Consider the following 230686-nt stretch of genomic DNA (forward strand, 5'->3'; position numbering starts at 1 on the left):
CGGCCGCGCGCACCGGCACACCGTCGAACGAGATCGAGCCGGAGGCGGGATCGTAAAAGCGCAGCAGAAGATGGAACAGCGTGCTCTTGCCGGCGCCGGAGGGGCCGACGATCGCGACCTTCTCACCGGCGCGGATCGCAAACGAGACGTCATCGAGGACGCGGACATCGGGGCGACCCGGATAGGCGAAGCTGACCCGCTCGAAGCCGAGGTCGCCACGCGCCGGCTCCGGCATCGGGCGCGGCTGCGCCGGCGCCGTGATTTCCGGCTGCACGTGCAACAGCTCGAACAGCCGCTCGGCGGCGCCGGACGCCGCCGACACTTCGCCCCAGACCTCCGAGAGCTGGCCGAGCCCGGCGGCCGCGAAGGCCGCGTAGAGCACGAACTGACCGAGCCGTCCGGCGCTGATCGCACCGGTCAGCACGTCGTGGGAGCCGACCCAGAGGATCGCGACGACGCTGGAGAACACGATGAAGATGATGATCGCGGTGAGCACGCCGCGCGCCTGGGTCGAGATCCGCGCCGCCTCGTAGGCCTGCTCGACCTCGCCGCCGAAACGCGCCGCCGCGAGCCTCTCGCTGGTATAGGCCTGCACCGTCCGGATCGAGCCGATCAGCTCGGACGCATAGGCCGAGGCGTCGGCGAGCGTGTCCTGGGCGTTGCGCGACAGCCGCCGGACCCAGCGCCCGAACGCCACCAGCGGCAGCACGATCAGCGGGATCGCCAGCAGCACGAAGCCGGACAGCTTCGGGCTCGTGATCACCATCATCGCGGTGGCGCCGATGAACAGCAGCAGATTGCGCAGCGCGATGGACACGGAGGCGCCCGCCGCCGATTTGATCTGGGTGGTGTCGGCGGTGAGCCGCGACACCAGCTCGCCGGAGCGCGCGGAATCGAAGAAGGACGGCGACAGCGACATCAGATGCGCGAACACGTCGCGCCGGAGATCGGCGACGATGCGCTCGCCGATCGTCATGACGAGGTAGTAGCGGGCCGCGCTTGCCAGCGCGAGCACCGCCACGACGGCGATCATGACGCTGAAATAGCTGTTGATCAGCTCGATGCCTTTCGGCGTGAAGCCGAAATCGATCATGCGGCGGACCGCGATCGGCACCAGAAGCGTGGTCAGGGCCGCGACCGTGAGCGCGATCAGCGCCAGCAGGGCGCGGCCGCGATAGCGCAGGACATAGGGAGACAGCGCCAACAGCGGGCGCAGCTTCGAGCGCCGCACAGGGCTTGCCGGCTCGGCCAATGCCTCGACGGCCGCAACGGCATCTCCAACCGGATCCTGCCCTGGGGCAGCGCCCTGCCGCTCGTCAAGCCGTTCCACTGCGCTCATGGGCCACCTGAGAATTCTTCCAAATACCGATCTGCCGTCCTGATAGGCCCGCCGGGCCGGGCTTGGCAAATCCGGAAACGTACCAAGGTGTTCATCCGCGACCTTGGCTTGTTTTGGGCAGAACCTTGGGCTATAGAGCGCGCCAATTGTCCCCCTTCAGTGACGACAGGATCAGGCGCGGCCGCGTCGCATCATGTCTTCGCATCGTGCCGTAGGATCAGCCATGAAAGCCGACATTCACCCGAATTATCATACGATTACGGTCGTGATGACCGATGGCACCGAGTACCAGACCCGCTCGACCTGGGGCAAAGAGGGCGACAAGCTCAACCTCGACATCGACCCCAAGTCGCACCCGGCCTGGACCGGTGGCACCCAGCAGATCATGGATCGCGGCGGCCGTGTCTCGCGCTTCCAGAAGAAGTTCCAGGGCTTCCTCAAGAAGGATTGATGCCTTCTTGCCCTCGGCACCGGCCTTCCTGGCCTGCGCCTGATCGAGAGCTCACAGCAAAACGCCCCCGGAAACGGGGGCGTTTTTGTTTCTGAGCTGGTCGCAACGAGACCTTCGGCTGGGGAGCGGCCCGGCGGGGCCGCCCGATGCCGGCGCCTACTGCTCGAACGCGGCCTTCAGCCGGTTGAGATGCGGCACCAGCGGATTGCCGATCGCGCTCTGGTCCGGCGGCGGGGAATGAATGGTCGAGTCGAGCCGGCGGACCCGCACCTGCAGGCTCATCGAGCGCGAGATCAGGCTCTGCAGCTGCTGCGGCAGCTTCTCCAGCAGATCATCCGGCCCGGGATCTGCGGCGGTGAGCTTGACCTTGGTCTTCTCGCGGTTGGCCTGGCTCAGGGTCATCTCGCCCTCCTTCACCGCGCGGTGCAGGAGCAGCCAGGACGCCAGTTGCATCAGGCGGGTGGTGAGACGCATGCTCTCGGTCGCGTAGGTCAGGCTGACGGCGCGGTCGAGCGCCTTGGCCTCGTTGCGGCCGTCGCCATCGAGATAGGCGGCGGTCTCCTCGACCAGATCCATGCCTTCCCGGAACAGCGCGCCGAATGCAGCAGAATTGGTGAGCCGCTCGTTGAACTGAACCAGAGCGCCATCGCCCAGCAAACGGTCCGACATGGTTAACGCCTCTTAAACGCGACTGTTTACGCAACCCGGCAACGTCGCCGGTATGATGAACAAATCATTGCGCGGCCGGTTTCGAGAGTCCAGCAGCAACGCCTTTTATGGTTTCCACGGCGTGGGCCATGCCGTGCCCTCGTACCATTTGCGACTGCAACACGGCCGATCGCGGCCGAGTCGCACGATCAGCTCAACTAGCAACCATGATCACGGCAATAGTTTGCAGTCGTCGAACGAGGATCGTCACGCCTGCCGCGGCGCACAGGATTTTCGCGCCTGACCTGCTGGCGACCGAAGACCGGCACGGGCGCAATGAGCCGGCACGACGTTCGTTCCACGATCGCCGCCTGCGCATGGGGGAGCGCGCCACGGGCGACCGCCCGGTTCGCCCGGCTCGGCGCGGGCGCAAAAAAAGAGCCGCCGTTTCCGGCGGCTTTGAAGTTGATAACAGGGAGGCGTCAAACAGAGTGGACAGGAGCCACTCGGTGTCCAAACGAGGACGGTTCCGGTTGTAAACGCGAAAGCTTAATCAACCGTAAATGGCGAAAATTTTTCAATCTTCGTTAGCCATGTCGGCCACTGGCCGACCGCGTTTCTACGGCCGCGAGGTTCACGACTTGAAGATGCTGGCGGCGGCATCACGCGAGGCGCGCTTTTTCGCCACCGCCTGCTCGATGCGCTCGATCTCGGCCCGGAGCAGCGCCACCCGGCTGGTCAGCTCCTCGACCGACAGCATCGACAGATCCTGCCCGATCTCGTGCGAAACGGCCTTGCGCGGCCGATCGTCGTCCTCGTTCGCCATCTCACCCTCCTCCCGGTTGCCAGCCATGCCCCGGCTGGCTTAAGCACGCGGCAGCACCCGCTTTCAGCCCTCGCCGAAGGATTTCTCATGGAACAGCTGCCCGCGCAAATGACCGTGGTCGCCATCAGCCAGCCGGGCGGACCCGAGGTGCTCAAGCCGGAAACCCGGCCCGTGCCCAAGCCCGGCCCCGGCGAGATCCTGATCAAGGTGAAGGCCGCCGGCGTTAACCGTCCCGATGTCGCCCAGCGCTCCGGCAGCTATCCGCCGCCGCCCGGCGCCAGCGACCTGCCGGGGCTGGAAGTGGCCGGGGAGGTCGTGGCGCTCGGCGAGGGCGCCGTCCGGCACAAGCTCGGCGACACCGTGATGTCCCTGGTCGCCGGCGGCGGCTATGCGCAATATTGCATCGCACAAGACGCGCAGGCGATGGCGGTGCCGCCGGCGCTGTCCCTCCTGGAAGCCGGCGCCCTGCCCGAGACCCTGATGACGGTCTGGCACAACGTGTTCGAGCGCGGCGGCCTGAAGGCGGGCGAGACCCTGCTGGTGCATGGCGGCTCCTCCGGCATCGGCACCATGGCGATCCAGCTCGGCAAGGCATTCGGCGCCAAGGTGCTGGTCACCGTCGGCTCGCAGGACAAGGCCGACGCCTGCGTGAAGCTCGGCGCCGACCGCGCCATCAACTACAAGACGGAGGACTTCGTCGCCGTGGTCAAGGAAGCGACCAGCGGCAAGGGCGCCAACGTCATCCTCGACATGGTCGGCGGCGACTACATCGAGCGCAACTACGACGCCGCGGCCACCGATGGCCGCATCGTCCAGATCGCCTTCCTCGCCAGCCCCAAGGCGTCAGTCAATTTCGTCAAGCTGATGGTGAAGCGCCTGACCCATACCGGATCCACGCTGCGCCCGCGCAGCAACGCCGACAAGGCGGCGATGGTGGCGGCGATCGAGGCCAAGGTGATGCCGTTCCTGCGCGAGGGCCGCATCAAGCCATTGATGGACTCGACCTTTCCCCTCGCAGATGCAGCCAAAGCGCATGCACGCATGGAGACGAGCCAACATATTGGCAAAATTGTGTTGGAAATCTAGGCGCAGTCTAAACACAGCGTGTTTGGAAACTCTTTGATTCTCCTCGCTTTCGTGCCAATGATCGCGCACAGCTGAACCGTGCCTGGAACGGCTCCAATTAGCCCGGCGACGACCTCTTTCGATTTGGCTTGTTTCGCTTTGGATTGGTGTCGAACGCGGAGATTTGACATTGCGTCTGATCAGGTGCCTCGCGTCGTTGGCGGCGCTGGGCCTCGTGATGTGTGGTGCCGCTGCCCCCGCTCAGGCCGTTGACGCGGTCAGCGTTCGCAGCGATGCGCCTGCGATCGACCTCACGGGCATCCTCGATCATCAGCGCAGCGAGAACGACCGCATCCAGGTCTCGACCGCGCCCGGCACCGACGGCATCGTCCGCCGCATCGAGGTGCGGGCCCGCGAGGGCGGCCAGAACTGGATCGTGTTCGCACTGGCCAACAACACCGACGACCAGCTCGACCGCCTGATCGTGGCACCGCACTACCGCGTGGTCGGCTCCGGCGTGTTGTGGCCCGATCTCGGCCTGTCGCGCATCGCCACCATCACGCCCTCGGTCGGCGACCTGCCGGAGCGGCAGGAGAGCCCGACCGCCGACGTCTTCCGCGTCACCCTCGATCCGGGCTCGGTCGTTACCTTCGTGGCCGAGCTGCGCACGGACAAGCTGCCGCAGCTCTATCTGTGGGAGCCCGAGGCCTACAAGGACAAGGTCAACTCGTTCACGCTGTACCAGGGCATCGTGATCGGCATCTCCGGTCTTCTCGCCCTCGTTCTCACGATCCTGTTCGTGGTCAAGGGCAGTATCATGTTTCCGGCGGCCGCGGCGCTGGCCTGGGCGGTGCTGGTCTATATCGGCGTCGATTTCGGCTTCTGGGGCAAGGTCCTGGACATGTCGAACAATGCCGAGCGCGTCTGGCGCGCGGCGGGCGAGGCGATCCTCGCCGCGACCCTGCTGGTGTTCCTGTTCGCCTATCTCAATTTGTCGCGCTGGCACGTTCGCTACTCGCACATCACGCTGGGCTGGCTGTTCTTCCTGGGCTCGCTGGTCGCGGTGGCGCTGTTCGACCCGGCGGTGGCCTCGGGCATCGCGCGCATGTCGTTGCTCTTGATCGCCGTGCTGGGCTTTGCGCTGATCGTCTATCTCTCCAGCCACGGCTTCGACCGCGCGGTGCTGCTGATCCCGACCTGGTTCCTGCTCACGGTGTGGGTCGCCGCCGCCGGCATGACGGTTGCGGGCCAGGTCACCAACGACATCGTCGGCCCGGCGCTGCTCGGCGGCCTCGTGCTGATCGTGATGCTGATCGGCTTCACCGTGATGCAGCACGCCTTCGCCGGCGGCGGCGCCACCACCGGCATCGTCTCCGACGTCGAGCGCCGCGCGCTGGCGCTCGCCGGCTCCGGCGACCTGATCTGGGACTGGGACGTCTCCGCCGACAAGGTGTTCACCAGCCCGGAGACCGAGAGCCTGCTCGGCCTCAAGCGCGGCACGCTCGAAGGCCCGGCCGCGAAATGGCTCGAGGTGCTGCATCCGCTCGATCAGGACCGCTTCCGCGCCGCGCTCGACAGTGTCCTCGACCAGCGCCGCGGCCGCCTGGTGCAGGACTTCCGGCTGCGCACGCCCGACGGCCATTTCATGTGGTTCGCGCTGAAGGCGCGCCCCGTGGTCGGCTCCGACGGCGAGGTCTCGCGCGTGGTCGGCACCTTGACGGACGTGACCGAGTTCAAGAATGCCGAGGAGCGCCTGCTCCACGACAGCGTGCACGACAATCTGACCGGCCTGCCCAACCGCAAGCTGTTCATCGACCGTCTTGCCGCCGTCGCCAATTTCGCCAAGTCGATGCCGGCCATGCGGCCGACCCTGATGGTGATCGATCTCGACCGCTTCAAGCAGGTCAACGACTCCGTCGGCATCGCGGTCGGCGATTCCATCCTGCTGACCCTGGCGCGGCGGCTGTCGCGCATCCTCAAACCCCAGGACACGCTGGCGCGGCTGGCCGGCGATCAGTTCGGCCTGATCCTGCTGTCCGAGCAGGACCCCGCCCGCATCACCGCTTTCGCCGAGACCATCCGCAAGACCATCCGCGCGCCGATCGCCTTCAACGAGCGCGAGATCTTCCTGACCGCCTCGATCGGGCTCGCTTTGTCCGATCCGCAGACGCAACTGTCGGAGGACATCATCAAGGATGCCGAGCTTGCGATGTATCATTCCAAGCGCATCGGCGGCGACCGCATCGACGTCTACAAGCCGGCGATGCGCGCGCGCAAGAACGACCGCCTGACCCTGGAGAGCGAGCTGCGCCGCTCGATCGAGCGCCAGGAGATCACCATCCTTTACCAGCCGATCGTGCGGCTGGAGGATCGCTCGATCGCCGGCTTCGAGGCGTTGGCACGCTGGGACCATCCGAAGCTCGGCCGGATGTCGCCGATCGAGTTCATCACCATCGCGGAAGAGATCGGCCTGATCGTCGATCTCGGCACCTTCGTGCTCGACCAGACGGCGCGGCAGCTCTCGGTGTGGCAGCGCGCGACACGGCTGCGCGAGCCGATCTTCGCCAGCGTCAACGTCTCCTCCCGCCAGCTCCTGCGCCACGACCTGATCCACGACATCCGCTCGGTGCTGGCGCGCTCTTCGGTGGCGCGCGGCTCGCTCAAGATCGAGCTGACGGAATCGCTAGTGATGGAAAACCCCGAGCACGCCGCGCAGATGCTGGCGCGCATCCGCGAGCTCGGCGTCGGCCTGTCGATCGACGATTTCGGCACCGGCCATTCCTCGCTGGCCTATCTGCAGCGCTTCCCGTTCGACACCTTGAAGATCGACCAGTCGTTCGTGCGCACCACCGCGCGCGGCACCCGTCCCGTCATCCTCAAATCGATCATCGCGCTGGCGCACGACCTCGGCATGGACGTGGTGGCGGAAGGCGCGGAGACCGACTCCGATGCCGTCGAGCTCTATCAGCTCGGCTGCGAATACGCCCAGGGCTACGCCTTCGGCGAGCCGATGGACGCCGACGCCGCGATGCGGCTTCTCACGGAAGAGCGGCTGGAAGCGGCGAGCTGAGGCTGCAATGCATCCAGGACGGCAACAGCCTCAGGATGCATCTTTCATTTTGCTTCGTTTGAGGTAGATTTACTGCGGTACCGCGTAAAGGGTGCCGTGTGAGTGATGACCGATGCGTGCTTGCGGGGCAGAAGGCTCGCGACATGGCCCGTTCGCGACGAGCCTAGTCCGTCTCGAACTGCGACAGCGCCGTGAGCGCGCGGCGATAATTGTCGCCCCCGAGCCGGCGTGCCACCCGCTTCTCGTGCGCGGCGACCAGTGCATTGGCCTTCTTGAGCATCAGGCGGCCACGCGGCGTCAGGCCGAGCGCATGGGCCCTGCGGTCGTGCTCGGAGCGCTCGCGCACGATCAGGCCGGCCTGCTGCAGGTCGTCGAGCAGCGCGACCATGCGCGCGCGCTCGATGCCCAGCGCGCCGGCGATCGCGATCTGCGCGGCGCCGGGATTGGCCGCGATCGTCTCCAGGATCGAATAGAGGATGACGTCGAGGTCGATCGTCGCGAGCGCGGCGTTGACGTCGCGGAAAATCCAGTGCTGGAGGCGGCGGACGAAATAGCCGAGATGGTTCTCGAGCTCACCGAGACCGATCCCGGAATCCTGGCTGGTTGCGTCTCGCTGCGCTCCGGTGCTCGCGCTCTTCGGCATGCTGGCTCGCTGACATGAGGCATCCCTGCCTAGACCGATGCCGTCGCAGGGGCAAGCCGCTCCAATCGGTCACATCCACAATAATTGCAAAGTACAACCATTCTGTTAGTCTCGCGGTCAACGAATACAACATGGGAGGGAAACGCATGCCGTCATCGATGGCGACGGTTGCCTGCACTGCAACCGCAATGCGGCAGCGCATTGCACCCGATCGCGGCGCCCGCCGCGCTGCGTGTTCCTCCCGCACTGCAGCTTCAGCGATCACCTCCCGCAGCCCGGAGACACGCCATGGCTGATGCAGAACGCCGCGCCTCCGAGCCTGCGATGTTCGCCAAGCCGTCGATCGAGGCTGTCAGGCGCGACGACGGCGCGATCATCCTGCGCTCGCGCATGCCGCTGCAGCCGGCCGCGCGCTGCACCGGCGAATGGCTGGAGCATTGGGGCCGCCATTTCCCGGATCGCACGTTCCTGGCCGAACGTCGTGGCGACAACTGGACCTGGCTCACCTACGGCGAAACATTGATGCAGGTCCGCGCCGCCGCGGCCTGGATGCTCGCGCAGGGCCTCGGTCCCGAGCGTCCGCTGGCGATCCTCTCCGACAACAGCATCGCCCATGCCGTGCTGGCGCTCGCAGCGCAGCATGTCGGCATCCCCGTCTGCGCGATCTCGCCGGCCTATTCGCTGATGTCGACGGATCACGAGAAGCTGCGCGCGATGATCCGTCTGCTCGATCCGGGCGCCATCTTCGTCGCGCAGCGCGAGCCGTTCGCGCGCGCGCTCGCCGCTGTCGACGGCCTGCATCGGGCGACGGTCATCGCCGGCGACGGCGATGCAACGAGCGCGCTGTCGCTGCAGGCCCTGCTCGCGACAAAGCCCGGGCCGGAGGTCGACCGCGCCTTCGCCGCGGTCACGCCGGACACGGTGGCCAAGCTGCTGTTCACCTCCGGCTCGACCGGGCAGCCGAAAGCGGTGATCAACACGCACCGGATGCTGACCATGAGCCAGCAGGCCAAGGCGCAGTTGTGGACGTTCCTGCGCGAGGTCGAGGGCGGCCCCGTCATCGTCGACTGGCTGCCATGGAGCCACACCTTCGGCGCCAACCACAATTTCAACCTGGTGCTGAGCCACGGCGGGTCGATCTACATCGACGGCGGCAAGCCTGCGCCGGGCCTGTTCGAGACGTCGCTCGCCAATCTGCGCAGCCTGGTGCCGACGATCTATTTCAACGTGCCGCGCGGCTTCGACATGCTGGTCGCGGCACTCAGGTCCGACGACGATCTGCGCCGCAGATTTTTCTCCGGCGTCAGGTGCATCCTCTATGCGGCCGCGGCCTTGCCGCAAAATCTGTGGGATGCGCTCAACGAGATGAGCCGGGCCACGATCGGCCGCCCTGCACCGCTGGTGTCGGCGTGGGGCGCCACCGAGACATCGCCGCTCGCGACCGACTGCCACTTCTTCGCCGAGCGCGCCGGCAACATCGGCGTGCCCATCCCCGGCACAGAGCTCAAGCTGGTGCCGACCGGCGAGAAGCTCGAGGTCCGCGTGCGCGGGCCGAACGTGATGCCGGGCTATTGGAAGGCGCCCGAACTCACGGCCGCGGCTTTCGACGAGGAGGGCTTCTACAAGATCGGCGACGCCGTGAAGCTTGCAGATCCCGAGCATCCGGAGCGCGGCCTGTTCTTCGACGGCCGCATCACCGAGGATTTCAAGCTCAGCTCCGGGACATGGGTGAACGTGGGCGCGCTGCGCGTCGCCGGCATCGCGGCGCTGGCGCCGTTGGCGCAGGATATCGTGATCGCCGGCCACGGCACCGACGAGGTGCACTTTCTCATCGTGCCCAACATCGCAGCGTGCCGCGGCGCTGCCGGGATGACCGAGACCGTCCCGGCCGGCGACGTTCTGGCGCATCCATCGGTGCGCACCGCCATCGCGCGAGGATTGGCCAGGCTTCGCACCGAGGCGGTCGGCTCTTCCCGCTATGCGACCCGTGCGCTGTTGATGGCGGAGCCGCCCTTGCTCGATGCCGGCGAGATCACTGACAAGGGCTATATCAACCAGCGCGCGGTGCTCACCCGCCGCGCCGATCTGGTCGCACGACTGAAGGATGAAAACGCGACCGAGCTGATCAGGCCCGATATGTCCTGACCCAGAACTACGCAACTACTCAACTCACTCACAAGATGGCGTCCGTACTACTACGGGAACGCCTCACGAGTGCGGCAATTAGTTACCATCCACACTTAACCGGGCATCAACTGCGAATCCTTAAAATCACTCGCATCTAGCTCCCTCATTTGCCCGGACCGCCCCATGGCTCAGCCGCGTTTCTCTCTCGCTTTCCGCATCTACGCGATCATCGGCCTGTCGTTCTGTGGACTGGTCGGGCTCGCCGCAACGCAGAGCCAAAACCTCGAGACCGCTCTCAAGGATCAGCGGCAGAGCGAGCTGAGCCATCTGGCGCAGACGGCAGTCAGCATCGCCCGCGAGGAATATGACGCGATCGCGCGCGACAAGGTGGCGCCCGAGGTCGCGCAGAAGAAGGCGGCCGAGCGGATCGGCAAGCTGCGCTACGGCAGCGGCGACTACTTCTGGATCAACGACATGGGTCCGAAGATGGTCATGCATCCGATCAAGCCGGAGCTGAATGGTCAGAACCTCGCTGACAACAAGGACCCGACCGGAAAGCGGCTGTTCGTCGAAATGGTCGATGTCGTCAAGCGCCAGGGCGCCGGCGTCGTCGACTACATGTGGCCGAAGCCCGGCAAGGATGCGCCACAGCCGAAGATGTCCTATGTCGCCGGCTTCGAGCCCTGGGGCTGGATCATCGGCACCGGTGTCTATGTCGATGATCTCGAAGCCCAGATGTGGGAGAGCAAGCGCAGCGTGTTCATTGCCGCCATGCTGGTGATGCTGATCATCGGGTCGATCACGCTGATCATCGCACGGCGGATGTCGTCGGCGCTGGCCGCGATGAGCGGCGCGCTGACCGAGCTCGGCAATGGAAACTTCGACATCAAGCTGCCGGGCCAGAACCGCAGCGACGAGCTCGGCGACATGGCGCGCTCGATCGAGCAGTTCAGGCAGAAGACCGAGGAGAAGGCGCGGCAGACCGCGATGCTCGAAGACGAGCAGCGCCAGGTCGCAGAGCGCATCAAGACCAAGGCGCTGCAGGAGATGGCCGAAGCCGTCGAGCAGGCCGCCAGCAGCGCGGTCGGCGAGGTCGCGCAGGGAACCGGCCACATGGCCGACAATGCCAAGTCGATGACCGACAGTGCGCTGACGCTGGAGCGCAACTCGAGCAGCGTTGCGGCGGCGGCCGAGCAGGCCCTCGCCACCACCCAGACGGTCGCCAAGGCGTCGGCCCAGCTCGCCGCCTCGATCTCGCAGATCTCCAGCCAGGTCAGCTCGTCGCGCGAGCTCACGCGCAAGGCCGTCGCCGCCTCGTCCGACGCCCAGGCCACCATCGCGAAGCTGTCGGAAGCCGCCGACAAGGTCGGCGCCGTGACCAGCCTGATCAGCGAGATTGCCGGCCAGACCAACCTGCTGGCGCTGAACGCCACCATCGAGGCCGCCCGGGCCGGCGATGCAGGCCGCGGCTTTGCGGTCGTCGCCTCCGAGGTGAAATCGCTCGCCGAGCAGACCGCCAAGGCGACCAGCGAGATCGCGCAGCAGATTGCCGAGATTCAGGACTCGACCCGCGCCTCGGTCACCTCGATCGGGGCGATCGGCGAAGTCATCCGCAACGTCGAAGCCGTATCCTCCGGCATTGCCGATGCGATCCAGGCGCAGAACAGCGTGACCATCGAGATTTCGCGCACGGTCGAGGAGACGTCCGCCGCCGCGCGCGAGGTCGCCAGCCAGATCGCCGAGGTCTCTCGCGAAGCCAGCGAGGCCGGCCGGCGCTCGACCGACATCCGCGACGGCTCGACTGTTGTCGCCGACAAGGTGCAGCGGCTGCGCACCGAACTGGTGCGGGTGATCCGGACGTCGACTGCCGACGTCGATCGCCGGCTGTCGACGCGGCTCAACATCAACCGCCCGGGCACGCTGCAGGTGAACGGCGAAGCGATCCCTGTCACCGTGCGCAACCTCTCGCTCGGCGGCGCCCTGCTCGAAGCCGTTCCGGTTCGTCTGACGATGAACACGTCGGTGACGCTTGCCATCACCGGCATGGTGTCCGATCTGCCGGGGACCGTGACCCGCGTCGGCGACCGCACCGCGTTGGTCCAGTTCGCACTGACCCCGGAGCAATCGGCGCGGCTGACGGCGCTGGTCTCGGACCGTCAGGCGGCGTAACGCGCCGATCTCCGCCTCAACGGAAATGGCAGGCGACGAGATGCCCCTCGGCGCTTGCCTTCAATGGCGGCACTTCCTTGCTGCAGACGTCCTTGGCGATCGGGCAGCGGGTATGAAAGTGACAGCCCGATGGTGGATTGATCGGGCTCGGCACCTCGCCCTTGAGCCGCACGCGCTTGCGCTTGACACTCGGATCCGGGATCGGCACCGCCGACAGCAGCGCCTCGGTGTAGGGATGTTTCGGCGTCGAATAGAGCTGGCGTGACGGCGCGGTCTCGACGATGCGGCCAAGATACATCACCGCGACGCGGCGGCTGATGTGCTCGACGACCGAGAGGTCGTGGGCGACGAACAGATAGGCGATGCCGAACTTCTGCTGCAGATCCTCGAGCAGGTTGATGACCTGGGCCTGGATCGACACATCGAGCGCCGACACCGGCTCGTCGCAGATGATCAGCTTGGGCTCGACCGCGATCGCCCGCGCGATGCCGATGCGCTGGCGCTGGCCGCCCGAGAACTCGTGCGGATAGCGCGTCATGTGGTCGGCCTGCAGGCCGACGGTCTCCAGGAGATGAACGATGCGCGCCTCGTATTGCTGGCGTGAGGTCGCCAGCCCATGGATGGTCAGCGCCTCGCCGATGATGGCGCCGATGGTCATGCGCGGGTTGAGCGAGGCATAGGGGTCCTGGAAGATGATCTGGATGTCGCGGCGAAGCGCGCGCAGGCTTTCGCCGGACAGCGCGATGACGTCCTTGCCCTCGAAATTCAGTTCGCCCGAGCTCGGCTCGATCAGCCGGAGGACGCAGCGCCCGGTGGTCGACTTGCCGCAGCCGGACTCGCCGACGAGGCCGAAGGTCTCGCTCGGCTCGATGTCGAAGTTGACGCCGTCCACGGCCCGCACGCTGCCGATCTGGCGCTTCAAGAGCCCGCCCCGGATCGGGAACGCCTTGGTCAGGTTGCGTACGCTGAGCAGCGGCGCGGGTACGACGGGGGTGGCAATGGCAGCTTCGGTCATCACAGCAACGCCTCTTCGGCGCGGATGCACGCCACCTTGTGGCCGGGCTCGATCTCGCGCAGCAGAGGCTGCGCGGTCCTGCAATCGGGAATGGCGAAGCGGCAGCGAGAGGCGAAGCGGCAGCCCTCCGGCGGATTGACCAGCTTCGGCACGCTGCCGGGGATGCTTTCCAGCCGGCTCTTCCTGACCGCGTCGAGATCGATCCGCGGGATCGAGCGGATCAGGCCCTGCGTATAGGGATGGCGCGGATTGGCAAACAGCCGCTCGACCGGCGCCTCCTCCGCGACCCGGCCGGCATACATCACCACGACACGCTGCGCGACCTCGGCCACGACGCCCATCGCGTGGGTGATCAGCATGATCGACATGCCGAGCCGCTCCTTCATGTCGAGCAGCAGATCGAGGATCTGCGCCTGGATCGTGACGTCGAGCGCCGTCGTCGGCTCGTCGGCGATCAGGAGCTTGGGATTGCATGACAGCGCCATCGCGATCATCACGCGCTGGCGCATGCCGCCGGAGAAATGGTGCGGATAGTCGTGCACGCGGGCTTTCGGATTGGGGATCTGCACCAGCGCCAGCATCTCGGCCGCCCGATCCATCGCCGCCTTGTTGGACAGGCCCTGATGCAGCCGGATCACCTCGGCGATCTGATCGCCGACGGTGTAGACCGGGTTGAGCGAGGTCATCGGCTCCTGGAACACGATCGCGATCTCGCTGGCGCGGATCTTGTTCATCTCGGACGAGCCGAGCGGCACCAGGTCACGGCCCTGCCACAGGATCTGGCCCCCGGCGATGCGGCCGGGCGGCATCGCGATCAGCTTCAGCACCGACATCGCGGTGACGGTCTTGCCGGAGCCGGACTCGCCGACCACGCACAGGGTCTCGCCGCTGCCGATCGAGATGTCGACGCCGTCGACGGCCTGGACCTCGCCCTCGTCGGTGTTGAAATAGGTCTTCAGCCCCTTGATCTCGAGCAGCGGAGCTACGCGCGCGTCCATCACATCACCTTCCGCGGATCGAGCGCATCGCGCAGGCCATCGCCGATGAAGTTGATCGCGATGACCGTGAGGAAGATCGCGCCGCCGGCGAACAGCGCCCAATGCGGCGCGATGTCGAGATAGTCCTTGGCGTCGAACAGCAGCCGGCCCCAGGTCGGAATGTCCGGAGGGAAGCCGAGACCGAGGAACGACAACGTCGATTCCGCGATGATCGCGGCCGCGACGTCGATGGTGCCGGCGACGATCACCGGCCCCAGCGCGTTCGGCAGGATGTGGCGGACGACGAGACGGGTGTTGGAGGCGCCGAGCGCGCGCGCCGCCTCGACGAATTCCTTCTCGCGCAGCGACAGGAACTGGGCGCGGACCAGACGCGCCACATGCATCCAGCGAAAGCCGCCGATCACGAGCACGATGAGAACGAACACGCCGCCCTCCGGGCCGAGCCAGCCCTTGAGGAAATCGCGGAACAAATAGATGATCAGGAGCAGCAGCGGCAGTTGCGGCAGCGACAGAAACAGATCGGTCAGCCACATCAGCGCGGCATCCACCGGTCCCTTGGCCGAGCCGGCGATCGCACCGACGAGAATGCCGGCGAACAGCGCCACGCCCATCGCGGCAAAGCCGACCGCAAGCGAGATGCGGCCGCCATAGATCATGCGCGCCAGCAGATCCTGGCCGAGATCGTCCGTGCCGAACGGGTGCTCCCAGGACGGCGGCGCGAGGCGTGCCGTGAAGTCGATCTCGTTGATCGGAATCCGCCACAGCCACGGGCCGAGCAGGATCGAGAGCGCGAGCAGCAGCAGCACGACGATGCTGGCCGCCGCAAGGCGGTGACGGAGGAAGCGGCGGAGCGCGTCGCGGCCCGGCGAGAAACGCCGTTTGGGCGATGCGACGACCGGCACCGTCTCAACGGAAGGAGATGCGTGGGTCAAGCCAGCCATACAGAATGTCTGCGATGAGGTTGAAGAGGACGACGAGGCAGGCGAACACGAAGGTCACCGCCATGATGACCGGCGTATCGTTGGCGAGGATCGCGCTGATCAGGAGCGAGCCGATGCCGGGAATGCGGAAGATCTGCTCGGTGACGATGGCGCCGCCGAACACCGTCGGCATCTGCAGCGCGACCAGCGTCACCACCGGGATCAGCGCATTGCGCACGACGTGCTTGACGATCACCTTGCGCTCGTCGAGGCCCTTGGAACGCGCGGTCGTGACGTAGTCGAGCTTGATGACGTCGAGCACGGCGGAGCGAACATAGCGCGTATAGGACGCCGCCTGGTAGAGGCCGAGCACCATGACCGGCATGATCGCCTGCTTGATGCTCTCCCACCACCATTGCCAGCCGGTCGCCTGCAGGTCGGCGCGATAGACGAACGGCAGCCAGCCGAGATTGACGCTGAAGATCAGGATCAGCAACAGGCCGGTGAAGAAGGTCGGCAGCGAGAAGCCGATGAAGGCGAAGGTGTTGGCGATCTGGTCGAAGATCGAATACGGCCGCCGCGCCGCGAGCACGCCCACCGGCAGCGCCACCGCCAGCGCCAGGATCTGCGCGGTGCCGACCACGTAGAGCGTGGTCGGTATCCGCTGCAGGATCAGCGTGTCGACGTTGACGCGGCTGGCGAAGGAGAAGCCCCAGTCGCCCTGGAACATGGCGACCAGCCAGTGGACATAGCGCAACAGCACGGGATCGTTCATCCCGAACTTGATGCGCAGCGCCTCGCGCACCTCGGGCGGCACGTTCGGGTTGCTCGCGAGCTCGCCGAACGGATCGCCCGGTGCCAGCGCGAGCAGCACGAACAGAATGAGACTGATGCCGAGCAGGCTCGGCACAGCGACGATGAGGCGCCTGAGAAGATAGTTTCCCATCGCTCCACCCCTACGATGTCTGGCTGGTCATGCTGGCCGCGCGTCAGCTCGCCCGATACCAGGTGGCGATGAACGCCAGATCGTTGTCCCAGCCGCTCTTGTACAGCACCATGCCGTTCTTCACGCCGATCGCATTGAGCCGGTTGATCTCCGGCAGGACGTAGTTGTCACGCACGACGAGATCGTTGAGCTTGATGAACAGCGCGGCGCGCTTGACCGGATCGAGCTCGCTCTGGGCCAGCATGTAGGTCTCGTCATACTCCTTGTTCTGCCAGCGGCAGATGTTGCGGCCCTGCCACTTGTTCTCCTTGGTCGCGGCCTCGGTGGACACGAACTGGTTCATGAAGAACTGCGGATCCGCCTGCGGCATCGTGGTCTGATACATCTGCATATCGCAGTAGAAATGCGAGTAGGTGTCGGGGTTCGCGACGTCCGAGGAGAAGAACACCGACGCGACCACCGACTTCAGCTCGACCTCGATGCCGGCCTTCTGGAACGCCTGCTTGATGATCGCCTGATTCTTCTGGCGCGGGCCGTTGATCGAGGTCTGGAACACGAATTTGAGCGGCTTGCCGTCCTTCTCGCGGATGCCGGAGGCGCCCTTCTTCCAGCCGGCGGCGTCGAGGATCTGGTTGGCCTTCTCGATCGAGAACTCGAAAGTATTGTTCTTGGAGCGGAAGCGCTCGGGGTTGTTGAGAAAGTTGGGCGTCGCGACGCCGGCGCGTCCATAGATGAACTTCTGCACCGACGCACGGTCGATCAGGAGATTGATCGCCTTGCGCACCTCGGGATCGGAGAACAGCGGGTGCTTGGTCTTCAGGCTGGCGCGCTCGCCGTCGACCTCGACATTGGGATCGGTGACGTTGAGGCCGATATACTCGATGTTGCCGGTCAGCGTCAGCTCGGTCTTGCCCTGGCCGCCCGCCTCGAGCTTGGTCAGGATCTCGTCCTCGACCTGCAGATTGTAGGCGTAATCGTATTCACCGGTCTGCAGCACTGCGCGCGCAGCGGAGACCGCGTCGCCGCCGCCCTTGATCTCGACCGTGTCGAAATAGGGCTGCGTCGGCACGTGATAGTCCGGAAAGCGCTTGCCGGCGACGGTGTCGCCCGGCTTGAAGTCCACGAACATGTAGGGACCGGTACCGACCGGCTTCAGGTTCGCCGGCGCCTCGCGCGACTTCGCCCCGATATAATCCGCAAAGTGATGCTTGGGGATGATGCAGCCGAACGAGGCGACGAAGGCATCGGCCCAGAACGGCGTCGGCTGCGGAAAGACCAGCTTCACGGTCAGATCGTCGATCTTCTCGATCGACTTGACGTTCTTGTAGCTGCCGATCGAGACCGCCGAGGTCTCGGGGTTGTTGGCGTATTCCCAGTTGAAGATGACGTCGTCGGCGGTGAACGGCTTGCCGTCGTGCCATTTGACGCCCTTCTTCAGCTTCCAGGTCACCGACATGCCGTCGGCGGCAAGACCGCCATTCTCCTTGCTCGGAATCTCGGCCGCGAGAATCGGCACCAGATTGCCGTCCTTGTCCCATCCGGCCAGCGGTTCGTAGAACAGGCGGCTGGCCTCCTGGTCCTTGGTGCCGATGGCGAAATGCGGATTGAGCAGCGTCGGCGCCTGCCAGAGCAGCAGCTTGAGCGGACCGCCGCCACCGGCCTTGGTCGGCTTGTAGGGGATGGCATCAGCAGCGACCGCGGCGCCTGAGTAGGAGAGCATCGCGCCAGCCATCGGCGCGGTCAGCCCCACGGCAATCATCCGCTGCACAAATTCGCGCCGTGACAGGCGTCCTGCTTTGACATCAGCGATCTGGCTACGGAGGTCACGCTCGTTCATCCATCGACTCCAAAGGTGGTGCTGAATGCCAAAAACGCGTCCCCGTCCTGGATCGATCGGGAACTGCATAAAATTGGATCAGCCTTCGAAGCGACTGTCAAAGCAGAATCCGGGCCAATTCCGCAATAAAGAACGGATCGATTGTCGCACTTCGCAGATGCGGAAAGATTGACTGCGAGTCACATCCCGGAAAATGGAACTACGTCGCTCGCGACGGTCGCTCGCGCCGGGAGGTACTGCCTCGGCGCGAACGCCGCGATCAGCGCTCAGCTCTCTCGATACCAGTTCGGCAACTGCCAGAGATCGTTGTCCCATCCCGAGGAATGGGTCTGCAAACCCTTGCGGATGCCGCTGACGCGCGGACGGTTGAGCTCCGGCAGCACATGGCGGCCGGCGCAGACCGTGTCGTTGAGCTTGATATAGAGCGCTGCGCGCTTCACCGGATCGAGCTCGCGCGTGAGTTCGTTGTAGAGATCGTCATATTCCTTGCTCTGCCAGCGCGAGACGTTGCGGCCCTGCCATTTATTGGCCTTGCTGGCCGCTTCCCACGACACGTACTGGGTCATGAAGGCCTGCGGCTCCGGCGACGCCATCGTGATCATCAGCATTTCCATGTCGCAATAGAAGTGCGTGTAGGTGTCGGGATTGGCGACGTCGCTGGAGAAGAACACCGAACCCACCACCGACTTCAGCTCGAGCTCGATGCCGGCCTTCTGGCAGGCCTGTTTGACGATCGCCTGGTTCTTCTGCCGCGGCCCGTTGGTGGAGGTCTGGAAGACGAGCTTCAGCGGCTTGCCGTCCTTCTCCCGAATTCCGCTCGCCCCCTTCTTCCAGCCGGCGTTCTCCAGGATCTCGTTCGCCTTGTCGATGTTGAACTCGAAGCGCGTGTTGGGCGAGCGATAGCGCGCGGGATTGTTGACGCAGTTCGCCGTGGCGATGCCGCCGCGGCCATAGACGAATTTCTGGATCGAGGTGCGATCGATCAGGAGGTTGATGGCCTCGCGCACCGCCGGGTCCGAGAACAGCGGGTGCTTGGTCTTGAGGCTCGAGCGCTCGCCGTCGACCTCGACATTGGGATCGGTGGCATTGAGCAGGATGAATTCGAGATTACCGGTCGGCACGATCTCGGCGACCCCGGTCCCGCCGGTCTCCAGCTTGACCAGGATCTCGTCCTCGACCTGCAGATTCCAGGCGTAGTCATATTCGCCGGTCTGCAGCACCGCGCGTGCCGCCGATACCGCGTCGCCGCCGCCCTTGATCTCGAGCGTGTCGAAATACGGCCGGTTCGGAACGTGGTAGTCGGGATTGAGCTTGCCGGTCAGTATGTCGCCCGGCTTGAAGTCGACGAACAGATAGGCGCCGGTTCCGACCGGCTTGAGATTGTTCGGCGCCTCGCGCGACTTGGCGCCGATGTAGTCGCCGAACAGATGCTTCGGAATGATGGCACCGCGGCCGCCGACGAACGGCGTGAACCATTGCGGCGTCGGCTGGCTGAACACGAGGCGAACGGTGTGGTCGTCGATCTTCTCGATCGTCTTGATGTCCTTGTAGTCGCCGATGGTGACTGCGGACGTCTCGGTATTGGTGGCATATTGCCAGTTGAAGATCACATCGTCGGCAGTGAACGGCTGGCCGTCGTGCCACTTCACGCCCTGCTTGAGCTTCCAGATGACCCAGGTGCCGTCGGCCGCGACGGTGCCGTTGGCCACGCTGGGAATCTCGCTCGCCAGCACCGGGACGAGATTGCCGTCGGCGTCCCAGCCGGCCAGCGGCTCGTAGAAGGCGCGCGCGGATTCCTGGTCCTTGGAGCCGATGGCGAAATGCGGATTGAGCAGGGTTGGCGCCTGCCAGAACAGGAGCTTCAGCGCGCCGCCGCCGCCCGCCTTGGTCGGCTTGTAGGGGAATTCCTGCGCAGCCATTGCCACTCCCGAATGCGCCAGCATCATGCCGACCAGCGGCGCCGTCAGTCCGGCCGCCAGCATCCGCTGCACGAAGTCGCGGCGCGACAGCCGCCCGTCCTTGACCGCGGCGATCTCGTGGCGCAGGTCCTGCTCGTTCATGTCCGCCTCCCATATCCTCAGTCACAATGCGGGCTCGATCGCGCCCTGAAAGCTCAACCACACTGCCGCACCGCCGGAAAATCAGGACACAGCTCCAGTGCCGCGGACACGGATACAGCTCAGCGCTCCGGCTTCAGCTTGCGGAAGCGGACGCCCTTGCCATCGGGCAGCCGGGTCGCGACATAGCCCGCCGCCAGGCAGGCCTCGCGCTGCGGCATCTTCTCCTGCGGACTTCGCAGGCTGTCCCACCACGAGGCGCGCTGCGCGGCGCGCGGCAGGCCGTCGCCGATCAGCTCCTCGATCTCGTCGAGGCTGAGCACCAGCTCGGGGCGGGTCTGCCGCTTGAGATAGTCTCGAAGCGCATCATAGTCCGGCAAGTCTCGACTCCATCGTACCAGCGCGTGTGCGGCCGCCTTGACGACAGGCGCGGCGAACGCAACGACTCGTTAACCTAACATGCGTTACTTCGGCTTTATCCGTCAGTCTACGGACGGGACTCCACGGGGGACGGGACGATCCGATGCGCTGGACACGCCGAACGGGCCGGGCGACGCAGCCTTGGCGGCTTTCGGCGCGCACGCTGATCACCTGCTCCATCTCGACCATCATCGGTTTCTCCGCCATCTGCGCCAGCGTCATGATCGACCTGCGCCGGAGCGAGGAAGTCCGCGCCCGGCAGGCGCTGGAGAACATGGCCGCCAGCATCGGCGCCGACATCAGCCGCACCGTCGAGCTCTACGATCTCTCGCTGCGGGCGGTGGCCAGCAACATGTTGCTGCCCGAAATCAACGAGGTCAGCAAGCACGTCCGCCAATTGATCCTGTTCGACCGTTCGTCCACCGCGAAGAATTTCGGCACCATCCAAGTCTTTGATGCCCGCGGGCGGCTGTCGCTCGAGTCGTCGACGCTCGACCCGCTGCCGGAGGACCGCAGCGACGCCGATTTCTTCCAGGTGCATCGCGACCGGCCCGACACCGGGCTCTATGTCGGGCGGCCCGCTCAGCATCATGGCCAATATTCCATCGTTCTCAGCCGCCGCATCTCGACGCCGGACGGACGCTTCGCCGGCGTCGTCGCCGGCTCGATCCGCATCGGCTATTTCCGCGACCTGTTCGCAAGGCTCACGCTCGGGGCGGGCGACAACATCACCGTGCTCCGGCGCGACGGCACCGTCATCGTCAGCGCGCCGTTCGATACCGGCGCGATCGGGCGCAACCTGGCGCGGGCGCCGGCCGTGACCCGCGCGCTCACCGAGCCGGCCGGCTGGTCGAGCAGCTATGGCGCGCTGGACGATCTGCCGCGGCTGCTGGTCTGGCGCAATGCCAATGAGCCGCTGGTCGTGATCGCCAGCAAGTCGTGGGACAGCGTCTATGCATACTGGCGCCATGAGGCTGCAGAGATCGGGGCGATGATGCTGGCGCTGATCGTGTTCGTCCTGGCCGCGACGCAGGTCGCCGCGCGCGAGATCCAGCTCCGGGCGAAGGTCGAATCCAGACTGGAGCAGCTCGCGACCACGGATCCGCTGACGGGCCTGAAGAATCGGCGCAAGTTCGACGAGACCATCGAACTCGAATGGCGGCGGGCGCAGCGCGCCGGCGCGCCGCTGGGGCTGCTGATGATCGATGCCGATCACTTCAAGAGCTACAACGACACCCATGGGCACCAGGCCGGCGATCAGGTGCTGGTCGGCATCGCCGTGTGCATCTCCGATTCGGTGCGGCGCGCCGGCGACTGCGCCGCGCGTTATGGCGGCGAGGAGTTCGCGGTGCTGCTGCCGGGGACCTCGGAAGCGGATGCGCTGCGCGTCGCGGAGACGATCCGCAGCAAGGTCAAGCTGTGGGCGGGAGAAGCGTGCACCACCTCGATCAGCATCGGCGCCGCCAGCGTCACGCCGTCGCGCGACACGGACTGGACCGGCCTGCTCAATGCCGCCGACCGCGCCCTGTACATGGCCAAGGCCGCGGGCCGTAACCGCTGCGCCAGCGCAGCGGTGCGTCATCCGTCACCCGCGGCTTCGCTGGCGGCGTGATGCCGCCAACCGCCTCGAAGGCGCGGCATTTCGCGCCGGCTTGGCCTCAGCCCTTGCCTTCGAGATAGCGCTTCATGTCCGCGCGCAGGCCATCGCGCAGGTCGGCTCGCGCCATGGCGAAGGCGATGTTGGCCCTCAGGAAGCCGGACTTCGAGCCGCAATCATGCCGCTCGCCGTCGAAGTCCACGCCGTAGAATTTCTGCGTCTTCGACAGACCGATCATCGCGTCGGTGAGCTGGATCTCGCCGCCGGCGCCGCGCTCCTGCGTCGCGAGGATCTGGAAGATCTCCGGCTGCAGGATGTAGCGCCCGGTGATCGAGAAGTTCGACGGCGCGGTGCCCTTGGCCGGCTTCTCGACCATGCCGTCGACCTCGAACATCTTGCCGTCGCGCTTGCCGACGCCGCAGATGCCGTATTGATGGGTCTGATCGGCCGGCACCTCCTGCACGGCGAGCACGTTGCTCTTTTCCGGCAGCTTGCTGGCGGCAGCAATCATCTGCGCCAGGCACCCCGGCGCGTTCAGCACCAGCTCGTCGGGCAGCACCACCGCGAACGGCTCGTCACCGACGATGTCGCGCGCGCACCACACGGCATGGCCGAGCCCGAGCGGCGCCTGCTGGCGGGTGAAGCTGACCGCGCCGGCCTCCGGCTGGTCGCGCGCGAGGATTTCCATCTCGGTCTTCTTGCCGCGCGCCGCGAGCGTCGCGTCGAGCTCGTACATGCGGTCGAAATGATCCTCGATCGCGGTCTTGTTTCGCCCGGTCACGAACACGAAATGCTCGATGCCCGCCTCCTTGGCTTCGTCGAAGACGTATTGGATGAGCGGCTTGTCGACGATCGTCAGCATTTCCTTCGGCATCGCCTTGGTGGCGGGCAGGACGCGGGTGCCGAGACCGGCGACCGGAAAAACGGCTTTGCGGATCTTCATGGGGATGACTAGACCTTGTGGCGATATGAATGCGAAATCGATCGCATTTTAGGTAGCTCGTTTGCAGCCGAGAACAAAGGCGGATGTTGGTCCAGTGTTCCGCTCGACACGGACCGAACGGCTAAATTTCGCTGCGGAAATCGTTAACCTTGTTAATCTCCCGTTAAGCAGGACCGGGCCTCGTGGAGGCCGATCTTCCATGCGATCTGGATCGAGACATGATGCGACGGAACGTGATGCTGACAGCTCTGAAGGCCGGTGCTGGCGCGGCGGTTCTGGTCACGGCGTTGACGGTGGTGTCTGGTTCCGCTGTCGCGCAATCCTCAGGCGGGCCGCTGAACTTTCTCGACGGCCTGTTCACGGGCACCCTGACGAAGGGCGACCCCGCCCCCAACCAGCCCCCTGCCGCCGGCGGGCCGCAGCCGTGGAGCGGCCAGGACGGCGCCTCCGGCCATCCGCTGATGACGGCGGCGGCGATCCGCGAAGCCGCCGGCAATTTCGACAATTGCGTCGCCGGCATGTGGCCAGATGCCGCACGACGCAACATCACGCAGGACAATTTCCAGCGCTTTACCGCCGGCCTGTCGCCGGACCTGCGCATCATGGACCTGCTCGACGCGCAGCCCGAATTCACCAAATCGATCTGGGACTATCTCGACATCCTGGTGAACGACAACCGGCTGGCGAAGGGCCGCGAGGTGCTGGCGAAGTACAAGCCGCAGTTCGATGCAGCCGAGCGTACCTATGGCGTCGACCGCTACATCGTCGCTTCGATCTGGGGCATCGAGTCCAACTACTCGACCCAGATCGGCGACCGTAGCGTGCTGCAGTCGACCGCGACGCTCGCCTGCATCGGCCGCCGCCAGGCCTATTTCAAGGATGAGTTCCTCTCCGCCCTGGAAATCCTCAATCGCGGCGATTTGCGCCCCGAGCAGTTGCGCGGCTCCTGGGCAGGCGCCTTCGGCCCGACCCAGTTCATGCCGACCGCGTTCAAGCGCTTCGCCGTCGATGCCGATGGTGACGGCCGCCGCGACGTCGTCGACAATCCGGCCGACCTGATCGCCTCCACCGCCAACAATCTGAAGAAGGACGGCTGGCAGAGCGGCCAGAGCTGGGGCTACGAGGTCGTGGTGCCCCAGGGCTTCAACTACATGCTCGCCGACCGCGCCAAGAGCATGAGCTTCGCCCAGTGGGAACAGCTCGGCCTGCGGCGGGCCAACGGTCAGCCGTTCCCGACTGGCGCCGAAAAGGCCTATCTGCTGGCGCCGGCCGGCGCCCAGGGCCCCGGCTTCCTGATGCTGCAGAACTTCCGCGTCATCATGAAATACAACCCTGCGGAAGCCTATGCGCTGGCGATCGGACACTTCGCCGACCGCCTCCGCGGCGCACCGCCGTTCGTTCAGGCCTGGCCGCGCGAGGAGCGAACGCTGTCGCGCGGCGAGCGGCTCGAGCTGCAGCAATTGCTCGCCGAGCGCGGATTTTACCGCGGAACGCCGGACGGCCAGTTCGGCGGCCAGACGCGCGAGGCGCTGCGGAACTTCCAGGCCTCGATCGGGGCGCCGGCGGACGGATTTGCCACCTCGGATGTGCTCGAACGGCTGCGGACGCGCTGATCGCAGCCCCAATCTGCCCTGCCGGTAACCTTCTGGGGCGATTACCGGCGCCGTCAACACCATCCGGTGAATGCCCGTTTGCGGCCTGATTCGCGTCCTATTATATGAATCGTCACGATCACGCCGCGCGACGGGTGCGCATGTCAAAGCTGAAGTCCATCCTCAAGCTGTTGAACGAGCCCGGCCCGCTGGTCGTGCTGGCGGTCGTCATCGCCATGCTCGTCGGCATCGCCGGTCCCGCCTCGGCCCAGTTCTTCAACTTCAACCCGTTCGCTTCGCCCCGCCCGGCACCGCGCGGCGGTGGAGGTGGCGGAGGTTGGTTCGGCGGCGAATTCTTCGCTCCGTTCCCGCAGCAACAGCCGAAGAGGGTGATCCAAGACTATTCCAAGGCGCCGCCGCCGGAGAAGCGTGATGGCGCGCCGGACCGCTACGTGCTGGTGCTCGGCGACGCCATGGCCGACTGGCTCGCCTATGGCCTGGAAGAGGCCTATGCCGAGCAGCCCGACATGGGCGTGACCCGCAGGATCCGGACCACGTCGGGCCTCATCAAGTATCAGCCCAGGGGCGAGCCGGCCGACTGGGCCGCCGCCGCCAAGGGTATCCTGGCGACCGAACGCGCCGACGCCATCGTCATCATGCTCGGCCTCAACGACCGCATCTCGCTGCGCGAGCCCGCGATCGAGAAGACCGACGACAAGAAGGGCGACAAGGCCAAGAAGGATGCCAAGGCCAAGCCTGGTGAGACAAAGCCTGGTGAGACAAAGCCCGGTGAGGCCAAGCCGGGCGAAGCCAAGCCGGATGGCAAGGCCGACACGGCGGCCAAGCCCGACGACAAGGCTGCCGATACCGATCTGCCGCAGGACGAGGCCGACAACGACACGCCTGCGGTCGCGGCACCGGAGAAGGCCGCCCGCTCGCCGGGCGGCCTCTACGAGTTCCGGGACGAGCGCTGGGTCGAGCTGTATACGAAGAAGATCGAGGAGATGATCGCGATCGCCAAGAGCAAGGGCGTGCCCGTGCTCTGGGTCGGCCTGCCCGCGGTTCGCGGTCCCAAGGGGACGGCGGACACGCTGTTCCTCGACTCGCTGTATCGCGATGCCGCCGGCAAGGCCGGCATCACCTATGTCGATGTCTGGGACGGCTTCGTCGACGAGGCCGGCCGCTTCCTGCAGAAAGGCCCGGACTTCGAGGGCCAGATCCGCCAGCTGCGCTCCTATGACGGCGTCTATTTCACCAAGCCGGGCGCGCGCAAGCTCGCCCATTATGCCGAGCGTGAGATCAACCGGCTGCTCGCGGCCCGTTCCGCGCCGCTCGAGCTGCCGAACGAGCCGGCCACGCCGGACGCCAATGCCGTACCGGGCCAGCCGGCGCCGCGGCCAGTCGCCGGCCCGATCCTGCCGCTGGTGGCGTCATCCGTCGGCACCGATCAGTTGCTGGGCGGCCCCGGCTCCCGACCTGCGGCGATCGACGCGCTGGCGGCCCGAACCCTGGTCAAGGGCGAGGCGCTGAGCCCGCCGGCCGGCCGCGCCGACGATTTCGTCTGGCCTCGCCGCGAGGTCGGCCGTGAGCAGGCCAAGGAGCCGCCGAAGGAGCCGACCCGGCCCGAAGCGCCGATGGCAGCGACTTCGCCGGCGGAAGCGACGCCGGCAGCACCTGGGCCGGTGTCGCCGCAGCCGCGGCAAAGGCGGCTGACCACGCCGGGGGCGCCCACCCAGCAGCCGCCAGCCCAAACGCCGCAGCCGAATCAGGGCGTTCGTGAGTTTTTCGGCTTCGGCGCGCCTCAGCAGCAACAGCAGCCGGCGCGGCCGCCCGCCGCGCGCAATCCGAACGCGCCGCCGCGGCCGCCAGGATTGGTCGGCCGCTCGGCAGCATCGCTGGAGACCCAGGGCCGCTGATCGTGACCACATTTCGGCGCTGAGGGCGATCGACGCGGATCATTCCGGACCAAGGTGCCAATGACAAATCGGCCCGCATTCGAGAGCGAATGCGGGCTGATTGTCATCTGATCGTCAGCGGGTCTTTGCAGGCTCAGTAGCGCCAGCGCTGCGGCGGCTGCGGCCGGCTCGGCGAGCGCATCAGCATCGCCAGCAGGAAGCCGATGCCGCCGGCGACCAGCAGCGCGCCCATCGGATTGTCCTGAACCCGCTTGGTCAGCGCCTGCGTGCCGTCACGCAGCGTCTCGGAGCCGTTGCCGAACGTATCCTTGGCGAAATCCATCGCCGCATCGCCGGCCTCGCGCGCCGCGTCCTTGGCCTGGCCATACATGTTCTGCACGACGCCCGAGGCCTCGCGCGCACGCCCCGACGCCTGCGTGCTCTTGTCGCCCAACATCTCGCCGACGCCGCCTTCGATCTTGCCTGCGACATCCTTGGCCGTACCGGTCAGCCGATCCTGATCCATTGCCGCTCTCCTTCTCTGCATTGTGCGGGATTGCTGGCCTGCTAACCGGCCAGCACGGCGCAGGTTCCGGACGACTACAAAATCAGGCCGCCGTCGACGACGAGGGTCTGGCCGATGATGTAGGACGACAGCGGCGAGGCCAGGAACAGCGCCGCACCGGCCATGTCCTGCGGCGTCCCCAGCCGCCGCAGCGGAATGCGCTGCAGCGCGCCCTCGAGGCGCTTCGGATTGGCGGTCGTCACCTTGGTCATCTTGGTGTCGACGAGCCCGGGCGCGATCCCGTTGACGCGGATGCCGTCTTCCGCCCACGCCTCGGCCAGGGTTCGCGTCAATCCCATCGCGCCGGTTTTCGAGGCGTTGTAGGCCGGATTGCCCATGGTCGAATGATAGGCCGCGGTCGACGAGACGATGATGAGCGCGCCCCTGGCATCGCGCAGCAGGCCGTGAAATTTCGTCGCACAGGCCATCAGGCTGATGAGGTTGACCTCGACCACCTTGCGAAAGCCCTCCATGGCGAATTCGCCGCGCCGGTACAATACCGCGCCCTGCGCCAGCACCAGCACATCGAGCCGATCGAGCCGCGGCGCGAAGCTCTCGATCGCGCCGGGATCGCTCACATCGAGCTGATGGTAGTTCACCCCTGCGAGATCGGAGCCCTCACCTTCGGCATAATCGGCGGCGCTCGCCCGCGTGCCGCTGACGTCGACGCGCGCGCCCTGCGCGCGAAACGCCTGCGCGATGCCGTTGCCGATGCCGCTCGATCCGCCGATCACCAGCACCGAGCGTCCCGTGAAATCGAGCGCGTTCATCTCCCCACTCCTTCTCTTGTTGTTTGTCGGATGGTGTGGGGATCGGCGCAGGCCCTGTCAACGGCATCGCGGGCTGTGGCGACCCCGGCATCGGCGCCTTCGCATCAATGCTGCTGCGCAGCTACTTCATCGGTGTCAGCCGCAGCAGGCGGCCGGGCGAGTCGTCCTCGATGACCCAGACGGCGCCGTCCGGCGCCACGGCGACGTCGCGGATGCGCTCGCCCATGTCCCAGCGCTCGGCCTCGTCAGGCTGACCATCGGTCCGGAAGGCAACGCGGACCAGCGCGTGCACCCGCAAGCCTCCGATCAGCGCCGATCCCTTCCATTGCGGAAACATCGGACCGTCATAGAAGACCAGACCGGCCGGCGCGATCACAGGATCCCAATAGAGCGGCGGCGGCGCGAGGTCGGGCCGCGTCGCATGCCGCGGGATCGGCGTGCCGTTGTAATTGTCGCCGTTCGACACCAGCGGCCAGCCGTAGTTCTTGCCCGGCTCGATCAGGTTCAGTTCGTCGCCGCCGCGCGGTCCCATCTCGTGCAGCCAGAGCTTGCCATCTGATGCGAAGGCGAGCCCGTAGGGATTGCGGTGGCCGGTGGTCCACGTCTGGGCCGGCACGCCCTTGTCCTCGGCCATGGGATTGTCCGACGGAGTCGCGCCGTCGAGATCGAGCCTGAGCACCTTGCCGCGCGCCTGCCGTGGATCCTGGGCGCTGTTCGGCTGCATGCGGTCGCCGACCGTCAGGAACAGATGCGTTCCCGACGGATCGAACGCGATGATGCCGCCGGGCTGCCCGCCGCCGCCGGCGGGCGTCTGGCGCCAGATGACGGTGGGGTCGGTCAGCGTGGCGTTGTCATTCGAAACCGACAACACGGCACGGGTCAGGACGAGCCGGCTGCCTTCGCTGCTCGGCTCGGTGTAGGTGAGATAGATCTGCGACGTCGTCGCGAAGCTCGGCGACACCGCAATGTCCAGGAGGCCGTTCTGTCCGCGCGCCGCGACGGCAGGCACGTTGCCGATCTGGATCTTCTGCCCACCTTGCGTGACGAGAAAGATCCGGCCTGGCTTCTCCGTGACCAGCATCCGCCCATCCGGCAGGAAGGCGATGGCCCAGGGCGTATCGAACTCGGCAACGCTCCGCGCCTCGAACGGGCGCACGGCGCTTGCCTTGCGATCGCCGGCATTGATGCTCTCGGCTCGCGCGGCCGTGGTCGCAACGAGTCCCATCACCAATGCCAGGCGCAGGAAGGTCGTGGAGAGCACCATGATCACTCCGGTTTGTTGATCCGTGTCGTCGGCAACGAGAATTCGGCCATGCCGGATCGGTGCCTACCGAATGCGTCCGATCAGTGATAATCCCGACGGCGAGCATGCGATGCGCATTTTTCCGTGAGCCGCAAATATGCACCAGCACAGGCAACTCAGCCGCTCGGTCAAGGGATTGACCGTCCTGATCACCGGCGCCGCGTCGGGGATGGGGCGCGCGACCGCGCGCGTGTTCGCCGATGAAGGCGCCAGGGTCGCAGTCACCGATGTCGATGAGGACGCGGCCCGCGCGGTGGCGGCAGACATCGAGGCCAGCGGCGGAACGGCGCGCGCCTGGCGGCTCGACCTCGTCGACCGCAACGCCATCGCGGCCGTCGTCGGCGATGCTGCGACGCATTTCGGCGGGCTCGACGTCATCGTCAACAATGCCGGCATCTCGGTGCATGTCGCGATCGACGACGAAGCCTACGACGAGGCCTGGGCAAGAGGGCTTGCCATCATGCTGACGGCGCAGCAGCGCGTCATCCGTGCCGCGCTGCCGCATCTGCGCCGCTCGAACAGCCCGCGCATCGTCAACATCGCTTCGACCGAGGCGCTCGGCGCAACCGCGCGGCACAGCGCCTATTCGGCTGCAAAGGCCGGGGTGACCGGATTAACGCGCTCGCTCGCGGTCGAGCTCGGCCGCGATCGCATCACCGTCAACTGCATCTGTCCGGGCCCGATCACCACGGCGATGACCGCGCGCATTCCAGATGAGCAGAAGGCGGTCTATGCACGGCGCCGCACCGCGCTTGGCCGCTACGGCGATCCCGAAGAAGTCGCGCACATGACCTTGAGCCTGTGCCTGCCGGCCGCGTCGTTCCTCACCGGAGCGGTGATCCCGGTGGACGGCGGGCTGATGGCCCGCAATGCATGACGTCTGACGCGTCGGCATGACAGCCGTGCGGTCGGCGATCCGCGCCTTGCGTTGACTTCGCGCATCGCCGGCGTAGCCTCTTCTATCAGAAGAAGCGGACAGGAGTCCGCCCTGATGAGGACGCGAGGAGGACACCATGGCGATCGCCATCCGGCAGCTGCATCCGCATTTCGTCGGCGAAGTATCCGGTGTCGATCTGCGAAAGCCTCTCGCTCGGGACGAGGTCGCGCAGTTGCAGGCCGCGATCGATCACTACGCCGTTCTCGTATTTCACGATCAGGACGTCACCGACGAGCAGCAGCTCGCCTTCGCGCTCAGCTTCGGCGACCGCGAGCAGGCGCGCGGCGGCACCGTCACCAAGAAGGAGGATTACCGCCTCACCACCGGCCTCAACGACGTCTCCAATCTCGGCAAGGATGGCAAGCCGCTGCCATCAGACCATCGCACGCATCTGTTCAATCTCGGCAACTGCCTGTGGCACTCCGACAGCTCGTTCCGGCCGATCCCGGCGAAATACTCGATCCTCTCGGCGCGGATCGTGAATCCGAAGGGCGGCAACACCGAATTCGCCGACATGCGCGCCGCCTATGACGCGCTCGACCAGGAGACCAAGACCGAGATCGAGGATCTCGTCTGCGAACATTCGCTGATGTATTCGCGCGGCGCGCTCGGCTTCCTCGACTACACCGAGGAGGAGAAGGAGATGTTCAAGCCGGTCAGGCAGCGGCTGGTCCGCACTCATCCTGCCCATGGCCGCAAGTCGCTGTATCTGTCATCGCATGCCGGCGCCATCATCGGCATGAGCATGCCGGAAGGCCGGCTGCTGCTGCGCGACCTCACCGAGCATGCCACCCAGCCCGAGTTCGTCTACGTCCACAAATGGACGCTGCACGACCTGATCATGTGGGACAACAGGCAGACCATGCATCGCGTGCGCCGCTACGATCAGTCGCAACCGCGCGACATGCGCCGCGCCACGGTGGCCGGCACCGAACCGACGGTCGCGCAGCAGGCGGCGGAATAGTTCTGCCTTCAGCAGAGATGCGCGGCCTCATCCCTCTCCATGTCGTCATTGCGAGGAGCGAAGCGACGAAGCAATCCAGACTGCATCCGCGGGGGACATTCTGGATGGCTTCCGCCTACGCTCTCAAAGCTTCGGCGGACAAGTCGCTGCGCTCGCAATGACGGCGGAGAGGCAGAGCGCCCCATTAAGCCTTCTCTGATCCCAGCGAGCGCGGGAGCTCCAACCGGACGATAAGGCCTATGCGTGCCCGGCGGCGTTGGACAGCATGCCGGGATCAATGCCGATCTTGCGCAGCGCGAGATCGTATTTGGCGTCGACATTGTCGCCGAAGATCAGCTCCGGATCGGCGTCGCAGTGCAGCCAGCCATTGTCCTGGATCTCTTCCTCCAACTGGCCGGCGCGCCAGCCGGCATAGCCGAGGGCGAGGATCGCGTGCTTCGGACCGTCGCCCTTGGCGATCGCCTTGAGGATGTCGATCGTCGTCGTCAGGCAGACGCCGTCGTTGATCTTCAAGGTCGCGTTGGCGATGAAGTAGTCGCTCGAATGCAGCACGAAGCCGCGCCCGGTATCGACCGGGCCGCCGCTCAGCACCTTCATCGTCTCGGCGCTGTCGGGCAGGCTGATCTGATCGCTCTTCTCGATGATATTCAGTTGCATCAGGAGCTGAGGGAAGTCGATGCTGCCCGCCGGCCGGTTCACCATGATACCCATGGCGCCCTCGGCCGAATGCGCGCAGAGATAGATCACCGAGCGCTCGAAACGGGAATCGCCCATCACGGGCATCGCAACCAGCAGCTGACCGTCGAGGTAACCACCGTGAGAGGTGTGATCCCCGATCCCCGTCACTTTGCGGCGAATGTCGCCCAGCCTTTTTGCCTCAGGATTCATCCGCAAGGACTCTCATGATCATCGATATCCTGATATTGGGATGCGCATCTGTCAATCAAGGTTCAGGTCCTCGCGAGGAAATCTGCTCACAAGCATTTCAATGGTTTGCGCCCGAACCGCACTCTAAAGACGTCTCATGTCCGCCTTGGTTCCTCACCACTCTGCCACACTGCTCGTCGCGACCGTCGTATCATCCTGCCTTGCGTTCGGCGCGCAGGCGCAGGATTCCTCGCCCTGGCAGCGCGACAGCCACTCCGCGGTGCGCCTGCTCGCGGGCTCGCGCAGCGGTCCGGTCATGCTGGGCGGCATCGCCTTCGCGCTGCAGCCGGGATGGAAGACCTATTGGCGAACGCCCGGCGATTCTGGCGTGCCGCCGCGGTTCGACTTTTCCAAGTCGGAGAACGTCGAAGCGGTGACGGTTCTGTGGCCCGCGCCGACAAAGTTCGATGACGGCGCCGGCGGACACTCGCTCGGCTATCATGATCAGGTCGTGCTGCCGCTGCGCATCGTCGCCAAGAACCCCGACAAGCCGATGACCCTGCGCGCCGACGTCAGCTACGCAGTCTGCGAGAAGATCTGCATTCCCGTCGAAGCAAAGGCCGAGCTCGCCTTCACCAGCGTCGCCAGCACCGAGGATACGGCGCTCTCGGCGGCCCTCGACACGGTGCCGAAGCCGGCCACTGTCGGCGACGCCATTCCCTTGACGATCCGCGACGTCAAGCGCGACGGCCCGAAGGACGTCGTCGTCGACGTCGCCGTCGCCGATCCGCGCGGTGTCCAGCTCTATGTCGAGGGGCCGACGCCTGACTGGGCACTGCCGATCCCGACCGTGCGCGACAGCGGCATGCCGGGCATCAAGCGCTTCGCCTTCGAGCTCGACGGCGTTCCGCCGGGCGTGAAGCCGGACGGCGCGGCCCTGAAATTCACGCTGGTCGGCCCCGACAAGTCTTACGAGTTCAACTTCACTCTGCCGTGACGGCTGTAGCGCCGCGCGACCGGCGCGGCGCCGGCCCAACTCAATCTTAACGTTGCGTTGATAGGGAAGCACCATCGCCGCCATCCGCGCGGCCGTGGAGCCGGACCCCGCCGTGGCTGTGATGGATGCCCGCAACGCCCTCGCATCGACCGGCCTCGCGGCCCGCCTGAAGGCGCGCCTGGCTGTGCTCGGCGGCAGCGGCGAGGCATCGCTGACGCGCCGCCTGGCCGGCACCATCTTCCTGATCCGCGTGCTCAGCGCGGGCCTCGCCTATCTCAGCCAGATCCTGCTCGCGCGCTGGATGGGCGGCTCGGACTACGGCACCTATGTCTATGTCTGGACCTGGGTGCTGCTGCTCGGCAGCATGCTGGATGTCGGCATCGCCTCCTCGGCGCAGAAGATCATTCCGGACTACCGCACCTCGGGCCAGCAGGCGCTGCTGCGCGGCTTCCTCTCTGGCGGACGCTGGCTGACGCTGGCGACGTCCACCGCTGCGGCGTTGCTGCTCGCCGGCCTGATCGCGCTGCTGTCGCCCTGGATCGACGCCGGCGAGCGCATGCCGCTCTATATCGGCTGTCTGACCTTGCCAGCCTTCGTCGTCGCCAACACCCAGGACGGCATCGCCCGCTCGCACGACTGGATGACGCTCGGCCTGATGCCGCAATTCATCATCCGCCAGACGCTGATCATCGGCTTCACGGCAGGCGCCTTCGTGCTCGGGCTCGATCTCGGCGCCACCGCTGCGATGGCCGCGAGCGCGGCCGCGGTGTGGCTCGCGATGCTCGGCCAGATGCTGGTGCTGAACAACCGGCTCCGCCGCCACGTCGAGCCGGGTCCCAAACAATATGATCTCCGCGGCTGGCTCGCGATCTCGCTGCCGATCCTCTTGGTCGAGAGCTTCTATCTGCTGCTGTCCTACACCGACGTGCTGGTGCTGCAGCAATTCCGCTCTTCCGAGGAGGTCGGCATCTATTTCGCGGTGGTGAAGACGCTCGCGCTGGTGTCGTTCATCCACTACGCGATGTCGGCGACGACGGCGCATCGCTTCGCCGAATACCACGCGCTCGGCGACAAGGCGCGGCTGTCGGCCTATGTCGCGCATGCGATCAAGTGGACGTTCTGGCCGTCGCTCGCGGCGACGCTGGTGCTGCTCGCGCTCGGCAAGCCGCTGCTGTTTCTGTTCGGCGCACAGTTCACCGCCGGCTACGACATCATGTTCATCGCCGCAATCGGGCTCGTCGTACGCGCCGCGATCGGACCGATGGAGCGGCTGCTCAACATGCTGGGCCAGCAGCGCGCCTGCGCCATGGCCTATGCGGCGGCCTTCGTCATGAACCTCGTGCTCTGCATCCTGCTGGTGCCGCAGTTCGGCGGCCACGGCGCCGCGGCGGCGACCTCGCTGTCGCTGGCCTTCGAGACCGTGCTGCTGTTCCGGATCGTCAAGCAGCGGCTCGGGCTGCATGTCCTCGCCTTCGGCAAGGCATCTTGAGGAAACCATATTGACGCATCTGTTGCGTCATCTTGGCCTCGCCTTGGCGGAACTGCGAGCGTCGCGCCGCCACGCCTCGTCTCGCCCGGCGATCACGCAAGTGTTGGGTGCAACGCCTTGATATTGGCGCGATCCTCCGGGCACATGATTTGAATGCGCGCTGGGGGAGAATGAGATGTCGAGACTGGGGGTCGCACTATCGCTGGCCGGAACCGTGATGCTGGCCGGCTGCATGGAAGCGACGCTGTCGCCGACGTCAGACGCGGCGTTGACGCCCCGCGACCGTCAGTTGCTGGCGCACGCGCCCTATGCCGAGGCGCAGATCCCGCAACAGTTCCAGCGCCACATGGTCGACTACACCCGGCAGGAACAGCCGGGCACGATCGTCGTCGATACCGATGCGCGCTTCCTGTACTACGTGCTGCCCGACCGCAAGGCGATCCGCTACGGCGTCGCCGTCGGCGAAGAGGCGATGGCCTTCTCCGGCGTCGCCACCGTCGGCAAGCTCGCGGAATGGCCGGACTGGGTTCCCACCGCCGACATCCAGGCGCGCCTCGGGCCGTATCCGAAGCGCGTCGCCGGCGGCCCGGCGAATCCGCTCGGCGCCCGCGCCATCTATCTGTACGAGGGCAACAAGGACACCCTGTACCGCATCCACGGCACCAACCAGCCCGAATATATCGGCCAGGCGATCTCGTCGGGCTGCATCCGCATGACCAATACCGACGTCGCCGACCTCTACAACCACGTCCAGCTCGGATCGACCGTGGTCGTGCTGCCGCCGGGCCAGAGCGTCGCGTCCACCACCGCGAACGTATTCGCCCGCCGCAGCTGATATCGCGACGTTCTGCGACGCGCGCGGGTTACGGGGCGGGGTCGACGCTCAGGTACTCCGGAGGCACGTGGTCGGTCAGCCAGACGCCGTTGTCCGCAACGAAGAACTTCAAGCGATCCCGATGCATCGCTGCGGCATCGACGCGCAGCACGATGGGCTCGCCGTGCCGGCGCCCGACATTGACGGCCGTCGCCTCATCCAAAGACAGATGCACCTGCTGGCGTGACTGCGGCCTCAAGCCTTCTGCCATGATCGCTTCGACGAAGCGCGTCGCCGTTCCGTGATACAGCACGGCGGGCGGCTCGCGCGGGGTCAAGCCGAGTTCCACCGCCACCGAATGTCCCTGCGCCGCCCGAATGCGCTGCCCGTCCTGCGAGACCGTGAAGCGCTTCTTGTCGCTGGTCGCGACCACCTGCTCCAGATCGGCCCGGCTGAGGACGGTCCCCGCCGCCGCCGCGCGCGCGATCAGATCATCGATGATCGCCCAGCCCTGCCCATCCAGCACCAAGCCGATTGTATCTGGCTGGTGGCGCAGCACGAGACTGAGGAACTTGCTCAAGCGGACCGGATCGAAGGCCATCGTCTGCATCCTAGCCGTAGCGCAGCTTCAGGCCGAGGATCGCGGCCACCAGGCCGAGCGTGATCGCGTTGGCGACGACCAGCGGCAGGTCGCTGATCAGCGCGCCGTAGAGCAGCCACATCGAGTTGCCGGTGGTCTGCAGCACGAACATGCCCATCGAGATGTCATGGGTCGAGCGCGACCGCCAGGCCTTGATGACCTGCGGCAGGAACGAGCTCGTGGTGCAGATGGCGGCGCCGAGGCCGATGATCGTGGTCAGCAAGGTCGAGGGTCCGTGCGCTGGTCGTGGAAACGCACGCTTGTAGAATGGACCGCGCCGAAGCGAAACCCGCCTCGGCGCGAAACTGGTGCCTTGTTCAGCGCTCCTGCGATCGTTACGCCGCCGTCCAACCGCCGTCGATCGAGAGGTTGGTGCCGGTGATCTGCGCCGCATCGTCGCCGCACAGGAACAGCGCCAGCGCCGCGACCTGCTCGGAGGTCACGAACTCCTTGGTCGGCTGCGCCGCGAGCAGCACGTCGTTGATGACCTGTTCCTTGGTGAGGTTGCGCGCCTTCATCGTATCGGGAATCTGCTTCTCGACCAGCGGCGTCCACACATAGCCCGGCGAGATGCAGTTGCAGGTGATCTTGAAGGTCGCGAGCTCGAGCGCCACGGTCTTGGTGAGGCCGGCGATGCCGTGCTTGGCCGAGACATAGGCCGACTTGAACGGCGAGGCGACCAGCGAATGCGCGGACGCCGTGTTGATGATGCGGCCCCAGCCGCGCTTCTTCATGCCGGGCACCGCGGCGCGGATGCCGTAGAACGCGGACGACAGGTTGATCGCGATGATCTGCTCCCACTTCTCCGGCGGGAAGTCTTCGACCGGCGAGACGAACTGGATGCCGGCATTGTTGACGAGGATGTCGACCGAGCCGAACGTGGTCTCGCCGAGCGCGATCATGCCGGCGATCTCGGCCGGCTTGCTCATGTCGGCCGGCGAGTGCACGGCCTTGACCTTGAAGTCGCTCTCGATCGCCGCACGCTCCTTCTCGATGTCGGCTGGCGCGCCGAAACCGTTGAGCACGATGTTCGCGCCGGCGGACGCGAAGGCGCGCGCATAGGCCAGCCCGATGCCGCTGGTCGAGCCGGTCACGACCGCGGTCTTGCCCTTCAGATTCGTCGTCATTGCTTCACTCCTTCTTGGCGGCAGCGAGACTGCCGTCCTGCGTGAGATCGTAGGTGACCATGGTCTCGCCGGACTGCGGCCGCTCCAGCCAGTCCTTGTGGCGCATCGACTGGTGGACATCGCGCACGCCCGCTTCCCAATGCTCGACCATCGCGACATGGGAAAAATCGTAGTCCTTGGAGGACGTCTCGTAGTTCTTGCTGCGATAGATCAGGTGCACCACCGTGACGGTGTTTTCCTGCGCCGCCTTGCACAGGATCTCGAGCGAGGGATCGTTGCGCAGCTCGTCGGGCAGCTTGGCATAGAGCTCGCGCAGCGCCTTGCGCGTGTTGTGGATCATGCGGTTCTTGTCGGTGTTCATCCGCGTCCGGCTGGAATAGCGGATGTCCTTCTCGCGCTCGGCGGCCTCCAGCAGCGTCCGCGGCAGATCGCCGCGCGCGGAGAACAGATCGACCTGGAAGATCAGCAGATCACGATCGGTCTCGGTATCGAGCACGTAGTCCAGCGGCGTGTTGGAGGCGATGCCGCCGTCCCAATAGTGCTCGCCGTCGATCTCGACCGGCGGGAAGCCGGGCGGCAGCGCGCCCGACGCCATGATGTGCTCGGGCCCGATCCGCTTGCCCTGCTTCCTGAATTCGACATTGTCGAAATAGGTGAAGTTGCCGGTGGTGACGCCGACGGCTCCGACGGAGAGCCGCGTCTTCAGATCGTTGATGCGGTCGAAATCGACCAGCCGTTCCAGGGTCCGCCTGAGCGGCGCGGTGTCGTAATAGCTGACCGATTGCAGCGTGCCTGACGGCCACAGCGGCGCCGGTGGGAAGCGCGGCGTGAAGAAGCCGGGCACGCCGAACGCCGCGATCAGCCCGGCGCTGACTTCGTTGAAGGCCGAGCGGTGATGATCGCCATTGAGCAGCGGCTTCCACGGCACCGGCGACGATACCATCTCCCAAAATTCCTTGAGACGGCCAATGCGTTTCTCCCGGTCGTTGCCGGCGATGATCGCGGCATTGATGGCGCCGATCGAGATACCGGCGACCCATTCCGGTTCGAAATCGAAATGGCACAGTGCCTGATAGGCGCCGGCCTGATAGGAGCCGAGCGCGCCGCCGCCCTGCAGGACGAGCACGCGTTGCGATTCGGCGGGGGTTGCAGGCAGCGGGGGAAATGGATGTTGCGTCATTACCGCGGTCATTAGCAAAGCAAGGCGCCACCGTGGCGTCACTTCGCGGTGACGTCAATCCACCCCAAGGGCTAGGCCGGCCTGACTCGCACGCGGCCTGCGCAGGGCGGCGGCAGCCCAGCCTGTCAGGAGGGCTTCTTGCCGTCCGGCGCGGCCAGGATCATGGTCCAGAACACTTTGTACTTGGTGTTCGGAGCATAGCTCGCTGCGATGCCTATTTTTGTGACACCGCTCTTGAGCATGTTGGCGCGATGCGGCGGCGAGTCACGCCAGCCGGAAAACGCTTCCGCCAGCGTATGATAACCGGCCGACACGTTCTCGACCGCGACGACAGCGTCATAGCCGGCACCCGTCAGGCGCTTCGCCAGCGGGGCGCGCACGTCATGATCGAGCTTGTTCTTGTCGGCCATCGCCTGCGACTGCGATTCCGCCAGCCGCATCAGCTCGGGGTCGACCTCGACCGTGCCGAGCCCGTTGTTCTGGCGGTATTGCGAGATCATCGTCGCCGCAGCCACCGCATCGAGCTTGGCGCCCGCGACCGCCATATCGGCATACATGGTCGGCGCCTGCACGACCGGCGTCTCGGCCGCACAGCCGGCGAGCAGGAATGCAATGGAGAGAGCGAGAGCCAGACGCTTCAATGAACCAATCCCTATGCCGATGCGAGAGGCGGGTTGTTGCACATCAACCGTGGCTGAAAGGTGAATCGGTGGTAAGTTCCGTCGCGACAATTGCGGCCATTCCTGCCGGCAACCGTTCGTCAACCATAGGAGCAGTTCGGTCAAGCCAGGAACGGCACGACGCCCTCGGTGTCGTCCTGGCCTTGAGCCGGGACCTTACTCCGCAGCGGTCGTGGTGAGACCCGATGCCGCTCCGGCGTGCCTCAAGCAAGCTTCACGGCGTATGGGTCCCGGATCAGCGCCCGCCAACGCTTTCGCGTTGCCGGGCTTGTCCGGGACAACACCGCATGTTTGGCAGCGATCCGGGACGAGCCCGAGCAGCCCCTACCCGGCCGCGAAAATCCGATAATGCCGCGGCTTCAGGCCGATGCGGTCGCCGATGCGGAGCTCGCGGTCGCGGGGGGCGTCGATCTCGATGGTCGAGCCTTCAGTCAGCGCGATCTCGGCGCGCTGCACTGGGCCGAAGCTGCGGACGTGGGTGACGGCGCCGTGCAGCGTGCCGCTGTCCGCGGAGCCGATCAGCATGTCGTGCCGGCGCACGAACAAGGTCGAGGCGCCCGCGGCCACGCCCTCTGCAGCCAGGTCCAGCGGCCGCCCGTTCAGATGCACGGCGCCGCCGGAGATCTCCACCGGCAGCATGATCGATTCGCCGATGAAGCCGTGCACGAAGGCCGTCGCCGGACTGTCGTAAACGTCGCTCGGCGAGCCGACCTGCTCGATGCGGCCCTTGTCCATCACCACGACGCGGTGCGCGACCTCGAGTGCCTCCTCCTGATCATGCGTCACGAAGATCGAGGTGACGTTGATCGAGTGATGCAGGGTGCGCAGCCATTGCCGCAGCTCCTTGCGCACCTTGGCGTCGAGCGCGCCGAACGGCTCGTCGAGCAGGAGGATGCGCGGCTGGATGGCGAGCGCGCGCGCCAGCGCGATGCGCTGGCGCTGGCCGCCGGAGAGCTGGCTCGGATAGCGATCGGCGAGCCAGTCGAGCTGGACGAGGTCGAGCAGCTCCTTCACGCGCGCGCGGATCTCAGCCTCGCTCTTGCGGATGCGGCGCGGCTGCACGCGCAGGCCAAAGGCGACGTTCTCGAACACGTTCATGTGCCGGAACAGCGCGTAGTGCTGAAACACGAAGCCGACGTGACGCTCGCGCGCGCCGCGATCGAGCGCGCTCTCGCCGTCAAACAGGATCTCGCCGGAATCGGGCCACTCCAGCCCGGCGATGATCCGCAGCAAGGTCGTCTTGCCCGACCCGGACGGGCCCAGCAGCGCCAGCAATTCGCCGTCGGCGACCTTGAGATCGACGCCGTCGAGGGCCTTGAACGTGCCGAACGTCTTGACGACACCCCTGACTTCAATGGTCACGCGGACCTCCCTCATCGAGTTGCCGTTCGAGGACGGTTTTGACGACCAGCGTGATCAGCGCGAGCATCGCCAAGAGCGAGGCGATCGCGAACGAGGCGACCATCTGGTATTCGTTGTAGAGGATCTCGACCAGCAGCGGCATCGTATTGGTCTCGCCGCGGATATGGCCGGACACGACCGAGACGGCGCCGAACTCGCCCATCGCGCGCGCGTTGCAGAGCAGCACGCCATACAGCACGCCCCATTTGATGTTCGGCAGGGTGACGCGGAAGAACGTCTGCAGGCCGGACGCGCCGAGCGAGATCGCCGCCTCCTCCTCCTGCGTGCCCTGCTCCTGCATCAGCGGGATCAGCGCGCGCGCCACGAACGGGAAGGTCACGAACACGGTCGCCAGCGCAATGCCGGGAAAGGCGAACAATATCTGCAGGCCATGGCTCTGCATCCACGGACCGAAGAACCCCTGCGCGCCGAACAGCAGCACGAACACGAGGCCCGATATCACCGGGCTCACCGAGAACGGCAGATCGATCAGGGTGATCAGGAACGTCTTGCCCGGAAAGTCGAACTTGGCGATCGCCCAGGCGGCGCACAGGCCGAACACGAGATTGGTCCCGACCGAGACCAGCGCCACCAGCAGCGTCAGGCGGATCGCGTCCCACGCCTCGGCGTCGGCAAGCGCGGTGAAATAGGCCGCGATGCCCTTGCCGAACGCTTCCACGAACACGACGATCAGCGGCAGCACCACGAACACCGACAGGAACGCCAACGCCAGCGTCGTGATGACGATGCGGACCAGGCGCGGCTCGGTGCGCGGATCGGGACGGCCGGCCTGCGCGACGTGCGGGCTGGCCGCGGACGATGCCACGGATGGCGCCTGCAGGGTCATCTCCACGCTCATGTCGGGTCCTAGTTCAAGGGCGCCCGGCTCTGCGCCCAGCGCTGCAACCGGTTCACGGCAAAGATGATCAGGAACGCCACGACCAGCATCACCACCGCGATCGCGGTGGCATCGGCGTAGCGGAATTCGGACAGCCGGATCACGATCAGCAGCGGCGCGATCTCGGAGACGTTCGGCAAATTGCCGGCGATGAAGATCACCGATCCGTACTCGCCGACCGCGCGCGCAAAGGCGAGTGCGAAGCCGGTGAGCAGCGCCGGCGTCAGGCTCGGCAGGATCACGCGGGCCACGATCTGCCAGCGCCCGGCGCCGAGGCTCGCTGCCGCCTCCTCGATCTCCGGATCGAGATCGATCAGCACCGGCTGCACGGTGCGGACGACAAAGGGGATGCCGATGAAGATCATCGCAACGAAGATGCCGAGCGGCGTGAACGCCACCTTGATGCCCATTGCGGCGAGCGGCGCGCCGAGCCAGCCCTTCTGTGCGAACAGCGCCGTCAGCGCCACGCCCGCCACCGCCGTCGGCAGCGCGAACGGCACGTCGACGATGGCGTCGAACAGGCGGCGGCCGGGAAAGCGGTAGCGCACCAGCGCCCAGACGACAATGGTGCCCATCACCAGATTGACGCAGGCGGCGGCGAAAGCGAGCCCGAACGAGATCTTCAGCGCGCTCAAGGTGCGACGGCTGGTGACGATGCCCCAGAACTGCTCCAGGCTGAGATCGGTCGAGCGAACGAACAGTCCCGCCAGTGGAATCAGGACGATCAGCGACAGCCAGGTCAGCGTCAGCCCCATGGTGAGACCAAAGCCTGGCAAGGTGCTGCGACGTGGTGCAAGTACGTTCAAAAAAAGGCCTGGTCCGTTGATGATCGGTGTCGATGGGCTTGAATCGATTGTGGTGTCCGCCCGCCGCCCCCAGCCTCGTCTCGGCAATCGAGACCGGGGACCGCGTCTCATGCGCGATATCGCAGATCGCCGCAACGCCAGCTTCTTGCCTTGTTGTCTCGAAGCCGTATCAGATCGGCGGTCACCAACTTGTTCCTTCTGATTCGATCAATTCTTGTAGATTTGATCGAAGATTCCGCCTTCCGCAAAATGGTCCTTCTGGGCCTTGGTCCAGCCGCCGAACACCTCGTCGATGGTGAACAGCTCGACCTTGGCGAAGGCAGCCTCGTACTTCTTGGCCACCTCGGGATCACGCGGACGGTAGGAGTTGCGTGCGGCAATTTCCTGACCTTCCTTTGTATACCAGTATTTCAGGTAGGATTCAGCCACACTTCGCGTGCCCTTTTTGTCGGCCACCGAGTCGACCACCGCAACTGGCGGTTCGGCCAGGATCGACAGCTGCGGCGCGACGATCTCGAACTTGTCCTTGCCGAACTCACGCAGGGCCAGATGCGCCTCGTTCTCCCAGGCGAGCAGGACGTCGCCGACACCGCGCTCCACGAAGGTCACGGTGGCGCCGCGGGCGCCGGTGTCGAGCACAGGGACGTGCTGATAGAGGTCGCCGACGAACTGCTTGGCCTTGTCGGCCGAGCCGAACTTCTTCAGCGCATAGCCCCAGGCGGCCAGATAGTTCCAGCGCGCGCCGCCGGATGTCTTCGGATTGGGCGTGATGACGTCGACGCCCTTCTTGAGCAGGTCGTCCCAGTCCTTGATGCCCTTGGGATTGCCTTTGCGCACCAGGAAAACGATGGTCGAGGTGTAGGGCGAGGCATTCTGCGGCAGTCGCTTTTGCCATTCCTTGTCGAGCAGACCCTTGCCCGCGATCGCGTCGATGTCATAGGCGAGCGCCAGGGTCACGACGTCGGCCTGCAGCCCGTCGATGACGCTGCGGGCCTGCGCACCGGAGCCGCCATGCGACTGCTTGACCTCGACGCTCTTGCCGGTCTCCTTCTGATAGGCGGCTGAAAACGCCTTATTGAACTCGACGTAGAGCTCGCGGGTCGGGTCATATGAGACGTTGAGCAGACTGATGTCCGCGGCATAGGCCGATCCTGCCCATGCCAGGCCTGCGACCGCAGCCAGAAGACGTCGCATCATCATCCAAGCTCTCCGTTCCATTCACCGCCCGCAATGTTGCAGGCGCGCACTGCAGATCGCCAAATGTTCACGTCGGAGTCAACGGAACCGGATTTTCTTGTTTCCGGCCGGACATAGGCATTTTGCTACGAAGCGCTCGGCGTTGGGATAGCTGTTCTTGCCGCGGCACAATGTCGTCATGGGCTGCCAGGTCAGCCGGCCGGTGAGTTTCGAACTACACCTTCGAGGTCGCGATCGTGTGGATGCCGCATTCGGTCTTGTCACGGCCGCGCCAACGGCCGGCCCGCTCGTCCTCGCCGGAGTCGGCGCGGCTTGTGCAGGGCATGCATCCGATCGAGCGGAAGCCGGCGGCGACCAGCGGATGCTGCGGCAGATTGGCAGAGCGGTAGATCGCCGCGATCTCCTCGCGGGTCACATTGGCGAACGGATTGAATTTCACCCGCACGCCGTCCTGCTCGACGACCGGGATCGCCGCCCGCAAGCCGCCCTGGAAACGCTTGCGGCCGTTGATCCAGGCGGCGAACGGCGCCAGCGCGCGTGCCAGCGGCTCGACTTTGCGGATGCGGCAGCAGGCGTCGGGATCGGAGAACCACAGATCGTTGTCGGCGTCCTCGCGCTCGAGCGCGGCGGCGTCCGGCTTCATCGAGCGGACGTCTTGCAGGCCGAGGATCTCGATGAGCCGGTCGCGATAGGCCAGCGTCTCCGCGAACATGTGCCCGGTGTCGAGGAAGATCACCGGGATCGCCGGATCGACGTCGGACGTCACCTTCAGGAGCGCAGCCGACTCCGTTCCAAACGACGACACCACCGCCAGCCGCTCGCGACCGATCGCCGCGAGAGCAGCGGCAATGACCTCATGCGGCGCGGCCGTGCGCAGCGCGGCGTCGAGCGCCGCGACCGGGATCTCCGCAACGGAAGGCGATGCAGCCAGCGTGCTCACAGCCCGGCACTCTCCGAATGGCGCAGTTGCAGGCGCTGATGCAGCGCCGAGATCCGGCCGTCGCCGGTCGGCTGATAGAACACCGAATAGCGCTTCACGGTCTCGGTGAAGGCCTCGGCATCCGCCTGCTTCTTGACCTCGAATGCGTCGAAGCCGGCGCGCAGCATGAACACGAACTGATCGCGCAGCACCTGCCCGGTCGCGCGCAGCTCGCCGCGGAAGCCATGGCGCTCACGCAGCAGACGCGCTTGGGTATAGGCGCGGCCGTCGCGAAAACTCGGGAACACCAGCGCGACCAGCGCGAGCCGGTCGAGATACGGCACGAGATCGTCGACGTCGCGATTGTTCGGCCAGATCACGCCGAGCTTGCCACTTGAGCGGCTGACCAGCGCGTCGGGGCCGGCGAGAAAACGCGTCTCCGAGACGAGGATCGCGCCCTGCGCCGGCAGTTCGGCATCGTCGGTGAGGCGGACGAACGCGTCCGCGATGATGTGTCCGCCCTTAACGAGTGGCATAGACCCGCTCCCTGAATGGTTCGACCCCGAGCCGCTTCACCGTGTCGACGAACAGCTCCTCGGGGCTCGCGCGCAGCGCAAGATAGGCTTCGACGATGTCCTCGACGACATCGGCAACTTCGGCATAGGGCACCGCGGGTCCGATCAGGGTGCCGAGCACGGCGCCCTCGTCCGCGCGGCCGCCGATCGTGATCTGATAGAATTCCTCGTTGTTCTTCTCGACGCCGAGGATGCCGATGTGACCGACGTGATGGTGGCCGCAGGCATTGATGCAGCCGGAGATGTTGATGTGCAGCCGGCCGATCAGGTTCGCCGTGTCGTGATTGGCGAAGCGGCGCGTGATCTCCTGAGCGATCGGGATCGAGCGCGCGTTCGCCAGCGAGCAGTAGTCCAGGCCCGGGCAGGCGATGATGTCGGACACGAGGTTGACGTTGGGAATCGCGAGGCCAATGGCCTCGAGCGCCTTCCACACCGCCGGCAGGTCGCGCTTGCGGACATGCGGCAGCGCCAGGTTCTGCTCATGCCCGACCCGGATCTCGCCGAACGAGTATTTGTCGGCGATGTCGGCCAGCGCATCCATCTGGTCGGCGGTCGCATCGCCCGGCGGCTTGCCCATGGGCTTCAGCGACACGGTCACGATGGCATAGCCCTGCACCTTGTGCGGGAACACCGAGTTCTTGCGCCAGGCCTCGAACTTCGCATCATGCGCGGCCTGCTTCAGCTCCTCCGGCATGTGCGGCAGCGTCTCGTAGGCCGGATAGAAGAAGCGCGAGCGGATGTCCTCGATGATCCCCTGATCGAGCTTGAGCACGCCGTCGCGGATCTGCTGCCACTCCTCCTCGACCTCGGCGGCGAACTTCTCGATGCCGAGCTCATGGACCAGGATCTTGATGCGCGCCTTGTAGATGTTGTCGCGGCGGCCGTACTGGTTGTAGACGCGCAGGATCGCCTCGACATAGCTGAGAATGTCGTGGCCGTGGACGAACGGCTTGATGGTCTTGGCGATGAACGGCGTGCGGCCGAGGCCGCCGCCGACCAGCACCTCGAAGCCGGTTTCGCCCTGCTCGTTCTTCTTGAGACGCAGGCCGATGTCGTGGATCTTGATCGCGGCGCGGTCGTGGTCGGACGCCGTGATCGCGATCTTGAACTTGCGCGGCAGGAACGAGAATTCCGGGTGAAGCGTGGTGAACTGGCGCAGCAGCTCCGCCCAGATCCTGGGATCCTCGACCTCGCCCGGCGCGACGCCCGCCCACTGATCCGAGGTGACGTTGCGCATGTTGTTGCCGGAGGTCTGCATCGACTGGATGCCGACCTCGGCGAGGTCGGCCATCGCATCCGGCAGCTCGGCGAGCTTGATCCAGTTGAACTGGATGTTCTGCCGCGTCGTGAAGTGACCGTAGCCGCGGTCGTAGCGGCGCGCGACATGGGCCAGCCGGCGGAGCTGGTTCGACGCCAGCGTGCCGTAGGGGATCGCGATGCGGTACATGTAGGCGTGGAGCTGCAGATAGACGCCGTTCTGCAGCCGCAGCATCTTGAACTCGTCCTCGGACAATTCGCCCGACAGGCGCCGTTTCACCTGGTCGCGGAATTCGGCGACGCGCTCGTTGACCAAGGTGCGGTCGATTTCGTCATAAGCGTACATGACAGGCCTTCAGACTTGAGCCGGGAGCGCGATGGAGGCGCCCGTGAGCCGGATGTGTTCGCGCATATTGCCGGGCTTGACCGCACCGTCGGCGCCCACCTCGACCGGCGCGATGTAGGGACCGATCGCACCGAGATCGTCGGCCACCGCTTCCGACAGCAGGGCGCGCGCCTCGTCGGCGGTGCGGACGATCGCCGCATCGGAGAGCTCATCCGACCAGCTCTTGGTGCCGGTGCGGTAGATCACCGCGCCATCCCAGGTCCGGTTCGCGGTGATGATCGAGGGACCGGTGATCTTGATCTTCTGTTGCAGCGGGGAGGTCATTCAGACGGGTTCCAGGAGTTGTGCGATCACGCCACTGATAGTCTGCTGGCGCCACGGCGCGGAGTGCGCCACGACGTCACCGATGATGAGGATGGCCGGACCGCCATCGATTTGGCCGACGAGATCCGGCAACTGATCGAGCGTGCCGACCGCCGCCTGCGCATCGGGGCGCGTCACCTTCGCGAACACACCGACCGGCGTCTGCGGCGAGCGGCCCGCCGCGAGGAGCCCTGCGCGCACCGCCGGCGCCGCGGTCATGCCCATGTAGACGACGACGGTCATCTTGGTGTCAGTCAGCGCCGACCAGTCGACCGCCTCGGCATCGCGCTCCTTGTGCGCGGTGAGGAAGGTGATGCGCAGCGCCTTGCTGCGGAAGGTCAGCGGCACCTCGAACTGCGCGGCGGCGCCGAGGCCGGCGGTGATGCCGGGCACGATCGTGTAGGACACGCCCGCCTTGCGCAGCGCATCGACCTCCTCGCCGCCACGGCCGAACACGTAGGAGTCGCCGCCTTTCAGCCTGACCGCGCGCTTGCCCTCGCGTGCCGCTTCGATCAGCAGCTTGTTCACAGCATCCTGGCCAATGCCGGGCTTGCCGACGCGGCGGCCGACCGGCACGCGCGAGGCATCGCGGCGGATGCGGTCGAGAATCTCAGGCGTGACCAGCTCGTCGTAGAACACGACATCCGCGTCCTGCAGCGCGCGCAGCGCCTTGACGGTCAGAAGATCGGGATCTCCCGGACCGGCGCCGACCAAGGTCACATGGCCGTTGCTGCGGCCGGCATGATCGGCGCCCGCAAACGCCGTGGGATCGGCAATGCCATGCAGCGCCGCCTCCGCTTCCTGCTTGCGGCCCGCCAGCACCAGTGCGCCGATCGGGCCGTCGACGATGCGCTCCCAGAAGCGGCGGCGCAGCGTCATCTCGGCGATCTGCGGGTTGATGGTCTTGCGGAAGTCGCCGATGAAGCTCGCGAGCTCGCCGATCCGCGCCGGCAGCAGCGCCTCGATGCGTTCGCGCACGCGGCGTGCCACGACGGGCGAGGAGCCGCCGGTGCCGATCGCCACCACCACGTCGCCGCGATCGACGATCGCCGGAAAGATGAAGCTGGAATGCGCGAGGTCGTCCATGACGTTGACGGGCAGACCAACGCTGCGCGCCCGCGCCGACATCGCAACGCCGATGTCGCCAGCGCCCGCGCACAGCACGGCGATGACGCCAGTGAGATCGGCGCTCAGCGGGTCGCCTTCGGCGCGCTCGATCTGGCCGTGCTGATCGCGCAGACCCGCGAGATCGAAGTCGCCGTCGGTGGCGAACCAGCGAATCCGTGCGCCCGCGGACAGCAACACGCGAAGCTTGGCGCGCACGAGCTCGCCCGCGCCGATCAGCAGCACGGGGCCGGTCTTCAGATCGAGAAACACCGGCAGATATTGCATTGCGTTCTTCAGCTTCGGCACTTGGGGGTTGACTGGAATTATTTTCTATATAAGTGTCCCGCCTACGACGTAAAGAGAAAATTATTCCTTGGCTCCGCCATAGAATTTTCTCCCAGGCAGGCGATGGCTGATAGCATGCACATTCTCACAAACGACGTTTCCAGAGATCGGTTGCCCTCCTCCGAGATCGAGCAAGCATCTTCCATGCCGCGCGTCCTCAACGCCGCACCGACGATGGACCATCTCGACGAGCTGGAGGCGCAGAGCATCTACATCCTTCGCGAGGCCTTTGCACGGCTGAAGAAGCTGGCGCTGCTGTGGTCGCTGGGAAAAGATTCCAACGTGATGATCTGGCTGGCGCGCAAGGCGTTCTTCGGCCGGGTGCCGTTCCCCGCCATGCATGTCGATACGGCCAAGAAGTTTCCCGAGATGTACGCCTTCCGCGACACCTACGCGAAGGAATGGGGCCTCGATCTCAAGGTCGAGCCGTGCCCGCCGATCGATGCCGTCGATCCCACACTGCCGCCCGCCGCACGCTCGGCTGCGCGCAAGACCGAGGGCCTGAAGATGGCGCTCGCCAAGCATGGCTTCGACGGCCTGATCGCGGGCATCCGCCGCGACGAGGAGGCGACGCGCGCCAAGGAGCGCGTGTTCTCGCCGCGCGGGGCCGAGGGCCATTGGGATGTGCGCGACCAGCCGCCGGAATTCTGGGATCACTTCAACGCCTCGCCGCCGCAGGGCGCTCACTTGCGCATCCATCCGATCCTGCATTGGACCGAGGCCGACATCTGGGCCTACACGGCGCGCGAGAACATTCCGATCATCCCGCTGTATCTGTCCAAGAACGGCAAGCGCTATCGCTCGCTCGGCGATCAGGACATCACCTTCCCGGTCGCGTCGAACGCCTCGAACATCCCCGAGATTCTCGCCGAACTCGAAAGCACCAAGGTGCCCGAGCGTGCCGGCCGCGCGCTCGACCACGAGACCGAAGACGCCTTCGAGCGGCTTCGCGTCGCCGGCTATCTGTGAGGGGGAACGAGGCGATGAACATGCGAGTCCCGTCAGCCGTCCCCGCCACGCCGAACGGCACCACCCGTCCGCAGGTCCGCATCGTGATCGTCGGCCATGTCGACCACGGCAAGTCGACCTTGGTCGGCCGTCTGCTGCATGAGACCGGCAGCCTGCCCGAGGGCAAGCTGGAGATGCTGCAGGCCGTCTCCGCCCGCCGCGGCATGCCGTTCGAATGGTCGTTCCTGCTCGACGCGCTGCAGACCGAGCGCGACCAGGGCATCACCATCGACACCACGCAGATCCGCTTCCGCACCAATGCGCGCGAGGTCGTGCTGATCGACGCGCCCGGCCACGCCGAATTCCTGCGCAACATGATCACCGGCGCCTCGCAGGCCGATGGCGCGGTGCTGATCATCGACGCGCTCGAAGGCGTGCGCGACCAGACCCGCCGCCACGGCTATCTCCTGCATCTGCTCGGCGTGAAGCAGGTCGCGGTCGTCGTCAACAAGATGGACCGCGTCGATTTCGGCGAAGACCGCTTCGACGCGATCAAGGCCGAGATCTCGGCGCATCTCGAAGGCCTCGGCGTCAAGCCGGTCGCCGTCATCCCGATCTCCGCGCGAGACGGCGACGGCGTCGCCGAGCTGACCTCGCGGATCGGCTGGTACGACGGCCCGACCGTGGTCGAGGCGCTCGACGGGCTGGAGCCGGCCAAGCCGCTGTCGAGCCTGCCGCTGCGCCTACCGGTGCAGGCGATCTACAAGTTCGACGACCGCCGCATCGTCGCCGGCCGCGTCGAGGCCGGCGAGTTGCGCGCCGGCGACGAGATCGTGATCATGCCCGCCGGCAAGATCGCCAAAATCAGGACCGTCGAGGGCTGGCCGCAGACCCCGGTGACCACGGCGCAGGGCGCGGGCCGCTCGGTCGGCATCACGCTCGATCGCGAGCTGTTCATCGAACGCGGCGACGTCATCGCCCATGTCGGCCGCGAGCCGCAGGCGGCGCGCCGGCTGCATGCCCGCATCTTCTGGCTGCACGACCAGCCGCTGTCGAAAGGCGACAGCATCCTGGTCCGGCTCGGCACCCGCGAGGCGCGCGGCAGCGTCGTCGCGATCGCGAAGGCGGTCGACCCGGGCTCGCTGTCCAACGAAGAGAACGCATCGATCGCGCGCAACCATGTCGGCGAGATCGAGATCGCACTGACCCAGCCGGTCGCCGTCGATCCCTACACCGAGAATGCGCGCACCGGCCGTCTCGTCATCGAGGTGCAGGGCCGCATCGCCGGCGGCGGGCTGGTGCTGTCGATCGCCGCTGGCAAGCGCGCCGCACCGATCGACATCATGCCGGTGGAATCGGCGCTGCAGCCGCAGGAGCGCGCCGACCGCTATCGCCACAAGGGCGCCGTCGTGTGGATGACCGGCCTGCCCGGCGCCGGCAAGTCGACCCTGGCGCGCGCGCTGGAGCGGCGGCTGTTCAGCCGCGGCGGCGCCCCGGTGCTGCTCGACGGCGACACCGTCCGTGCCGGCCTCAACAAGGATCTCGGCTTCACGCCGGAGGACCGCGCCGAGAACATCCGTCGCCTCGCTGAGGTCGCGACCCATCTCGCCCGCAACGGCCACATCGCGATCGTCGCCGCGGTATCGCCCGCGCGCGAGGACCGCGCGGCTGCGCGCCGCGTCGCCGGCGACCTGTTCCGTGAGGTCTACGTCGCGACGGCCGCCGAGATCTGCGAGAGCCGCGACCCCAAGGGCCACTACGCCAAGGCCCGCGCCGGCAATCTGCAGAACTTCACCGGCATCGGCACCGACTACGAGCCGCCGCTCGATGCGGAGCTGGTGATCGACACCGCGACGCGCGGGATTGCGGACGCCACCGACGAGCTGGAGGCGCTGCTGTCGCGGACATCCGTGCTGTTCGACGACATCGCCGATCTCGGCGCGAATATCTGACGTCTGCTTCCAGACTTGTCATGCACTCCGTCATTCCGGGGCAAGGCCGCAGGCCTTGAACCCGGAATCTCGACATTGCCTTGCGCTCAATCCCCAATCACTTCGAGATTCCGGGTTCGATCGTCGACGCACAGCCGCTTCACGGCTGCGCATTGCCGATCGCCCCGGAATGACGGTGAAGCGCGACCCAGCTCAGCCGGACGCTACAGCGCGCCGACATAGGCGGTGAGATCGTCGAGCTCGGCCTCGGTCGGCAGTCGCGTCTCCATCTTCTTGGCATAGAACTCCCACATCAGCTTGACGGCGTCGCGCAGCGACGCCGTGCGGCCGTCGTGGAAATACGGCGCGGTCGACGCGGCCGCATGCAGGGTCGGCACCTTGAACTTGCCGCCGGTGCCGATGTCGTCTTTGCTCTTCTTGTCGAAGCTCGGCAATTGATGGCAGGTGCCGCAACCGCCGTCGCCGATATAGAGCTCATAGCCGCGCCTGACGGCCGCGCTGGCATCCTCCCTCGGCGTGCCGTCCCCCTTGACCTGCCAGTTCGCCGGATAGTTCAGCGTGCGCACATAGGCGACCAGCGCCGCCAGCGTCTCCGGCGACGGCTCCGGCCCCTTCATGCGATTGACGATGATGCCGCGGATGCTGTCCTCCAGGGTCGGCGCCTGGCCGGCCCAGCCGAACACCGCGCGCTCGCCGACGCCCCACAGCGTCGGCGTATTCCGGCCATTGGGATCGCCGTCGGCGACCACGTCGAGGCCGACATAGGTCTTGTTGTTGGTATGCCCGGTCGAGAAGTGGCAGGTCGCACAGGACGCCTTGCTGCCGCCGGAGAGGCTCGCGTCGTTGAACAGCTCCAGCCCCTTGGCGGCGAGTTCGGCTTCGGAGAGCTGGGCCGGTGGCGCCACGGCGGCGCCGACCGTGGTGGGCTCGGCCACCGGCGCCTCGGTCACAGCAGGTGCTGACGGCGCCTTCGGCTGCTTCCTCACCGCCGCGGTGGCGTGGCGGATTCTCGGCCTGTGCTCGGACGGCGCCGCGTGCGCCGATTTCGGCTTCAACGCTGAAGCCAGCATTTGCAGCAAGGTCGGCTTTTGCGGAGCCGCCGCGAGATAGGGCGCCACAGATTTGTCCGCCGCAAGCGCGGGCAGGGCGAGCAGGCCAAGACACAAGACGACTGACCGCAGCCCCGTGAACGACATCGCCCGTCTCCCCCCGACATCCCCTTGATGCAAATCGTTATCGATAGCTTTTACGTCCGAAGTGGGACTGTGCGGGGGCAATGAATCGGCGCAGGCGGGATTGAGCGGCGTCAGTGCGCCGGCCTGACCGTCATCGGCGGACGCGATGCCGGGTGCGTCGAGAACAGCCGGCGCGGCGAATGTGAGAACCTGCCGTCTCCATCGACGACGGCGCGCCGGCGCGTCAGGCGCTGCGCGCATCCTGGCCGGAGAACTACGGAGGAGTGCGCCGGCTCGTGCCTGGACAACAGTTTGCCCACGGCGCGGCCGCCGCATCGGCAAGCAGAAATTAGCACTTGATCCGCACAGTTCACGCCACCCGCAGCAACGCGGTCGAGGCGCATGATGGAGCATCTGGCGGCCTATTGGTCGACGGCCGAACTGGAGACGAACGGGATTCTGCTGCTGCACCTGATGGGTGCGGCGGCCGTCGGCCTGCTGCTGGGCTACGAGCGCACCTATCACGGACGCGCGGCCGGCATGCGGACCTACGCCCTGGTTTGCGTCGCATCGACCTTGCTGACGGCGATCAACGGCTTTCCCGGCAGCTGGTATGGCGGCATGGCGGTGTCGCCGACCGTCTCCGATCCGACGCGCGTGATCCAGGGCCTGATGACCGGCATCGGCTTCCTCGGCGCCGGCGTCATCATCAAGGACGGCTTCACCATCCGCGGCGTGTCGACGGCCGCCTCGATCTGGATGACGTCGGCGATCGGCATCATCATCGGCATCGGCTTCTACGGCACCGCGCTGTGCGCCACGGCATTGTCGCTGGCCGCGATGACCCTGCTCGGCCAAGTCGAGAAATGGCTGCCGCATCAGACCACGCTGTCGCTGTCGGTCGTCTACCGCCACGGCCTGCAGCCGAGCGAGGCCGAACTGCGCGAATGCATGCGGGCCTATGGCTTCGACGTGCTGGACTGGTGCTACGAATACAGCGAGACGAAGCGGCAATTCCATTTCGAGCTGGTGCTGCAGGCCGCCGGCCGGTTCGAGACCGCCCAGATGGCGCGCGATTTGTCGAGCGCGCAAGACGTGGTCGAATTCCGCTTGGCGCCATCAAGAGCGTGAGGGTAGCGCGTAGCCGGGATGAGCTCGGCGACATCCGGGACCGGTCCTGCCGTGTCGCGGCACGCTCAAGCAACACGCCTACGTCACATTCGACAACGCGATCCCTCAATGCCGTTTTATGGTCCCATCGGGCCCCCACCTTTTCGGCTTCAATGTTCAGTTCTATGTTCCCATCATGACAACCGCAGAAGAGATCGAAAAGGCCGTCCAACAGCTCAATCCAGACGAACTCGCGCGCTTTCGCGCATGGTTCGAACGGTTCGATGCTGCGTCATTCGATGCTGCGATCGAGCGTGATGCTCATACGGGGAAACTCGACGCCTTGGCGGACGAAGCTCTTGCCGCGCATCGGGCCGGCCGCTCCCGGCTATTGTGACCCATTTCGCATCCCCGAAATTTTGGGCGGCCTACGAGTTGCTGCCTGAAGCCATCAAAGGCTCGCCGATCAGAATTTCTGAGCTGCTGAAACGCGACCCGCGTCACCCTCTCTGCAGTTTAAGAAGGTCGGACGTTTCTGGTCGGCTCGGGTCGGACTCGCTACCGAGCCCTCGTGACCGAGATCGATGACGGCTACTTATGGTTCTGGATCGGCTCGCATGCCGACTACGACAAGCTCGTTGGATAGCCTAGGCGCGGACAAAGGAAAGCGCCATGCGGATTGATGGTTTGCTATTCATTCAGCGACGCGCCTGCGATCTTTTGCGACCATCGGGTGGGCAAAGCGGCGCGGGCAGGCGGCGCGTGCCCCCCATCTCAAACCGGTGAAGCATGGTGAGCACGGCGCTCCGCGCCTTTGCCCGGCCCACGAGCGACCTGCGCTTGCCTGCAGCAGAAGGTGTCGGATAGTTGGATGATGTCACAGACTTCAGACCAACTCCTTCAGAAGATTCTGGACTTCGTCAGGGCCGAGACCGGGATCCGCGAGCAAATCTCTGACGAGTCCGACATCGCCGGAGACCTCGGCGTCGACGGCGATGATGCGCGCGAATTCATGCTTGCATTCCAGCGGGCGTTCGACGTCGACCTGTCCGGCTTCGAATTCGACCGCCATTTCGGACCGGAGGGCCTGTCGCTGACCCGGCTTGTCCTGACCGTTCTTCGCCTGCGCCGCCCCCAGTTGCCGCTGACGATCGCCACACTCGTCGATGCCGCGAGACAGAAGCGCTGGCCCAATGAAGCGACATCGATCGCCGTCTCGCCGGAAGGCCGCACGGCACCGCCGGAGATGTGAGCCTGACCGCCGCGTTCCAAATCCAAGTCTGCCCCTATTGCGGAACGAGGCTATCGACCCTGGTCAAACCGTCGACCCTCAGGGCGTTCCGCGCATTAGCCCGGCTCTGAGCAGGCATAGCACGGACGGCCCGGATCGACGCAGCGACACGTCTGACGGTCACGAATGGCTTTTTGCATCCGCAAAACCCAACCGTTTCACGAATGCTGGCATTTGGGAGCACGGAGGGGAGTCGCTACCAAGTCAATTCCGGACGCCGCCATCGACCTGAGGAGCGGCCAAGCCCGCTTCCGGACCACGCCTACAGAGCACCCGCGCTCACGAGCGCGGTGCGGAGGTCGATCCGAGCAGCTTCCTCGCCTGGTCAGCGGCGCGATCCAATCTGATCCGGTCCTTGCCCTGGCCGATCTCATGGCGAAATTCCTTTAAGCTCTGAATTCTGACTCCCGTTAGAGTCATCGGATCACGCCCGCGCGGTACATCGAAGCTCACGACAGAATGATCATCGACAAGGATGGTATAGACGTCTTCAGCCTGCTCGGGGATATGCCTCAGCACATGATGGATTGATCCTCCCGGACAGAGGCGATCAATCAGTGTCAGGAGCTCCGCACGACGTGCATCTTCCGGCAGCAGCGCATTGAGTTCGTATCGATCTTTCAGGCGAGCCATCGACATGGGCTCCGTTGTGCGAACACTCTGCCGGCGCGGACGTCATATTCGAAGGTTCTCACAAAGCCAACAGGCAAGACCAGATGGAAGCTCGGTCGGCACTAGCTCGCCAGCTTGCCATGCCCCGAAGTCCACAAAATCTGCCTGCGCCGAAAAGCCGAATTGCTCAGCCCCATCAACCTGATTTGCCCTGTCCAGTCCTTGGCGCAAAAATATTCTTCTTTCTTTTTTTCAGAAATCACGATAGATCTATGTTCATCCCGTCCCACACGAGGGATGTTTCGCGACCGTCACGGACGTCGGGTGCGGGATGCGGTGGGCGCTTTGGGCTGCGGCGTGAGCGATCATGTCGACGGACAGTCCCGAGGCGCACGGCCAAGCCGTGGGGTCCTGGCATCCCGACGCTGATGCCACGCAAGCGGCAGCGCCAACGCGCTGCGCGGGCAACGGTGACCAGAAAGCCCGGCGCACCGGGGAGACCACGGAGCAACCGTAGAGCCATCGCGCAGGGGAGGCCGGATGTCCGGCTCGTACCTGTGGTGACTGCCGCCTGCATTTTTTTCTGCAGGCGGGCCATGGGTGCAGCCTGCACCCGGCCTTCCCTGCGCCTCTCGTTTTCGAGAGGCGGCATCCTGGCAAAGCTCGGACGCGATCATGCGCCGCGAGGCCGTTGGCGATTGTCCGCGAATGCATGATCCTAAGATGGGCAACGAGATGCAACCTCAGGCGTCATTGCGAGCGAAGCGAAGCAATCCAGACTGTTTCCACGGAGGTAGCCTGGATTGCTTCGTCGCTTCGCTCCTCGCAATGACGGCGGAGCCTGGAGCGAGCGTTTGCGGGCCTCAGCAACGTCGGATCGTCCCGCCCTCGGACCACCGCACCCGGAACCACCGGCCCTCCCCCCGACCAACTGCGATACCCCTCCCCCCTTTCGTGGCCCCCGCTTTGGCGCTAAATGCACTGCACACGCCGCCTTCGAGGCGGCCATTTCAGCACGCCCAAGACACGCGCAACGTCGCCCTATTCGAGAGAAACGTCTCATCATGACCCGTATCGACGCCCATGGACTGAAGATCGCCCCCGTTTTGTTCGACTTCATCGCCAAGGAGGCCGCGCCGAAGACCGGGATCGATCCGGACGCGTTCTGGGCCGGCCTTGCCGCGATCCTGCGCGATCTCGGCCCTAAGAACCGCGAGCTGCTCGCCGTCCGCGACGCCCTGCAGGACAAGATCGACGCCTGGCACCTCGCCAACAAGGGCAAGGCCTTCGACCTCGGCGCCTACACCGCATTCCTGAAGGAGATCGGCTACCTGCAGCCCGAGCCGGCCACGCACAAGGTCGAGACCGCCAATATCGACGAAGAGATCGGCAAGATCTGCGGGCCGCAGCTCGTGGTGCCGCTCACCAACGCCCGCTACGCGCTGAACGCGGCGAATGCGCGCTGGGGCTCGCTCTACGACGCGTTCTACGGCACCGACGCCATCCCGCACGATCCGAGCGAAGCGGGCAAGGGCTACAACAAGGCCCGCGGCGACAAGGTGATCGCCAAGGCCAAGGCCTTCCTCGACGCCGCCGTGCCGCTCGCCACCGGCAGCCACACCGACGTCACCGCCTACAGCGTCATTGCCGGCCAGCTCTCGGCCAAGCTGAAGAGCGGCAACGCCACTGCGCTCAAGAACGCCGACCAGTTCGCCGGCTATCAAGGCTCGGCCGACGCGCCCTCCGTGATCCTGCTTGCCAACAACGGCCTCCACGTCGAGGTCGTGATCGACCGCAGCCATGTCATCGGCAAGGACGATCCGGCCGGCGTCTCCGACATGATCCTGGAAGCCGCGGTCTCGACCATCCTCGACATGGAGGACTCGGTCGCCGCCGTCGACGCCGAGGACAAGGTGCTAGTCTACCGCAACACGCTCGGCCTGATGAACGGCACGCTGTCGGCCGACTTCGAGAAGGGCGGCAAGACACTCACCCGCGCGCTGAACAGCGACCGCAGCTACACCACGCCGTCCGGGGGCAGCCTCACGCTGCACGGCCGCAGCCTGCTGCTGATCCGCAATTGCGGGCATCACATGTTCACCGACGCGGTGCTCGACTCCCAGGGCAAGGAGGTGCCGGAGGGCATTCTCGACGCCGCGGTGACCGGCCTGCTCGCGATGCACGACCTCAAGGGTCTCTCCAAGGTCAGGAACAGCCGCACCGGCTCGATCTACATCGTCAAGCCGAAGATGCACGGCCCGGACGAGGTGGCGCTGACGGTCGAGCTGTTCGCGCGCGTCGAGAAGATGCTCGGCCTGCCCGAGAACAGCATGAAGGTCGGCATCATGGACGAGGAGCGCCGCACCACGGTGAACCTCAAGGCCTGCATCCAGCAGGCGTCCAAGCGCATCGTCTTCATCAACACCGGCTTCCTCGACCGCACCGGCGACGAGATCCACACCTCGATGGAAGCCGGTCCGATGATCCGCAAGAACGAGATGAAGGCGCAGCCCTGGATCAAGGCCTACGAGGATTGGAACGTCGACAACGGCCTGACCTGCGGCCTGCCTGGCCATGCCCAGATCGGCAAGGGCATGTGGGCCGCGCCGGACAAGATGGCCGACATGCTGGCGCAGAAGATCGGCCACCCGCAGGCCGGCGCCACCACCGCCTGGGTGCCGTCGCCGACCGCGGCGACGCTGCACGCTTTGCACTATCACCAGGTCAACGTTCACGCCCGCCAGGCGGAACTCGCGAAGGGCGGCCCGCGCGCCAAGCTCGGCGACATCCTCACCATTCCGGTGTCGCAGTCGAACTGGGCGCCCGACGACGTGCGCCAGGAGATCGACAACAACTGCCAGGGCATTCTCGGCTACGTCGTGCGCTGGATCGACCAGGGCGTCGGCTGCTCCAAGGTGCCCGACATCCACGATGTCGGCCTGATGGAGGACCGCGCCACCTTGCGCATCTCGAGCCAGCATCTCGCCAACTGGCTGCACCATGGCGTGGTCAGCAAGGAGCAGGTGATGGATTCGCTGAAGCGCATGGCCGTCGTGGTCGACAAGCAGAATGCCGGCGACGCGCTCTATCAGCCGATGGCGCCGTCGTTCGACGGCGTGGCGTTCAAGGCGGCCTGCGACCTCGTGTTCGAAGGCCGCACCCAGCCGAACGGCTACACCGAATACATCCTCACGGCGCGGCGCCGCGAGGCGAAGGCAAGCGCCTGATGCGAAAAGCCCCGGCCATCCGCCGGGGCTTTTTTTGATCTGCCGAAGGTAACATGATGCTGGATCATATCACCGCGATGAATCGAAGCAGCGAGATCACGCCGAGCACGATGACGATCACACGGCAGATCTGCTTGGCCCGGCCGTCGATCGGCAGCAGGTTGATCAAATAGAGGATCAGGATGACGACGAGAAAGGTGACGAGAGCACTGACGAGCATGAATGAGCCCCTGAACGAGAGGAGGATGCGCTGGCGGTGATCAGCTAACACGCTCGGCGGCTGGTAGTTCCACTCCCGGAACCTGAGTGCTCAACGACTGTCTCCGTAGTTCAACGGAGCCAGCCCTCATCCAGATTTTTACGGGTCTGCGGTCAAATGCGGTGAATCGGAGATCAACATGCTGAACCGCCTGACCATTTCCACGACGTTGAAGGCCATCATCCTGGTGACGGCATGCCTGTTTGTCGGCCTGTTCGCCTCGCGGGCCTACAATTCGTGGCAGCAGCTCGAGCTCACCGCGCGCATCAGCTCGATCGTCGATGCCTCCGAAAGCATGTTCAAGGCGATGGACAAGCTGCGGGCCGACCGCTCGACCTCGAACCGCATGGTGACCGTGGACGAGAAGGTCGAGCCAGAGACCGAGCGATACGTCCGCGGCCTGCGCGACGTCGCCATGCCCGCCATGGGCCGCGCGCTGGGCACCCTTCCGGGCATCGAGTTTGCTGACAAGGCGGCGCTGCTCTCGCAATTCCAACAACTGCTGACAACGCTGAGCGATCAGCAGAGGGAATTCTGGCAGGAGGTCGCCAAGCCGAAGGCGTCGCGCCGATTGGCGCTCGGCAAGGAATACATGCAGACCGAGGACAGGCTGCTGGAGACGCTGGAGAAGATCCAGGCCATTCTCGCCGCCGAGGTCAACCATGCGGATCCGACCATCGATCAGCTGTTGCAGATCAAGCAGATCGCATGGCTGCTGCGCAACACCGCCGGCGATGCCTCCTTCCTGGTTTCGAACGGCCTCGCCGCAGGCAAGATCACGCCCGAGGCGCGGCTGAACTATACCAAGGCGGTCGGCGGCGCCGAGGCCGCATGGAAGGCGCTCGAACTCGCGACCAGCGGCGCAAAATGGCCGGCCGCGATGACGGCCGCGCTGGAGGCCACGCGCAAGGCCTATTTCGAGACCGAGTACACGGCGCTGCGCGATCGCCTCGTCAACGCGCTCGCGAGCGGCGAGACGCCGGAGATGGTCGCCAACAAATGGAGCCCGTTCACGGTCGGGCGCCTCAATGCGGCGGTTGCGGTCGCCGAGACCGCACTCGAGACCGCAAGGACCTATATCGAGGAGCAGCATGCGGCGGCCATGCGGACCCTTGGGGTCGAACTCTGCCTCCTGATCGCGGCGACCGTGATCGGCGGCACCGCGCTGATGCTGGTGAGCCGCCGGGTGATCCAGCCCCTCAACAGGATGCGCGATGCCATGCTGGCGGTTGCGGGCGGCGACCTCAGCGTCGAGACGGGCTACATGCAGCGACAGGACGAGATCGGTGCGCTGGCGGGCGCGCTCGAAACGTTCAAGCAGCAGGCCAAGGACAAGCTCGCGATCGAGGCCCAGGAGCGCCAACGCAACGAAACGACGGTCGCGCGCCAGCGGGCGATCGAAAGCTATGTGAGCGAGTTCGAGGGGCTGGTCCGCGACTCGCTCGAGCAGCTCGGCCGCGCCTCCACCGACATGCAGGCGACGTCCGCCGGACTGACCAACGTCTCGCGGCAGACCAATGCCCGCGCCGAGGAGGCCTCGAAGGCCTCCAGCGATGCGTCGACGAGCGTGCAGACGGTCGCCTCGGCCGCGGAGGAACTGAACGCCTCGATCGCCGACATCAGCAAGCAGGCGTCGCATGCGGCCGGAATCGCCAGCCGCGCGGTGGAGCAGGCCCGCATGACCGACGGCACGGTGCAGGGGCTGGCACAATCGGCCAATCGGATCGGCGAGGTGGTCGGGCTGATCAACAGCATCGCCTCGCAGACCAACCTGCTCGCGCTGAACGCGACCATCGAGGCAGCGCGCGCCGGCGAGGCCGGCAAGGGTTTTGCGGTCGTCGCCTCCGAGGTGAAGACGCTGGCGAGCCAGACCGCGAAGGCGACCGACGAGATTTCCGAGCAGATCGCCGACATCCAGCGCGTCGCCAATGACGCGATCGACGCGATCAAGCGCATCGGCGGCATCATTGGCGAGGTCAACGAGGTGGCGACCGCGATCGCCGCGGCGGTGCAGGAGCAAGGGGCGGCGACGCAGGAGATCTCACGCAGCACCCAGTTCGCCGCCGACGGCACCAAGAACGTTTCCGACAACATCACCGGCGTCAAGTCGGACGCCGATGCCGCTGCGGCGGCGGCCGACAACGTGCGCTCCGCCTCAGAGACGCTGGAGAGCCAGAGCAGGAATCTCGGTCATCAGGTCAGGGACTTCCTCGGCAAGATCCGCGCCGCCTGACGACCTCGCAGGATCAGTCGGACGCCGTCACCGGCGCGCGCTCGTATTTCGCGCGCAACGCCGCGGGCGCCGGCGAGAAGTTCAGCTCGGCGCGCTTGCCGCTGCCGGTCCGGTTGGCGACCTTGAGGCCGTCGTCGCTGGCAACGACGTCGCCCTTGCGCAGGGTCGGATCGTTGTCGATCGACACCTTGGCAAGGCCGAAATGGTCCTTGCCGTTGCAGGTGCAGCCGTCGACGATCTCGGTGCGATACTTGAAGGCGTTGGGCAGCGCCGAATACGGCTTGCCGCCATCGGTCTCGGCACCGTCGATCGAGCTGCCATAGACAATCTCGGTCTTGGCCGCCGGGCAGAAGCTGTTGCAGGCGGCTTCCTTGCTCTGGTCGCCGGTCGCGCCGAGCGGGAAGTAGCGGCCATCACAGGTGCGGACACACCAGGCGACGCTGCTGCTGCCGCCGCGATAGGTGACGTCGCCCCGCGGGGCCGGCCGTGGCGCCGGTGGCGCCTCGTCGGCGAACGGCATCCGGATATAGGGCGCCTGACGCTGCGGTGCGTTGAAGCCACCGAACAGCGCCGAGAAAAAATCCTGCGCGCCCGCTGTGGTCGGCGCTGCCAACGCACCCGCGGTTGCCATGGTTGCCACTGCAATGGCGGCGAGTGCACGTCGACCGTTCATCATTCCGCTCCCATGTCAATTGACGGCCGAGACGGGCAGCGACATCGCCTGCCGCCCCGACGGCAGCGACGTCACGCGCGGCGTACGGCCGGCATTGGTGCGCGCCTGCAGCAAGGCGGCCTTCGGCAGCACCACGACCTTCGTCCCCACCTGCACGCGGCTGAACAGGTCGGAAACATCCTCATTGGTCAGGCGGATGCAGCCCGACGACACGAACTTGCCGATCGTCGTGGGGTCGTTGGTGCCATGGATGCGATACTCGCTGGACCCGAGATACATGGCCCGGGCGCCGAGCGGATTGCCTGGGCCGCCGGCCATGAATCGCGGCAGATAGGGCTGGCGCGCGATCATCTGCGCCGGCGGATGCCAGTCCGGCCATTCCGCCTTGCGCGTCACCGTCTGGACACCCGACCAGGTGAAGCCCTGGCGCCCCACGCCGACGCCGTAGCGCAGCGCGCGGCCGCCGCCGAGCACGTAGTACAGATAGGTATTGCCGGTATCGATGATGACCGTCCCCGGCGCCTCCCGCGTATCCAGATTGACGATCGTGCGCCGCAACCTGTCGGGCAGCCGGCTGTCCTCGTCCTGCTCCACAGCGGGTGCAGTCGCCTCGTCCGGCGGGAATGCCTGCTGCTGTTCGACCGACGCATATCCGAGGCTCTGTGCGTGAGACGCGGTGGGACCAGCAACAAGAAGAACCGCGACGCCGGCGATCAGCGAAGCGGTCCGCGCAAAGCTGCGGTGATCGGAAACGAGCTGTGTCATGGAGTGCCCCTGTCAGACGAGCATCGCGGTACGACGCGTGATTGCTTTCCAAACGCCGAACGTCTCGCCGTAGTTCCGGCCCGGTGTGGTCGCCCTGCGTCAGTCAAGCGTATGAGTTCTCACGTTTGCGCGACGGAACCGGATGGCCCCTCGGCTGTTGGATGACGAGAACGTCACCACGCGAGCTGTGCGCGAACGACTCGATCGGGAGAATCATGGTGCGTGTACTTCCCACCGAGCGCCTGCTCGCCAGCGGGAACGACGATTCAGCCCTGAATGAAAGTCACCAAGAAGTACCGCCCGTGATCAGGCGGGCTGACGTCGTCGCCATCGCTCTCGTCATCCTCACGGCCGTCTGCGTGACGGGTGTCCTCTATGTCGCCCGGGGGTTTTTCCTGCCGATCGTCATGGCCTTCGTGGTCGGCACCATGCTGTCGCCGGCCGCCAACTTTCTCGAACGCCACCACGTGCCGCGCGGCGTCGGCGCCGTGTTGATCGTGATCGCCGTTGCCACCGGGCTCGCCTTCATCATTGGCCTGATTTCGGCGCCTGTGCTCGACTGGACCAATCGCCTTCCCGAGCTTGCCACGACGCTCAAGGCCAAGCTGCACGTCTTCGATCGACCGCTGGCGCTGTGGCACGAAATGCAGGCGGCCGTCGGCGGCGGAAGCGCACAAGCCTCGGCCAGCCTGGAGCTCCCCAAGTTCGATTGGGTTCAGCCAACGATCGAATTCCTGTCGCCGACCTTCACCGAATTCCTACTGTTCTTCGCGACGCTCGTGCTGTTCATCGCAAGCTGGCGCGATCTCCGGCGAGCGCTGATCATGACCTTTGGTGATCACGAGGCACGGCTGCGGACGCTGCGCATCCTCAATGAGCTCGAGCTGCACCTCGGCAACTACCTCCTGACGGTGACGCTCATCAACACCGGTGTCGGTATTGCAGCCGGCCTCGCCTGCGCCCTCGCCGGCATGCCCAATCCCGCCGGCCTCGGGGCGCTTGCGGCAACGCTGAACTTCATCCCCATCATCGGGCCGATCGCGATGTTCGCAGTGCTCGTCCTGGTCGGCGCAATCGCATTCCCGACCTTGAGCGCCGGCATGGTCGCGCCCGCCATCTTCGCCGTGATCACCTTCATGGAAGGCCACTTCGTCACGCCGACCATCATCGGCAGGCGGCTGGCTCTCAACGCACTCGCGGTGTTCATCGCGCTGGCATTCTGGACCTGGCTGTGGGGCCCGATGGGAGCCTTCCTTGCCTCGCCGCTCCTGATCGTCGCCCTCATCGTCAAGGAGCATCTGCTGCCGGACGATTCGCCGCAACTGCCGGCAGACTAATTCGGTTTTCACCGTCGGAACTTCGGCTGAGACCCCGCGTTTGTCGAGCAGACGCAATCACCTTGCTCCGGGAGCTTGCCATGCCGCCGACTGACGGTGAGACCGCCCTGAAAGATCTCGTCGACAAAGCGAACTACGAACGCCTGCAGAAGGATGTCCACGCCGTGAAAAACGATATCGCAGCTCTCACCGAACAGATCACCGACGCGCTCAATGCTTTCGCTGGGCAGGCCAGCAAGCAGGCCCGCAGCGGCTATCGTCAGGCACGCGAGAACGTAGACCAGACGTTCGACGACATGTCCGAGCGCGGCACTGCGATGTTTGGTGCAGCCCAGGATGCCGCAAACTCGCTGGAGGAGCGCCTTGAGGACGTGATCTCCCATCGCCCACTCGCCACCGTGGGTCTTGCGCTCGGACTCGGATTTCTCATCGGCGCCGCCTGGAGACGCTGAGGGTTGGCCCCTGAAATCCAGAGGTCGTCTTGTTTCGGCGCCGCGTTATCGGCGCCGATTTGAGTTTGTTGCGCAGATGAACGAGACGAGGAGGAGAATGACATGCTGCAGCGCCTGATTGCGGACTTCCAGGAATCGACCGGGCATGCCGTTCGGCTCACATCGCTCGCAATCGCTGCAGCGGTCGGACTGTTCGTAACCACGAGCTTTCTGTGCGCCGCAGCTTTTGTCGCCGTCCTGGATCGTTACGGGCTCGTGGCCGCGTGCCTCACAGGTGCCGCCATCTTCTTCGTGGTGACGTTGATGGCCGCAATCAGCTACATGGCGCGCAAGCGCGCAATCGAGAGTCGTGCCGCGCGGACCGCGGAAACGGCGCGGTCGGCAGTCCAATCTGCTTTCGCAGACCCGATGTTGTTGGCTAGCGGCCTGCAGATCGTCCGCATGATTGGCATCAAGCGGCTGATTCCCATTCTGGCTTTGGGCGGTCTGGCGCTCGGATTCATGGTCAGCCGCCCAGCCGCGGAGGAGCAAACTCCCGCAGAGTGAGGACTGCCCCTGACCGTCATCGGACGGCTTTTATCATTTGCCAGGCGTTGATCCGCCGCTTGAGCCGCGGGCCTGGTGCGAGGGGCTGTAACTAAGTCACACACCGTCCCGGTTGCAGGCGCTTGGCGATCTCCGTCAGCACGGACACCGACGGCTCGCACGCCACCGGATGCTTGACGGCCTGCCGCTCGTTGCCGGTGGTGATGAGCTGCGATCCCTGCGGCGATGGTAACGAGCCCGCGCTTACACCCGTGGGGTTGAAGGGAAGCCGCACCAAGAAGGAGGTCTCCGCGAAGGCTGCCAGCTTGATCGACACAGTCTGCGACGGCGCCGCAGTACCGTTTTGTTTGGCGCGGTCAGCCTTGGCGGCCCGGTTCACGTCATTCGCGGTTGCGACGATCGGCTGGGGAGAGGGGCTCTGAACCGGCAGGTTGGCGCCAAGATCATGGCCTGAAGCCAGTTGCATTGCGCCCACGAGCATCGCGGAAGCCGCAAGCGAACCCAAAACGATAACCTTCCTGGTCTGCGACATGTCTCTGCTCCCCTCGCCGTAAGGCGATCGGCATACCAACGTAAGTCGCAGGAACTGGGTTCTCGGTTGGGCAAATCACTTAACCGTGTGTAAACTGCGGCGGTATTCTTCAATTTCATGGCGCCAAAAAATTCGATCTCACGCGGAACGACTTTTCGGGTCGCGCGTCATCTCGGCAGCCGGTTATTCCCCCTGCCCCATTGACCGGCGACGCGGGGCACCGCCGTGGTGATGCCGGCGGTGCCCCGCATTCTTTTCTGATCCGCCCTTCCGGTCAGATCGCTGCCCCGACATTCGCGGCGCTTTATCCCCTTTTCGTCCCGGTTATATGTTGAAGCAGCGCGGCTGCGTTCATGGTCCGCGCGCGTGGGGGCAGGGATGCTGAGCTCGCTGGATCGCGTCGGCGTATGGAGAGGGTTTGGACTGGCGCTGGTTCTCGTGTGCCTGTTTCCCGGGATTGCAGCGGCCGACGGCGCCAGGGACACTTGGATCAAGAACCTCGTCGCACAATTGAAGGTTCAGCGTCGCTATCCGCTGCAGGCCTCGGATCAGGGCGGGACGGCCAAGGTCCTGTTTCACATCGACCGCGAAGGCCACCTGATCTCGGCGGTGCTGGCCGAAACGACCGGTGACCCCGCGCTCGACCGGGAAGCGCTCGCCATGGTGGAGCGAGCCCAACCATTTGCGCCACCGCCGCCGGAACTGGCGGACGGCGATCTCACTTTTCTCGTGCCGATCGTGTTCGCGCCTCGACGGACGTCCGCAATCATCCGGCTTGAGGAGACAACGTTGAAGCTCCAAGAGACCAAGCCGAATGACGCGACGCTGAAGGCACGGCTCAACGGCGTGTGCCGCGGCTGCTGATCTCGTCTTCGATGCTGCAACGAAATCCGGCGCGCTCCGTGAGGAACGCGCCGGGGCGACGTTGTGCGCGCGGCTTGATCAGGCCGCCGGCTTCGGCATCCTGTTGCGCGAGTTGCGCTGGAAGAACAGAGCCTGGCTGGCGACTGCCGACACCATGGCCGGCTGGAACGGCTTTGAGATCAGGAACGCCGGTTCGGGCCGCTCACCCGTGAGGAAGCGCTCCGGATAGGCGGTAATGAAGACCACCGGCACTTCGAAGGTGCGCAGCAGCTCGTTGACGGCATCCAGGCCGGACGAACCATCCGCGAGCTGAATATCAGCCAGGATCAGACCGGGCTTCTTGTTCTTGGCCAGAGCCACCGCGTCGGCATGGGTGCGGGCCACGCCGATCACGTTGTGACCGAGGTTCTTGACGAGGCTCTCGAGGTCCATCGCGATGAAGGTCTCATCCTCGATGATCAGGACATCGGTGGCGATCTCGGCGGCGAGCTCACGTCCGGCTGCATCCGCCAGCCGGCGGGTTTCCGCGACGTCGATGTCGAGGATGAAGGCCACTTCCTCCTCGGGAAAACCCTCGAGCGAGAGCAGCAGGAAGGCCTGGCGGGGCAAGGGGGTGATGTTGGAGAGGCGCCGCTCCGGCGGCATCGGCAGAGTCGCCACTTCGGCGTCGTCGTTGAGCGCCACCGAGTTCCAGATCTGCGTGAACAGCCGGAACAGCGCAGCCCGCGGGCCATAGCGCTCGTCCAGCAGAGCGGGATCCTGAATCAGCGCCTCGAGCATCGCTCCGACATAGGCGTCTCCGGAACCCTGGCTACCGGTGAGGGCCCTCGCATACCGGCGCAACAGCGGCAAATGTTCAGCAACAAGCTGTGATCGGCTCATCCCCACTCCATTCGGTCATCTGGGCTTCCCGCCCGGGTTCCATGATGGGCTGATTACGCCCGAACCGACGAAAAGTTCCCCAAACGCGTGGAACTTTTATCGCCCCGTCGCATTAGTTCCCGACAGACCCTCTCGGTGGCGAGAATAATTCTTGAAGCTTCAGGGACTTAACTCTCGGGGAAACGTGGAAAAGGTCATGAAAGATGTAAAGTCTCAAGCCAGCAAGAATGCGGCACCGCGCAAGCCCGGCGGACTGAACGCGGAAATTCAATCCAGAATCGGTCATCAACTCCGCGCGATGTACGACGACGTCGTCCGTCAGGGAGTGCCGGACCGCTTCGCGGATCTGGTGCGGAAGCTTGATGCGCCGGCAGCACAGTCCCACGTGGAGAACGGCGGGGGATCCAACGACCAAACCGACGGGAGGGAGTGAATGCCTCTCACTGATTCCTTGCGGGACGATATCCTCGCGGCCGTCCCCAGCCTTCGCGCATTTGCGATTTCCTTGAGTGGTAACAGCGATCGTGCCGACGACCTCGTGCAGGAAACCCTGCTCCGGGCGTTGGCCAACATCGACTCGTTTCAACCAGGATCGAATCTGCCTGCCTGGCTGTTCACGATCCTGCGCAACCTGTTCCGATCCGACTACCGAAAACGCCGGCGCGAAGTGGAGGATGCCGAAGGGAACTACGCCAAGACGCTCAAGACGCATCCCTCGCAGGGCGCGCATCTCGAGTTCGAGGAGTTCCGCGCGGCGCTCGAGAAGCTGCCTCAGGACCAGCGCGAGGCGCTGATCCTGGTCGGTGCATCGGGCTTCTCCTACGAGGATGCGGCAGCAATCTGCGGCTGCGCGGTGGGCACTATCAAGAGCCGCGTGAACCGCGCGCGCTCGAAGCTGGCAGCGCTGCTCTATGTCGAAGGCGCCGAGGATTTCGGCCCGGACGAGACCGTGCGGGCGGTGATCGGCGGCAGCGGCGGCTGATCAGCCAAGCCGTCGCAAACGAACCAGTAAAGAGGCGGCTCGCGAAAGAGCCGCCTCTTCTTGTTGTTGTTGATCACGTGCACTCGGGCATCGTGCGCCCTGGCATCCTGTTTGCCGAGAGCGCTGCGGCTATCGCGCCGGATGCACCGGCGCGGAGAACTGCTCGGTGCGATCGCGCTCGGTCATGTCGATCACCGTCTCCATCGGAGCGGTCAGCTCATACACATAGCTCGCCTCGGTGAAGAAGCGCTTTGACGTGCCGCCGAGCGCCTCCGGCGCCACGCGATCGAGCAGGATCAGTCCGAAATCGCTGTCCGGCCGCCGCGTTGCTTCACTGGTGTTCAATTCCTCCCAACGGAAGTGGAAGACGGCATTCGGCTCCTCGCCGGTCACCTCCCATTTGGCGGTGATGTGCGGGTGCTTTCCCACCAGCGAGAGGCCTTCGTCCGAGTGCGAGGCGAGTTCGAAAAACAGCAGCGACAGGCTCTGCGCGGCACGCGCGCTCACGGTGATGTCGGGTCCGTTGACCGCAATCCTGTCCGCATGCGGGATGGCGCGAGCTTCGAACAGTCCGCGCAATTGCACGCCTTGCCATTGGCTCTCGCTGAGCAGCGTGACGACGTTCGACATCGCATGGATCCGTCCGATCAGCAGCTCGCGTGCGACGTCCATGTCGCTGCCATGACGCAGCGTGCGCGTCACGATGGACTGGATCACCGCCAGGATGTTCTTGACCCGGTGGTTCAGCTCGTCGATGACCGCCGTCAGTCGGCGCTCGAAGCCGATCCGCACCTGGATTTCGCGGCTCAGGCGCAGATTGTTGTAGGCGACGTAGCCGAACAGGCCGCAGATGATACCGGTCAGCGCCATCCCGATGACGCCGACGATCGCCGCGGTCTGTTGCGCGCGCCGGACCGCATTGCCCTTGGCGTAATAGACCAGCGACCAGTCGTGATTGCCGAAGGCCACGGTGCGGGTCGACGACGGAGCAGGATCGTCCGGCCTGCGGGTCCGGCTCGTCACCGCCCCCTGATCGTTGGCAACCAGCTCATCCGAGGCGTTGCGCGGATCCTTCAACGCCACCGAGAACAACGACAGATCGTCATTGGTGAGCAGCAGTGGCCCGATCTCGTAGGAAAACGTCACGAAGCCCGCCGGCGCAGTGGCACCTTGCGGGACAACCGGGGCTGCCAGCACGATCCCGATCGGACCATCGCTCCGCACCAGCGGAGTGGGATCGGATGCGACCGGCTTGCCCTCGGCCATGGCACGCGCGAGCATCGGTCCGACGATCGGCTGCCGGTCGAGTGCGATACCGGGAAGCTTCGAGGTCTCGGCATTGCGTGGCTCGAGATCCATCAGAACGTCCAACGGACGATCGACGTTCGGCCCGAGCGGCATGTCGTCGAAATTGCGAATGGTTGGATTCGGGAAGCCAGCCTGACGCAGCTCGGCTTGCGCGATGGGGAGCTCATCCGGCCGCAGCCGTGCGATCCACGATGCCACCACGAAGTCGGTCTTGAACGCGTAGATCGACGATCGCAGCGGCTCCAGCATATTGGCCTTGATCACGGAGGGAGCGCGGAACAGCCCGGAGGCCACCCGGGCCAGCAGCTCACGTTCGGTCAGCCGGTCCTGGACGAGGCTGGCATGGACGTCGATGGCACGGGCCAGCGCAATGCGATCGAGCGCCAGCTCCTGGTCGTGTACGCGATAGGCGGCCAAGCCGGACAGCGCCGTCCCGACCAGCGCGATCAAACCGATGATGACACCCAGCCGGAGCACTCGTTCACTCTGAAGTAAAGGGTTGGCGAAGGAGGAGACGAGTCATCCAATAACCGGGCCTGCAACTCAAGGACGCACCTCGGGGCGATCGGAAGTGATCGGAGCGATCAGCGGATAGCGATCCCAGGATACCGGTGCATCGGCGCCGAGACGCCTTGGGCAAGGCGCACCCCGGGTCGAGGCAACACCCGAGGGCTCAAGTTGTTCCGGCCGGATGAGGCTTTTTTGCGTCGGTCATTCCAGCAGACGCATCGAGCAACGAAGAGCCGTGCGACGCAGATCCGTCCCCGCGCTCAGGCCGACGGCTTCAGACCGCCCTTGGCTTCGATGAAGCCGATGATCCGGTCAAGCCCCTGGCTCTTCTTCAGGTTGGTCATGACGAAGGGCCGTGAGCCGCGCATGCGCTTGGCATCCGTCTCCATCTTCTCCAGAGAAGCGCCCACATGGGGTGCCAAGTCAATCTTGTTGATCACCAGAAGGTCGGAGCGGGTGATACCCGGTCCGCCCTTCGACGGGATCTTGTCGCCCGCCGCGACGTCGATGACGTAGATCGTGATATCGGCGAGTTCCGGCGAGAACGTTGCGGCGAGGTTGTCGCCGCCCGACTCGATCAACACCAGGTCGAGTCCGGGAAACTTGGCTCGCATGTCGGCCACGGCGGCGAGGTTCATGGACGCGTCCTCGCGGATCGCAGTATGCGGGCAGCCGCCGGTCTCCACGCCGGCGATACGATCCGGAGTCAGCGATCCCGAGCGAACGAGAAACTCCGCGTCCCACTTGGTGTAGATGTCGTTGGTGATCGCAGCGATGTCGTAGTGCTCCCGCATCGACTTGCAGAGCAGATCCATCAACGCAGTCTTGCCGGACCCGACCGGGCCACCGACGCCAACGCGGAGCGGACCGTGAGACGATGCCATGTCATTTATCCTTCTGTCGTGCGCGCGACCGCGCGGGGCCGTGATCGCCGTTGCCCCGCTTCATCACGACCGAAACAGCCTTGTATATTGCGTCTCGTGATGAAGGCTTGCGAGATCGGAGCGGAACGTTGCGCCGCCGATGTGATCGAGCGAGGCGAGCAGAGCGCGGTCCGCCGTCGCGGCGACGACAGGTTCCAACGCGGCGAGCACGCGCTGGCTGTCGGTCTGCCCCAACGGTACGAGACGACTGCCGGCGGAAATCCAGTTCGACGTCAGGGCGTGCAGAAAGCCGTGCAGCAGGGGTCCCAGAGGAACGCCGTGAAGCGCGCCGACCAGCCCCACGGCGACCGGATAGACGATGGTCTCACAGCGCGCCACCGCCTCGTCGAGGCCTGCGCAGTTCCAGGCGGACCGCGCGATCTCGATGAAGGCCCGGCCCTGCGCGGTGGTCTCGAGCTGACGCTCGCGCGACGGTACGAACGCGGCCGCAAGCTCGGCCACCTCGCGGAGGCTGGCCATATCGTCGAGCTCGACCGCGCGATACGCGTGCGCGAGGAAAGCCGCGTCGCAGAAGCCGGAGCCGTTGGTCAGCATCGTCGCGAGCCAGCCGCGCAGCTCCGCCGCATCGCCGATGTCGCCTGCCTCCACGGCCCATTCGATGCCGCTCGAATAGGAGAAGCCGCCGATCGGAAACGCCGGCGACAGCCATGTCAGCAGCCGATACAGCGCAGCCGAATCCGCGGCCCTGATTGCAGCCGGCCGAGCCCCCTCCTCATTTGTGCTCATGAGCATGGGAATGACCGTGATCGTGATGGTCATGGCCGCAGTGCTCGTCATGCACGTGATGATCATGTGCATGGCCGTCGTCGTGGCCGTGATGCGCGTGATCGTGCCCGGCATGATCGTGATGATGATCGTGACCGTGGTGATCATGATCATCGTGGCCGTGCGCATGGCTGGGCTCGGCGTAGGCGCCGCCTTCCGGATCGAACGGTGCCTCGATCTCGATGACGCGCGCGCCGAGACCCTTGACCATGGCCTCGATCACGTGGTCGCGGCGGATGCGCAGGCTCTTGGCCATGATCTGCGTCGGCAGGTGCCGGTTGCCGAGGTGCCAGGCCAGCCGCACCAGATGATGCGGATCGGAAGCCCGGATCTCGAGCAGCGGCTCGGCCGCCGCCACGACCTCGATCAGCCGGCCGTCCTCCAGCACCAGGGCATCGCCACCGCGCAATGCGGTAGCGTGCTCGAGGTCCAGCAGAAACTCCAGCCCACGCGTTCCGGTCATCACCAGCCGCCGCCGGTGCCGGTCATCGAAATCGAGCAGGACGGAATCGGCGGCAGCCTCCTTCCAACGATGCTGCCCGAGCACGCGTGTCGCGCGGATCATGCTGAAACTCTCATTCTCTTATTGCGCTCACTCTTATTCCGCTCAGCGGACATCGACCTTCTCAGGCGTGATGATCTCGATCTTCGGCGGGGCCGACATGCATTTGACCGCGACGCGCCCGAACGTCTTCATGTGCTCGGTCGCGCGGTGCGGCACCAAGGCCTCGGCATTCTCCCACTGCTCGACGAAGACCATCTTGCTCGGGTCGGTGACGCTCTCATGCAAATCATAGGCGATATTGCCGGGTTCTTTGCGGGTCCCCGCAATGCAGGCAGCCGCAGCGGCGATGAATTCCGCACGGGTTTCGGGCTTGATGGTCAAGGTGGCAACGACATAGATCACGAACTCGTCCTCCCGGTACTTTTCTGGTTCTGGTACCGGGCGGGAGCTTAGTACATGAAGTAGCGCTGCGCCATGGGCAGCACCTCGGCCGGCTCGCAGGTCAGGAGCTCGCCGTCGGCCCGCACCTCGTATGTCTCCGGATCGACCTCGATGTTGGGCGTCGCATCATTGTGGATCATGCTCTTCTTCGAGATCCTGCCGCGGGTGTTCTGCACCGCGTAGAGCTTCTTCGAAAGGCCGAGCTTGCGGGCGAGCCCGCCGGTGATGGCCGCCTTCGAGGTGAAGATCACGGACGAAGCCGTCAGCGACTTGCCGAACGCGCCGAACATCGGCTGGTAATGCACCGGCTGCGGGGTCGGGATCGAGGCGTTCGGATCGCCCATGGGCGCGGCGACGATGGTGCCGCCCTTGATGACGCAGTCCGGCTTGACGCCGAAGAAGGCGGGCGACCACAGCACGAGGTCGGCGAGCTTGCCCTTCTCGACCGAGCCGATCAGCTTCGACACGCCATGCGCAATCGCCGGGTTGATCGTGTATTTGGCGATGTAGCGCTTGACGCGGAAATTGTCGTTGTCCTTGCCCTTGTCCTGCGGCAGCGCGCCGCGCTGCTTCTTCATCTTGTCGGCGGTCTGCCAGGTCCGGATGATGACCTCGCCGAGCCGGCCCATCGCCTGCGAATCCGATGACATCATCGAGAGCGCGCCGAGATCGTGCAGGATGTCCTCCGCCGCGATCGTCTCCTTGCGGATGCGGCTCTCGGCAAAGGCGAGATCCTCGGCGATCGACGGATCGAGATGGTGACACACCATCAGCATGTCCAGATGCTCGTCGATGGTGTTGCGCGTGAACGGCCGCGTCGGGTTGGTCGACGACGGCAGCACGTTCTTCAGCCCGGCGACCTTGATGATATCAGGCGCGTGCCCGCCGCCGGCGCCTTCGGTGTGGAAGGCGTGGATGGTGCGGCCCTTGAAGGCCTTGATGGTGTCCTCGACGAAGCCGGATTCGTTCAGCGTGTCGGAGTGCAGCATGACCTGCACGTCGTGATCGTCGGCGACCGAGAGACAATTGTCGATCGCCGCCGGCGTCGTGCCCCAGTCCTCGTGCAGCTTCAGCGCGCAGGCGCCGGCCTTGACCATCTCGACCAGCGCGGCCGGGCGCGACGCGTTGCCCTTGCCGGAGATGCCGAGGTTCACAGGGAACGCATCGAACGACTGCATCATGCGCCCGATGTGCCAGGGGCCGGGCGTGCAGGTGGTGGCGAAGGTGCCGTGCGACGGGCCGGTGCCGCCGCCGAGCAGCGAGGTGACGCCACTCATCAGCGCGTGCTCGATCTGCTGCGGGCAGATGAAATGGATGTGGCTGTCGAAACCGCCGGCGGTGAGGATCTTGCCCTCGCCCGCGATCACGTCGGTGCCCGGGCCGATCACGATGGTGACGCCGGGCTGGATGTCCGGATTGCCGGCCTTGCCGATCGCTGAGATCATGCCCTCTTTGATCGCGACGTCGGCCTTCACGACACCCCAGTGATCGACGATGAGCGCATTGGTGATGACCGTGTCGGCGGCGCCCTGCTTGTTGGTCGCCTGCGACTGGCCCATGCCATCACGGATCACCTTGCCGCCGCCGAACTTCACCTCCTCACCATAGGTGGTGAAGTCCTTCTCGACCTCGATGATCAGGTCGGTGTCGGCGAGGCGCACCTTGTCACCGGTGGTCGGGCCGAACATGTCGGCGTAGACGGAACGCTTGATCTTGACGGACATGTCGTGCTCCAGCCTCTAGCTCTCAAATATATCCGGTGCGGCTCATTTGGGACGCGCGCAGATCGATTGAAACTTGGCGACGTTCTCAAGACCCGCCTTGAACTCCTCGCGAACGACGGTCTTGCCGACTTTGAACGTCAATCGTCCGGACCGCTTAAACGCATCGAAGGCGGGCGCATCCGCCTCCAACTCAAAGCTATACTCCCAGACCGATCCCGCCTCGCTGTAGGACACGCTCAGGAGGGCTTGCCCGAACCGGCTCGCCGGGACCATCTCGACCTGCGGATAGCCGTTGGACCGCAGAAGATCAGCGACCGCATTGCGAAGCTCCTGGCCGGCATCTCCCGTGACGGCGATGGTCCCGGATTTGGCCTTGCAGCGAAAGGAGGGCGAACCGACATCGTCGGTGGCCTCATCGCTATGACTCGGAGATAGCAGCGCTCCCCCGTCCTGTTCGAAAATGCGCCAGCGCTGATCGTCGGCCGCCCAAGCAGCAGAGGCAAATGCTGCAAGAGCCGATGCCGCACGCAGGCCGCAGACAGCAGCAGGGCGCATGCGAGCCAATACGCTCACAACGTCGCCCTCGCATTCGCAACCGTCTCATCGAACAGCACATCGAGCCGCGCGTTGACACCGCGGCAGCCGGCGACGACCTGCTCGGCCCAGCCGAGATACTCCATCAGCTCGAGCTGCTGCTCCAGGTCCGGCTCGAAGAAGATGCGGGCGCGGATGTTGCTGATCTTGTCGGCGATCTTGATCTGCTTGGCACCAGCGGACTTGCCGGGCGCGGCGATGACCTGGACCTGGCGCCGCTCGCTCTTCGGCAGGGTCATGTCATCTGTGACTTCCACGACGAGGTCGGCAACACGACGCCCAAAGCGCTCCGCCAGCTCGTCAGCGGCCGTATCGGTGTCCTCGATGGTGTCGTGCAGCCAGCCTGCCGCGACGAGCTCGGCGTCCTCGCCGTCGCAGGTTGCCGACAGGATGTTTGCGACCTCGGCGAGATGATTGATGTAAGGCTCCTCGTCGCGGCCCTTGCGCTGCTGGCCGGCGTGACGGCGCGCCGCCAGCTCGGCGGCTTCGGAGACGAGGCGTAATCCGGTCAGCATCGGCTTACAACTTGCCCATGACGTCGCCGCGAAAGCCGTAGACCATGCGCTTGCCGGCGAGCGCCACCAGTTGCACGTCGCGGGTCTGGCCCGGCTCGAAGCGCACGGCCGTGCCGGCCGCGATGTCGAGCCGCATGCCGCGCGCGCGTCTGCGATCGAACTTCAGCGCCGGATTGGTCTCGAAGAAATGGTAGTGCGAGCCGACCTGGATCGGCCGGTCGCCGGTATTTGCGACCGACAGGGTCACGGTTTTGCGGCCGGCATTGAGCTCGATCTCGCCGTCCTGGATGAAGAGTTCGCCGGGGATCATTTCGCTTTTTCTCCGTCATTCCGGGGCGGTCCGCAGGACCGAGCCCGGAATCTCAAACGATTGTTTTCAAGCCATCTCTGGATTCCGGGCCCAGCGCTGCGCGCTGTCCCGGAATGACGTGCAATGATTAGCGGATCGGCTCGTGCACCGTGACCAGCTTGGTGCCGTCCGGAAACGTCGCCTCGACCTGGATGTCGTGGATCATCTCGGGGATACCGGGCATCACCTGGTCACGGGTCAGGACCTGGGCGCCGGCCTGCATCAGTTCGGCCACGGTGCGGCCGTCACGCGCGCCCTCCAGGATGAAGTCGGAGATGATCGCGACCGCTTCGGGGTGGTTCAGCTTGACGCCGCGATCGAGCCTGCGGCGGGCCACAATGGCGGCCATCGAGATCAGGAGCTTGTCCTTTTCGCGGGGAGACAGGTTCATGCGGACTCTCTGGTGATGGTCTTCTGGTAGTCATCAGTTGGTAAACGTCTAGTTGAGCCACAGCCGCGGCAGCGGCCCGGTCGAAGCACAGCCGAGCACCGCCATCATGTCGGCGCGCAGGCTTGCGGCATCTTGGGCACAGAAGCGGGCCATTGCAAATCCATTCCAGGCCGACAGCGCGACCTCTCCCCGGAAGGCCGGCAGGCTGTCCCTGATGCGGTCGACCAGCGCGGCGTCGCCCGGCACGATCAGCGCGGTCCCGATGGCCGCGCCGCCCTTGGCGATGGCCGGCCGCGCCAGCTTGTCGCCGATGTCGCCGTCGAGGCGGACCGTCTCGGCGAACACCAGCTTGCCGCCGCGCCGCAGCCGCCAGCGATCGACGAATTCGCCCTCGCGCATGCACTCACCCATCGCGGTGCGGCCGAACACGACGATCTCGCACAACAACAGCGAGGCGGTATCGGCAAGGTCGATGTCGATCCGGCGATGGATGCGGGCGCGGTCGAACAGGATGGTCTCCTGCGGCAGCCAGGAGATGTGGGCACCCGCATGGGCGGTCAGCGCGATATCGAGCTCTGCGGGCTTGCCAGCGGCGCGATAGACCTTTTCGGCCGCGGCGCTCGAAAGCGTCATGCGGCTACCTTCGCCGGCTGTGACCTCGATCGCAAAGTGGTCACCGCCGGCGATGCCGCCGGCCGTGTTGACGAACATCGCCGACAGACCGTCGTCCTCGGGCGAGGGAAAGCGCACCCGCAGCGAGCCGGATTCATGCAGATGATGGCGCCGCGTCATGCCATCCTGCAGCCGCACGTCGAAGCGCACCGCGCCTCGGGCGCGGTTGGCCTCGAAGATGTCGGCAGCGGCGCTGGCGGGATCGGCCCGCATCGATCCCCTCCCCTGGGACCAGACGCGGGCGAGACCGCGTCGAGAAGCTACGTGATGATCACAGCGCCATCTGGCGGCTGATCTCGGCCTGATCGAGATTGGCGCGGGTGCAGGTGAACTTCACCGCGCCGCGATCCATAACGGCGAAGTTGTCGCCGAGTTCGCAGGCAAAGTCGAGATACTGCTCGACCAGGACGATCGCGATGTTGCCAAGATTGCGCAGATACGAGATCGCCCGGCCGATGTCCTTGATGATCGAGGGCTGGATGCCCTCGGTCGGCTCGTCGAGAAGCAGGAGCTTTGGCCGCATCACCATGGCACGGCCGATCGCAAGCTGCTGCTGCTGGCCGCCGGAAAGATCGCCGCCGCGGCGGCCGAGCATCGATTCCAGCACCGGAAACAGCGAGAACACGTCGTCCGGGATGCTGCGATCGCTGCGCTTCAGCGGTCCGAAGCCGGTCTTGAGGTTCTCCTCCACCGTGAGCAGCGGGAAGATCTCGCGACCCTGCGGCACGAAGCCGATGCCCTTGCGCGCCCGTTCATAGGGCTTGAGATGGGTGATGTCGGCGCCATCGAAGGTGATGCTGCCGGAGGCCAGCGGATATTGTCCGACCAGCGCCCGCAGCAGCGAGGTCTTGCCGACGCCGTTGCGGCCGAGCACGCAGGTGACCTTGCCGGGCTCCGCCGCGATCGAGACGCCGCGCAGCGCCTGGGCGGCGCCGTAATAGAGGTTGATGTCCTTGACGTCCAACATCGCCTAGCGCCCCAGATACACTTCGATTACCCGATCGTTCGACGACACCTGATCGATGGTACCTTCGGCCAGCACCGTGCCTTCGTGGAGGCAGGTGACCTTGACGCCGAGCTCGCGCACGAAGGTCATGTCGTGCTCGACGACCATGACGGTATGATCCTTGTTGATTTCCTTGAGCAGCTCAGCCGTCTGATGCGTCTCGACGTCGGTCATGCCGGCGACCGGTTCGTCGACCAGCAGCAGCTTCGGGTCCTGTGCCAGGAGCATGCCGATCTCCAGCCACTGCTTCTGGCCGTGCGACAGGCTGCCGGCGAGCTTGCGTCTGGCATCCTTGAGCCGCACGGTCTCGAGCACCCGGTCGATCTGCTCGGACTCGCTCCTCGAGCCGCGCCAGAACAGCGTGCCCTTGACGCTGTGATCGACATTGAGCGCGAGCAGCAGGTTGTCCTCGACCGACTGGCTCTCGAACACCGTCGGCTTCTGAAACTTGCGGCCGATCCCGAGCTCGGCGATGCGGGTCTCGTCGAGGCGGGTGAGATCCGTCTTGCCGTCGAACAGCACCGTGCCCTCGTCGGGCTTGGTCTTGCCGGTGATGATGTCCATCATCGTGGTCTTGCCGGCCCCGTTCGGGCCGATGATGGCGCGCATCTCGCCGGACTCGAGCGTCAGCGAGAGATTGTTGATGGCGTGGAAGCCGTCGAACGAGACGTGCACGCCGTCGAGATAGAGCAGCGACGACGTCGCGCGGGTGTCCATCACGTTCATGCGCTCACTCCGCCATCTTGGGTTCGGTGACGCCGTCCTCGCGGGCGGCGCTCTCGGCGTTCAGCCTCCTGCTGCCGAGCTGATCCCACCAGGAATTGAAGGTGCCTATGATGCCTTTTGGCAGCAGCAGAGTGACGAGCACGAACAATGCGCCGAGCATGAACAGCCAGTACGGCGCCAGCACGCCCGAGGTGAAGAACGTCTTCGCGTAGTTCACGACGACGGCGCCGAGCGCAGCACCTACCAGCGTGCCTCGGCCGCCGACCGCGACCCAGATCACGGCCTCGATCGAATTGCCGGGCGCGAACTCGGATGGATTGATGATGCCGACCTGAGGAACGTAGAGCGCGCCTGCGACGCCGGCCATGCACGCCGACAGCGTGAACACGAACAGCTTGTAGGACTCGACACGATAACCGAGGAAACGCGTCCGCGACTCGGCATCGCGGATCGCGATCAGCACCTTGCCGAGCTTCGACGACACGACGGCCCGGCAGATCAGGAACGCCAGAATGAGCGCGAGACAGCTCAGCGCGAACAGCGCGGCGCGGGTGCCTTCCGCCTGGACGTTGAAGCCGAGGATGTCCTTGAAGTCGGTCAGGCCGTTGTTGCCGCCGAAGCCGAAATCATTGCGGAAGAAGGCGAGCAGCAGCGCGTAGGTCATCGCCTGGGTGATGATCGACAGATACACGCCGGTGACGCGCGAGCGGAAGGCGAGCCAGCCGAAGCAGAAGGCGAGCAGGCCGGGCACCACGAGCACCATCAAAGCCGCGAACCAGAACATGTCGAAGCCGTGCCAGTACCAGGGCAGCTTGGAATAATTCAGGAACACCATGAAGTCCGGCAGGATCGGATTGCCATAGACGCCCCGGGTGCCGATCTGGCGCATCAGATACATGCCCATCGCATAGCCGCCGAGCGCGAAGAACGCGCCGTGACCGAGCGAGAGGATGCCGCAATAGCCCCAGATCAGGTCGATCGAGAGCGCCAGGATCGCGTAGCAGACATATTTGCCCCACAGCGCGACCAGATAGGTCGGCACCTGCAGCGCCGAACCGGCCGGCAGCAGCAGGTTGGACAGCGGGATCAGCACGCCGCAGGCGGCGACGACGAGCACGAAGACGGTCGCAGCGCGGTCCAGCGACCGGGTGAGGACGTGCGGCATCATGCTTCCACCGCCCGGCCCTTGAGCGCGAACAGCCCGCGCGGGCGCTTTTGAATGAACAGGATGATCAGCACCAGAATCGCGATCTTGCCGAGCACGGCGCCGGCGACCGGCTCCAGGAACTTGTTGGCAATGCCGAGCGTGAAGGCGCCGACCAAGGTGCCCCAGAGATTGCCGACGCCGCCGAACACCACGACCATGAAGGAGTCGATGATGTAGCTCTGGCCGAGATTCGGGCTGACATTGTCGATCTGCGACAGCGCCACCCCGGCGATGCCGGCGATGCCGGAGCCGAGCCCGAAGGTGAGCGCATCGACCCGCGAGGTCGCGATGCCCATCGACGCCGCCATGCGCCGGTTCTGCGTCACTGCACGCATCTCCAGGCCGAGCGCGGTGTAGCGCAACATCGCCAGCAGGATGGCGAACACCGCCATGGTGAAGCAGAGGATCCAGAGCCTGTTATAGGTGATGGTGATCTGTCCGAGTTCGAACGCACCGCTCATCCAGGAGGGATTGCCGACCTCGCGGTTGGTCGGACCGAATGCCGTGCGCACCGCCTGCTGCAGGATCAGCGACAGGCCCCAGGTCGCCAGCAGGGTTTCGAGCGGGCGGCCGTAGAGGAAGCGGATGATGGTGCGCTCGATCAGCACGCCGATCGCGCCGGCCACCAGGAAGGCGAGCGGGACGGCAATCAGCAGCGAATAGTCGAACAGCGCCGGGTAGCGCGTGCGGATGACCTCCTGGACGACGAAGGTGGTGTAGGCGCCGAGCATCACCATCTCGCCATGGGCCATGTTGATGACACCCATGACGCCGAAGGTGATGGCAAGGCCGATGGCGGCCAGCAGCAGCACCGAGCCGAGCGACAGGCCGTACCAGGCGTTCTGCACGCCGGACCAGATTGCGAGCGAGCTCTGGATCGACGAGATGGCGCTCGCCGCAGCCTTGGCGACGGTTGCCGGCTGGTCCGCGCCGCCGATCTCCGTCAGCAGCGCCAGAGCTTCCTGGTCGCCGCGCGCCCTCACGGTGGCGACGGCTTCGAGCTTGTCGACCTCGCTGGCGTCAGACTTGAACAGGAGGATGGCGGCACGCGCCTCGGTCAGCGCCTGCTTCACGGCGCGATTGGTTTCCTTGGCGAGCGCCGACTCCACCGTCGGCAACGTCGCCTCGTCATGCGACTTGAACACCGATCTTGCGGCGGTCAGGCGCGTGTTGGTATCCGGCGACAGCAGCGTCAAACCGCCGAGCGCGGCATCGACGCTGCGGCGCAGCCGGTTGTTGAGGCTGACGGCGGCGGCATTGTCGGGCAGTTTGTCGACGGCGGCGCCGGTGGCAGCATCGATGATCCTGCCGTCGGCCTGCTTGATGAAGACCTTCTTGGTGTCGGCATCGAACATCAGCCGTTCGTCCTGGAGCGCGCTGATGATCGGGAAAGCCAGCGGGTTGCCCGACACGGCGATCTCGCCGACGGCCTCGTCCGTGTCCGAGAAATCATCGTTCGCGAACTTCGCGACGGACTCTTCGAAACTGGCTGCGAAGGCGGGAACGGAAACGGCGATCAGGGCGAGCAAAACAAGCAGACGGCGAATGATCGCCAAAAAAGGAGCAGGCACTGGACAACCCCGGCAGGAGTTCAGGAGGTCGGGAGAAGGCGGCAACATCGCCGCCTTCTCCTGTCGTCATGGTCGCGTCAGGTCGAGATCAGGAGCCCGAGCCCAGGCACTTGTTGGTCTTGACGTTGAAATTGCCGCACTTCTTGCCGACCCAGTCGCCGATCAGGTCCTTCGAGCCCTCGAGCTCCTTCGACCAGGCGTCGCCGGGGACGAGGTCCTTGGTCTTGTAGACGACACTGAACTGGCCATCGCCCTTGATCTCGCCGATGAACACCGGCTTGGTGATGTGGTGGTTCGGCAGCATCTTCGACACGCCGCCGGTCAGATTCGGCGCCTCGGTGCCCGGGAGAGCGTCGATGACCTTGTCCGGATCGGTCGACTTCACCTTCTCCACCGCCTTCACCCACATGTTGAAGCCGATCACATGCGCTTCCATCGGGTCGTTGGTCACGCGCTTCGGGTTCTTGGTGTAGGCCTGCCAGTCCTTGATGAACTTCTCGTTCGCCGGGGTCTTGATCGACTCGAAGTAGTTCCAGGCGGCGAGATGGCCGACCAGCGGCTTGGTGTCGATGCCGGCGAGCTCTTCCTCACCCACCGAGAATGCGACGACCGGAATGTCCTTGGCCTTGATGCCCTGGTTGCCGAGCTCCTTGTAGAACGGAACGTTGGCGTCGCCGTTGATGGTCGAGACCACGGCGGTCTTCTTGCCGGCCGAGCCGAACTTCTTGATGTCGGCGACGATGGTCTGCCAGTCGGAATGACCGAACGGCGTGTAGTTGATCATGATGTCGTCCTGAGCCACGCCCTTGGACTTCAGGTAGGCTTCGAGGATCTTGTTGGTGGTGCGCGGATAGACGTAGTCGGTGCCGGCCAGCACCCAGCGCTTCACCTTCTCTTCCTTCATCAGGTAGTCGACCGCCGGGATCGCCTGCTGGTTCGGCGCCGCACCGGTGTAGAACACGTTGCGCTCGCTCTCCTCGCCTTCGTACTGGACCGGGTAGAACAGGATGCTGTTCAGCTCCTTGAACACTGGCAGCACCGACTTGCGCGACACCGAGGTCCAGCAGCCGAACACGACCGCGACCTTGTCCTTGGTGATCAGCTCACGCGCCTTCTCGGCGAACAGCGGCCAGTTCGAAGCGGGGTCGACCACGACGGCCTCGAGCTTCTTGCCGAGCACGCCGCCCTTCTTGTTCTGTTCGTCGATCAAGAACAGGATCGTGTCCTTCAGCGTGGTCTCGCTGATGGCCATGGTGCCGGACAGAGAATGCAGAACGCCAATCTTGATGGTGTCGTCAGCGGCCTTGGCCGGGCCAAAGCCGGCTGCGCCGAGCGCCAGGCCGGCAGCAGCAGCCAGCCAGCGACGGCGGCTGAACGGCGCCGTTAATTCCCGAGTGAGTCGAGTAAGCATGAGGTAATATCTCCCTGACGCAGACCTGCTTCGCAGCCAAGGCGGCCGGCGGTCTGCGCAGGCAGGAATCGCAAGAAGTGTGCCATGCCGTGCACATCTGGTAAGGCATTGACATAAAAGTGGAACTAGGCGTTCTCGCAGAGAGGTACCGCGACCTTCTGCTGCCGGATTGAGCAAGCCCGATGATTAATCAGATGGCATACAGCGCAGGATTTGTGCACTTTGTTTTGAATGGCTAAATTTAAAGCAGCCGAGTACCACCCGGAAAGCCAATCCGTTGCGCACCGGCCTTGAAAGTGCCGTCCATCTGTTCCATATAGCTGGTAGATCAGGGCGAATCGGCCGGATCTTTGCAAGCCGCGTGTTCTTTAGCTCGACCAGAGCTTCTGGCTTCGCATTCTCACCCATCCAATCTAGGCGCTCCAAACACGCGGGTGTCTCTCAACCACCCACCCGCGTCCGGCTGCCTGCCGACACGGGCCTTATCCTCTTATGGAAAGCCCCATCTTTTGACATCCTTCCAGGATTTTAACCTCGCCGACGCGCTGACGCGCGCGCTGAAGGAAGAGAACTACACCACCCCTACCCCGATCCAGGCCCAGACCATCCCGCTCGCGCTCGAAGGCCGCGACGTGATCGGCATCGCCCAGACGGGAACCGGCAAAACGGCCTCGTTTGCGCTGCCGATCCTGCACCGCTTGCTGCAGAACCGGATCAAGCCGCAGCCGAAGACGGCACGCGTGCTGGTGCTGAGCCCGACCCGCGAATTGTCGGGTCAGATCCTCGACAGCTTCAACACCTATGGCCGGCACATCCGGCTGAGCTCGGCGCTCGCGATCGGCGGCGTGCCGATGGGGCGCCAGGTCCGCGCTATCATGCCCGGCCTCGAAGTGCTGGTTGCCACCCCTGGCCGGTTGCTCGATCTGGTTCAGAGCAACGCTTTGAAGCTGACCCATGTCGAGTTCCTGGTGCTCGACGAAGCCGACCGCATGCTCGACATGGGCTTCATCAACGACATCCGGAAGATCGTGGCCAAGCTGCCGATCAAGCGGCAGACGCTGTTCTTCTCGGCCACCATGCCTAAGGACATCGCCGAGCTCGCGGACGCCATGCTGCGCGACCCCGCGCGGGTCGCGGTGACCCCCGTCTCCTCGACGGTCGAGCGCATTGCCCAGCGCGTCATCCACGTTGACCACTCGGCCAAGCCGAACCTTCTGGCTCAGTTGCTCAAGCAGGAGCCGGTCAACCGCGCGCTGGTGTTCACCCGCACCAAGCACGGCGCCGACAAGGTCGTGAAGAGCCTCGAAAGAGCCGGCATCCCCGCCCAGGCGATTCACGGCAACAAGTCGCAGAACCATCGCGAGCGCACCCTGGCGGCGTTCCGCACCGGCGAGATCCGAACCCTCGTCGCAACCGACATCGCGGCCCGCGGCATCGACGTCGACGGCGTCAGCCATGTCGTCAATTTCGACCTGCCGAACGTGCCCGAGACCTACGTCCACCGGATCGGCCGCACGGCGCGCGCCGGCGCCGAGGGCGTTGCGATTTCGCTCGTGGCCGGATCGGACGAGCTGTCCTACCTTCGCGACATCGAACGGCTGATCAAGATCTCGCTGCCGCGCGACGATCGCCGCACGCCCGGCCTCCGCGAGGCCGCTGCACCGGCCAAGCCGCCTCAGCGCGGTGGCCGTCCTGGCATGCAGAATGCGCGGACCAACGAGGGTGGCACCGCCGCAAAAGGCCCTCGCCGTCACCGTCGTTCCAATGCTAAGATGGCGTCTCTGCCAGGCAATCGTCAGGAGCCCCAGCGGCCGTCGCAAGGCGGCGGTAAGGCCGGGTCGATTCAAGGCGTTGCTTTCCTGCATCGCGAGGGCAGACCCAAAAACCACGCTCAAAACCGCAACCAACGGCCAAACTAGACGTCTATCGATCTGGAGAAAGACATGGCTAAGGAAGAGCTGATCCAGTTCGAAGGGCTGGTCACCGAAATCCTTCCCGACGCACGCTATCGGGTACAACTCGACGCGGGGCACGAGATCGTCGCCTACACCGCGGGCAAGATGAAAAAGAATCGCATCAAGACGCTCGCGGGAGACCGCGTGACGGTCGAGATGTCGCCCTACGACCTCGAAAAGGGCCGGCTGATCTTCCGCCACAAGGACGAGCGTGCCAGCTCGCCCGGCGGTCCTCCGCGTGGCGCAGCGCAGCGCGGCGGCCAGTTCCGTCGGCGCTAGGGGCATTGGGCGGAGCAATGTTCCGCCCGGCCCGGCGGATTGATCAAGCCTTGCGCAATCAGCGACAATTCAGCGCGTCGGCGTCGAGCCGGCGCGTCAAAAAATCATGCACTCTCGCGCAGCTCAGGATTGTTTTGCGCGGGCATTTCCAATAATATATCCCGCAATCGATTTTCGGCCGGACGAGATTAGCTATTACCGGTACAGCCGGTTCAGACGCTGACGACCCTTCCAAAAATTCGATCTAACCAGCCCAGGAGACTGGGCTACGCATTTGGTATCTGAGAAGGGAACTACCCCGTGAGCATGGGAACCGTGAAGTGGTTTAACGCAACCAAGGGCTATGGCTTCATTCAGCCGGACGACGGCGGCAACGACGTGTTCGTGCACATCAGCGCCGTCGAGCGCGCTGGTCTCGGCACGCTGCGGGAAGGCCAGAAGATCTCCTACGAGATCGTGGCGGACCGCCGTTCGGGCAAGTCGTCGGCCGACAATCTCCGCGCCGCCAATTGAGCGACGCCGGGCGATCGCGCATGCGATTGCCCATCTGGACAACGAAAGGCCGCCTTGCGCGGCCTTTTTTATTGCCTTGATTGTTTGCCGCCGAGTTCTGCTCGTCCAAATGACCGTAGTGTCGGTCGCTCCGGTTCGCAGGCGCGTATGCGACTGCGGCCCCGGGGCCGGGCGGGCTCCGTTGCGGCAGCCCTCACCTCAGCAGGAAGTCGCCGGGCTATACATCACACAGGTCGACTGCCGCGGGCGGGTATAGGCGACGTCGCTGAGATTGACGCCCGTCTTGCCCATGACGTAGCCGATCGTCGGAACGTACTGGTAGTTCACCTCGCTGAAGATCAGATAGGTGCCGGACACCAGCAATTCAGCCGGCACGCCGACCGTCATGCCGACGGTTCGCGGCGTCGATCCCTTGCTCCACTTCACCGTCGCCTGCTTGGTGGTGGGATCGACATAGAGCTCGGTGATCGTCGCATTCACCGGCGTCGTGGAATACGGGTACATGATGCCGGTCGAGGCGGCGAAGAAGTTCGACATGTCGCTGTCGCCAACCGAGGTCGATTGCGAGGTCAGATCCGACAGGGTGCGCGCCATCAGGGTGACCTTGCGGTCGACGGCGATGGCCGAGCAGAATTCGACCGTGCCGAAGAACATCACCAGCATCAGCGGCACGATGAATGCGAACTCGGTGGCCGCGACACCGCGACAATCGGCAGCGAAGGCGTCGATGCGACGCCACAGGCGCAGGCTCGAAGACATACCCGGCATTCTTCCCAACGGCATGATGAATTCCTGGTGTCCCTCAGAAGAAGCTCGCGAGGTCAGCGTTATGAATACGGCTCGTTCTTGAATGCGGCCGTACCCACCAGCAGGCGCTTACTGCCGCTCAGATTGGCGATGTTGTAGCCGAGCCCCGTCACGAAGATCGGCCATTGATAGAACAGCCTGACGACGACGATGTCTCCGGCCGCGCCCGGGCTGTAGGTCATGTTGTTGACGAAGTTGCCGCTGTTGTCGATCTGGTTGCTGATGGAGACGCTCCCGAACGAGGAGTAGCTCTTCACGTCGATATAGATCTTGTTGCAGTCGAACAGCGCGGGAACCTGGGTGCAGACGTAACTCGCGAACTGCGACTGCGTATAGGCGCCCTGTTGCGCCTGTCCGGTCAGGATCATGCGCGCCGAGTCCTGCGTGATCGTCTCGAGCACCTGGCCGGCAAAGAACATCAGCGCCGTTTCGATGATCGCGAACAGCAGCGCAAAGAAGACCGGCGCGACCAGCGCGAATTCGAGCGCGGCCGATGCCCGCCGGTTACGCCGGAAGCGGCGCAACAGCCGGCGCATCGAAGCGGTCAAGGAGACGGGGGCTTGCATGGGGTCATCCGGACTGGAAGGCATCAACCTGGGTGAAACGAATAGCGGAAACTCCTTGGGAAAGAGTTTCCTACAATACGGACAGTATGGCCCGCCGCATCAACGTCCCGCTAACCATGCTTGGGGGTTCGCTCGCAGCCAGCCCTTCGAGGCAGCGCGCCACCTGCCCGACCCGATCATCGAAACCAAACGAATCGGGCGATCCAGCCGCAGCACCGGCGGCAAGGCTCACCGCATCGTCGGTGCGGAGGCGCGTGGAGATCCGGTCAGGCGCTGCCATCGACCCGGCCAAGCATGGCCAGGCCAGCGCTCAGTTGGTCTTCGAGGCCGCTGCCGCGTTGCCGCTCGCCGTGCTGGACATCGTTCCAGCCTGGTCGAGCACCGATTTGAAGTAGTTGTCGCCGTCGCCCAAGGTCACCCGGCGCTGGCAGATCGGCATGCAGCTATAGGTCTCACGATCGACGCCCCGATACACCGTCACGAGCTGGTCGGTGGGTCCGGCGACCTGGATCTGGCGATCGATCAGCACCTGTCCGCCGCGATCCATCGCAATGAAGTTGGTGGCACCGTAGCTCTTGCCGGTGACGACGATGATGCCGCCGCTCTGCAAGGTCACATCGGCGATCATCGGATTGCCGACGACGAGCGTCGCGACCCGGTCGGGCAACTTGACCAGCTTGGCCTGGTCGACATTCACGGCGATGGCGGGATCAGGCTCCGCCGAGACGGCAGCCGGCCACAGCAGCACCGCGGCGACGGCCGCCCGCAATGCGAAGGAAACACTAGGACGACACGACACAAAGAACGACATACTCAACCCCGGGACATTGACGAGCCGTCTCAAGCGATACGCAGCGGTGACGGCGCCCGACGCGGCAAATCTGCGCTCAATTGGTGAATGATCTGCAAACGTCGCGACGAAGCCTCGGGCGGTTGCAGAACACGTCATCTTCGGAACGGAAAGGCGAGCTGACCGCCGAACTCACCGGGCATCGTCGCCTCGTCCTTGCCGTAGGCCATGGGCAACTGCCCCTCCGGCATCCGAAACGTGCCGAACAGGATGTCCCAGATCGGGAACGTGCCGGCGAAATTGGTGTTGCCGCCCTGCTCCATCGACGTGTGGTGCCAGCGATGGAAGACGGGTGTGGCGAGGACATATTTCAGCGGGCCCAGCGTCCAGTTGAGATTGGCGTGGACGAAGGCCGAATGGAACGTCGTGAACGGTCCGACCCAGATCATGACGTTGGGCGAGATGCCGGCCATCAAGAGGATGACGTCGACCGCGATCGTGCCGAGGATCAGGTTGATCGGATGGAAGCGGGCCGCCGAAATCCACTCGAGATCCTCCGACGAATGGTGAACCGCGTGGTATTTCCAGAACTCGCCGCCATGGAACAGACGATGCGTCCAGTACAGCATGAAGTCGGAGAGCACGAGGAAGAGCCCCCCCTGCAGCCATTCGGGAAGCTGCGCCAGCGGGCCGTGCCCGTTTTCATAGAAGGCGATCAACTCGTCGGCGTCGCGGATCTTGAAGACAACGCTGGCGCCGAGCACGAGAAAGCCGATGCGGAGCACCCGCGCGAACACCGGCACGAAGAACCAGTAGACCACGTCGGTGACGAGCTCGCGCTTCTGCCACCACGGCTTGCCGGGATTGCAGGCCCAGAAGTGACTGAGCACCGAGAACACCACTGCCAGCATCAAGGTGATCGGCAACACCTTCTCGATGGTCTGGCCGAGCATCAGCGCGACTTCCCATGGCAGACCGGACATCACATTCCTCATCTCATGAACTGTTCCGAGGGGTACTCCCAGGCGCTTAAGGAGCCGTGAACCTGCGCGCCCGCAGAACCGCTCTGCCGATCGGCCCAGCGCGATCGACATCGAGCCACATGCTCCACCAGCCAGGTCGACACGGCCCCATGCATATCGTGTGGATAGTGTGGAATGCGGAGCAGGCCTGGCGATGGATGGGGCCGGGCATGACGGCCAAAACCCTGCGCTCGTCTTTTCAGCGAGACCGACTGCGGCGTGGCCATGCGTTATTTCGAATGGTCGTGCTGCACTTCATCCAATGTTTACTCTGCACAATAACAGCCATTTGTCGCCGTGTTTCGGCGACCGAATTAACTACGCCGAAATTCCTGCCCCCTACGGTGGCCGCATGGTCACGGTGCTGAGAACGCCGCAACGACCAGAGTTTGTTCGACCAGCCACGTGTACATGGAGTTACCTATGAAGAATCTTCTTGCTCGCTTCGTGAAGGATGAATCCGGCGCGACCGCGATCGAATACGGTCTGATCGCCGCCGGCATCTCGCTCGCGATCATTGCCGCGGTGAACGGTCTCGGCTCCAGCCTGAGCTCCAAGTTCGGCGCGATCAACACCTCGCTGAAGTAAGCGGTCGTCACGGCCGAGCAAAAAAGGCCCCGGACATCCGGGGCCTTTATCATTTCCACATTCAGCTTCGCGGCGTTCAGTGATGCGTAACCACGTTTTGTCCGCAGCCGCGTCCCGGCCTCCGTCCAGCGGGGCCGACGTCGCCTTGCGTTGGATCTGCGGCGGCCTCGGCCTGTCCATCCTCGCTCTGGCGGCCCGCATCGTCAGCGTCTGGTGAGAATGACAACCAGCCAGCCATTCCGGCTGTTTCCCGATCGTTTATTTCTTGCAGCTAGGCTCTGGCGCAGCGGCGCACCCATGCCCCGCGTCGATGCCATTGAGAGCCCATGACCCTCGATCTCGCGCGCCTTCTGCTGTTTCCGGCCCTGATGGCCTTTGCCGCGGCGAGCGACCTGTTCACGATGACCATTTCGAACCGGGTCTCCCTGGCGCTCGTCGCCGGCTTCCTGGTTCTGGCGCCGCTGAGCGGGATGAGCATGGCTGACATGCTGATGCATCTGGGCGCGGGCGCGACCCTGCTGGTGATTGCTTTCAGCTGCTTTGCATTCGGCTGGATCGGCGGCGGTGACGCCAAGGTCGCATCCGCCGCCGCCCTGTGGTTCGGCTTCGCCCACCTGATGAACTACCTGTTGTACGCCTCGATCTTCGGCGGCGTGCTCACCCTCGCCCTCATGCAGTTCCGGCAATGGCCGTTGCCCTACATGCTGGCGGGGCAACCCTGGCTTGCACGCCTGCACGCCAAGGAGAGCGGCGTGCCCTATGGCATCGCGCTCGCCCTGGGCGCTCTGATGGTCTATCCGGAGACCGATTGGGTGAAGGCGATCGACGCCGCGCGCCTTGCATTGCTCTGAACACACCGTGTCAACGCGGTGTTAAGGCGATTTAGATACGCCTCATTAACCATGCTTTGACGAATAACTGCTCAACTCCCATCACGGCGGCGGAAACGTCGCGGCGTCATGTGGAAAGTGAAGCGTATGAATACCGCACGCATTGTGGTTCTGACCATCGCTGTAGGCGCTGGCGGCGTGGCCGCATATCTCGCGAGCGGGTCCGACGACCGGCCGGCTCAAGTCGCCGCGCCCGCGCCGCAGATGCCGACCGTCGACGTTCTCGTCGCCAAGGGCGACATCGCCCTCGGCCAATCCCTCAAGCCCGAAGATCTGCAGTGGCAGAGCTGGCCGGCGGCCACGGCTAGTGCCAGCTTCATCCGCCGCAACGAGCGGCCTGAAGGACAGACGCAGATAACCGGCACGATCGCGCGGGCGCCGTTCATTGCCGGCGAGCCCATCCGCGAACAAAAGCTCGTCAAGGCCGACGGCTCGGGCTTCATGGCCGCGATCCTGCCGGCCGGCATGCGCGCCGTTTCCACCGAGATTTCTCCGGAGACCGGCGCCGGCGGCTTCATCCTGCCGAACGACCGCGTCGACGTGATCCTGTCCAAGCGCGAACGCAATCCGGATCAGCCCAACGCGGGCGACGTCGTCAGCTCCGATATCATCCTGTCGAACATCCGTGTGCTGGCGATCGATCAGGCCCCCAAGGAAAAGGACGGCCAGACCACGGTGGTCGGCAAGACCGTCACGCTGGAGCTGAAGCCGGAACAGGCCGAGACGCTCGCGCGTGCCCGTCAAACCGGAACGCTGTCCCTGGCGCTCCGCAGCATCGCCGACGTCAACGTGGCCGAGCGCCGCACGGACGAGACCAGCCGCAAGCGCAGCGACAGCGTTGCCGTCGTCCGCTTCGGCATTCCCAGCACGATGACGACGCAGAAGTGAGCAAGAGGACCACCCAGATGACCTGCAGCGAAAATCAGCGTAAGATGCGGACCCTGCTGGTCCGCGCGCTGTCGTTTTCGGCCGCCGCTGCGCTGACCCTCAATCCGGCGATCGCGCCGGTGATCGCGGCAGACTATCGCCCGGCGACTGCAGCCGCCGCCGCGGACGGCCAGATCAATGCACGTTTCCTTGCGCTCGGCATCGGCAAGTCCGTCGTCATCGATCTGCCGCGCGACATCAAGGACGTTCTTGTCGCTGATCCGAAGATCGCGAATGCCGTCGTGCGCTCCTCTCAGCGCGCCTACATCATTGGTGCGGCGATCGGTCAGACGAATATCGTCTTCTTCGACGCGCAGGGCCAGCAGATCGCGGCCTACGACATCGCGGTCAAGCGCGACCTGAACGGCGCCCGGGCGGCGCTGAAGCAGTTGCTGCCGAATGCCGATATCCAGATCGAGGGCCTCGCCGACAGCATCGTGCTGACCGGCTCGGCGTCGAGCCAGATCGAAGCCCAGCAGGCCGGCGAACTGGCCGCCCGGCTCGCCGGCGGCGCCGACAAGGTCGTCAACTCGATCACCGTGCGCGGCCGGGACCAGGTGATGCTGAAGGTGACGGTCGCCGAGGTGCAGCGCTCGGTCGTCAAGCAGCTTGGCATCGATCTCTCCGGCCAGCTCAACTACGGAACTGCTGTCGTCAAATTCGCGAACTCCAATCCGTTCACCGCCTACGGTAGCAATCTCGTCTCCAACAACGCCGTGACCGCAGCGTTGGGCGGGGCGACCCCGACGGTGCAGGCGACACTGCGCGCCATGGAGAACGCGGGCGTGATCCGTACGCTCGCCGAACCCAATCTGACCGCCATCTCGGGCGAGTCCGCGACCTTCATCGCCGGCGGCGAGTTTCCGGTTCCCGCCGGTTACTCCTGTGATCCGACGACCCATGTCTGTACGACGCAGATCAGCTTCAAGAAGTTCGGCATCTCGCTCAACTTCACGCCCGTCGTGCTCAGCGAGGGCCGGATCTCGATGCGGGTGATGACCGAGGTCTCGGAGCTCTCAAACGAGAACTCGATCACGCTGTCGCAAGCCGTCAGCTCGACGACGGTCAACTCGTTGACGGTTCCATCGATCAAGACCCGGCGCGCCGAGACCACGCTCGAAATTCCCTCCGGCGGCGCCATGGCGATGGCCGGCCTGATCCAGCAGCAGACCAAGCAGGCGATCAGCGGCATGCCGGGCCTGATGCAGCTGCCGGTCCTCGGCGCGCTGTTCCGCAGCCGCGACTACGTCAACAACCAGACCGAACTGATGGTTCTGGTGACGCCGTTCGTCGTCCGCGCCGTGGCACAGAAGGATCTCTCCCGCCCAGACGACGGCTTTGCGGCCGCGTCCGACCCCCAGGCCGATCTCCTGGGTAGCATCAACCGCATCTACGGCGTACCCGGCCGGGTCGAACCCGGACGCAACTATCGCGGCACCTATGGCTTCATCACGGACTGAGCCGGGACAAGGACCTGCAACGATGACCACCACATCCAGCCCCGCCCGATACCGACGCCTGCCCCTTGCCGCAGCGCTCGCCGGAGCCGCAGCCCTGCTCGGCGCCTGCAACTACACCAGAGACGCCGCCACCACGGCGAGCATCCCCGACGACTACCGGCTGCGCCACCCGATCGCGATCCAGGAGGCCCCGGACTCCCTGGTGGTCTTCGTCGGCCAGGGTCGTGGCGGCCTGACGGCCGAGCAGCGCGCCGACGTGATGGGACTGGCCCAGAGCTGGATTCGCCAAGGCACGGGCGCGATCAGCGCCGACGTGCCGAGCGGCACCCCCAACGCACGGGCGGCCGCCGACTCGATGCGGGAGATCCACTCCCTGCTGGCCGCCGCCGGCGTCCCGCCGCACGGCATCACCGTACGCAACTATCAGCCGAAGGACCCGCGCCAGATGGCCGCGATCCGGCTGAGCTACCCAAAAATGTCGGCCACGGTGGGGCCCTGCGGGATCTGGCCGGATGACCTCGGGCCGTCGATCAAGAACAAGAACTGGTTCGACAACAAGCCTGACTGGAACTACGGCTGCGCCTACCAGCGCAACATGGCGGCAATGGTCGCCAACCCGTCGGATCTCGTGCAGCCGCGATCCGAAACGCCGTCCTATACCACCCGGCGCACGGCATTGTTCGACAAATATCGCAAGGGACAATCAACCGCGATCACGTATCCAGAGGCCGACAAGGCCAAACTCAGCGACACAGGCAAATGATCAGCTACGCCCGACAGACCCAAGAGGAGCAGCCTGACGTCGTGCCGCCGCCGGCCGACGATCACATCGCGCCCGCGCCGCGCGTGTCCGTGCAGGCGTTCTGTGAGACGGTGGAAACCGCCGCGACGGTCCAGGCCGCCGGTGAGGACCGGCGCCTCGGCAAGGCCCATCTGAAGGTTCAGATGGGTGGCATGGCGGCGGCGATCGAGGCCTACCGGTCTGCCCCGACCCCGAACGTCATCATTCTGGAGACGGATGCACGCACCGACATCCTGGCCGGCCTGGATCAGCTCGCGACGGTTTGCGACCCGGGCACGCGCGTCGTCGTGATCGGCCGCGTCAACGACGTCACGCTGTATCGCGAGCTCGTTCGGCGCGGCGTCAGCGACTATGTGCTGTCGCCAGTGACGCCGATCGACGTCGTCCGCTCGATCTGCAACCTATTCTCCGCGCCGGAAGCCAAGGCCGTCGGGCGCATCGTTGCCGTCGTCGGCGCCAAGGGCGGCGTCGGAGCCTCGACCCTGGCCCATAACATTGCCTGGGCGATCGCGCGCGACCTGTCGATGGACTCCGTGGTGGCAGATCTCGATTTGGCGTTCGGCACCGCCGGCCTCGACTACAACCAGGATCCCGCGCAGGGCATCGCGGACGCCGTCTTCTCACCGGACCGGATCGACATCGCCTTCATGGACCGGCTGTTGTCGAAATGCACCGATCATCTGAGCCTGCTGGCCGCGCCTGCGACGCTCGACCGGGTCTACGATTTCGGCGCCGAGGCATTCGATGCGGTCTTCGACACGCTGCGGGCCTCGATGCCATGCATCGTGCTCGATGTTCCGCATCAATGGGCAGGCTGGACCAAGCGGGCGCTGATCTCCGCGGATGATATCCTGATCGTCGCGGCGCCGGATCTCGCCTCGCTGCGCAACACCAAGAACATGTTCGATCTCCTCAAGGCCGCCCGGCCGAACGATCGCATGCCGCTCTACTGCTTGAACCAGGTCGGCGTTCCCAAGCGGCCCGAGATCAATGCGAGCGAGTTCGCCAAGGCGATCGAAAGCCCGCCGATCGCAACGATCCCGTTCGAGCCGCAGATCTTCGGCGCGGCCGCCAACAACGGCCAGATGATTGCGGAGATGTCTCCCAGCCATCGGACGACGGAGATGTTTCTCCAGATCGCGCAGCGGCTCACCGGCCGCAGCGAGACAAAGAAGCCGAAAGGCTCCTTCCTGTCGCCTCTGCTGGACAAGCTGAGGGCGAAGTAAGCACGCGTGGAGTTCTAAGTCGTGTTTGGTAAGCGTAGCGGATTGGACAACGATACCAGGGCCCTCAGGCCGGCCGCGCCGGCGCCCGAGCCGGCGCCGGCTGCACCACGCGCGGCGTCTCCGGCCGTGCCGTCGCCACCTCTGGCTCCGACCCGGCAGGCTCCGCCGCCGCCACCACCGGTTGTCGAGGCCCGGCGTTCGGACAGTTACTATCAGGTCAAGGCGACGATCTTCGGGGCGCTGATCGAGGCGATCGATCTCGCTCAGCTGGCCAAGCTCGACGGCGAATCCGCGCGCGAGGAAATCCGCGACATCGTCAACGAGATCATCGCGATCAAGAATATCGTGATGTCGATCGCCGAGCAGGAAGAGCTGCTCGACGATATCTGCAACGACGTGCTCGGCTATGGCCCGCTGGAGCCGCTGCTGTCGCGTGACGACATCGCTGACATCATGGTCAACGGCGCCGGTACGGTCTTTATCGAAGTCAACGGCAAGATCCAGCGCACGGGCATCCGGTTCCGCGACAACCAACAGCTCCTGAACATCTGCCAGCGCATCGTCAGCCAGGTCGGCCGCCGCGTCGACGAATCGTCACCGATCTGCGACGCGCGTCTCGCCGACGGCTCGCGCGTCAACGCCATCGTTCCGCCGCTGGCGATCGACGGCCCCGCGCTCACCATTCGTAAGTTCAAGAAGGACAAGCTGACGCTCGATCAGCTCGTCAAGTTCGGCGCGATCTCGCCGGAGGGCGCGGAGATCCTGCAGATCATCGGCCGCGTCCGCTGCAACGTGCTGATCTCCGGCGGTACCGGTTCGGGCAAGACCACGCTGCTGAACTGTCTGACCAATTATATCGATCACGACGAGCGCGTCATCACCTGCGAGGACGCCGCCGAGCTCCAACTGCAGCAGCCACATGTGGTGCGCCTCGAAACCCGGCCGCCCAACATCGAGGGCGAAGGCCAGGTGACGATGCGCGAGCTGGTGAGAAACTGCCTGCGTATGCGGCCCGAGCGCATCATCGTCGGCGAGGTCCGCGGACCCGAGGCCTTCGACCTGCTGCAGGCCATGAACACCGGTCACGACGGATCGATGGGCACGCTGCACGCCAACAACCCGCGCGAAGCGTTGTCCCGCTGCGAATCCATGATCACGATGGGCGGCTTCTCGCTGCCGTCGCGGACCATCCGTGAGATGATCTGCGCCTCGATCGACGTCATCGTCCAGGCGGCGCGACTGCGCGACGGCTCCCGCCGCATCACGCACATCACCGAGGTGATGGGCATGGAAGGCGACACCATCATCACCCAGGACATCTTCCTCTACGACATGATCGGCGAGGACGCGAACGGCAAGATCATCGGGCGCCACCGCTCGACCGGAATCGGCCGGCCGCGGTTCTGGGAACGTGCGCGCTACTACGGCGAAGAGAAGCGGCTTGCGGCTGCACTCGATGCCGCCGAAGTTGCGAGCAAGGACTGAGGAGAGACCCCATGAAGCTTCAGGCTCTCGCCCTTGCCTTCCTCGCCGCCACCGCGATCGGCGGCATCGCCTGGGTGTTCCTTTATCCCCTGCTGTCGGGTGAGCGGAAGGCCGAGCAGCGGCGCAGCACCGTCGCCAAGTCCGAGCCGGTGGTCCGACAGGCCGAACGCAGCCAACGCTCGCGCCGCGAGCAGGTCGAGTCCTCGCTGAAGGATCTCGAGGCGAAGGCCCAGAAGCAGAGTAAAGTCCCGCTGAACATGCGGATTTCGCAGGCCGGACTCGACTGGACCGTGCAGAAATTCTGGATCGTTTCCGGTGTCCTCGGCTTCGTCGTCTGCGCCGTTGCCTTCTTCGCCGGTGGCGGCCCGCTCGGCGCGCTCGGGCTCGGCTTCGCCGCCGGTCTCGGTCTGCCGCGTTGGATCCTCGGCTACCTCAAGAAGCGGCGCGAGAAGAAATTCCTGGCGGCATTGCCGGACGCCGTCGACGTGATCGTGCGCGGCATCAAGGCAGGCCTGCCGCTGTTCGAATCCATCAAGGTCGTCGCCGCCGACGCGCCGGAGCCTTTGCGCAGCGAGTTCCTCGGGATCATCGAGACCCAGGCGATCGGCATGCCGCTCGGCGAGGCTTGTGCGCGGCTCTATGAACGGATGCCGCTTCCCGAAGCCAACTTCTTCGGCATCGTCATCGCGATCCAGCAGAAGTCGGGCGGCAATCTCTCCGAGGCGCTCGGCAACCTCTCGAAGGTGCTGCGCGACCGCAAGAAGATGAGCGAGAAGATCCAGGCGATGTCGATGGAGGCCAAGGCGTCCGCGGGCATCATCGGATCGCTGCCGCCGATCGTGATGCTGCTGGTCTATCTGAGCACGCCCGACTACATCTCGTTGCTCTGGACCCATCCGACCGGCCAGCTGATGCTGGTCGGCTGCGTGATCTGGATGTCGATGGGCATCCTGGTCATGAAGAAGATGATCAATTTCGATTTCTGAGGTGGACCATGGTCGACATTCTGGTCTCCAAGCTGCACGACCCGCACTTCATGACGATGTTCTTCGCCGCCATCGCGGCGACGGCCACCGTCTATACGCTGATCATGCCGCTGTTCGCAGGCGAGAACCTGAACAAGCGCATGAAGGCGGTCGCCAGCGAACGCGAGCGGATCAAGCAGCGCGAGCGCGAGCGGTTGAACGCCGGCGAGAAGGTCTCGCTGCGGCAGACGCCGAAGCAGCTCATCTCTCGTGTGGTGGAGGATTTCAACCTCACGAAATGGCTCGCTCAGGAGGCGGCCCGCGAGAAGCTCATCATGGCGGGCTACCGCGGCCAGGCGCCCTACATCACCTTCCTGTTCGCGCGCCTGGTGACGCCGCTGGTTCTGTTCGTCGGTTCCGTGCTGTACGTCTTCGTGATCGCGCATCTGCAGAAATCGATGCCGATCAAGATCGGCATCTGCGTCGGCATGGCCTATCTCGGCCTGCAGGCTCCGATGCTGTTCCTCAGCAACGCGATTTCCAAGCGGCAGCTGTCGATCAAGCGCGCGTTTCCCGACGCGCTCGACCTGCTGCTGATCTGCATCGAATCCGGCATGTCGATCGAGGCCGCCTTCCGCCGCGTGGCGATCGAGATCTCGAGCCAGTCGATCGCGCTGTCGGAGGAGTTCACGCTGACCACCGCGGAGCTCTCCTACCTGCAGGACCGCAAGGTGGCCTACGAGAACCTCGCCCGCCGCACCGGCCTCGAAGGCGTGAAGTCGGTCTGCCTCGCGCTCCAGCAATCGGAGCGCTACGGCACCCCGCTCGGGCAATCGCTGCGCGTGATGGCGCAGGAAAATCGCGACATGCGCATGAACGAGGCCGAGAAGAAGGCGGCCGCGCTGCCGCCGAAGCTGACGGTGCCGATGATCCTGTTCTTCCTGCCGGTGCTGTTCGTGGTCATTCTGGGACCGACCGGCATCAAGGTCGCGGCCATGCAGTAGAGGTAGACCGCTCGCGAGAAATTTCGCTTGCGGTCGCGGCTCTCCCCTGGAAGCTAGGCGGAGCATGATCGAGGTCTCCGCCTGATGTCCGACAAGCTCCGCCGCGCCGATGGCGCCCGCGTCCTGGCCGATCTGAACGCACTGCGCGCCTTCGGCACCTACAAGACCGGCGTGCACCGGCCGACCTTCTCCGACGCCCATCGTCAATCTCTCGCTTGGCTCGCCGAGCGCCTGCCCGACGCGCAACTGACGCCTGATATCGACGGCATCGGCAACGTGCTGGGCACCAGCGCCAAGCCAGGCCCCAAGCTGCTGGCCGGATCGCATCTGGAGAGCCAGAACCAGGCCGGCTGGCTCGATGGCCCGCTCGGTGTCGTCTACGCGCTGGAGGCTGCGCGCGTGCTCAATCCCGATCCGTCCATTGTCGGTGCGGTGGAGGTCGCCTCCTGGTGCGACGAGGAGGGCCATTTCGGCAGCATGCTCGGCAGCCGGTCCTATGTCGGCGACGTCAGCGAGGCCGAAATCGATGCTGCCCGCGACCGCAGCAGCCCGCGCACGATGCGGGAGGCGCTTGCCGAGATGGGCCTCGCCGGACGGCCGCGCCTGCAGGCCGAGCGCGGCCGGCATATCGGCTATCTCGAAGCTCATATCGAGCAAGGCGACACGCTCGAGGCGGGCGGGCTCAAGATCGGTGTCGTCACCTCGATCGTCGGCATCTGGCAATACCGCATCACCTTCACCGGCGAGCAGAACCATGCCGGTACGACGCGGATGGCGGTGCGCAAGGATGCCGGGCTCGCGCTCGCCAAGTTCTGTGTGGCGATCGATGCGCGCTTTCCGGCCGCCTGCGGCCCGCGCACGGTGTGGACCACGGGACGCATCACGCTCGATCCCGGCGCACCGAGCATCATCCCCGGCCAGGCCGAGATGCTGTTCCAGATCCGCGACGACAATGCCGCCGTGGTCGACCGGCTCGAAGAGCTGCTGCGTGAGGTGGCTGCGCAGGCGTCAGACGCAGGTCCCTGCCATGTCGCCGTCGAGCGCATCCGGACCGGCGCGCCGGCCATGATGGACGGCACGTTCCAGGATGCGGTCGAGGCCGCCAGCCGCGATCTCGCGGCCGGCAAGTCGCTGCGGATGCCGAGCGGCGCCGGACACGACGCGCAGGTGCTGGCCACCATCATGCCGGCCGGCATGCTGTTCGTGCCGTCGATCGGCGGCATCAGCCATCACTGGACCGAGAACACCTCCGATGCCGACATCGTCACCGGCGCCGACGTGTTCGTCGACACCTGCCGCCGCCTGCTGACAGGCGCGACACGATAGGCGGGTCATCAGCGAGGCACGTCGTCAGTCCGGCTGGTTGAGCGCGGCGATCGGCGCATTGCGCGCCTTGCCTTTGCCCTGGCTCTGCCCCTGAATCATCTGCTTGAGATAGGCGACGTTGGCGGCGGCCTCGTCCGGCGGCAGATCGGCCCGTGCGATCTGCTCGGCCTCCGCGAAGCGTCCCTGCAGGCCAACGACGAGCGCGAGGTTCTGGCGCACCCGCGCGTCCGCCCCCTGCGAGCCGTAGGCCTGCCGCAGCACCTCCTCGGCCTTCGGCAGCTCCCGCGTCAGCATGTAGGACAGGCCGAGATTGGACAGCACCGAGGGCTCGCCGGGCACGATCTTCAGCGCGCTATCGTAATAGCGCCGCGCCTCCTCGTGGCGGCCCATCTGGTCAAGCACCGTGCCCTGCACCGACAGCAGCTTCCAATCGGGATTGTCCGGCGAGTGCGCGCGCGACAGCACGTCGAAGGCGAGCTTGAAATTGCCGTTGTCGGCCAGCGCTCGGCCATAGGCCGCGAGCACGGTCTTGTTGCCGGCGTTGGCGAGCGTCGCCTGCTCCAGCACCGCAACCGCCTGCTCGCGCTGGCCGTTGTTGCGCAGCGCCTGGCCGTAGGCGACTGCGATGGCCGCATCCTTGGGGTTGGCGCGGTAGCGCTCGCCATACACCTCGACCGCGCGCTGCGGGGTCGCGGGCGGCGGCGGCTCGGCCCGGCCGCGCAGCGAGCCCGTGACGTCGGACATGGTCTGGCAGCCGCCGAGGCCCGCAGCGACGAGCGCGGTGAGGGCAACGGACGCAAGCAGCCGGGGAATGGAAGGCGATTGACGCATGTCACGTGGACTCGAACGAGCGAATTGAACGCGCCAGCAATAAACTGTTAACGCTAACAGCCGGTTAATGGCGCGGCCACGGCGCCATCGTCACATCCGCGTCGGTTTGCGGGCCAGGCGGCCGGCGTGATTGCAGCGGCCTTCAAACTCTGCGAAGTCTGGCTGCCGCGCGCCAGTTAGGGAACCATTAGGCATGCCGTCGATGTTCGAGACCGCCTCCACAACGTCCGCCATCCCGATCACCTTCGTAACGAAGGCGAGCTGGCCGGGGATCAAGGAGAGCCTGTCGGCTGAAGCACGCAACTTCGCCGAGGCCAACGTCTACGCCGCCAAGCCCGGCAGCTATCTGGCGCTGCCCGCCGCCGACGGCCACATCGCGCAGGTGCTGTTCGGCCTCGAGGACGACGACGCCAAGCACCGTGACCTGTTCCGGCCGGGCGCCCTGCCCGGCCTGCTGCCCGCCGGCACCTACCGCTTCGCCAATGCGCCGCATGATGCACGGCTCGCCGCGCTCGCCTTTGCGCTCGGCAGCTACCGTTTCGGCCGCTACCGCAAGACCGAGACGCCGGAGGTCCGCCTCGTTCCGCCGGATGACGTCGACGCCGCCGAGCTGAACCGCCTGGCCGACGCGGCGACATTGGCGCGCGACCTCGTCAACACGCCGTCCAACGACATGGGACCCGAGGAGCTCGAGGCCGCGGCAAAGCAGGTCGCCGACCGCTTCGGCGCGCGCTTCACCAGCATCGTCGGCGACGATCTGCTGCGCCAGAACCATCCGCTGATCCATGCCGTCGGTCGCGCCTCGACCCGCGCGCCGCGCCTGATCGAGCTCGTCTGGGGCGATCCATCGCATCCCAAGGTGACCCTGGTCGGCAAGGGCGTCTGCTTTGATACCGGCGGGCTCGACCTGAAGCCGTCGAGCAGCATGCTCCTGATGAAGAAGGACATGGGCGGCGCCGCCAACGTGCTGGCGCTGGCGCAGATGGTGATGGATGCCAAGCTCAAGCTGCATCTGCGCGTGCTGATTCCAGCGGTCGAGAACGCGGTCGCCGGCAACGCCTTCCGTCCGCTCGACGTGTTTCCCTCGCGCAAGGGCATCACGGTCGAGATCGGCAATACCGATGCCGAGGGCCGGCTGGTCCTGGCCGATGCGCTGGCGCTGGCCGACGAGGACAAGCCGGACCTGCTGATCGACATGGGCACGCTGACCGGCGCCGCGCGCGTCGCACTCGGTCCCGACCTGCCGCCGTTCTACACCCAGGACGAGGCGCTCGCCGCCGACGTCGCGCGCTGCGCGGCCGCCGAGAACGATCCGCTGTGGCGGATGCCGCTATGGGCGCCCTACGACTCGTGGCTCGACTCCAAGGTCGCGACCATCAACAACGCGCCCTCAGGCGGCTTCGCCGGCTCGATCACCTGCGCGCTGTTCCTGCAGCGCTTCGTCGAGCACGCGAAGAGCTGGCTGCATCTCGACATCTTCGCCTGGACGCCGTCCGCCAAGGCGGGCCGGCCCGAAGGCGGCGAGTGCCAGGCCGCGCGCGCGCTCTATAAGCTGCTGAGCGAGCGCTATGCCTGATCCGCGCCTCACGCCCGCGCGCGGCGACATCGCGGCCAAGCATCTCAGGGGACAGGTGACCGCTCAGCGCTTCGTCGAGGGCGAGGCGCTGGTGGTCATCGATCCGATCGCGCCGCTGCGCCAGCAGCCATATTCCGGCGCCGAGCTGGCGACGCAGGCGCTGAAGGGCGAGCGCGTCACGGTCTACGACCGCAATGGCGAGGGCTGGGCCTGGGGCCAGCTTGCAGCCGATCAGTATGTCGGCTGGCTGCCGGAGGCGGCGCTGGCAACGCCGGCTGCGGCGCCAACGCACAAGATCAGCGCGCTGCGCAGCTTCGCGTTCCCGGGTCCGTCGATCAAGCTGCCGCCGGTCGCGACGCTGCCGATGGGGTCCGCTGTCGCGGTGGTCCGCGAGGAGTCGAGCTTCGTCGTGACGGCCGAGGGCTGGTTCGTGCCGAAGCAGCATGTCGTCGGTCTCGACCATGTCGAGTCCGATTTCGTCGCAGTCGCCGAGCGCTTCGTCGGCACGCCCTATCTGTGGGGCGGCAAGAGCAGCCTCGGCATCGACTGCTCGGGCCTGGTGCAGGTGCCGTTGAATGCTGCGGGTGTGCCGTGCCCGCGCGACAGCGACATGCAGCTCGCCGCGCTGGGGCGCTTGCTCGACGGCGGAGAGCCGCTTCGCCGCGGCGATCTGATGTTCTGGAAGGGCCACGTCGCCATCGTGCGCGATGCTGACACGATCGTCCACGCCAACGCGTTTCATATGGCCACGCAGATCGAGCCGATCGGCGAAGCGATTGCCCGTATCAAGGCGAGCGGGAGCGATGTGCTCGCGATCAAGCGGCTGGATTGACTCGCCTCATCGCGCTGGCGCGTCCTCCCGATGAGGTTTTGAGACGCAGGCTCCCTCCTCCGTCATTGCGATCGTAAGCGAAGCAATCCAGAGTCCCGCCCACGACTCTGGATTGTTTCGCTGCGCTCGCAATGACGCGGAGAGAGCGGCGCAAGAGTCCGATATACCTATCAAACAGCAACAGGCCGCGCCAAACAGCAGGGCAAGCATCCGCACTCTCGCGGCCGCATCGGTCCGAGTCCTGCTGCAATCATCCGCCCTCGGCAACATGAGAGGGCGCAGGGAAGGCCGGGTGCCGACCGCACCCGTGGTTGCGTGCAACAAGCACGCGGTAGTCACCACAGGTACGGGCCGAACATCCGGCCTTCCCTGCGCGATGTTTTGCGACTTACTTCGTGATCTCCCCAGGGACCGGCTTTCTTGCCCCTGTCGGCCGCAGGCCTCATCGGCTCCCGCGACCTTGACGCCAGCATCGGGGCGCCAGGACCACACGACTTCGTCGTCCGCATGACGCCGTTCGTCGGTGCGCACATGCACACTGCAACATCATCGCGGCCATCGCATCCCGCACCCGACGTCCGTGACGACGCGTACGTCCCTCTCGTGGGGCAGGACGAGGCGGAGTATGCACGATTTCCGAAAAAAAGAAAGATGAATATTTTTCACGAGAGGACTGGACAGGCGTTCGTGGACCGCGCCCGTCGGCCAAATCACCCGCAATCGCGTGGGTTCTCGCCGCAGCCGAAGAGAGCTGAGATTCTGACTGTCGGCGCTCTTGGCAATTCGCCCGATCTCGAGAGTATAGCGACAGATTCGTGCCCGGCAGACGATTGCCGCTTCTGTGAAGGGTTTCGGATGCCGGCCGCATGATTGACGGCGCGGCATGTTCGGGCGGCCGGCGTCCGAAAGCTTCCAAGGGAGGAAGCCGCGCATGGTGGGCAGGACTGGTGCGGAGGCGCTTTCCATCGTGGCCGGTCGATGAGCGGCGGGCACGACGAGCAGCTCTGCAGAATGGCGGTCGTGCGGTGATGAGGTGTCGATCCTGATGGCGCCGGTTGGCGCAGTCGGTTGATGGCGCGATTGCAATCGCCTCTGTTGATCTAGCGCAAGGCTGGAATCGAGAAGAACGGCCACGTTGAGAAGAACGGCCACGTTGATGCGACAGAGGGGCGGATCATGGGGCGCGCAGGACGCTGGCGGGTTCAAGGAGCGGCCATCGTCGCCGCGATGATTCTGCTGGCGTCGCCGGCGCGAGCGGGCTGCAGTCCAGAAGACATCGCGGATGCCTTTATCGGGACGCTGTCCGCCGCATATGTGTGCAAGTCGGTCTATGAGAATGACGCAAGCCGCTACGCGGCGATTGCACTGACCGCAGCACTCAGCGGCGTCGCCTTGTCAGGGTCGGACACGGGGAAAGGGCAAGCCCTGGTCAATCAATTCTGCGCAGAGGCGCAGGGCAACGCCGACCAAGTCGTCAGCAAGCTGAACACGATCTTTGGCAACGCGATCGCAGAAAATGTTCTCGGCGATCTTTCCAAGGAGCTCGCAGCCATTGGCGCGGCCGCAGACGTCGTGAAATGCGCCTGCAAGAGCGAGCAGAGCACCGTTGGATTGGGTTCCGAAATCGGCTCATGTCTTCAGGAGGTGTTGTGCTGGGGGCAGGAAGAGCTTGGCATGCAGTCCTGCGGCGATTGCGAGGTCCTTCCGCCTGCTCAAGCCACATGCGCCGCGATCAACGCGACGTGCGAAAAAGTACCTTACATGGAGTGGTGGAGGTACCCGGAATGTCAAGGCATCGGCGGTCCCGGCTCGATCTTCAGCCCTTCCAGCAAAGGCGTCTATCAGGATCAATACGATCGATATGGCGTGGGCATGGTGGAAACCGGCGACGGGACGCTGGTGGTCACGGATCCCGGCGCCTATGCCTGCCACACAGGGAGCAGTTACTGCACCTGTCCGAAACCGATGGTGCCGCACTGGCAACAGGTCCCCAACCCCGGATCCGGCGATAGCAAGTACGTGTTCTCGTGCGATTGCCCGAAGGACACCCATCCCGGCGCGTTGAAGTCGGACGGGCTCTCCGAGTGCCTGTGCGACGACACCAACCAGGTGGCGGTCTTCGGCTTTGCGCCCTACGGCATGTGTCCGCCCGCGGCCTGCCCGGCCGGACAGACAAGACTCGGCGGCGACAAGAACAGCCCCTGTGTCACGCCCTGCTCCGACAAGAGCCAGGGAATGGCCTTTGACGGAAGCTGCTGCAATCCCGCGCAGATGACCAATTGTGGAGAATGTTGCCCGCCGGACACCGTGCCCAACGTCAAGACCGGCTCCTGCGAGCCGCGGCCCAAGCAGCCGAAATGAGGCGGACCGACATGATTGAGCTTGGCCGACAGACGTCCTTGACAGCCGCCGTCCGCGCGATGCGGCGCCTCGCCTGGCTGCTGATCCTGCCTCTCGCACTCGGGGGGCCCGCGTCGGCGCAAACGCCGCCCGGCGTTTACACCCCCGGCGATGCTGCAGTCACCGGATTCTCCGGGGCTATTCGCCCGTTCGAGATCGAGCCCGGTCAGGATCCCGACGTTCGGACCATCGTCGATCCTGGAGGGCCGTCGCTGCGCATCGTCGATCTAAGACGCATGGGCGGTCCGCCCCAGGCGCAATTGGTCGGTGCGCCGAAGCCGTTCACCGTCAGCGCGAAGTCGATCGGGCAGGTGTTTGGCGTCGCTCTGGACGACAGTTCCCCCGCCAACATTTACGTCGCGGCGACATCCGCCTATGGTCTCTCGATCGTCGCGCCGGGACCTGAAGGTCGACCGCAACATGTCAGGCTCGGGACTAGCGGCGCGACCTTCATGCCGGCACAATGGGGTCCGGGCGGCGGTCCGGGATCGATCTGGAAGATCAATGGCGCCACCGGCGCGGTGACGCTGTTCGCGAATGTCACCACGGGCGACAAGGCCAATTCGGGCGCGGCGCTCGGGGGATTAGCCTATGATCCGGCGACCAAGTCTCTGTTCGTCGCCGACCGTGAGACCGGGCTGATCCATCGCTTCGGCCCGAACGGCGTCGACCTCGGTGTCTATGATCACGGCGTCGCCGGCAGCGCAGCCGCGGAACTTCCAACGGCGCCGGCGCCAGCCGGGCCAGGCGTCGATATTACGAGTCCTCAATTCGACAGCGCGCAGCCCGAGACCTGGGGCTACGCGGCACCGGATCGGCGAGTGTTCGGCCTCGCCATTCGCGACGGCCGGCTCTACTACGCGGTCGCCGAGGGCTTGCGGGTGTGGTCGGTCGGGCTCAACGCGAACGGCTCGTTCGGTGCGGACGCCAGAATCGAAGTCGTCGCACCGCCCGCCGCCGGTCCCACCGAGATCTCCAGGATTACTTTCGACGATGAGGGACGGATGTTTTTGGCCGAGCGGCCGGCTCCGACCGGGGCGCAGGATTTCGAGGCATTGTCCGCGCCGTCGATCGGCCGCGTGCTGCGCTATACGCTGATCGGTGTCACTGAGATCAGGCAGCCGATCTGGCAGCCCTTGCCGGACGAATATGCGGTGGGATTCCCCGAACGTTTCCGCAATGGCAATGGCGGCGTCGCGATCGGCTACAGCTACGACATGGGCGGGACCATGAATCCGGCCTCCTGCGGCGGCTTCGTCTGGACCACCGGCGAACAATTGCGCAACGCCACCGATCCCAAGCTCGTGGCTCAACTCGGCCAGAACGACGCGCTTGCGATCGACGGACTGCAGGGGAATCCGATCTGGCGCATCCGCCGCGGCGATGAGCCACCGCTGCTCAGCTACTTCATCGACTATGCCGACGCGCCGCCCGATCTATCAGCTCGCGGGCACATGGGAGATATCGCCATCTTGCGCGCGTGTACAAGGGAAGCCGCACGGATACGGCTGGCGCCGCGTCCAGCCGGCGCGCCGCCTCCCGCCGGCATGCCGAAGCCGCCGGGTCTGCAGACCTGCAAGACCCATGTCTGCGGTTCGGACGGATCGGTTTGTCCGCCCAATCAGATCTGGATCATCAAGACCAAGAGCTGCGCGTCGAGCTGCGCCCCGCCCAATGTTCTGGTCAATGGCCAATGCTGCTCGCCCAAAGACCTGCAGCCGGGGGGCATCTGTTCGAACAACAATCCGTCGACTGATATCGGCAAGCCGATGTGCGGCGTCAACCAGACGGCGATCGGCCCGAACAATGAATGCTGCGAGAACAGCCAGATCTATTCCGGCCCGATTGGCCAACAACTTTGCTGCGGGACGACCGTGGTGAACGGCGTGTGCGATCCGTTGAAGCCGAAAATCCCGGACTGGAAATGCCCCAGCTGCTGTGCAACCGGCTATGTGAAGATCGCCGGCAAGTGCTGTCTCAAGAGCCAGGCGACGTCGAAGGGACAGTGCTGCCCGGCCGGCCAGATTGCGAGCCCCGACGGCACGCTATGCATACCGCTGCACTGGCTGCCGAGACTTTCACAGTGTTGCGCCTCGGGCTTCGTGCCGACTGCGAATAGCAAATGCTGCGCGTCCGCGAATCTGACGACGAGCGGCGAGTGCTGCGCGGCCCCGGTCGACCCAAAGGATCGAAGCCAGTGCTCCAAGACGATCGAGAAGAAGTCCACCACGGTCGTCCCCGTGATTCCGAAGCTGCCGACGACGTGCCAACCTGGTGAGCGGCGCAATGCCGACGGCGTGTGCGTGGCACGCAAGCCGGGGGTGACGCGGGACCGGCGGGCGCCGGATGTCGGTCGCCCGATCGTCTGCCCCCCCGGTTGGATTCCGGGGCCGCTTGGCGCGCGCTGCCGGCCGACCGGCCGATTTGCGCCGCGCATGCCGGGGGTCAGACCGGCCCCCCCGCCCGGCATGATGATGCCGCGACGATGAAGGAAGCAGCGATGCACGAGGACACGAATTCGCAAATCATTACTGCACGCCAACTGCGGAAGTCGGCAGCCATATGGAGGATGACCGATGACCAATTTGATCCGTAGCGTTGCCACGGCGGCTGCCGTCTTCACGCTGTCTTTGCTTTGCGTGCAGCCCGGCCGAGCGGAGAGTTCGCGCAGCGACATCGAGGCGATCGTCAAGGACTACATAGCGACCCATCCCGAAGAAATCGAGCAGGTCGTGAAGGACTACCTCGCCAAGCACCCCGAAGCCGTGCAACAGGCCATCTCCGACCTGATCAAGAAGCGGCAAGCCGCGATGCCGGCGGCAGCGCCCGGCTCCGACAAGACTGAACTGGTCAAGCAAAATGCGCCGGCCTTGTTCGCGTCCGCGCACCAGGTCACGCTCGGCAACCCGCTGGGTGATGTCACCCTGGTCGAGTTCTTCGATTACAGCTGCGGCTACTGCAAGCGCGCGCTCGGCGAGATACTCGAATTGTTGAAGAGCGACCCCAAGCTCAAGATCGTGCTCAAGGAATTTCCGATCCTCGGCCCCGGCTCGCTGGAGGCGGCGCGCGTCGCGGTAGCGGTACGCATGCAAGACCCGACGGGCGCGAAATACCTCGACTTTCATCAGCGGCTTCTCCAAAGCAGCGGACCCGCCGACAAGGCGCGCGCGTGGGCCATCGCGCAGACGATCGGTCTCGACGTTGCTCAGCTTGAAAAGGACATGGACAGCCTGGAGGTGCGCCAAAGCCTCGATGAGAGCGGCAATCTTGCGCAGAAATTGGGATTGAACGGGACGCCGAGCTATGTCATCGGCGGCAATGTCATCGTCGGCGCGGTCGGACTTGCCACGCTGAAGGCCAGAATTCAGCAGGCTCGCCAGTAGTACGCTCCGATCGCGAAGACATGCATCGACGCCCGAGGTCTCGATTTGTGCAGCGCGCGAGTCCGCTGCTGTGAAGGGTTTCGGATGCCGGCAGCACGATTGACGGCGCGGCATATTCGGGCGGCCGGCGTCCGAAAGCCTCCAAGGGAGGACACCGTGCATGGTGGGCAGGACTGGCGCGGCAGGCTCTATGGGGATTTGAGCGCTGCAGGCGAGCTCGCTGATCGAGCTCGAAATGGTGCAGCGAGCTTCGCGACGATGGCGCGGCGTTGCGCCTCGCGTGAAGTCGGTCTGCCTCGCGCTCCAGCAACCGGAGCGCTACGGCACCCCGCTCGGGCAATCGCTGACGACGCGTACGTCCCTCTCGTGGGCAGGACGGGGCGGAGCACGCACGACTTCCGAAAATAAGAAACAGAAATATTTTTTCAGGAGGGGCTGGACGGGCTTTCGCAGACACGACCCGTCGGGCAAATCATCACACCTATCCGCCGTCGTCGCCGGCGGCTTGGCTTTGATGGATCATGACTGCCCTGGCCGCGATCAGGCGATCCGCTTCAGGACGACCCGGAAGTGACATTCTGTCGGTGACGACTTCGGTGAGATAGTTCGCGATCGACTCGGCATCGGCACCATCGTCAAGCATGCTGAAGACCTGCAGAGCGTAGCGGTCATATTCGTCTTCGGCGCCCTCGCAGCCCGAAACACCGATCGGGTCCCACTCGGACAGCAGAAGAGCTCTGATGAGATCCAGCTTGGATGGCATTGTCTCGCGATTGCTCGGCTGCGGAGGTCCGCTGATCCTCTACGAAGCCGCCGCGCCGTTCCCCGCCGTCTCGTTCCGGAACGCCGCCGCAAACAGCGCGCGAGTGTAGTCGGTCTTCGGCGCCTTGAACAGCTCCACCGCCGGCCCCTCCTCCACCACCTTGCCGTGGCGCATCACGATCAGGTGGCTGGCGAGTGAGGCGACCACGCGCAGATCATGCGAGATGAACATGTAGGTGAGATCGAGCTTGCGCTGCAGGTCGCGCAGCAGTGCGACCATTTGCGCCTGAAACAGCATGTCGAGCGCCGAGGTCGGCTCGTCCAGCACGACGAAGCTCGGCTCGAGCACGACGGCGCGCGCGACCGAGATGCGCTGGCGCTGGCCGCCGGAGAATTCGTGCGGATAGCGGAAGCGCGTCGTCGGATCGAGCCCGACCTCGTTCAGCGCCTTGATGACCTTGGCCTCCCGCTCCTCTTCGCTGAGCCTGGGCTGATGCACGCTGATGCCCTCGGCGATGATGTCGCCGACCGACATGCGCGGGCTGAGCGAGCCGAACGGATCCTGAAACACGATCTGCATGTCGCGGCGGAACGGCCGGACATCCTTGAAGGACAGGCCCTGGATCTCCTTGCCCAGGAACACGATCGGGCCGTCGGAGGAGATCAGCCGCAGCAGCGCCAGGCCCAACGTGGTCTTGCCGGAGCCGGACTCGCCGACGACACCAAGCGTCTCGCCCTTGCGTACGGCGATGCTGACGCCGTCCACGGCCTTGATGTGGCCGACCGTGGAGCGGAACAGGCCGCGCTTGATCGGAAACCAGACCTTGAGGTCCCTGGCCTGCATCACGACCGGCTGATCGGGCCGCGGCGGCGCCGGGTCCGGCTTCGGCTCGGCCGCGAGCAGCGCCTTGGTGTAGGGATGGGAGGGCGCGGTGAACACCTGCTCCACCGGCCCCTGCTCGACGATCTTGCCACCGTTCATGACGCAGACGCGATCGGCGATGCGCCGGACGATGCCGAGATCGTGGGTGATGAAGAGCAGGCTCATGCCGAGCCGCGCGCGGATGTCGGCGAGCAGCGCCAGGATCTGCGCCTGCACGGTGACGTCGAGCGCGGTGGTCGGCTCGTCGGCGATCAGCAGATCCGGCTCGTTGGCGAGCGCCATCGCGATCATCACGCGTTGGCGCTGGCCGCCGGAGAGCTGATGCGGATAGCTGCCGAGCCGCGTTTCCGGCTCGGGGATGCCGACCTGCGTGAGCAGCTCGAGCACGCGCGCCCGCGCCGCGCCGTTCGAGATCGGTCGATGCAGATGCAGGATCTCGCCGATCTGCCGCTCGATCGTGTGCAGCGGATTGAGCGAGGTCATCGGCTCCTGGAAGATGATGGAGATGTCGCTGCCGCGGATGCCGCGCATCTCGCCCTCCGACAGCGGCAGCAGATCGCGGCCGTTGAAGCGGATGCTGCCCGACGGGTGCGAGGCGACCGGATAGGGCAGCAGCTTCAGCACCGACAGCGCGCTGACCGATTTGCCCGAGCCGGATTCGCCGACGAGGGCAACGCACTCGCCGCGCCTGATGTCGAACGAGACGTGGTCGACGGCGGTCGACACGCGGCCCTGCTGGTGGAAGGTCACCGAGAGATCGCTGACCGAGAGCAGCGGCTGGCTGATCGCATCCATGTCGGTCACCTGAACGTCTTGCGCGGATCGAACGCGTCGCGCACGGCCTCGCCGATGAAGATGAGCAGCGACAGCATGATCGCGACCGAGAAGAAGCCGGTCAGGCCGAGCCACGGCGCCTGCACATTGGCTTTGGCCTGCGACAGCATCTCGCCCAGCGACGGCGAGCCGGGCGGCAGGCCGAAGCCGAGGAAGTCGAGCGCGGTCAACGTCATCACCGAGCTCGACACGATGAAGGGCAGGAAGGTCATGGTCGCGACCATCGCGTTCGGCAGGAGATGCCGCCACATGATGACGGCATTGGAGACGCCGAGCGCGCGCGCGGCCTGGATGTATTCGAAATTGCGGCCGCGCAGGAATTCGGCGCGGACCAGGCCGACCAGCGACACCCAGGAGAACAGCAGCATGATCCCGAGCAGCGTGAAGAAGCCGGGCACCAGCACCGCCGACAGGATCAGGAGCAGATAGAGATAGGGGATCGCGTTCCAGATCTCGATGAAGCGCTGGAACAGGAGATCGACCCAGCCGCCGAAATAGCCCTGCACGCCGCCGGCCGCGATGCCGATGATCGAGGAGAAGAACGTCAGGGACAGGCCGAACAGGACGGAGATGCGGAAACCGTAGATCAGCCGCGCGACGACATCGCGACCCTGGTCATCGGTGCCGAGCCAGTTGTATTCGAGATCCCGGCAGCTCTTCAGCCCCTTTCTCTCGACCACCGCCTTGCACTGCGATTCCTTCAGCATCCAGGTCGGCGGCGACGGCGCGGGCGTCGGCAGGTCGAGATTATGCGTGGCGTAGGAATAGCGGATCAAAGGCCAGATCACCGTACCGCCCTTGTCGGCGATCAGCTTCTGCAAATAGGGATCGCGGTAGTCGGCCGCGGTCTCGAAGTCGCCGCCGAATGCCGTTTCCGGATAGGAGACGAACGCCGGGAAGTAAAGGTGGCCGTCGAACTTGATCAGGAACGGCCGATCGTTGGCGATCAGCTCGGCGAACAGCGAGACGACGAACAGAAACAGGAATAGCCACAGCGACCAGTAGCCGCGGCGGTTGGCCTTGAAGTTCTGCCAGCGGCGCTGGTTGAGTGGCGACGGCCGGAAACGATGCCGCGTCGGCGGCACGGCCTCGCCGAGCGGGGCCTGCGCCGTGGTCTCGACCGGAGGGGTGGCTGTGATCGTCATCAGACCTCCCGCGCCTCGAAGTCGATCCGCGGATCGATCCACATGTAGGTCAGATCCGAGACCAGGTTGATGGCGAGGCCGAGCAGCGAAAAGATGAAGAGATTGCCGAACACAACGGGATAATCACGATTCAGAATGCTCTCGAACGAGAGCAGGCCGAGCCCATCCAGCGAGAAGATCGTCTCGATCAGCAGCGAGCCGGAAAAGAACGCGTGGATGAAGGTGCCCGGAAAGCCGGCGATCACGATCAGCATGGCGTTACGGAAGACGTGGCCGTACAGCACCTGGTTCTCGCTGCAGCCCTTGGCGCGCGCAGTCATGACATATTGCTTGCGGATCTCGTCGAGAAACGAGTTCTTGGTCAGCAAGGTCATGGTCGCGAAGGCGCCGAGCGCCATCGACACCAGCGGCAAAGTGAGATGCCAGAAATAGTCGATGATCTTCCAGTACCACGGGAAGTCCGACCAGCCATCCGAGGTCAGCCCGCGCAGCGGGAAGATGTTGAGGAACGAGCCGCCAGCGAGCAGGATGATCAGCAGGATCGCGAACAGGAAGCCCGGAATGGCGTAGCCGACGATGATCACGGCCGAGGTCCAGACGTCGAAGCGCGAGCCATCCTGCACCGCCTTGCGGATCCCCAGCGGAATCGAGATCAAATAGGTCAGCAAGGTCATCCAGATGCCGAGCGACATCGACACCGGCAGCTTCTCCTTGATGAGCTGCAGCACTGACGTGTCGCGGAAATAGCTCTTGCCGAAATCGAAGCGCGCGAAGTTCCAGACCATCAGCGCGAACCGCTCCGGCGCCGGCTTGTCGAAGCCGAACTGCTTTTCGAGCTGCTTGATGAAGGCGGGATCGAGCCCCTGCGCGCCGCGGTATTTCGAGTTCAGCTCGCTGCCGGATCCCACCTGTCCCGGCGGCCGCGCGCCGAAATCCGAACCGCTGCCGCCTGAAATCCGCGAGGTGCCGCCGGTGTCGGCGCCGGTCAATTGCGCGATGACGCGCTCCACCGGACCGCCCGGCGCGAACTGCACCACGACGAAGGAGATGAAGAGAATCCCGAGCAGGGTCGGGAGCATCAGCAAGATGCGACGGGCAATATAGGCAGCCATGAACTACTTCGCCTGCTCCAGCTTTGCGGCCTTGGCGGCATCGTACCACCAGATGTCGGGGGCGCCGACGCCCGAGGCGTATTTCGGCGGCTTCGGCGGATGGTCGAACTGATCCCAATAGGCGATCGGGTGGGTCTGGCGATACCATTGCGGTATCCAGTAGTGGCCGGCGCGGAACACGCGGTCGAGCGCCCGGCAGGCCAAGGTCAGCTCGCTGCGCGTCTCCGCGGCGATCGCCTTGGCGACCAGCGCATCGATCGCGGGATTGCTGATCCCGGCGAGATTGTAGGAGCCCTTGGTCTTGGCCGTGTCCGAGGTGAAATAAGCCCGGAGGCCGTCGCCGGGGGTCGGCGACATCGACATCCGCTGAATGGCGATGTCGAAATCGAAATCCTCGACCCGCGCGCGATATTGCACGGCGTCGACGATCCGCAACTCGGCGTCGATGCCGAGCGTCTGCAGGTTCTTGATGAGCGTGCCGTGGTGCGGCTTGAACGAGACCTCGTCGATCAGGAACTCGATCGCGAACACCTCGCCGGACGGCAGCAGCCGCTTGCCGTCCTTGACCGGCAGGCCGGCCTGCTGCAGCAGTTGCGTCGCCTTGCGCAGCAGCGCGCGATCCTGGCCGGAGCCGTCCGAGACCGGCGGCACGAACGGCTCGCCGAACACATCGTCGGGCACCTGGCCGCGGAACGGCTCGAGCAGCTTCAGCTCCTCGGGCGAGGGCGGCCCGACCGCGACCATGTCCGAGTTCTGGAACGGCGACACCGTGCGCGCATAGGCGCCGTACATGATGGTCTTGTTGGTCCACTCGAAGTCGAACGCGTAGGTCAACGCCTGGCGGACGCGGGGATCCTTGAACTTGTCGCGGCGGGTGTTGATGAACCAGCCCTGCCCGCCGGACGGCGTCTCGTCCGGCAAGAGCTCGCGCTTGACGCGGCCGTCCTTGATCGCCGGGAAATCGTAGCGCGTCGCCCAGATGCGCGCGGTGAACTCCTCGCGGAACAGATAGCTTTTGGCGGTGAAGCCTTCGAACGCGACGTCGCGGTCGCGATAGAATTCGTAGCGCACGATGTCGAAATTATACATGCCGCGGCTGACCGGCAGATCGGCCGCCCACCAGTCCTTGACACGCTCGAACTCGACGTAGCGGTTGATCTCGTATTTGCCGACCTTGTACGGCCCCGAGCCGAGCGGCACGTCGAGCGGACCCTCGTCGAACGCGCGGTTGGCGTACCAGGCCTTGGAGAAGATCGGCAGGGTCACGACATAGAGCGGCACGTCGCGCGCGCGCTTCTCGACGAAGCTCACCACGACGGTGGCGTCGTCGATCGCCTCGGCCTTCACGAAGTCGCGCAGCTGAACAACGATCAGCGGATGGCCCTTCTCCTTCAGCGTGTTCAGCGAGAAGGCGACGTCTTGCGCGGTGATCCTGCTGCCGTCATGGAAGCGCGCCTCGGGCCGGAGCGTGAAGCGATAGCTCAGCCTGTCCGCGGAGATCGCGACGGACTTCGCGACCAGCCCGTACACCGCGTCCGGCTCGTCGCTCGCGCGCACCATCAGGGTCGCGAACGTCATGTCCATGCCCTGCGCGCCCTCACCTTTCAGGACGTAGGCATTGAACGAATTGAAGGTCTGATAGGACTGGTTATAGGCGCGCACCGAGGGGATCAGCGAGAACATCCCGCCCTTCGGAGCGTCGATATTGACGTAATCGAAATGATGGAAGTCGGCTGGATATTTCAGGTCGCCGAAGGCCGACGTGCCGTGCGACTCGGGGCCGAACTCCGCGGCCACGGCCGGCGTCAGCAGCGGATAGCTGAGCGCGCCGAACCCAAGCCCGAGCACGCCGCGGCGCGACAGATGCGGGAGCCGGCTCAAGAGCGCTTCACCTTGGCGGCCTTGTCGGTATCGTACCACCACAGATTCGGCCAGCCGGACCGCGCATATTTCGGGAACGGCGTGAAATGGCTGAAGCGGTCCCAGCGCGCGCTGCGCGCAAACGGGTAGGTGAACTGGGGGACGACGTAGAAATTCCACAGCAGCACCCGGTCGAGCGCATGCGTCGCCGCTTCGAGGGAGGCACGATCCTTGGCGTAGATGATCTTCTCGATCAGCGCGTCGACAGCGGGGTTCTTGATGCCGATCGTGTTCTTCGAGCCGGACTCGTCGGCGGCCTTGGAACCCCAGAAATCGCGCTGCTCGTTGCCGGGCGACAGCGACTGCCCCCAGACGTCGATGATCATGTCGTAGTCGAAGGTGCGCACCCGGTTCTCATACTGGACGTTGTCGACCTGGCGTACCGTGACAGCGACGCCAAGGCGCTCCAGCGACGGCTTGTAGAACAGCACGATCCGCTCGGAGGACGGGTCCTGGACCAAGAGTTCGACCGTGACCGGCTTGCCGGCGGGATCGACGAGCTTGCGGTCCTTGATCTCGAAGCCTGCGTCCTTCAGCAGCCTGGTGGCCTCGCGCAGATTGGCGCGAACGTTCTCGGGATTGCCGCCCACCGGGGCCTGGTAGACCGTGGTGAACACGTCCGGCGGCACCTTGTCGCGCAGCTCCTCGAGGATCTGCAGCTCCTTGCCCTGCGGCAGCCCGGAACAGGCCAGATCCGTGCCTTCGAAATAGCTGTTGATGCGCTTATACTGGCCGTAGAACAGCTGCTTGTTCATCTCCTCGAAATCGAAGGCGTAGTTGAAGGCACGCCGCAACCGCGCGTCCTGGAATTGCGGACGCCGCAGGTTGAAGGCGAAGCCTTGCATGCGGCCGGAATCGCTGATCGGGAATTCGTCCTTGACCACACGCTTGTCGTTGATGGCCGGGAAGTCGTAGGCCGTCGCCCATTGCTTGGCGGAATTCTCGTTGATCCAGTCGGCCTGATCGGCCTTGAAGGCCTCGAGGGCGACGATGTTGTCGCGGAAATATTCGAACTGCAGCTCGTCGAAATTGTTCTGGCCGATCTGGACCGGCAGGCTGGCGCCCCAGTAGTCCTTGACGCGCTCCATCTTGATCGAGCGGCCGGGCACGAACTCCTTGATGCGATACGGGCTCGACCCGAGCGGCGGCTCCAAAGTCGTCGCGGTGACGTCGCGCTTGCGGCCCTGCGCGTCGGTGCCTTCCCACCAGTGCTTCGGCAGCACCAGCAGCTCACCGACGATGTGCGGCAGCTCGCGATTGCCCGGACCATCGAAGGTGAACTTGACCTCGAGGTCGCCGGTCTTCTCGGCCTTCATGACATGGCGGTAGTAGGAGGAGTAGTGCGGGCTGTTCTTCTTGAGCACGTCGAGCGAGAAGATGACGTCCTCGGGCGTCACCGGCTTGCCATCGTTCCAGCGCGCTTCCTTGCGCAGCCGGTAGATGACCCAGGAGTAGTCGTCCGGATAGGCCGCCGACTCGGCGAGCAGGCCGTATTCGGTCGACACCTCGTCCTGCGAGCGCGTCATCAGGGTCTCGTAGACCAGCCCCGCCGCGGACGCGATGTTGCCCTTCACATACATCACGACGATGTTGAAATTGTCGAAGGTGCCGAGCGAGATCATCCGCGCTGTGCCGCCCTTGGGCGCGTCGGGATTGACGTAGTCGAAGCGCTTGAAGTCCGCCGGGTACTTGATCTCGCCGAACAGCGACAGGCCGTGGCGCCAGACCAGTTGCTCACCGGCCTGCGCCTGCGCGGCGTCGAGCGGGGCAAGGCTGGCGGCGGTGCCGAGCGCCGGGGTCATCGCAGCGAAGACGCTGCTCTGCAGGAGCTGTCGTCGGGTAATCGTCAAATGAGACTTCCTCTGAATAAGACCGCTTGAAGCAGGTGGTCGGCCGTGGCCGCTGCTGCTCCCAGATCCAACGTTCGATCGTAACCCAATTCGCAAGGGCAGGTTTCGCCGGCCTCAGCCAGGGTGCTCCGGCCCCGCGAACCCGTTCCATTCAGGGGACCAATATACGGCAAGGTTTCGACCAATAACCTTGCTTTTTCCTCATGATACCGGGTTGTGAACGAGGTGGATGCGACCAAAGGTCCCAAATGCGGCGAAATTCGCCCCGCAAAGCAAAACGGCCGGGCTTGGGGCCCGGCCGTCGGAAATTGGTGGGTCAGCAGCCGATCACTTGGCTGCGGTGGGCAGCGGCGCCGGGCTGTCGGCCAGCGAGTTCAGATAGGCCAGCACGTCGGCCCGCTCCGAGTCCTTCTGGATACCGGCGAAGCCCATCGCGGTGCCCGGGATGTAGCCCTTCGGATTGGCGATGAACTTGTTGAGGTCGTCGATCGTCCAGGTGCCGCCCTTGGCCTTCATCGCCGCCGAGAAGTTGAAGCCGCGGCCTTCGCCGATCTTGTCGCCGACGATGCCGTAGAGGTTGGGACCGACGCCGTTCTTCTCGCCCTTCGCGAAGGTGTGGCAGGCCGCGCACTTCTTGGCGGCGGCAGCGCCCTTCTCGACCGAGGCGGTCTGCAGCAGCTTCTCGATCGGCTCGGCCGCGGCCGGCGCAGCGGCTTCCTTGCCTGCGCCCTGGGCCTCCTTCACGGCGATCTCGAACCCCGGCTTCTCCGGCATTTTCGGCGCGAAGATCGCGCCAGCGGAGAAGCTCGTGACCAGCACGACCAGACAGGCGGCCAGAACGGCGCCGAGGATTTTGTTCAGTTCGAAGGAGTCCATTTTGGAATCAGGCTCCGAGGGCGGATTTCATTGCTTGGGAGGCCGCGGGGCCGCGACCGTGAATCGCCCCAGGATTCGTCAAGGCATCGAGCGGAATCGAGCCGTCGCGCCTCCCCCTGCGGCAGAAGTGAGATATCGGTTTGCCCGTGCTCTGGCAACCCGTATAAGCGGGCCGCCTCTGCTGTCCCCATCCAGTCCGGCCCGCGCTGTTGCGACCGGCTCCGACCTGCCGTTTCCCGGATGACCAAGTCCAAAATCCTCGTGCTGATCCCTGCCCGCATGGCCTCGACCCGCCTGCCCGGCAAGCCGCTGCTCGACATCGCCGGCCAGCCGATGATCGTGCAGGTGCTCCGGCGCGCGCAGGAGGCCGCGATCGGCCGCGTGGCCGTGGCAACCGATACGCTGGAGATCGCGGACGCCGTGACGGCGGCGGGTGGCGAGGTGGTGATGACCAAGCCCGATCATCCCTCCGGGTCGGACCGCATCTACGAAGCCATGTGCAAGCTCGACCCTGCCCGCGAGGCCGAGATCGTGGTCAATCTGCAGGGCGATTTCCCGACCATCGACCCGCAGAACATCAGCGACGTGCTGCCGCCACTGGACGATCCCGCCGTCGACATCGCGACCCTTGCCGCGCAGATCCATACCGAGGAGGAGAGCCTCAATCCGAACGTCGTCAAGGCGGTCGGCTCGCCTCTCGGCGGCCGGCGCATGCGCGCGTTGTATTTCACCCGGGCCACGGCGCCGTATGGCGACGGACCGAGGTACCATCACATCGGGCTCTACGCCTACCGCCGGGCGGCGCTGGAGCGCTTCGTCAGCCTGCCGCCATCGCCGCTGGAGCAACAGGAAAAGCTGGAACAGCTGCGGGCGCTGGAAGCCGGCATGCGCATCGACGTGATGGTCGTCGACGCCGTGCCCCGCGGCGTCGACACCCCCGCCGACCTCGAAACCGCACGCCGGCTGCTGTCCAAGTCCTAAGCTGCTGCTACAAGGCCCCTCATGAGCAAGATCTTGAAAATCGCATTCCAGGGCGAGCCGGGAGCCAATTCCCACATCGCCATTTCCGAGGCCTATCCGACCGCCGAGGCCATGCCGTGCGCGACCTTCGAGGACGCGCTGAGCGCGATCTCCTCCGGCGAGGCTGACCTGGGCATGATCCCGATCGAGAATTCGGTCGCCGGCCGCGTCGCCGATATCCATCACCTGCTGCCGGCCTCCGGCCTCTACATCATTGGCGAGTGGTTCCTGCCGGTCCGCCACCAGCTGATGGCGCTGAAGGGCACCAGGCTCGCCGACATCAAGACCGTCGAGAGCCACGTCCACGCGCTCGGCCAGTGCCGCCGCATCATCCGCCAGCTCGGCGTCCGGCCGATCGTCGCCGGTGACACCGCGGGCAGCGCCCGGGACGTGGCGCAGCGCGGCGACAGGAGCGTGGCGGCCATCGCCTCGCGCCTCGCCGCCGAGATCTACGGCCTCGACATCCTCGCCGAGGACATCGAGGACGAGGCCCACAACACCACCCGCTTCGTCGTGCTGGCGCGCCAGGAGCAATGGGCCGAGCAGAACTCCGGGCCGCTGGTCACGAGCTTCGTGTTCCGCGTCCGCAACCTGCCGGCTGCGCTCTACAAGGCGCTCGGCGGCTTTGCGACCAACGGCGTCAACATGACCAAGCTCGAGAGCTACATGGTCGACGGCAATTTCTTCGCGACGCAGTTCTACGCCGACGTCGACGGCCATCCCGACGACAAGGGGCTGGCCTTCGCCCTGGAGGAATTGAAGTTCTTCTCGCGCGAACTGCGCATCGTCGGCGTCTATCCGGCGCACCCGTTCCGCGCGACCTTCAGCGAGCGGATGGAATGATCGGACCGTCATCCCGCGGCTCCACATAGGCCGCCAGCTCGGCCGGCGTTCCCACCGGGAATGCCTGCTTCAGATGGTCGAGAAAGGCGGAGACGCGCGCGCTCAACAGCCGCCGCGACGGATACAGCGCCCACAGCGCAACCGCTGGCGCGTCCAAATCGCCCCAATGCGCCAGCCGGCCAGCCGCCAGATCGCGGCTGACGAGCGAGAGCGGCAGGCATGCGGCACCGACGCCGGCACGGACCGCATCGCGCACCATGATCAGCGATGACAACCGCAGGATCGGATCGATCGCGATGCGCGATGATCCCGTTGCAGCCATGACGTCCCACGCTGCGATCTGCTCGGTGCTACGAACAACCGCAGGAACGAGCGCGCCGTCCGCCGGCCGCGTCAGGCTTGGGCTGGCCACGACCACCAGCTGATCGCGCAGGAAGATGCGGCCGACAAGGCTCTCATCGGGATCGGGATTGACCCGGATCACCAGGTCATAGCCCTCCTCGACCATGTCGACGGCGCGGTCGTCGGTCGTCACCTCGAGCCGGACCTCCGGATATCTGAGCGCGAACGTAGCGGCGAGCTTGCCCATCGCGGTCTGCGAGAACAGCAGCGGCGCGCTGATCCGCAACCGGCCGCGCGGCTGGTCGCCGCCTGAGGCTATCGCACCGACGGTCTCGTCGAGCTCGGTCAGCAGCGCGCCCGTGCGCTCGAACAGCGCCCGCCCCTCCTCGGTCAGCTTCAGTGTGCGCCCGCCGCGCTCGATCAGCCTGATGTCCAGGCTCGCTTCGAGCTCTGCGACGCGGCGGGACAGCGTTGCCTTGGGACGACCGCTGGCGCGGGCGGCCCGGCCGAAGCCGCCGTGGCGGGCGACGAGCGTGAAATCGGCGAGCGCAAGCAGATCCATCTGTTCCACCAATGAGACGACATGTCCAAATATAGCGCCTATTGGCTCGCATGTGGATCGATATCTTCCGGGTGTCTCAACACCAACCCGGAGTGATCCCATGACCATCCTCGTGACCGGTGCCACTGGAACCGTCGGCCGTCGCGTCGTCGAACAACTCGTCAGGCGCGGGGCCGATGTCCGCGCCCTCGTCCGCGATCCTGGGAAGGCCAACCTTCCGGCAGGCGTTCAGATCGCCCAAGGCGACCTGCTCGACGTCGATTCGCTGCGCGGCGCGTTCTCGGGCGTCTCGACCCTGTTCCTGCTCAACGCCGTCACGCCTGATGAATTCACCCAGGCGCTGATCGCGCTCAATCTGGTCCGCGAGGCCGGCATCGAGCGCATCGTCTATCTCTCGGTGATCCACAGCGACGTCTACGTCAACGTGCCGCACTTCGCCGGCAAGTTCGCCGTCGAGCGGATGATCGAGCAGTTGGGCCTGAACGCCACCATCCTGCGCCCCGCCTACTTCATGAACAACGATCTCGCGATCAAGGACGTCGTGCTCGACTACGGCGTCTACCCGATGCCGATCGGAGCCAAGGGCCTCGCGATGATCGACGTCAGCGACATCGGCGAGATCGCAGCGATCGAGCTGATCCGCAGGGAGCAGTCAGCCGTGCCGCTGCCGCTCGATCGCATCAACCTGGTCGGTCCGGACACGCTGACCGGCGCTGATGCCGCTGCGATCTGGTCTGACGTGCTGGGCCGCACGATCGCCTATGGCGGCGACAACACCGCGCAGTTCGAGACCAACCTCCGGCAGGTCATGCCGAGCTGGATGGCGTTCGACATGCGACTGATGGCCGAGCGCTTCCTGACCGACGGCATGGTGCCGGACGAGGGCGACGTCGCGCGCCTCGCCACGCTGCTGGGCCGGCCGCTGCGCTCGTACCGCGACTTTGTCGCCGAGATCTCGGCCACGGCCTGAAGCCGAGCCGCTCATCATCCCCCGAAACCGAATTGCGCGGCGCGCTTCCGCGAATGCGCCCCCTCCATGGAGATCATCATGACCAGTCAAGATAGCAATGTCACCACACCCAAGTCTAACATCCTCGTGCTTGGCGCCACCGGCGGCACCGGACGGCTGATCGTGCGCGACGCGCTGGCGCGCGGCCATCACGTCACCGCGCTGGTGCGCTCGCCCGACAAGGCCGGGGACCTGCAAGGCGCGCAACTGATCGTCGGCGATGCGCGCGACGAAGCCACGCTTCGCAAGGCGCTCAAGGGACAGGATGTCGTCATCAGTTCCTTGGGCACCTCGCTCAGCCCGTTTCGCGAGGTCACCACGCTCTCGACATCGACGCGGGCGCTCGTCAAGGCGATGGAGGCCGAGAATGTTGCGCGCCTTGTCGCCATCACCGGGATCGGCGCAGGCGACAGCCGGGGACATGGCGGCTTCGTCTACGACCGGGTCATCGTCCGTCCCGCCATGCTCAACGACAAGCCGGGCGGCCAGACGGTCCGCGCGCTGACGGACCTCACAGGTTTTCACGGCGGCACGATCGCGCGGGCCGATGTCGCGCGCTTCGCGGTGGACCAGGTGAGCGACGACAGCTTCCTGCGCCGCTCTCCGCTGATCACATGGTGAGACCGGCACGGCGCGCTTCGAAGTCCAGATCGCGCCATTGTTCGCCTCAACTCTCTGCACGAACTCCGTTCATCCAAGTGGGGCTAGTTCGAGCACACATCTTCGCGGCGACGGGATTTTACCTCGCCCCGCTTGCGGGGAGAGGTCGGATTGCATCGAAAGATGCAATCCGGGTGAGGGGGGCTCTCCGCGAAGGCGGTGCTCGCGGAGAGCCGGGGCGAGAGAGCCCACCGTCCGTTCCTTGAAGTGACTGGATCCGACTTCGAGATGCGTGCTCACGCTAGCCCCGTCGGGGAGAGCTGAATCTTCATGCTGCACGATCCAGAACTCATCGGCTGCTAGGTTCGTGCGGGACTACGCCGCCGCCTTCCGCTCCAGGCCGAAGGCGTCGGCAAGCAGGCTGTAGGAGCGCTTGCGGGCGTCGTGGTCGAAGGTCGCCGTGATCACCATCAGCTCGTCCGCCTGGCTCGCCGCGATCATCGGATCGAGCTTGGCTCGCACCGTCGCCGGGCTGCCCACGAACAGCCGCGACCGGTTGCGTGCGATCGAGGCGCGGTCGGCGTCTGTATACATGTACGCCGCGGCCTCCTCGGGGCTCGGCAGCGGCAGGAACTGGCCGCGGTCGCGCCTGAGGCGGTTGAGGTCCATCGACGACGCCAGCCGCTCCGCCTCGGCGTCGGTCTCGGCCGTCACCACCGCGACCGCCAGGATCGCATGCGGCTGTGTCCGCCAGCGCGACGGCGTGAAATGTGCGCGGTATGTTCTCATCGCGTCGACGGCGTCGTGGCTGGCGAAATGATGTGCGAAGCCGAACCCCATGCCGAGCTGCGCCGACAGTTCGCTGGAATAGTCGCTGGAGCCGAGCAGCCAGATCGGCGGCAGCGGCGCGTCGTCGGGCATGGCGATGACGTTGTTGTAAGGATGACCGGCAGGGAACTCGCGGGTCTCCCACAGCATCAGCTCATGCAGCCGCTCCAGGAAGTCGTCGCCCTCGCGGCGGTCGAGCCGGCTGCGCAGCGCATAGGCCGTGGTGCCGTCGGTGCCCGGCGCGCGGCCCAGGCCGAGATCGATCCGGCCGGGAAACAGTGCCTCCAGCATCTTGAAGCGCTCCGCGACCACCAGCGGCGCATGGTTGGGCAGCATGACGCCGCCGGAGCCGACGCGGATGTGCTGCGTCGCTGCCGCGATCTGCCCAATCATGATGTCGGGCGACGGGCTCGCCACCGACGGCAGGCTATGGTGCTCAGCCAGCCAATAGCGGACGTAGCCGAGCTGATCGACATGGCGGGCCAGATCGATGCTGTTGCGCAGCGCCGCCGAGGCAGGCGTGGCGGTGGTGGTGACGGAGAGGTCGAGGACGGAAAGCGGGATCATGGCTTCAACCTAATGACTGCGCGACGTGCCACAATGGGCCAACCGCGGCGGAGACCTGCTGGAAATGCAGGGATCGACATCAGCCCGAGTTGGGACACGAAAATTGTATACAACACCGCCTTCGAAACGTCCCACACTCAATCTCGATCAAAGCCGCTCACCCACAGCCAACATACGTTGAAACATCAACATTTTGTCTGCCCATTGCGCGATCGGTGACAGCGGACAAAAGTCGTCAAAATACATACAAGTGGGCGAAATCCCATTCCGAGTGGGCTGTCTATTGCGACGCACTTCCCTTATCTTCCCACATCCAAAGAGCGATCCCCTCTTGAGTTGAAATTTACGCGCCACCGGGAACCTGCGCTGCCATGACCGACCTCGCCACCGCCATCGCCGACGGCCACTCCGCAATCATCCGGCCGAAGATCTCGTTCGAGTTCTTCCCGCCGAAGACCGAGGAGATGGACCGGACGCTGTGGGCCTCGATCGAGCGCCTCGCCCCTCTGGAGCCTAGCTTCGTCTCGGTGACCTACGGCGCGGGCGGCTCGACGCGCGAGCGCACCCACGCCACGATCGCGCGCATCCTGAAGGAGACCGCGCTGCTGCCGGCGGCGCATCTCACCTGCGTCGGGGCTTCGCGCCACGAGATCGACGAGGTCGTCGACCGCTATCACGAGGTCGGCGTCCGCCACATCGTGGCGCTTCGCGGCGATCCGCCCGGCGGCATCGGCACGCCCTACTACACCCATGCCGAGGGCTATCAGAGCTCGCCCGAGCTGATCGCCGGCATCAAGAAGCGCCATCCCGATATCGAGGTCTCGGTCTCGGCCTATCCGGAGAAGCACCCCGAGAGCCGCGACTTCGACGCCGACATCGACATGCTCGAGGCCAAGGTCGACGCCGGCGCCACCCGCGCCATCACCCAGGTGTTCTTCGACAACGATCTCTACTTCCGCTACCTCGACCGCGTCCGCGCCCGCGGCATCACGATCCCGATCGTGCCCGGCATCATGCCGATGCACAATTTCAAGCAGGCGCGTGGCTTTGTGACCCGCGCCGGCACGACGGTGCCGGACTGGCTGGCGGAAAAATTCGACGGTCTCGACGACGATCCCGAGACCCGCAAGCTGGTCGCGGCGACCGTCGCCGCAGGCCAGGTGCAAAAGCTCGCCAAGCATGGCGTCGACACCTTCCATTTCTACACCATGAACCGCGCCGACCTCGTGTTCGCGATCAGCCATCTGCTCGGCATCCGTCCGAAGTCCGCCAACAAGGCTGCCGCCTGATGTCCGCCCCTGTATCTCCAGCGCGTACCGCCTTCCTTGCCGCTGCAGCTAAGCGCATCCTGATCCTCGACGGCGCCATGGGCACGATGATCCAGGCGCTGCAGCTCGACGAGGCCGCCTTCCGCAGCGAGCGGTTCAAGGACTTCCATCGCGACCTCCGCGGCAACAACGACCTGCTGATCCTGACGCAGCCCGACGCCATCGAGGACATCCACGCGCAATATCTGCGCGCAGGCGCCGACATCGTCGCCACCAACACCTTCTCGGCAACCTCGATCGCGCAGGCCGATTACGACCTCTCCGGCATCATCTACGAGCTGAACCGCGAGGGCGCCCGGCTCGCCCGCAATGCCGCGACCCGCGTTGCGGCCGAGGACGGCAAACAGCGCTTCGTCGCCGGCGCAATGGGCCCGACCAACCGCACCGCCTCGATCTCGCCCGACGTCTCCAACCCCGGCTACCGCGCCGTGACCTTCGACGACCTCCGGCTCGCCTATGGCGAGCAGGCGCGCGGGCTCCTGGACGGCGGCGCCGACATCCTGCTGCTCGAGACCATCTTCGACACGCTCAATGCCAAGGCGGCGCTGTACGCCATCGCCGAGCTCTGCGAGGAGCGCGGCATCGACGTGCCCGTCATGATCTCGGGCACCATCACCGACAAGTCCGGCCGCCTGCTCTCGGGCCAGATGCCGGAGGCGTTCTGGAATTCGGTCCGCCACGCGAAACCGCTGACCATCGGCTTCAACTGTGCGCTCGGCGCCGAGGATCTGCGCGCCCATGTCGCCGACATCGGCCGCGTTGCCGACGCGCTGGTGTGTGCCTATCCCAATGCCGGCCTGCCCAACGAGTTCGGCCAGTATGACGAGACGCCGGCCTACATGGCGCGACTGATCGGCGAATTTGCGCGGGACGGCCTCGTCAACATCGTCGGCGGCTGCTGCGGCACCACGCCCGAACATATCGCGGCGATCGCCGCCGCCGTCGCCCCGCACAAGCCTCGCGCCGTGCCGGAGATCGCGCCGCGGCTGCGGCTGTCGGGCCTCGAGCCGTTCGAACTCACGCCCGCCATTCCGTTCGTCAATGTCGGCGAGCGCACCAACGTCACGGGCTCGGCCAAATTCCGCAAGCTGATCACATCAGGCGATTACACCGCGGCGCTGCAGGTCGCGCGCGACCAGGTCGAGAACGGCGCCCAGGTCATCGACGTCAACATGGACGAGGGCCTGCTGGATTCGGAAGCCGCGATGCGGACCTTCCTCAACCTCGTCGCTGCCGAGCCGGACATCGCCCGCGTTCCCGTGATGGTCGATTCCTCGAAATTCCACGTCATCGAGGCCGGCCTGAAATGCGTGCAGGGCAAGCCGGTGGTGAACTCGATCTCGCTCAAGGAAGGCGAGGAGAAGTTCATTCACGAAGCGAAGATCGCGCGTCGCCACGGCGCCGCCGTGGTCGTGATGGCGTTCGACGAGACCGGCCAGGCCGACACCTACAAGCGCAAGACCGAGATCTGCGCCCGCGCCTACAAGATCCTGGTCGAGCAGATCGGCTTTCCGCCTGAGGACGTCATCTTCGATCCCAACATCTTCGCCATCGCGACCGGACTTGAGGAACACAACAATTACGGCGTCGACTTCATCGAAGCGACACGCTGGATCCGGCAGAACCTGCCGCATGCGCATGTCTCGGGCGGCGTCTCCAATCTCTCCTTCTCGTTCCGCGGCAACGAGCCGGTGCGCGAAGCCATGCATTCGGTGTTCCTGTATCACGCCATCAAGGCCGGCATGGACATGGGCATCGTCAATGCCGGTCAGATGATCGTCTATGACGACATCGATCCGGAGCTGCGCCAGGTGTGCGAAGACGTCGTGCTCAACCGCGACCCCGGCGCCTCCGAGCGGCTGCTGGCGCTGGCCGAGAAATTCCGCGGCCAGGGCAAGCAGACCAAGGAGGCCGATCTGGCCTGGCGCGAATGGCCGGTCGACAAGCGGTTGAGCCACGCGCTGGTGCATGGGATCACCGAGTTCATCGAGCAGGACACCGAAGAGGCACGCGCCGCCTCGACGCGACCGCTCGACGTCATCGAAGGCCCGCTGATGGCCGGCATGAACGTGGTCGGCGACCTCTTCGGCGACGGCAAGATGTTCCTGCCGCAGGTCGTGAAGTCCGCGCGCGTGATGAAGCAGGCGGTGGCCTATCTGATGCCGTTCATGGAGGCGGAGAAGGCTGCCAACAAGGGCCGGGCCAACGAGCGCTCCAACGCCGGCAAGATCGTGCTCGCCACCGTCAAGGGCGACGTCCACGACATCGGCAAGAACATCGTCGGCATCGTGCTCCAGTGCAACAATTTCGAGGTCATCGACCTCGGTGTCATGGTGCCCGCGGCCAGGATCATCGAGACGGCCAAGGCCGAGAACGCCGACATCATCGGTCTCTCCGGCCTGATCACGCCCTCGCTCGACGAGATGGCGTATCTCGCCTCGGAGATGGAGCGCCAGGGCCTGAACGTGCCGCTCCTGATCGGCGGCGCTACGACGAGCCGTGTCCATACTGCGGTCAAGATCGATCCGAACTACCAGAATGGCCCGGTCGTTCACGTCAACGACGCCAGCCGCGCCGTCGGCGTCGCCTCCTCACTGCTGTCGCCGGAGCGCAAGGATTCCTACGCCGCGGAGGTTCGCAGCGAGTATCAGAAGATCGCCGCTGCGCATCTGCGCGGCCAGGCCGACAAGAAGCGGCTGAAGCTCGCGGACGCCCGCGCCAACGCGCCGAAGATCGACTTCGCCAAGGCGAAGCCGGTCAAGCCGACCTTCCTCGGCACCAAGACGTTCGTCGACTACGACCTCGCCGAGCTGGTGCCCTATATCGACTGGACGCCGTTCTTCCAGACCTGGGAGCTCGCCGGTCGTTTTCCTGGCATCCTCGACGACGCCAAGGTCGGCGAGGCCGCGCGCGCGCTGTATGACGACGCGCTGAAGATGCTCAAGCGCATCGTCGACGAGAAGTGGTTCACGGCCCGCGCCGCGATCGGCTTCTGGCCGGCAAATGCGGCCGGCGACGACATCGTGCTCTATGCCGACGAGGGCCGCACCAAGCAGATCGCGACGCTGCACACGCTGCGCCAGCAGCTCGAGAAGCGCGAGGGTCGCTTCAACACCGCACTCTCCGACTTCATCGCGCCTGTGGGTTCCGGCGTGCCGGACTATGTCGGCGGCTTCGTCGTCACGACAGGCCTCGGCGAGGATGCCGTCGCCGACCGCTTCAAGAACGCCAATGACGACTACTCCTCGATCCTGGTGAAGGCGCTGGCCGACCGCCTCGCCGAGGCGTTCGCCGAGCGCCTGCATGCCCGCGTCCGCCGCGAGTTCTGGGCCTACGCCCCGGACGAGGCGCTCTCGCCGGACGATCTGATCCTGGAGAAGTATCACGGCATCCGTCCCGCGCCCGGCTACCCGGCGCAACCCGACCACACCGAGAAGGCGACCTTGTTCGAGCTGCTCGACGCCGAGAGAAATGCCGGCGTGCGGCTGACCGAGAGTTTTGCGATGTGGCCGGGCTCGTCGGTGTCGGGCCTCTATTTTGCCTCGCCGGAGAGCTTCTATTTCGGCGTCGGCAAGATCGAGCGCGACCAGGTCGAGGACTACGCCGCGCGCAAGGGCATGACCGTCGCCGAAGTCGAGCGCTGGCTGGCGCCGATCCTGAACTACATTCCGGCAAGGGGCGGCCAGCAGGCCGAGGCGCCTCGCGCAACCGCTGCGCCCGCTCCCGCCGCAGCCAACGACGCCGCCCCTGCCGAGCTCGCCAGCCACCCCGCGGGCTGCACCTGCGCGGTGCATCTTGCCTGGCGCAAGAAGGCGGTTGGCGCGAAGTAGCCGGCGCGGTCGCCCCATCCACAGCTGTCGTCCCCGCGAACGCGGGGACCCATACCGCGTGATCTACCCGTCGTCCGCGGTGGCTGATATCGCGCAAGACGACATCTCCCTGTGGTTATGGGTCCCTGCGTTCGCAGGGACGACAGCGGTTATGACGCCCCCTGCTCGGCTCACACGCTGCACTTGGACGCCCCTCCTCCGTGTCCCCCGCGCCACGGCCGCCGCGAATGACAAAGCGCCACAGCCGGCGCCATGCGATGCAGCGTGGACTTATCCCCGCTAACCGGCTGAAATGCCGCCGGGGCCTCCGGGTGGTTTTTCGTTCATGTCGTTGCAGTTCAGGCTTGCGTCCCGAAACCTGTTCCATGACAGGCTTCGTTTCATCGCGACCATCATCGGCATCATCTTCTCGATCGTGCTGGTGACCGTGCAAATGGGTCTCTATGTCGGCTTCCGCCGGATGGTCACGACCATGATCGACCATTCCCCGGCCGAGCTCTGGATCATGCCGGTCGGCACCAAATGCTTCGAGGATCCCTCGCCGCTCGACGAGCGGCAGCGGTTCCGCGCGCTGGCGGTTCCCGGCGTGGCGGAGGCGACGCCGCTGGTGATCGGCTATGCGCAATGGCGGCTGCCGCAGGGCACCACGACGCCGGTCTTCGTGGTCGGCTCGGAACTGCGCGGGCTCGGGCTGCATCCCTGGAACGTGGTGGAGGGACGGCTGGACGACCTGTCCGTGCCGGGCGCGGTCGCCATCGACCAGACCTATTTCGAGCGGCTCGGCATCGGCGGCGCCGGCCAGGCTGCGGAGCTCCGCGACCAGAAGGTGCAGGTGATGGCTGTCACCAAAGGCATCCGCTCGTTCACGACAACGCCTTACGTGTTCACCGACGTCGACCGCGCCCGCGCCTATACCGGCATCGCCTCGAACAAGGCGTCCTATCTGGTGGTCAAGCTGGCGGCCGAGGCCGACCTCTGGACCGTGCAGCGGGCGCTGCGCGACAGCCTGTCCAATGTCGACGTGCTGACCGCAGCCGAGTTCGCGAGCCGCAGCCGCTCGTTCTGGCTGTTCGGCACCGGCGCGGGTGCCGCGCTGTTCGCCGGCGCCCTGCTCGGCCTCATCGTCGGCACCGTGATCGTGGCGCAGACGCTCTATTCCAGCACCAAGGATCACATCAACGAGTTCGCGACCCTGCGCGCGATCGGCTCGTCCAGCCGCTACATCTACACCGTCATCATCTGGCAGGCGCTGCTCAGCGCCATCGTCGGCTTCGCCGGCGCTGCGGCGATCGGCAGGATCGTGGCGGCCGCGACCGCGGAATCGGCGCTGCCGGTCATCATGACCCCGACGCTGACGGTCGCGCTGTTCGTGCTGACGTTGACGATGTGCGTCGGCTCGGCGATCGCGGCGATCCTCAAGGTCATGCGCATTGATCCGACCCTGGTGTTCTCGCGATGACCGACACCGTGCTCGAGGCCACCGATCTCGTGCATCACCTCGGCCAGGGGGCCGGAAGGGTGCAGGCGCTGAAGGGCGTGAGCCTGTCGCTGAAGGGCGGCGAGCTGGCGCTGCTGATGGGCCCCTCGGGCAGCGGCAAGACGACGCTGCTGTCGATCCTGGGCTGCCTGATGACGCCGGATGGCGGTGCCGTGCGGGTTGCCAACCAGCCGGTCGCGGGGCTCGATCCCGAGGCGCTGGCGAAGCTGCGCCGCGAGCGCATCGGCTTCATCTTCCAGTCTTATCATCTGTTTCCGACGTTGAACGCCGAGGACAATGTGCGGCTCGCGCTCGACGTGCGCGGCGAACGCGCGCGGGCCGCGAAACTGGCGGCGCGCGAGGTGCTCGAGCGGGTCGGCCTCGGCCCGAAGAAGCGGTCGTTCCCGCGCCAGCTCTCGGGCGGCGAGCAGCAGCGCGTCGCGATCGCCCGCGCCATCGTCGGCAAGGCGCAGGTCATTCTCGCCGACGAGCCGACCGGCGCACTCGATACCGCCAACGGTCAGGCGATCATGACCCTGCTCGCCGATATCGCCAAGGATCCGTCGCGCGCGGTGCTGGTGGTGACGCACGATCCGCGCATCCTGCCGTTTGCCAATCGCGTCATTCACATCGAGGACGGCCGCATCGTCCGCGAGGAGAGCGGCGGCGAGTCCATGAAGAAAGTCTCGCACGCATGATATCGGGAATTCCAGAACGCGCTCACCTGCTCGGGCTCGTCGCCGCGGCTGCATTGGCTATCATCGTCACGCCGACCTCGATTCCACCGACAGCGCGTGCCGCCAATGCCCAGGAGGAACGCTGGCTGGCCGTGGCACCCGGCCGGGTCGAGCCGGCATCCGGCCTGATCAAGCTCGGCGCGCCGGTAGTTGGGCTGATCCAGGAGGTGCTGGTCAGGCCAAACGAGACCGTGTTCGCCGGCCAGGCCCTGGTGCGACTCAGCGATGGCGAGGCTCGCGCGCAGCTCGCCAGCGCCGAGGCGCAGGTCGCGATGCGCAAGCGCGTGCGCAACAAGGAGTCGACGCCGTCTGGCGCGGGTCCCCGGCGCCGCGCCGAAGACGGCCTCGCCGATGCGCAGGCGGCGGTGTTCGACGCGCGTGCTGCGCTCGACAAGGCCGTGGCCGAGCGGCGCGCCGGGCGCGGCGCCGATGCCGATGTCGACACCGCACGCACGCAATTGACAGCCGCGCAGGCGAAGCTGGAGCAGCAGGCCGACGAGCTGCGCAAGGTCACCGCGGATGCGCCGCTGCCGGTCAGCGCCGAGGGCCAGCTCAACGTCGCCCGCGGCGAACTGCAGGGCGCCCGCGCCACGTTGGAAAAGCTCACCATCCGCGCGCCGCTCGACGGCACGGTGCTGCAGGTCAATGCGCGCACCGGCGAGATCGCTTCGCCGCAGACGACGCCACCGCTGGTGCTGCTCGGCGACACGTCCTCGCTGCGCGTGCGCGCCGAGCTCGACCAGCGCGACCTCGACAAGATCAAGGTCGGCCAGCAGGCGGTGGTCCGCTCCGACGCCTTCCGCGGCCGCGACGTCGCCGGCAAGGTCGCCGCCATCGCCCCGCTGGTCGAGAGCAGCCGCACTGCTGCGCTCAGCCAGCGCAACATGACCGACGTCGACGTGGTGGAAGTGCTGGTCGATCTCGCCGAGCCGGGCCCGTTCGCGGTGGGTATGAAGGTGGACGTGTATTTCAAGCCGTGAGGGGCGCGCCGTTCGGCCTACGCCTCGTGCGCTGCTGCCCACCCTCCCCTGGAGGAGGAGGAGGGTCGCTCGCACGCGCAGCGGGCGATCGGGGTGGGTGAAGCCACGAGCACTGCTGCTGATGAGAGATCACCCCACCCCGCCTCACGTTTCGCTTCGCTCATCGTGCGGCGACCCTCCCCCTCCAGGGGAGGGTGAGCACCGAGCAAGCGGCACGGTCTGACGTCTCGATGGACTCCATCAATCCCCGCTCGGCGGGGCCAGCGGCTGGACGATCTCCTGGAATGGCGGCAGCGCCTCGCACCTTGCGGCGTGGGCCGCCAGCGCCGGATAGCGCGCGGCGTCGAACAGATGCGGATGCGCCTCTGATGTGAAGCGCAGCACGCAGGCGACGGCGATGTCGGCGTGGCCGATGTTGTCGCCATACCAATAGGCGCTCGTCACATCTGCGCGCTCGGCCTCCAGCATTGCCAGCACGCCGGAGATCTGGGCCTCGCAGCGCGCGACCCACAGCGCGAGGCGGTCCTTGCGCAGCACGCGCTCGTAGATCAGGCTGACGGCCTTGTCGCCGAGACCGGTCGCGAGCGCGATCGTATGCAGCTGCTGGCGGCGCAGCGCGCCGCTCCGCGCCAGCATCGCACGCTCGGGCCCGATGGCCTCGTCGAGATGATCGAGGATCGCCGCTGAATCGATTAGCGCCTCGCCGTCATCCAGCACCAGCACCGGCACGCGCAGCAGCGGATTGTACGGCGCGATCTTGTCGGCGTCGCCGAAGGTCGACCACGGCTTGTGCTCGAACGGCACGCCGTAGAGCTTGAGCGCGATCGCGGTGCGGCGAACGAAAGGCGAGTCGTATTGGCCGATCAGGAACATCGGTTATCCTCCTGTGCGGCGCATTGAAGCGCCGTTTGGCGCCGCTGTCAGCTCCGATGTTCAGGCGATCAGCGGCACATGCGCTGCGACGTCGCGCGGCAGCGTGCCGTCGAGGCGCGGGTCGGGGGCGATCTCGATCTGCCGCTGGAAGGGACGGAAGCCGGAGCGCTGGTAGAAGGCGAGCGCGCGGGGATGATCGAAGCTGCAGGTGTGGACCCAGAGCCGCGTCAGCGGCTGCGCCCAGGCGCGGCGCAGCGCGTGGTTCATCAGCAGCCGTCCGGCGCCGGTGCCGATCAGCTTCGACGTGACGCCGAACAGCGCCAGCTCGCAATCGGTCCTCTTGCGGAAGTCGAGCTCCAGCAGGGCCTCGTCGCCGCCGTCATGCTCAAGGGTGTAGATCTCGACACCGGTTGTGCGGATGGTGGCGGCCAGCTCGGCGTCGCCCATCCGCGTGCGCTGCGACCACAGCCATTCCCAGCCGACGCGGGCGTAGAGGTCGCGGTACCAGTCGAGGTCTGGCTGCGCGACGCGGCGCAAGGTCCAGTCGCCGGCCGGGTCTGGCGGCAGCACCGGCGGCGCCAGCATTTCCAGCGAGGTCACGACGGCCGCAATCCTGCCGGGCGGGATGTCGAAATAGCCCTCGGGAATGGACATTCAGAGACGGCCTGATGGAAGAGCGATCGGCAATTGGCTTACCCCCGACGTAATTGGATCCGCACAGCGGTCACGGCATGGTCTGCGCATTCAACATCAGGAGTCATGCCCATGCAACGACGAGACGTACTGCTGACCGCGGCAGCCGCCAGCTTCGCGGCGACGGGACCGCGCGCAGCCCCCGCCCCGGCGCCGGCGCGCATTCGGTGCAGCGATGGCGTGACTCTCTATTACGAGGAATGGGGCAGCGGCCGGCCGGTGCTGTTCGTGCATGCCTGGGCGCTGACCAGCGCGATGTGGACCTACCAGATCTCAGATCTCAGCCAGCGCGGGCTGCGCTGCATCGCCTTCGACCGCCGCGGCCATGGCCGCTCCGACGTGCCGGGCAGCGGCTACGAGCTCGACCGGCTCGCCGACGACATCGCCGAGGTGATCGCGCAGCTCGACCTCGATGAGGTCGCGCTGGTCGGCATGTCCATGGGCTGCAACGAGATCCTCAACTACATCGCGCGGCACGGCACGCGACGCATCTCGCGGATCGCGATGCTCGGCCCGACCACGCCGTTTCCGCTGCAGACGCCGGACAACGCGCTCGGCGCGCCCCGCGGCTATTTCGAGCAGTGCTGGGCGGCATGGCAGAGCGACTTCCCGAAATGGATCGAGGACAACAAGCTGCCGTTCTTTACGGCACAGACGTCCCCGCAGATGATGGAGTGGGTCGCGGCGATGATGCGCCAGACGTCGATCCCGGTGGCCGTGGCGACCAACCGCGCGCTCATCGCCACCGACCTGCGCCCGGTACTGGGGAGGATCGATCGGCCCGTGCTGATACTGCATGGCGACAAGGATGTGTCGGCGCCGCTCGATATGACTGGACGGCCGACAGCCAACGGCATCAAGGGCGCCGAGCTGAAGATCTATCCCGGCGGCCCGCACGGACTATTCGTCACGCACATGAAGCAGGTCAATGCCGACCTCGCCGCGTTCCTGGCATGACGATTGTGCGAGGCGAGCGCCCTACTCGCCCTCGTCGCTCGCCAGCACGCCCTTCACAGCGCGGGCCCAGCCGGCGAGCTTGCGCGAAAGTCATCGGGTCATAGACAAGGGTTCATGACCGGTTCGCGCGGTTTCGCGAGAAGTTTCTTGACCGAGGCCCGAAGCTCCTCCGGGGGAATGCTGCGGAAGTGCTCGATATCACGACTCTTGCAACGATCCTGGAGGCCGGCTTGCCTCGCTTGCGCCGTCTGTGCCGAAGCGGCCCGGCGCTTGAACTCGTCCAGCATCGTCCGTGTGGGCTTCAGCGACGAATTCGCCAGGATGAAATCGTCGATCGCGACGATTGCTTCGTCGATGGCATCGTCGTTCGGCCCCCGAGGCAGCTCGCACATTGCCGTTTGGGCCTGGACGGACAGAAACAAAGCCCATGAGCACAAAACGGCACCATCGCCGCTTTGATCGAATTCAAACTGCTTCGGCCCGAGCACCATGTTTTCTTCACCGCGCGACGGCGCGACCAGCACAAGACATCCGGCCAGGATTGCCAGAAGATTCAGTGCCAGAAGTGTGAGACGAGTCATCGAGATCTCCATTCATCAACGCAATGACACGAGCACTCGCATCTGGAGCCAGCGCCCTATTCGCCCTCGTCGCTCGCCAGCACGCCCTTCACGGCGCGGGCCCAGCCGGCGAGCTTGCGCTGCCGCGTGGCCGCGCTCATCGCCGGCCGGAAGCGGTGCTCGAGCCGCCAATTGTCGGCGAACTTTTCCGGCTCCGGATAGACGCCCGCGTGGAGGCCCGCGAGATAGGCGGCGCCGAGCGCGGTGGTCTCCTGGATCATGGGACGGTCGACTGGCGCATCGAGCAGGTCGGCGAGACGCTGCATGGTCCAGTCGGACGCCGTCATGCCGCCGTCGACGCGCAGCACGATCGTCGCTGCGGACGCATCGGGCCAGTCGGCCCGCATCGCGGCCCACAGATCGTAGGTCTGGTAGCACACGCTCTCCAACGTGGCATGCGCGAGCTCGGCCGGGCCGGTATTGCGGGTCAGGCCGAACAGCGCGCCGCGCACCCGCGGATTCCAATACGGTGCGCCAAGGCCGACGAAGGCCGGCACCAGATAGACCGACTGCATCGAGTCGGACTTGTCGGCGAGCGGGCCGGTTTCGGCGGCATGCTTGATGATGCCGAGCCCGTCGCGCAGCCACTGCACGGCCGAGCCGGCGACGAAGATCGAGCCTTCGAGCGCGTAGGTCCTGACGCCGTCGAGCTGATAGGCGATCGTCGTCAGCAGCTTGTTGTTCGATTTCACCGGCGTGGCGCCGGTGTTGAGCAGCGCGAAGCAGCCGGTGCCGTAGGTCGACTTCATCATGCCCGGCGTGAAGCAGGCCTGGCCGATGGTCGCCGCCTGCTGGTCGCCGGCGATCCCCGCGACCTTGATCGGGCCGCCGAACAGATCCGGCGTGGTGGTGCCGAAATCGGCGGAGGAATCCTTCACCTCGGGCAGCATCGAGCGCGGCACCCGCAGCAGCGTCAGCAGCGTCTCGTCCCACGCACCGGTGTGGATGTTGAACAGCAGCGTGCGCGAGGCGTTGGTGGCATCGGTGGCATGCACCTTGCCGCCGGTCAGCCGCCACAGCAGGTAGCAGTCGACGGTGCCGAACATCAGTTCGCCGCGTTCGGCGCGCTCGCGCGCGCCAGGGACATGGTCGAGGATCCAGGCCACCTTGGTGCCGGAGAAATAGGGATCGATGATCAGGCCGGTTTTGGCGCTGACATCCGGCTCGTGGCCATCGGCCTTGAGCTTGGCGCAGATGTCGGCGGTGCGGCGGTCCTGCCAGACGATGGCGCGGTGGACGGCCTGGCCGGTGGCGCGGTCCCATACCACGGTGGTCTCGCGCTGGTTGGTGATGCCGATCGCCGCGATGTCCTTGGCCGTCAGTCCCGCCTTCTCAAGCGCATCGCGGCAGGTCATCACCGTCGAGGTCCAGATGTCCTCCGGCTCGTGCTCGACCCAGCCGGAGGCCGGGAAATGCTGCGGGAATTCCTGCTGCGCGACCGCGGCAATCGAGATGTCGGAGCGGAACACCATCGCGCGCGAGGACGTGGTGCCCTGATCGATGGCCAGCACGAAGGACATGGGTTTTCTTCCCGGTAGGTTGACGACGTTGGGCCGACAAGCAAGCGGATCAGGCGGGCGAGGTCAAGGTGGAGCGGCACGTGTCTGTCCACCCTCCCCTGGAGGAGGAGGGTGAACACCCGCGATCAGCACCGCCGCTCGGATAAGAAAGGCTACACCGCGGCCGTTGTCACGCCGCCATCGACGACGATGGTCTGGCCGGTCATGAAGGTCGACGCATCCGAGGCGAGGTAGGCGACCGCGCCGGCGATCTCGTGCGGCTCGCCGATGCGACGCAGCGGGGTGGTGGCGCAGCGCTGCTTCAGGCGGGCTTCGTCCTCCCACAGCGCGCGGGCGAAATCGGTCTTGATCAGGCCGGGCGCGACGCAATTGATGCGCACGCCGTGCGGCCCCCATTCGCCGGCAAGGCTGCGGCACAACGCGAAGTCGGCGGCCTTGGAGATGCCGTAGGCGCCGATCACGGTCGAGCCGCGCAGGCCGCCGATCGAGGAGACGATGATGACCGAGCCTTTGCCGCGCGCGGCCATCGGCGGGATCGCCTTGGCGCAGAGCCAGAGATTGCTCTTCACGTTGGAGGCCATGATCTTGTCGAAGGCCTCGTCGGTGATCTCGAGCAGCGGACCATAATACGGGTTGACCGCAGCATTGCAGACGAGGATGTCGACCTGGCCGTATTGGTTGACGGCACCGTCGATCAGCGCATCGACCTCAGCGCGGCGCGAGATGTTGCAGGGGATGACGTGGGCCTCGCCACCATTGGCGCGGATGGCGATCGCAACCTCCTCGCATGCGTCCGGCTTGCGGCTGGAGATCACCACCTTGGCGCCGAGTTGCGCGAGCAGCTCCGCCGACGCCCGGCCGATTCCGCGGCTCGAGCCGGTGATGACGGCGACCTGGCCGGAGAGGTCGAAGGGATTGGGGGTCATGTCTGCTTCCTCCGCGTCATTGCGAGGAGCGAAGCGACGACGCAATCCAGATCAAGCATACCGCCCTGGATTGCTTCGCTTCGCTCGCAATGACGGCTCGATTGATCAAATCACTCCGGCGCCGCTCGACACCGGCAGCGTTGCCCTCTCAAATCCGTCATGCGCGGGCTTGACCCGCCTGCGGGGCCGAAGCCCCTTCGGCGCGGCGAAGGCCCGCGCATCCATCTTCAGAAAGCGATGGGTTGCCGGGTCAAGCCCGGCAACGACAAAGCTTTCTAGATCAACCCGCCCGCCTCGCTGACGCGGCGCATGTGGTAGTCGGTGTCGCCGAAGGTGCTCTCGATCATCGTCAGACGCTTGAAGTAGTGGCCGATCTTGGCCTCCATGGTCATGCCGATGCCGCCATGGAGCTGGATCGCCTGCTGGCCGACGAACTTGGCCGATTTGCCGATCTGCACCTTGGCCGCGGCGATCGAGGTGGCGCGCTCCTTGGCGTCGTCGAACTCGGCGGCCATGGTCGCGAACATCGACATCGAGCGGGCCTGCTCCAGCGCGACGAACATGTCGGACGCCCGGTGCTGCAGCGACTGGAACGAGCCGATCGCGACGCCGAACTGCTTGCGCGTCTTGATGTACTCGACCGTGGTCTTCAGCGACTCGTCCATCAGCCCGACGGCCTCCGCGCACAGCGCGATGCGGGCCTCGTCGACGACGCGCTCGATCAGCGGCAGGGCGTTGACCGGATCGCCGATCGCGGCGTCGGCGCCGACTTCCACACCGGTGAAGGTGATGTCGGCGGCATGCAGACCGTCCTGGGTCGGATAGCCCTTGCGGGTGACGCCCTTGGCGTCGGCCGGCACGATGAACACGCCGATGCCCGACTTGTCGCGCTGGCCGCCCGAGGTGCGCGCGGTCACGATCAAGGTGTCGGCGTTCTCGCCGTTGAGCACGACGAACTTTTCGCCGTCGATGACCCAGCCATCGCCCTTCTTCTTCGCAGACGTCGCAACGTCGAACAGGTCATAGCGCGACTGCTTCTCGAGCTGGGCGAACGCAAACGTCCTGCTGCCGTCGATGATCCCGGGCAGATGCGCGGCCTTCTGCGCCGCCGAGCCGCCATGACGGAGGAAACCGCCGGCCAGCACCACGGTTGCGAGATACGGCTCGAGCACCAGCGCGCGGCCCATCGCCTCCATCACGATCATGGTCTCGACGCCGCCGGCGCCGAAGCCGCCGTCGTCTTCCGAGAACGGCAGGCCGAGCAGGCCCTGCTCGGCGAGCTTGGACCACATCGCGCGGCTCCAGCCGCCCTTCTCCTTCATGTACAGCTTGCGCTTGTCGAAATCGTAGGCATCCGCCAGCAGGCCGTCGATGCTGTCCTTGAGGAGACGCTGCTCCTCGGTGAGATCAAAATCCATGCTCTCTATCCTCGTACCCGGAATTCATCATCGGCGTCATTCCGGGACGCGCCGCAAGGCGCGGGCCCGGAATCCATACTCACGATGGTGGTTATGGATTCTCCGACGCGCAACTGCGCGTCGTAGCTCGCCGCTTCGCGGCGCCCCGGAACGACAGCAACTCAAAGCCCCAGCACCGCCTTGGCGATGATGTTGCGCTGGATCTCGTTGGAGCCGCCGTAGATCGAGACCTTGCGGTTGTTGAAGTAGCTCGGCGCGATCTGGGCGGTCCAATCCATGGTCTCGTTGCTGTCGTCGTCGCCATGAACGTCGTAGGGCGCGGCAAACGGGCCGATCACCTCCATCAGCAGCTCGGTCGTGGTCTGCTGGATCTCGGAGCCCTTGATCTTCAGCACCGACGAGGCCGGATTGGGCTTGCCCTTGCCGTGCTTGCCTTCGTCGGCGACGACGCGCAGTTGCGTCAGCTCGAGCGCCTTGAGCTCGACCTCGCAGGCGGTGAGCTTCTCGCGGAACGACGGGTCTTCCAGCACCGGGCGGCCGCCGGATTCGATCTTGCCGGCGAGCTCCTTGATGCGGCGGATACGCTCCTTGGAGACGCCGACACGGGCGATCCCGGTGCGCTCATTGCCAAGCAGGAACTTGGCGTAGTCCCAGCCCTTGTTCTCCTCGCCGATCAAGTTCTCGATGGGCACCTCGACGTCGTCGAAGAACACCTCGTTGACCTCGTGGCCGCCGTCGATGGTCTGGATCGGACGCACCGTGACGCCCTTCGACTTCATGCTGAAGACGATGAAGGAGATGCCCATCTGCTTCTTCGCGGAAGGATCGGTGCGGCACAGGCAGAAGATCATGTCGGCGTGCTGCGCGAGCGTGGTCCAGGTCTTCTGGCCGTTGATGATCCACTTGTCGCCGCGGCGCTCGGCCTTGGTCTTCAGCGATGCGAGGTCGGAGCCCGAGCCCGGCTCTGAGAAGCCCTGGCACCACCAGTCGTCGACATTGGCGATGCGCGGCAGATACTTCTTCTTCTGCTCCTCGTTGCCGAAGGTGTAGATGACGGGGCCGACCATGCTGACGCCGAAGGCGAGCGGCTGCGGCGCCGGATAGGCCTGCAGCTCCTCGTTGAAGATGTAGTGCTGCACCGAGGTCCAGCCGGTGCCGCCATATTCCTCCGGCCAGTGCGAGACACCCCAGCCCTTCTTGTTGAGGATGCGCCACCAGGTCACCATCTCGTCCTTCGACAGATGGCGGCCTTCGATCATCTTCCGCCGCGTCTCCGGCGGGACATTGTCCCTGAAGAACTGCCGCACTTCCTCGCGGAACGCCTGCTCTTCCTTCGTGAATGCAAGATCCATCGGATCCTCCCGTGTGTATATATTCGTCGACAAATCGAGCTGTCATTCCGGGGCGCCTCGAAGAGGCGAACCCGGAATCCATAACCACCATCGTGAGTATGGATTCCGGGCTCGCGCTCCGCGCGCCCCGGAATGACGAAGACCTATTGCAGCACCTCGAACAGGCCGGCAGCGCCCATGCCGCCGCCGACGCACATCGTCACCACCGCGTACTTGGCCTTGCGGCGGCGGCCTTCGATCAGCGCGTGGCCCGTGAGCCGCGCGCCCGACATGCCGTAGGGATGGCCGACCGCGATGGCGCCGCCATTGACGTTGATCTTGTCGGGGTCGATGCCGAGCTTGTCGCGGCAGTACAGCACCTGCACGGCGAACGCCTCGTTGAGCTCCCACAGGCCGATGTCGTCGACGGTCAGCCCGTGGCGCTTGAGCAGGCGCGGCACCGCGAACACCGGGCCGATGCCCATCTCGTCGGGCTCGCAGCCATGCGCGACGAAGCCGCGGAAGATGCCGAGCGGCTGCAGACCGCGCTTCGCCGCGGTGGCGTCGCTCATGATCACGCAGGCGGAGGCGCCGTCGGAGAGCTGGCTGGCATTGCCGGCGGTGATCGAGAAGCCGTCGCCGCGCACGGCCTTGAGGCCGGCGAGGCCTTCGGCCGTCGTCTCGGGACGCGGACCTTCGTCCTGCGACAGGGTGACGTCCTTGAACGAGACGTTGCCGGTGGCCTTGTCGGTGACGGCCATCTTGGTGCTGATCGGCGCCAGCTCGTCGTTGAACTTGCCGCCCTGCTGCGCGGCTGCGGTGCGGCGCTGGCTCTCCAGCGCGTATTCATCCTGGCGCTCGCGGGAGATGCCGTAGCGCTTGGCGACGATCTCGGCGGTGTCGATCATCGGCATGTAGACGTCGCCCTTGATCTCGAGCAGCGCCGGATCGGTGGCCTGGAACGTGTTCATCTTGTCGTTCTGGACCAGCGAGATCGATTCGCCGCCGCCGCCGACCGCGATCTCGACACCGTCGAAGATCACCGAGCGCGCCGCGAGCGCAATCGCCTGCAGGCCGGAGGCGCACTGGCGGTCGATGGTGGTGCCGCCGACCGACACCGGCAGGCCGGCGCGCAGCAGCGCCTTGCGCGCGATGTTGCCGCCGGTCGAGCCCTGCTGCAGGGCTGCGCCCATCACGACATCCTCGACCTCGGCCGGATCGATCTTGGCGCGCTTGACGGCCTCGCCGATGGCGTGGCCGAGCAGCGTCGCGCCGCCGGTGGCGTTGAGCGCGCCGCGATAGGCCTTGCCGATCGGCGTGCGGGCGGTGGAAACGATGACGGCATCGGTCATGGGCGACCTCCTGTTGTTGTTACGGATGTTTGCTGTGAGACGTGGGTGATTGCTGCTGGCGCAGTTCGTGACGCGACAGCTTGCCGACCGGCGTGCGCGGCAGCTCGTCGACGAACTCGACCGCCGCCGGCAGCTCGTGCTTGCCGAGCTTGCCGGTGAGGAAGGCGCGGAGATCCTCGACCGGGAACGGCGCGAAGCCGTCGCGCAGCTTGATGAAGGCCTTGGCCGCCTCGCCGCGATAGGCGTCGGGAATGCCGATCACGATGACCTCCTGCACCGCCGGATGGGTGTAGATCGCCTGCTCGATCATCTGCGGATAGACGTTGAAGCCGCCGGAGATGATCATGTCCTTCTTGCGGTCGACCAGGAAGTAGAAACCGTCGGCGTCGACATAGCCGATGTCGCCGGTCAGGAAATGATCGCCGACGAACGACTGCGCCGTTTCGTCCGGCCGGTTCCAATAGCCCTTGGTGACGTTCGGCCCCTTGATCCGGATCTCGCCGACCTCGTTCACGCCGAGCACCTTTGCGGGATCCTCGAGCGACACGACGTCCATCTCGATGCCGGGCAGCGTGATCCCGATCGAGCCGGGCTTGTCCGGGCCAACCTTGGGATGGGCGGTGCCGGGCGAGCAGGTCTCGGTCATGCCCCAGCCGCTCTTCAGCTTCATGCCGACGCGGCGCTCCAGGATGCGCGCGACCTCGACTGGCAGCGGCGCGCCACCGGAGCCAACGCTGGTCAGCGACGACAGATCGCGCGTGTCGAGATCGGGCAGGTTGGCGATCGCGATCCACATCGTCGGCACGCCGGGAAAATAGGTCGCGCGCTTGACCTCGATGTCGCGCATCACGGCTTCCAAGTCGAAGCGCTGGTGCAGCGAGATCAGGCTGCCGAGACGCAGCGAGGTCAGCAGCACCACCGTCAGTGCATAGATGTGGAACAGCGGCAGCACGCAGATGACGCGGTCGGAGCCGTTGCCGTTCGCGCGCGTCGCGCGGCCCCAGATTTCGGCGATCGACACCGCCGAGGTGAGATTGCCATGGGTCAGCATCGCGCCCTTGGGCAGGCCGGTGGTGCCGCCGGTATATTGCAGCAGGGCGATGTCGTCGGGCGAGATGGCCGGCCACGCTGCCGGCGCCACGGCGCCCTCGACGAAGGCACGATGGGTGGTCACGGCGGAGCTATCCGGCAACGGCGTCTGTGACGTACCGACCTTGCCCCAATGATCATCCTCGCAGACGATCAGGCGGTCGAGCAGGCCCTTCTCGAGGAACTTCAGCGCCGTCGGCAGCAGCGCCGACAGGTTCGAGGTGACGAGAATGCGTGCGCCGGAATCGCTGAGCTTGTGCGACAGCGCGATCTCGCCGTCGAGCGGCGACAGATGCACGACGCGGGCGCCGGCCTTGAGCGCGCCGAAGAAGTTGATCGGATGATCCGGCGTATTGCCGAGGAACAGCGCGATCGACGCGCCCTTGCCAAAGCCGGCACGCAGGAACGCGGCGGCAGCCTGGTCGACGAGCGCCGCGAGTTGCTTGAAGGTGACGGGGCGGTCGCGGAATTCCAGCGCGTCGCGATCGCCGAAGTCACTGACCGCCTTTGCCAGCAGATCTGGCAAGGTGCCACGCGCGATCGGCGCGTCCCAGCGGACGCCTTCGGGATAGAACTGTTCGCCAGGATGGGTCATGCGGACTCTGTGTTTCTTGCCGTAAGGCGGCCCCGCTCTTCCCGTTCCCTCCCCCCTTGTGGGGGAGGGCCAGGGAGGGGGGTGGCTCCGGGCGAGACTGCCGTTGTGGACCCCCACCCCCAACCCCTCCCCGCAAGGGGGAGGGGGGCGCAGCTGTGCACGGAGCTAGGGCAAAGCCTCAAGCGGCCTTCCCCTGCGCCAACGAGGCGAACGTCTTGCCTTCCTCCGCGAGCTGCTTCAGCAGCGGCGCCGGCTCGAGCGAGGGATCATTGGTCTCCTTGGCATAGAACGCCAGCCGCTCGGCGATGTGCTTCAGGCCGACGCTGTCGGCCCAGTACATCGGGCCGCCGCGATAGATCGGCCAGCCATAGCCGTACAGCCAGACCACATCGATGTCGGACGGACGCGCGGCAATGCCTTCGGCGAGGATCTTCGCGCCCTCGTTGATCATCGGATACATCATGCGCTCGAGGATCTCCTCGTCGCTGACCGCGCGCCGCTTGAGGCCGAGCTTGGCGAGCGTCTCGCCGATCAGCTTCTCGACATCGGGATCCGGCAGCGGCGCGCGCGAGCCCGCCTCATATTTGTAATAGCCCTTGCCGGTCTTCTGGCCGAAGCGGCCGGCCTCGCACAGCGCATCCGCGATCTCGCTCTTGATGCCGCGGTCCTTGCGCGAGCGCCAGCCGATGTCGAGACCGGCGAGATCGCCCATCGCGAACGGGCCCATCGGCATGCCGAACTTGGTGACGACCGCATCGACCTGCTGCGGCAGCGCGCCTTCGAACAACAGCTTCTCGGCCTGCTTGCCGCGCTGCGCCAGCATGCGATTGCCGACGAAGCCGTCGCAGACGCCGACCACGGCCGGCACCTTTGCGATCTTGCGCGCGATCGACACCGCGGTGACGAGCGCATCCGGCGCCGTCTTCTCCGCACGCACGATTTCGCACAGCTTCATGACGTTAGCCGGCGAGAAGAAATGCATGCCGAGCACGTCCTGCGGCCGGCTGGTCTCTGCGGCGATGGCGTCGATGTTCAGATAGGACGTGTTCGAGGCCAGCACCGCGCCCGGCTTTGCATATTGATCGAGCTTGCCGAACACTTCCTTCTTCACCGCCATGGTCTCGAACACCGCCTCGATGACGAGGTCGGCGTCCTTGACGTTCTCGAGACCGACCTTGCCGTCGATCAACGCCATGCGCTTGGCCGGTGCATCCGCCGGGATGCCGCTGCGCGCGGCGGTCGCCTCCCAGTTCTTCTGCATGACGCCCATGCCGCGCTTCAGCTGCTCCTCGGCGGTCTCGATCAGCGTGACCGGAATGCCAGCATTGGCGAACGACATCGCAATGCCGCCGCCCATGGTGCCGGCGCCGATGATCGCGACGCGCTCGACCTTGCGGCCCTTGGTGCCCTCGGGCACGCCGGCGATCTTGGCGGCCTCGCGCTCGGCGAAGAACGCATAGCGCTGCGCCTTGGACTGATCGCTGGTAAGCAGCTTGAGGAAACCTTCGCGCTCCTTCTTCAGGCCCTCGTCGAACGGCAGGTCGATCGCGTAGCCCACCGCGTCGGCCGCCGCGAACGGCGCCTCGAGCCCACGCGACTTCTTGGTGATCGCCGCCACCGCACTGGTGAAGATCGTGCGATCGGCCTTGGCGGCCGCCAGCTTGGAATCGTCATCGCGCAATTTGCGCAGCGGACGGTTCTCCGCCACCACCTTGCGCGCGAAGGCTTCGCCGCCCGATGCCGGCCCCTCGACGATCTCCTCGATCAGGCCCGCCTTCAGCGCTTCCGCTGCGCCGATCGGATCACCGCCGACGATCATCTTGACTGCGAGCTCGGGGCCTACGGCGCGCGGCAGGCGCTGGGTGCCGCCCGCGCCCGGCAGCAGGCCGAGCTTCACCTCGGGCAGTCCGAGCTTCGCCTCCTTGGTGGCGACACGATAATGACAGGCGAGCGCCACTTCGAGACCACCGCCCAGGGCCGTTCCATGAATCGCCGCAATGACCGGCTTGGGGCTGTTCTCGATCGTGCTCAGCACGTCGTTGAGCGCCGGCGGCTTCGGCGGCTTGCCGAACTCGGTGATGTCGGCCCCGGCGATGAAGGTACGGCCGCCGCAGGTCAGCACGATCGCCTTGATCGCGGGATCGGCGATCGCCGCCTTGACGTTGTCCAGGATGCCGCCGCGAACTGCGGCACTCAGCGCATTGACGGGCGGGCTGTCGATGGTGACGATGCCGATGATGTCATGACGGTCAAGCTTTGCCACTTCGCTCACGCGTAAGCTCCTTGGATGTCGTTTCTTTGCGGCCGGTTAACGCACCGGCCAATTCTTGGCTCTTCATTTGCGCAGAGTATCAGCCTTGCTTGCGTCTACCCGCTGCCGAACATCAATTCCGCAGTGCGAAATCTAATTCCACATCTTGACATCCAGGGTTATTTTGAAGCACGAGCGTTGTCAACGAGGCTCATCAATCAACAGCCGATGACATGAAACGCCCAGGGAAGAAACCCGCGACCGATCGGAGCTTCGTCGTCGCGCTGGCGCGCGGCCTCGACGTGCTGCGGGCGTTCCGGCCGAATGACGGCCTGCTGGGCAATCAGGAAATCGCCGCGCGCACCAACCTGCCGAAGGCGACGGTCTCGCGCCTCACTTACACGCTCACCAAGCTCGGCTATCTCACCCCGGTGCCGCGCTTCGAGAAATACCAGCTGGCCCCAGCGGCGCTGGCGCTGGGCTACGCCGCGCTCGCCAATCTGGGCATCCGCCATCTTTCCGAGCCGTTCCGCGAGCAGCTGATGCGCGAGACCGGCGGCGCGGTCGCCATCGGCGGCCGCGACCGGCTGAGCATGATCTATTTCGGCCAGAGCCGTCACGGCGTCATCAACGTTCAACTCGACGTCGGCTCGCGCATTCCGATTGCAACGACCGCGATGGGCCGCGCCTACATCTGGGCGCTGCCGGACGAGGACCGCGCCGCGCTGATGCGGGAGATGCGCGAGCATTACGGCAGCCGTTGGCCGAAGATCCGCGACGGCATCGAGCGCGCCGGCGAGACCGTCGCGAAATATGGCTTCACGATCTCCGCCGGCGAATGGCAGGACGACGTTCATGCGGTCGGCGTCGCGTTGCGGCTGAACGACGGAACCGGTCCCTACGCCGTGAATTGCGGAGCACCGGCATTCCGCTTCACGGAAGAGCGCTTGCGCACCGACATTGGACCTCGTCTCGTCGCGATGGTAAGGAACATCGAAGCGGCGCTCGGCGGCCTCGCGCCGTCAACTAATCAAACAAGCAGCCCATCAAACAAAGAACTCAATAAAAAGCCGAAGCCAGGAGGAAAAGTTGCCCGTGTTGCCGAGGGTATCAGATAGCCTGCATCATCGCGGTCGGCTGGCGCCGCGTCCTGACCTGAACGATTTGGGGAGGGGCGAGACGAGATGACGCAGGCACAACTCGCCCAGACCAACGATCCGCTGCTCGTCGTCCGCGACGTCAGCGTCGTGTTCGGCGGCATCGTGGCGCTGAACGGCGTCTCGTTCGAGATGCGCGAGGGTCAGATCCTCGGCCTCATCGGCCCGAACGGCGCCGGCAAGACCACCCTGTTCAACTGCCTCAGCCGGCTCTACCAGCCGAGTTCCGGCGACATCCTGATGGAAGGCCACAGCATCCTGAAGCGGCCGCCGCACCGCATTGCCGAGATCGGCATCGGCCGCACCTTCCAGAATGTCGCGCTGTTTCCCAATCTCTCCGTGCTCGACAACGTCCGCGTCGGCACCCATGCGCGCACCTCCAGCGACATCATCTCGGATTCGCTGCGTCTGGCCTGGGTCCGGCGCAGCGAGAATTCCGTCAACACCAAGGTTCACGAAATTCTCGCCTATCTCGACCTCGAGGAGGTCGCGCACAAGACCGTGTCCGGGCTGCCGTTCGGCACCCAGAAGCGCGTCGAGCTGGCGCGCGCGCTCGCCGCCGATCCCAAGATCCTGCTGCTCGACGAGCCCGCCGGCGGGCTCAATCATGAGGAAGTCCATGTGCTGGGCGATCTGATCCGGCGCATTCGCGACGACCGCAAGGTGACCGTGCTGCTGGTCGAGCATCACATGGGACTGGTGATGTCGATCGCCGACCACGTCGTGGCGCTGAATTTCGGCCGCAAGCTCGCCGAGGGCACGCCCGCCCAGGTGCAGGCCGATCCCGACGTCATCAAAGCCTATCTCGGGAGCAAGGATCAATGACGCCGCTGCTCAACGTCAAGGACCTGCGCGCCTATTACGGCCAGGTCCAGGCCCTGCACGGCCTCTCCTTCTCCCTCAACGAGGGTTCGCTGACGACCCTGCTCGGCGCCAATGGCGCCGGCAAGACCACCACCCTGCGCGCCATCTGCAACATGGTGCGCTCGACCGGTGCGATCGAGTTCGAGGGGAAGCCGCTCAACAACAAATCGACCGAGAGCATCGTGCGCTTCGGCATCGCGCACGTGCCGCAGGGCCGCGGCACCTTCACCAACATGACGGTGGAAGAAAACCTGCAGCTCGGCGCCATCACGCGCAGCGACAAGGCGGGCATCGTCGCCGACATCGAGCGGATGTACTCCTACTTCCCCAAGCTGAAGGAACGCCACACCCAGCAGGCCGGCACCTTATCCGGCGGCGAGCAGCAGATGCTGGCGGTGGCCCGCGCGCTGATGCTGCGACCCAGGCTGATGCTGCTCGACGAGCCGTCGTTCGGCTTGGCACCGCTGGTGGTCCGCGACCTTTTCGGCATCCTCGGCAAGATCAACCGCGAGGAAAAGGTCTCGATCCTCGTGGTCGAGCAGAATGCGCAGCTCGCGCTCGAGCTCGCCGATCGGGCCTATGTGATCGAGACGGGCCGCATCGTCATGTCGGGCGCGGCCTCGGACATCGCGAAAGACGAGAACGTCCGCAAATCCTATTTGGGCTACTAACGGAGGCGGGACAATGGAGCTCTTCACCAACCAGGTCCTGGCCGGCATTGCGACGGGCGCGATCTACGCCTGCATGGCGCTCGCCGTCGTGATGATCTACCAGGCCATCGACCATCTCAACTTTGCGCAAGGCGAGATGGCGATGTTCTCGACATTCATCTCCTGGCAGCTGATGCAATGGGGCCTGCCCTACTGGGTCGCCTTCGTGGTGACGCTGGCCTTCTCCTTCGCCGGCGGCATCGTGATCGAGCGGGTGCTGTTCAAGCCACTGACCAAGGCGCCGATCCTGACCCAGGTCGCCGGCTTCATCGCGCTGTTCTCGATCATCAACTCCTGCGCCGGGCTGATCTGGGACTTCACCATCAAGCAGTACCCGACGCCGTTCGGCTCCTCGCCGTTCCTGGGCAGCCAGCTGATCTCGACCCATCAGGCCGGCATGATCGGCATCACCCTGCTGCTCCTGATCGGGCTGTACTTCTTCTTCCAGTACACCCGTGTCGGACTTGCGATGCGCGCGGCCGCAGCCTTGCCGGAATCGGCGCGGCTGGTCGGCATCAACACCTCCTGGATGATTGCGCTCGGCTGGGGCATGGCGGCCGCGATCGGCTCGATCGCCGGCATGCTGATCGCGCCGGTGGTGTTCCTCGAGCCCAACATGATGGGCGGCGTGCTGATCTACGGTTTCGCCGCGGCCGTGCTTGGGGGCCTCACCAGCCCCTTCGGTGCGGTGCTCGGCGGCTTCCTGGTCGGCATCTTCGAGAATCTCGCCGGCACCTACATTCCCCACGTGGGCAATGAGATGAAGCTGCCGATCGCACTGGCCCTCATCATCTCCGTCCTAGTCATCAAACCGGCCGGCCTGTTCGGCCGCAACATCGTGAAGCGAGTCTGATCATGAGCGCAGTCGAGGACATCGCATCCCAGGCGCCCGCGGTCGATGCCGTTCCGAAGCGGGCCATGACCTTGAGTTCCGGCACCACCTTCGTCGTCGTGCTTCTGCTTCTCGTGGTTCCGCTGTTCGTCAAGAACTTCATCATCTTCCAGATGACGATGCTCCTGATCTACGGACTCGCCGTGCTGGCGTTGAACATCCTGACCGGCGGCTCCGGACAGTTCTCTCTCGGGCAGAGCGCGTTCTATGCGGTCGGCGCCTATACGTCGGCGATCCTGATGGAGCAGTACAATGTCAACTACGCGCTGACCCTGCCGGTCGCCGGCGTCATCTGCTTCGGCTTCGGCTTCCTGTTCGGCCAACCGGCGCTGCGGCTCTCGGGCGTGTATCTCGCGCTCGCCACCTTCGCGCTCGCCACCGCGATGCCGCAGATCCTCAAGCTCGGCTTCTTCGAGGAATGGACCGGCGGCGTGCAGGGCCTCGTCGTCACCAAGCCGGACGCGCCGTTCGGCCTGCCGATGTCGCAGGACATGTGGCTGTACTACTTCACGCTGGCGATCACGATCGCGATCTACGTGTTCTCGGTGAACCTATTACGCTCGCGTTCGGGGCGGGCTTTCATGGCGATCCGCGACAACGAGATCGCAGCGTCCGCCATGGGCATCGACGTCGCGACCTACAAGACGCTGGCGTTCGGCGTCAGCGCCGGCATCACCGGCGTCGCCGGCGGCCTCGGCGCCATCGCCGTGCAGTTCGTGGCACCCGACAGCTACACGATCGTTCTCGCGATCTCGCTGTTCCTCGGCATGGTCGTCGGCGGCGTCGGCTGGCTGCCCGGATCGTTCGTCGGCGCGGCCTTCATCATCTTCGTTCCCAACATCGCCGAAGGCATTTCGAAGGGCCTGTCCGGCGCGGTGTTCGGCGTGCTGCTGTTCCTCGTCATCTTCCTCGTGCCGCACGGCTCGCGGCAGGTGGCGATGGTGGCGCAGCAGCTGCTCGGCAAACTCAGAAAGAACTAAGGAGGAACTCTTGCAGGTCGTTCAACAACTACGAATCGCCGCGATCGCGACGGCGGTCATCGCCCTCACCTCGGGCGCAGCACTCGCCCAGAAGAAATACGACGCCGGCGCGTCGGATACCGAGATCAAGATCGGCAACATCATGCCCTATAGCGGGCCGGCGTCCGCCTACGGCGTGATCGGAAAGACCGAGGAGGCGTATTTCAAGAAGATCAACGCCGAGGGCGGCATCAACGGCCGAAAGATCAACTTCGTCAGCTATGACGACGCCTATTCGCCGCCCAAGGCGGTCGAGCAGGTGCGCAAGCTGGTCGAAAGCGACGAGGTCCTGTTCGTCTTCAACCCGCTCGGCACGCCCTCGAACTCGGCGATCCAGAAATATCTCAACGGCAAGAAGATCCCGCAACTGTTCGTCGCCACCGGCGCAACCAAGTGGAACGACCCGAAGAACTTCCCCTGGACCATGGGCTGGCAGCCGAGCTACCAGAGCGAGGGCCGCATCTATGCGAAGTACCTGCTCAAGGACAAGCCCGGCGCCAAGGTCGGCGTGCTGTTCCAGAACGACGATTTCGGCAAGGATTATCTGAAGGGCCTCAAGGATGGCCTCGGCGACAAGGCCGCGTCCATGATCGTCATGGAAGAGAGCTACGAGACCTCCGAACCCTCGATCGACGGCCACATCGTCAAGCTGAAGGCCTCCGGCGCCGACGTCTTCTTCAGCGTCACGACGCCCAAGTTCGCGGCGCAGGCGATCAAGAAACTTGCCGAGATCGATTGGCATCCGACGCATCTGGTCGTCAACGTCTCGGCCTCGGTCGGCAGCGTGATCAAGCCGGCCGGCTTCGAGAACTCGCAAGGGATTCTTTCGGCCGCCTATGCCAAGGACGCTGCGGATCCGCAGTGGAACGATGATCCCGGCATGAAGAAGTTCTTCGACTTCCTCGCGCAGTATTATCCCGACGCCAACAAGCTCGACAGCTCGACCGTCTATGGCTACGGCGCCGCACAGACGCTCGTGAAGGTGCTGCAGATGTGCGGCGACGACCTCACCCGCGCCAATGTGATGAAGCAGGCCGCCAGCCTGAAGGACTTCGCGCCCGACACCTTGCTGCCGGGCGTCAAGATCAACACCTCGGCTACCGACTTCGCGCCCATCGAGCAATTGCAGATGATGCGGTTCAAAGGCGAGAAGTGGGAGCTGTTCGGCGAGGCGATCAGCGGCGCCATCGAGTAATCGTGCAATCGAGCATCGCCGCCGAGAGCGGTGCCGATCTCAACCTCGCCCTCCGCGCCATCCGCGCGGAGGGCTTTTTCGTAGGTCGCACCGACGATGCCATGAACGGTGGACAGACACCGTTTAGCTGATCTCAGGCTGTTCTCGCAGAGCAATCACCCGCCCAAATTGTGCGCACTTCTCGCAACTGCGCAGATGTTGCGCGGACGCGGACCGATAAAACACGGACCGTGCCGTGATGTCGCAACCACGCCGCGGCGGCTCTGCTATAGTCCCCCGACACACGAGAGCTTCCGTCAAGGAGGCCACGGCACGTCATCCAGAACCAACACGGGAGAAACGCACCATGATGATCACGCGACGGGCCGCCCTTGCCTCGGCTGCCGCCATCGTCCTCGCCTCGAGTTCCGCGATCGCCGCCAACAAGAAGTACGACACCGGCGCCTCCGACACCGAGATCAAGATCGGCAACATCATGCCCTATAGCGGGCCGGCCTCGGCCTACGGCATCATCGGAAAGACGGAAGCGGCCTACTTCAAGAAGATCAACGCCGAGGGAGGCATCAACGGCCGCAAGATCAACTTCATCTCTTATGACGACGCCTATTCGCCGCCAAAGACGGTCGAACAGGCACGCAAGCTGGTCGAGAGCGATGAGGTGCTGTTCATCTTCAATTCGCTGGGCACGCCGCCGAACTCGGCAATCCACAAATACATGAACTCGAAGAAGGTCCCGCAGCTGTTCGTCGCCACCGGCGCCACCAAGTGGAACGACCCGAAGGATTTCCCCTGGACCATGGGCTGGCAGCCCAACTACCAGAGCGAATCCAGAATCTACGCAAAATATCTGCTGAAGGAAAAGCCGGACGCCAAGATCGCGGTGCTGTATCAGAACGATGATTACGGCAAGGACTATCTGAAAGGACTGAAGGATGGGCTTGGCGCCAAGGCCGCCTCAATGATCGTCATGGAGGAGAGCTACGAGACCGCCGAACCCTCGATCGACAATCACATTGTCAAACTCAAGTCCACCGGGGCCGACGTATTCGTGAACATCACCACGCCGAAATTTGCGGCGCAGGCGATCAAAAAGGTCAAGGAGATCGACTGGAAGGCGCTGCATGTCCTCAACAACGTCTCCGCCTCCGTCGGCAGCGTGCTGAAGCCGGCCGGCTATGAGAATTCGCAGGACATCATCTCGGCGGCCTATCTCAAGGACGTCTCCGATCCGCAATGGAAGGATGACGCCGGGATGAAACAGTTCCTCGACTTCATGGCAAAGGATTTCCCCGAGGGCGACAAACTCGATGGCGGCACCGTCGTCGGCTACAGCGTGGCCCAGACGCTGGTGCAGGTGCTGAAGCAATGCGGCGACGACCTCACTCGCGAGAACGTCATGAAGCAGGCCGCATCGCTGCGCAACTTCCGCACCGAGATGCTGCTGCCTGGCATCACGATCAACACCTCGGCGACCGACTTCGCACCCGTCAGCCAGCTGCAACTGATGCGCTTCAAGGGCGAGAAGTGGGAGCTGTTCGGCGACGTGATCTCCGCCGACGTCGGCGGCTAACGACGAGACGCAGTTGAAACCGCCGCCTGCGGCCTCGCGCCGCAGGCGACGCTCTCTCCAAGCATCTTTGCTGTCTTTGCCAAGAATTTCTTAAGCTAGGAGTTGAAAGAGAGGCGGTCATGCAGCGGCGGCGGTTACGCCGAGCGCGCGGCTGCGCTATGGGGACTCGTCCGGAGTGAAACGAGTCGCCCGCCTTGCGGGCGGATCCAACAACAAGGCCAAGCTCCAAGGCCGAGAAGGAGTCCCCACGTGATCACTGCCCTCACCCGCCGCACGCTCTCCAGCATGCTCGGTCTCGCCCTGGCTGGCGCAGTTGCCGGCAGCGCCCATGCCGACAAGAAATACGACACTGGCGCCAGCGACACCGAGATCAGGATCGGCAACATCGTGCCCTATAGCGGCCCCGCCTCGGCCTACGGCTCGGTCGGCAAGGCGATGTCGGCAGTGTTCAAGAAGGTCAACGACGAGGGCGGCATCAACGGTCGCAAGATCAATTTCATCTCCTACGACGACGCCTATTCGCCGCCAAAGACCGTCGAGCAGGCGCGCAAACTGGTGGAGAGCGACGAGGTGCTCTTCCTGTTCGGCGTGCTCGGGACTGCCCCCAACACGGCGATCCAGAAATACATGAACGCCAAGAAGGTGCCGCAGCTGTTCGTCGCCACCGGCGCCACCAAGTGGAACGAGCCCAAGACCAATCCGTGGACCATGGGATGGCTGCCGAGCTATCAGTCGGAAGCCCGCATCTATGCCAAATATCTCACCGCGCAGCAGCCGACCGGCAAGATCGCAGTGCTCTACCAGAACGACGACATGGGCAAGGACTATCTGAAGGGTCTCAAGGACGGCCTTGGCGACACCTCCCGTGTGGTGCTGGAGGAGAGCTATGAGATCGCCGAGCCCACGATCGAGTCGCACATCGTCAAGATGAAGTCGGCCAACCCCGACATCGTCGTGCTGTTTACCACGCCGAAGTCCGGAGCCCAGGCGATCAAGAAGCTCGGCGAGATGAACTGGAAGCCGCTGACCATCATCTCGAACGTCAGTGCCTCCACCGCGGCCGTGATGCGCCCGGCCGGCGTCGAGAACTCGCAAGGGGTGATCTCGGCGGCCTATGCCAAGGACGCGTCCGATCCGCAATGGGCCAACGACCCGGGCCTCGGCGCGTTCAGGGAGCTGCTCGCCAAATATCTGCCGGAAATCAACCCCGTGGATTCGTCGGCGCTGACCGGTTACAACATCGCCACCACAATGGTCGAGGTGCTGAAGCGATGCGGCGACGAACTGACCCGCGCCAATGTCATGAAGCAGGCGGCAGGCCTGAAGCAGTTTGCGCAGGGCGGGCTGTTGCCCGGCATCACGCTGACCACCGGTCCGGACGACTTCCAGCCGATCGAGCAGCTGCAGCTGATGCAGTTCAAGGGCGAGCGCTGGCAGTTGTTCGGCGAGGTCATGAGCGGCGAGCTCAAATAGGCTCTGCACGGCAGACGGGCGGCGCCGCATGACCAGCCGCCGTCCGTTGTTGCGCTCGATCTTCGATGCCGCCGTCGCCGCGGCGCATCCCGACATCGTGCTGCCGGCATTCCTGCCGGCGGCTCCCAAAGGACGAATCATCTGCCTCGCCGCCGGCAAGGGCGCGGCCGCGATGGCGCTCGCGGCCGAGCGCCATTACCTGGACACGCTCGGGTTCGATCCCGCGAAGCTGACCGGCATCGCAACCACCCGCCACGGCCATGGTGTGCCGACCCGGCGGGTGAAGGTGATCGAGGCCGGACATCCGATGCCGGACGAGGCCGGGCTGAAGGCCGCCGACGAGACGCTGCAATTGGCGGCAACCGCCGAGCCCGGCGACCTGATGCTGGTGCTGCTCTCCGGTGGTGGGTCCGCCAATTGGGTCGCGCCGGTGAACGGTGTCAGCTTCGCGCAGAAGCAGCAGCTGACCCGCGCGCTGCTCCGCTCGGGCGCACCGATCGGCGAAATGAATACGGTCCGCAAGCATCTGTCGCGAATCAAGGGCGGCCGGCTGGCGCGGGCCGGGCAGAATGCCGAGATCGTGACGCTGGCGATCTCCGACGTGCCGCATGACGATCCCTCGGCGATCGCATCGGGTCCGACGGTGCCCGATCCGACCACGCTGGCCGATGCCCGCGGCATCGTCGCCAAATACAAGCTCGAGGTCGACCCGGCGATCGGCCGGGCGCTCGATGATGCCGCCAATGAGAGCTGCAAGCCCGGCGATGCCGCCTTCGCCCGCGCCTCGTTCGAGCTGATCGCGCGCCCCGCCAGCTCGCTGGAGGCGGCCGTGGCCAGCGTCAAGGCCGCGGGCTACGACGTGCTCGATCTCGGCGCCGATCTCGAGGGCGAGGCCCGCGAGGTCGCGGCCGATCACGCCAAACTGGCACGCGAGGCCCGCGCGCTCGGTCGCCGCATGGCGATCATTTCCGGCGGCGAGCTCACCGTGACGGTGCGCGGCCAGGGCCGCGGCGGCCCGAACCAGGAATATGCCCTGGCGCTCGCCGGCCTCCTCAAGGACATGGAGGGCGTCGCGGCGCTCGCCGGCGACACCGACGGCGCCGATGGCGGCGGCGGCAGCGCCTCCGATCCGGCCGGTGCGCTCGTCGATGCCGAGGTCATCGCCGCGATGCGGGCGCAGGGGCTGGATCCGCAGGCCTATCTCGCCAACAACGACGCCACCGCGTTCTTCGCCGCGACCGGCGGCCTGCTGCAGACCGGACCGACCCTCACCAACGTGAACGACGTCAGGGTCATCCTGGTCGATTGAGGGGCGCGACTGCGTCCTTCAGAACTCCTCCGCGATCTTGGTGAGCATCGCCAGCAGCGCGTCGCGACCATCCGGGCCCAGCAGCTCGTTGAGCCGCGCCTCATGCTTCGACACCACCAGCTTCTTGGCGCGGGCCAGCACGGCGCGGCCCTTCTCGGTCAGCATCAGGATGTGCGAGCGCCGGTCGTTGGCCGAACGCACCCGCGCACACAGGTCGCGGCTCTCGAGGCTGTCCAGCAAGGACACGAAGTTCGGCCGCAGGATGCCCAGGGTGTTGGCGATCTCGGTCTGGTTACGGCCCGGATTGGCGTCGAGCAGCAGCAGCACCGAGAACTGGGCCGGCGTCAGTTGCAGCGGCGCGACGCAGCGCAGGAAGTCCTCGAACACCTTCAACTGCGCCCGTTTCAGCACATAGCCAAGCAGATCCGACAGCTCGCCGAGCTGGACCGCTTGCGTCTCGTCGGCCGCTACGGCAGCTTCCTTGCGGCTCTCCCTCTTGCTGACGGGCTTGGCGCTATCGGCCATCACGGTCCGCCAAATTCATCGCATTTGCTTCCATCCCTGGTCTCGAATGCCGCAGCCGGAACAGCGGCCTTGAGATTATAATCGATAATTGTTATCCACTATATCAAACACGGGCAGCCCAATTCAACTGCCCAAGACCGGCGGACGGCGCTGGGCGCCGGCCGCGCCCGGTCACCACAGAGGGGGAGCGTCCTGTCTTGAACACAACGATCTTGCTGTTCCTGTTGCAGGACGGCATTACCAATGGCGCGATCTACGCGCTGCTCGGGCTGGCGCTCGTGCTGGTGTTTGCCGTCACCCGGGTGATCCTGATCCCGCAGGGCGAATTCGTCACCTACGGCGCCCTCACCTATGCCTCGCTCGCGGCCGGCCAAATGCCGGGCACCGCGAAGCTCGCCGTCGTGATCGGGCTCGCGGCCTTCGCCTTCGACCTCTACGCCATGCGCAAGACGCTGCACGCGCCGAAGATCGCGCGCACCTTCGGCCTCAACGTCGCCCTCCCTGTCGTCATTCTGCTCGCCAGCATGTGGGCGGCGAACCAGCGCATGCCCGCCGGCGTCAGCCTGGTGCTGTCGCTGCTGATCGTGGCCAGCATCGGCCTGTCGCTCTACCGCATCGTGTTCCAGCCGCTCGCGCACACCTCGGTGCTGGTGCTGCTGATCGCCTCGGTCGGCGTTCACCTCGCACTGCAGGGCCTCGGCCTGCTGTTCTTCGGCGCCGAGGGTCAGCGTGGCCCGACCCTGCTCAATGCCACGGCGACGCTCGGCTCGCTGCGCTTCACCGGGCAGGGCATAGCGGTCTACGGCATCACCATCGCCTTCATCGTCGGCCTCTGGCTGTTCTTCGGCCTGACGCTCTACGGCAAGGCGCTGCGCGCCACCGCCGTCAACCGGCTCGGCGCCCGCCTCGTCGGCATCCGCACCACGCTGTCGGGCCAGATCGCGTTCCTGCTGGCCTCCACCATCGGCGCGCTCTCGGGTATCCTGATCGTCCCGATCACGACGCTCTATTACGACACCGGCTTCCTGATCGGCCTCAAAGGCTTCATCGCCGCGATCATCGGCGGCCTGATCAGCTATCCGCTGACTGCGGTCGCCGCGCTCGTCGTCGGCATCGTCGAGGCGTTCTCCTCGTTCTATGCCTCCAACTTCAAGGAGGTGATCGTCTTCACGCTGCTGATCCCGGTTCTGCTGCTGCGTTCGCTCGCCGCGCCCGCGGTCGAAGAAGAGAAGGATTGAGCCGTGCGCGAGCGTTGGCCTCTCATCGTCTTTGCCGTCATCGTCGCGGCGATCCCGTTCGTCCCGGGCATGCCGCCGTTCTGGATCGTGCTGCTCGACAATATCGGCCTGTCGGCGCTGGTCGCGATGGGGCTGGTGCTGCTGACCGGCGTCGGCGGTCTGACCTCGTTCGGCCAGGCCGCCTTTGTCGGCTTCGGCGCCTACACGACTGCGGTGCTGTCGGCCAATTACGGCGTATCGCCGTGGCTGACCCTGCCGCTGTCGCTGCTGGTGTCCGGCCTCGCCGCCGTTCTGCTCGGCCTCGTCACGGTCAGGCTGTCCGGCCACTATCTGCCGCTCGGCACGCTCGCCTGGGGCCTCGGCCTGTTCTATCTGTTCAGCAAGCTCGCCTTCCTCGGCCGCAACGACGGCATCTCCGGCATCCCGCCGCTGTCGATCGGCAGCCTCAAGATGCTCGATCCCGGCACGATCTATTTCGCGATCTGGGCCGCCGTTCTGATCTCCGCACTGTTGACGATGAACCTGCTGGACTCCCGCACCGGCCGCGCCATTCGCGCGCTGCGCCGCGGCCACATCGCCGCGGAAGCGTTCGGCGTCTATGCACCTCGCGCCAAGCTGCTGGTGTTCATCTATGCCGCCGTGCTCGCCGGCCTCTCGGGCTGGCTCTATGCGCACTTCACCCGCGCCGTGAACCCGACGCCGTTCGGCGCCCAGGCCGGCATCGAATATCTGTTCGTCGCCGTGGTCGGCGGCGCCGGCTATGTCTGGGGCGGCGTGCTCGGCGCGGCGATCGTCGTCGTGCTGAAAGAGGTGCTGCAAAGCTACCTCCCGCTGCTGCTGCATGGCGAGGGCCAGCTCGAGACCATCGTGTTCGGCATTCTCCTCGTCACGCTTCTCCAGCTCGCCCCGACCGGCCTGTGGCCGTGGCTGACGGCGCGGCTGCCGTTCAAGCCGGTTGCCAAGCAGCCGGACACGTCGGTCAAACTGCCGGCGCGGGAGCGATCTGCGACGACTCCAAACGTGCTGCTCCAGGTCGACAACGCGCGTAAGCAGTTCGGCGGCGTGGTCGCGGTCAACAACGTCTCGTTCGACGTCCAGTCCCGCGAGATCGTCGCGCTGATCGGCCCGAACGGCGCCGGCAAGAGCACGACCTTCAACCTGATCACCGGCGTGCTGCCGCCGACCTCCGGCAACATCTCGGTGCTCGGCAAGGCCGTCGGCAACGCCCCGCCGCAGGACGTCGTCAAGCTCGGCATTTCCCGTACCTTCCAGCACGTGAAGCTGGTGCCGGACATGACGGTGCTCGAGAACGTCGCGATCGGCGCGCATCTGCGCGGCCATTCCAACGCGCTCACGAGCATGTTCCGGCTCGATCGCGGCGACGAAGCCAAGCTGCTCGCGGAAGCCGCGCGGCAGATCGAGCGCGTCGGGCTCGGCGACCAGATGCACCAGCTTGCCGGCTCGTTGTCTCTCGGCCAGCAGCGCATCGTCGAGATCGCCCGCGCGCTGTGCGTGGATCCGATGCTGCTGCTGCTCGACGAGCCGGCCGCCGGCCTGCGCCACATGGAGAAGCAACGCCTCGGCGCGCTGCTGCGCGACCTCCGCGCCGGCGGCATGTCGGTGCTGCTGGTCGAACACGACATGGGATTTGTCATGGACCTCGCCGACCGCATCGTGGTGCTCGATTTCGGCACCAAGATCGCCGAGGGCACACCTGCCGCGATCAAGACCAATCCGGAGGTCATCAAGGCGTATCTCGGAGCCACCGCATGAGCACGCTGCTGGAAGTCACCGACGCCCATGTCTCCTACGGCAAGGTCGAGGCGGTCCGCTCGGTCTCGCTCACCGTGGCCGAGAACGAGATCGTCACCATCATCGGCGCCAATGGCGCCGGCAAGACCACGCTGCTCAGTGCCATCATGGGCGTGTTTCCGCTGAAGGGTCGCGTCTCCTTCCTGGGCGAGGACATGGCCCGGCTGGAGATCGAGGACCGCGTCGCGCGCGGTCTCTGTCTGGTGCCGGAGCATCGCGAGCTGTTCGCCACCATGAACGTCGAGGACAATCTGCAGCTCGGCGCTTTCAGAATGTCGAAGGCCCACGCCGCACGCGGCTTCGAGCACGTCTACACGCTGTTTCCGAAGCTCAAGGAGCGGCGCAAGCAGCTCGCCGGCACGCTCTCCGGCGGCGAGCAGCAGATGCTGGCGATGGGGCGCGCGCTGATGGGCGCGCCAAAGATGCTGATGCTGGACGAGCCCAGCCTTGGCCTGGCGCCGATCATCGTCGCCGGCATCTTCGAAATCGTCGCCAAGCTGCGCCAGGAAGGCGTCTCGGTGCTGCTGGTCGAGCAGAACGCCAAGGCCGCGCTCAAGGTCGCCGACCGCGCCTATGTCATGGAGCTCGGCGAGTTCGTGCTTAACGGCAAGGCCAGCGAGATCGCCACCGACGAGCGCGTGGCGGCGAGCTATCTCGGCTTTGCCGAGGCGGCCGCGAGCTGAGCCCGATGTCGATGGGGTGAGGCGCTGCTTCAGGAGGGCGCCTCCTTCGACAGCAGGAAATCGACCATCACGCGCTCCAGCGCCCGGTACATGTCGGTGCCGGTCGCCGTCAGGCAGCCGCGCTGGCGCGCAGCGGCGATGAAGGGCGAGACCTCGGGCCGGGTGATGACACAGCCGCAATAGGCCGACGGGCTGACGGTCGTCATGTCGACCGGCAGAGGATCGCCGGGCTGCATGCCTGCCGGCGTGGCGTTGGCAACCATGTCGAAGCCTGTTGCGTTCATCGAGCCGACAACGGCGCGGCCTTTGCCCCGCTCGTTGAGGCGCGCGATCAGCACATCGCGGCGTCCGGCATCGCTGTCGTGAATGGCAAGCTCGCGCACGCCGGAATCGATCAGCGCCAAAGCGATTGCCGAGCCCGCACCGCCCGCGCCAATCTGTAGCGCGCGGCAGCCTGCAGCATCGAAGCTCGCCCCCTTCGCAGCGCCGATGAAGCCAAGGCCGTCGACCATGTCGCCATGCCAACGGCCGTCAGGACCACGCCGCATCAGATTCACGGCGCCGATGAAATGCGCGCGCTCCGTGGCCGTCGCACAGGCGCGGTAGCAGGCGAATTTGTGCGGGATGGTCGCGACGATGCCGTCGAGATTCTTCACCCGTGTCATCGTCGCCAGGAAGTCAGTCAGGTCGCGCGGCGCGACTTGGACCGCAACCAGGATCGCATAGCTGCCGCGCTCCGAGAACGCCTGGCTGACGCCGGCCGGCGCGCGCACCTGCGCGACGGGATCGCCGATGATGATGTGGAGCCGCGTGGCTCCGGTGGGGGCGGGAATCATGGTAGGCTCCCAAAACGACAAAGATCATCGTCCAAATGGCCGAAAGGCCGGCTCACCGAGCCGGCCTTCCTCACTCGAAGATATCGTCCGTCCAGTTACTTCGCCGGGACGTATTTGCCATCCTTCACCGTCAGGATGATGCGGGCGCGGTCGTCGAGGCCGGAGCGGTCCTTTTCGGTGAAGTTGTAGACGCCCTGCGAGGCCGCCAGATCCTTCTCGGTCAGCAGCGCCTGGCGGATGGCCTCGCGGAACTCCGGCGTGCCGGGCTTGGCAGTCTTCAGCGCCACCGGGATGATGCGCTTGAGGATCTCGAACGCGTCGAACGAATGGCCGGCGAACTGGCTGCGGCTGTTCGGGCCATACTTGCCCTCATACGCCTTGTTCAGCTCCATGCCCGGCTTCTTGGTCAGCGCGCTGTCGTCCTGCGTCTCCGGCGACATCACCGGACCGGACGCCATGATCACCCCCTCCGCCGCCTTGCCGGCGATACGGATGAAGTCCATGCTCGCGGCGCCATGGGTCTGATAGATCAGGCCGGTGTAGCCACGCTCGCGCAGCTCGGTCTGCGGCAACGCCGCGGCGGTGCCGGAGGCGCCGACCAGGATGGCGTCCGGATTGGCGGCGACCAGCTTCAGCACCTGGCCGGTGACCGAGGTGTCGGGACGCGCAAAGCGTTCCTCGTCGGCGATGGTGATGCCCATCGGCACAGCCTGATTCTTCAGATCGTTGAACCAGAGGTCGCCGTAGGAGTCGGAGTAGCCGATATAGCCGACGGTCTTGATGTTGTGCGCCTTCATGTGCTCGTACAGCACCTTGCCCATGATCGGCACCGGCTGCGGCATCACAACCGACCATTTCATCCGCTCCGGCGTGACCGGGAACGGCGCCAGGCCGAAATGCGGAATGCCGGCCTCGTTGGCGACGTTGGACACCGCGATGGTCGGCGGCGTCAGCGCCGAGCCCATGATGATATCGGCCTTCGATTCCGTCACGAAGCGACGGGCGTTGGTCGTGGCCGTGGTCGGATCGCCGCCGTCGTCGAGCACGATCACCTTGAGCGGCACGCCGCCGATCTCCTTCGGCACGAACTCGAGCGCATTGCGCTCGGGAATGCCGAGCGCCGCGCCCGGCCCCGTCGTCGTCGTGGTGATGCCGATGGTGATCTCGCTGGTCTGCGCCAGCGCCGGCGCTGATGCCAGCATCGCGATGACGCCAGCCGCCGCCAGATAGGCCTTCCTCATAAAATCCTCCCTCAATCTTTTCGGTTCAGCTCGTGATCCGCCGATCCTGTTTGCAGTCCCGCCCCCTGTCTGGGGCATCTTCCAACACGACCGGCCGATATGTGTCCAAACGTGATCATAGCATTGAACACGAGAAGATCACTCCTCACCAGTCGACCAAAGCACGACAGCTGAACATCCTTAAGACGGCCGCATGTCGCACCCATTTCCGCGCCTCATTCCCCGAGAAACTTGGCTCGCATCTCCTCCGGGAAAGGTGCCGATTTCAGCTTCTCCGGGTCGGCCGGATCGCGCCCGACCAGCACCCGGGTCTCGAACCCTTCGATGGCCAGCGCCTCACCCTTGAACACCTTGTGGGTGACGTCGAAGGACGAGCGCTTGATGCTCTCGATCCGGCTCTCGATCGTGATCCAGTCGCCATAGGTCGAGGGGATGTAGAACTTGGCGCGGGTGTCGACCATGGGGATGCCGACCAGGCCGTAGCGACGGACGATGTCCTGCTTGGAGAACCCGGCCGCCTCGAACATGACCGAGGTCGCATCGTCGAACATCGCGAAATAGCGCGGGTAGTAGACGATGTTGGCGGGATCGCAGTCGCCCCACTGGATCTGCACGTCGCGGCGGTGAACGAACATGTCTTGAAAGCCTCACACCATCGCCGATAGCGATCTGTAGAGTGGGCAACGGCGCGCAGCGCCTTGCCCACCATTTTCAGCGGCGGTGGGCACGCTACGCTTTGCCCACCCTCCGTTTCTCTACGTCGTCATTCCGGGGCGCGCGGAGCGCGAGCCCGGAATCCATCTCTCAGCAGTGCTAGACGCCGAATGGATTCCGGGCCCGACGCTGGCGCGTCGTCCCGGAATGACAACCACGTGGACGTCGGCGCGCGGCACTTACTTCGGCGCCATGCGCAGCGAGCCGTCGAGGCGAACGACTTCGCCGTTGAGGTAGGCGTTCTCGACCATGTGCAGCGCCAGCGCGGCGAACTCATCGGCGTGACCGAGGCGGCGAGGGAACGGGATCGCGGCGGCGAGCGAGTCCTGGGCCTCCTGCGGCAGGTTGGCGAGCAGCGGCGTCAGGAACAGGCCGGGCGCAATGGTCAGCACGCGGATGCCGAACTGCGCGAGCTCGCGCGCGATCGGCAGGGTCATGCCGACGATGCCGCCCTTGGAGGCGGAATAGGCCGACTGTCCGATTTGGCCGTCATAGGCGGCGACCGACGCGGTATTGATGACGACGCCGCGCTCACCGGTCGCCTGCGGCTCCAGCTTGGTCATGCCGTTGGTGACCAGACGCAGCATGTTGAACGAGCCGATCAGGTTGACCTTGATGACCTTCTCGAAATCGGCCAGCGGCATCGGACCGTCGCGGCCGACGACGCGCTTGGCGACCCCGATGCCGGCGCAGTTCACCAGCACGCGCGGCTGCTGGCCGAGCGCCTCGACGGCCTTGGCAACAGCCGCTTCCGCGCCGGCGGCGTCCGAGACGTCGCAGACCACCGGCACGCCCTTGATCTCGGCCGCGACCTCGTCCGCCAGCTTGGCGTTGAGATCGAACACCGCGACCTTGGCGCCCTGCGCAGCGAGCTTGCGGGCGGTGGCGGCCCCGAGGCCGGAAGCGCCGCCGGTGACGATGGCGGCCTGGTCCTTCAACAACATTGTCGTTTCTCCCTTGGATGCGTCGATCAGCCGGCGATGATGATGTCGTCGTCCGGCGTCGCGGCGTAGATGCGTTCGATCAGGTCCTTGCGGTTCTCCAGCACGGCGCGCTGGTTGATCGATCCCTTGTCGGTGACCTCGCCCTTGTCGATCGACAGCGGCACGCCGAGCAGGACGGCGCGCGTGATGCGCGTCGACGAGCCGGTCGCGGTCTGCAGGAATTTTGCGAAGCGCTGACGGAAGGCCTCGATGATCAGCGGATCGGCCGCCGTGGCGGCGAGGTCGTCGAACGGCAAGGTCGCGTTGATCAGGCGGCAACCATCGAGATCGAGCACGACGATTGCTGCGATCTCGTCGCGGTTGATGCCGGCGATGATCACATCGCGCGCCAGCGGCGCGCACGCAGCCACGAAGCGGGCCCGCAACGGGCCGACGGAAACCCAGGTGCCGCTCGCCAGCTTGAAGTCCTCGGCAACACGGCCGTCAAAATCGAAGCCGGCATTGAAGTCGTCGGGATCGACGGGCTTCAGCGCGTCGCCCATCTTGTAGTAGCCTTCGTCATCAAAGGCCGCGGCCGAGACCTCCGGCAGGCGCCAATAGCCCGGCGTCACGTTCGGCCCCTTGGCGCGCACTTCCATCTTGCCGTTGTTGGGAACGAGCTTGGCCTCGTTGCCGGAGACGGGCAGGCCGACATGGCCGGAGCGGCTGGTGCGCGGATTGACCGACATGAAGAACGGTGCGGTCTCGGTGGAGCCGAGGCCCGTCAGCATCGGCACACGAGTGCCCGTCTCGGCCACCGAGAGCTCGTCGAGCTCGTTCCAGACATGCGGCGCCAGTGCGGCGCCGGAGAAGAACATCGCGTGCAGCCGCTGGAAGAAGGACTTCCGCAGCGCCGGGTCCTCGCGGAAATAGGGCAGCAGCGACTCGTAGCCCTTGGGGACGTTGAAATAGACCGTCGGCGAGATCTCGCGCAGGTTTCGCACGGTCTCCTCGATGCCGCCTGGCACCGGCTTGCCCTGGTCGAGATACATCGAGCCGCCGTTGAACAGGGTCAGGCCGATGTTGTGGTTGCCGCCGAATGTGTGATTCCAGGGCAGCCAGTCGATGATCACGGGCGGCTCGTCCTTGAGGAAGGCGAGCGTCTCGCGGATCATCACCTGGTTGGCGCAGATCATCCGCTGGGTGTTGATCACGGCCTTCGGATTGCCGGTCGAGCCCGAGGTCAGCAGGAATTTCGCGATCGTGTCCGGACCGATCTTGTCATGGGCGGCGTCGAGGCCAGGAAACAGCGGCGATGCGATCAGATCGGCGAGCATCGTGATCTTGCGGCCCGGCACCGAGCCGAACGACGCCACGATCTCGGTGCCTTCGGGTACGTTGGCGATGAGCGCGTCGGCGAACTTGTCGGCGTCGTCGACGAAGACGAGGCCCGGCGTCAGCAGCTTCATCAGGTAGGCGAGCTTGCCGTAGTCGCGCGACACCAGCGAATAGGCCGGCGACACCGGACAGAACGGCACGCCGGCATAGAGCGCGCCGAACGCGACCAGCGCATGGTCGATCGAATTGCCCGACAGGATCATGACCGGCCGGTTCGGCGACAGCCCGCGCGCGAGCAGCCCCGACGCGATGTGCCGGCTCGCCGCCAGCAGCGTGGCATAGGTCAGCTCGCGCCAGCCCTCCGGGCCAACGCGCTCGGCCATGAACACGCGCTCAGGCGTGGCTTTGGCGAAGTGATGCAGCCGGTCGGTGATCCGCGGCGGATAGTCGCCGAGCGGCTGCTTCGGACGGAGATAGATGGTGCCGTCGTCTCGGCGGTCGACCGTGACGGCCGGGTCATTGAACGAGATCGCGCGCAACGGATGAACACTGGCGCTGCGCGCCGTGTCGTCCGTTCCTCCCTGTGTGCTTGTTATTGTTTGTGCGGTCATGTCACGTCGGCTTCACTTTGGCGGTCTTGTGATCGAGGAAGGCGCGGATGCGATTCTTGGCCTCCTTGTCGCTCTGCGCGACGGTGGCCATCAGCGATTCCATCAGCAGGCCGGTCTGCGGATTGGCCTCGGCGATCATCGGCAGCGCCTGCAGCACCGCGAAATTCGTCAGCGGCGCGTTGTTCGCGATCTTCGCCGCCAGCTCCATCGCCTTGGTCATCGAGGCGCCGGCCTCGACCAGATATTGCGCGAAGCCGTAGGACGAGCCTTCGGTCGCCGAATAGACCCGGCCGGTCAGCATCATGTCCATCATGCGGGCGACGCCGATCAGGCGCGGCAGCCGCACCGAGCCGCCGCCACCGACGAAGATGCCGCGCTGGCCCTCGGGCAGCGCGAAGTAAGCCGACGGCTCGGCAACACGGATATGCGCGGCGCAGGCGAGCTCGAGACCGCCGCCGATGACGGCCCCCTTCAATGCGGCGATCACCGGCACGCGGCAATACTGGATGCGGTCGAACACGCGATGCCACATCTGCGAGTGCACCAGGCCTTCGGTGGCGTCACGTTCGCGCAGCTCCGAGAGATCGAGGCCGGAGGAGAAATTGTCGCCAATCCCGTGGATCACGATGCAGCGGACGTCGTCAGGCAGGCTGGTGAAGCACTCGCCGATGGCGAGGATGATGCCGTCATTCAGCGCGTTGCGCTTGGCCGGGCGGTTGAGCCCGATCGTCAGGACGGCGCCCTGCTGTTCGATCTGCAGCAGAGACGAATCCCCCGCAGGCGTGGCGGTGTCGGCGTTTCCCATGGGCTCTATTGTGTCCTGTTCAGAATAGTTATGTTTTATAACGATCTTCGCGGGAGTCAACAAGCGGCGCCCGACATCATGTTGTGCAATGCAAAAGAACAAGCCGCCGAGGGGCTCGGTCGCGCAGCATCGTAAGGCCCGCCTGCGCGCAAAGGCAAATGACATGATCCGGCATTCCCGCGGCGAAATCACGCCCGGGGCTTGCTGATATTCTTCACCCTCCGGTGCGGAGGGCGCAGGGAAGGCCAGGCGCCGGCTGACGCCTGCGGCCCGCCTGCGAGAAAAATGCAGGCGGCAGGTACCACAGGTGTAGCCGGGAACGCCCGGCCTTCCCTGCGCGATGGTCTTCACGCTTATACGCAGTCTCCCTGGTGCACCGGCTTGTTGGCCACCATGATCCGCGCGGCGCGTTGGCGCCATCGCGAACGTAACACCGGCAACGGGGTGTCAGGACGCTGCGACTTCACGTCCGCGTCACGTCGTTCGTCCGCGCGCCCGAAGACACGCTGCGACATGATCGCGGCCACCGCTCCCCGCCCCGCGTGTCGTGACGATCGCGCGCTACGCCCCTCGGCTTGGGACGGGATGGCGAGAGGAAATCACGTTTTCCGATAACACGCAAGATATTTATTTTTATCAGAATATGCTGGGAGGCTGCCGTTTAGGCCGGAGCCCCGGGGCGACTTCCGAGATGAACGGCCGACAACATTGCATTCAGGGTGGCTTCAAAGCGCGCCCTATAGAACGTCATCGTCACCACACTTCCCAATGGAGGGGACCATGGTTTCGCTGAAGACATCTCTCGCAGGCGGCATCGCCGCGCTCGCCGTCACCGCCACCCTGCTCGCCGGCGCGGCGCCGGCTCAGGCTCACGACGGGCGCAACGCGGCGCTGTTCGGCGGCCTGGTGGCCGGAGCTCTCATCGGGGGCGCGCTGGCGGCAGCGTCGGAAGCGCAGGCGTATGAGCCTGCGCCGGTCTACCGGTCCCACTATCGCGACGCGGCGTATGGCGGCTACGGCTACGGCTACGAGCGCTACCGCTATGTGCCGGCTCGCCACTATCGCAATTGCGACCACGACGGCTACGGCCGGGCTTCGGGCTGGGACGACGAGGATTAGTCGTAGGTCTACCGAATACGAAGCCGTCGCGACGAACAGCCGTTTCAACCAGTTGCTCCGTCATGCCCGGGCTTGTCCCGGGCATCCACGTCGTTCGGAGCATGCAGAACCACGTGGATGGCCGGGACAAGCCCGGCCATGACGACGTGGAGACAGGCAAGCCCTAAACTCCCGACCGCTTTATGCGATCGCCCTTCGCAAGGAGAGCGTAGCCTACAGCACCACATGCACGTCGATGAGGACGCGATCGGCGTGGCGGGCGGCGGAGCCTATGAAGACGTGCTCCATCAGCCAGCGATACTTCTCGTGGCCGGTCTCGAAGCGCGGGTGGGTGCGGAAGTAGATCAGCCTGGGGTCCACCGGCTCGCCGCGCTTGAGCTTCTGCAGCAGGTCGACCGGCCCGAAGCGGATGCCGCGGTTCTCGACGTAAATCGTCGCGCCGTCGTCGGTCTCGAAGCCGTATTTCGCTTCGAGGTCGATCAGCTCGTTGGGACGGATGACCTGGAAGTCGGCGCCGAAGTTGCAGATCCTGCCGCTGATGCCCTCACCGGCGCGACCGGGGCCCTTCACCTCTCCGCCATGGATCGGGATGATCCGGCGCACGCCGATGCCGGTCTCGCCGGCACTGGTGACGTCGCCGATCATCACGGTGAGGGTGAAGACGTAGCGAGTCTCGAGGATCGGAGTCGTCATCAGCGGGCCATCATCTGTTGCGGCAGCCAGGTGGCGAGGAGCGGGAAGGCGATCAGGATCACCAGCCGGATCAGGTCGGTCGCGACGAACGGCAGCACGCCCTTGAAGATCGTCGAGAACGACACGTCCTTCACCACGCTCTTGATCACGAACACGTTCATGCCGACGGGGGGATGGATCAGGCCAAGCTCGACGGTCATCACGATGATGACGCCGAACCAGATCGGATCGAAGCCGAGATGCGAGATCACCGGGAAGATGATCGGCACGGTCAGGATGATCATCGCCATCGCGTCCATCAGGCAGCCGAGGACGAGATACATCACCATGATCAGCGCCAGCACCCCGTAGGGCCCGAGGCCGAGACCGGTGAGGAACTCCGTCACCTTCTGTGGCGTCTGCGTCACCGTCAGGAAGTAGCCGAAGATCAAGGCGCCGATCAGCACAGTGAACACGGCCGCGGCGGTACGCGTCGCCTGCAGCAGCGAAGCCAGGATCTTCTCCTTGTTCAGCCGGCCGGTGAACACGCCGATCAGGAACGCGCCGGTGGCGCCGACGCCGCCGGCTTCCGTCGGCGTGAAGCGCGGCAGGAAGGGCAGACCGTAGAGGCCGCCGATCACGAACAGGAACAGCAGCACCGGCGCCCAGATGCCCTTCAGGCCGGCGATGCGCTCGCGCCACGGCGGCGCCTCGCCCCTGGGCAGGAAATCCGGCCTGACACGGCCGATCACCGTGATGGTGATCATGTACATGGTCATCGCCAAGAGGCCGGGGATGATGCCGGCGATGAACAGCTTGCCGATGTCCTGCTCGGTGATGATGCCGTAGACGGCGAGCACGGTCGACGGCGGCAGCATCGCGCCCAAGGTGCCGCCGGCGGCGATGACGCCGGTGGCGAAGGATTGCGGATAGCCGAAGCGGCGCATCTCCGGATAGGCCACGGCCGAGAAGGTCGCGGCGGTCGCCACCGACGAGCCGCAGATCGCGGCGAAGCCGCCGCAGGCCGCCACCGTGGCGATGCCGAGCCCGCCGCGCAGATGGCCGACGAAGCCGTTGGCGGCGCGGAACAGCTCGCGGCTCATGCCCGAGTTGGACACGAACGTTCCCATCAGCAGGAACATCGGGATCACGCCGAACGTGTAGTCCGTGACCGTGCGCATCGAGGTCTGGCCGACCAGCTTCAGCGCCGCCGTACCGTTGACGAGATAGGCGAAGCCGGACACGCCGACGAGTCCCATCGCCATGCCCACCGGCACGCGCAGCAGCATCAGCGCAAACAGCGCAACGAAGCCGATGACGGCAACCGCATCCGTGCTCATGCGGCACTACTCCGTGGGCTTGACTTGAGGGTCATGAATCTCCTCGGGGTGGAAGATCAGGCGATAGGTCCGGATGGCGATCAGGAGCACCGCCGAAACGTCGCCGATCCAGGCGACGGCGAAGAACGGCCAGGTCGGCATGTGCAGATCGAAGGTGAGGACGTTGTCCTCATAGGTGCCGCGCACCTTGTCGAACAGGGTCCAGGTCTGCACCGTGACGACGAACAGCAGTACCAGCGTTGCGAAGATGTCGATCCAGCGCTGATAGCGCGGGCCAACATTGCCCCAGATGAGATCCACGGTGATGTGGGTGCCGCGGTATGACGTCGCAGCGATGCCCCAGAAGATCAGGATGCCGAGCAGCATGCGCCCGATGTCGAAGGAATCGGGGATCGAATAGTTCAGCGTGTTGCGGAGCAGCACCGACAGGAAGATGTCGAGCGCGACGATGCCGACGAAGAACGCGGCGATCCACTCGATCCCGTCGATGATCCGGTCCATGAAGGCGCGCTGCATGGCGTCCCCGTGTCAGAAAGCTTGGTGGTTATGGTGGATGCGAAGCGAGCTGCTGCGTAGCGGGCGGTTCTTAGCCTCTCCCCGCTCCCGGGGAGAGGCCGGATTGCATCGTAGATGCAATCCGGGTGAGGGGCTCTCCGCACGGTCGGTGCGTGCGGCTGCCCCTCACCCCAACCCTCTCCCCGTAAGGAACGGGGAGAGGGAGCGCACCGTCCGCCGCGCAAGAGCTTGGGTATGAAAAGAAGCTACTGTGCCAGCGCCTTGTACTTGGCGAGCGAGGCCTTCAGCTCGGTCATGGCGGCCTCGGCATCGACGCCGGTCTTCTTGACGCCATCGGCCCAGGTCTTGAACAGCGGCTCGGAGGCCTTTTTCCACAACGCGGTCTGCTCCGGCGTCAGCTTGTAGACCTCCTGGCCGGACTCGGCCTTGATCTTGTCGACGCCGGCGTCCTCAAACTTGCCCCAGGGCTCGCCGACCTTGCCGGCGGCCTCCGTGTTGCAATTGTCGTCGATCGCCTTCTTCTGCATCGCCGACATCTGGTTGTACTTGTCCTTGTTCATGACGAACACGAAGGTCGTCACGTAGAACGGCGCATCCATGTGGTACTTCGTGACCTTGTCGACTCCGAACAGCACCAGCGAGCCCGCCGGAAAGGTGACGCCGTCGGCGACGCCGCGCTCGATGATGTCGCGCACTTCCGGCGCCGACGACTGCACATTGGTCCCGCCGAGCAGGGTGACGAAATTGGCGATCGTCGCATCGGCCGGGCGGATCTTCATGCCCTTGACGTCCTCAGGCACGACGACCTTCTTGGTGCGGGTGTGGAAGGCCGACGGCGTGTGGACGAAGGCGAGGCAGTACTTGACGTCCTTCATCTCCTTCTCGGCATATTTGCGATACCACGCGTCCAAACCTTCCGAGCCGCCCTTGGCGTCGGAAATCAGGAACGGCAACTCGCCGGCGCCGATGATCGGGAAACGGCCAGGCTGATAGCCGGGATTCACATAAGTGACATCGGCGATGCCGTCGCGCGCCATGTCATAATGGTCGAACGCCTTGCCGAGCTGCTGGGCCGGGAACACCTTGCCCTTGATGGTGCCGCCCGAGGCCTTTTCGACCGACGCGGCCCAATCCTCCAGCGCCTTCTGCAGCGGATGGCTCGCCGGCACCCAGTGCGAGATCTTCAATTCGAATGTCTTGTCCTGCGCGAGCGCGGGGGTCACACCGGCGGCCAGAGCCAACGCCAGAAGCGTCTTCCTCATCGGGATCGTCTCCTCCATCAGTGGGCCTTCGAGGGCCCTTTGCTTCATTGTTATAGCATATAAGCATCATTGCAAGCGCGGCAGCAGGTTGGCCACCAGTGCACGCGCCAAGCGGAGCCTAGCGCGCCCGCCAGCGCAAGTCTGGCAGACGAAAGTTGCAGGCCCGTGGCCATTTCATTAACACGTTAAGGATCTCGCCTGCACCCGAAATTGCACGGCGGGAGCATCGCACCACGAAATTGCCGCAGGGCCGCACCGGACGCCCGGCGACATCGCGCGCGACCCATCCGCGTGCATCCGATGCGCAACGTGTCAAACGCCCGCGCAAAAGACGTTTGAAACTTTGTAGGCGGTGCAAAATCCGCGCTGATGTCGTTGACTGCGGACATCGCCAGCAACGATCGAGACACTCATGAGCAGCGTCCCCGCCGGATTCGAACCGCATTTCCGCAAGAGCCCGTTCACCGATCCCTGGGAGCCGCTCTACGCCAAGAAAACCGACAAGGCCGTCATCCTCGGCCTGCGGCTCGCCACGCCGCACACCAATTCGCGCGGGCTGATCCATGGCGGGCTGATCGCATCGCTGGCCGACAATGCGATGGGCTATAGCTGCGCCCAGGCGCTTGGCTGGAAGGCGTCGCTGGTGACGATCAACCTCGCGGTGGACTACATCGGCAGCGCCGGGACCGGACAGTGGCTCAGCGTCGAGAGCGACGTCATCAAGAGCGGACGCACCGTCTGCTTCGTCCAGAGCCTGGTGCTGGCCGACGACGCCGTGATCGCGCGTGCAAACGCGACCTTCCGGGTGGTGCCGAAGAAGGGGTGATCGAAACCGCCGTTCTTTCGCATCAAGACCAGTATCGCACCAAGGTCGGCGCAATCGCATCCACTCGTCATTCCGGGTTCAAGGCCTTCGGCCTTGCCCCGGAATGACGGGGTGTGGCGTCGTAGTCGCTTTCAGTCGAAACGCCAGTCGCAGGTTGCGGTGATCAGGTCGATGAAGGCGCGCACTTTGGCGGAGAGCAGGCGGGAGCTCGGAAATACGATGTGGATCGGGAGCGGCGGAGGCTCGTATTTCGCCAGCACCCGCTTGAGACGGCCGCCGCGCAGCGTGTCCGCGGCCTGATAGGCCATCACCCGTGTCACGCCGCCGCCCGCCTCGGCATACTGGATCGCGGCGTCGGCATTGTTGGTGACGAGCCGCGGGCTGACCGCCATCCGCAGTTCCCTGCCGTCCTTGACGAAGCGCCATTCGTCGGACGGACCGAACTGGATGGTCTGGTGCTTCGTCAGCGCCTCGGGCGTCCGCGGCTCACCATGGACCTTGAAGTAGGCGGGAGCTCCGACCACGATCCGGCGCATGCTGCCGACCTGGCGGGCCACGAGCGACGAATCGCCGAGATGCCCGATACGAACGGCACAGTCGACGCCATCCTCCACCAGATTGATCTGGCGGTCCTCGAGGCGCAGCTCGGCCGCGACCTCGGCATAGCGGCTCAGATACGCGGCCATGACCGGACCGACATGGAGCCGGCCGAAGCCGACGGGCGCCGAGACCACCAGCCGCCCCACCGGCTGCAGGCGCTCGCTCTCCGCGGCGCGCTCCGCCTCCGCCAGATCGGCCAGGATGCGGCTGGCGCGGTCGAGATAGCGTCGTCCGGAATCGGTCAGCGTCACCGAGCGCGTCGTCCGCTGCAGCAGGCGGACGCCAAGATGCGATTCGAGCGCGGCGACCAAACGGGTGACCGCCGATGGCGACAGCTTGAGCCGGCGCGCGGCCGGTGCGAAGCCGTTCAGCTCGGCGACGGTGACGAAAGCCTGCATGGCATCGATGCGGTCCATGGGATTATTGCAGCATCCGCAACGATCCAATGTCAACTGGCCAGATTATTTCCGAACGGGATTGGGACCATATTGGCTCCACGGCGGCAGTCACTGCCGCAGCGACAAGGAGTCATTGCGATGACCCAGACAACCATCCAGGCACCCGGCGACGTCATGTTCTCACCCGCCGCCAAGGCGATCCAGGCGCGCAAGGGGTCGCGCGAGAGCTACGCGCATGTGGAGCAGAGCCGCGGCTTTCGCCACGAGGTCGACGCCGATCTCGCCGGCCGCCTCGCCGAGGCCACGAGCTTCTATCTCGCGACCGCCTCGGCCGAGGGTCAGCCCTATATCCAGCACCGCGGCGGACCGAAGGGCTTTCTCAAGGTGCTCGACAGCCACACGCTGGCCTTCGCCGACTTCAGCGGCAACCGGCAATATATCACCCAGGGCAATCTGTCGGAGAACCCGCACGCCTACATCTTCATCATGGACTACGCGCATCGCCGCCGGGTGAAGATCTGGGGGACGGCGCGGGTGGTGGAGGATGATGCCGCGCTGACGGCCTCGCTGATGCCGAGAGGCTACAAGGCGCGGCCCGAGCACGTCATCCTGTTCACGATCAGCGCGTGGGACACCAACTGCCCGCAGCACATCCCGCAGAAGTTCGACGCGGCCGACGTCGCGGAAGCGCTGGCCGTTCGCGATGCTCGCATCGCGGAGCTCGAGACCGAACTGGCGCGGTTGAAGGGCGAGAGCAAGCCCTCCGCCTAGGTCCTGCGCGCTGCGGGCCGCGCCTTTGGCTTGTTAGTCATTCCGGGTTCAAGGCCTGCGGCCTTGCCCCGGAATGACGGTGAGTGGGACTCGACTGACCGGCTCAGGCGGCCTCGGCCGCCCTGCCCCATTCGAACTCCGGAAAATATTGCGCCATCATGCGCTCGGCATAGGCGACCAGATTGCCGAAGCTTTCGGTGCGGCGGCGCAGCTCGGACTCGAAGAACGGCGTGAGGATGCCGGCGACGACGGCGAACGCCGTCGCATCGGTGCCGCAAGGACGATCGCCCATCAGATAGGGCCGGTCGCCGAGCTGCACCGACAGCGCGCGCAGCGAGCGTGCGGCGAGATCGACGTCCTCGTCCGGCGCGTGGCGGCCGAGCCCGGAGATCAGATAGTTCTCGGCGACGCGAAACTGCGCGTCCTCGCGCAGCTTCTCGCGCTTGTCGGCCGGCACGCCGTCGAAGAAGTGGGCCGGCCCCTTGGCGAAGTTGACCGGATCGACCCAGCGCGCCCCGACCAGCGCGAAATACAGGTGATGCTCGATCATACGCTCGAACCCCCAGGCCTGCGCCCGCGCGCGCACGTCGAGCCCATGATCGAAGTCGAAGCCATATTTGCGCTCGACATGGGCGCGGATGAAGGTCGAATCGGCGATCAGCTCGCCGCTGTCGTCGATGAAGGGCAGCTGCCCCTTCGGCGATGCCGGCGGCATCGCCCGCTGCTTCCGAAAAGCGAGGCCCGCCATCTTCAATTGCACCTCCGTCTTGGTGACGAAGGGGCTGATCTCCGGCAGGCCGAAGCCCGCGCCCAAACCGAACAATGTGATCATGACAGCACTCCCGACTTCCTGAGCAGACGCCGGACGCTACGAGCATGCTGCTGCCACCATGGTGTCAGCAGCGGCAGTAGCGTGGTGGCAAGGCCAAGGCCATAAAACATCATCATCGACATCACCCCTTCAATCTCGTTGTTGGCCCGGTATAAGGACAGGCTGCTGCCAGCATCCTGTCAGCATCGGCGGGGGTGCTCGCCCATGCAGGACACACCATGAGACGCGCCGACCGGCTATTCCAGATCATCCAGGTGCTGAGACGCACGCGCCGCCCATTGACGGCCGATGCGATCGCGGCCGAGCTCGAGACCTCGAAGCGCACGATCTATCGCGACATCGCCACCCTGATCGGCCAGCGCGTGCCGATCCGCGGCGAGGCCGGCATGGGCTACATCCTGGAGAAAGGTTTCGATCTGCCGCCCTTGATGCTGACGCCGGACGAGATCGAGGCGGCGGTGCTTGGCGCGCAATGGGTCGCGGTCAACGCCGACCCGGTACTGGCGCGCGCGGCGGAGGACCTGATGGCCAAGATCGCCGACACCGTGCCGGAGAGGCTGCGGCCATTCGTGCTGGAACCGGCGAGCCGCGCGCCGCGGCCGTGGATGCGCGAGCCGGACCGCATCGACATGTCGCGCACGCGCTCGCAGATCCACGAGGGACGCAAGATCAGGCTGCGCTATCGCGACGAGCAGGGCCGCGACAGCGAGCGCGTGATCTGGCCGATCGCGATCGGCTATCATGACGCGGTGCGCATCCTCGCCGCCTGGTGCGAGCTGCGCCGCGACTTCCGCAGCTTCAGGACCGACCGTGTCGTCGAGGCGGATTATCTCGACGATAAATATCCCGAAAGGCGCGAGGCGCTGCGCGCCAAATGGCGGCGCAGCCTGGTGTGGGAGGTTCCCAAGGATGTCTGAACCGATGTCTGGCGAGACTGACAGCAGCCCCTGTCAGAGCTGCGGCGCGTGCTGCGCCTATTCGTCGAATTGGCCGCGCTTCACGATCGAGGAGGATGCCGCGCTCGACCTGATCCCGGCCGAGCTGGTCAACGAGCGGCTGTCGGGCATGCGCTGCGACGGCAACCGCTGCTGTGCGCTCGATGGCGAGATCGCGCGCGCCGTGGCGTGCCGGATCTACGCGATCCGCCCCGAGGTGTGCCGCATTTGCATGCCGGGTGACGCCGAATGCGCGATGGCCCGGCGCAAGTTCGGGCTGCCCGTGCTCGCCTGAACAAAGGCAAGGAAGACGGGCAGTCAGGCCGTGACCGGCTCGGGGCTGTCGTCGAGATCGTCCTCGAACGGCTTCATCACCGAGAGTGGCTTGGTCGACAGCGAGATCGGCTTGCGGCTCGAGGTCGCGCCGGCCGGACCCGCCCGACCACCGCGGGACTGCGCATACAGCGCCGATCCGACCCGGCCACCGAACTGCGACAGGACCTGCTCGCTGCACGTGGATGCAATCGCAAGCGCCAGCGGGTGAAGATGCGTGCGCCGGTAACAGAATAGCGCCAGCATGGCCCTCACATCGGCGGAGACGCTCTCGACCAGCGCGGGTAGCCCGTTGGCGTCGGCACGGTAGAGCTCACCGAGAAGCTCGTCGCCGACCGGGCACGAATCGCTGTCGAACGCATCGCGGCTTTGAAGCATCGGTTTGATTGCCATGACGCGACGATGCAGCGCGAATCGCTAATGACCGGTTAACCAAACCGAACGGTCGTCCCACCCCCGGCTTGACACGGGACTGCCGCGGTCGGTGCGGCTTCGCCGCGACGCACCGTGACCGAACGCTCAGCCGTTTGCGGCCATGAAGATCGAGAGCCCGAATCCGGTGAGGTGATGCAGCGCCTGGTCGACGCCGATCAGGGTCCAGAACCAGGGGTGCTCGGTGTTCATGCCGAACCGCGACGAGCAGATGCCCTTGATGCGATCGATCGTGATGTGAATGGCGAAGTCGATCACGGCGACGAACCAGAATCTCGGCGCGACGATCAAGATCAGGACCATGGCGACGGCGAGATGGATCAGGCAGTGCACCAGCAGCGGCAGCGCCCAGCCCTTCCGCTGGTCCTTGCCATAGGCCATCCAGGCGTTCTGCAGCACGAAGTCGCCAATGATGTGCTTGAAGGTCAGCAGCAGCATCCAGCCGACCAGCGCACCAACCGGAACCTGCGACGACAAAGAGGGAAAAGACAAAGCTGACGCTCTCGCTACGACTAACCCTTGGAACCAACCTTGGACGCACGGGGAACTGGAGGCGTTCAGCGCAATCTGATGAGAATACCCGGCCAATTCGACGCGTATGCGACGCTTATGACATCTCCGGTAGCGAATTGCACGCGAAAGGGAACTTCAAATCGCACCTTGCTACCCTTCGCGGCAATCCCGCCGGGGGTAAGGTTACCCACGCCGCGCGGCGCATCCGGCGGCAACCGTCGCAGCGGCGGCGTCATTCCGCGGCGTTGGTCTTCGGCACTGAGAGCGCCCTCGCCCGGATCTGCGCGATGGTCCGCTTCAGCGCCCCCTGTCCCGGCTCTGCCAGCGCAACGGCGCGCGCCTCGGCGATGGCGGAGGCGAGATCCGAGATCGGCAGGACGCCATCGAAGGTGGGCTTGGCCAGGCCATCGATGATGGCATGCCAATCAGCGAGACCCTGCCGGTAGCCGTCGCCCTGCCCCTGGATCATGGTCGCCGTCGCGATCACGGCGGGCGCCGCCGCAGGCTGCTTGTCCAGCGCGCGCGCGATCATGTGCAGCCACCGCTCGGCCCAGGCGCGCTCCTCGCCATAGCGCACCGACTGCAGCCGCCAGCGCCGCAGGCCGGCCATCAGCTTGAGGCGGCGAATGGCCAACCGCGATCGGACCGAAAAGCGGACCTTGACCCGGCGCCGACCTAACCAGCCGATCTGCTCGAAGGCTGCCAGCAACGATTCCGCCACGGCTTGCGGCAGCGCACCGATCAGCTCGTCGAGGCGAAACCTCCTGACGTCGTCGCTCTCGCGTCCCTCCGGCCGCTTCCCCATGTCGAGGCTGATCAATCTGAGCTGGGCGATCCGGATCGGATCCTCGTAGGCCATGCGGGCAGCCAGCAGCTGCGCGATCTGAGACAGCATGCCGGCATCGACGTTCGATCTGCGCACGAACCGCTTGATGCGATCGACATAGAGCTGCGCGTAGCTCGCGCCCTGATACTCCATCAGCAGATGGATGCCATCGCTCACCGCCGGCACGGCGGCGTCAGGAAGGCCCTGAGGCAGAAAAGGCGGCTCGCCATCGTCGACGCCGATGACGTCGGCGAACAGATATCGCAGCGAGGACCGGACGCTTTCCACTGGGCTTCAGGCTCCCCGGATCACGCCGGCTTGGCGACGGGCGCCGGCGCGGTGGTCTGTTGCGCCAGCCGCCGCTCGAGCGTTTCGATGTTCTGGAACAGCCGGGCGCTGGCGAGGCGCAGGAAGTAGAAGGCGAAGGCGGGGTTCTGGACGTAGAGCTGCTCGACCTGGTCGTAGGAGACCGACAGGATCAGACCGCCCTCGACGCATTCCAGCGTCTGCGTGCGCGTATTGGACGGCGAGATCATGCCGAACTCGCCGACGATCGCACCGACCGGCAGCTCGATACCGGATTCGACCAGGCGGAAGCGGCCGCTGACGATGTAGTACATGCTGTCGGCCTTCTCGTCCTTGTAGAACAGCACCTCGCCTGGACCGCATTTGCGCTCGGTCATGAACGGCTTCAGCCATTCCATGGAGAGGTCGCTGTTGACCGACTGCTTCACGTCGCGGACCAGCTGCAGCATCTGGTGGAGCCGGTAGCTGTTGAGCGGCAGCAGCACCCCGTGCAGGATCAGGACCGGGTAGTTGTGCATCGGCACCGCGGTCGCGATCAGGACGATATTGGTGAGGATGGCGAATACCCGCAGCGGAATCATCGTCCGCATCGACAGCGTGGCGACCACGAAGATCGAGGCGAAGAGGCTGCCGGCGGCGCCCGCATGTTCGACCAGGTGTGAGGTATCCATCGGGATCAACCAGACTCTTGGGACGCAGGAGGGCGGACGCTCGGTTCCGAGCCTCCTTTTGCCTAATTTAGCGTGTCCATGCCGACCTCTGATATACGGCGAACAGACGACGTTTGAACCGGTATTTGAGCCGGTACGGAAAAATTCCCCGGTCGAAGTAGAACGGTTGGACCTGCCGGATGACGCTGCAAAACCGATCCACCCGCATCGTTGACGGGATTCCCCCGATCGGGGCACCTTGACGCCGCCGCGATCTCCTGCGGCTCTGAGATCAGCGACTGACGCCCGCCCGCAATGACCAAACCGCAGCACCCTGCCCTGGCGGCATTCGTCACCGCGCTGACCGGACGCAACATGACCAGAGCGGCCTATGTGGCCGTGGCGCTCGGCATGAGCGCCATGGTGTTGTTGACGATGGACCCCGCCTACGAGGCCGGGGGGCGCTGGATCATCGCCCTGCTGTGGGGATGCCTTGTCTTTTTCGTCGTCGAATGGGCCGCTCGGGTTCAGCAGGCGGTGCGGGCGCATCGCGCCGCCACCTACCTGATGTCGGGCCGGGGACTGCTGGACACGCTCTCCGCCCTCGCCGTGCCGGTTGCGCTGGTCTCGGGCATGGAGTCGCGCGCCGCGTGGCTGCTGGCGGTCATCTGGGTGCTCAAGGTGATCCCCGGCGTGCCTGGCCTGCGCCAGCTCCGCCGGGTGCTCGTGGTCGAAGCACGCCCGCTGCTGTCGGTGCTGGTGCTGTTCCTGCTGGTGCTGTTTCTCGGATCGGTCGCCGAATACGCGCTCGAACATGACGAGCAGCCGGCCACCTTCGGCACCATCCCCTCCGCGCTATGGTGGGCCGTCGTGACCCTCACCACCACGGGCTACGGCGACGTGGTGCCGATCACGCCGCTCGGGCGGGTGGTCGCCGCCACGGTGATGATCTCCGGCCTCGGCGTGTTCGGCCTATGGACCGGCATCCTGGCGACCGGCTTCGCCGCGGAAACCCGGCGCGACAACTTTCTGAAGACCTGGGAATCAGTCAGCAGGGTACCGTTCTTCGCCAGCCTCGGGCCCGCCACGATCGCCGACGTTGCGCAGATGCTGCGCACCATCGACCTGCCGCCGCGCGCCACCGTAATCCGCAAGGGCGAGCCGGGGGACTGCATGTATTTCATCGCCGCCGGCGAGGTCGAGGTCGACCTTCCCGGCAAGAAGGTCCGGCTCGGCGAGGGCGCGTTCTTCGGCGAGATGGCGCTGCTCGGGAACAACCTGCGTTCGGCCGACATCAGCACGACCGGACTGTCGAAGCTGCTGGTCCTCGACCTCGTCGATTTCCGCGTGCTGATGGCACGCCACCCCGATCTGGCGCAGAGCATCGATGCCGAGGCCAGGCGCCGAACCATGGAGAACAGGACATGACGACAGGACGGACCACCCAGGCCGATGACGCGCCGAGCATGCCGCTCCTGACCATCGACGGCGCACGCGCCACCATTCGGCTCAATCGTCCGCAGCATCTCAACCGGCTCCAGCCGGAGGATCTCGGCGGGCTGCTGGCGCTGTTCGACCGGGTCGAGGCCAACGCCGCCTTGCGCGTGCTGGTCCTGACCGGCACCGGGCGGGCGTTCAGCGCCGGCTTCGACCTTGGCGCCATCGGCGCAACGCCGGCGGATACGGCCGAGGCTTCCAGCCCGGCATTCGAGGAGGTCGTCGACCGGCTGGAGGACCTCGCGCTGCCGACGATCTGCCGGCTCAACGGCGGGGTCTATGGCGGCTCGACCGATCTGGCGCTGGCCTGCGATTTCCGGATCGGGGTCGATACCAGCGAGATGTTCATGCCGGCAGCGCGGCTCGGGCTGCACTACTACCCGAATGGCATCAAGCGCTACGTGTCCCGCCTTGGTATCGACAATGCCAAGCGTCTGTTCCTGACGGCGGAGAAGATCGACGCGGCCGAGATGCTGCGCATCGGCTATCTCACCGGCGTGGCGACGGCCGATGCGCTCGACGCGGAGGTCGACCGGCTGGCGGCCATTCTGGCCGGCAACGCCCCGCAGGCCATGCGCGGCATGAAGCGCGCCATCAACGAGTTTGCACGCGGAGCCCTCGACGATGCGGCGGCTCGTCGCAGGCATCGGGACAGCATGAGCGGCGCCGAAATCCAGGAAGGCATGAAATCGTTTGCAGAGAAGAGAACGCCGAAATTCTGAGCGCAGCCGCGCTCCGAACTGATAAATTTTGCATGCAAACGTCTGTATCCAGCCGGCGTTCTGACACACGCTCAACGAACTATCGACCTGAATCTCCAATTTGCGGTTGACAGCCTTTTGTCCGTGGCTAGCTTGAACCACGGGCGGAGACTTTCACATGCAAGTGATGGACGCGTATTGGGGACGACGAGCTCTGGAGTACGTCGATGCGATCGAAGCGTCGAAGACCAGCGCGAGCGTGCTCTCCCAGTTCGAGAAGATGATCAGCAACCTGGGCTTTCACGCCTACATCATGGCCGGCGTGCCGACCTCGGGCCAATCGCTGCAGCAAACCATTCTCGCCAACGGCTGGCCGCGGGAATGGTTCGACATGTATGCGCGCGAGCAGTTTCACCGCTGCGATCCGATTCCGCGGCACTGCATCTCGACATTGAATCCATTTGCGTGGTCGGAGGCTCCCTATGACCGCGAGGACGAGCCCGGCGCGCACGAGGTGATGACGCGCGCGAAGGACTTCCGATTGAACGAAGGCTTCTGCGTTCCCATCCACTACGACGATGCCGTGGGCGCCGTCAGCATTGCAGGCGAAAATCCGAATCTCGCTCCCGATGCGCGGGGCGCGCTGCACCTGATCAGCATCTTCACGCACAGCAGGCTTCGCGCACTGGCGCGCTCCGCCGCGAGCAACCAGAGCCGACGCCTGTCGCGAATCGAGGCCGAGGTGCTGGGCTGGGCGGCGCGCGGCAAGACCGCGTGGGAGACGGCGCGCATCCTCGGTGTCTCCGAACGCAACGTCCGGTGGCATCTGGAAGAAGCACAGCGCAAGCTAGCAACCAAGAACAAGACGGCGACGGTTGCGACCGCTCTTGTCAACGGCGAGATCTCGATCTGATCTGTCGTTTCTCCCACTGGATCAATTCGAGCGCATCGGCAATCTGCAAACCCCAATTTGATTCAGACGACCGGGGGTTTCGATGCCTGAGATTCATGTCGTTCGAAAAGATAATCGCGCTCTGTACGAGAAATATTTCGATCCGTATTACCGGCTGCGCCACGAGATCTACGTCAAGCAACGCAAGTGGATGGCACTCGATCGTCCCGACGGGCGCGAGATCGATCAGTTCGACACCGAGGATTCGGTCTATCTGTTCTGCATCGACAACGGCCAGTTGATCGGCTCGATGCGCGCGGTGCCGACGCAGTTGCCGACGCTGATGAGCGACATCTTCCCGTATCTGAATCTGCGCGGCCCGATCCAGCGCCCCGACGTCTACGAACTGTCGCGCATCTTCGTGATCCCGGAGCGCCGCGGCGAGCATGCCGGCCCGCGGATCGACATGCTGCTGCTCACCGCAATCATGGAGTACGGCATCTCGATCGGGTTGACCGGCTTTTCGATCGTGCTCGAAACCTGGTGGCTGCCGCGGTTCGAGAAGTGCGGCTGGAAGGCGCGGCCGCTCGGCGTACCTCACATGATGGACGGGATGTCGGTGATGGCCGTGCTCGTCGACTGCGATGAAACGACATGGAAGTCACTCTGCGAGCAGATCGGCCTGACGCGGCCAACCCTCACGTGGCAGGGGCTCGAAGACGTCAGCCGCCAGGCCCTGCCGGATATCTTTCTTCATCTTCCACCAGCCGCTCAGCCAGCGCAATGATCTGTTCCCTGTGCCGCTTCAGCCTGAGCTTATGGAAAGCCTTCAAGAGGCGGTGACCAAGGAGCGTCGCCTCGTCCACCTCGAGGGCATAAAGGTTGGACGGCGTGTTCATGGAATCCATCGCTGACACTTCAGGTTTTGAGCCGTGACTGAACCTTCAATCGAGAAGATCATCGAGCGTCTGCAATTTTGCATCGTTGACGCTCGGGCGATGCAACTCAAAATGTTAGAGAGAATTTTGTCAATATCATTGCTTGAAGCCCACGAGCTGAAGGAAAAGTGCGCGCCCAATTCGACCAACAGCAGCCATTAGCGCTCCTGCACCGACTCTCGCAACACGTCCGGTCCCTGCAGCGGCGCGTCTCGACTGGTGCATCGCAGACACAAACTGTTGATTTCAGGGCGCCTTTCGATGTGAAGGTCGGACAGGAGAGCACGAGCATCGTTGCCGAAACGCGCTCGCCGAACGTGGACGACACCTCGGCAAAATCATGGCGCCGCCGCCGGAGCTGCTCCCTGTTCAGCAAACTCGGTTTACAAAAATGGACTCGTGGGGCATCTCGCCCCCTCCGGAGTCCCGGATAACGGAACTCCGCCGGCAACAAATACGCGCGTACGACCTACGGACGGGAAGTCATTCGTCGTGAAAGCGGACCGTTTCGGCGACCGTGGCGCGGCCGGTGCGGTAGGAGTTGGCCTTGTCACCGAGATCGGGACAACCGAACGAGATGCCGCAGACCACCTTGCGGTCGGCGCCAAGCCCGAAGTGCTGCCGCACCACGTCGGAGTGAAACGCGAGCGCCGCCTGCGGCACGGTGGCAATGCCGAGCGCCTGCGCCGCCAGCATGAAGCTCGTGACGTAGCCGCCGCAATCGATCGCGCCATAGGTGCCGAGCGCCTCGTCGCTGTGGATGACCGCCACATGCGGCGCGCCGAAGAAATTGTAGTTCTCCAGCGCCTGCCGGGCATAACCCGCCTTGTCGCCGCGCGGGATGTCGAGCGCGTTGTAGAGCTGGAAACCGCTCTCGCGCCGCCGTTCCAGATAGACGCCGGTGTATTCGCGCGGGAAAGGAAAGTCGCCCGACGCCGCCTTGCCGCTGGAGGCCGCCGCATACATCACCTTCCGGAAAGCCTCGGTCGCCGCACCAGAGGTGATCTCGACACGCCACGGCTGGCTGTTGCACCAGGACGCAGTTTTCTGCGCCGCCGTCAGGATGCGCTCGATGGTCGCGCGCGGCACGGGCTCGGGCCGGAACCTGCGGCAGGAGAAGCGCGCGGCCATCAGCTCTTCGAGAATGGTGATGGGATCCTGCTCTGACTTTGGCGCCGCAGATGACATGACAACCTTCCGTACAGTTCGACCGGCGACGCTCGCTTTGTGCTCGCCCTCCACACCCCGTCTTTCCGGACCGGTCGCCACAGCGACCGACCCCGGAAGACGGCCGTCGTGATGCCGTCGGATCAGCTGCGCCCCTTGGTCGGCACCTTGTTGAACGGCACGTCCTTGTCGACCCGGATGTCACCGGGCAGACCGAGCACGCGCTCGGCGATGATGTTGCGCAGGATCTCGTCGGTGCCGCCGGCGATGCGCATCGAGGGCGAGGTCAGCAGCATCTGCTGAAACTGGCCCTGCGTCACCGTCTCGTCCGCGCCGGTCAGCACGCCGGCGCCGCCTTCGAGATCCAACGCGTAGGTCGCGATATCCTGCAGCATGACGCCGGCGACCAGCTTGCCGATGGAATTCTCAGGTCCGGGCCGCTCGCCCTTGGACAGCGCCGAGATCGCGCGGTAGCTCGTGTATTTCAGCCCACTGGCCTTGACCGCCCACGACGCCAGTTTCGAGCGCGTGGCGCGATCGTCGATGGCGAGTCCGCTCTCGGTCATCAGATTGGCGCAGAACTCGAACATCTCCGGGAAGCCGGTGGCGAGCCGCGCGCCGATCGACATGCGCTCGTTCATCAAGGTGGTCAGCGACACGTTCCAGCCGTCGCCGACCGCGCCAAGGCGCTGGCAGTCCGGGATCACCACGTCGGTGAAATAGACCTCGTTGAACTCCTGCATACCGTTGGCCTGCTTGATCGGGCGGACCTCGACGCCCGGGCTCTTCATGTCCAGGAAGAACATCGTCAGGCCCTTGTGCTTGGGCACATTGGGATCGGTGCGCGTGATCAGCAGGCCGTAATCCGAGTAGTGCGCCCCCGACGTCCAGATCTTCTGGCCGTTGATGAGCCAGTCGTCGCCGCGCTTCTCGGCGCGGGTGCGCAGGCCAGCGACATCGGAGCCGCCGGCGGGCTCGGAGAACAGCTGGCACCAGATCTCCTCGCCGGAAGCGAGCTTCGGCAGATAGCGCCGCTTATGCTCTTCGCTGCCATAGGCCATCACGGTCGGGCCGCACATGCCCTCGCCGATCTGGAACGGCTGCGTCAGCTTGCCATAGACGCCCTCCTCCTGCTGCCAGATCACCCGCTCGATCGGCGTCGCGCCGCGGCCGCCATACTCCTTCGGCCAGTGCAGGCAGGCCCAGCCGGCATCGGATTTCTTCTTCTGCCAGGCCTTGCCGACCTCGACGATGTCGGCGTGCTTGAGCCGGATGCGGCCGAGCGAGGAGCTCGCGAGCTCCTCCTCCAGCTCCCTCGGCGCGTTGGCCGCGATCCAAGCGCGCGCGGTGTCGCGAAAAGCGGCTTCCTGCGGGGTGTCGTCAAAGTTCATGCCTGACCCTCACTTGATATGCGTAGGGCGGGGGTTGGCCGAAGGCGTAACCCGCCACTTGATCAGCGTTGTACGAGCTAGCGGCGGGTTACGCTGCGCTAACCCGCCCTACGACTGCACTTGTTAGCTTCGTCCCTTGGTCGGAACCTGGTTGAACGGAAGGTCCTTGTCGACGCGGATGTCGCCAGGAAGACCCAGCACGCGCTCCGCGATGATGTTGCGCATGATCTCGTCGGTGCCGCCTTCGACGCGGGTGCCGGGCGCGCGCAGCAGCATCGCCTGGAATTTTCCGGCGAGCTCGGCCTCGGGACCGCTGAGCACGCCGGCGGCGCCCTGCAGGTCGAGCGCGTAGGTCGCGACGTCCTGGATCATCGGTCCTGCGACCAGTTTACCGATCGAGTTCTCAGGTCCCGGCCGCTCGCCCTTCGACAGCGCCGAGATGGCGCGGATGCTGGTGTATTTCAGCCCGCTCGCCTTCACCGCCCAACTCGCGAGCTTCGAGCGCACATTGCGGTCCTCGATCGCGGGACGATCGTCCAGCATCAGGTTGGAGCAGAAGTCGAACAGCTCCGGGAAGCCGGTGGCGACGCCGGCGCCGATCGACATGCGTTCGTTCATCAAGGTGGTGAGCGCGACGTTCCAGCCGTCATTGACCGCGCCGAGACGCTGCGAGTCCGGGATCACGACGTCGGTGAAATAGACCTCGTTGAAATCCGAGTGCCCGCTCGCCTGCTTGATCGGCCGGACCTCGACACCCGGGCTCTTCATGTCCAGGAAGAACATGGTGAGACCCTTATGCTTGGGCACTGTTGGATCCGTGCGCGTCAGCAGGATGCCGTAGTCGGAGTAGTGCGCGCCCGAGGTCCAGATCTTCTGGCCGTTGATCACCCAGTCGTCGCCGCGCTTCTCGGCGCGGGTGCGCAGGCCGGCGACGTCGGAGCCGCCGGCCGGCTCGGAGAACAGCTGGCACCACACCTTCTCGCCCGAGGCCAGCGGCGGCAGATACTGCCGCTTATGCGCCTCCGAGGCGTAGGCCATCATGGTCGGCCCGCACATGCCATGACCGATGATGAACATGCCGGACAGCTTGCCGTAGGGCCCCTCCTCCTGCTGCCAGATCACGCGCTCGATGGGTGAGGACCCGCGACCGCCATACTCCTTGGGCCAATGCAGGCAGGCCCAGCCGGCATCAGCCTTCTTCTTCTGCCAGGCCTTGGCGACCTCAAGGATATCGGCGTTCTTCAGCCCGACGCGGCCGAGCGAGGTCGCGCGCAGCTCGTCTTCATACTGCTTCGGCGCATTGGCGGCGATCCAGGAGCGCGCCTCGGCGCGGAACGCAGCCTCTTGCGGGGTGTCATCGAAATTCATGGCGAATCCCTTTCAACTCGTCATTCCGGACGACCCGCAACGCGGGTCGATCCGGAATCCAGAGGTTGGTGATCTCGAGATTCCGGGTTCGCTTGCGTTGCGAGCGCCCCGGAATGACGTGCACTTCTCACGCCGCATTGCGCTTGCGCATGCGGTCGATCAGCTGGTCTTCCCAGTAAGAGAGACTGCCAAGGCCGAGCGCGAGCGCGTTGGCGCGTCGGTAGTACATGTGACAGTCGAACTCCCAGGTGAAGCCCATGCCGCCATGAACCTGGATGTTGTTCTTGGCGCAGTGTTGAAAGGCTTGCGTCGCGCTGATGCGCGCTGAGGCCGCGGCCTCCGGCAATTCCGGCGCATTGGTCGAGAGCGCCCAGGCGCCATAATAGGAGTTGGAGCGCGCCAAGGTCGCCGAGACGTACATGTCGGCCAGCATGTGCTTGACCGCCTGGAACGAGCCGATCGGACGACCAAAGGCGATCCGGTCGAGCGCGTAGTCGCGGCCCATCTCCAGCGCGCGGTCGGAGCCGCCGACCTGCTCGAACGCCGTCAGCACCGCGGCGCGATCGAGCACCTGGGTGATGATGCTCCAACCCTCGCCGGCGGCGCCGAGCGGCTCCGCCTTGCAGTTCTTGAAGGTGAGCTCGGCCTGGCCGCGCGTCGGATCGAGATTGGTCAGCGCCTTGGCTTCGACGCCGCCCGCCTTGGGGCCGACCAGGAACAGCGAGATGTCGCCGTCGCGGCCGGTCGAGCCGGTACGCGCGGCAACGATGATGAGATCCGCGATGGCGCCGTCGGCGACCGGCTTCTTGGTGCCGTTGAGCACGCCGTTGGCGGCCTCACACTTGATCGCTTTCGGCGACGGATTGCCGGTGCCCTCGAATAACGCCAAGGTGCCGATCGCCTCGCCATTGGCGATCTTCGGCAGCCAGGCCTGCTTCTGCGCATCGCTGCCGGCCAGCATCAGCGCCTCCGCCGCAAGATACACGGTCGACGAGAACGGCACCGGCGCCAGCGCGCGGCCGACTTCCTCGGCGATCACGCAGAGCTCGAGATGGCCGGCGCCCGCGCCGCCGTACTCCTCCGGAATGGCGACGCCGAGGAAGCCCATCTCGGCAAAGCCTTTCCACAGCGCTCGGTCATACGGCTCCTTGCCATCGAGCACGACACGCACCGCCTTGGGCGGACACTTCTCGGCGAGGAATTTCCGCGCCTGGTCCCGCAACTGCTTCTGGTCGTCGGAGAAATCGAAGTTCATGGCCTCACCTGCTTCCTGATCGTCATTCCGGGGCGATGCGCAGCATCGAACCCGGAATCTCGATCTGATTTATCTCTGGATTCCGGGTTCACTCGCTTCGCGAGGGCCCCGGAATGACGGTTTCAAAATGCGTCGTCACAACACGATCACGTCGCTGTCGGGCTCGGCCGCGTAGAGCCGCTCGACCAGTGCGGCACGGCGTTCGAGACCGGCGCGCTGGTTGATGTAGCCCTTGTCGGTCAGCTCATGGCCGTCGATCGAGGGCGGCTCGACCATCAGCATGGCGCGGCCGATGCGCCGGCTGGTCGCACCCTCGCACTCTTTATTATGGGCTTCGAGACCACGGCGGACGCAGTCGATGACGGCCGGATGCTTCACCACGTCCTCGAACGTCGCGTTGGGATCGCCGACCAACTGGCGGCAGGCGTGCAGATTGGGCCAGGCCAGGAGACCGACATATTCGCGATCCTGCCCGGTCACCAGTGCATCGTGGATCGCCGGCGTTGCGGCTGCGATCGCATCGGTGCGAAGCGAGCCGACATGGACGAAGGTGCCTGTCGTGAGCTTGAAATCTTCGACCACGCGGCCGGCGAAGATGATACCTTGCGCCGGGTCATTGGGATCGACGAACACGCCGGCATCGCCGATACAATAGAACCCTTCCTCGTCGAACGCCTTCTTCGTCAGCTCGGGCTGGCCGAAATAGCCCGGCATCACGTTGACGCCGCGCAGGCGCAGCTCGTATTTGTCGCCGGTCGGCACCATCTTCAGCTCGACGCCGGGGAACGGCAGGCCGATGAGCCCGACCCGCTCCGTGTTCCAATAGGTGCCGGTCGAGGTCGGCGCCGTCTCGGTCGAGCCCCAGCCGGTGTAGAACACGATGCGCTCGCCGGTGGTCTTGACCGCCAGCGCCTGCATGCGCTCGTACAGATCGTCCGGCAGCCGCGCGCCGCCATAGGCCATGATGCCCAGATCCTTGAAGAAGGAGCGGCACAGCGCGTCGTCCTTCTCCATCGCCGCCGCCAGCGCCGCATAGCCGGCGGGCACATTGGCGTAATAGGTCGGCGACACCTCGCGCAGGTTCCGGATGGTTTCGTCGAACATGCCGGGCATCGGCCGGCCGTCGTCGATGTAGAGCGTGCCGCCCTCGATCAAGAGCGGATTGAACAGCGCATTGCCGCCCATGGTGTGATTCCATGGCATCCAGTCGAGCACCGTCGAGATCGGCGCATCAGGCCCGCGCGGCCGCGTCTGCATCATCATCGCCGCATTGGCGCACATCATGCGCTGGGTGTTGATGACCGCCTTGGGCATGCCGGTCGAGCCGGAGGTGAACAGCAGCTTGCCGACCGTGTCCGGTGTGATCTGCGCAATCGACGCGTCGACCGCGCCGGTGACCGGCGTCGCGGCGAGATCAGCGAAGCTGATGCTCGCAATGCCCTCGCACGGACGCGCGACATGAACGACGGTGACGCCGTCGAGATCGAGCGCCTTCAGCGCCTTCTCGAAGGTCGGGCCGTCCTGCACCATGACCACGCCCGGCTTCACGAGGCCGAACAGATATTTCAGCTTGAGATGATCGTGGCTCATCAGTGAATAGGCCGGCGACACCGGAGCGGCCGGCGAACGGGCCTGCATCGCAGCCATGGTGATGAGCGCATGCTCGATCGAATTGCCGGAGAGGACGGCGACGGGGCGGCCGTCCAGCTTCAAATCGAGCAGGCCCTGCGTCAGCCCATCGACTGTGCGCTTGGCCTCGGCATAGGACAGCTTGCGCCATTGCCGCTCGGCTCCGCTGCGTTGCGCGAGCCAGGTCCGCGTCGGCGCCTCCTTGGCCCAGCGGGCGAGCGGCGCCGCCAAATGCGGCTCATAGGCCTGCAGCGGAATGCGCGATTTGATGACGATGACGCCGTCACCGCGTCTCTCGATATCGATGTCGCGCGCCAGCCAATTGACCTTGCGGAATGCCGGCTTCTCCAACACCTTCGCTGCCGTCCCGTCCATTTTGCGTCTCCCGAAATATCGTCCTTTGCGGATCTTGATATCTAGCGGTTGGTATAGACCGGCTTTCGCTTCTCGAGGAAGGCTTGAATGCCCTCCTTGAAATCCTCCGAGCGGCTGCACAGCACCTGGTTGCGATCTTCCATCGCGATGACGGCTTCGATCGACGACGCATCGACGCTCATGTTGAGACATTCCTTCGAGAGTCGAAGTCCGACCGGCGAGGCCGTCATCATCGCATCGACGAAGGGCGCGGCCGCGCTCTCGAGCATATCCTCCTCGACGATCTCCGACACCAGTCCGACCATCAACGCGCGCTCGGCGCCGATGAAGCGTCCGGTGAGGATCAGTTCTGAGGCGACGGAGACGCCGACGAGGCGCGGCAGGAAGTAGCTGGTGCCGATGTCGCAGCCCCCTAAGCCAAGCTTGATGAAGGCACAGTTCATCCGCGCCGAGCGGCTGGCGATGCGGATATCGGCCGCGAGCGCCAACGCAAAGCCGCCGCCGGCGGCTGCGCCCTGCACCAGCGCAATAATCGGCTGCGGGCAACGCCGCATCAGCATCACGATGTCGGCGATGCGGCGCTGCGAGTCCAGCGACTCGGTCACGCTGGGCGGCTCATTGACGCCGCCGCGCCGCTGCATCGCGGCCTTCAGATCGAGCCCCGCGCAGAAGTTCTTGCCGGCGCCCTTGAGCACGACGACTCGCGTGGTGCGATTGCGCTGCAGGCTTTCGAAATAAGCGTTGAGCGCGTCGATCAGCGCCGGGTCGAGCGCGTTCAGGCTCTCCGGGCGATTGAGCGTCACCCGGTCGACGCCCTTGTCGTGTTCGATCAGCAGCGGTTGGGACATGGCGCGCGCTCCACCCTCAGTGTCATCCCGGCGAACGCCGGGATCCATAGCCACCGGCTTGATTGGTGAGAGTGCGGCGTCTGCCAGTCTGCCTATCACAGACGCCGCGGAGTATGGGTCCCCGCATTCGCGGGGACGACGGCGGAGGTTGCCGTCAGCGCGGGGCCATGCGGATGGCGCCGTCGAGGCGGATGGTTTCGCCGTTCAGCATCGGGTTCTCGACGATGTGGACGGCGAGGTTACCGTACTCGGAGGCGTCGCCGAGCCGGGCCGGATGCGGCACCTGGGCGCCCAGGCTCTTGCGCGCTTCTTCGTTCAGTCCCATCAGCAGCGGTGTCAGGAACAGGCCGGGCGCGATGGTGTTGACGCGGATTTTCTGGCTGGCGAGATCGCGCGCAGCGGGCAGGGTCAGGCCGACGACGCCGCCCTTCGAGGCCGAATAGGCGATCTGGCCGATCTGGCCTTCATAGGCCGCGACGCTGGCGGTGTTGATGATGACGCCACGCTCCTCGCCGACCGGCTCGGCGGTGACGAGGCGCTCGGCAAACAGCCTCAGCACGTTGAAGGTGCCGATCAGGTTGACGTTGATGATGCGCGCGAACTTGGCGAGCGGATAGACGCCGTCCTTGCCGACGATGCGCTGCGAGCCGCCAATGCCGGCGCAGTTCACCAGCACGCGGGCGATGCCGTGGGCCGCCTCGGCCTTGGCGAGGCCGGCCTTGACCTGATCCTCATTGGTGACGTCGGCATGCAGGGCGACCCCCTTGATCTCGGCGGCGACCTTCTCGGCATTTTCCAGGCTTTGATCGAGCACGGCCACCTTGGCCCCCTTGGCCGCCATGGCGCGCGCCGTAGCTGCGCCGAGACCCGAGCCACCGCCGGTGATGAGAACGGCAACGTTGTTCAACTGCATTTCAGGTTTCCTCCCTAGACGTTTTTGCTTGCGAATAGCGAATAGGGAGTAGCGAATAGAGGCTGCCGCTATTCGCTACTCCCTATTCGCCACTCGCCCGTTTCAATATTCCACCGCAGATCAGCGCCTCCATATGGGCGATGTACTGACGGCAGACATCATCGGTGACCGGGCCGACGCCGATCGCGCGCGACATCGCGTGGCGGCCGAAGAACAGGTGATCGCAGGCGCCGATCAGGCTGGTGTAGAACAGCACCGGATCGACGGCGCGAAACTCGCCCCTGGCGACGCCCTCCTCGATGAGCCGGCGATGGAAATCGAGCAGCGGCGCCACGAAGAACTTCGACACTTCGTCGGCCGCCTCCGCGCTGCTCTCGTGCAGCAGATAATGAATGAGCCGGTTCATGTAGGGAAACCGGTGATAGGCGCGGATGATGCCGCTGATGTGCAGCTTCAGCTTCGCCGTCGGCGGCAGCGGCTGCGCCAGGAGATATTCGAGATTGGCCACCTCGGTCGCCGCGTCGCGGGCGAGCAGCGCCAGCAGCAGGCCGTCCTTGTTGCCGAAATGGTATTTGACCAGCGCAGCGTTTGCCCTGGACTTCTGTGCGATGTCGCTGAGCGAGATCTCGATCGAGGATCTCGCGATCATCAGCTCGCTGGCGGCGTCCAGCAGCTTCTCCGCCGTCGCATTCCGCCCCGCGGGAAGTTTCTCTGGCACGCTGTTGTGAAGCTGAGGTCCCAAGACATGTCTCGCGCTTGATCGAGGCAGATAAGCCGAAGCCGGAGTTGATCTCAAGAGTTAATTGATCGATTGACTAAGGCTCGATCGAGCATTTAAATCGCGGCCAATCACGAACACCAAGTCTAGGGAGGATACGTCATGGCGGAAGCCTACATCGTCGCGGCCGCACGCACGGCCGGCGGCCGCAAGGGAGGCCGCTTGGCCGGCTGGCATCCGGCCGATCTCGCCGCGAAGGTGCTGGACGCGCTGGTCGAGCGCTCCGGCGCCGCGCCGGACCAGGTCGAGGACGTGATCATGGGCTGCGTGATGCAGACCGGCGAGCAATCGAACAACATCGCGCGCAATGCGGTGATGGCCTCGAAGCTGCCGGAGAGCGTGCCGGGCACCTCGATCGACCGGCAGTGCGGCTCGTCGCAGCAGGCGCTGCATTTCGCCGCGCAGGCAGTGATGTCGGGCGCGATGGATGTCGTGATCGCCGCCGGCGTGGAGTCGATGACCCGGGTGCCGATGGGTCTCTCCTCCACGCTTCCGGCGAAGAACGGCTTCGGGCACTACAAGAGCCCTGGCATCGAGAGCCGCTATCCGAACATCCAGTTCAGCCAGTTCACCGGCGCGGAAATGATGGCGGAGAAGTACGGTCTCTCCAAGGATGAGCTCGACGAATACGCCTATAACAGCCATCAGCGCGCGATTGCCGCCACGCAGGCAGGCCACTTCAAGGACGAGATCATCCCGCTCGAGATCACCCGTGCCGACGGCTCGACCGACACCCACCACATCGACGAGGGCATCCGCTTCGACGTCAGCCTCGACGGCATCAAGAGCGTCAAGCTGATCGCCGAGAACGGCAAGCTGACGGCGGCCACGGCCAGCCAGATCTGCGACGGCGCGTCCGGCGTCATGGTCGTCAACGAGCGCGGCCTGAAGTCGCTCGGCGTCAAGCCGCTGGCCCGCGTCCATCACATGACCATGATGGGCGGCGACCCCGTCATCATGCTGGAGGCGCCGCTCCCGGCGACGCAGCGCGCGCTGCAGAAGGCAGGCATGTCGATCGACGAGATCGATCTCTATGAGGTCAACGAGGCGTTCGCTTCCGTGCCGACCGCGTGGCTGAAGACCACCGGCGCCGATCCGAACCGCCTCAACGTCAATGGCGGCGCGATCGCGCTCGGCCATCCGCTCGGCGGCTCCGGCACAAAGCTGATGACCACGCTGCTGCATGCGCTGAAGGCCCGCAACAAGCGCTATGGGTTGCAGACGATGTGCGAAGGCGGCGGCATGGCCAACGTGACGATCGTGGAAAGGCTGTAGGAGGCGAATAGCGAATGGCGAGTGGCGAATAGGGAGAGCGATCCGCTCCGCTCGCCCATACGCTCCGCTATTCGCCATTCGCTACTCGCCATTCGTTACTCGCGCCTCCCCGCCGGAGTCTCTCATGACCCACCCCTCCATTCACGCCCGCAGCCATCCCGACAAGATCGCCTATCAGATGGCCGGCACCGGCAAGGCCATCACCTATCGCGAGCTCGACGAACTCTCGAACCAGGGCGCTCATCTATTCCGTGCGCTGGGGCTCAAGGCCGGCGACCATATCGCCTTCCTGATGGAGAATCGGCTGGCGTTCATGGAAATCGCCTGGGCGGCGCAGCGCTCCGGCCTGTACTACACCGCGATCAGCCGCTATCTCACCAAGGACGAGATCGCCTACATCATCAGGGATTGCGGCGCCAAGGTCTTCATCACCTCGCCGAAATGCGCCGAGCAGGTGCGCGATCTCGTAAGCGCCACGGACGGCCCGCTGTTCTTCATGGTCGACGAGCCCGAGCCCGGTTTCCGCTCCTGGGACAAGGAGGCCGACGCCCAGCCCAAGACGCCGATCGCCGATCAGGTCGCCGGCTACGACATGCTGTATTCGTCGGGCACCACCGGACGGCCGAAGGGCATCAAGAAGGATTTCGAAGGCAATCCGATCGATCAGCCGAACCAGTTCCTGCGCGTGCTGTGCGCCGACATGTGCGGCATGAACGCCGAGAGCACCTATCTGTCGCCGGCGCCGCTCTATCATGCAGCTCCCTTGCGCTTCAACATGATGGTCTCAGTGCTCGGTGGCACCTCGATCATCATGGAGCATTTCGACGCCGAAGACTTCCTGAAGCTGGTCGAAAAGTACAAGGTCACGCAGTCGCAGCTTGTGCCGACCATGTTCGTGCGCATGCTGAAACTGCCGGAGGACGTGCGCAAGCGCTACGACGTGTCGACCCTGAAGGGCGCGATCCATGCCGCTGCGCCCTGCCCGGTCGACGTCAAGGCCAGGATGATCGAGTGGTGGGGTCCGATCCTGATCGAGTATTATGCCGGCTCCGAAGGCAACGGCGTCACCGTCTGCACCTCGAAGCAGTGGCTCGAGCACCGCGGCAGCGTCGGGCGCGCCGTTGTCGGCAAGATCAAGATCCTCGGCGAGAATGACGAGGAGCTGCCGACCGGCGAGATCGGCACGGTGTATTTCGCCGACGCGCCGGTGTTCTCCTATCACAACGATCCGGAGAAGACGAAGCGGGCCTACAACGACAAGGGCTGGTCGACGCTCGGCGACGTCGGCTATCTCGATGCCGACGGCTTCCTCTATCTGACCGACCGCAAGTCCTACATGATCATCTCCGGCGGCGTGAACATCTACCCGCAGGAAACCGAGGACGTCCTCATCACGCATCCCGACGTCGCCGATGTCGCCGTGTTCGGCGTGCCGAACGAGGAGATGGGCGAGGAGGTCAAGGCGGTGGTGCAGCCGCACGACATGGCGCGCGCCGGCAAGGCGTTTGAGGAGCAATTGATCCTGTTCTGCCGCCAGCATCTGTCGCCGATCAAGTGCCCGCGCTCGATCGATTTCGTGCCGGAGCTTCCGCGCACGCCGACCGGCAAGCTGGTCAAGCGCCACCTGCGCGAACGCTACTGGCCGAAGAAGGGCGCGGCCTAGCACGCGATCATTCCGCAAAATTCCGTCATGCCCGGCCTTGTGCCGGGCATCGGCGTCTTTCAAGCTGGCACAAGAGAAGACGTGGATGGCCGGTCAAGCTCGGCCATGACGAGGAGACGTTCGAATGTGGACTTCCCTTCCCCCGCTTCCCCTCCCACCCACGATCCGGTCCCGCTTCGTCGACGGCATCAACGGCCTGCGCATGCACGTGCTCGAAGCCGGCTTCGAGACGCCCGGCCGTCCCTGTGTGCTGCTGCTACACGGCTTTCCCGAGCTGGCCTATAGCTGGCGCAAGGTGATGCCGGCGCTGGCCGCCGCCGGCTACCACGTGCTGGCGCCGGACCAGCGCGGCTATGGCCGCACCACAGGGTGGAGCGCCGACTATGACGGTGATCTCGCGCCGTTTCGCTTCACCAATCTGGTGCGCGATGCGCTCGGCGTGGTCTATGCATTCGGCCATCGCCATGTCGCGTCTGTCGTCGGCCACGACTTCGGCAGCCCCGTCGCGGCGTGGTGCGCGGTGATCCGCCCCGATGTCTTTCGATCGGTCGTGATGATGAGCGCACCGTTCCCGGGGCCACCCGCAGCACCGTTCGACATCGCCAGCCATCCCCTCGCGGCGCAGGAGGATCCCGTGCATCGCGAACTGGCTGCGCTGCCGCGTCCGCGCAAGCACTATCAATGGTACTACGCGACGCGGCAGGCCAATGCGGACATGCATCATCCCCCGCAGGGGCTGCATGAATTCCTGCGCGCCTATTACCATCACAAGAGCGCAGACTGGGCGGCCAACGCCCCTTCTCCTCTGCAGGCCTGGGACGCGGCCGAACTCGCCAAGCTGCCGACCTACTACGTCATGGACCTCGACAAGACGATGGCCGAGACCGTCGCCGAGGAGATGCCGGATGCGGCGGCGATCGCGGCGAATCGCTGGCTGCCGGACCATGAGCTCGCGGTCTATACCGCCGAATATGAACGAAACGGCTTCCAGGGCGGGCTGCAATGGTACCGCTGCGGCACGTCTGGTCTATTCGACGCTGAATTGCAGACCTGGTCGGATCTCACGATCGACGTTCCGTCCGCATTCATCTCCGGCCTGCAAGACTGGGGCATCTACCAACGGCCCGGTGTGTTCGAAGCGATGCAGTCCCGAGTGTGCACCAACATGATCCTGTGCGAGCTGATCGATCGCGCCGGACATTGGGTGCAGCAGGAGCAACATGAACGAGTCAATGAGCTCCTGTTCACGTTCCTGAACAAATCGACAGCCTGATTTCGGACGCCGTTCCGACGTATTAGGCGAATCGAGGAACGAACATTCGGGGTTGACGTTTTTGCATCCGGGCAATGCGCATCAGGAGAAGATTTATGGATAAGAAGATCGCAGGCTTGTTGGGCGCGGTCGCCGCTGTCGGCGCGCTCGGCACGGCGCAGGCGTCAGCGGCTCCGGCCCCGAGCGACGTGCTGAAGGCCAACTCCTACGCCGACCTGCTCGAGCCGATCCCGAATGCGGCCAAGGTGCTGCAGGCGCTCGACGAGCAGGCGCCGCCGGAGGCCGAACCGAAGGTGCAGCTGGCGCAGTGGTACCATCACCACCACCATCATCACCACCATCACCATGGCTACTGGCGCGGCTATGGCTACGGTCCTGGCTATGGGTACGGCTACGGCCCCCGGGTCTATGTGGTGCCGCGCCGGTACTACCATCACCACCACCATCATCACCATCACCACTGGTACTACGATCGCTACTGATCGTTGAGAGGTGAAAGCTCGGGGGGCGCCGACCGTGAGGTCGGCGCTCTTTCGTTTGAGAAAGACGGAAGCGTCAGGACTTGCGCGCCTTGTCCTTCGCCGCGCGATGCAGGTGGCGGTAGGTGCCGTCGAACACCGTGTCGGTGCTCGACACCCATTCGGTCTCCTTGGCGAGCACCGGACGGCTGGCGTGGATGCGGCGCGACTGCAACTCGCGCTCGGCCGCCTCGTCCGGAGTCATGGGCTCGACCGTGAAGTTTGCCTCCTCCGGAATCACGATCACCTGAGCGAACGGCTCGCCCGGACGGAAGATATGCGTCCGCCCTTCCGCGGGCGCCTTGAACACGCAGAAGAACAGCATCGGCCAGAAATTGCGCACCAACGCCGGCACCGCGATCGGGCAGGTATCGCTGCGGTCGGTATAGAAGCGCGGATGCGGCTCGGTCCGGATCGCGAAGCCGTTGGGCACCTTGAGATCGAGCAGGATCTGGTAGGTGTAGAAGGCATCGCCAAAATTGCGGAACGGCGGCCATTGCAGGCTCGGGCTCGGCGGCTCGCCCCAGTCGCCGGACAGCTCCAGCTTGCCGTCGCGCGTGGTGACGTGCAGCTCGAAGTCGTACGGATAAAATAGCTCGATGCCATATTGCGCACCTTCCGAGAATGGTACGCAATGCCAGACCTGCTCATGCGAGCCATTCGCTCGTGGCTGGCGTTCGCCTGCCCAGCCCGGGATATCCATCCGGGTGCGGCGCGGCGCCAACCCTGGATCGTTGAGCCGATATTTGACGCTATCCATGAGAACTCCTTAGGTGGCTGAGCGGAACGCGAACGACGGACTATCCTCGCAGTTCCATGACTGGAGCTTGAATGCGCTGTCACCGAAGGGTTTCGCGACCAATCAGCGGCCGGAGTTTGACCGCGGTGCGGCAAATCCATATAGACTTTAGAACCGTTCTAAACACTCGAATGTTGAGAGCGAGAGATCCGGGGACCTTGGAATGAAGAACTTCGCCGACCTCACCGAGCGCGAGATCCTGGCAATCGCGATCTCGGCCGAAGAGGAAGACGGCCGTATCTATATGAGCTTCGCGGAGGATCTGGCGGAACGTTATCCGGATTCAGCCAAGCTGTTCGAGCAGATGGCCGAGGAGGAGAAGGGCCACCGCCACATGCTGCTCGAACTCTATGAGGAGCGCTTCGGCAAGAACCTGCCGCCGATCCGGCGCGAGAACGTCAAGGGCTTCATGCAGCGCCGGCCGATCTGGCTGACCAAGAACCTGTCGCTCGACGCCATCCGCCGCGAGGTCGGCACGATGGAGTTCGAGGCCGAGCGCTTCTACGCCAAGGCGGCCGAGCAGGCCAAGGACGTCGGCGTGCGCCGGCTGCTCGGCGATCTCGCCGAGGCCGAGAAGGGCCACGAGAAGGTCGCGGCGAAACTGACCGACAAGATCCTCAGTCCGGATGTCCGGCACAAGGAGGACGAGACGCGGCGGCGCGTGTTCGTGCTGCAATATGTCCAGCCCGGTCTCGCCGGCCTGATGGACGGCTCGGTCTCGACGCTGGCGCCGCTGTTCGCCGCCGCCTTCGCCACGCATCAGAACTTTCAGACCTTCCTGGTGGGCCTTGCCGCCTCGATCGGCGCCGGCATCAGCATGGGCTTTGCCGAGGCGCTGTCCGACGACGGCTCGCTGACGGGCCGCGGCTCGCCGTGGCTGCGCGGCGCCGTCTGCGGCGCGATGACGACGCTCGGCGGACTGGGGCACACGATGCCCTATCTCGTCCCGGACTCCTGGACCAACGCGTTCTGGATCGCGACCGCGATCGCGAGCCTCGTCGTGTTCTTCGAGCTGTGGGCGATCGCCTATATCCGCGCGCGCTACATGGACACGCCGTTCCTGCAGGCGGTGTTCCAGATCGTGCTCGGCGGCATCATCGTGCTCGGCGTCGGAATTCTCATAGGAGCGGCCTAGCATCCGCACCCCCGCGTCTTGCGAAACGCTCAGCCGCGAGGCTGATGGCGCCGGACCGATCACAACGGAAAACTCGTCATGACGCCACGCCTGCAATACGGCACGCCCGCGAAGATCCTGCACTGGCTGGTGGTGGCGCTGCTCGCCATCCAGTATCCGATCGGCTGGCTGATGCCGGACCTGCATGCCAATACCCCCCCCCGGCGCGCCGATGATCCTGCACATTTCATTCGGCCTCACCATTCTGGCATTGATCGCCGTGCGCTTCGTCTGGCGGCTCACCCATCCGGTCGCACCGGAGAGCTCGCTGCCGCCCTGGCAGCGGCTGAGCTCGGAGATCGTGCACTGGATGCTCTACGTGATGGTGCTGGCGAGCACCATCACCGGCTGGCTGTTCGCCTCCTTCCGCGGTTGGAGCGTGTCGTTCTTCTACCTGCTTCCGTTGCCGATGCTGGCCGCGCGCAACCCGGCCGGCAACCGCGCCATCGACGGGCTGCACCAGGCCTCCGAATGGCTGCTGCTGATCCTGATCGTCGTTCACGTCGCCGCCGCACTCGCGCACGTCTTCATCTATCGCGACCGCGTCATGCAGCGGATGCTGCCGGGCTAGAATCCGCAATTTTGGTCAAGCGATCGCCATCCGCATCGGTTAGGACTCCCGGCAAACATCGCACCGGGAGGATCGACCTTGGCCGCACCGCAATGGACGTTCGCAACCGCCGTCGACACGGCGAAGGCGTTGGCAGATCGTGAGATCTCGTCGGTCGAGCTGACCAAGCTCGCCATCGACCGCATCGAACGTCATGACCCCGAGATCAACGCCGTCTGCGTGCGCGATTTCGAGCGCGCGCTCGCTGCCGCCGACGCCGCCGACGCCGCGCTGGCGCGCGGCGAACGGCGGCCCCTGCTCGGCCTTCCGCTCACGGTGAAGGAATCTTACAACGTCGCCGGCCTGCCGACGACCTGGGGTTTTCCGCAGCACAGGGATTTCATCGCGGCCGAGGATGCGCTGACGGTGACTCGCGTGAAGGACGCCGGTGGCATCGTGCTCGGCAAGACCAACGTGCCGCTCGGGCTCGGCGACTGGCAGAGCTACAACGACATCTACGGCACCACCAACAATCCCTACGATCTCGGCCGCACGCCGGGCGGTTCGTCAGGCGGATCGGCCGCCGCCCTGGCGGCCGGCTACGGCTCGCTGTCGCTCGGCTCCGATATCGGCGGCTCGCTCCGGGTGCCGGCGTTTCATTGCGGCGTCACCGCGCACAAGCCGAGCTACGGCCTGGTGGCCTCGCGCGGCCACACGCCGCCGCCGTTTCAGCCGCTGCCGGGCGAGGCCGACCTCGCCGTCGTCGGCCCGATGGCGCGCTCGGCCGCCGATCTGTCGCTGCTGCTCGATGTGATCGCAGGCCCCGACCCGCTCGAGGCCGGCAAGGCATATCGCCTCGACCTGCCGCCGCCGCGCCACGGTCGCCTGCCGGATTTCCGTGTGCTGGTGGTCGCGAGCGATCCGCTGCTGCCGACCGACAGCGCCGTGCGCGGCGCGATCGAGCGGCTGACGGCCGACCTCGCACGGGCCGGCGTGAGCGTCACGACGGACAGCCCGCTGCTGCCGGACTTCGCCGCAGCGAGCCGGCTCTACATGCGCATGCTGCTCGGCTTCATCGGCGCCACCATGCCGGCGGAGGTCCACGCCGGCGCCAGTCACGCGGCCGCGCAATTGCCGAAGGAGGCAGCGAGCCTCGCGGCCGAGCGGCTGCGCGGCATCGCGCTCAGCCATCGCGACTGGGTGCAGGCCGGCGGGGCGCGGGCGCGGCTGCGCGCGCAATGGCGAACGCTGTTCGAGCAGTTCGATGCCGTGATCTGCCCGATCATGCCAACGCCGGCCTATCCGCACGACCATTCGCCCGACCAAGAGCAGCGCCGCATCAGCATCGACGGCGTCGAGCATTGCTACACCGATCAGCTCGCCTGGCCGGGCATCGCCACCTTGCCCGGACTGCCCGCCACCGCGATTCCGCTTGGACTCGCCGACGGCCTGCCGGTCGGGGTGCAGATCGTCGGCCCGTTCCTCGAGGACCGCACGCCGCTCAAGCTCGCCGACCTGATCGAGCGCGAATTCGGCGGCTTCGTCCCGCCGCCGCGGTTCACGAACTAGTTCGCGATCGGGCTTATTCAACAACGCCTCGCCAAATTCCGCCGTCGTCCTACATCGTCATGGCCGGGCTTGACCCGGCCATCCATCTTGCAGAGAGGCTGGATGCCCGGGTCAGGCCCGGGCATGACGGGTAACTAATAGGCAGACCCGCCGAACCTCATCACCTGCCTCACACCCGACCACCCACCTCACGCATCGAACATGATCACGCTGCGCAGCGTCTTGCCTGCCTTCATGTTTGCAAAGCCCTCGTTGATCTCCGACAGCTTCAGCTTGGCGGAGATCCAGTCCTCCAGATGCAGCTTGCCGCGCAGATAGAACTCGACGAGGCGGGGCATGTCGACGCGAAAGTGGTTCGAGCCCATCGACGAGCCCTGGATGCGGCGCTCGCGCAGGAAGTCGAAGCCGTGCAGCTCGATCTTCTGGCCGAACGGGATCATGCCGACGATGGTCGCGGTGCCGCCCGGCGCCAGCATCGCGAACGCCTGCTCGGCGGTCTCCTTGCGCCCGAGCACCTCGAAGGCGTGGTGCACGCCGCCCTTGGTGAGCTCGCGCACCTGGGCCACGACGTCGCCCTCAGTGGGATTGATGATGTCAGTCGCGCCCAGTTTCGTCGCAAGCTGCAGCTTGGCCGGATTGGTGTCGATGGCGATGATGCGGCCCGCGCCCGCGATCTCGGCGCCGTTGATCGCAGCCATGCCGACGCCGCCGCAGCCGATCACGGCCACCGTCTCGCCGGCCTGCACCCGCGCCGTGTTGACGACGGCGCCATAGCCGGTGATGACGCCGCAGCCGATCAGCGCCGCGAGATCGAGCGGCATGTCCGGGCGGATCTTCACGATCGCGTTCTCGTGCACCAGCATCTGCTCGGCGAAGGACGAGAGGTTGAGGAACTGGTGCAGCTTCTCGCTTCGGCCCCATGACAGCCGGTTGGAGGCGCCGGGCGGCATCTTCACCGTCGTGTCGGTGCACAACACCGGGCGCCCCGTGGTGCAGTTGTCGCAGGTGCCGCAGAACACGGACAAGCACGTGACGACGTGATCGCCTGGCTTCACATAGGTCACGTCGGCGCCGACCTGCTCGACGATCCCAGCCGATTCATGGCCGAGCACGGCGGGCAGCGGATGCGGATACAGGCCTTCGATGAAGTGCAGGTCGGAATGGCAGAGACCGGCAACCGCCGTGCGGATCAGCACTTCCCGCGGCCCCGGCTTGGGCACGCTGATGTCCTCGATCACCAGCGGCTTGTTGACCTCCATCAGCACGGCGGCTTTCATTGGCGTTCTCCCGATCTTGTTTGTTGTTGGTCGCGGCAAGCCTACGCCGCTGACAGCAGTTCGCCAACCTCCTCCATGTCAGCGGTACGTTCGCCGAGCAGCAGTGTCGCGATGGCATCATCCATCCTATTTTCCGCGAGCCGGAACGGATCGGACGGCGTCAGCCGGTGCGCGACGATGAGCTTTGCCAGCAACAGCCTGCGCGCGTCGCCGCGCATCGCGTGGATGCGCGCGCTTTCCCAAGTCGTCGAGACGGCGCTCGCCACGTGATACAGCAGGCTGGTGGCGCGGCGCGCTTCGGACTCATTGTCGGCGCGTCCCGCGACCTCGCGCGCAAAGCCCACGGCACGATCCACCAGTCGATGCAGCTGATCGCGCCAGGCCTGCGGCACGGCGGCGCTGTCGTCGAGCCGCGCATGCAGGTCGGCTGCCAGCGCGGCCTCCGCACCGTGCCGGCCCACGGCGCGCTTCAGCGCATCGAGCGCGACGATGTTGCCGGTGCCTTCCCAGATCGAGCCGAGATGGGCGTCGCGCAGCAGCCGCGCGGTGACGAACTCCTCGACATAGCCGATCCCGCCGCGCATCTCCAACGCATCGCCGCAGACCTTGCGCGCGTCGCGCGTGGCGCGGAATTTCAATGTCGGCGTCAGAATGCGCAGCAGCGCCGCGGCATCCTGGCTGCCGGCCTCGGCACGGTCGAGCGCGTCGGCGGTGAGGAAGCTCAGCGACAGCGCCTGCTCGGTCGCGAGCAGGATCTTCAGCAGTTGCCGCCGCCCGAGCGGCAGGTCGACGATGCGTTTTCCGAACACCACGCGGTTGCGCGCGACCGTAATCGCGTCGTGCCAGGCCCGCCGCATCAGCGCCGTCGACTTGACGCCGTTGGAGAGACGCGACGAGTTGACCATCTCGGCCATCTGCACGAAGCCGCGATCGAGCCTCCCGACCGCATAGGCGACGGCGCCCTCCAGCTTGATCTCGCCCGAGGCCATCGAGCGCGTTCCGAGCTTGTCCTTCAGGCGCACGATCCGATAGTGGTTCTGGCTGCCGTCATCGAGGAAGCGCGGCATCAGGAACAGGCCGACGCCGCGCGTTCCAGCTTCGGCACCTTGCGGCCGCGCCAGCAGCATCACGACCTTCGCATCGGCATTGGAGCAGAACCATTTCTCGCCATGCAGGCGCCAATGGTCGCCCTCCGGGACGGCGACCGTCGTCAACGTGCCGACATCGGAGCCGCCCTCCTTCTCGGTCATGAACTGGCCGCCCTGGGTCAGCTTTCTCATGTCGGTCTGCGTCAGGCCATCGAGGTACTTGGCCTTGAGCCCGTCGCTACCGAAGCTCGCCAGCAGCTTGGCGCATCCGTCGGTGACGTTGATCGGACAGCCCAGCCCGAACTCCGCCTGGTTGAACAGGAAGGTGAAGGCGTGCTTGGCCGTGACCGGATACTTGGTCGGCCAGCCGAGAATGCCCTTGCGGATCGACATCGCGTGAATGCCGAACTCGCCAAAGGCGGCGCGCTCGAGCTCGCGATAGGCCGGATGGTACTCGACCCACTGCACGTCGCGGCCGAAGCGGTCGCGCTGGTGCAGCACAGGGCCATGGCGGTCAGCCAAGCGGGCGCATTCGTCGAGATAGGAGCCGGCGAGCTCGCCGAGACGGTCGAGATGCGGCACGAGGTGCCGAAACAGCGCTTCGGGCAGATGGATGCGCAGGAGATCGGCGAGCGCGGGGTCGGCGCGATAGAAGTTCAGCCCGGTGGTATCGGGCGCCAGCAGCTCCGGCCTTGCGCCGCCGGTCATCACGTCATCGCGCCTCAGGAACTGATGCATGATCGTTAAGCCCTCGTTCGTTTCCGCAAGTCTCTGATGGACTCTTCGACAGGTTGCGCCTGATCGGATACACAACAGGCAGCGGCGTGCGCCGAACCGGGAGCAGATCCATGACCAATCAGCCGACGGAGGTTTATCGCATCTTCGGGGCGGAGATGTCGCCCTATTCGGTCAAGGTGCGATCGTATCTGCGTTACAAGGGCATCCCGCATCACTGGATATTGCGCAATGCGGAAAGCGAGGCGGAGTTCGCGCGGCACGCCAGGCTGCCGATCATTCCGCTGGTGGTCGCCCCCGACGAGGTGCCGATGCAGGACTCGACGCCGATCATCGACGCACTGGAGCTCGACTTTCCGCAACCCACGATTCATCCCGGCGACGCGCTGACGAGCTTCATCTCGGCCTTGATCGAGGAGTTCGGCGACGAGTGGGGCAACAAGTGGATGTTCCATTATCGCTGGGCGCGCGATCTCGACCAGCGCGCCTCGGCCGGACGCATCGCCCGCATCCGCGCCCCCAGGGCAGACGAGGCCGAGTTGGGCGAGCTGGCCGAGAAGATCCGCGCGCGCATGGTCGAGCGGCTGTGGTATGTCGGCTCCAACGAGATCAACGCGCCGCAGATCGAGCAGGGCTTTGCCGAAATGCTCGACCTGCTCGAACGGCATCTCTCGGTCAGGCCATATCTGTTCGGCCACCGTCCGGCCTACGGCGATTTCGGACTGTGGGGCCAGCTCTACGAGCTGTGGACCGATCCGACTGCCGGCGCCCTGATCGAAGGCCGCGCGCCGCATGTGCTGGCCTGGATCCACCGCATGCTATGGCCGCGCGCCGAAGGCGAGTTCGAGCTGTGGCCGGAACTATCACTGACCTTGATGCCGATCCTGACCCGCCAGGTCGGCGCGCTGTTCATGCCATGGACGCTCGCCAACGAGCAGGCACTGGCCGAGAACCGCAGCGTCTTTCGCGTCCAGTTCGGCGACTTCACATGGATGCAGAAGCCGCAGAAGTATCACGCACGCTCGCTGGCGATGCTCCGCGGCAAATACGCCTTCCTGCACGATCGCAGCCGGCTCGATGTCGTGCTTGAGGAGATCGGCTGCCTCGCCGGATTGCAGCCGCGTCCCACCTGAGGACGCGCGGCAAAAATGTGGGGACGAGCCGTAGGAAGTCGGCCGCCGGTGCACTAGCTTGATGTCTGCGGACGCTTTGGCCCAAGGACATGCCCATGGACATCCCTGCCTACAAGATCGCCCTCATCGTCGGTGCCGGCGAGGGGCTCTCGGCCTCGTTGGCGAGGCTGTTCGCGCGCGAGAAGATCCGCGTGGCGCTTGCCGCCCGCAAGATCGAGAAGCTCGGCGCGCTCTGCAACGAAACCGGCGCCCGCGCCTACCCCTGCGATGCGACCAATCCGGAGGAAGTCGAGCGGCTGTTCGGCATCGTCGAGCGCGAGATCGGCGCGCCTGATCTCGTGGTCTACAATGCCAGCGCGCGGGCGCGCGGAGCGCTCACCGATCTCGTGCCGGCCGACGTGCAGCAGTCGATTGCCGTCAGCGCCTTCGGCGGCTTCCTGGTGGCGCAGCAGGCGGCACAGCGCATGCTGCCGAACAAGCACGGCGCCATCCTGTTCACCGGCGCCTCCGCCAGCGTGAAGGGCTACGCCCAGTCGGCGCCGTTCGCGATGGGCAAGTTCGCGCTGCGCGGCCTCGCCCAGAGCATGGCGCGCGAACTGTCGCCGCAGGGCATCCACGTCGCGCATTTCGTCATCGACGGCGCGATCAAGAGCGCAGAGCGTCAGGAAGCCGCGGAGCGCCCGAATTCGATGCTCGATCCGGATGCCATCGCCGCAAGTTATTGGAGCGTGCTGCAGCAGCCACGTAGTGCCTGGAGCTGGGAGATGGAGCTGCGGCCGTGGGTGGAGACGTTTTGAGAAGTTGATGTTCCGTATGACGTGGGCAAAGACGCACCACGATCACCGTCATTGCGAGCGAAGCGAAGAATCCAGGGCGGAGCAAGGACTCTGGATTGCTTGGCTTGCGCTCGCAATGACGCGGATCGGTGGTCGCCTCATAGCAACTGTGATCGCCCGGCTCGACCGGGCGATCCAGTACACGCAACTGATGGCTGGTGACACGGTGAGGCCGCGGCGTACGGGATGTCCCGCCTTCGCAGGGAATGACGTCATTTGATCTCGGACGTGGCGACTTGCGGCGCGCGACCGACCACGCGCAAATCTGGCCCCACTGAATGAGCCACCACTCCGCCCAGACCCTTCTCGAACCGCACCAGGGTCCAATCGTCCGCATGCGGCTTGATCGTGAAACCGGCCTTGCGGGCCACTGCAATCATCACGTCGTTGGTACGCAGCGCATCGCCGGACAGGATCACGCCACCCAACGCGAGCGCGCGTCCTTCCAGATTCGCGATGAGCGCCGGACCGATGCCGTGGCCTTGCCAGCGGTCATGGACCGACAGGCCAAACTCGACACGACCGACGCCGCGATCGAATGCGTAGCGCGCCTCGGCCACGATGGCTTCGACACCTTCATGGTCCATCGTCGCGATCAGGCTGTAGCGGTCGTTGCGGCCGAGCGCGACAAAATCCTCGAGCACCGCCTTTGGCAGCTCGTTGAGTGCGCCGAGGAAACGCTTGTGGCGCGAGCGTTGGCTCAAGGACCGGACATAGCTCTGCAGCGCCTCGGCGTCGTCAGATGTGACGAAGCGCAGGCGCACCTCCTCGCCACGCCGCGTGTGAATGATGTTGGAGCCGGCAGCGAGATCGGCAATGGCGGGCGTCGGCATGCGCGGCTCCAACCGGGAAGCTTGCCGGCGCCCTCCTTTGCGGTGCGGCACCGGCGCGGCGGGATGAGTAAGGGGGATCAACCCCGCCAGAACGGCTTGTCGATCTCGGCGGCGATATCGCTGCGGGACAGACCGAGGTCGTGCAGGTCGCGCTCCGACCATTGCGCCAGCTCGTGCCGCGTGCGGTAGCGGAAGCGCCAGGCGGCGAGCAGCTCCACGACGCCGGACCAGAACCCCGGGCCATGATGTTTCGTCATTGACGAGGAGACGTAGATGGACATGAAGGCCTCCTGAAAATTCCTTGAGGCTGCAATATCGAGCGCTTGCACTTCACCCACAAACGACATTTACTACCGTTTCGGATGAAATAACGTCATGAACCGGGGAGGCCGTGAATGGCCCGACTGCCGTCGCTGAATGGATTGCGGGCGTTCGAGGCTGCGGCGCGGCATCTGAGCTTCACCCGCGCGGCCTCCGAGCTGAACGTGACGCAGACCGCAATCAGCCATCAGATCAAGCGCTTGGAGGACGAGCTCGGGCTGCGCCTTTTCGTCCGCCAGAACCGTAGCCTGGCGCTGACGCCGCAGGCCCGCGACTATCTCCCGCTGGTGCGCGCCGCGTTCGACGATCTCCGGCTGGCAACGGAACGGCTGGTCCGCAAGGACAACGCCAAGGTGCTGACGGTCTCCACCATCGCCTCGCTGGCCGCCAAATGGCTGCTGCCGCGGCTGACGGCCTTTCAGGAGGCCCATCCCGGCATCGACGTGCGAATCACGACGTCGACCGGCCTGGTCGATTTTCGCAAGGACGACGTCGACGCCGCGATCCGCTATGGCCGTGGCCATTGGCCGGGCGTGCGGGCGGAGTGGCTGATGGCCGACGAGCTGTTTCCGGTGTGCAGTCCGGCGCTGCTGCAGGGCGACAAGCCACTACGCTGTCCGGAGGACCTCGCACATCACACGCTGCTGCAGGTCAGCGGCGGCTATGACGACGACTGGCGGCTATGGCTGACCGCGGCGGGTCTGCCGGTGGAGATGTCGAGGCAGGGTCGGCTGAGCTTCGACCTGTCGCTGATGACCGTTCAGGCCGCGATCGACGGGCTCGGCGTCGCGATCGGGCGTACGGCCTACGTCCAGGACGACATCGCCAAGGGCCGGCTGGTGGTGCCGTTCAAGATGACGCTGCCGAGCGATGCCGGGTTCTATCTGGTGACGCCGGAGGGCCGGACCGATCCGCCGAAGCTGAAGGCGTTCCGGCAATGGCTGAAGGGTGCAATGCAGCAGAAGTCGGCCGCCGCCAATTCTGTTCAGGCCTAGGGCGCCTTGAGCGCAAAGCTATTGGCCGCCAGGGCTTGGCGTGGCAGATTGTCGCACCTTTCCCCTCGGCCGGCGTAGAAATCCTCCGCACGAGCCTCTCGACGGTAGGAGTTTCCCCGCGTGTCCTCAACGTCAATCCCGCAGCCGGCTACGATCCATTCGCGCATCGGCGCGATCCTGCGCGCCACCAGCGGCAATTTCCTCGAGCAGTTCGACTTCTTCCTGTTCGGCTTCTACGCCCCGATCATCGCCAAGGCGTTCTTCCCATCGGAGAACGAGACTGCATCTCTGCTCAATGCCTATGGCGTGTTCTGGCTCGGCGCCCTGATGCGACCGGTCGGCGCCATCGTGCTCGGCGCCTATGTCGACAAGATCGGCCGGCGCCAGGGCCTGATCGTGACGCTCGGCATCATGGCGATCGGCACGATCGTCATCGCATTCTGCCCGACCTATGCGACGATCGGCATCGCGGCCCCGATCATCGTGCTGCTCGGCCGGCTGTTGCAGGGCTTCTCGGCCGGTGTCGAGCTCGGCGGCGTGTCGGTCTATCTGTCCGAGATCTCCACGCCCGGCAATCGCGGCCTCTACACCTCGTTCCAGTCGTCCAGCCAGCAGGTCGCGATCTTCGTCGCGTCGGTCATCGGCTACGTGCTCAACCAGGCCATGCCGGCGGACATGGTGGCCGCCTGGGGCTGGCGCATTCCCTTCTTCATCGGCTGCCTGATCATTCCGCTGATCTTCTTCCTGCGCCGCACGCTGGAGGAGACGCCGGCCTTCCTCGCGATGAAGAAGCACCCGACCGCGCGCGAAGTATTCGCCTCGGCGCTGGAGAACTGGCGCATCGTGATCCTCGGCATGATGATCGCGGTCCTGACCACGACGATGTTCTACTTCATCACCGTCTACGGTCCCGGTTTCGGCAAGGAACTGAAGCTGTCGGCGGCGGATTCACTGCTCGTCACTTTGCTGGTCGCCGTGACCAACTTCTTATGGAATCCGGTCGGCGGCGCGGTGTCGGATCGGATCGGACGCAAGCCGGTGCTGGTGACCATCGCGGCTCTGGCGTTGCTGACCGCCTATCCCGCCTTGCACTGGCTCGCGGCGGCGCCGAGCTTCGGCAAGCTGCTCGCGGTCGAAATGCTGTTCTCGTTCTATTTCGGCGTCTACAGCGGCACCATGCTGGGCTGCCTGGTCGAGATCGTGCCTGCGCATGTCCGCACCACCTGCTTCTCGATCGCCTTTGCGCTGGCGGCTGGGCTGTTCGGCACCGCGACGCCGGCGGTCTCGACCTGGCTCATCAACAAGACCGGCGACAAGGCCTCGCCCGGCTACTGGCTGATGTGCGCCGCCGTGCTCGGTATCATCGCAGCGATGACCGTCTATCGCGGCGGCCGCCAGGCCGTCGCGGCGCGCGAGCCGATCATTGCGTGATCGCTGCGAGGGGCAGCGCCTTCCTTGGCGCGCGCTTTCGGCGCATGATGGTGGGGAATGAACAGCAGCCGGCAGCGGCGGGTGTCGACGCTGCCGAAGGATGAACGCCATGCAGCACCTCATCGCTGTCGCCGAGAAGGTCGCGGCGCGGCTGATCGCCAAAAAGCAGACCATTGCCGTTGCGGAATCCTCCGCCGGCGGCCTGATCGCGGCGGCGCTGCTCGCGGTGCCCGGCGCATCCGCCTATTTCCTCGGCGGCGCCGTGGTCTATACGCGCGACGCCCGCCGCGTGCTGATGGACATTCCGGACGAGGCGATGAAGGGCATCCGCTCGGCGTCGGAGCCTTATGCGGAGCTGCTGGCGCGGCAGATCAGGACGCGCTTTGCGACTGATTGGGGAGTGTCGGAGACCGGTGCCGCGGGTCCTGCCGGCAATCGCTACGGCGACGCGGCGGGACATGCGTGCTTCGCGGTTGCGGGGCCCGCGACCGCAGTCGTCACTCTGGAGAGCGGCCACAGCGACCGTTTTGCCAACATGCAGCTGTTCGCGAAGAGCGCGCTGGAGCTGTTACTCAAGAAACTCGACGAATAAACCGCTGTCGTCCCGGGCAAGCCCGATGACGCGCAGCGTCGGCGGGCGCCGACCCAGGACCCATACTCCCCAGCAGAAATGGGGCGCGACGCGAGACGTCACGAGCATCTCGCGCCACGACTGCTCCCTGTGGTTATGGATCCCCGCGTTCGCGGGGATGACAGCGAGATTGGAGCGCTGCCCGCCGTCTCTGCAGGGACGGCAGCCGGGCCCCTCACTTCTCCCGGAACGCACGCATCAGCTGGTCGTGCAGCGGCTTCATCAGGTAGGAAATGACAGTGCGGTCGCCGGTCTGCACGAATGCCTCGACCGGCATGCCCGGAATCAGCTTGACGTCGCCGAGCCTTGCGATCTCCTCGGGCGGCATCGAGACGCGGATGGTGTAATAGCTCTGGCCGGTGCGCTGGTCGGTGGTGACGTCGGGCGAGACGCGGCTGACGACGCCGTTCAGCTCCGGCGTGGTGCGCTGGTTGAAGGCGGACAGCCGCAGCAACGTCTTCTGGCCGACCTGCAGCTTGTCGATGTCCTGCGGATTGACCTTGGCCTCGACCTGGAGATCGTCGCTCTGCGGCACGATCAGCATGATGGTGTCGCCGGCGGTGATGACGCCGCCGACGGTATGGACGCTCGACTGCAGCACCATGCCGTCCTGCGGCGCGCGGATGTCGACGCGGCGAAGCTGGTCCTCGGCGGTGACCTTGCGCTCGACGAACTCGCCGATCTTGTCGGTGGTCTCGCGCAGATCCTTGGACACCTCGCTGACCATGTCCTTGTCGACCTGGATGATCTGCAGCTCGGTCTCGCTGATCTTGCCCTTGGCCTGGGCACGCGCGGCGATGAATTGCGCGCGCTCGCCGTTGAGGCGGGCAGCGTCGCGCTCCAAGGTGGTCAGGCGCGACAGCTGCACCAGATGCTGCTCATAGAGCTGGCGCACGCCGTCGAGCTCCTTCTGGACCAGCGCGATCTCCTGGTCCTTGGCGCTGACCTGCGCGGAGAGTCCCTCGATCTCCTCGTTCAGCTGGGTGACGCGCTCGCGCAGCTGCGCCTTCTGACCAATGCGGCCGTTGACGCGGACCTCGAACAGCTTGGTCTCGCTCGCCGTCAGGCTCTTGACCTCGGGATCGCTCATGCGCTGCAGCAACTGCGGCGGAAACAGGATCTTGGCCCAGCCGCGCTGCTCGGCCTCCAGCCGGGCGGCGCGCGCCTGCAGCGCATCGAGATTCTTGGTGACGATGGCGAGACTTGCCTTGGTCACGGTGTCGTCGAGCCGCACCACGATGTCGCCGGACTTGACGACGTCGCCGTCGCGCGCCCGAAGCTCGCCGACCACGCCGCCGGTCGGATGCTGCACCTTCTTGACGTTGGATTCGACCACGATCTGGCCGGGCGCGATCAACGCGCCGGAAATCTGCTGCGTCGCGGCCCAGCCGCCAAGCCCGCCGGCGACCGCAACGACGACGCCCATGCCGATCAGCAGGTGGCGGCGGATCGACTCGCGCACGCTCTCCGTCTTGCGGCCGCCAGGAAGTGGACCGGCAACGACCTGACTGCTCATGGCTTTGCCACTCCGGCTTCCGAGACGATCTTGATCGGCGACGGCGCACGCGGCTGCAGCACCTGCGCCAGCACCGTCTCCTTCGGACCGAACGCCTGGGCGCGGCCGTCCTTCATGACCAGCACCTGGTCGACCGCCTCGATGCCGATCGGCCGGTGCGCGACGACGACCACGATCGCGCCGCGCGCCCGCGCTGAGCGCACCGCGCGTGACAGCGCCTCGTCGCCTTCGGTGTCGAGATTGGAGTTGGGCTCGTCGAGCACGATCAGGAACGGATTGCCATAGAGCGCGCGCGCCAGCGCCACGCGCTGCGCCTGGCCTGCCGACAGCGCGGCCCCCTGCTCGCCGATCTCTGTGTCATAGCCGTCGCGCATCTTGATGATCATGTCGTGCACGCCGGCTTCCTTGGCGGCGGCGATGATGCCGTCGGCGGAGGCCTGCGGATCGAAACGGCAGATGTTCTGCGCGACGGAGCCTGCGAACAATTCGACATCTTGCGGCAGATAGCCGATGTGACGGCCGAGCTCGTCCGTCGACCATTGGTCGAGCGCCGCACCATCGAGCCGGACATGGCCGCGCACCGGACGCCAGACACCGACCAGCGCCCGCACCAGCGACGACTTGCCCGACGCGCTCGGACCGATGATGCCGAGGCCGTTGCCGGCCGACAACGCGAAGCTCACGTCCTGCACGATCGCCTTCTGGTCCCCCGGCGCGACGATCGAGATGGCCTCGACCGAGAGCTTGCCGACCGGCGGCTGCAGCAGGGTCGGCGCCGGTCGCTGCGGCATCGTCTGCAACAGATGGCTGAGACGGCGCCAGCTCTGGCGCGCGGCAACGAAGCTCTTCCAATGTGCGATCGCGAGATCGACGGGCGCCAGCGCCCGCGCGCTCAGGATCGAGCCGGCGATGATGATGCCCGCGGTCGCCTCCTGATGGATCACGAGATAGGCGCCGACCGCGAGCACCGCGGACTGCAGCATCATGCGCAGCACCTTGGCGATGGCGCCGAGGCCGCCGGCGACGTCGCTGGCGCGCTGGTTGCCGGCGAGATATTTTTCGTTGGTCTCGCTCCAGCGCGACAGCATGCGCCCGGTCATGCCCATCGCGACCAGGACCTCGGCGTTGCGGCGACTTGAGGTGGCGAGATCGTTGCGGCGGGCGGCGAGCCCCATCGCCTCCTTGGCCGGCGTGCGGGTGAGGAATTCGGTGATCAGCGTCAGGGCGACGAGGATGATGGCGCCGGCCAGCGCGGTAACGCCGAGCATCACGTGAAAAGCGAAGCAGATCGCCAGATACAGCGGTAGCCACGGCAGATCGAAGAACGCGCCCGGCCCCTGGCTGCCGAGGAAGCTCCTGATGTTATCGAGGTCGCGCAGCGGCTGCAGGCCCTCGTTGCGGCCGCCGGCGGACAGCGGCAGCCGCACCACGGTGTCGAACACCCGCGCGTTCAGGCTCTCGTCCAGCGCGGTGCCGATCCGCCCGAGAATGCGGCTGCGGATCATGTCGAGCGCGCCCTGGGCGGCGTAAAGCCCCGCGGCGATGATGATCAGGCCGATCAGGGTCGGCACGGACCGGCTCGGCAGCACCCGGTCGTAGACCTCGAGCATGAAGATCGAGCCGGTGAGATACAGCAGGTTGATGATGCAGCTCATCACCCCAACGCCGATCAAGGCGCTGCGGCAACCGCGCAAGGCATCGCTGAGCTCGGATTGCCTCACGTGAGGTGCAGCCGCCATCACCACCATCTCTTCAATTGATCAAATGAGCTACGTGGCCGCCGACCAAAAGCACAAACTGGCGGCAAACAAGGCGAAATATACTGATTCCCGCGGTGAGCGTCCAACGATGCTCACTTTAGCGTAAATTAGCTATGTGCTGGGGTATGTCGCGTGGCGCGGTGCAAACGTTCAGCCACGCCGGATCGCAAGTCCTAGAGCCGCCCGCCGGTCCGCACCAGCCGCACCACCAGCAGGAGAATGATGGCGCCGAGCGCGGAATAGACGATTTCCGACACGAGGCCGGTGCCGATCCGGACGCCAAGCCGCGGGAAGATCAGGCTTGCGACCAAGGCGCCGAGCACGCCGATCACGATGTCGCCGACCAGCCCGAAGCCGGTGCCGCGGACGATCTTGCCGGCCAGCCAGCCTGCAACCAGGCCAACGAACAGAATGACCAGGATACCTTCGTTCGATACGTGCATGGCGTGTCCTCATCCAGCGCGGACGATCGGTCCCATGCGTGGCAGCACCTTAGCGAGGCCGTTGCGACGCTTCGACACGCGATGGACGGTTTCGGCCGGTGAGGAGCGCGTTTCGGGCGAACCGTTACGTTGCCGCCACACTTGCCGGCGCCTCGGCCAGGACGCAGCGCGCCAGCCGCTGTGGTCCGAGCGCAATGTTCGGCGGCATCGCCTCCGAGCAGCGCGGCTGCGCCAGGCCGCAGCGTGGTGCGAACGAGCAGCTCTGCGGCGCCCGGTCGAGCGAGGGTGGCGTGCCCGGAATGGTCTGCAGCCGCTCGCCGCGCCTGGCACCATGGATCGTCGAAGCCAGCAGGCCGCGCGCATAGGGGTGCACGGGTTGGCGCACGATTTCGCGCAAGCTGCCCTGCTCCACGATCTCTCCGGCATACATCACGGCGAGGCGGTCGCAGATCTCGATCGCGACGCCGATGTCGTGGGTGACGAAGATGACGGACATGCCGAACTCGCGCTGCAGTTCGCGCAGCAGCAGCAGGATCTGGATCTGGACGGTGGCGTCGAGTGCGGTGGTCGGCTCGTCGGCCAGCAGCACTTTCGGCCGGCACGCCAGCGCCAGCGCGATCATCGCGCGCTGGCGCATGCCGCCGGACATCTCGTGCGGATAGGACTCCAGGCGACGCTTGGCCGAGGGAATCCTGACGACGTCGAGCATCTCCAGCGCCCGCGCCTGCGCTTCCGCAAAACTCTTGCCCTCGTGCCGCATCACGGTCTCGGCGATCTGCCGGCCGATGGTGTAGACCGGATCGAGCGCAAGCCCCGGCTCCTGGAAGATCATCGACACGGAGCGGCCGCGAAACTGCGACAGCTCCTCGCCGTTCATCGCCAGCACGTCGCGGCCCAGCACCTTGACACTGCCGGAGATCTGCGTCCGCTTATTCGGCAACAGCCGCATCAGCGCCCGCATGGTCACGCTTTTGCCCGAGCCGGACTCGCCGAGCAGGCCGAGCACCTCGCCATCGCCGAGCGACAGGCTGACATCGTTCACCGCATGCACGGTGCGCTCGCCGGTGAAGCGGATGGTGAGATTGTCGATCTCGACGAGGTTGGTCATGGGGAGGCTATCTCACCTTGCCGTCAGGAATGCCGTGGCCAATTGCGAAGTGAGCTGCGCCCCTCCCCTGGAGGGGGAGGGTCGGCTCGCATGAAGCGCAGCGGAATGCGAGACGGGGTGGGGTGACAGCCCCTCCATGGACTCGCTTCCAAGGGGAGAGACCGTCACCCCACCCCGATTGCGCATGAGATGCGCAATCGACCCTCCCCCTCCAGGGGAGGGTGAGACCATCGAGCGGGATACACAGGTCTCCCTCATGGCAGCGTCGGCACCCTGGCGTGGAAATCAGTCGCGCGCTGGAAGGCGGCGCCGATGGTCAGAATCGTAGCCTCATCGAAGGAGCGGCCGATCAATTGCATGCCGACAGGAAGCCCCGTCGACGTGAAGCCGGTCGGGATCGCCAGCGACGGCAGGCCGAGATAGTTCACCGGGCGGGTGAAGCGGGTGATGCGCTGGATCACGGCTTCCGCGCCCGGCGCGCCGCCGACATCGCTCTCGGCGATCGAGGGCGTCACCAGCGGCGACACCGGCGCGATCACGGCATCGACGCCAGAGGTTGCCGCGACATGCGCCGCCAGCGCCGCACCGCGCCAACGCAGCGCTTCCAGATAGGCGACGCCGGAGACGGCCAGAGCGTTCTGCAGCCGCATCAGCACCTGCGGGCCATAGTCCTGCGGACGCTCGATCATCCAGCGCTTGTGGAAGGCGGCCGCCTCGACCGCTAGCACGAGCTGGCAGGCTGCGGTGAGCTGGCGCTGATCCGGCAGCTCGACCTGAACCACATCGGCGCCCTCGGTCTTCAGCACCGCGATCGTCGCATCGAGACAGCGCGCCACCTCAGGATCGAGGTCGTCGACATAGAACGCCTTGGGCACGCCGATCCTGAGACCCTTGATCGAGGCCTGGGTGGCGGCGACATAGTCCGGCACGGGCGCCGCGCTGGCGGTGGGATCCTCGGGATCGGGACCAGCCATCAGCCCAAGGATCAGCGCACAATCCTCCGCGGTCTGCGCCAGCGGCCCGACCGTGTCGAGCGACTGCGACAGCGGCATCGCACCGGCGCGGCTGACGCGGCCCCAGGTCACCTTCAGGCCGGTGACGCCGCAGAAATTCGCGGGCATGCGGATCGAGCCGCCGGTATCGGAGCCGAGTGCCGCGAAGGTCAGGCGCGCGCCGACCGCCGAGCCGGAGCCGGACGACGAGCCACCGGTGACGTAGCCGAGCTTCCAGGGATTGTGCACCGGACCGTAATGCGCGTTGTGTCCCGTCGGGCCATAGGCGAATTCGGCCATCTGCAGGGTGCCGAGCCGGATCGAACCGGCATCCTTCAGCCGCTGCAGCGCGGTCGAGGTCGTCGTTGCGACGAAGTCGCGCCGAATCAGCGAGCCGCAGGTCGAGATGTGGCCGGCCTCGTAATACATGTCCTTGTGCGCAAGCGGAACGCCGTGCAGCGGGCCCTTGGGGCCGTCCTTGGCGAGCGCTGCATCGGCTTCGGCGGCGGCCTTCAGCGCCGGCTCGGATTCGATCGCCATGAAGGCGTTCAGCTTCGGCTGCCACTGCGCGATGCGATGCAGGCAGGAGCGCGTCACCTCGACCGAAGAGAGCTTCCTGTCCGCAATCGCCTTCGCGACGTCGGTCAGGGTCATCAAGGCAGGTTCGGTGCTCATCGGCCCACCTTCAGCGTCTGCGCCAGGACGTAGCTCGCCGGCTCCAGGTCGAATGGGAGTGTACCGGCAACCGCGGCGAAGTTGTCGAAGGCCGGTCCGATCGAGTCGGCGATGCGGGTGGCAACCTCCTTGTCGACCGGCAGGCCGGAGGCCTCCGCGATGGCACTGACTTGCTGGGGCGTGGGTCTGGTCATTCCGCTTCTCACTGCTGGTGTCTGCCCGTCAGGCGGCCGGCGCCCGGCTGTGTCCCGAGCCTGGGATCGCCATGTGGCAGGCGGCCTGATGGCCCATTGTATCCAGCTCCGTCAATCTTGGCGCGACATTCGCGCATGGCGCCTCGGCAAATGGACAGCGGGTGTGGAAGCGGCAGCCGGCGGGCGGATCGATCGGGTTGGGTGGATCCCCAGACAGCGGCGGCTCCTCCGTGCGCCTGTCGGGATCGGAGGACGGCATCGCCGCCAGCAGCGCCCGTGTATAGGGATGCGCCGGCCTGGCCCAGACCTGCTCGACCGGACCGAGCTCGACGACCTCGCCGAGATACATCACCAGCACGCGGTCGGAAATGTAGTTGATGACGTTGAGGTCGTGGCTGATGAACAGATAGGTCAGGCCGAACTCGCGCTTCAGGTCCATCAGCAGGTTCAGCACCTGCGCCTCGACCGACTTGTCGAGCGCCGACACCGCCTCGTCGAGGATCACCAGTCGCGGCGACAAAGCGAGTGCACGGGCGATGTTGACGCGCTGGCGCTGGCCGCCGGAGATCTCGTGCGGATAACGGTTGGCGAAGGTCTCGGGCCTCAGGCCGACCTTGCCGAGCAGCTCGCGCGCCAGCGCACGCGCCGCAGTGTCGGTCATGCCGTGCACCTTCGGCCCGAATGCAATCGACTCCTCGATCGTCAGCCGCGGATTGAGCGAGGCATAGGAGTCCTGGAACACCATCTGCATGCCGCGCCTGAGCTCGCGCAACGACATCTCGTGGCCGACCTGCCGGCCGTCGAAGATGATCTCGCCGGCATCGCGGTCCATCAGATGCATCAGGAGCCGCGCCGTGGTGGACTTGCCGCAGCCGGACTCGCCGACGATGCCGACCGTCTCGCCCTTGCCGATGACGAACGAGACGTCGTCGACGGCGCGCACCGTCTTGCGCGCGCCGAACAGGCCGCCACGGACCGGGAAGTGTTTCGTCAGGCCATCGACCCGCAGCAGCGGCTGCGCCTTGCCGCCGAGGTCCTCGATCGGCTGCAGTCCGGTGACTTCCGATGCTTCATTCATGCCTCTCAGCTCCGGATGTCCATCGCGCTACGCAGGCCGTCGCTGAGCAGGTTGAAGCAGATGGAGACAGCGAAGATCATCACGCCCGGCAGCGCCGCCACCCAGGGATTGACGTAGATCGCCGTACGCAAGGTGTTCAGCATCAAGCCCCATTCCGGCTCCGGCGGCTTGGTGCCGAGACCAAGGAACGAAAGACCGGCCGCGAGGATCATCGACACCGAGATCAGCCCCGTCGCATAGACGAAGATCGGTCCGAGCACGTTGCCAAGCATGTGCGCGCGCATGATCGTGAACGCGTTCGCGCCCGAGGCGCGCGCGGCCTCGACGAAATCGCGATTGCGCACACCCGTGGTGACGCTCTCGGCGACGCGGGTGATCTGCGGCACGAACACGATGGTCAGCGACACGATGGAGTTGGTGATCCCGGCGCCGAGCGCGCCCGAGATCGCGATCGCCAGAAGCACCGAGGGGAAGGCGTAGAACACGTCGATGGTGCGCATGATCGCGGTGTTGACCCAGCCGCCGACATAGCCGGCGACGAGGCCGAGCATCGTGCCGATGCCGAAGGCGAGGATCACGGGCGAGATGCCGATCAGCAGCGACAGCCGGCCGCCATAGATCAGCCGCGCCAGCATGTCGCGTCCCAGCTCGTCGGTGCCGAGCGGATAGTTCGGCGTGCCGATGTGGCGCAGGCGCCGAATCATCGAGCCCTGATAGGGATCCGCGAGATGCAGATAGGGCGCGAGCAGCGCGGAGAGAAAGATCAGCAGCAGAATCGCGACGCAGACCATGCTGAGCTTGTCGCGGACGATCCGGCGACCGACGGTCGCCCAATAGCCGCGTGCGTTCGCGATCGGCGCGGCCTGCAGCGAGGCGTCGTTGAGGGCGCCGGGGGTACTGACGCTCATCGTTAGCCTCGCTTGATGCGCGGATCGATCGCGGCCTGCGCGATGTCGACCACGAGATTGAGGATGACGAAGAACATCGCCAGCACCAGGATCGTGCCCTGCAAGAGCGGCAGGTCGCGCTGGAAGATCGCCGAGTTCAACAGCAGACCCGAGCCGGGCCACGAGAACACAGTCTCGATCAGGATCGAGCCGCCCAGCATGTAGCCGAGCTGCAGGCCCATGACCGCCAGGGCGGTCGGCGCGGCATTCTTCAGCACGTGGCGGAACACCTGGGTTTCGCGCAGGCCCTTCGCGCGCAGCGCCTCGACGAAATCCTGGCTGAGGATGTCGCCGGTCAGCGCACGCACGGTGCGCGTGATGATGCCCATCGGAATCACCGAGGTGGTGATCGCGGGCAGGACCAGGAAGCGGATATGGGCCCAGTCCCACGACCATGCGCCCGAGCCGGACGGACCGGCGCCGACCGCAGGCAGCCAGTTCAGCTCGACCGAGAAGATGATGACGAGCACCATGCCGAGCCAGTAGTGCGGCAGCGATACGCCGGCGATCGCAATGGACGTCGCCACCTTGTCGATCCAGCTGTCGCGGAAATAGCCGGCGACGAGGCCGAAGAACAGGCCGAGCGAGAAACCGATGATGGCGGCGGCGATCGCCAGCGTCACGGTGTTGGACACGGCGCGCAGCACCTCGGCGAGCACGGGACGGCCGGTGGCGATCGAGCTGCCGAGATCGCCATTGACGGCGCGCCACAACCACAGCCCGAACTGCACCGGCAGCGGCTTGTCGAAGCCATAGGCCACGCGCAGCTGCTGTGCCAGCTCCTGCGACGCGTCGGCCGGCAGCACCGCAACGAGCGGATCACCCGGCGTGATGTGAACGAGCATGAAGCAGACGAGCGCGACGCCGATGATGATCGGGATCGCATAGACCATCCGCCTGGCAGCATAAGAGAGCACGAGTCACCTTCATAAGCCTCTCCTCATCGGCGGAGAGTCGCGAGATACAAGCGGCACCAAGAAAGCTCCCCTCCCCCTTGCGGGGAGGGGTGGGGGGTGGGGGTCCACACAAAAACTGCCGCCGGAGTACCCCCCTCCCCACCCCTCCCCCACAAGGGGGGAGGGAGCGCAGCGGGGCAAGCGGCGAGATCAGCCTGCGAACGTGGACAAATACTCCACCACGCGAACGGCTACTCCACCGAGATCGGCGAGAAGTCGATGAACCAGCTCTTCGGCTGCACCACGCCCTTCACCTTCGGGCTCATCGCGCGCGGGCCGACGTCGTGCGCCACGTAGAGGAACGCCGCGTCATCGACCGACGCCGCATGCAGCTCCGCCAGCGCCTTGTCGCGCTCGGCCGGATCGAAAGTCTGGCGCGCCTTCTTCACCAGCTCATCGAACTTCGGGTTGTTGATGAAACCCCAGTTGTTGGAGACCGGCGGCGCCATCGAGGACTGCAGGAAGCGCACCAGCGCAAAGAAGGGGTCCATCGCCGCGTAGGTGACGTTGGTGGCGTTGGCGCCGTTGGCGGACGGATCCTTGGCGCCGCGACGCCAGTTGGTGAACAGCGTGTTCCACTCGATGACGTCGAGCTTGACGTCGAAATAGCACTCGGCCAGTGCCTGCTGCAGATATTCGTTCATCGGCAGCGGCTGCATCTGGCCCGAGCCCGACGCCGACGTCTGCGTCTTGACCTCGAGCTTCTTGTTCGGGCCGTAGCCGGCCTCCTGCATCAGCTTCTGCGCGGCCGCCTTGTCGTACTTGATCTCGAAGGTGACGTTGCCGCGCCAGGGATGGCCCTTCTCGAAGGTTCCGGTCGCCGGCACCATCAGTCCGGCAAGCAGGCCGTCGCGCAGGCCCTCGCGATCGATGCAGAGGTTGGCAGCCTTGCGAACGCGGATGTCGTTCCACGGCGAGCCTTCGACGCGCGAGAACTGCCAGGGCCAGACATGCGGCTGCTCGTTGGCGTAGAGCTTGAAGCCGCGCTGCTTGATCTCCGGCAGCGCATCCGGCGCCGGCGCCTCGACCCAGTCGACCTGTCCGGACAGCAGCGCCGCGGTGCGCGCGTTCGCCTCGGGCATCGGCAGCAGGATCATCTTGTCGGCCTTGGGCACACGCGCCTTGTCCCAATAGGCATCGTTCTTGACCAGCTCCAGCCGCTCGCGCGGCGTGAACTTCGCCATCTTCCACGGACCGGTGCCCGAGGCATCCTTGGCGAAGGCGGCCCAGGCGGCTTGCGACTTCGCCTTGTCGTCGGCGCCGGTCGCGGACTCATAGAGTTTCTGCCACTTCGTCGGGCTCGCCATGAACAGATTGGTGAGGTTGATCGGCAGGAAGCTGTCCGGCTCCTTCGTCGTCAGTTCGACGGTGAGATCGTCGATCTTGCGCGCCGATGCCAGCGTCGGCATGCGCGAGGCGGTGACGCCGACCTGGCTCGGATCGAACTGCGGCGCGTCCTGCTTCAGCACCTTCTCGACGTTCCACACCACGGCGTCGGCATTGAACGGCGCGCCGTCATGGAAGGTGACGCCGGGACGCAGCTTGAACGTCCACTTGGTCTTGTCGGCATCGTCGACCTTCCACTCGGTGGCGAGGCCGGGAATGACGACGCTCGGCTTGTCCGCCGACGACAGGTCCCACATCGTCAGCGCGTCGTACATCGTGAGGCCGGTGAAGCGGTTGCCCTCGAAGCCCTGATCGGGCTGGCCGAGCGTGCGCGGAATGTCTGCGGCAGTCATGCCGATGCGCAATACGGTTTCCGCGCCCGCCTGCGCCGGCAGCACGAGGATGGCAGCGCTGGTCATCATGGCGGCCGCAACGGCCACGCGCGTCGTCATTGAGGTCGCAATACGCAAAAGCACGATCAAGGTCTCCGATCCGCTGGCTAAATTCTGGGCAGCATTATGCAACGCCTATGCCAGCGGTGCTCCCGATCTCGTGCCTGCGACGCGAGGTCACAACCGTTTGTGCTCGAACGATCCGGTCAGAGGCTTGGCACCCCGATTGCAGGTCTTGCGCGTCGAATTTGATCCGGTTTCAACGGAGCTTCATCTTCATGCGTATCCGATTCTCATTACTCGCCACTGCGCTCGCGCTCAGTCTTTCCGCGGTCGCGGCGCGGGCCGAAACGGTTCTGCGCTACGGCATCTCGATGGCGGACATTCCGCTGACGACGGGCCAGCCCGATCGCGGCGCCGGCGCCTATCAGTTTACCGGCTACACGATCTATGATCCGCTGGTGGCCTGGGACATGAGCATCGCCGACAGACCGGGCAAGCTCATTCCCGGCCTCGCCACCGAATGGAAGATCGACGAGGCCGACAAGACCAAATGGCGCTTCACCCTGCGCAAGGGGGTCAAGTTCCACGATGGCAGCGACTTCAATGCCGATGCGGTGATCTGGAATCTGGACAAGGTGCTCAACGATAAGGCACCGCAGTTCGACAAGCGGCAGAGCGCGCAGGTCAAAACACGCCTTCCCTCAGTCGCGAGCTACGCCAAGATCGACGACTCCACGATCGAGATCACCACCAAGACGGTCGACTCCTTCTTCCCCTATCAGATGCTGTGGTTCCTGATTTCGAGCCCGGCGCAGTACGAGAAGCTCGGCAAGGATTGGGACAAGTTCGCCAGTCAGCCCTCCGGCACGGGACCATTCAAGCTGACCAGACTGGTGCCGCGCGAGCTCGCGGAGCTCACCAAGAATTCCGAATATTGGAACAAGGACCGGCTGCCGAAGACGGACAAGCTCGTGCTCGTGCCGATGCCGGAAGCGCTGACCCGCACCAACGCGCTGCTCGCCGGCCAGGTCGATCTGATCGAGACGCCGGCGCCGGACGCCGTGCCGCAGCTCAAGGCGGCCGGCATGAAGCTCGTCGACAACGTCACACCGCATGTCTGGAACTATCATCTCAGCGTGCTGCCGGGCTCGCCCTGGACCGACATCCGCCTGCGCAAGGCGCTCAATCTCGCGATCAATCGCGACGAAGTGGTCGGGCTGATGAACGGCCTCGCCAAGCCCGCCAAGGGCCAGGTCGACCCGTCGAGCCCGTGGTTCGGCAAGCCGAGCTTCGAGCTGAAATACGATCTCGCCACCGCCAAGAAGCTGGTCGAGGAAGCCGGCTATTCGCCAGCCAAGCCGCTGAAGACGACCTTCATCATCGCGCAGGGCGGCACCGGCCAGATGCTGTCGCTGCCGATGAACGAATATCTGCAGCAGAGCTTCAAGGAGATCGGCATCGACATCGACTTCAAGGTCGTCGAGTTGGAGACGCTGTACACGCATTGGCGCAAGGGCGCCGCCGACGAGATGAACGCCGGCATCACCGCCAACAACATCGCCTATGTCACATCGGACCCGCTCTACGCGATCGTCCGCTTCTTCGCCTCCGACCAGATCGCGCCCGTTGGCGTCAACTGGGGCGGCTACAAGAATCCCAAGGTCGATGCGCTGATTGCTGAAGCCAAGCAGACGTTCGATCCGGCCAAGCAGGACGAGTTGATCGCGCAGGCGCATGCGGCTGTGGTCGACGATGCGGTGCTGGTCTGGGTCGTGCACGACACCAACCCGCACGCGCTATCGCCGAAGGTCAAGAAGTTCGTGCAGGCGCAACACTGGTTCCAGGACCTGACGACGATCGGGGCGGAATAACTGACCGGGCCGGCTGCCGTCGCGCTCGCAAAGAAAGAAGCCCGGCGTTTTGCCGGGCTTCCTCCTCAGCACGATAGCCAGTATTTCATTTCCCGAAGGCGCCCGAGTCAAACTTGTAGGAGGCCTGGAGAAAGCCGCCGTACCGCTCGTAGCTGAAGGTCGTGGGCGACCCCGGGACTCCAGGAAATTGGGTGGTCCCACTGGTCGTCCGGGCGTACCAATAGCGGCCACCGACGCCGACGCTGAAATTTCTCGTCACGTCGTATGACACAATGCCCTCGAGCTGGTAGCCCCAGCCATTTCCAGATTGCGGAAGCGGATTGATGTCGGGCCGCAGCCAGTGATTGTCGAATCCGCTCAGCCGGACATAGGGCAGAACGGCGCCATCGAGGGTGACGTTCCAGTTCTGGCCGAGCTTGAAGACGCCGTTCAACCCCACGCGGAGCGAATCCCAGTTCTCGGTCTTGCTGAGCACCAGCACGCCCCCCGCAACAGGATCGAGACCACAGATAAACGGATTGGTCGCGACCTGGGTACATCCGTATGCGTTCACGGTTTCGTAGAAATGATTGTAGCCGACGAAGCCGCCGACCTTGAACGCCGGCCCCCTCCAGAAATTGTAGCCGGCGTCGATCGTGCCGTACCAAAGCCTGCCGCTGTTCACGCTGCTGTCCGTATTCGAGTACGGAATGACGGCCGGCGGGAAGTCTTCGTCGTTGAGCCTGCCGCTGAAGATGTTGCCACCGCCCGCAAAGCCCTTGGCGAAGAAACCCAAACTGTGATCGGCCCTGGCGAACCCCTCGCCGGCATGGCTGTTGAGATTCTTGTAGGTCAGCAGAGAATTGGTTTGGCCAGCGACGAAAGGATCGCCCAACGTGTAGCGGGTGCGGCCCGAACTGTAGAAATAGCGGGCGCCGACCTCGAACTCCCACAACGAGACCGGCGGAGGCGGCGCCTTGACCGGGAGATCCGCGGCCGACACCGCGCCGGCCCCGAGCACACAAGCCACAGCAGCAATGAGGTTGCCCGCAACTGGTAGAGTGAAACGCTTGATCGCACCCCGTGCCGGCCTGCCCTGCGTCAAACCGGCCGCACTCCCGTCCTCAGAAGACTGCATCGATGCCCCCCATCTGCAGCACTTTCTATCTTGAGTAGAAACATGCTACAAGCACGCGCAGTTTCGTGCAATCGACGTCACATGACACAAGTTGCTTCTTATCCCGCTGTTGCAACCTCGCAACAAACGCGATGCGCTCGACGCCTGCTCGATTGCGCTATCCTTATACCCGTCCCGCAGACTGGAGCGCGCTATCGTTCGGTCAAGCTCGTCATCCTGTCGCTCGCATTCATCGGCAAGCTCGCGGCGGTGGACGCCCAGACATCATCCAATGGGCCTGGAACCCCCTTCATCCCATCGTCATCGAAGCACGATGCGGGCAAGCTGCCGCGTGCCAAGCGAAGCCTCCCGCCACGGCACTCCACCCGCCCCGTCCCCGGCACGGAAGAGCGCAGCAAGCGTTGCCCGCCCTATTCGGCTTATGTGGTCTGCAAATGATGAGCATACTCATCGCGCGGGCACCGGACCTGGCCAACGAGGCCGCCGCGACATGATGCGAACTCGGGAACGGAGCACCGGCTACTTCGTCAGCAGTGCGTACGCCCCGTTCCAATCCTCGGGCGGCGGATTGACCTGGTAGTTGCGGATGCGTGCGTCGTAGAGATCATAAAGCTTGGCCAAGTCTTGTCCCTGGTCGCTCTTGCGGCCGCGCTCGATCGCGGCCAGCGCCCCTTCCCAATCGCGGCTGCGATAGCTCGCCAGCATCTCGATGGTGAGGTTGCGGAGCAACTGGAAGCGCTCGGAGTACATCACGTCCTCGCGGCCGGTGATGGCGTAGATCACCTCCGGCTCGGTCTTACCCTTGACCATGATGAAGTCGAGCTCGAGAATCGCGAGCCGGTCCTTCACGGCCATCGCAGTCGCCGAGCCGACGATGATCGGAAAGCCGTACTCCTTGGTCTGGCCCTCCAGGCGCGACGCGAGGTTGACGCTGTCGCCAAGCGCCGAATAGTTGAACTTCAGGTCGGAGCCCATGTTGCCGACCACGCCGATGCCGGTGTTGAGGCCGATGCCGACCTTGAGCGGAATGTAGACGTGGCCGCCATGCTCGGCCTCCTGCTCGCGTTCGCCGTTCACCTGATCGATCCGCTCGAGCATGTCGAGCGCCGCCTCGCAGGCATTGATCTGATGATCCTTGTCGGCGAGCGGCGCGTTCCAGAACGCCATGATGGCGTCGCCCATGTATTTGTCGACATAGCCCTTGCGGGCGATGATGGCGTTGGTCAGCGGCGTGAGGAAGCGGTTCATCAGCTGCGTCAAGCCCTGCGGATCGTGCTTGTAGCTCTCCGAGATCGTGGTGAAGCCGCGCACGTCCGAGAACATCACCGTGATCTCGCGCTCCTCGCCGCCCAGCGTCGGCGGCGATTGGGCAAGCTGCTCGACCAGCACCGGCGACAGATATTGCCCGAACACCGAGCGCATCTGCCGGCGCTGATTCTGCTCGCGGACGAAATTGGCGAAGATCAGCGTCAGATAGATCGCCGTCGTCGACAGCATCGGATAGGTGAAGTCGATCAGGAGCCGGTGCTGGGTGTAGAAGTACCAAGACAGGCCAAGCAGCGCGCTCGCGAACACCGCTCCCACGATCACCAGCGTAATGGCGCCGAGCTGCGGAGCGAAGACGATGACGAGCAGCCCTAGCAGGAGCGCGCCAAAGAACTCGACCACGACGCCCCAATAAGGCCGCGCCAGGATCGACCCGGTGAGCACCGACTCCAGCACCTGGGCGTGCACCTCGACGCCCGGCATCGCCGAATAGACAGGTGTTGTCTTGATGTCATTCAGGCCAATCGCGGATGGCCCGATCAGGATCAGCTTCCTCGCGATCTTCTCCGGTGGTACGCGGCCCTCGAGCACGTCGATGGCGGAGACATAGATGGATGGGTCATGATTGGCGTAATGGACCCAGATCTTGCCGTTGCCGTCAGTCGGAATGTGAACGCTGCCCAGCCCGATGCTGGTGATACCGCCTGGATCGGCCTTGACCAGAACAGTGCCGGACCCGGTCAGGACCCGCAGCATTTCGAAGCTCAGCGCCAGCATCTTGATGTCCTGGGCTCGCATGACCATGGGCACCCGGCGGACGATGCCGTCGCGCTCCGGCTCGATCGTGAACAGGCCCCGGCCGGCCGCCGCATGCTCGATCAGCGGCACGTTGCGCAACAGCCCCGGGAACGGCTCCATGAAGGGGATGGGCTCCCCTACCATCGCAAATCCGGTCTCCGGCAGCGTTTTGTCGGGTTCGGCCCGCACGTCGCGGCTCGCCGTCTCGCCGAGGACGACGCGCGACCGGCGCAGGGAATCGGCGAGCACCTGATCGTTCGACGGCAGCGCCCTCAGCTTTTCGCGCGTCGCTTCGTCGAGGCTGGGAAAGGTCTCAGCTGCAATCGCGGGATTCAGCCGGTCCGGCTCGGCGAACACGACGTCGAAGGCGATGACAAGCGCGCCGAGCTGCGTCAGTTTGTCGACGATCTCGGCGATCCGCGTCCGCGGCCATGGCCACTGACCGAGCTTGGGGTCGGCGACACTCTTCTCATCGATGTCGACGATGGTGACCGGGCGCATCGTCTTGACCCGGGGGCTGAACGCCTGGAAGTTGTCGAAGGCGCGGAGGCGTAGCTCCTGCATCGGCGCGGGATCGGCAGCGCGCAGCGCCGCGAAGGCGACCAGCAGCACCAGGCACATCAGGCGCGCAAAGCCGAACTTGCGTGCGAACCATCGAGGAACTGCTCTCAATCGCTTCATGCAGCATCCGATATCACGCCGAGGCGGGCGATCCGAGGCGTCTGATCGTCTCCAAAGAGCGCTCGGCTTGGCAACGCCGGCGCCCGCATCGCAGACGGACGTGCGGGCTCAGACGAGGTGGAAACCGTCGTGATGCGCCTTGAATTGATCCAACGTCACCCCCTTGAGCGTGAGCGTATCATGCACCGCATCGGTGATGACGGTGTCGTGGCCGCCATTGGCCGACCGCGCGGCAGCGACCATCGCTTCGACGCTGGCAAACAGCGAATGATCGAGCTCGACGATGTCCTTGTTGAGATCGAAATCGCCGATCGTGGCGCTGCCGAAATGCGGGTTGAAGACGAAGGTGTCGTTGCCGTCCTTGCCGAAGATCGTCACGCCGCCGCCGACATTGACGAAATTGTCGTTCTGGTCCGTGCCGTTGATCGTCGATGCGCCGTTGCCGGCCAACGTGACGGTCAGCGCCTTGGTCGCAGTTCCGCCTCGGCCGTCGCTGACGTCCGCCTGATAGGTCACGGTCAGCGTGTCACCGGGATTGAGAAAATCCAGGTTCACATCGGCCGGATGATATGTCCAGTGCAGCACCTCGGAGCCGCCATCGGATATCGCGCGGTCGAAGGTGATCGCGTGGGCATCGGCCAGCGCCTGGACATGGGCGTTCGAGGGCAGGCTCGGCAAGCCATTGTATTTGATCACGCCGTTCTGGACCACCGAAGCGGTCAGCGTGTCGCCGACATCCCTGTCGAGCACCGTCAAGGTGCCGGACATGCCGCTCGTCAATTTCACCGGCTGATCGGCGATGAAGCCGGCCGAAACATTGTCGAGCTCGAACGCATTCTGGCTGCTGGCGAGCACCACCTTGTTGAACGGCGACAGGCCGAGAAACTCGACATAGCCGTTCGAGGCCAGCGACGCCTGCCCGCCAGTGGCGAGCAGCGGCGCGACGTCGCTGCCCGTGTAGGACGCCACCAGCTTGTTGCCGTTGTAGAAGGAGATGCTGTTGTAGCTGTCGACCGAGCCCCAATACAGCCCGAAGCTGTTCTTGACGCTGTCGAAGGTGATGGTCTCCTGGGCGTGGCTGCCGACGCTGAGATAGTTGGTCTTGTCGGCGCCGTCGGCCATGTAGGGCGCCGCCGACACCGGGGAGGAGCCGTGCACGATTCCCGCATTGCCGCTGGCCGTGAACGTCGCGTGCAGCGCCTCGCTGTAGAAGCTGCCGTGACCGCGCCCGTTGTCGGAGATCGAGCCCTCCGACCCGCGATCGAACGTCTCGGTCGGCATGCCCTCGGCATTGGTCTTGGCGGTGCTCGCCAGCACGGTCGCCCGCTCGGCCAGGACGACGGTCTGCACGGTCGGATTGGTCTCGCCGGTGATGACGGGCGCGTCCTCTGCGCCATTGACCGTGATGGTCACGGGCACGTTCTGAACGCCGCCGTGGTCGTCGGCGATCTCGATTGTGTAGGTCAGCGTCACGTGCTGGCCGGCTCCGAGATAGTCGAACGCCTTGTCGCCGGCAGCGAAGCTCCAGGCCTGCGATCCCGCACCGTTGCCGGACTCGGTGAGCGCACCGAGTGACAGCCAGCTCTTGAGCACGGACATGTCCGACGGCAAGCCGCCGTCGTTGCCCGAGGTCGCGACGTCGCCGATCACCTTCAGAACATGCGCGTCGGTGACATCCGCGTCCGTGAAGGTGATTGTGCCGCTCGCCGTGTCGAGCAGGCTCGATCCTGACTCGGCCGTACGCTCCACGATGATGGCCGCCTGCGCATCGCTCCTTACGACCGGCAGATCGTTGGTGCCGGTGATGGTGACGACGATCGTCGACGTCGCAGTGCCGCCTTCATGATGATCATCGAGCGTCACCGTGGTCGTGACCTTGATGGTCTGCCCGGCGCCAAGAAAATCGAGCTTGCCGTCGGCGATGGCATAGGTCCAGTCGACCTTGCCATTGTTGGCATTGCCGCCCTGGCTCAGTTGCAGCGCCTGTTCGAACGCGGCGATCTGGTCCGGCGTCAGTTGGCCGGACAAGTCGGTGTGCCCATCGGCCGCGACCCATGTCACGCTCTGCGCATGAGGAAGGATCGACGCTGTCGGGCGGTCTGTGAGGTCAACGTCGCTGAAATGAATGGTCCCCGTGACGCTTTGCAGATCAGACGAGCCCGTCTGAGCCCCCGTTTCGGTCAATGCACCCGGCTTGCCGGGATCTGTAACCACCGGCGCGTCGTCCTTGGCCGTCAACGTGATCAGCGTTCCGCCATTCACGTCTTTGCTGCCGGCGAAATGCAGGCCGCTGAAATCTCCGACGAGGGTCAGAGCGATGCTGTGCCCTTCGCCGTCGATCACGGTGAGCACGCCCGTTTCGGCGTCATAGGACGCCGTCGTCGCGTCACTCCATTTGATCGTCTGGAGATCGATCTTGTCGTCTGCTCCGAGGCCGGCGAGTTTGGCGGAGAAGCTGGCGTCGTCGATGACGATCTCGCTGCTTCCTTCGCTGCTGAAGTCGATGACCTGATCGACGTGGCCAGCGACGGTCAGCGTCGCGTCGGCATCCACCTTGATCAGCCCCGAGCCGGTGACATCCCCGTTGATCTCGAACGTCCCGGCCGTGATCTCGATCGTGCCGTCGTTGTAGATGGTTCCGCTGAGTCCGCTCGCGCCGCTCGCCGTGATCGTGCCATAGATATAGAGATTGCCATCACCGCTCACCGTGGTGCCGGCGAGATCGAGCGTCGCACCGAGATCGACGGTCATTCTGCCGACATTGTCGACGTCCACGCCCGAAAGGGTCACGACGTCGTGGCCGGCAATCTCCAGCGTGCCGGCGATCCGAATGTCCAACGTGCCGCCGGTGATCGTCGTGCTTCCGTCGAGCACCAGGGTCGACGCCACCGGGACCGTGCCGTCCTCATCGATGATGATCTGGCCGCCGGTGTTGTCGATGGTGACATTGTCGAAGGTCGTCGCAGCCGCGGTCTCGACATGCACGATGCCGTGGTTGACGAGATCGCCGCCGGTGATGGTGCTCTGCTCGATCAGCAGCAGTGCGGCTTCGTCCACCTGGAC

The 230686-nt window shown here is 65.4% G+C and carries 207 protein-coding genes and 1 pseudogene (2 of these 208 cut by a window edge); 88 read left to right on the forward strand and 120 right to left on the reverse strand.

All coding sequences use genetic code 11. The annotated features are described in order from the left end of the window. On the reverse strand, window positions 1–1339 hold the 5' portion of the coding sequence (locus QW863_RS13235; RefSeq protein WP_315713894.1) for an ABC transporter ATP-binding protein/permease. 518 nt of this gene lie to the left of the window's left edge; only the first 1339 of its 1857 coding nucleotides appear in the window; it begins with the start codon at window positions 1337–1339; its stop codon lies beyond the left edge, outside the window. A 223-nt stretch (window positions 1340–1562) separates the two neighbouring features. Here QW863_RS13235 and rpmE point away from each other — a divergent pair, with 223 nt between their 5' ends. Then, the gene (rpmE, locus tag QW863_RS13240; protein WP_012046762.1) at window positions 1563–1790 is read left to right on the forward strand and encodes a 50S ribosomal protein L31; all 228 of its coding nucleotides are present in this window, start codon (window positions 1563–1565) and stop codon (window positions 1788–1790) included. A 156-nt stretch (window positions 1791–1946) separates the two neighbouring features. Here the strand turns inward: rpmE and QW863_RS13245 are convergent, their stop codons facing one another. Together QW863_RS13245 and QW863_RS13250 are read right to left on the reverse strand one after the other, a co-directional pair. Beyond that, window positions 1947–2459 carry a DUF1465 family protein gene (locus tag QW863_RS13245; RefSeq protein WP_315713893.1) on the reverse strand — a complete coding sequence of 171 codons (513 nt, stop codon included), beginning with the start codon at window positions 2457–2459 and terminating at the stop codon, window positions 1947–1949. A 613-nt stretch (window positions 2460–3072) separates the two neighbouring features. Then, window positions 3073–3264, reverse strand: a complete 192-nt coding sequence (locus tag QW863_RS13250) for a DUF1192 domain-containing protein (protein ID WP_315713892.1) — start codon at window positions 3262–3264, stop codon at window positions 3073–3075. 87 nt (window positions 3265–3351) lie between these two features. On the opposite strand from QW863_RS13250, the gene QW863_RS13255 reads away from it, so the two are divergent. Beyond that, window positions 3352–4350 (forward strand): NAD(P)H-quinone oxidoreductase, encoded by a 999-nt coding sequence (locus tag QW863_RS13255; RefSeq protein WP_315713891.1) that lies wholly within the window; start codon window positions 3352–3354, stop codon window positions 4348–4350. Between the two features lie 169 nt (window positions 4351–4519). Further along, on the forward strand, window positions 4520–7399 hold the full coding sequence (locus QW863_RS13260; protein ID WP_315713890.1) for an EAL domain-containing protein: 2880 nt from the start codon (window positions 4520–4522) through the stop codon (window positions 7397–7399). 163 nt (window positions 7400–7562) lie between these two features. On the opposite strand, the gene QW863_RS13265 is transcribed toward QW863_RS13260, so the two are convergent. After that, entirely contained in the window at window positions 7563–8042 is a 480-nt protein-coding gene (locus QW863_RS13265; protein WP_315713889.1) for a MarR family winged helix-turn-helix transcriptional regulator, read from the reverse strand. 288 nt (window positions 8043–8330) lie between these two features. Here QW863_RS13265 and QW863_RS13270 point away from each other — a divergent pair, with 288 nt between their 5' ends. Continuing rightward, window positions 8331–10187: a feruloyl-CoA synthase gene (locus QW863_RS13270; protein ID WP_315713888.1), complete on the forward strand. Its 1857-nt coding sequence runs from the start codon at window positions 8331–8333 to the stop codon at window positions 10185–10187. Window positions 10188–10352: 165 nt separating this feature from the next. Next, window positions 10353–12338, forward strand: a complete 1986-nt coding sequence (locus tag QW863_RS13275; RefSeq protein ID WP_315713887.1) for a cache domain-containing protein — start codon at window positions 10353–10355, stop codon at window positions 12336–12338. A 16-nt stretch (window positions 12339–12354) separates the two neighbouring features. Here the strand turns inward: QW863_RS13275 and QW863_RS13280 are convergent, their stop codons facing one another. The 7 genes from QW863_RS13280 to QW863_RS13310 form a co-directional block, all read right to left on the reverse strand. Next, window positions 12355–13353: a dipeptide ABC transporter ATP-binding protein gene (locus QW863_RS13280; RefSeq protein ID WP_315713886.1), complete on the reverse strand. Its 999-nt coding sequence runs from the start codon at window positions 13351–13353 to the stop codon at window positions 12355–12357. Beyond that, on the reverse strand, window positions 13353–14351 hold the full coding sequence (locus QW863_RS13285; protein ID WP_315713885.1) for an ABC transporter ATP-binding protein: 999 nt from the start codon (window positions 14349–14351) through the stop codon (window positions 13353–13355). Before QW863_RS13285 ends, QW863_RS13280 begins: the two co-directional genes overlap by 1 nt. Next, a complete protein-coding gene (locus QW863_RS13290) occupies window positions 14351–15292 on the reverse strand; it encodes an ABC transporter permease (protein ID WP_315713884.1) in 942 nt (313 codons plus the stop codon). Before QW863_RS13290 ends, QW863_RS13285 begins: the two co-directional genes overlap by 1 nt. Then, window positions 15258–16217 (reverse strand): ABC transporter permease, encoded by a 960-nt coding sequence (locus QW863_RS13295; RefSeq protein ID WP_315713883.1) that lies wholly within the window; start codon window positions 16215–16217, stop codon window positions 15258–15260. Before QW863_RS13295 ends, QW863_RS13290 begins: the two co-directional genes overlap by 35 nt. Before the next feature lie 43 nt (window positions 16218–16260). Continuing rightward, entirely contained in the window at window positions 16261–18054 is a 1794-nt protein-coding gene (locus QW863_RS13300) for a peptide ABC transporter substrate-binding protein (RefSeq protein WP_315713882.1), read from the reverse strand. 266 nt (window positions 18055–18320) lie between these two features. Beyond that, window positions 18321–20114 carry a peptide ABC transporter substrate-binding protein gene (locus tag QW863_RS13305; RefSeq protein WP_315713881.1) on the reverse strand — a complete coding sequence of 598 codons (1794 nt, stop codon included), beginning with the start codon at window positions 20112–20114 and terminating at the stop codon, window positions 18321–18323. A 119-nt stretch (window positions 20115–20233) separates the two neighbouring features. Then, complete coding sequence (locus tag QW863_RS13310) at window positions 20234–20491, reverse strand: hypothetical protein (RefSeq protein ID WP_315713880.1); 258 nt, start codon at window positions 20489–20491, stop codon at window positions 20234–20236. A 143-nt stretch (window positions 20492–20634) separates the two neighbouring features. On the opposite strand from QW863_RS13310, the gene QW863_RS13315 reads away from it, so the two are divergent. Further along, on the forward strand, window positions 20635–22143 hold the full coding sequence (locus QW863_RS13315) for a sensor domain-containing diguanylate cyclase (protein ID WP_315713879.1): 1509 nt from the start codon (window positions 20635–20637) through the stop codon (window positions 22141–22143). Between the two features lie 46 nt (window positions 22144–22189). Here the strand turns inward: QW863_RS13315 and galU are convergent, their stop codons facing one another. Further along, window positions 22190–23071: a UTP--glucose-1-phosphate uridylyltransferase GalU gene (galU, locus tag QW863_RS13320; protein WP_315713878.1), complete on the reverse strand. Its 882-nt coding sequence runs from the start codon at window positions 23069–23071 to the stop codon at window positions 22190–22192. A gap of 218 nt (window positions 23072–23289) precedes the next feature. Here galU and QW863_RS13325 point away from each other — a divergent pair, with 218 nt between their 5' ends. After that, entirely contained in the window at window positions 23290–24684 is a 1395-nt protein-coding gene (locus tag QW863_RS13325) for a lytic murein transglycosylase (protein ID WP_315713877.1), read from the forward strand. Between the two features lie 140 nt (window positions 24685–24824). After that, window positions 24825–26579 carry a DUF459 domain-containing protein gene (locus QW863_RS13330; protein ID WP_315713876.1) on the forward strand — a complete coding sequence of 585 codons (1755 nt, stop codon included), beginning with the start codon at window positions 24825–24827 and terminating at the stop codon, window positions 26577–26579. Between the two features lie 133 nt (window positions 26580–26712). Here QW863_RS13330 and QW863_RS13335 read toward each other — a convergent pair whose 3' ends face one another. From QW863_RS13335 to QW863_RS13345, 3 genes are all read right to left on the reverse strand, one after another. Next, the gene (locus QW863_RS13335) at window positions 26713–27084 is read right to left on the reverse strand and encodes a CsbD family protein (RefSeq protein ID WP_315713875.1); all 372 of its coding nucleotides are present in this window, start codon (window positions 27082–27084) and stop codon (window positions 26713–26715) included. 74 nt (window positions 27085–27158) lie between these two features. Further along, window positions 27159–27893, reverse strand: coding sequence for an SDR family oxidoreductase (locus QW863_RS13340; protein WP_315713874.1), 735 nt, complete (start codon window positions 27891–27893; stop codon window positions 27159–27161). Window positions 27894–28014: 121 nt separating this feature from the next. Continuing rightward, entirely contained in the window at window positions 28015–29157 is a 1143-nt protein-coding gene (locus QW863_RS13345) for a PQQ-dependent sugar dehydrogenase (RefSeq protein ID WP_315713873.1), read from the reverse strand. Window positions 29158–29293: 136 nt separating this feature from the next. Between QW863_RS13345 and QW863_RS13350 the strand changes: the two genes are divergently transcribed. Continuing rightward, window positions 29294–30073 (forward strand): SDR family NAD(P)-dependent oxidoreductase, encoded by a 780-nt coding sequence (locus tag QW863_RS13350; RefSeq protein WP_315713872.1) that lies wholly within the window; start codon window positions 29294–29296, stop codon window positions 30071–30073. A gap of 136 nt (window positions 30074–30209) precedes the next feature. Beyond that, entirely contained in the window at window positions 30210–31097 is an 888-nt protein-coding gene (locus QW863_RS13355) for a TauD/TfdA family dioxygenase (RefSeq protein ID WP_315713871.1), read from the forward strand. A gap of 237 nt (window positions 31098–31334) precedes the next feature. Here QW863_RS13355 and QW863_RS13360 read toward each other — a convergent pair whose 3' ends face one another. Beyond that, a complete protein-coding gene (locus QW863_RS13360) occupies window positions 31335–31985 on the reverse strand; it encodes a YqgE/AlgH family protein (protein WP_315713870.1) in 651 nt (216 codons plus the stop codon). Between the two features lie 136 nt (window positions 31986–32121). Here QW863_RS13360 and QW863_RS13365 point away from each other — a divergent pair, with 136 nt between their 5' ends. The 3 genes from QW863_RS13365 to QW863_RS13375 all read left to right on the forward strand — a co-directional run bounded on the left by QW863_RS13365 (window position 32122) and on the right by QW863_RS13375 (window position 35285). After that, window positions 32122–32961: a protein-disulfide reductase DsbD domain-containing protein gene (locus QW863_RS13365; protein WP_315713869.1), complete on the forward strand. Its 840-nt coding sequence runs from the start codon at window positions 32122–32124 to the stop codon at window positions 32959–32961. A 112-nt stretch (window positions 32962–33073) separates the two neighbouring features. Then, the gene (locus QW863_RS13370; RefSeq protein ID WP_315713868.1) at window positions 33074–34450 is read left to right on the forward strand and encodes a lipopolysaccharide biosynthesis protein; all 1377 of its coding nucleotides are present in this window, start codon (window positions 33074–33076) and stop codon (window positions 34448–34450) included. A 175-nt stretch (window positions 34451–34625) separates the two neighbouring features. Next, window positions 34626–35285 carry a L,D-transpeptidase gene (locus QW863_RS13375; protein ID WP_315713867.1) on the forward strand — a complete coding sequence of 220 codons (660 nt, stop codon included), beginning with the start codon at window positions 34626–34628 and terminating at the stop codon, window positions 35283–35285. Window positions 35286–35313: 28 nt separating this feature from the next. Here the strand turns inward: QW863_RS13375 and QW863_RS13380 are convergent, their stop codons facing one another. The 14 genes from QW863_RS13380 to cysG form a co-directional block, all read right to left on the reverse strand. Continuing rightward, on the reverse strand, window positions 35314–35865 hold the full coding sequence (locus QW863_RS13380; RefSeq protein WP_315713866.1) for an RNA 2'-phosphotransferase: 552 nt from the start codon (window positions 35863–35865) through the stop codon (window positions 35314–35316). A gap of 10 nt (window positions 35866–35875) precedes the next feature. Continuing rightward, complete coding sequence (locus QW863_RS13385; RefSeq protein WP_315713865.1) at window positions 35876–36127, reverse strand: SemiSWEET transporter; 252 nt, start codon at window positions 36125–36127, stop codon at window positions 35876–35878. Between the two features lie 112 nt (window positions 36128–36239). Continuing rightward, window positions 36240–37031, reverse strand: coding sequence for a 3-hydroxybutyrate dehydrogenase (locus tag QW863_RS13390; RefSeq protein WP_172134430.1), 792 nt, complete (start codon window positions 37029–37031; stop codon window positions 36240–36242). 4 nt (window positions 37032–37035) lie between these two features. Continuing rightward, on the reverse strand, window positions 37036–38211 hold the full coding sequence (locus tag QW863_RS13395; protein ID WP_315713864.1) for a patatin-like phospholipase family protein: 1176 nt from the start codon (window positions 38209–38211) through the stop codon (window positions 37036–37038). Window positions 38212–38336: 125 nt separating this feature from the next. Beyond that, the gene (locus QW863_RS13400) at window positions 38337–38852 is read right to left on the reverse strand and encodes a CAP domain-containing protein (protein WP_315714371.1); all 516 of its coding nucleotides are present in this window, start codon (window positions 38850–38852) and stop codon (window positions 38337–38339) included. 363 nt (window positions 38853–39215) lie between these two features. Beyond that, a complete protein-coding gene (locus QW863_RS13405) occupies window positions 39216–40253 on the reverse strand; it encodes a sulfate ABC transporter ATP-binding protein (protein ID WP_315713863.1) in 1038 nt (345 codons plus the stop codon). Continuing rightward, window positions 40243–41151: a sulfate ABC transporter permease subunit CysW gene (cysW, locus tag QW863_RS13410; protein WP_315713862.1), complete on the reverse strand. Its 909-nt coding sequence runs from the start codon at window positions 41149–41151 to the stop codon at window positions 40243–40245. Before cysW ends, QW863_RS13405 begins: the two co-directional genes overlap by 11 nt. Window positions 41152–41159: 8 nt before the next feature. Then, window positions 41160–41996, reverse strand: a complete 837-nt coding sequence (cysT, locus tag QW863_RS13415; RefSeq protein ID WP_315713861.1) for a sulfate ABC transporter permease subunit CysT — start codon at window positions 41994–41996, stop codon at window positions 41160–41162. 207 nt (window positions 41997–42203) lie between these two features. Further along, window positions 42204–43193, reverse strand: a complete 990-nt coding sequence (locus QW863_RS13420; protein WP_315714369.1) for a sulfate ABC transporter substrate-binding protein — start codon at window positions 43191–43193, stop codon at window positions 42204–42206. Window positions 43194–43407: 214 nt separating this feature from the next. After that, a complete protein-coding gene (locus QW863_RS13425; RefSeq protein ID WP_315713860.1) occupies window positions 43408–44133 on the reverse strand; it encodes a phosphoadenylyl-sulfate reductase in 726 nt (241 codons plus the stop codon). Next, window positions 44130–44648: a DUF934 domain-containing protein gene (locus QW863_RS13430; RefSeq protein WP_315713859.1), complete on the reverse strand. Its 519-nt coding sequence runs from the start codon at window positions 44646–44648 to the stop codon at window positions 44130–44132. Before QW863_RS13430 ends, QW863_RS13425 begins: the two co-directional genes overlap by 4 nt. After that, window positions 44635–46290 carry a nitrite/sulfite reductase gene (locus QW863_RS13435; protein WP_315713858.1) on the reverse strand — a complete coding sequence of 552 codons (1656 nt, stop codon included), beginning with the start codon at window positions 46288–46290 and terminating at the stop codon, window positions 44635–44637. Before QW863_RS13435 ends, QW863_RS13430 begins: the two co-directional genes overlap by 14 nt. A 9-nt stretch (window positions 46291–46299) precedes the next feature. Beyond that, window positions 46300–46614, reverse strand: a complete 315-nt coding sequence (locus QW863_RS13440; protein WP_315713857.1) for a DUF2849 domain-containing protein — start codon at window positions 46612–46614, stop codon at window positions 46300–46302. After that, on the reverse strand, window positions 46615–48045 hold the full coding sequence (cysG, locus tag QW863_RS13445; protein WP_315713856.1) for a siroheme synthase CysG: 1431 nt from the start codon (window positions 48043–48045) through the stop codon (window positions 46615–46617). 204 nt (window positions 48046–48249) lie between these two features. Between cysG and cysD the strand changes: the two genes are divergently transcribed. Next, window positions 48250–49074, forward strand: a complete 825-nt coding sequence (gene cysD, locus QW863_RS13450; RefSeq protein ID WP_315713855.1) for a sulfate adenylyltransferase subunit CysD — start codon at window positions 48250–48252, stop codon at window positions 49072–49074. A 14-nt stretch (window positions 49075–49088) separates the two neighbouring features. Then, on the forward strand, window positions 49089–51005 hold the full coding sequence (gene cysC / locus QW863_RS13455; RefSeq protein ID WP_315713854.1) for an adenylyl-sulfate kinase: 1917 nt from the start codon (window positions 49089–49091) through the stop codon (window positions 51003–51005). A 203-nt stretch (window positions 51006–51208) separates the two neighbouring features. On the opposite strand, the gene QW863_RS13460 is transcribed toward cysC, so the two are convergent. Further along, on the reverse strand, window positions 51209–52201 hold the full coding sequence (locus tag QW863_RS13460) for a cytochrome-c peroxidase (RefSeq protein ID WP_315713853.1): 993 nt from the start codon (window positions 52199–52201) through the stop codon (window positions 51209–51211). Between the two features lie 381 nt (window positions 52202–52582). Here QW863_RS13460 and QW863_RS13465 point away from each other — a divergent pair, with 381 nt between their 5' ends. The 3 genes from QW863_RS13465 (at window position 52583) to QW863_RS13475 (ending at window position 54542) form a co-directional block, all read left to right on the forward strand. Continuing rightward, window positions 52583–53311, forward strand: coding sequence for an MgtC/SapB family protein (locus QW863_RS13465; protein WP_315713852.1), 729 nt, complete (start codon window positions 52583–52585; stop codon window positions 53309–53311). 175 nt (window positions 53312–53486) lie between these two features. After that, on the forward strand, window positions 53487–53687 hold the full coding sequence (locus QW863_RS13470) for a hypothetical protein (RefSeq protein ID WP_315713851.1): 201 nt from the start codon (window positions 53487–53489) through the stop codon (window positions 53685–53687). 477 nt (window positions 53688–54164) lie between these two features. Continuing rightward, window positions 54165–54542, forward strand: coding sequence for a DUF1493 family protein (locus QW863_RS13475; RefSeq protein ID WP_315713850.1), 378 nt, complete (start codon window positions 54165–54167; stop codon window positions 54540–54542). A 318-nt stretch (window positions 54543–54860) separates the two neighbouring features. Here the strand turns inward: QW863_RS13475 and QW863_RS13480 are convergent, their stop codons facing one another. Then, a complete protein-coding gene (locus QW863_RS13480; protein ID WP_315713849.1) occupies window positions 54861–55214 on the reverse strand; it encodes a hypothetical protein in 354 nt (117 codons plus the stop codon). 1043 nt (window positions 55215–56257) lie between these two features. Here QW863_RS13480 and QW863_RS13485 point away from each other — a divergent pair. After that, a complete protein-coding gene (locus tag QW863_RS13485; protein WP_315713848.1) occupies window positions 56258–58420 on the forward strand; it encodes a malate synthase G in 2163 nt (720 codons plus the stop codon). 64 nt (window positions 58421–58484) lie between these two features. Here the strand turns inward: QW863_RS13485 and QW863_RS13490 are convergent, their stop codons facing one another. Then, entirely contained in the window at window positions 58485–58640 is a 156-nt protein-coding gene (locus QW863_RS13490; protein ID WP_315713847.1) for a Thivi_2564 family membrane protein, read from the reverse strand. Between the two features lie 178 nt (window positions 58641–58818). Here QW863_RS13490 and QW863_RS13495 point away from each other — a divergent pair, with 178 nt between their 5' ends. Next, the gene (locus QW863_RS13495) at window positions 58819–60912 is read left to right on the forward strand and encodes a methyl-accepting chemotaxis protein (RefSeq protein WP_315713846.1); all 2094 of its coding nucleotides are present in this window, start codon (window positions 58819–58821) and stop codon (window positions 60910–60912) included. 13 nt (window positions 60913–60925) lie between these two features. On the opposite strand, the gene QW863_RS13500 is transcribed toward QW863_RS13495, so the two are convergent. Beyond that, the gene (locus tag QW863_RS13500) at window positions 60926–61585 is read right to left on the reverse strand and encodes a DUF2865 domain-containing protein (protein WP_315713845.1); all 660 of its coding nucleotides are present in this window, start codon (window positions 61583–61585) and stop codon (window positions 60926–60928) included. A 15-nt stretch (window positions 61586–61600) separates the two neighbouring features. Continuing rightward, on the reverse strand, window positions 61601–62350 hold the full coding sequence (locus QW863_RS13505; protein ID WP_315713844.1) for a L,D-transpeptidase: 750 nt from the start codon (window positions 62348–62350) through the stop codon (window positions 61601–61603). A gap of 218 nt (window positions 62351–62568) precedes the next feature. On the opposite strand from QW863_RS13505, the gene QW863_RS13510 reads away from it, so the two are divergent. The 3 genes from QW863_RS13510 (at window position 62569) to QW863_RS13520 (ending at window position 64685) form a co-directional block, all read left to right on the forward strand. Beyond that, window positions 62569–63687, forward strand: coding sequence for an AI-2E family transporter (locus QW863_RS13510; protein ID WP_315713843.1), 1119 nt, complete (start codon window positions 62569–62571; stop codon window positions 63685–63687). 80 nt (window positions 63688–63767) lie between these two features. Continuing rightward, window positions 63768–64139 carry a YqjD family protein gene (locus QW863_RS13515; protein ID WP_315713842.1) on the forward strand — a complete coding sequence of 124 codons (372 nt, stop codon included), beginning with the start codon at window positions 63768–63770 and terminating at the stop codon, window positions 64137–64139. 102 nt (window positions 64140–64241) lie between these two features. Beyond that, window positions 64242–64685: a hypothetical protein gene (locus QW863_RS13520; protein WP_315713841.1), complete on the forward strand. Its 444-nt coding sequence runs from the start codon at window positions 64242–64244 to the stop codon at window positions 64683–64685. 91 nt (window positions 64686–64776) lie between these two features. Here the strand turns inward: QW863_RS13520 and QW863_RS13525 are convergent, their stop codons facing one another. Next, on the reverse strand, window positions 64777–65217 hold the full coding sequence (locus tag QW863_RS13525) for a hypothetical protein (RefSeq protein ID WP_315713840.1): 441 nt from the start codon (window positions 65215–65217) through the stop codon (window positions 64777–64779). A gap of 378 nt (window positions 65218–65595) precedes the next feature. Here QW863_RS13525 and QW863_RS13530 point away from each other — a divergent pair, with 378 nt between their 5' ends. Beyond that, window positions 65596–66081, forward strand: a complete 486-nt coding sequence (locus tag QW863_RS13530; RefSeq protein WP_315713839.1) for an energy transducer TonB — start codon at window positions 65596–65598, stop codon at window positions 66079–66081. 78 nt (window positions 66082–66159) lie between these two features. Here the strand turns inward: QW863_RS13530 and QW863_RS13535 are convergent, their stop codons facing one another. Beyond that, window positions 66160–66963, reverse strand: a complete 804-nt coding sequence (locus QW863_RS13535; RefSeq protein ID WP_315713838.1) for a response regulator — start codon at window positions 66961–66963, stop codon at window positions 66160–66162. Between the two features lie 196 nt (window positions 66964–67159). Between QW863_RS13535 and QW863_RS13540 the strand changes: the two genes are divergently transcribed. Continuing rightward, window positions 67160–67396 carry a NepR family anti-sigma factor gene (locus QW863_RS13540; protein ID WP_315713837.1) on the forward strand — a complete coding sequence of 79 codons (237 nt, stop codon included), beginning with the start codon at window positions 67160–67162 and terminating at the stop codon, window positions 67394–67396. After that, entirely contained in the window at window positions 67397–67945 is a 549-nt protein-coding gene (locus QW863_RS13545; RefSeq protein ID WP_006612137.1) for a sigma-70 family RNA polymerase sigma factor, read from the forward strand. It abuts the gene before it with no gap. Between the two features lie 129 nt (window positions 67946–68074). Here the strand turns inward: QW863_RS13545 and QW863_RS13550 are convergent, their stop codons facing one another. The 16 genes from QW863_RS13550 to urtA all read right to left on the reverse strand — a co-directional run bounded on the left by QW863_RS13550 (window position 68075) and on the right by urtA (window position 82584). Then, window positions 68075–69730 (reverse strand): HWE histidine kinase domain-containing protein, encoded by a 1656-nt coding sequence (locus QW863_RS13550; protein WP_315713836.1) that lies wholly within the window; start codon window positions 69728–69730, stop codon window positions 68075–68077. A 293-nt stretch (window positions 69731–70023) separates the two neighbouring features. Further along, window positions 70024–70647, reverse strand: a complete 624-nt coding sequence (gene ureG, locus QW863_RS13555) for an urease accessory protein UreG (RefSeq protein WP_315713835.1) — start codon at window positions 70645–70647, stop codon at window positions 70024–70026. 63 nt (window positions 70648–70710) lie between these two features. Next, window positions 70711–71433: an urease accessory protein UreF gene (locus tag QW863_RS13560; RefSeq protein ID WP_315714368.1), complete on the reverse strand. Its 723-nt coding sequence runs from the start codon at window positions 71431–71433 to the stop codon at window positions 70711–70713. Next, window positions 71420–72037: an urease accessory protein UreE gene (gene ureE, locus QW863_RS13565; RefSeq protein WP_315713834.1), complete on the reverse strand. Its 618-nt coding sequence runs from the start codon at window positions 72035–72037 to the stop codon at window positions 71420–71422. Before ureE ends, QW863_RS13560 begins: the two co-directional genes overlap by 14 nt. 42 nt (window positions 72038–72079) lie before the next feature. Then, a complete protein-coding gene (locus QW863_RS13570; protein ID WP_315713833.1) occupies window positions 72080–72379 on the reverse strand; it encodes a putative quinol monooxygenase in 300 nt (99 codons plus the stop codon). Window positions 72380–72426: 47 nt separating this feature from the next. Beyond that, complete coding sequence (gene ureC / locus QW863_RS13575) at window positions 72427–74142, reverse strand: urease subunit alpha (RefSeq protein WP_315713832.1); 1716 nt, start codon at window positions 74140–74142, stop codon at window positions 72427–72429. Window positions 74143–74184: 42 nt separating this feature from the next. Further along, the gene (locus QW863_RS13580; RefSeq protein ID WP_315713831.1) at window positions 74185–74715 is read right to left on the reverse strand and encodes a hypothetical protein; all 531 of its coding nucleotides are present in this window, start codon (window positions 74713–74715) and stop codon (window positions 74185–74187) included. Then, the gene (locus QW863_RS13585; RefSeq protein WP_315713830.1) at window positions 74712–75251 is read right to left on the reverse strand and encodes an HD domain-containing protein; all 540 of its coding nucleotides are present in this window, start codon (window positions 75249–75251) and stop codon (window positions 74712–74714) included. Before QW863_RS13585 ends, QW863_RS13580 begins: the two co-directional genes overlap by 4 nt. 4 nt (window positions 75252–75255) lie before the next feature. Further along, complete coding sequence (locus tag QW863_RS13590) at window positions 75256–75561, reverse strand: urease subunit beta (RefSeq protein ID WP_315713829.1); 306 nt, start codon at window positions 75559–75561, stop codon at window positions 75256–75258. A 127-nt stretch (window positions 75562–75688) separates the two neighbouring features. Further along, complete coding sequence (locus QW863_RS13595; protein WP_315713828.1) at window positions 75689–75991, reverse strand: urease subunit gamma; 303 nt, start codon at window positions 75989–75991, stop codon at window positions 75689–75691. A gap of 48 nt (window positions 75992–76039) precedes the next feature. After that, entirely contained in the window at window positions 76040–76876 is an 837-nt protein-coding gene (locus tag QW863_RS13600; protein WP_315713827.1) for an urease accessory protein UreD, read from the reverse strand. Window positions 76877–76934: 58 nt separating this feature from the next. Then, window positions 76935–77630 carry an urea ABC transporter ATP-binding subunit UrtE gene (gene urtE / locus QW863_RS13605; protein ID WP_315713826.1) on the reverse strand — a complete coding sequence of 232 codons (696 nt, stop codon included), beginning with the start codon at window positions 77628–77630 and terminating at the stop codon, window positions 76935–76937. Window positions 77631–77633: 3 nt separating this feature from the next. Next, entirely contained in the window at window positions 77634–78395 is a 762-nt protein-coding gene (gene urtD, locus QW863_RS13610; RefSeq protein WP_315713825.1) for an urea ABC transporter ATP-binding protein UrtD, read from the reverse strand. Window positions 78396–78399: 4 nt separating this feature from the next. Further along, complete coding sequence (urtC, locus tag QW863_RS13615) at window positions 78400–79563, reverse strand: urea ABC transporter permease subunit UrtC (protein ID WP_315713824.1); 1164 nt, start codon at window positions 79561–79563, stop codon at window positions 78400–78402. Then, window positions 79560–81158, reverse strand: coding sequence for an urea ABC transporter permease subunit UrtB (gene urtB, locus QW863_RS13620; protein ID WP_409998348.1), 1599 nt, complete (start codon window positions 81156–81158; stop codon window positions 79560–79562). Before urtB ends, urtC begins: the two co-directional genes overlap by 4 nt. A 103-nt stretch (window positions 81159–81261) precedes the next feature. Continuing rightward, on the reverse strand, window positions 81262–82584 hold the full coding sequence (urtA, locus tag QW863_RS13625) for an urea ABC transporter substrate-binding protein (protein WP_315713823.1): 1323 nt from the start codon (window positions 82582–82584) through the stop codon (window positions 81262–81264). Window positions 82585–83093: 509 nt separating this feature from the next. Between urtA and QW863_RS13630 the strand changes: the two genes are divergently transcribed. From QW863_RS13630 to QW863_RS13640, 3 genes are all read left to right on the forward strand, one after another. After that, on the forward strand, window positions 83094–84503 hold the full coding sequence (locus QW863_RS13630) for a DEAD/DEAH box helicase (protein ID WP_315713822.1): 1410 nt from the start codon (window positions 83094–83096) through the stop codon (window positions 84501–84503). Window positions 84504–84527: 24 nt separating this feature from the next. Next, window positions 84528–84818, forward strand: coding sequence for a translation initiation factor IF-1 (infA, locus tag QW863_RS13635; RefSeq protein WP_315713821.1), 291 nt, complete (start codon window positions 84528–84530; stop codon window positions 84816–84818). 300 nt (window positions 84819–85118) lie between these two features. Further along, window positions 85119–85331: a cold-shock protein gene (locus QW863_RS13640; RefSeq protein ID WP_006612155.1), complete on the forward strand. Its 213-nt coding sequence runs from the start codon at window positions 85119–85121 to the stop codon at window positions 85329–85331. Between the two features lie 198 nt (window positions 85332–85529). Here the strand turns inward: QW863_RS13640 and QW863_RS13645 are convergent, their stop codons facing one another. The 4 genes from QW863_RS13645 to QW863_RS13660 all read right to left on the reverse strand — a co-directional run bounded on the left by QW863_RS13645 (window position 85530) and on the right by QW863_RS13660 (window position 88477). Then, window positions 85530–86090, reverse strand: a complete 561-nt coding sequence (locus QW863_RS13645; protein ID WP_315713820.1) for a TadE/TadG family type IV pilus assembly protein — start codon at window positions 86088–86090, stop codon at window positions 85530–85532. A gap of 68 nt (window positions 86091–86158) precedes the next feature. Further along, a complete protein-coding gene (locus QW863_RS13650; protein WP_315713819.1) occupies window positions 86159–86704 on the reverse strand; it encodes a TadE/TadG family type IV pilus assembly protein in 546 nt (181 codons plus the stop codon). Window positions 86705–87014: 310 nt separating this feature from the next. Continuing rightward, the gene (locus QW863_RS13655) at window positions 87015–87515 is read right to left on the reverse strand and encodes a pilus assembly protein N-terminal domain-containing protein (RefSeq protein ID WP_315713818.1); all 501 of its coding nucleotides are present in this window, start codon (window positions 87513–87515) and stop codon (window positions 87015–87017) included. Between the two features lie 134 nt (window positions 87516–87649). Continuing rightward, window positions 87650–88477, reverse strand: coding sequence for a sterol desaturase family protein (locus QW863_RS13660; RefSeq protein WP_315713817.1), 828 nt, complete (start codon window positions 88475–88477; stop codon window positions 87650–87652). Between the two features lie 462 nt (window positions 88478–88939). Here QW863_RS13660 and QW863_RS13665 point away from each other — a divergent pair, with 462 nt between their 5' ends. The 10 genes from QW863_RS13665 (at window position 88940) to QW863_RS13710 (ending at window position 99189) form a co-directional block, all read left to right on the forward strand. Then, window positions 88940–89104: a Flp family type IVb pilin gene (locus tag QW863_RS13665; RefSeq protein WP_231317342.1), complete on the forward strand. Its 165-nt coding sequence runs from the start codon at window positions 88940–88942 to the stop codon at window positions 89102–89104. Between the two features lie 326 nt (window positions 89105–89430). Beyond that, complete coding sequence (locus QW863_RS13670) at window positions 89431–89955, forward strand: prepilin peptidase (RefSeq protein ID WP_315713816.1); 525 nt, start codon at window positions 89431–89433, stop codon at window positions 89953–89955. Between the two features lie 126 nt (window positions 89956–90081). After that, window positions 90082–90882, forward strand: coding sequence for a Flp pilus assembly protein CpaB (gene cpaB, locus QW863_RS13675; protein ID WP_315713815.1), 801 nt, complete (start codon window positions 90082–90084; stop codon window positions 90880–90882). A gap of 17 nt (window positions 90883–90899) precedes the next feature. After that, complete coding sequence (locus tag QW863_RS13680; RefSeq protein ID WP_315714366.1) at window positions 90900–92381, forward strand: type II and III secretion system protein family protein; 1482 nt, start codon at window positions 90900–90902, stop codon at window positions 92379–92381. 22 nt (window positions 92382–92403) lie between these two features. After that, window positions 92404–93144 carry a CpaD family pilus assembly protein gene (locus QW863_RS13685; RefSeq protein WP_315713814.1) on the forward strand — a complete coding sequence of 247 codons (741 nt, stop codon included), beginning with the start codon at window positions 92404–92406 and terminating at the stop codon, window positions 93142–93144. Continuing rightward, entirely contained in the window at window positions 93141–94409 is a 1269-nt protein-coding gene (locus tag QW863_RS13690) for a CpaE family protein (protein WP_315713813.1), read from the forward strand. The genes QW863_RS13685 and QW863_RS13690 overlap by 4 nt, the downstream gene beginning before the upstream one ends. Window positions 94410–94430: 21 nt before the next feature. Then, window positions 94431–95894: a CpaF family protein gene (locus QW863_RS13695; RefSeq protein WP_315713812.1), complete on the forward strand. Its 1464-nt coding sequence runs from the start codon at window positions 94431–94433 to the stop codon at window positions 95892–95894. Between the two features lie 11 nt (window positions 95895–95905). Beyond that, on the forward strand, window positions 95906–96880 hold the full coding sequence (locus QW863_RS13700) for a type II secretion system F family protein (RefSeq protein ID WP_315713811.1): 975 nt from the start codon (window positions 95906–95908) through the stop codon (window positions 96878–96880). 8 nt (window positions 96881–96888) lie between these two features. Continuing rightward, window positions 96889–97863, forward strand: a complete 975-nt coding sequence (locus tag QW863_RS13705; protein ID WP_315713810.1) for a type II secretion system F family protein — start codon at window positions 96889–96891, stop codon at window positions 97861–97863. 84 nt (window positions 97864–97947) lie between these two features. Then, window positions 97948–99189, forward strand: coding sequence for a Zn-dependent hydrolase (locus QW863_RS13710; protein WP_315713809.1), 1242 nt, complete (start codon window positions 97948–97950; stop codon window positions 99187–99189). Between the two features lie 24 nt (window positions 99190–99213). Here QW863_RS13710 and QW863_RS13715 read toward each other — a convergent pair whose 3' ends face one another. Continuing rightward, the gene (locus tag QW863_RS13715) at window positions 99214–100020 is read right to left on the reverse strand and encodes a tetratricopeptide repeat protein (protein ID WP_315713808.1); all 807 of its coding nucleotides are present in this window, start codon (window positions 100018–100020) and stop codon (window positions 99214–99216) included. Window positions 100021–100213: 193 nt separating this feature from the next. Between QW863_RS13715 and QW863_RS13720 the strand changes: the two genes are divergently transcribed. The 5 genes from QW863_RS13720 (at window position 100214) to QW863_RS13740 (ending at window position 108211) form a co-directional block, all read left to right on the forward strand. Next, complete coding sequence (locus QW863_RS13720) at window positions 100214–101596, forward strand: leucyl aminopeptidase family protein (RefSeq protein ID WP_315713807.1); 1383 nt, start codon at window positions 100214–100216, stop codon at window positions 101594–101596. Beyond that, on the forward strand, window positions 101589–102428 hold the full coding sequence (locus tag QW863_RS13725; protein ID WP_315713806.1) for an NlpC/P60 family protein: 840 nt from the start codon (window positions 101589–101591) through the stop codon (window positions 102426–102428). The genes QW863_RS13720 and QW863_RS13725 overlap by 8 nt, the downstream gene beginning before the upstream one ends. 1176 nt (window positions 102429–103604) lie before the next feature. After that, complete coding sequence (locus QW863_RS13730) at window positions 103605–104789, forward strand: hypothetical protein (protein WP_315713805.1); 1185 nt, start codon at window positions 103605–103607, stop codon at window positions 104787–104789. A gap of 38 nt (window positions 104790–104827) precedes the next feature. After that, on the forward strand, window positions 104828–107317 hold the full coding sequence (locus QW863_RS13735) for a hypothetical protein (protein ID WP_315729325.1): 2490 nt from the start codon (window positions 104828–104830) through the stop codon (window positions 107315–107317). Between the two features lie 87 nt (window positions 107318–107404). Beyond that, window positions 107405–108211 carry a DsbA family protein gene (locus tag QW863_RS13740; protein ID WP_315713803.1) on the forward strand — a complete coding sequence of 269 codons (807 nt, stop codon included), beginning with the start codon at window positions 107405–107407 and terminating at the stop codon, window positions 108209–108211. A 481-nt stretch (window positions 108212–108692) separates the two neighbouring features. Here QW863_RS13740 and QW863_RS13745 read toward each other — a convergent pair whose 3' ends face one another. The 7 genes from QW863_RS13745 to QW863_RS13775 form a co-directional block, all read right to left on the reverse strand. Beyond that, window positions 108693–108974 (reverse strand): hypothetical protein, encoded by a 282-nt coding sequence (locus tag QW863_RS13745; protein ID WP_315714400.1) that lies wholly within the window; start codon window positions 108972–108974, stop codon window positions 108693–108695. Window positions 108975–109013: 39 nt separating this feature from the next. Continuing rightward, complete coding sequence (locus QW863_RS13750) at window positions 109014–110651, reverse strand: ABC transporter ATP-binding protein (protein WP_315767908.1); 1638 nt, start codon at window positions 110649–110651, stop codon at window positions 109014–109016. A 5-nt stretch (window positions 110652–110656) separates the two neighbouring features. Continuing rightward, window positions 110657–111835, reverse strand: a complete 1179-nt coding sequence (locus QW863_RS13755) for an ABC transporter permease (RefSeq protein ID WP_315713802.1) — start codon at window positions 111833–111835, stop codon at window positions 110657–110659. Further along, the gene (locus QW863_RS13760; protein ID WP_315713801.1) at window positions 111835–112947 is read right to left on the reverse strand and encodes a microcin C ABC transporter permease YejB; all 1113 of its coding nucleotides are present in this window, start codon (window positions 112945–112947) and stop codon (window positions 111835–111837) included. Before QW863_RS13760 ends, QW863_RS13755 begins: the two co-directional genes overlap by 1 nt. Before the next feature lie 3 nt (window positions 112948–112950). After that, window positions 112951–114828: an extracellular solute-binding protein gene (locus QW863_RS13765; RefSeq protein ID WP_315713800.1), complete on the reverse strand. Its 1878-nt coding sequence runs from the start codon at window positions 114826–114828 to the stop codon at window positions 112951–112953. Continuing rightward, window positions 114825–116669, reverse strand: coding sequence for an extracellular solute-binding protein (locus QW863_RS13770; RefSeq protein WP_315714364.1), 1845 nt, complete (start codon window positions 116667–116669; stop codon window positions 114825–114827). The genes QW863_RS13765 and QW863_RS13770 overlap by 4 nt, the downstream gene beginning before the upstream one ends. Before the next feature lie 375 nt (window positions 116670–117044). Then, window positions 117045–117593: a c-type cytochrome gene (locus QW863_RS13775; RefSeq protein ID WP_315713799.1), complete on the reverse strand. Its 549-nt coding sequence runs from the start codon at window positions 117591–117593 to the stop codon at window positions 117045–117047. Window positions 117594–117833: 240 nt separating this feature from the next. Between QW863_RS13775 and QW863_RS13780 the strand changes: the two genes are divergently transcribed. Next, window positions 117834–118574 carry a 3-deoxy-manno-octulosonate cytidylyltransferase gene (locus tag QW863_RS13780; RefSeq protein WP_315713798.1) on the forward strand — a complete coding sequence of 247 codons (741 nt, stop codon included), beginning with the start codon at window positions 117834–117836 and terminating at the stop codon, window positions 118572–118574. A 21-nt stretch (window positions 118575–118595) separates the two neighbouring features. Then, window positions 118596–119456, forward strand: a complete 861-nt coding sequence (locus tag QW863_RS13785) for a prephenate dehydratase (protein ID WP_315713797.1) — start codon at window positions 118596–118598, stop codon at window positions 119454–119456. Here QW863_RS13785 and QW863_RS13790 read toward each other — a convergent pair. Beyond that, window positions 119437–120360, reverse strand: coding sequence for a LysR family transcriptional regulator (locus QW863_RS13790; protein ID WP_315713796.1), 924 nt, complete (start codon window positions 120358–120360; stop codon window positions 119437–119439). The two genes, QW863_RS13785 and QW863_RS13790, sit on opposite strands and share 20 nt — an antisense overlap. A 100-nt stretch (window positions 120361–120460) precedes the next feature. Between QW863_RS13790 and QW863_RS13795 the strand changes: the two genes are divergently transcribed. After that, complete coding sequence (locus QW863_RS13795; RefSeq protein WP_315713795.1) at window positions 120461–121330, forward strand: NmrA/HSCARG family protein; 870 nt, start codon at window positions 120461–120463, stop codon at window positions 121328–121330. 78 nt (window positions 121331–121408) lie between these two features. Beyond that, a complete protein-coding gene (locus tag QW863_RS13800) occupies window positions 121409–121990 on the forward strand; it encodes an NAD(P)-dependent oxidoreductase (protein WP_315713794.1) in 582 nt (193 codons plus the stop codon). A 354-nt stretch (window positions 121991–122344) separates the two neighbouring features. On the opposite strand, the gene QW863_RS13805 is transcribed toward QW863_RS13800, so the two are convergent. Continuing rightward, window positions 122345–123364 (reverse strand): LLM class flavin-dependent oxidoreductase, encoded by a 1020-nt coding sequence (locus QW863_RS13805; protein ID WP_315713793.1) that lies wholly within the window; start codon window positions 123362–123364, stop codon window positions 122345–122347. 371 nt (window positions 123365–123735) lie between these two features. Between QW863_RS13805 and metF the strand changes: the two genes are divergently transcribed. The 5 genes from metF to QW863_RS13830 all read left to right on the forward strand — a co-directional run bounded on the left by metF (window position 123736) and on the right by QW863_RS13830 (window position 131716). Continuing rightward, window positions 123736–124653, forward strand: a complete 918-nt coding sequence (gene metF, locus QW863_RS13810) for a methylenetetrahydrofolate reductase [NAD(P)H] (protein WP_315713792.1) — start codon at window positions 123736–123738, stop codon at window positions 124651–124653. Next, window positions 124653–128522: a methionine synthase gene (metH, locus tag QW863_RS13815; protein ID WP_315713791.1), complete on the forward strand. Its 3870-nt coding sequence runs from the start codon at window positions 124653–124655 to the stop codon at window positions 128520–128522. Before metF ends, metH begins: the two co-directional genes overlap by 1 nt. Window positions 128523–128847: 325 nt before the next feature. Continuing rightward, window positions 128848–129981, forward strand: a complete 1134-nt coding sequence (locus QW863_RS13820) for an ABC transporter permease (protein WP_315713790.1) — start codon at window positions 128848–128850, stop codon at window positions 129979–129981. Further along, window positions 129978–130697, forward strand: a complete 720-nt coding sequence (locus QW863_RS13825; RefSeq protein ID WP_315713789.1) for an ABC transporter ATP-binding protein — start codon at window positions 129978–129980, stop codon at window positions 130695–130697. Before QW863_RS13820 ends, QW863_RS13825 begins: the two co-directional genes overlap by 4 nt. Then, complete coding sequence (locus QW863_RS13830; protein WP_315713788.1) at window positions 130694–131716, forward strand: HlyD family secretion protein; 1023 nt, start codon at window positions 130694–130696, stop codon at window positions 131714–131716. Before QW863_RS13825 ends, QW863_RS13830 begins: the two co-directional genes overlap by 4 nt. Window positions 131717–131956: 240 nt before the next feature. Here the strand turns inward: QW863_RS13830 and QW863_RS13835 are convergent, their stop codons facing one another. Then, a complete protein-coding gene (locus QW863_RS13835; protein WP_315713787.1) occupies window positions 131957–132589 on the reverse strand; it encodes a glutathione S-transferase family protein in 633 nt (210 codons plus the stop codon). Window positions 132590–132649: 60 nt separating this feature from the next. Then, window positions 132650–133243, reverse strand: a complete 594-nt coding sequence (locus QW863_RS13840; RefSeq protein ID WP_315713786.1) for a GNAT family N-acetyltransferase — start codon at window positions 133241–133243, stop codon at window positions 132650–132652. Between the two features lie 111 nt (window positions 133244–133354). Between QW863_RS13840 and QW863_RS13845 the strand changes: the two genes are divergently transcribed. Further along, window positions 133355–134239 carry an alpha/beta hydrolase gene (locus tag QW863_RS13845; RefSeq protein ID WP_315713785.1) on the forward strand — a complete coding sequence of 295 codons (885 nt, stop codon included), beginning with the start codon at window positions 133355–133357 and terminating at the stop codon, window positions 134237–134239. A 98-nt stretch (window positions 134240–134337) separates the two neighbouring features. On the opposite strand, the gene QW863_RS13850 is transcribed toward QW863_RS13845, so the two are convergent. The 8 genes from QW863_RS13850 to QW863_RS13885 all read right to left on the reverse strand — a co-directional run bounded on the left by QW863_RS13850 (window position 134338) and on the right by QW863_RS13885 (window position 145362). Continuing rightward, entirely contained in the window at window positions 134338–134820 is a 483-nt protein-coding gene (locus QW863_RS13850) for a hypothetical protein (RefSeq protein ID WP_315713784.1), read from the reverse strand. Window positions 134821–134876: 56 nt separating this feature from the next. After that, complete coding sequence (glpK, locus tag QW863_RS13855; protein ID WP_315713783.1) at window positions 134877–136379, reverse strand: glycerol kinase GlpK; 1503 nt, start codon at window positions 136377–136379, stop codon at window positions 134877–134879. A 152-nt stretch (window positions 136380–136531) separates the two neighbouring features. After that, complete coding sequence (locus QW863_RS13860) at window positions 136532–137305, reverse strand: SDR family oxidoreductase (protein WP_315713782.1); 774 nt, start codon at window positions 137303–137305, stop codon at window positions 136532–136534. 275 nt (window positions 137306–137580) lie between these two features. Further along, the gene (pimD, locus tag QW863_RS13865) at window positions 137581–138723 is read right to left on the reverse strand and encodes a pimeloyl-CoA dehydrogenase small subunit (protein ID WP_315713781.1); all 1143 of its coding nucleotides are present in this window, start codon (window positions 138721–138723) and stop codon (window positions 137581–137583) included. Window positions 138724–138884: 161 nt separating this feature from the next. Continuing rightward, window positions 138885–140075, reverse strand: a complete 1191-nt coding sequence (gene pimC / locus QW863_RS13870; RefSeq protein WP_315713780.1) for a pimeloyl-CoA dehydrogenase large subunit — start codon at window positions 140073–140075, stop codon at window positions 138885–138887. A 143-nt stretch (window positions 140076–140218) separates the two neighbouring features. Then, on the reverse strand, window positions 140219–141406 hold the full coding sequence (locus tag QW863_RS13875; protein WP_315713779.1) for an acetyl-CoA C-acyltransferase: 1188 nt from the start codon (window positions 141404–141406) through the stop codon (window positions 140219–140221). A 19-nt stretch (window positions 141407–141425) separates the two neighbouring features. Then, window positions 141426–143090, reverse strand: a complete 1665-nt coding sequence (gene pimA, locus QW863_RS13880; RefSeq protein WP_315713778.1) for a dicarboxylate--CoA ligase PimA — start codon at window positions 143088–143090, stop codon at window positions 141426–141428. 178 nt (window positions 143091–143268) lie between these two features. After that, window positions 143269–145362 (reverse strand): 3-hydroxyacyl-CoA dehydrogenase NAD-binding domain-containing protein, encoded by a 2094-nt coding sequence (locus QW863_RS13885; protein ID WP_315713777.1) that lies wholly within the window; start codon window positions 145360–145362, stop codon window positions 143269–143271. A gap of 212 nt (window positions 145363–145574) precedes the next feature. On the opposite strand from QW863_RS13885, the gene QW863_RS13890 reads away from it, so the two are divergent. From QW863_RS13890 to QW863_RS13930, 9 genes are all read left to right on the forward strand, one after another. Next, window positions 145575–146459, forward strand: coding sequence for an IclR family transcriptional regulator (locus QW863_RS13890; protein ID WP_315713776.1), 885 nt, complete (start codon window positions 145575–145577; stop codon window positions 146457–146459). Between the two features lie 66 nt (window positions 146460–146525). Then, window positions 146526–147323 (forward strand): ABC transporter ATP-binding protein, encoded by a 798-nt coding sequence (locus QW863_RS13895; RefSeq protein WP_315713775.1) that lies wholly within the window; start codon window positions 146526–146528, stop codon window positions 147321–147323. Beyond that, window positions 147320–148033 carry an ABC transporter ATP-binding protein gene (locus QW863_RS13900; RefSeq protein WP_315713774.1) on the forward strand — a complete coding sequence of 238 codons (714 nt, stop codon included), beginning with the start codon at window positions 147320–147322 and terminating at the stop codon, window positions 148031–148033. The genes QW863_RS13895 and QW863_RS13900 overlap by 4 nt, the downstream gene beginning before the upstream one ends. A gap of 13 nt (window positions 148034–148046) precedes the next feature. After that, window positions 148047–148925, forward strand: a complete 879-nt coding sequence (locus QW863_RS13905; RefSeq protein ID WP_315713773.1) for a branched-chain amino acid ABC transporter permease — start codon at window positions 148047–148049, stop codon at window positions 148923–148925. A gap of 2 nt (window positions 148926–148927) precedes the next feature. Continuing rightward, window positions 148928–149944, forward strand: a complete 1017-nt coding sequence (locus tag QW863_RS13910) for a branched-chain amino acid ABC transporter permease (RefSeq protein ID WP_315713772.1) — start codon at window positions 148928–148930, stop codon at window positions 149942–149944. Between the two features lie 10 nt (window positions 149945–149954). After that, a complete protein-coding gene (locus QW863_RS13915) occupies window positions 149955–151178 on the forward strand; it encodes an ABC transporter substrate-binding protein (protein ID WP_315713771.1) in 1224 nt (407 codons plus the stop codon). Window positions 151179–151524: 346 nt separating this feature from the next. Beyond that, on the forward strand, window positions 151525–152748 hold the full coding sequence (locus QW863_RS13920) for an ABC transporter substrate-binding protein (protein WP_315713769.1): 1224 nt from the start codon (window positions 151525–151527) through the stop codon (window positions 152746–152748). A 249-nt stretch (window positions 152749–152997) separates the two neighbouring features. Then, window positions 152998–154221, forward strand: coding sequence for an ABC transporter substrate-binding protein (locus tag QW863_RS13925; protein WP_315713768.1), 1224 nt, complete (start codon window positions 152998–153000; stop codon window positions 154219–154221). A 28-nt stretch (window positions 154222–154249) separates the two neighbouring features. Continuing rightward, window positions 154250–155530, forward strand: coding sequence for a glycerate kinase (locus tag QW863_RS13930; RefSeq protein WP_315713767.1), 1281 nt, complete (start codon window positions 154250–154252; stop codon window positions 155528–155530). An 18-nt stretch (window positions 155531–155548) separates the two neighbouring features. Here QW863_RS13930 and QW863_RS13935 read toward each other — a convergent pair whose 3' ends face one another. Next, window positions 155549–156055: a MarR family winged helix-turn-helix transcriptional regulator gene (locus QW863_RS13935; RefSeq protein WP_315713766.1), complete on the reverse strand. Its 507-nt coding sequence runs from the start codon at window positions 156053–156055 to the stop codon at window positions 155549–155551. 197 nt (window positions 156056–156252) lie between these two features. Here QW863_RS13935 and QW863_RS13940 point away from each other — a divergent pair, with 197 nt between their 5' ends. From QW863_RS13940 to QW863_RS13950, 3 genes are read left to right on the forward strand one after another with little or no spacing between them, the layout of a single operon-like run. Continuing rightward, window positions 156253–157293 (forward strand): branched-chain amino acid ABC transporter permease, encoded by a 1041-nt coding sequence (locus QW863_RS13940; RefSeq protein ID WP_315713765.1) that lies wholly within the window; start codon window positions 156253–156255, stop codon window positions 157291–157293. A gap of 3 nt (window positions 157294–157296) precedes the next feature. After that, window positions 157297–159066 carry a branched-chain amino acid ABC transporter ATP-binding protein/permease gene (locus QW863_RS13945; protein WP_315713764.1) on the forward strand — a complete coding sequence of 590 codons (1770 nt, stop codon included), beginning with the start codon at window positions 157297–157299 and terminating at the stop codon, window positions 159064–159066. Continuing rightward, window positions 159063–159788, forward strand: a complete 726-nt coding sequence (locus QW863_RS13950; protein WP_315713763.1) for an ABC transporter ATP-binding protein — start codon at window positions 159063–159065, stop codon at window positions 159786–159788. Before QW863_RS13945 ends, QW863_RS13950 begins: the two co-directional genes overlap by 4 nt. A gap of 29 nt (window positions 159789–159817) precedes the next feature. Here the strand turns inward: QW863_RS13950 and QW863_RS13955 are convergent, their stop codons facing one another. The 6 genes from QW863_RS13955 to QW863_RS13980 form a co-directional block, all read right to left on the reverse strand. Continuing rightward, window positions 159818–160624, reverse strand: coding sequence for a shikimate dehydrogenase (locus tag QW863_RS13955; protein ID WP_315713762.1), 807 nt, complete (start codon window positions 160622–160624; stop codon window positions 159818–159820). A gap of 95 nt (window positions 160625–160719) precedes the next feature. Continuing rightward, window positions 160720–161865: an ABC transporter substrate-binding protein gene (locus QW863_RS13960; RefSeq protein WP_315713761.1), complete on the reverse strand. Its 1146-nt coding sequence runs from the start codon at window positions 161863–161865 to the stop codon at window positions 160720–160722. A gap of 215 nt (window positions 161866–162080) precedes the next feature. Beyond that, window positions 162081–162500 (reverse strand): thioesterase family protein, encoded by a 420-nt coding sequence (locus tag QW863_RS13965; RefSeq protein WP_315713760.1) that lies wholly within the window; start codon window positions 162498–162500, stop codon window positions 162081–162083. 258 nt (window positions 162501–162758) lie between these two features. Beyond that, on the reverse strand, window positions 162759–163523 hold the full coding sequence (locus QW863_RS13970; RefSeq protein ID WP_315713759.1) for an SDR family NAD(P)-dependent oxidoreductase: 765 nt from the start codon (window positions 163521–163523) through the stop codon (window positions 162759–162761). A 26-nt stretch (window positions 163524–163549) separates the two neighbouring features. Continuing rightward, window positions 163550–165451 carry a feruloyl-CoA synthase gene (locus QW863_RS13975; protein ID WP_315713758.1) on the reverse strand — a complete coding sequence of 634 codons (1902 nt, stop codon included), beginning with the start codon at window positions 165449–165451 and terminating at the stop codon, window positions 163550–163552. Between the two features lies 1 nt (window position 165452). Beyond that, complete coding sequence (locus QW863_RS13980) at window positions 165453–166256, reverse strand: crotonase/enoyl-CoA hydratase family protein (protein ID WP_315714363.1); 804 nt, start codon at window positions 166254–166256, stop codon at window positions 165453–165455. Window positions 166257–167036: 780 nt separating this feature from the next. Between QW863_RS13980 and QW863_RS13985 the strand changes: the two genes are divergently transcribed. After that, complete coding sequence (locus tag QW863_RS13985) at window positions 167037–167375, forward strand: hypothetical protein (protein WP_315713757.1); 339 nt, start codon at window positions 167037–167039, stop codon at window positions 167373–167375. 213 nt (window positions 167376–167588) lie between these two features. On the opposite strand, the gene QW863_RS13990 is transcribed toward QW863_RS13985, so the two are convergent. The 4 genes from QW863_RS13990 to QW863_RS14005 all read right to left on the reverse strand — a co-directional run bounded on the left by QW863_RS13990 (window position 167589) and on the right by QW863_RS14005 (window position 171165). Continuing rightward, a complete protein-coding gene (locus tag QW863_RS13990; RefSeq protein ID WP_315713756.1) occupies window positions 167589–168068 on the reverse strand; it encodes a DUF3237 domain-containing protein in 480 nt (159 codons plus the stop codon). Then, window positions 168068–169387 carry a TRAP transporter permease gene (locus QW863_RS13995; RefSeq protein ID WP_315713755.1) on the reverse strand — a complete coding sequence of 440 codons (1320 nt, stop codon included), beginning with the start codon at window positions 169385–169387 and terminating at the stop codon, window positions 168068–168070. Before QW863_RS13995 ends, QW863_RS13990 begins: the two co-directional genes overlap by 1 nt. Window positions 169388–169393: 6 nt before the next feature. After that, a complete protein-coding gene (locus tag QW863_RS14000; protein WP_315713754.1) occupies window positions 169394–169903 on the reverse strand; it encodes a TRAP transporter small permease in 510 nt (169 codons plus the stop codon). A gap of 245 nt (window positions 169904–170148) precedes the next feature. Beyond that, window positions 170149–171165, reverse strand: coding sequence for a TRAP transporter substrate-binding protein (locus QW863_RS14005; protein ID WP_315713753.1), 1017 nt, complete (start codon window positions 171163–171165; stop codon window positions 170149–170151). 412 nt (window positions 171166–171577) lie between these two features. Between QW863_RS14005 and QW863_RS14010 the strand changes: the two genes are divergently transcribed. Continuing rightward, window positions 171578–171991 (forward strand): PaaI family thioesterase, encoded by a 414-nt coding sequence (locus QW863_RS14010; protein WP_315713752.1) that lies wholly within the window; start codon window positions 171578–171580, stop codon window positions 171989–171991. Window positions 171992–172122: 131 nt separating this feature from the next. Here QW863_RS14010 and QW863_RS14015 read toward each other — a convergent pair whose 3' ends face one another. Then, the gene (locus QW863_RS14015) at window positions 172123–173007 is read right to left on the reverse strand and encodes a LysR family transcriptional regulator (protein ID WP_315713751.1); all 885 of its coding nucleotides are present in this window, start codon (window positions 173005–173007) and stop codon (window positions 172123–172125) included. 120 nt (window positions 173008–173127) lie between these two features. Between QW863_RS14015 and QW863_RS14020 the strand changes: the two genes are divergently transcribed. Then, on the forward strand, window positions 173128–173760 hold the full coding sequence (locus QW863_RS14020) for a pyridoxamine 5'-phosphate oxidase family protein (protein WP_315713750.1): 633 nt from the start codon (window positions 173128–173130) through the stop codon (window positions 173758–173760). Between the two features lie 103 nt (window positions 173761–173863). Here QW863_RS14020 and QW863_RS14025 read toward each other — a convergent pair whose 3' ends face one another. Then, complete coding sequence (locus QW863_RS14025) at window positions 173864–174592, reverse strand: glutathione S-transferase family protein (RefSeq protein WP_315713749.1); 729 nt, start codon at window positions 174590–174592, stop codon at window positions 173864–173866. A 218-nt stretch (window positions 174593–174810) separates the two neighbouring features. On the opposite strand from QW863_RS14025, the gene QW863_RS14030 reads away from it, so the two are divergent. Next, complete coding sequence (locus QW863_RS14030) at window positions 174811–175509, forward strand: YafY family protein (protein WP_315713748.1); 699 nt, start codon at window positions 174811–174813, stop codon at window positions 175507–175509. Then, a complete protein-coding gene (locus QW863_RS14035; RefSeq protein ID WP_315713747.1) occupies window positions 175502–175822 on the forward strand; it encodes a YkgJ family cysteine cluster protein in 321 nt (106 codons plus the stop codon). The genes QW863_RS14030 and QW863_RS14035 overlap by 8 nt, the downstream gene beginning before the upstream one ends. A 23-nt stretch (window positions 175823–175845) precedes the next feature. On the opposite strand, the gene QW863_RS14040 is transcribed toward QW863_RS14035, so the two are convergent. The 4 genes from QW863_RS14040 to QW863_RS14055 form a co-directional block, all read right to left on the reverse strand. After that, the gene (locus QW863_RS14040; protein WP_315714362.1) at window positions 175846–176238 is read right to left on the reverse strand and encodes a hypothetical protein; all 393 of its coding nucleotides are present in this window, start codon (window positions 176236–176238) and stop codon (window positions 175846–175848) included. Window positions 176239–176379: 141 nt separating this feature from the next. Further along, entirely contained in the window at window positions 176380–176730 is a 351-nt protein-coding gene (locus tag QW863_RS14045; protein ID WP_315714361.1) for a DUF3307 domain-containing protein, read from the reverse strand. A 307-nt stretch (window positions 176731–177037) separates the two neighbouring features. Further along, a complete protein-coding gene (locus QW863_RS14050; RefSeq protein WP_315713746.1) occupies window positions 177038–177919 on the reverse strand; it encodes a DUF6537 domain-containing protein in 882 nt (293 codons plus the stop codon). 20 nt (window positions 177920–177939) lie between these two features. Next, the gene (locus QW863_RS14055; protein ID WP_315713745.1) at window positions 177940–178608 is read right to left on the reverse strand and encodes a cyclic nucleotide-binding domain-containing protein; all 669 of its coding nucleotides are present in this window, start codon (window positions 178606–178608) and stop codon (window positions 177940–177942) included. Between the two features lie 294 nt (window positions 178609–178902). Here QW863_RS14055 and QW863_RS14060 point away from each other — a divergent pair, with 294 nt between their 5' ends. The 4 genes from QW863_RS14060 to QW863_RS14075 all read left to right on the forward strand — a co-directional run bounded on the left by QW863_RS14060 (window position 178903) and on the right by QW863_RS14075 (window position 182464). Further along, window positions 178903–180015 (forward strand): cyclic nucleotide-gated ion channel, encoded by a 1113-nt coding sequence (locus QW863_RS14060; protein ID WP_315713744.1) that lies wholly within the window; start codon window positions 178903–178905, stop codon window positions 180013–180015. Continuing rightward, window positions 180012–180806: an enoyl-CoA hydratase/isomerase family protein gene (locus tag QW863_RS14065; protein WP_315713743.1), complete on the forward strand. Its 795-nt coding sequence runs from the start codon at window positions 180012–180014 to the stop codon at window positions 180804–180806. The genes QW863_RS14060 and QW863_RS14065 overlap by 4 nt, the downstream gene beginning before the upstream one ends. Before the next feature lie 157 nt (window positions 180807–180963). Continuing rightward, entirely contained in the window at window positions 180964–181698 is a 735-nt protein-coding gene (locus QW863_RS14070) for a LuxR family transcriptional regulator (protein ID WP_315713742.1), read from the forward strand. An 82-nt stretch (window positions 181699–181780) separates the two neighbouring features. Next, a complete protein-coding gene (locus QW863_RS14075) occupies window positions 181781–182464 on the forward strand; it encodes an acyl-homoserine-lactone synthase (RefSeq protein ID WP_315713741.1) in 684 nt (227 codons plus the stop codon). A 634-nt stretch (window positions 182465–183098) separates the two neighbouring features. Here the strand turns inward: QW863_RS14075 and QW863_RS14080 are convergent. The 8 genes from QW863_RS14080 to QW863_RS14115 all read right to left on the reverse strand — a co-directional run bounded on the left by QW863_RS14080 (window position 183099) and on the right by QW863_RS14115 (window position 192303). Beyond that, the gene (locus QW863_RS14080; RefSeq protein ID WP_315714360.1) at window positions 183099–183746 is read right to left on the reverse strand and encodes a nitroreductase; all 648 of its coding nucleotides are present in this window, start codon (window positions 183744–183746) and stop codon (window positions 183099–183101) included. A 179-nt stretch (window positions 183747–183925) separates the two neighbouring features. Further along, window positions 183926–185173, reverse strand: a complete 1248-nt coding sequence (locus QW863_RS14085) for an acyl-CoA dehydrogenase (protein WP_315713740.1) — start codon at window positions 185171–185173, stop codon at window positions 183926–183928. Window positions 185174–185296: 123 nt separating this feature from the next. Further along, a complete protein-coding gene (locus QW863_RS14090; RefSeq protein WP_315713739.1) occupies window positions 185297–186541 on the reverse strand; it encodes an acyl-CoA dehydrogenase in 1245 nt (414 codons plus the stop codon). A 127-nt stretch (window positions 186542–186668) separates the two neighbouring features. After that, the gene (locus tag QW863_RS14095; protein WP_315713738.1) at window positions 186669–187796 is read right to left on the reverse strand and encodes an acyl-CoA dehydrogenase family protein; all 1128 of its coding nucleotides are present in this window, start codon (window positions 187794–187796) and stop codon (window positions 186669–186671) included. Between the two features lie 135 nt (window positions 187797–187931). Beyond that, the gene (locus QW863_RS14100; RefSeq protein ID WP_315713737.1) at window positions 187932–189800 is read right to left on the reverse strand and encodes an AMP-binding protein; all 1869 of its coding nucleotides are present in this window, start codon (window positions 189798–189800) and stop codon (window positions 187932–187934) included. Window positions 189801–189841: 41 nt separating this feature from the next. Then, the gene (locus QW863_RS14105; RefSeq protein WP_315713736.1) at window positions 189842–190648 is read right to left on the reverse strand and encodes an enoyl-CoA hydratase/isomerase family protein; all 807 of its coding nucleotides are present in this window, start codon (window positions 190646–190648) and stop codon (window positions 189842–189844) included. 154 nt (window positions 190649–190802) lie between these two features. Further along, window positions 190803–191561 carry an SDR family NAD(P)-dependent oxidoreductase gene (locus QW863_RS14110; protein ID WP_315713735.1) on the reverse strand — a complete coding sequence of 253 codons (759 nt, stop codon included), beginning with the start codon at window positions 191559–191561 and terminating at the stop codon, window positions 190803–190805. 82 nt (window positions 191562–191643) lie between these two features. Further along, window positions 191644–192303 carry a TetR family transcriptional regulator gene (locus QW863_RS14115; RefSeq protein WP_315713734.1) on the reverse strand — a complete coding sequence of 220 codons (660 nt, stop codon included), beginning with the start codon at window positions 192301–192303 and terminating at the stop codon, window positions 191644–191646. A 138-nt stretch (window positions 192304–192441) separates the two neighbouring features. Between QW863_RS14115 and QW863_RS14120 the strand changes: the two genes are divergently transcribed. The 4 genes from QW863_RS14120 to QW863_RS14135 all read left to right on the forward strand — a co-directional run bounded on the left by QW863_RS14120 (window position 192442) and on the right by QW863_RS14135 (window position 197032). Continuing rightward, complete coding sequence (locus QW863_RS14120) at window positions 192442–193614, forward strand: acetyl-CoA C-acetyltransferase (RefSeq protein ID WP_315713733.1); 1173 nt, start codon at window positions 192442–192444, stop codon at window positions 193612–193614. Window positions 193615–193738: 124 nt separating this feature from the next. Further along, window positions 193739–195277 (forward strand): acyl-CoA synthetase, encoded by a 1539-nt coding sequence (locus tag QW863_RS14125; protein WP_315713732.1) that lies wholly within the window; start codon window positions 193739–193741, stop codon window positions 195275–195277. 202 nt (window positions 195278–195479) lie between these two features. After that, window positions 195480–196550 carry an alpha/beta hydrolase gene (locus tag QW863_RS14130; RefSeq protein ID WP_315714359.1) on the forward strand — a complete coding sequence of 357 codons (1071 nt, stop codon included), beginning with the start codon at window positions 195480–195482 and terminating at the stop codon, window positions 196548–196550. Between the two features lie 95 nt (window positions 196551–196645). After that, entirely contained in the window at window positions 196646–197032 is a 387-nt protein-coding gene (locus tag QW863_RS14135) for a hypothetical protein (RefSeq protein WP_315713731.1), read from the forward strand. A gap of 73 nt (window positions 197033–197105) precedes the next feature. On the opposite strand, the gene QW863_RS14140 is transcribed toward QW863_RS14135, so the two are convergent. Beyond that, window positions 197106–197828 carry a hypothetical protein gene (locus QW863_RS14140; RefSeq protein WP_315713730.1) on the reverse strand — a complete coding sequence of 241 codons (723 nt, stop codon included), beginning with the start codon at window positions 197826–197828 and terminating at the stop codon, window positions 197106–197108. A gap of 202 nt (window positions 197829–198030) precedes the next feature. On the opposite strand from QW863_RS14140, the gene mbfA reads away from it, so the two are divergent. The 3 genes and pseudogenes from mbfA (at window position 198031) to QW863_RS14155 (ending at window position 201160) form a co-directional block, all read left to right on the forward strand. Continuing rightward, the gene (mbfA, locus tag QW863_RS14145) at window positions 198031–199002 is read left to right on the forward strand and encodes an iron exporter MbfA (protein ID WP_315713729.1); all 972 of its coding nucleotides are present in this window, start codon (window positions 198031–198033) and stop codon (window positions 199000–199002) included. 78 nt (window positions 199003–199080) lie between these two features. Then, a pseudogene (locus QW863_RS14150) lies at window positions 199081–199612 on the forward strand (cytochrome b). A gap of 78 nt (window positions 199613–199690) precedes the next feature. After that, complete coding sequence (locus tag QW863_RS14155) at window positions 199691–201160, forward strand: amidase (RefSeq protein WP_315713728.1); 1470 nt, start codon at window positions 199691–199693, stop codon at window positions 201158–201160. A gap of 188 nt (window positions 201161–201348) precedes the next feature. Here QW863_RS14155 and QW863_RS14160 read toward each other — a convergent pair whose 3' ends face one another. Together QW863_RS14160 and QW863_RS14165 are read right to left on the reverse strand one after the other, a co-directional pair. Beyond that, the gene (locus QW863_RS14160) at window positions 201349–202437 is read right to left on the reverse strand and encodes a Zn-dependent alcohol dehydrogenase (RefSeq protein ID WP_315713727.1); all 1089 of its coding nucleotides are present in this window, start codon (window positions 202435–202437) and stop codon (window positions 201349–201351) included. 41 nt (window positions 202438–202478) lie between these two features. After that, window positions 202479–204263, reverse strand: coding sequence for an acyl-CoA dehydrogenase family protein (locus tag QW863_RS14165; protein ID WP_315713726.1), 1785 nt, complete (start codon window positions 204261–204263; stop codon window positions 202479–202481). Window positions 204264–204373: 110 nt separating this feature from the next. Between QW863_RS14165 and QW863_RS14170 the strand changes: the two genes are divergently transcribed. Then, a complete protein-coding gene (locus QW863_RS14170) occupies window positions 204374–205393 on the forward strand; it encodes a glutathione S-transferase family protein (protein WP_315713725.1) in 1020 nt (339 codons plus the stop codon). A 95-nt stretch (window positions 205394–205488) separates the two neighbouring features. Then, window positions 205489–206190, forward strand: coding sequence for an SDR family NAD(P)-dependent oxidoreductase (locus QW863_RS14175; protein ID WP_315713724.1), 702 nt, complete (start codon window positions 205489–205491; stop codon window positions 206188–206190). A 251-nt stretch (window positions 206191–206441) separates the two neighbouring features. Here QW863_RS14175 and QW863_RS14180 read toward each other — a convergent pair whose 3' ends face one another. Continuing rightward, window positions 206442–207062 carry a GNAT family N-acetyltransferase gene (locus QW863_RS14180; protein WP_315713723.1) on the reverse strand — a complete coding sequence of 207 codons (621 nt, stop codon included), beginning with the start codon at window positions 207060–207062 and terminating at the stop codon, window positions 206442–206444. Window positions 207063–207139: 77 nt separating this feature from the next. Further along, entirely contained in the window at window positions 207140–207343 is a 204-nt protein-coding gene (locus QW863_RS14185) for a DUF1127 domain-containing protein (RefSeq protein ID WP_315713722.1), read from the reverse strand. A gap of 114 nt (window positions 207344–207457) precedes the next feature. On the opposite strand from QW863_RS14185, the gene QW863_RS14190 reads away from it, so the two are divergent. The 3 genes from QW863_RS14190 (at window position 207458) to QW863_RS14200 (ending at window position 210401) form a co-directional block, all read left to right on the forward strand. After that, on the forward strand, window positions 207458–208378 hold the full coding sequence (locus QW863_RS14190) for a transcriptional regulator GcvA (protein WP_315713721.1): 921 nt from the start codon (window positions 207458–207460) through the stop codon (window positions 208376–208378). A 120-nt stretch (window positions 208379–208498) separates the two neighbouring features. Then, on the forward strand, window positions 208499–209809 hold the full coding sequence (locus QW863_RS14195) for an MFS transporter (protein WP_315713720.1): 1311 nt from the start codon (window positions 208499–208501) through the stop codon (window positions 209807–209809). A gap of 109 nt (window positions 209810–209918) precedes the next feature. After that, window positions 209919–210401 (forward strand): CinA family protein, encoded by a 483-nt coding sequence (locus tag QW863_RS14200; RefSeq protein ID WP_315713719.1) that lies wholly within the window; start codon window positions 209919–209921, stop codon window positions 210399–210401. A gap of 214 nt (window positions 210402–210615) precedes the next feature. On the opposite strand, the gene QW863_RS14205 is transcribed toward QW863_RS14200, so the two are convergent. From QW863_RS14205 to QW863_RS14250, 10 genes are all read right to left on the reverse strand, one after another. Continuing rightward, the gene (locus QW863_RS14205) at window positions 210616–211956 is read right to left on the reverse strand and encodes an HlyD family type I secretion periplasmic adaptor subunit (RefSeq protein WP_315713718.1); all 1341 of its coding nucleotides are present in this window, start codon (window positions 211954–211956) and stop codon (window positions 210616–210618) included. Then, window positions 211953–213695 (reverse strand): type I secretion system permease/ATPase, encoded by a 1743-nt coding sequence (locus tag QW863_RS14210; RefSeq protein ID WP_315713717.1) that lies wholly within the window; start codon window positions 213693–213695, stop codon window positions 211953–211955. The genes QW863_RS14205 and QW863_RS14210 overlap by 4 nt, the downstream gene beginning before the upstream one ends. Before the next feature lie 194 nt (window positions 213696–213889). Then, window positions 213890–214159 (reverse strand): GlsB/YeaQ/YmgE family stress response membrane protein, encoded by a 270-nt coding sequence (locus tag QW863_RS14215; protein WP_315713716.1) that lies wholly within the window; start codon window positions 214157–214159, stop codon window positions 213890–213892. 124 nt (window positions 214160–214283) lie between these two features. Continuing rightward, window positions 214284–215267 carry an ABC transporter ATP-binding protein gene (locus QW863_RS14220; protein ID WP_315713715.1) on the reverse strand — a complete coding sequence of 328 codons (984 nt, stop codon included), beginning with the start codon at window positions 215265–215267 and terminating at the stop codon, window positions 214284–214286. Window positions 215268–215521: 254 nt separating this feature from the next. After that, complete coding sequence (locus tag QW863_RS14225) at window positions 215522–216934, reverse strand: amidase (RefSeq protein ID WP_315713714.1); 1413 nt, start codon at window positions 216932–216934, stop codon at window positions 215522–215524. Continuing rightward, the gene (locus QW863_RS14230; RefSeq protein WP_009026147.1) at window positions 216931–217128 is read right to left on the reverse strand and encodes a hypothetical protein; all 198 of its coding nucleotides are present in this window, start codon (window positions 217126–217128) and stop codon (window positions 216931–216933) included. The genes QW863_RS14225 and QW863_RS14230 overlap by 4 nt, the downstream gene beginning before the upstream one ends. 28 nt (window positions 217129–217156) lie before the next feature. Then, the gene (locus tag QW863_RS14235; protein WP_315713713.1) at window positions 217157–218206 is read right to left on the reverse strand and encodes an oligopeptide/dipeptide ABC transporter ATP-binding protein; all 1050 of its coding nucleotides are present in this window, start codon (window positions 218204–218206) and stop codon (window positions 217157–217159) included. 5 nt (window positions 218207–218211) lie between these two features. Beyond that, the gene (locus QW863_RS14240) at window positions 218212–219114 is read right to left on the reverse strand and encodes an ABC transporter permease (RefSeq protein WP_315713712.1); all 903 of its coding nucleotides are present in this window, start codon (window positions 219112–219114) and stop codon (window positions 218212–218214) included. Between the two features lie 2 nt (window positions 219115–219116). Then, window positions 219117–220070 (reverse strand): ABC transporter permease, encoded by a 954-nt coding sequence (locus tag QW863_RS14245; protein ID WP_315713711.1) that lies wholly within the window; start codon window positions 220068–220070, stop codon window positions 219117–219119. A 230-nt stretch (window positions 220071–220300) separates the two neighbouring features. Continuing rightward, a complete protein-coding gene (locus QW863_RS14250) occupies window positions 220301–221947 on the reverse strand; it encodes an ABC transporter substrate-binding protein (RefSeq protein ID WP_409977920.1) in 1647 nt (548 codons plus the stop codon). A gap of 218 nt (window positions 221948–222165) precedes the next feature. Here QW863_RS14250 and QW863_RS14255 point away from each other — a divergent pair, with 218 nt between their 5' ends. Beyond that, on the forward strand, window positions 222166–223761 hold the full coding sequence (locus tag QW863_RS14255) for an ABC transporter substrate-binding protein (protein WP_315713710.1): 1596 nt from the start codon (window positions 222166–222168) through the stop codon (window positions 223759–223761). 85 nt (window positions 223762–223846) lie between these two features. On the opposite strand, the gene QW863_RS14260 is transcribed toward QW863_RS14255, so the two are convergent. The 3 genes from QW863_RS14260 to QW863_RS14270 all read right to left on the reverse strand — a co-directional run. After that, window positions 223847–224878 carry a hypothetical protein gene (locus QW863_RS14260; RefSeq protein WP_315713709.1) on the reverse strand — a complete coding sequence of 344 codons (1032 nt, stop codon included), beginning with the start codon at window positions 224876–224878 and terminating at the stop codon, window positions 223847–223849. A 519-nt stretch (window positions 224879–225397) separates the two neighbouring features. Then, the gene (locus QW863_RS14265) at window positions 225398–227623 is read right to left on the reverse strand and encodes an adenylate/guanylate cyclase domain-containing protein (protein WP_315713708.1); all 2226 of its coding nucleotides are present in this window, start codon (window positions 227621–227623) and stop codon (window positions 225398–225400) included. A 108-nt stretch (window positions 227624–227731) separates the two neighbouring features. Then, window positions 227732–230686, reverse strand: the 3' end of a protein-coding gene (locus tag QW863_RS14270; RefSeq protein ID WP_315713707.1) for a VCBS domain-containing protein. The gene runs 3357 nt beyond the window's last position; the window shows 2955 of its 6312 coding nt (coding positions 3358–6312); its start codon lies off the right edge, out of view — the gene reads right to left on this strand; the stop codon is at window positions 227732–227734.

Origin of the sequence: Bradyrhizobium sp. SZCCHNR1017 (assembly GCF_032381375.1) — a bacterium.
Classification (GTDB): Bacteria; Pseudomonadota; Alphaproteobacteria; order Rhizobiales; family Xanthobacteraceae; genus Bradyrhizobium.

Bases quoted from the DNA above. Each gene is read 5' to 3' on its own strand.
- rpmE (WP_012046762.1), top strand. From the start codon at position 1,563: ATGAAAGCCGACATTCACCCGAATTATCATACGATTACGGTCGTGATG.
- QW863_RS13245 (WP_315713893.1), bottom strand. From the start codon at position 2,459: ATGTCGGACCGTTTGCTGGGCGATGGCGCTCTGGTTCAGTTCAACGAG.
- QW863_RS13250 (WP_315713892.1), bottom strand. From the start codon at position 3,264: ATGGCGAACGAGGACGACGATCGGCCGCGCAAGGCCGTTTCGCACGAG.
- QW863_RS13255 (WP_315713891.1), top strand. From the start codon at position 3,352: ATGGAACAGCTGCCCGCGCAAATGACCGTGGTCGCCATCAGCCAGCCG.
- QW863_RS13265 (WP_315713889.1), bottom strand. From the start codon at position 8,042: ATGCCGAAGAGCGCGAGCACCGGAGCGCAGCGAGACGCAACCAGCCAG.
- QW863_RS13270 (WP_315713888.1), top strand. From the start codon at position 8,331: ATGGCTGATGCAGAACGCCGCGCCTCCGAGCCTGCGATGTTCGCCAAG.
- QW863_RS13275 (WP_315713887.1), top strand. From the start codon at position 10,353: ATGGCTCAGCCGCGTTTCTCTCTCGCTTTCCGCATCTACGCGATCATC.
- QW863_RS13280 (WP_315713886.1), bottom strand. From the start codon at position 13,353: ATGACCGAAGCTGCCATTGCCACCCCCGTCGTACCCGCGCCGCTGCTC.
- QW863_RS13285 (WP_315713885.1), bottom strand. From the start codon at position 14,351: ATGGACGCGCGCGTAGCTCCGCTGCTCGAGATCAAGGGGCTGAAGACC.
- QW863_RS13290 (WP_315713884.1), bottom strand. From the start codon at position 15,292: ATGGCTGGCTTGACCCACGCATCTCCTTCCGTTGAGACGGTGCCGGTC.
- QW863_RS13295 (WP_315713883.1), bottom strand. From the start codon at position 16,217: ATGGGAAACTATCTTCTCAGGCGCCTCATCGTCGCTGTGCCGAGCCTG.
- QW863_RS13300 (WP_315713882.1), bottom strand. From the start codon at position 18,054: ATGAACGAGCGTGACCTCCGTAGCCAGATCGCTGATGTCAAAGCAGGA.
- QW863_RS13305 (WP_315713881.1), bottom strand. From the start codon at position 20,114: ATGAACGAGCAGGACCTGCGCCACGAGATCGCCGCGGTCAAGGACGGG.
- QW863_RS13315 (WP_315713879.1), top strand. From the start codon at position 20,635: ATGCGCTGGACACGCCGAACGGGCCGGGCGACGCAGCCTTGGCGGCTT.
- galU (WP_315713878.1), bottom strand. From the start codon at position 23,071: ATGAAGATCCGCAAAGCCGTTTTTCCGGTCGCCGGTCTCGGCACCCGC.
- QW863_RS13325 (WP_315713877.1), top strand. From the start codon at position 23,290: ATGATGCGACGGAACGTGATGCTGACAGCTCTGAAGGCCGGTGCTGGC.
- QW863_RS13330 (WP_315713876.1), top strand. From the start codon at position 24,825: ATGTCAAAGCTGAAGTCCATCCTCAAGCTGTTGAACGAGCCCGGCCCG.
- QW863_RS13335 (WP_315713875.1), bottom strand. From the start codon at position 27,084: ATGGATCAGGATCGGCTGACCGGTACGGCCAAGGATGTCGCAGGCAAG.
- QW863_RS13340 (WP_315713874.1), bottom strand. From the start codon at position 27,893: ATGAACGCGCTCGATTTCACGGGACGCTCGGTGCTGGTGATCGGCGGA.
- QW863_RS13345 (WP_315713873.1), bottom strand. From the start codon at position 29,157: ATGGTGCTCTCCACGACCTTCCTGCGCCTGGCATTGGTGATGGGACTC.
- QW863_RS13350 (WP_315713872.1), top strand. From the start codon at position 29,294: ATGCACCAGCACAGGCAACTCAGCCGCTCGGTCAAGGGATTGACCGTC.
- QW863_RS13355 (WP_315713871.1), top strand. From the start codon at position 30,210: ATGGCGATCGCCATCCGGCAGCTGCATCCGCATTTCGTCGGCGAAGTA.
- QW863_RS13360 (WP_315713870.1), bottom strand. From the start codon at position 31,985: ATGAATCCTGAGGCAAAAAGGCTGGGCGACATTCGCCGCAAAGTGACG.
- QW863_RS13365 (WP_315713869.1), top strand. From the start codon at position 32,122: ATGTCCGCCTTGGTTCCTCACCACTCTGCCACACTGCTCGTCGCGACC.
- QW863_RS13375 (WP_315713867.1), top strand. From the start codon at position 34,626: ATGTCGAGACTGGGGGTCGCACTATCGCTGGCCGGAACCGTGATGCTG.
- QW863_RS13380 (WP_315713866.1), bottom strand. From the start codon at position 35,865: ATGGCCTTCGATCCGGTCCGCTTGAGCAAGTTCCTCAGTCTCGTGCTG.
- QW863_RS13390 (WP_172134430.1), bottom strand. From the start codon at position 37,031: ATGACGACGAATCTGAAGGGCAAGACCGCGGTCGTGACCGGCTCGACC.
- QW863_RS13395 (WP_315713864.1), bottom strand. From the start codon at position 38,211: ATGACGCAACATCCATTTCCCCCGCTGCCTGCAACCCCCGCCGAATCG.
- cysW (WP_315713862.1), bottom strand. From the start codon at position 41,151: ATGAGCGTGGAGATGACCCTGCAGGCGCCATCCGTGGCATCGTCCGCG.
- QW863_RS13420 (WP_315714369.1), bottom strand. From the start codon at position 43,193: ATGATGCGACGTCTTCTGGCTGCGGTCGCAGGCCTGGCATGGGCAGGA.
- QW863_RS13430 (WP_315713859.1), bottom strand. From the start codon at position 44,648: ATGCCACTCGTTAAGGGCGGACACATCATCGCGGACGCGTTCGTCCGC.
- QW863_RS13435 (WP_315713858.1), bottom strand. From the start codon at position 46,290: ATGTACGCTTATGACGAAATCGACCGCACCTTGGTCAACGAGCGCGTC.
- QW863_RS13440 (WP_315713857.1), bottom strand. From the start codon at position 46,614: ATGACCTCCCCGCTGCAACAGAAGATCAAGATCACCGGTCCCTCGATC.
- cysG (WP_315713856.1), bottom strand. From the start codon at position 48,045: ATGCAATATCTGCCGGTGTTTCTCGATCTGAAGACCGGCCCCGTGCTG.
- cysD (WP_315713855.1), top strand. From the start codon at position 48,250: ATGCCGCGCGTCCTCAACGCCGCACCGACGATGGACCATCTCGACGAG.
- cysC (WP_315713854.1), top strand. From the start codon at position 49,089: ATGAACATGCGAGTCCCGTCAGCCGTCCCCGCCACGCCGAACGGCACC.
- QW863_RS13460 (WP_315713853.1), bottom strand. From the start codon at position 52,201: ATGTCGTTCACGGGGCTGCGGTCAGTCGTCTTGTGTCTTGGCCTGCTC.
- QW863_RS13465 (WP_315713852.1), top strand. From the start codon at position 52,583: ATGATGGAGCATCTGGCGGCCTATTGGTCGACGGCCGAACTGGAGACG.
- QW863_RS13470 (WP_315713851.1), top strand. From the start codon at position 53,487: ATGACAACCGCAGAAGAGATCGAAAAGGCCGTCCAACAGCTCAATCCA.
- QW863_RS13475 (WP_315713850.1), top strand. From the start codon at position 54,165: ATGTCACAGACTTCAGACCAACTCCTTCAGAAGATTCTGGACTTCGTC.
- QW863_RS13480 (WP_315713849.1), bottom strand. From the start codon at position 55,214: ATGGCTCGCCTGAAAGATCGATACGAACTCAATGCGCTGCTGCCGGAA.
- QW863_RS13485 (WP_315713848.1), top strand. From the start codon at position 56,258: ATGACCCGTATCGACGCCCATGGACTGAAGATCGCCCCCGTTTTGTTC.
- QW863_RS13490 (WP_315713847.1), bottom strand. From the start codon at position 58,640: ATGCTCGTCAGTGCTCTCGTCACCTTTCTCGTCGTCATCCTGATCCTC.
- QW863_RS13495 (WP_315713846.1), top strand. From the start codon at position 58,819: ATGCTGAACCGCCTGACCATTTCCACGACGTTGAAGGCCATCATCCTG.
- QW863_RS13500 (WP_315713845.1), bottom strand. From the start codon at position 61,585: ATGAACGGTCGACGTGCACTCGCCGCCATTGCAGTGGCAACCATGGCA.
- QW863_RS13505 (WP_315713844.1), bottom strand. From the start codon at position 62,350: ATGACACAGCTCGTTTCCGATCACCGCAGCTTTGCGCGGACCGCTTCG.
- QW863_RS13515 (WP_315713842.1), top strand. From the start codon at position 63,768: ATGCCGCCGACTGACGGTGAGACCGCCCTGAAAGATCTCGTCGACAAA.
- QW863_RS13520 (WP_315713841.1), top strand. From the start codon at position 64,242: ATGCTGCAGCGCCTGATTGCGGACTTCCAGGAATCGACCGGGCATGCC.
- QW863_RS13525 (WP_315713840.1), bottom strand. From the start codon at position 65,217: ATGTCGCAGACCAGGAAGGTTATCGTTTTGGGTTCGCTTGCGGCTTCC.
- QW863_RS13530 (WP_315713839.1), top strand. From the start codon at position 65,596: ATGCTGAGCTCGCTGGATCGCGTCGGCGTATGGAGAGGGTTTGGACTG.
- QW863_RS13535 (WP_315713838.1), bottom strand. From the start codon at position 66,963: ATGAGCCGATCACAGCTTGTTGCTGAACATTTGCCGCTGTTGCGCCGG.
- QW863_RS13540 (WP_315713837.1), top strand. From the start codon at position 67,160: ATGAAAGATGTAAAGTCTCAAGCCAGCAAGAATGCGGCACCGCGCAAG.
- QW863_RS13545 (WP_006612137.1), top strand. From the start codon at position 67,397: ATGCCTCTCACTGATTCCTTGCGGGACGATATCCTCGCGGCCGTCCCC.
- ureG (WP_315713835.1), bottom strand. From the start codon at position 70,647: ATGGCATCGTCTCACGGTCCGCTCCGCGTTGGCGTCGGTGGCCCGGTC.
- QW863_RS13560 (WP_315714368.1), bottom strand. From the start codon at position 71,433: ATGAGCACAAATGAGGAGGGGGCTCGGCCGGCTGCAATCAGGGCCGCG.
- ureE (WP_315713834.1), bottom strand. From the start codon at position 72,037: ATGATCCGCGCGACACGCGTGCTCGGGCAGCATCGTTGGAAGGAGGCT.
- ureC (WP_315713832.1), bottom strand. From the start codon at position 74,142: ATGTCCGTCAAGATCAAGCGTTCCGTCTACGCCGACATGTTCGGCCCG.
- QW863_RS13585 (WP_315713830.1), bottom strand. From the start codon at position 75,251: ATGCTGACCGGATTACGCCTCGTCTCCGAAGCCGCCGAGCTGGCGGCG.
- QW863_RS13590 (WP_315713829.1), bottom strand. From the start codon at position 75,561: ATGATCCCCGGCGAACTCTTCATCCAGGACGGCGAGATCGAGCTCAAT.
- QW863_RS13595 (WP_315713828.1), bottom strand. From the start codon at position 75,991: ATGAACCTGTCTCCCCGCGAAAAGGACAAGCTCCTGATCTCGATGGCC.
- QW863_RS13600 (WP_315713827.1), bottom strand. From the start codon at position 76,876: ATGCGGGCCGATCCCGCCAGCGCCGCTGCCGACATCTTCGAGGCCAAC.
- urtE (WP_315713826.1), bottom strand. From the start codon at position 77,630: ATGTTGGACGTCAAGGACATCAACCTCTATTACGGCGCCGCCCAGGCG.
- urtD (WP_315713825.1), bottom strand. From the start codon at position 78,395: ATGAACGTGATGGACACCCGCGCGACGTCGTCGCTGCTCTATCTCGAC.
- urtC (WP_315713824.1), bottom strand. From the start codon at position 79,563: ATGATGCCGCACGTCCTCACCCGGTCGCTGGACCGCGCTGCGACCGTC.
- urtA (WP_315713823.1), bottom strand. From the start codon at position 82,584: ATGCTTACTCGACTCACTCGGGAATTAACGGCGCCGTTCAGCCGCCGT.
- infA (WP_315713821.1), top strand. From the start codon at position 84,528: ATGGCTAAGGAAGAGCTGATCCAGTTCGAAGGGCTGGTCACCGAAATC.
- QW863_RS13645 (WP_315713820.1), bottom strand. From the start codon at position 86,090: ATGTCTTCGAGCCTGCGCCTGTGGCGTCGCATCGACGCCTTCGCTGCC.
- QW863_RS13650 (WP_315713819.1), bottom strand. From the start codon at position 86,704: ATGCAAGCCCCCGTCTCCTTGACCGCTTCGATGCGCCGGCTGTTGCGC.
- QW863_RS13655 (WP_315713818.1), bottom strand. From the start codon at position 87,515: ATGTCGTTCTTTGTGTCGTGTCGTCCTAGTGTTTCCTTCGCATTGCGG.
- QW863_RS13660 (WP_315713817.1), bottom strand. From the start codon at position 88,477: ATGTCCGGTCTGCCATGGGAAGTCGCGCTGATGCTCGGCCAGACCATC.
- QW863_RS13665 (WP_231317342.1), top strand. From the start codon at position 88,940: ATGAAGAATCTTCTTGCTCGCTTCGTGAAGGATGAATCCGGCGCGACC.
- QW863_RS13670 (WP_315713816.1), top strand. From the start codon at position 89,431: ATGACCCTCGATCTCGCGCGCCTTCTGCTGTTTCCGGCCCTGATGGCC.
- cpaB (WP_315713815.1), top strand. From the start codon at position 90,082: ATGAATACCGCACGCATTGTGGTTCTGACCATCGCTGTAGGCGCTGGC.
- QW863_RS13680 (WP_315714366.1), top strand. From the start codon at position 90,900: ATGACCTGCAGCGAAAATCAGCGTAAGATGCGGACCCTGCTGGTCCGC.
- QW863_RS13685 (WP_315713814.1), top strand. From the start codon at position 92,404: ATGACCACCACATCCAGCCCCGCCCGATACCGACGCCTGCCCCTTGCC.
- QW863_RS13690 (WP_315713813.1), top strand. From the start codon at position 93,141: ATGATCAGCTACGCCCGACAGACCCAAGAGGAGCAGCCTGACGTCGTG.
- QW863_RS13700 (WP_315713811.1), top strand. From the start codon at position 95,906: ATGAAGCTTCAGGCTCTCGCCCTTGCCTTCCTCGCCGCCACCGCGATC.
- QW863_RS13705 (WP_315713810.1), top strand. From the start codon at position 96,889: ATGGTCGACATTCTGGTCTCCAAGCTGCACGACCCGCACTTCATGACG.
- QW863_RS13710 (WP_315713809.1), top strand. From the start codon at position 97,948: ATGTCCGACAAGCTCCGCCGCGCCGATGGCGCCCGCGTCCTGGCCGAT.
- QW863_RS13715 (WP_315713808.1), bottom strand. From the start codon at position 100,020: ATGCGTCAATCGCCTTCCATTCCCCGGCTGCTTGCGTCCGTTGCCCTC.
- QW863_RS13720 (WP_315713807.1), top strand. From the start codon at position 100,214: ATGCCGTCGATGTTCGAGACCGCCTCCACAACGTCCGCCATCCCGATC.
- QW863_RS13725 (WP_315713806.1), top strand. From the start codon at position 101,589: ATGCCTGATCCGCGCCTCACGCCCGCGCGCGGCGACATCGCGGCCAAG.
- QW863_RS13730 (WP_315713805.1), top strand. From the start codon at position 103,605: ATGGGGCGCGCAGGACGCTGGCGGGTTCAAGGAGCGGCCATCGTCGCC.
- QW863_RS13740 (WP_315713803.1), top strand. From the start codon at position 107,405: ATGACCAATTTGATCCGTAGCGTTGCCACGGCGGCTGCCGTCTTCACG.
- QW863_RS13745 (WP_315714400.1), bottom strand. From the start codon at position 108,974: ATGCCATCCAAGCTGGATCTCATCAGAGCTCTTCTGCTGTCCGAGTGG.
- QW863_RS13750 (WP_315767908.1), bottom strand. From the start codon at position 110,651: ATGGATGCGATCAGCCAGCCGCTGCTCTCGGTCAGCGATCTCTCGGTG.
- QW863_RS13755 (WP_315713802.1), bottom strand. From the start codon at position 111,835: ATGACGATCACAGCCACCCCTCCGGTCGAGACCACGGCGCAGGCCCCG.
- QW863_RS13760 (WP_315713801.1), bottom strand. From the start codon at position 112,947: ATGGCTGCCTATATTGCCCGTCGCATCTTGCTGATGCTCCCGACCCTG.
- QW863_RS13770 (WP_315714364.1), bottom strand. From the start codon at position 116,669: ATGACCCCGGCGCTCGGCACCGCCGCCAGCCTTGCCCCGCTCGACGCC.
- QW863_RS13775 (WP_315713799.1), bottom strand. From the start codon at position 117,593: ATGGACTCCTTCGAACTGAACAAAATCCTCGGCGCCGTTCTGGCCGCC.
- QW863_RS13780 (WP_315713798.1), top strand. From the start codon at position 117,834: ATGACCAAGTCCAAAATCCTCGTGCTGATCCCTGCCCGCATGGCCTCG.
- QW863_RS13785 (WP_315713797.1), top strand. From the start codon at position 118,596: ATGAGCAAGATCTTGAAAATCGCATTCCAGGGCGAGCCGGGAGCCAAT.
- QW863_RS13790 (WP_315713796.1), bottom strand. From the start codon at position 120,360: ATGGATCTGCTTGCGCTCGCCGATTTCACGCTCGTCGCCCGCCACGGC.
- QW863_RS13795 (WP_315713795.1), top strand. From the start codon at position 120,461: ATGACCATCCTCGTGACCGGTGCCACTGGAACCGTCGGCCGTCGCGTC.
- QW863_RS13800 (WP_315713794.1), top strand. From the start codon at position 121,409: ATGACCAGTCAAGATAGCAATGTCACCACACCCAAGTCTAACATCCTC.
- QW863_RS13805 (WP_315713793.1), bottom strand. From the start codon at position 123,364: ATGATCCCGCTTTCCGTCCTCGACCTCTCCGTCACCACCACCGCCACG.
- metF (WP_315713792.1), top strand. From the start codon at position 123,736: ATGACCGACCTCGCCACCGCCATCGCCGACGGCCACTCCGCAATCATC.
- metH (WP_315713791.1), top strand. From the start codon at position 124,653: ATGTCCGCCCCTGTATCTCCAGCGCGTACCGCCTTCCTTGCCGCTGCA.
- QW863_RS13820 (WP_315713790.1), top strand. From the start codon at position 128,848: ATGTCGTTGCAGTTCAGGCTTGCGTCCCGAAACCTGTTCCATGACAGG.
- QW863_RS13825 (WP_315713789.1), top strand. From the start codon at position 129,978: ATGACCGACACCGTGCTCGAGGCCACCGATCTCGTGCATCACCTCGGC.
- QW863_RS13830 (WP_315713788.1), top strand. From the start codon at position 130,694: ATGATATCGGGAATTCCAGAACGCGCTCACCTGCTCGGGCTCGTCGCC.
- QW863_RS13835 (WP_315713787.1), bottom strand. From the start codon at position 132,589: ATGTTCCTGATCGGCCAATACGACTCGCCTTTCGTTCGCCGCACCGCG.
- QW863_RS13840 (WP_315713786.1), bottom strand. From the start codon at position 133,243: ATGTCCATTCCCGAGGGCTATTTCGACATCCCGCCCGGCAGGATTGCG.
- QW863_RS13845 (WP_315713785.1), top strand. From the start codon at position 133,355: ATGCAACGACGAGACGTACTGCTGACCGCGGCAGCCGCCAGCTTCGCG.
- QW863_RS13850 (WP_315713784.1), bottom strand. From the start codon at position 134,820: ATGACTCGTCTCACACTTCTGGCACTGAATCTTCTGGCAATCCTGGCC.
- glpK (WP_315713783.1), bottom strand. From the start codon at position 136,379: ATGTCCTTCGTGCTGGCCATCGATCAGGGCACCACGTCCTCGCGCGCG.
- QW863_RS13860 (WP_315713782.1), bottom strand. From the start codon at position 137,305: ATGACCCCCAATCCCTTCGACCTCTCCGGCCAGGTCGCCGTCATCACC.
- pimD (WP_315713781.1), bottom strand. From the start codon at position 138,723: ATGGATTTTGATCTCACCGAGGAGCAGCGTCTCCTCAAGGACAGCATC.
- pimC (WP_315713780.1), bottom strand. From the start codon at position 140,075: ATGGATCTTGCATTCACGAAGGAAGAGCAGGCGTTCCGCGAGGAAGTG.
- QW863_RS13875 (WP_315713779.1), bottom strand. From the start codon at position 141,406: ATGACCGATGCCGTCATCGTTTCCACCGCCCGCACGCCGATCGGCAAG.
- pimA (WP_315713778.1), bottom strand. From the start codon at position 143,090: ATGACCCATCCTGGCGAACAGTTCTATCCCGAAGGCGTCCGCTGGGAC.
- QW863_RS13890 (WP_315713776.1), top strand. From the start codon at position 145,575: ATGAAACGCCCAGGGAAGAAACCCGCGACCGATCGGAGCTTCGTCGTC.
- QW863_RS13895 (WP_315713775.1), top strand. From the start codon at position 146,526: ATGACGCAGGCACAACTCGCCCAGACCAACGATCCGCTGCTCGTCGTC.
- QW863_RS13900 (WP_315713774.1), top strand. From the start codon at position 147,320: ATGACGCCGCTGCTCAACGTCAAGGACCTGCGCGCCTATTACGGCCAG.
- QW863_RS13905 (WP_315713773.1), top strand. From the start codon at position 148,047: ATGGAGCTCTTCACCAACCAGGTCCTGGCCGGCATTGCGACGGGCGCG.
- QW863_RS13910 (WP_315713772.1), top strand. From the start codon at position 148,928: ATGAGCGCAGTCGAGGACATCGCATCCCAGGCGCCCGCGGTCGATGCC.
- QW863_RS13920 (WP_315713769.1), top strand. From the start codon at position 151,525: ATGATGATCACGCGACGGGCCGCCCTTGCCTCGGCTGCCGCCATCGTC.
- QW863_RS13930 (WP_315713767.1), top strand. From the start codon at position 154,250: ATGACCAGCCGCCGTCCGTTGTTGCGCTCGATCTTCGATGCCGCCGTC.
- QW863_RS13935 (WP_315713766.1), bottom strand. From the start codon at position 156,055: ATGGCCGATAGCGCCAAGCCCGTCAGCAAGAGGGAGAGCCGCAAGGAA.
- QW863_RS13950 (WP_315713763.1), top strand. From the start codon at position 159,063: ATGAGCACGCTGCTGGAAGTCACCGACGCCCATGTCTCCTACGGCAAG.
- QW863_RS13955 (WP_315713762.1), bottom strand. From the start codon at position 160,624: ATGATTCCCGCCCCCACCGGAGCCACGCGGCTCCACATCATCATCGGC.
- QW863_RS13960 (WP_315713761.1), bottom strand. From the start codon at position 161,865: ATGAGGAAGGCCTATCTGGCGGCGGCTGGCGTCATCGCGATGCTGGCA.
- QW863_RS13965 (WP_315713760.1), bottom strand. From the start codon at position 162,500: ATGTTCGTTCACCGCCGCGACGTGCAGATCCAGTGGGGCGACTGCGAT.
- QW863_RS13970 (WP_315713759.1), bottom strand. From the start codon at position 163,523: ATGTTGTTGAAGGACCAGGCCGCCATCGTCACCGGCGGCGCTTCCGGC.
- QW863_RS13975 (WP_315713758.1), bottom strand. From the start codon at position 165,451: ATGACCGCACAAACAATAACAAGCACACAGGGAGGAACGGACGACACG.
- QW863_RS13980 (WP_315714363.1), bottom strand. From the start codon at position 166,256: ATGGGAAACGCCGACACCGCCACGCCTGCGGGGGATTCGTCTCTGCTG.
- QW863_RS13985 (WP_315713757.1), top strand. From the start codon at position 167,037: ATGGTTTCGCTGAAGACATCTCTCGCAGGCGGCATCGCCGCGCTCGCC.
- QW863_RS13990 (WP_315713756.1), bottom strand. From the start codon at position 168,068: ATGACGACTCCGATCCTCGAGACTCGCTACGTCTTCACCCTCACCGTG.
- QW863_RS13995 (WP_315713755.1), bottom strand. From the start codon at position 169,387: ATGAGCACGGATGCGGTTGCCGTCATCGGCTTCGTTGCGCTGTTTGCG.
- QW863_RS14000 (WP_315713754.1), bottom strand. From the start codon at position 169,903: ATGCAGCGCGCCTTCATGGACCGGATCATCGACGGGATCGAGTGGATC.
- QW863_RS14005 (WP_315713753.1), bottom strand. From the start codon at position 171,165: ATGAGGAAGACGCTTCTGGCGTTGGCTCTGGCCGCCGGTGTGACCCCC.
- QW863_RS14010 (WP_315713752.1), top strand. From the start codon at position 171,578: ATGAGCAGCGTCCCCGCCGGATTCGAACCGCATTTCCGCAAGAGCCCG.
- QW863_RS14015 (WP_315713751.1), bottom strand. From the start codon at position 173,007: ATGGACCGCATCGATGCCATGCAGGCTTTCGTCACCGTCGCCGAGCTG.
- QW863_RS14020 (WP_315713750.1), top strand. From the start codon at position 173,128: ATGACCCAGACAACCATCCAGGCACCCGGCGACGTCATGTTCTCACCC.
- QW863_RS14025 (WP_315713749.1), bottom strand. From the start codon at position 174,592: ATGATCACATTGTTCGGTTTGGGCGCGGGCTTCGGCCTGCCGGAGATC.
- QW863_RS14030 (WP_315713748.1), top strand. From the start codon at position 174,811: ATGAGACGCGCCGACCGGCTATTCCAGATCATCCAGGTGCTGAGACGC.
- QW863_RS14035 (WP_315713747.1), top strand. From the start codon at position 175,502: ATGTCTGAACCGATGTCTGGCGAGACTGACAGCAGCCCCTGTCAGAGC.
- QW863_RS14040 (WP_315714362.1), bottom strand. From the start codon at position 176,238: ATGCTTCAAAGCCGCGATGCGTTCGACAGCGATTCGTGCCCGGTCGGC.
- QW863_RS14045 (WP_315714361.1), bottom strand. From the start codon at position 176,730: ATGCTGCTGCTGACCTTCAAGCACATCATTGGCGACTTCGTGCTGCAG.
- QW863_RS14055 (WP_315713745.1), bottom strand. From the start codon at position 178,608: ATGGATACCTCACACCTGGTCGAACATGCGGGCGCCGCCGGCAGCCTC.
- QW863_RS14060 (WP_315713744.1), top strand. From the start codon at position 178,903: ATGACCAAACCGCAGCACCCTGCCCTGGCGGCATTCGTCACCGCGCTG.
- QW863_RS14065 (WP_315713743.1), top strand. From the start codon at position 180,012: ATGACGACAGGACGGACCACCCAGGCCGATGACGCGCCGAGCATGCCG.
- QW863_RS14070 (WP_315713742.1), top strand. From the start codon at position 180,964: ATGCAAGTGATGGACGCGTATTGGGGACGACGAGCTCTGGAGTACGTC.
- QW863_RS14075 (WP_315713741.1), top strand. From the start codon at position 181,781: ATGCCTGAGATTCATGTCGTTCGAAAAGATAATCGCGCTCTGTACGAG.
- QW863_RS14080 (WP_315714360.1), bottom strand. From the start codon at position 183,746: ATGGCCGCGCGCTTCTCCTGCCGCAGGTTCCGGCCCGAGCCCGTGCCG.
- QW863_RS14085 (WP_315713740.1), bottom strand. From the start codon at position 185,173: ATGAACTTTGACGACACCCCGCAGGAAGCCGCTTTTCGCGACACCGCG.
- QW863_RS14090 (WP_315713739.1), bottom strand. From the start codon at position 186,541: ATGAATTTCGATGACACCCCGCAAGAGGCTGCGTTCCGCGCCGAGGCG.
- QW863_RS14095 (WP_315713738.1), bottom strand. From the start codon at position 187,796: ATGAACTTCGATTTCTCCGACGACCAGAAGCAGTTGCGGGACCAGGCG.
- QW863_RS14100 (WP_315713737.1), bottom strand. From the start codon at position 189,800: ATGGACGGGACGGCAGCGAAGGTGTTGGAGAAGCCGGCATTCCGCAAG.
- QW863_RS14105 (WP_315713736.1), bottom strand. From the start codon at position 190,648: ATGTCCCAACCGCTGCTGATCGAACACGACAAGGGCGTCGACCGGGTG.
- QW863_RS14110 (WP_315713735.1), bottom strand. From the start codon at position 191,561: ATGCAGTTGAACAACGTTGCCGTTCTCATCACCGGCGGTGGCTCGGGT.
- QW863_RS14120 (WP_315713733.1), top strand. From the start codon at position 192,442: ATGGCGGAAGCCTACATCGTCGCGGCCGCACGCACGGCCGGCGGCCGC.
- QW863_RS14125 (WP_315713732.1), top strand. From the start codon at position 193,739: ATGACCCACCCCTCCATTCACGCCCGCAGCCATCCCGACAAGATCGCC.
- QW863_RS14130 (WP_315714359.1), top strand. From the start codon at position 195,480: ATGCACGTGCTCGAAGCCGGCTTCGAGACGCCCGGCCGTCCCTGTGTG.
- QW863_RS14135 (WP_315713731.1), top strand. From the start codon at position 196,646: ATGGATAAGAAGATCGCAGGCTTGTTGGGCGCGGTCGCCGCTGTCGGC.
- QW863_RS14140 (WP_315713730.1), bottom strand. From the start codon at position 197,828: ATGGATAGCGTCAAATATCGGCTCAACGATCCAGGGTTGGCGCCGCGC.
- mbfA (WP_315713729.1), top strand. From the start codon at position 198,031: ATGAAGAACTTCGCCGACCTCACCGAGCGCGAGATCCTGGCAATCGCG.
- QW863_RS14160 (WP_315713727.1), bottom strand. From the start codon at position 202,437: ATGAAAGCCGCCGTGCTGATGGAGGTCAACAAGCCGCTGGTGATCGAG.
- QW863_RS14165 (WP_315713726.1), bottom strand. From the start codon at position 204,263: ATGCATCAGTTCCTGAGGCGCGATGACGTGATGACCGGCGGCGCAAGG.
- QW863_RS14170 (WP_315713725.1), top strand. From the start codon at position 204,374: ATGACCAATCAGCCGACGGAGGTTTATCGCATCTTCGGGGCGGAGATG.
- QW863_RS14175 (WP_315713724.1), top strand. From the start codon at position 205,489: ATGGACATCCCTGCCTACAAGATCGCCCTCATCGTCGGTGCCGGCGAG.
- QW863_RS14180 (WP_315713723.1), bottom strand. From the start codon at position 207,062: ATGCCGACGCCCGCCATTGCCGATCTCGCTGCCGGCTCCAACATCATT.
- QW863_RS14185 (WP_315713722.1), bottom strand. From the start codon at position 207,343: ATGTCCATCTACGTCTCCTCGTCAATGACGAAACATCATGGCCCGGGG.
- QW863_RS14190 (WP_315713721.1), top strand. From the start codon at position 207,458: ATGGCCCGACTGCCGTCGCTGAATGGATTGCGGGCGTTCGAGGCTGCG.
- QW863_RS14200 (WP_315713719.1), top strand. From the start codon at position 209,919: ATGCAGCACCTCATCGCTGTCGCCGAGAAGGTCGCGGCGCGGCTGATC.
- QW863_RS14205 (WP_315713718.1), bottom strand. From the start codon at position 211,956: ATGAGCAGTCAGGTCGTTGCCGGTCCACTTCCTGGCGGCCGCAAGACG.
- QW863_RS14210 (WP_315713717.1), bottom strand. From the start codon at position 213,695: ATGGCGGCTGCACCTCACGTGAGGCAATCCGAGCTCAGCGATGCCTTG.
- QW863_RS14215 (WP_315713716.1), bottom strand. From the start codon at position 214,159: ATGCACGTATCGAACGAAGGTATCCTGGTCATTCTGTTCGTTGGCCTG.
- QW863_RS14220 (WP_315713715.1), bottom strand. From the start codon at position 215,267: ATGACCAACCTCGTCGAGATCGACAATCTCACCATCCGCTTCACCGGC.
- QW863_RS14225 (WP_315713714.1), bottom strand. From the start codon at position 216,934: ATGAGCACCGAACCTGCCTTGATGACCCTGACCGACGTCGCGAAGGCG.
- QW863_RS14230 (WP_009026147.1), bottom strand. From the start codon at position 217,128: ATGACCAGACCCACGCCCCAGCAAGTCAGTGCCATCGCGGAGGCCTCC.
- QW863_RS14235 (WP_315713713.1), bottom strand. From the start codon at position 218,206: ATGAATGAAGCATCGGAAGTCACCGGACTGCAGCCGATCGAGGACCTC.
- QW863_RS14240 (WP_315713712.1), bottom strand. From the start codon at position 219,114: ATGAGCGTCAGTACCCCCGGCGCCCTCAACGACGCCTCGCTGCAGGCC.
- QW863_RS14250 (WP_409977920.1), bottom strand. From the start codon at position 221,947: ATGACGACGCGCGTGGCCGTTGCGGCCGCCATGATGACCAGCGCTGCC.
- QW863_RS14255 (WP_315713710.1), top strand. From the start codon at position 222,166: ATGCGTATCCGATTCTCATTACTCGCCACTGCGCTCGCGCTCAGTCTT.
- QW863_RS14260 (WP_315713709.1), bottom strand. From the start codon at position 224,878: ATGCAGTCTTCTGAGGACGGGAGTGCGGCCGGTTTGACGCAGGGCAGG.
- QW863_RS14265 (WP_315713708.1), bottom strand. From the start codon at position 227,623: ATGAAGCGATTGAGAGCAGTTCCTCGATGGTTCGCACGCAAGTTCGGC.